This window comes from Paenibacillus sp. FSL E2-0201, assembly GCF_037963325.1.
Taxonomy (GTDB): Bacteria; Bacillota; Bacilli; order Paenibacillales; family Paenibacillaceae; genus Paenibacillus_AQ.
The window spans coordinates 6226503-6457188 of the sequence record NZ_CP150154.1; the positions used below are offsets into that span (position 1 = coordinate 6226503).

Annotated in this window: 187 protein-coding genes and 2 riboswitches (1 of these 189 running past the window's edge); of the genes, 29 read left to right on the forward strand and 158 right to left on the reverse strand. The window is 44.9% G+C overall.

The window, feature by feature from the left end; all coding sequences use genetic code 11:
* Positions 1–217: 217 nt before the first annotated feature.
* Positions 218–3091: an excinuclease ABC subunit UvrA gene (gene uvrA, locus NSU15_RS28175; protein ID WP_339288315.1), complete on the reverse strand. Its 2874-nt coding sequence runs from the start codon at positions 3089–3091 to the stop codon at positions 218–220.
* 437 nt (positions 3092–3528) lie between these two features.
* Positions 3529–5520: an excinuclease ABC subunit UvrB gene (uvrB, locus tag NSU15_RS28180; RefSeq protein WP_042131282.1), complete on the reverse strand. Its 1992-nt coding sequence runs from the start codon at positions 5518–5520 to the stop codon at positions 3529–3531.
* 277 nt (positions 5521–5797) lie between these two features.
* On the opposite strand from uvrB, the gene NSU15_RS28185 reads away from it, so the two are divergent.
* Together NSU15_RS28185 and NSU15_RS28190 are read left to right on the forward strand one after the other, a co-directional pair.
* Positions 5798–6580 (forward strand): flagellar motor protein, encoded by a 783-nt coding sequence (locus tag NSU15_RS28185; protein ID WP_076119153.1) that lies wholly within the window; start codon positions 5798–5800, stop codon positions 6578–6580.
* The gene (locus NSU15_RS28190) at positions 6577–7416 is read left to right on the forward strand and encodes a flagellar motor protein MotB (protein ID WP_339288317.1); all 840 of its coding nucleotides are present in this window, start codon (positions 6577–6579) and stop codon (positions 7414–7416) included. Before NSU15_RS28185 ends, NSU15_RS28190 begins: the two co-directional genes overlap by 4 nt.
* Before the next feature lie 467 nt (positions 7417–7883).
* On the opposite strand, the gene gcvH is transcribed toward NSU15_RS28190, so the two are convergent.
* A complete protein-coding gene (gene gcvH / locus NSU15_RS28195) occupies positions 7884–8276 on the reverse strand; it encodes a glycine cleavage system protein GcvH (RefSeq protein ID WP_042131286.1) in 393 nt (130 codons plus the stop codon).
* A 277-nt stretch (positions 8277–8553) separates the two neighbouring features.
* Positions 8554–8651, forward strand: a riboswitch (glycine riboswitch).
* Positions 8652–8837: 186 nt separating this feature from the next.
* On the opposite strand from gcvH, the gene gcvT reads away from it, so the two are divergent.
* The 3 genes from gcvT (at position 8838) to gcvPB (ending at position 12867) form a co-directional block, all read left to right on the forward strand.
* Positions 8838–9950 (forward strand): glycine cleavage system aminomethyltransferase GcvT, encoded by a 1113-nt coding sequence (gene gcvT, locus NSU15_RS28200; protein WP_076119150.1) that lies wholly within the window; start codon positions 8838–8840, stop codon positions 9948–9950.
* Between the two features lie 107 nt (positions 9951–10057).
* On the forward strand, positions 10058–11410 hold the full coding sequence (gene gcvPA, locus NSU15_RS28205; protein ID WP_339288318.1) for an aminomethyl-transferring glycine dehydrogenase subunit GcvPA: 1353 nt from the start codon (positions 10058–10060) through the stop codon (positions 11408–11410).
* On the forward strand, positions 11407–12867 hold the full coding sequence (gene gcvPB, locus NSU15_RS28210; RefSeq protein ID WP_042131289.1) for an aminomethyl-transferring glycine dehydrogenase subunit GcvPB: 1461 nt from the start codon (positions 11407–11409) through the stop codon (positions 12865–12867). The genes gcvPA and gcvPB overlap by 4 nt, the downstream gene beginning before the upstream one ends.
* Positions 12868–13202: 335 nt before the next feature.
* Here gcvPB and NSU15_RS28215 read toward each other — a convergent pair whose 3' ends face one another.
* On the reverse strand, positions 13203–16217 hold the full coding sequence (locus NSU15_RS28215; protein WP_339288319.1) for an efflux RND transporter permease subunit: 3015 nt from the start codon (positions 16215–16217) through the stop codon (positions 13203–13205).
* A 276-nt stretch (positions 16218–16493) separates the two neighbouring features.
* Between NSU15_RS28215 and NSU15_RS28220 the strand changes: the two genes are divergently transcribed.
* Positions 16494–18052, forward strand: a protein-coding gene (locus tag NSU15_RS28220) for an IS3 family transposase (RefSeq protein ID WP_139328618.1) whose coding sequence is annotated in 2 segments (ribosomal slippage) — positions 16494–17127 and positions 17127–18052 — 1560 coding nt in all. Because the reading frame shifts where the segments join, the coding sequence is not laid out codon by codon here.
* 88 nt (positions 18053–18140) lie between these two features.
* Here NSU15_RS28220 and NSU15_RS28225 read toward each other — a convergent pair.
* The 5 genes from NSU15_RS28225 to NSU15_RS28245 all read right to left on the reverse strand — a co-directional run bounded on the left by NSU15_RS28225 (position 18141) and on the right by NSU15_RS28245 (position 23248).
* Positions 18141–19295 carry a cation:proton antiporter gene (locus NSU15_RS28225; protein ID WP_339288321.1) on the reverse strand — a complete coding sequence of 385 codons (1155 nt, stop codon included), beginning with the start codon at positions 19293–19295 and terminating at the stop codon, positions 18141–18143.
* Between the two features lie 220 nt (positions 19296–19515).
* Positions 19516–19839, reverse strand: coding sequence for an L-rhamnose mutarotase (locus NSU15_RS28230; protein ID WP_076119142.1), 324 nt, complete (start codon positions 19837–19839; stop codon positions 19516–19518).
* Between the two features lie 124 nt (positions 19840–19963).
* Entirely contained in the window at positions 19964–21124 is a 1161-nt protein-coding gene (locus NSU15_RS28235; RefSeq protein WP_339288324.1) for an ABC transporter permease, read from the reverse strand.
* Positions 21117–22292, reverse strand: coding sequence for an ABC transporter permease (locus NSU15_RS28240; protein WP_339288325.1), 1176 nt, complete (start codon positions 22290–22292; stop codon positions 21117–21119). Before NSU15_RS28240 ends, NSU15_RS28235 begins: the two co-directional genes overlap by 8 nt.
* 20 nt (positions 22293–22312) lie before the next feature.
* Positions 22313–23248: an ABC transporter ATP-binding protein gene (locus tag NSU15_RS28245; protein WP_042131295.1), complete on the reverse strand. Its 936-nt coding sequence runs from the start codon at positions 23246–23248 to the stop codon at positions 22313–22315.
* A 167-nt stretch (positions 23249–23415) separates the two neighbouring features.
* Here NSU15_RS28245 and NSU15_RS28250 point away from each other — a divergent pair, with 167 nt between their 5' ends.
* The gene (locus NSU15_RS28250; RefSeq protein ID WP_042131296.1) at positions 23416–24573 is read left to right on the forward strand and encodes a sensor histidine kinase; all 1158 of its coding nucleotides are present in this window, start codon (positions 23416–23418) and stop codon (positions 24571–24573) included.
* A gap of 56 nt (positions 24574–24629) precedes the next feature.
* The gene (locus NSU15_RS28255; protein WP_339288327.1) at positions 24630–25283 is read left to right on the forward strand and encodes a response regulator transcription factor; all 654 of its coding nucleotides are present in this window, start codon (positions 24630–24632) and stop codon (positions 25281–25283) included.
* Between the two features lie 229 nt (positions 25284–25512).
* Here the strand turns inward: NSU15_RS28255 and NSU15_RS28260 are convergent, their stop codons facing one another.
* From NSU15_RS28260 to ftsE, 5 genes are all read right to left on the reverse strand, one after another.
* A complete protein-coding gene (locus tag NSU15_RS28260; RefSeq protein WP_042131298.1) occupies positions 25513–26823 on the reverse strand; it encodes a PDZ domain-containing protein in 1311 nt (436 codons plus the stop codon).
* Positions 26824–27113: 290 nt separating this feature from the next.
* Positions 27114–28580 (reverse strand): S41 family peptidase, encoded by a 1467-nt coding sequence (locus NSU15_RS28265; protein ID WP_339288328.1) that lies wholly within the window; start codon positions 28578–28580, stop codon positions 27114–27116.
* Positions 28581–28704: 124 nt separating this feature from the next.
* Entirely contained in the window at positions 28705–30006 is a 1302-nt protein-coding gene (locus NSU15_RS28270) for a M23 family metallopeptidase (RefSeq protein ID WP_042131300.1), read from the reverse strand.
* 30 nt (positions 30007–30036) lie between these two features.
* Positions 30037–30951, reverse strand: a complete 915-nt coding sequence (ftsX, locus tag NSU15_RS28275) for a permease-like cell division protein FtsX (protein WP_042131301.1) — start codon at positions 30949–30951, stop codon at positions 30037–30039.
* Positions 30941–31627: a cell division ATP-binding protein FtsE gene (ftsE, locus tag NSU15_RS28280; protein WP_042131302.1), complete on the reverse strand. Its 687-nt coding sequence runs from the start codon at positions 31625–31627 to the stop codon at positions 30941–30943. The genes ftsX and ftsE overlap by 11 nt, the downstream gene beginning before the upstream one ends.
* A gap of 230 nt (positions 31628–31857) precedes the next feature.
* On the opposite strand from ftsE, the gene NSU15_RS28285 reads away from it, so the two are divergent.
* The gene (locus tag NSU15_RS28285) at positions 31858–33285 is read left to right on the forward strand and encodes a VanW family protein (RefSeq protein WP_339288330.1); all 1428 of its coding nucleotides are present in this window, start codon (positions 31858–31860) and stop codon (positions 33283–33285) included.
* Positions 33286–33435: 150 nt separating this feature from the next.
* Positions 33436–33837, forward strand: coding sequence for a hypothetical protein (locus NSU15_RS28290; RefSeq protein ID WP_042131304.1), 402 nt, complete (start codon positions 33436–33438; stop codon positions 33835–33837).
* Between the two features lie 46 nt (positions 33838–33883).
* On the opposite strand, the gene NSU15_RS28295 is transcribed toward NSU15_RS28290, so the two are convergent.
* The 8 genes from NSU15_RS28295 to NSU15_RS28330 all read right to left on the reverse strand — a co-directional run bounded on the left by NSU15_RS28295 (position 33884) and on the right by NSU15_RS28330 (position 42356).
* A complete protein-coding gene (locus NSU15_RS28295) occupies positions 33884–34486 on the reverse strand; it encodes a DL-endopeptidase inhibitor IseA family protein (protein ID WP_052414757.1) in 603 nt (200 codons plus the stop codon).
* A 204-nt stretch (positions 34487–34690) separates the two neighbouring features.
* Entirely contained in the window at positions 34691–35296 is a 606-nt protein-coding gene (pilO, locus tag NSU15_RS28300) for a type 4a pilus biogenesis protein PilO (protein ID WP_042131305.1), read from the reverse strand.
* The gene (gene pilM / locus NSU15_RS28305; RefSeq protein ID WP_339288332.1) at positions 35280–36899 is read right to left on the reverse strand and encodes a pilus assembly protein PilM; all 1620 of its coding nucleotides are present in this window, start codon (positions 36897–36899) and stop codon (positions 35280–35282) included. Before pilM ends, pilO begins: the two co-directional genes overlap by 17 nt.
* Positions 36900–36914: 15 nt before the next feature.
* Positions 36915–37664 carry a prepilin peptidase gene (locus NSU15_RS28310; RefSeq protein ID WP_339288334.1) on the reverse strand — a complete coding sequence of 250 codons (750 nt, stop codon included), beginning with the start codon at positions 37662–37664 and terminating at the stop codon, positions 36915–36917.
* Between the two features lie 86 nt (positions 37665–37750).
* Positions 37751–38224, reverse strand: coding sequence for a type II secretion system protein (locus tag NSU15_RS28315; protein WP_339288336.1), 474 nt, complete (start codon positions 38222–38224; stop codon positions 37751–37753).
* A gap of 169 nt (positions 38225–38393) precedes the next feature.
* Positions 38394–39599, reverse strand: a complete 1206-nt coding sequence (locus tag NSU15_RS28320; protein WP_076119116.1) for a type II secretion system F family protein — start codon at positions 39597–39599, stop codon at positions 38394–38396.
* The gene (locus NSU15_RS28325; protein WP_339288337.1) at positions 39599–40648 is read right to left on the reverse strand and encodes a type IV pilus twitching motility protein PilT; all 1050 of its coding nucleotides are present in this window, start codon (positions 40646–40648) and stop codon (positions 39599–39601) included. Before NSU15_RS28325 ends, NSU15_RS28320 begins: the two co-directional genes overlap by 1 nt.
* A 43-nt stretch (positions 40649–40691) precedes the next feature.
* Positions 40692–42356 carry an ATPase, T2SS/T4P/T4SS family gene (locus NSU15_RS28330; protein ID WP_339288338.1) on the reverse strand — a complete coding sequence of 555 codons (1665 nt, stop codon included), beginning with the start codon at positions 42354–42356 and terminating at the stop codon, positions 40692–40694.
* A 375-nt stretch (positions 42357–42731) separates the two neighbouring features.
* Between NSU15_RS28330 and NSU15_RS28335 the strand changes: the two genes are divergently transcribed.
* Entirely contained in the window at positions 42732–47171 is a 4440-nt protein-coding gene (locus NSU15_RS28335) for a DUF5057 domain-containing protein (RefSeq protein WP_339288339.1), read from the forward strand.
* A 70-nt stretch (positions 47172–47241) separates the two neighbouring features.
* Here NSU15_RS28335 and NSU15_RS28340 read toward each other — a convergent pair whose 3' ends face one another.
* From NSU15_RS28340 to NSU15_RS28350, 3 genes are read right to left on the reverse strand one after another with little or no spacing between them, the layout of a single operon-like run.
* Positions 47242–49038 carry a hypothetical protein gene (locus NSU15_RS28340; RefSeq protein WP_339288341.1) on the reverse strand — a complete coding sequence of 599 codons (1797 nt, stop codon included), beginning with the start codon at positions 49036–49038 and terminating at the stop codon, positions 47242–47244.
* Between the two features lie 13 nt (positions 49039–49051).
* Entirely contained in the window at positions 49052–49597 is a 546-nt protein-coding gene (locus NSU15_RS28345; RefSeq protein ID WP_339288342.1) for a prepilin-type N-terminal cleavage/methylation domain-containing protein, read from the reverse strand.
* Positions 49581–50171, reverse strand: coding sequence for a type II secretion system protein (locus NSU15_RS28350; RefSeq protein ID WP_339288343.1), 591 nt, complete (start codon positions 50169–50171; stop codon positions 49581–49583). Before NSU15_RS28350 ends, NSU15_RS28345 begins: the two co-directional genes overlap by 17 nt.
* A 188-nt stretch (positions 50172–50359) precedes the next feature.
* Between NSU15_RS28350 and NSU15_RS28355 the strand changes: the two genes are divergently transcribed.
* Positions 50360–51148: an alpha/beta hydrolase family protein gene (locus NSU15_RS28355; RefSeq protein WP_076119190.1), complete on the forward strand. Its 789-nt coding sequence runs from the start codon at positions 50360–50362 to the stop codon at positions 51146–51148.
* Between the two features lie 136 nt (positions 51149–51284).
* On the opposite strand, the gene NSU15_RS28360 is transcribed toward NSU15_RS28355, so the two are convergent.
* The 92 genes from NSU15_RS28360 to NSU15_RS28815 all read right to left on the reverse strand — a co-directional run bounded on the left by NSU15_RS28360 (position 51285) and on the right by NSU15_RS28815 (position 155901).
* A complete protein-coding gene (locus tag NSU15_RS28360; protein WP_042131316.1) occupies positions 51285–52121 on the reverse strand; it encodes a phosphoenolpyruvate hydrolase family protein in 837 nt (278 codons plus the stop codon).
* A 41-nt stretch (positions 52122–52162) separates the two neighbouring features.
* A complete protein-coding gene (locus NSU15_RS28365) occupies positions 52163–53371 on the reverse strand; it encodes a Tm-1-like ATP-binding domain-containing protein (protein WP_042131317.1) in 1209 nt (402 codons plus the stop codon).
* Positions 53372–53470: 99 nt separating this feature from the next.
* Complete coding sequence (locus NSU15_RS28370; protein WP_339288345.1) at positions 53471–54670, reverse strand: phosphoenolpyruvate hydrolase family protein; 1200 nt, start codon at positions 54668–54670, stop codon at positions 53471–53473.
* Between the two features lie 146 nt (positions 54671–54816).
* Positions 54817–56232, reverse strand: coding sequence for an argininosuccinate lyase (gene argH, locus NSU15_RS28375; protein ID WP_339288347.1), 1416 nt, complete (start codon positions 56230–56232; stop codon positions 54817–54819).
* Between the two features lie 94 nt (positions 56233–56326).
* Complete coding sequence (locus NSU15_RS28380; protein WP_339288348.1) at positions 56327–57562, reverse strand: argininosuccinate synthase; 1236 nt, start codon at positions 57560–57562, stop codon at positions 56327–56329.
* 292 nt (positions 57563–57854) lie between these two features.
* Positions 57855–58823, reverse strand: coding sequence for an ornithine carbamoyltransferase (gene argF, locus NSU15_RS28385; protein ID WP_339288349.1), 969 nt, complete (start codon positions 58821–58823; stop codon positions 57855–57857).
* Entirely contained in the window at positions 58820–60106 is a 1287-nt protein-coding gene (locus NSU15_RS28390) for an acetylornithine transaminase (RefSeq protein ID WP_042131322.1), read from the reverse strand. Before NSU15_RS28390 ends, argF begins: the two co-directional genes overlap by 4 nt.
* A gap of 70 nt (positions 60107–60176) precedes the next feature.
* The gene (gene argB / locus NSU15_RS28395; protein WP_339288351.1) at positions 60177–61007 is read right to left on the reverse strand and encodes an acetylglutamate kinase; all 831 of its coding nucleotides are present in this window, start codon (positions 61005–61007) and stop codon (positions 60177–60179) included.
* Between the two features lie 41 nt (positions 61008–61048).
* A complete protein-coding gene (gene argJ, locus NSU15_RS28400; RefSeq protein WP_339288353.1) occupies positions 61049–62281 on the reverse strand; it encodes a bifunctional ornithine acetyltransferase/N-acetylglutamate synthase in 1233 nt (410 codons plus the stop codon).
* 20 nt (positions 62282–62301) lie between these two features.
* Positions 62302–63351, reverse strand: coding sequence for an N-acetyl-gamma-glutamyl-phosphate reductase (gene argC / locus NSU15_RS28405; protein ID WP_339291498.1), 1050 nt, complete (start codon positions 63349–63351; stop codon positions 62302–62304).
* Positions 63352–63532: 181 nt separating this feature from the next.
* Positions 63533–64417, reverse strand: a complete 885-nt coding sequence (locus NSU15_RS28410) for a YitT family protein (protein ID WP_339243739.1) — start codon at positions 64415–64417, stop codon at positions 63533–63535.
* Between the two features lie 153 nt (positions 64418–64570).
* Positions 64571–65684 (reverse strand): peptide chain release factor 2 gene (prfB, locus tag NSU15_RS28415; RefSeq protein ID WP_339288354.1). Its coding sequence is split into 2 segments (ribosomal slippage): positions 64571–65611 and positions 65613–65684, totalling 1113 coding nucleotides; the frame shifts between segments, so codons are not numbered across the junction.
* A gap of 366 nt (positions 65685–66050) precedes the next feature.
* Positions 66051–68558: a preprotein translocase subunit SecA gene (gene secA / locus NSU15_RS28420; protein ID WP_042131327.1), complete on the reverse strand. Its 2508-nt coding sequence runs from the start codon at positions 68556–68558 to the stop codon at positions 66051–66053.
* A 279-nt stretch (positions 68559–68837) separates the two neighbouring features.
* Complete coding sequence (gene raiA, locus NSU15_RS28425) at positions 68838–69386, reverse strand: ribosome-associated translation inhibitor RaiA (protein ID WP_042131328.1); 549 nt, start codon at positions 69384–69386, stop codon at positions 68838–68840.
* Between the two features lie 229 nt (positions 69387–69615).
* Entirely contained in the window at positions 69616–71061 is a 1446-nt protein-coding gene (locus NSU15_RS28430; RefSeq protein WP_339288355.1) for an S-layer homology domain-containing protein, read from the reverse strand.
* 361 nt (positions 71062–71422) lie between these two features.
* On the reverse strand, positions 71423–71620 hold the full coding sequence (locus NSU15_RS28435; protein ID WP_019915069.1) for a cold shock domain-containing protein: 198 nt from the start codon (positions 71618–71620) through the stop codon (positions 71423–71425).
* A gap of 235 nt (positions 71621–71855) precedes the next feature.
* A complete protein-coding gene (locus NSU15_RS28440) occupies positions 71856–72191 on the reverse strand; it encodes a hypothetical protein (RefSeq protein ID WP_042131329.1) in 336 nt (111 codons plus the stop codon).
* A complete protein-coding gene (gene fliS, locus NSU15_RS28445) occupies positions 72184–72582 on the reverse strand; it encodes a flagellar export chaperone FliS (protein ID WP_042131330.1) in 399 nt (132 codons plus the stop codon). Before fliS ends, NSU15_RS28440 begins: the two co-directional genes overlap by 8 nt.
* A 19-nt stretch (positions 72583–72601) precedes the next feature.
* Positions 72602–74071: a flagellar filament capping protein FliD gene (gene fliD, locus NSU15_RS28450; protein ID WP_042131331.1), complete on the reverse strand. Its 1470-nt coding sequence runs from the start codon at positions 74069–74071 to the stop codon at positions 72602–72604.
* A gap of 15 nt (positions 74072–74086) precedes the next feature.
* Positions 74087–74485, reverse strand: coding sequence for a flagellar protein FlaG (locus NSU15_RS28455; RefSeq protein WP_231573968.1), 399 nt, complete (start codon positions 74483–74485; stop codon positions 74087–74089).
* A gap of 829 nt (positions 74486–75314) precedes the next feature.
* Positions 75315–76673 (reverse strand): flagellin, encoded by a 1359-nt coding sequence (locus NSU15_RS28460; protein WP_339288358.1) that lies wholly within the window; start codon positions 76671–76673, stop codon positions 75315–75317.
* A gap of 246 nt (positions 76674–76919) precedes the next feature.
* A complete protein-coding gene (gene csrA, locus NSU15_RS28465) occupies positions 76920–77162 on the reverse strand; it encodes a carbon storage regulator CsrA (RefSeq protein ID WP_042131333.1) in 243 nt (80 codons plus the stop codon).
* A gap of 1 nt (position 77163) precedes the next feature.
* On the reverse strand, positions 77164–77610 hold the full coding sequence (locus NSU15_RS28470) for a flagellar assembly protein FliW (RefSeq protein WP_339288359.1): 447 nt from the start codon (positions 77608–77610) through the stop codon (positions 77164–77166).
* A 117-nt stretch (positions 77611–77727) separates the two neighbouring features.
* Complete coding sequence (locus NSU15_RS28475) at positions 77728–78294, reverse strand: DUF6470 family protein (protein WP_042131336.1); 567 nt, start codon at positions 78292–78294, stop codon at positions 77728–77730.
* Positions 78295–78309: 15 nt separating this feature from the next.
* The gene (flgL, locus tag NSU15_RS28480; RefSeq protein WP_042131337.1) at positions 78310–79227 is read right to left on the reverse strand and encodes a flagellar hook-associated protein FlgL; all 918 of its coding nucleotides are present in this window, start codon (positions 79225–79227) and stop codon (positions 78310–78312) included.
* Between the two features lie 15 nt (positions 79228–79242).
* The gene (gene flgK / locus NSU15_RS28485) at positions 79243–80826 is read right to left on the reverse strand and encodes a flagellar hook-associated protein FlgK (protein ID WP_339288361.1); all 1584 of its coding nucleotides are present in this window, start codon (positions 80824–80826) and stop codon (positions 79243–79245) included.
* Between the two features lie 54 nt (positions 80827–80880).
* The gene (locus tag NSU15_RS28490; RefSeq protein ID WP_076119065.1) at positions 80881–81381 is read right to left on the reverse strand and encodes a flagellar protein FlgN; all 501 of its coding nucleotides are present in this window, start codon (positions 81379–81381) and stop codon (positions 80881–80883) included.
* Between the two features lie 12 nt (positions 81382–81393).
* Positions 81394–81678: a flagellar biosynthesis anti-sigma factor FlgM gene (gene flgM, locus NSU15_RS28495; RefSeq protein WP_042131340.1), complete on the reverse strand. Its 285-nt coding sequence runs from the start codon at positions 81676–81678 to the stop codon at positions 81394–81396.
* A 102-nt stretch (positions 81679–81780) separates the two neighbouring features.
* Positions 81781–82191 carry a TIGR03826 family flagellar region protein gene (locus tag NSU15_RS28500; protein WP_339288362.1) on the reverse strand — a complete coding sequence of 137 codons (411 nt, stop codon included), beginning with the start codon at positions 82189–82191 and terminating at the stop codon, positions 81781–81783.
* Positions 82192–82360: 169 nt separating this feature from the next.
* Positions 82361–82948, reverse strand: a complete 588-nt coding sequence (locus NSU15_RS28505) for a ComF family protein (protein WP_339288363.1) — start codon at positions 82946–82948, stop codon at positions 82361–82363.
* A 257-nt stretch (positions 82949–83205) separates the two neighbouring features.
* On the reverse strand, positions 83206–84423 hold the full coding sequence (locus tag NSU15_RS28510; protein ID WP_339288364.1) for a helicase-related protein: 1218 nt from the start codon (positions 84421–84423) through the stop codon (positions 83206–83208).
* 187 nt (positions 84424–84610) lie between these two features.
* Complete coding sequence (locus tag NSU15_RS28515) at positions 84611–84757, reverse strand: hypothetical protein (RefSeq protein WP_331281344.1); 147 nt, start codon at positions 84755–84757, stop codon at positions 84611–84613.
* A 578-nt stretch (positions 84758–85335) separates the two neighbouring features.
* Positions 85336–85782 (reverse strand): glycosyltransferase family A protein, encoded by a 447-nt coding sequence (locus NSU15_RS28520; RefSeq protein WP_339288366.1) that lies wholly within the window; start codon positions 85780–85782, stop codon positions 85336–85338.
* A 237-nt stretch (positions 85783–86019) separates the two neighbouring features.
* Complete coding sequence (locus tag NSU15_RS28525) at positions 86020–86742, reverse strand: response regulator transcription factor (RefSeq protein ID WP_042131342.1); 723 nt, start codon at positions 86740–86742, stop codon at positions 86020–86022.
* A gap of 4 nt (positions 86743–86746) precedes the next feature.
* Complete coding sequence (locus NSU15_RS28530) at positions 86747–87907, reverse strand: sensor histidine kinase (RefSeq protein WP_042131343.1); 1161 nt, start codon at positions 87905–87907, stop codon at positions 86747–86749.
* A gap of 57 nt (positions 87908–87964) precedes the next feature.
* Positions 87965–90697, reverse strand: coding sequence for a stalk domain-containing protein (locus NSU15_RS28535; RefSeq protein WP_339288368.1), 2733 nt, complete (start codon positions 90695–90697; stop codon positions 87965–87967).
* Between the two features lie 229 nt (positions 90698–90926).
* A complete protein-coding gene (locus tag NSU15_RS28540; RefSeq protein ID WP_339288370.1) occupies positions 90927–94967 on the reverse strand; it encodes an Ig-like domain-containing protein in 4041 nt (1346 codons plus the stop codon).
* Between the two features lie 201 nt (positions 94968–95168).
* Positions 95169–96371, reverse strand: coding sequence for a methionine adenosyltransferase (gene metK / locus NSU15_RS28545; RefSeq protein WP_042131346.1), 1203 nt, complete (start codon positions 96369–96371; stop codon positions 95169–95171).
* Between the two features lie 338 nt (positions 96372–96709).
* Complete coding sequence (locus NSU15_RS28550; RefSeq protein ID WP_042131347.1) at positions 96710–96979, reverse strand: alpha/beta-type small acid-soluble spore protein; 270 nt, start codon at positions 96977–96979, stop codon at positions 96710–96712.
* Positions 96980–97130: 151 nt separating this feature from the next.
* A complete protein-coding gene (locus tag NSU15_RS28555; protein ID WP_339288372.1) occupies positions 97131–97667 on the reverse strand; it encodes a hypothetical protein in 537 nt (178 codons plus the stop codon).
* 88 nt (positions 97668–97755) lie between these two features.
* Positions 97756–100500, reverse strand: a complete 2745-nt coding sequence (locus NSU15_RS28560) for a hypothetical protein (protein WP_339288373.1) — start codon at positions 100498–100500, stop codon at positions 97756–97758.
* Between the two features lie 748 nt (positions 100501–101248).
* Positions 101249–101590, reverse strand: a complete 342-nt coding sequence (locus NSU15_RS28565) for a hypothetical protein (RefSeq protein ID WP_042131350.1) — start codon at positions 101588–101590, stop codon at positions 101249–101251.
* Between the two features lie 155 nt (positions 101591–101745).
* Complete coding sequence (locus NSU15_RS28570) at positions 101746–105702, reverse strand: S-layer homology domain-containing protein (protein ID WP_339288375.1); 3957 nt, start codon at positions 105700–105702, stop codon at positions 101746–101748.
* Between the two features lie 159 nt (positions 105703–105861).
* Complete coding sequence (locus NSU15_RS28575; RefSeq protein WP_042131352.1) at positions 105862–106989, reverse strand: MraY family glycosyltransferase; 1128 nt, start codon at positions 106987–106989, stop codon at positions 105862–105864.
* Positions 106990–107105: 116 nt separating this feature from the next.
* Positions 107106–107861 (reverse strand): WecB/TagA/CpsF family glycosyltransferase, encoded by a 756-nt coding sequence (locus NSU15_RS28580; protein ID WP_339288376.1) that lies wholly within the window; start codon positions 107859–107861, stop codon positions 107106–107108.
* 6 nt (positions 107862–107867) lie between these two features.
* Positions 107868–109004: a polysaccharide pyruvyl transferase CsaB gene (gene csaB / locus NSU15_RS28585; protein WP_076119048.1), complete on the reverse strand. Its 1137-nt coding sequence runs from the start codon at positions 109002–109004 to the stop codon at positions 107868–107870.
* Entirely contained in the window at positions 108980–111016 is a 2037-nt protein-coding gene (locus tag NSU15_RS28590; protein ID WP_076119046.1) for a DUF5693 family protein, read from the reverse strand. The genes csaB and NSU15_RS28590 overlap by 25 nt, the downstream gene beginning before the upstream one ends.
* Positions 111017–111150: 134 nt before the next feature.
* Positions 111151–112872 (reverse strand): phospho-sugar mutase, encoded by a 1722-nt coding sequence (locus tag NSU15_RS28595; RefSeq protein WP_042131356.1) that lies wholly within the window; start codon positions 112870–112872, stop codon positions 111151–111153.
* A 47-nt stretch (positions 112873–112919) separates the two neighbouring features.
* Complete coding sequence (fabZ, locus tag NSU15_RS28600; protein WP_042131357.1) at positions 112920–113342, reverse strand: 3-hydroxyacyl-ACP dehydratase FabZ; 423 nt, start codon at positions 113340–113342, stop codon at positions 112920–112922.
* Between the two features lie 256 nt (positions 113343–113598).
* The gene (locus NSU15_RS28605) at positions 113599–113835 is read right to left on the reverse strand and encodes a DNA-directed RNA polymerase subunit beta (protein WP_042131358.1); all 237 of its coding nucleotides are present in this window, start codon (positions 113833–113835) and stop codon (positions 113599–113601) included.
* Positions 113836–113845: 10 nt separating this feature from the next.
* Positions 113846–114667 carry a flagellar hook-basal body protein gene (locus tag NSU15_RS28610; protein WP_339288377.1) on the reverse strand — a complete coding sequence of 274 codons (822 nt, stop codon included), beginning with the start codon at positions 114665–114667 and terminating at the stop codon, positions 113846–113848.
* A gap of 52 nt (positions 114668–114719) precedes the next feature.
* Positions 114720–115598, reverse strand: a complete 879-nt coding sequence (locus NSU15_RS28615; protein WP_339288379.1) for a flagellar hook-basal body protein — start codon at positions 115596–115598, stop codon at positions 114720–114722.
* A 47-nt stretch (positions 115599–115645) separates the two neighbouring features.
* Positions 115646–116644, reverse strand: coding sequence for a rod shape-determining protein (locus tag NSU15_RS28620; RefSeq protein WP_042131361.1), 999 nt, complete (start codon positions 116642–116644; stop codon positions 115646–115648).
* 129 nt (positions 116645–116773) lie between these two features.
* The gene (gene spoIIID / locus NSU15_RS28625) at positions 116774–117061 is read right to left on the reverse strand and encodes a sporulation transcriptional regulator SpoIIID (RefSeq protein WP_019915029.1); all 288 of its coding nucleotides are present in this window, start codon (positions 117059–117061) and stop codon (positions 116774–116776) included.
* Between the two features lie 270 nt (positions 117062–117331).
* Positions 117332–118066, reverse strand: coding sequence for a M23 family metallopeptidase (locus NSU15_RS28630; protein WP_339288380.1), 735 nt, complete (start codon positions 118064–118066; stop codon positions 117332–117334).
* Between the two features lie 61 nt (positions 118067–118127).
* Positions 118128–119279: a stage II sporulation protein D gene (spoIID, locus tag NSU15_RS28635; protein WP_339288381.1), complete on the reverse strand. Its 1152-nt coding sequence runs from the start codon at positions 119277–119279 to the stop codon at positions 118128–118130.
* A gap of 234 nt (positions 119280–119513) precedes the next feature.
* Entirely contained in the window at positions 119514–120890 is a 1377-nt protein-coding gene (gene murA / locus NSU15_RS28640) for a UDP-N-acetylglucosamine 1-carboxyvinyltransferase (RefSeq protein ID WP_076119185.1), read from the reverse strand.
* 200 nt (positions 120891–121090) lie between these two features.
* Positions 121091–121348 (reverse strand): DUF1146 family protein, encoded by a 258-nt coding sequence (locus NSU15_RS28645; protein ID WP_042131364.1) that lies wholly within the window; start codon positions 121346–121348, stop codon positions 121091–121093.
* A gap of 195 nt (positions 121349–121543) precedes the next feature.
* Complete coding sequence (locus NSU15_RS28650) at positions 121544–121960, reverse strand: F0F1 ATP synthase subunit epsilon (RefSeq protein WP_042131365.1); 417 nt, start codon at positions 121958–121960, stop codon at positions 121544–121546.
* Positions 121961–122064: 104 nt separating this feature from the next.
* Positions 122065–123465, reverse strand: coding sequence for a F0F1 ATP synthase subunit beta (gene atpD, locus NSU15_RS28655; protein WP_042131367.1), 1401 nt, complete (start codon positions 123463–123465; stop codon positions 122065–122067).
* 163 nt (positions 123466–123628) lie between these two features.
* The gene (gene atpG, locus NSU15_RS28660) at positions 123629–124498 is read right to left on the reverse strand and encodes an ATP synthase F1 subunit gamma (RefSeq protein ID WP_042131368.1); all 870 of its coding nucleotides are present in this window, start codon (positions 124496–124498) and stop codon (positions 123629–123631) included.
* 153 nt (positions 124499–124651) lie between these two features.
* Complete coding sequence (gene atpA, locus NSU15_RS28665) at positions 124652–126163, reverse strand: F0F1 ATP synthase subunit alpha (RefSeq protein ID WP_042131369.1); 1512 nt, start codon at positions 126161–126163, stop codon at positions 124652–124654.
* Between the two features lie 11 nt (positions 126164–126174).
* Entirely contained in the window at positions 126175–126726 is a 552-nt protein-coding gene (locus NSU15_RS28670) for a F0F1 ATP synthase subunit delta (RefSeq protein WP_042131370.1), read from the reverse strand.
* Positions 126723–127211 carry a F0F1 ATP synthase subunit B gene (gene atpF / locus NSU15_RS28675; RefSeq protein WP_042131371.1) on the reverse strand — a complete coding sequence of 163 codons (489 nt, stop codon included), beginning with the start codon at positions 127209–127211 and terminating at the stop codon, positions 126723–126725. The genes NSU15_RS28670 and atpF overlap by 4 nt, the downstream gene beginning before the upstream one ends.
* Before the next feature lie 97 nt (positions 127212–127308).
* On the reverse strand, positions 127309–127521 hold the full coding sequence (gene atpE / locus NSU15_RS28680; RefSeq protein ID WP_039877624.1) for a F0F1 ATP synthase subunit C: 213 nt from the start codon (positions 127519–127521) through the stop codon (positions 127309–127311).
* Positions 127522–127625: 104 nt separating this feature from the next.
* Complete coding sequence (atpB, locus tag NSU15_RS28685; RefSeq protein ID WP_042131372.1) at positions 127626–128393, reverse strand: F0F1 ATP synthase subunit A; 768 nt, start codon at positions 128391–128393, stop codon at positions 127626–127628.
* A gap of 29 nt (positions 128394–128422) precedes the next feature.
* Positions 128423–128791, reverse strand: coding sequence for an ATP synthase subunit I (locus NSU15_RS28690; protein WP_339288385.1), 369 nt, complete (start codon positions 128789–128791; stop codon positions 128423–128425).
* Between the two features lies 1 nt (position 128792).
* A complete protein-coding gene (locus tag NSU15_RS28695) occupies positions 128793–129026 on the reverse strand; it encodes an AtpZ/AtpI family protein (protein ID WP_076119036.1) in 234 nt (77 codons plus the stop codon).
* Positions 129027–129204: 178 nt separating this feature from the next.
* A complete protein-coding gene (wecB, locus tag NSU15_RS28700; protein WP_076119034.1) occupies positions 129205–130365 on the reverse strand; it encodes a UDP-N-acetylglucosamine 2-epimerase (non-hydrolyzing) in 1161 nt (386 codons plus the stop codon).
* Positions 130366–130425: 60 nt separating this feature from the next.
* A complete protein-coding gene (gene upp / locus NSU15_RS28705; protein WP_042131376.1) occupies positions 130426–131055 on the reverse strand; it encodes a uracil phosphoribosyltransferase in 630 nt (209 codons plus the stop codon).
* 422 nt (positions 131056–131477) lie between these two features.
* Positions 131478–132725: a serine hydroxymethyltransferase gene (glyA, locus tag NSU15_RS28710; protein ID WP_042131377.1), complete on the reverse strand. Its 1248-nt coding sequence runs from the start codon at positions 132723–132725 to the stop codon at positions 131478–131480.
* A gap of 113 nt (positions 132726–132838) precedes the next feature.
* Complete coding sequence (locus NSU15_RS28715) at positions 132839–133423, reverse strand: TIGR01440 family protein (protein WP_339288386.1); 585 nt, start codon at positions 133421–133423, stop codon at positions 132839–132841.
* A gap of 74 nt (positions 133424–133497) precedes the next feature.
* Positions 133498–133580, reverse strand: a riboswitch (ZMP/ZTP riboswitch).
* 48 nt (positions 133581–133628) lie between these two features.
* Positions 133629–134216 (reverse strand): low molecular weight protein arginine phosphatase, encoded by a 588-nt coding sequence (locus tag NSU15_RS28720; protein ID WP_042131379.1) that lies wholly within the window; start codon positions 134214–134216, stop codon positions 133629–133631.
* 47 nt (positions 134217–134263) lie between these two features.
* Complete coding sequence (locus NSU15_RS28725; RefSeq protein WP_042131380.1) at positions 134264–134836, reverse strand: manganese efflux pump; 573 nt, start codon at positions 134834–134836, stop codon at positions 134264–134266.
* A 126-nt stretch (positions 134837–134962) separates the two neighbouring features.
* The gene (locus NSU15_RS28730) at positions 134963–136201 is read right to left on the reverse strand and encodes an L-threonylcarbamoyladenylate synthase (RefSeq protein ID WP_339291501.1); all 1239 of its coding nucleotides are present in this window, start codon (positions 136199–136201) and stop codon (positions 134963–134965) included.
* A 209-nt stretch (positions 136202–136410) separates the two neighbouring features.
* On the reverse strand, positions 136411–137166 hold the full coding sequence (spoIIR, locus tag NSU15_RS28735; protein WP_339288387.1) for a stage II sporulation protein R: 756 nt from the start codon (positions 137164–137166) through the stop codon (positions 136411–136413).
* Positions 137167–137249: 83 nt separating this feature from the next.
* Positions 137250–138434 (reverse strand): FtsW/RodA/SpoVE family cell cycle protein, encoded by a 1185-nt coding sequence (locus tag NSU15_RS28740; protein ID WP_339288388.1) that lies wholly within the window; start codon positions 138432–138434, stop codon positions 137250–137252.
* Positions 138435–138654: 220 nt separating this feature from the next.
* Positions 138655–139839, reverse strand: coding sequence for an FtsW/RodA/SpoVE family cell cycle protein (locus tag NSU15_RS28745; RefSeq protein ID WP_042131382.1), 1185 nt, complete (start codon positions 139837–139839; stop codon positions 138655–138657).
* A gap of 140 nt (positions 139840–139979) precedes the next feature.
* Entirely contained in the window at positions 139980–140978 is a 999-nt protein-coding gene (gene prmC / locus NSU15_RS28750; protein ID WP_339288389.1) for a peptide chain release factor N(5)-glutamine methyltransferase, read from the reverse strand.
* On the reverse strand, positions 140971–142044 hold the full coding sequence (gene prfA / locus NSU15_RS28755) for a peptide chain release factor 1 (protein WP_042192496.1): 1074 nt from the start codon (positions 142042–142044) through the stop codon (positions 140971–140973). The genes prmC and prfA overlap by 8 nt, the downstream gene beginning before the upstream one ends.
* Positions 142045–142277: 233 nt before the next feature.
* Positions 142278–143378: a redox-regulated ATPase YchF gene (gene ychF, locus NSU15_RS28760; protein WP_042131387.1), complete on the reverse strand. Its 1101-nt coding sequence runs from the start codon at positions 143376–143378 to the stop codon at positions 142278–142280.
* Between the two features lie 142 nt (positions 143379–143520).
* Positions 143521–144873, reverse strand: coding sequence for a S41 family peptidase (locus NSU15_RS28765; RefSeq protein WP_339288391.1), 1353 nt, complete (start codon positions 144871–144873; stop codon positions 143521–143523).
* A gap of 165 nt (positions 144874–145038) precedes the next feature.
* Positions 145039–145509, reverse strand: a complete 471-nt coding sequence (locus NSU15_RS28770) for a GNAT family N-acetyltransferase (protein WP_339288393.1) — start codon at positions 145507–145509, stop codon at positions 145039–145041.
* A 41-nt stretch (positions 145510–145550) separates the two neighbouring features.
* The gene (gene fni / locus NSU15_RS28775) at positions 145551–146582 is read right to left on the reverse strand and encodes a type 2 isopentenyl-diphosphate Delta-isomerase (protein ID WP_339291503.1); all 1032 of its coding nucleotides are present in this window, start codon (positions 146580–146582) and stop codon (positions 145551–145553) included.
* 219 nt (positions 146583–146801) lie between these two features.
* Positions 146802–148277, reverse strand: a complete 1476-nt coding sequence (gene crtI, locus NSU15_RS28780; RefSeq protein ID WP_339288394.1) for a phytoene desaturase family protein — start codon at positions 148275–148277, stop codon at positions 146802–146804.
* On the reverse strand, positions 148274–149278 hold the full coding sequence (locus NSU15_RS28785) for a glycosyltransferase family 2 protein (protein ID WP_339288395.1): 1005 nt from the start codon (positions 149276–149278) through the stop codon (positions 148274–148276). The genes crtI (NSU15_RS28780) and NSU15_RS28785 overlap by 4 nt, the downstream gene beginning before the upstream one ends.
* Positions 149279–149430: 152 nt before the next feature.
* Positions 149431–150168 carry a lysophospholipid acyltransferase family protein gene (locus NSU15_RS28790; RefSeq protein WP_042131389.1) on the reverse strand — a complete coding sequence of 246 codons (738 nt, stop codon included), beginning with the start codon at positions 150166–150168 and terminating at the stop codon, positions 149431–149433.
* Positions 150137–150913, reverse strand: a complete 777-nt coding sequence (locus NSU15_RS28795; RefSeq protein WP_339288397.1) for a carotenoid biosynthesis protein — start codon at positions 150911–150913, stop codon at positions 150137–150139. The genes NSU15_RS28790 and NSU15_RS28795 overlap by 32 nt, the downstream gene beginning before the upstream one ends.
* On the reverse strand, positions 150914–151786 hold the full coding sequence (locus NSU15_RS28800) for a phytoene/squalene synthase family protein (protein ID WP_042131391.1): 873 nt from the start codon (positions 151784–151786) through the stop codon (positions 150914–150916).
* A complete protein-coding gene (gene crtI / locus NSU15_RS28805) occupies positions 151779–153242 on the reverse strand; it encodes a phytoene desaturase family protein (RefSeq protein WP_339288398.1) in 1464 nt (487 codons plus the stop codon). The genes NSU15_RS28800 and crtI (NSU15_RS28805) overlap by 8 nt, the downstream gene beginning before the upstream one ends.
* A complete protein-coding gene (gene crtI, locus NSU15_RS28810) occupies positions 153239–154783 on the reverse strand; it encodes a phytoene desaturase family protein (RefSeq protein ID WP_339288399.1) in 1545 nt (514 codons plus the stop codon). The genes crtI (NSU15_RS28805) and crtI (NSU15_RS28810) overlap by 4 nt, the downstream gene beginning before the upstream one ends.
* 197 nt (positions 154784–154980) lie before the next feature.
* On the reverse strand, positions 154981–155901 hold the full coding sequence (locus NSU15_RS28815; protein WP_042131394.1) for a MerR family transcriptional regulator: 921 nt from the start codon (positions 155899–155901) through the stop codon (positions 154981–154983).
* 225 nt (positions 155902–156126) lie between these two features.
* Between NSU15_RS28815 and NSU15_RS28820 the strand changes: the two genes are divergently transcribed.
* Complete coding sequence (locus tag NSU15_RS28820) at positions 156127–157656, forward strand: phospholipase D family protein (RefSeq protein WP_042131395.1); 1530 nt, start codon at positions 156127–156129, stop codon at positions 157654–157656.
* Between the two features lie 68 nt (positions 157657–157724).
* Here NSU15_RS28820 and cls read toward each other — a convergent pair whose 3' ends face one another.
* Positions 157725–159233: a cardiolipin synthase gene (gene cls, locus NSU15_RS28825; RefSeq protein WP_076119018.1), complete on the reverse strand. Its 1509-nt coding sequence runs from the start codon at positions 159231–159233 to the stop codon at positions 157725–157727.
* 227 nt (positions 159234–159460) lie between these two features.
* Here cls and NSU15_RS28830 point away from each other — a divergent pair, with 227 nt between their 5' ends.
* The 3 genes from NSU15_RS28830 to NSU15_RS28840 all read left to right on the forward strand — a co-directional run bounded on the left by NSU15_RS28830 (position 159461) and on the right by NSU15_RS28840 (position 163835).
* Complete coding sequence (locus NSU15_RS28830) at positions 159461–160378, forward strand: TetR/AcrR family transcriptional regulator (RefSeq protein WP_076119016.1); 918 nt, start codon at positions 159461–159463, stop codon at positions 160376–160378.
* A gap of 114 nt (positions 160379–160492) precedes the next feature.
* A complete protein-coding gene (locus NSU15_RS28835) occupies positions 160493–163663 on the forward strand; it encodes an efflux RND transporter permease subunit (protein WP_339288400.1) in 3171 nt (1056 codons plus the stop codon).
* Positions 163656–163835, forward strand: a complete 180-nt coding sequence (locus tag NSU15_RS28840; protein WP_339288401.1) for a hypothetical protein — start codon at positions 163656–163658, stop codon at positions 163833–163835. The genes NSU15_RS28835 and NSU15_RS28840 overlap by 8 nt, the downstream gene beginning before the upstream one ends.
* A 408-nt stretch (positions 163836–164243) precedes the next feature.
* Here the strand turns inward: NSU15_RS28840 and NSU15_RS28845 are convergent, their stop codons facing one another.
* On the reverse strand, positions 164244–164936 hold the full coding sequence (locus tag NSU15_RS28845) for a molecular chaperone TorD family protein (RefSeq protein WP_339288402.1): 693 nt from the start codon (positions 164934–164936) through the stop codon (positions 164244–164246).
* A gap of 414 nt (positions 164937–165350) precedes the next feature.
* Here NSU15_RS28845 and moaA point away from each other — a divergent pair, with 414 nt between their 5' ends.
* Positions 165351–166352, forward strand: a complete 1002-nt coding sequence (gene moaA, locus NSU15_RS28850) for a GTP 3',8-cyclase MoaA (RefSeq protein WP_042131400.1) — start codon at positions 165351–165353, stop codon at positions 166350–166352.
* Between the two features lie 91 nt (positions 166353–166443).
* Here the strand turns inward: moaA and NSU15_RS28855 are convergent, their stop codons facing one another.
* The 4 genes from NSU15_RS28855 to NSU15_RS28870 form a co-directional block, all read right to left on the reverse strand.
* Positions 166444–169848, reverse strand: a complete 3405-nt coding sequence (locus NSU15_RS28855; RefSeq protein WP_339288404.1) for an S-layer homology domain-containing protein — start codon at positions 169846–169848, stop codon at positions 166444–166446.
* A 130-nt stretch (positions 169849–169978) separates the two neighbouring features.
* The gene (locus tag NSU15_RS28860; RefSeq protein ID WP_076119005.1) at positions 169979–171031 is read right to left on the reverse strand and encodes a HAMP domain-containing sensor histidine kinase; all 1053 of its coding nucleotides are present in this window, start codon (positions 171029–171031) and stop codon (positions 169979–169981) included.
* The gene (locus tag NSU15_RS28865; RefSeq protein WP_042131402.1) at positions 171028–171705 is read right to left on the reverse strand and encodes a response regulator transcription factor; all 678 of its coding nucleotides are present in this window, start codon (positions 171703–171705) and stop codon (positions 171028–171030) included. Before NSU15_RS28865 ends, NSU15_RS28860 begins: the two co-directional genes overlap by 4 nt.
* Positions 171635–173497, reverse strand: coding sequence for an ABC transporter ATP-binding protein (locus NSU15_RS28870; protein ID WP_339288406.1), 1863 nt, complete (start codon positions 173495–173497; stop codon positions 171635–171637). Before NSU15_RS28870 ends, NSU15_RS28865 begins: the two co-directional genes overlap by 71 nt.
* A 310-nt stretch (positions 173498–173807) precedes the next feature.
* Between NSU15_RS28870 and NSU15_RS28875 the strand changes: the two genes are divergently transcribed.
* Positions 173808–175040, forward strand: coding sequence for an MFS transporter (locus NSU15_RS28875; protein ID WP_339288408.1), 1233 nt, complete (start codon positions 173808–173810; stop codon positions 175038–175040).
* An 85-nt stretch (positions 175041–175125) separates the two neighbouring features.
* Here NSU15_RS28875 and NSU15_RS28880 read toward each other — a convergent pair whose 3' ends face one another.
* Complete coding sequence (locus NSU15_RS28880; protein WP_042131405.1) at positions 175126–176832, reverse strand: glutamine--tRNA ligase/YqeY domain fusion protein; 1707 nt, start codon at positions 176830–176832, stop codon at positions 175126–175128.
* Between the two features lie 230 nt (positions 176833–177062).
* On the opposite strand from NSU15_RS28880, the gene NSU15_RS28885 reads away from it, so the two are divergent.
* Positions 177063–177611 (forward strand): GNAT family protein, encoded by a 549-nt coding sequence (locus tag NSU15_RS28885; RefSeq protein WP_339288410.1) that lies wholly within the window; start codon positions 177063–177065, stop codon positions 177609–177611.
* 84 nt (positions 177612–177695) lie between these two features.
* On the opposite strand, the gene NSU15_RS28890 is transcribed toward NSU15_RS28885, so the two are convergent.
* The 14 genes from NSU15_RS28890 to NSU15_RS28955 form a co-directional block, all read right to left on the reverse strand.
* The gene (locus NSU15_RS28890) at positions 177696–178340 is read right to left on the reverse strand and encodes an MOSC domain-containing protein (RefSeq protein ID WP_076118996.1); all 645 of its coding nucleotides are present in this window, start codon (positions 178338–178340) and stop codon (positions 177696–177698) included.
* Positions 178321–178851, reverse strand: a complete 531-nt coding sequence (locus tag NSU15_RS28895) for a GNAT family N-acetyltransferase (RefSeq protein ID WP_076118994.1) — start codon at positions 178849–178851, stop codon at positions 178321–178323. The genes NSU15_RS28890 and NSU15_RS28895 overlap by 20 nt, the downstream gene beginning before the upstream one ends.
* A 71-nt stretch (positions 178852–178922) precedes the next feature.
* A complete protein-coding gene (locus NSU15_RS28900; protein WP_076118992.1) occupies positions 178923–180143 on the reverse strand; it encodes an MFS transporter in 1221 nt (406 codons plus the stop codon).
* Between the two features lie 408 nt (positions 180144–180551).
* A complete protein-coding gene (locus tag NSU15_RS28905; protein WP_042131410.1) occupies positions 180552–181379 on the reverse strand; it encodes a formate/nitrite transporter family protein in 828 nt (275 codons plus the stop codon).
* 276 nt (positions 181380–181655) lie between these two features.
* Positions 181656–183020, reverse strand: coding sequence for an FAD-dependent oxidoreductase (locus tag NSU15_RS28910; RefSeq protein ID WP_042132544.1), 1365 nt, complete (start codon positions 183018–183020; stop codon positions 181656–181658).
* 335 nt (positions 183021–183355) lie between these two features.
* Positions 183356–184990 (reverse strand): formate--tetrahydrofolate ligase, encoded by a 1635-nt coding sequence (locus NSU15_RS28915; RefSeq protein WP_042131411.1) that lies wholly within the window; start codon positions 184988–184990, stop codon positions 183356–183358.
* A gap of 248 nt (positions 184991–185238) precedes the next feature.
* The gene (locus NSU15_RS28920) at positions 185239–185715 is read right to left on the reverse strand and encodes a glutathione peroxidase (protein WP_076118990.1); all 477 of its coding nucleotides are present in this window, start codon (positions 185713–185715) and stop codon (positions 185239–185241) included.
* A 144-nt stretch (positions 185716–185859) separates the two neighbouring features.
* Entirely contained in the window at positions 185860–186723 is an 864-nt protein-coding gene (locus NSU15_RS28925; RefSeq protein WP_339288414.1) for a M15 family metallopeptidase, read from the reverse strand.
* A gap of 197 nt (positions 186724–186920) precedes the next feature.
* Complete coding sequence (locus tag NSU15_RS28930) at positions 186921–188732, reverse strand: DEAD/DEAH box helicase (RefSeq protein WP_339291505.1); 1812 nt, start codon at positions 188730–188732, stop codon at positions 186921–186923.
* Positions 188733–189125: 393 nt separating this feature from the next.
* The gene (locus NSU15_RS28935) at positions 189126–190793 is read right to left on the reverse strand and encodes an AarF/ABC1/UbiB kinase family protein (RefSeq protein WP_076118985.1); all 1668 of its coding nucleotides are present in this window, start codon (positions 190791–190793) and stop codon (positions 189126–189128) included.
* Positions 190794–191141: a phasin family protein gene (locus NSU15_RS28940; protein WP_042131416.1), complete on the reverse strand. Its 348-nt coding sequence runs from the start codon at positions 191139–191141 to the stop codon at positions 190794–190796.
* Between the two features lie 97 nt (positions 191142–191238).
* Positions 191239–191877 carry a ThuA domain-containing protein gene (locus NSU15_RS28945; RefSeq protein WP_076118984.1) on the reverse strand — a complete coding sequence of 213 codons (639 nt, stop codon included), beginning with the start codon at positions 191875–191877 and terminating at the stop codon, positions 191239–191241.
* A gap of 206 nt (positions 191878–192083) precedes the next feature.
* Positions 192084–192896 carry a uroporphyrinogen-III synthase gene (locus NSU15_RS28950; RefSeq protein ID WP_339288416.1) on the reverse strand — a complete coding sequence of 271 codons (813 nt, stop codon included), beginning with the start codon at positions 192894–192896 and terminating at the stop codon, positions 192084–192086.
* A 121-nt stretch (positions 192897–193017) separates the two neighbouring features.
* Positions 193018–195003, reverse strand: coding sequence for a methyl-accepting chemotaxis protein (locus tag NSU15_RS28955; RefSeq protein WP_339288417.1), 1986 nt, complete (start codon positions 195001–195003; stop codon positions 193018–193020).
* A 298-nt stretch (positions 195004–195301) separates the two neighbouring features.
* Here NSU15_RS28955 and NSU15_RS28960 point away from each other — a divergent pair, with 298 nt between their 5' ends.
* Positions 195302–195919: a TetR/AcrR family transcriptional regulator gene (locus NSU15_RS28960; protein WP_339288419.1), complete on the forward strand. Its 618-nt coding sequence runs from the start codon at positions 195302–195304 to the stop codon at positions 195917–195919.
* Between the two features lie 3 nt (positions 195920–195922).
* Complete coding sequence (locus NSU15_RS28965; RefSeq protein ID WP_339288421.1) at positions 195923–196444, forward strand: hypothetical protein; 522 nt, start codon at positions 195923–195925, stop codon at positions 196442–196444.
* A gap of 118 nt (positions 196445–196562) precedes the next feature.
* On the opposite strand, the gene NSU15_RS28970 is transcribed toward NSU15_RS28965, so the two are convergent.
* The 4 genes from NSU15_RS28970 to NSU15_RS28985 all read right to left on the reverse strand — a co-directional run bounded on the left by NSU15_RS28970 (position 196563) and on the right by NSU15_RS28985 (position 200602).
* Positions 196563–196958 (reverse strand): transcriptional repressor, encoded by a 396-nt coding sequence (locus tag NSU15_RS28970; protein ID WP_042131422.1) that lies wholly within the window; start codon positions 196956–196958, stop codon positions 196563–196565.
* 91 nt (positions 196959–197049) lie between these two features.
* Positions 197050–198147, reverse strand: a complete 1098-nt coding sequence (locus tag NSU15_RS28975; RefSeq protein ID WP_339288423.1) for a Ger(x)C family spore germination protein — start codon at positions 198145–198147, stop codon at positions 197050–197052.
* Positions 198144–199244 carry a GerAB/ArcD/ProY family transporter gene (locus tag NSU15_RS28980; protein ID WP_339288425.1) on the reverse strand — a complete coding sequence of 367 codons (1101 nt, stop codon included), beginning with the start codon at positions 199242–199244 and terminating at the stop codon, positions 198144–198146. The genes NSU15_RS28975 and NSU15_RS28980 overlap by 4 nt, the downstream gene beginning before the upstream one ends.
* Positions 199244–200602, reverse strand: a complete 1359-nt coding sequence (locus NSU15_RS28985) for a spore germination protein (RefSeq protein WP_339288427.1) — start codon at positions 200600–200602, stop codon at positions 199244–199246. The genes NSU15_RS28980 and NSU15_RS28985 overlap by 1 nt, the downstream gene beginning before the upstream one ends.
* A gap of 157 nt (positions 200603–200759) precedes the next feature.
* On the opposite strand from NSU15_RS28985, the gene NSU15_RS28990 reads away from it, so the two are divergent.
* The 3 genes from NSU15_RS28990 (at position 200760) to NSU15_RS29000 (ending at position 204132) form a co-directional block, all read left to right on the forward strand.
* Positions 200760–202307 (forward strand): FAD-dependent oxidoreductase, encoded by a 1548-nt coding sequence (locus tag NSU15_RS28990; protein WP_339288429.1) that lies wholly within the window; start codon positions 200760–200762, stop codon positions 202305–202307.
* 189 nt (positions 202308–202496) lie between these two features.
* Positions 202497–203216, forward strand: a complete 720-nt coding sequence (locus NSU15_RS28995) for a 3-ketoacyl-ACP reductase (RefSeq protein WP_042131427.1) — start codon at positions 202497–202499, stop codon at positions 203214–203216.
* A 598-nt stretch (positions 203217–203814) separates the two neighbouring features.
* On the forward strand, positions 203815–204132 hold the full coding sequence (locus NSU15_RS29000) for an antibiotic biosynthesis monooxygenase (protein WP_042131428.1): 318 nt from the start codon (positions 203815–203817) through the stop codon (positions 204130–204132).
* 117 nt (positions 204133–204249) lie between these two features.
* On the opposite strand, the gene NSU15_RS29005 is transcribed toward NSU15_RS29000, so the two are convergent.
* From NSU15_RS29005 to NSU15_RS29040, 8 genes are all read right to left on the reverse strand, one after another.
* Positions 204250–206478, reverse strand: coding sequence for an MMPL family transporter (locus NSU15_RS29005; protein ID WP_042131429.1), 2229 nt, complete (start codon positions 206476–206478; stop codon positions 204250–204252).
* 212 nt (positions 206479–206690) lie between these two features.
* Positions 206691–208580: an ABC transporter ATP-binding protein gene (locus NSU15_RS29010; RefSeq protein WP_339288430.1), complete on the reverse strand. Its 1890-nt coding sequence runs from the start codon at positions 208578–208580 to the stop codon at positions 206691–206693.
* Entirely contained in the window at positions 208577–210337 is a 1761-nt protein-coding gene (locus tag NSU15_RS29015; RefSeq protein WP_042131431.1) for an ABC transporter ATP-binding protein, read from the reverse strand. The genes NSU15_RS29010 and NSU15_RS29015 overlap by 4 nt, the downstream gene beginning before the upstream one ends.
* On the reverse strand, positions 210330–210776 hold the full coding sequence (locus NSU15_RS29020; RefSeq protein ID WP_042132546.1) for a MarR family transcriptional regulator: 447 nt from the start codon (positions 210774–210776) through the stop codon (positions 210330–210332). Before NSU15_RS29020 ends, NSU15_RS29015 begins: the two co-directional genes overlap by 8 nt.
* A 278-nt stretch (positions 210777–211054) precedes the next feature.
* Positions 211055–211177 carry a hypothetical protein gene (locus NSU15_RS29025; protein WP_269321974.1) on the reverse strand — a complete coding sequence of 41 codons (123 nt, stop codon included), beginning with the start codon at positions 211175–211177 and terminating at the stop codon, positions 211055–211057.
* Positions 211131–212531: a DNA-binding protein gene (locus NSU15_RS29030; RefSeq protein WP_076120238.1), complete on the reverse strand. Its 1401-nt coding sequence runs from the start codon at positions 212529–212531 to the stop codon at positions 211131–211133. The genes NSU15_RS29025 and NSU15_RS29030 overlap by 47 nt, the downstream gene beginning before the upstream one ends.
* A gap of 165 nt (positions 212532–212696) precedes the next feature.
* On the reverse strand, positions 212697–212966 hold the full coding sequence (locus tag NSU15_RS29035) for an aspartyl-phosphate phosphatase Spo0E family protein (RefSeq protein WP_042131433.1): 270 nt from the start codon (positions 212964–212966) through the stop codon (positions 212697–212699).
* 139 nt (positions 212967–213105) lie between these two features.
* A complete protein-coding gene (locus NSU15_RS29040) occupies positions 213106–214011 on the reverse strand; it encodes a LysR family transcriptional regulator (RefSeq protein ID WP_042131434.1) in 906 nt (301 codons plus the stop codon).
* Positions 214012–214123: 112 nt separating this feature from the next.
* On the opposite strand from NSU15_RS29040, the gene NSU15_RS29045 reads away from it, so the two are divergent.
* Positions 214124–214498 (forward strand): CidA/LrgA family holin-like protein, encoded by a 375-nt coding sequence (locus NSU15_RS29045; protein WP_339288433.1) that lies wholly within the window; start codon positions 214124–214126, stop codon positions 214496–214498.
* Positions 214492–215175 (forward strand): CidB/LrgB family autolysis modulator, encoded by a 684-nt coding sequence (locus tag NSU15_RS29050; protein WP_339288435.1) that lies wholly within the window; start codon positions 214492–214494, stop codon positions 215173–215175. Before NSU15_RS29045 ends, NSU15_RS29050 begins: the two co-directional genes overlap by 7 nt.
* A 76-nt stretch (positions 215176–215251) precedes the next feature.
* On the opposite strand, the gene NSU15_RS29055 is transcribed toward NSU15_RS29050, so the two are convergent.
* The gene (locus NSU15_RS29055; protein WP_339288437.1) at positions 215252–216220 is read right to left on the reverse strand and encodes a Gfo/Idh/MocA family oxidoreductase; all 969 of its coding nucleotides are present in this window, start codon (positions 216218–216220) and stop codon (positions 215252–215254) included.
* 53 nt (positions 216221–216273) lie between these two features.
* Positions 216274–218586, reverse strand: coding sequence for a helicase C-terminal domain-containing protein (locus NSU15_RS29060; protein ID WP_339288439.1), 2313 nt, complete (start codon positions 218584–218586; stop codon positions 216274–216276).
* Between the two features lie 283 nt (positions 218587–218869).
* Here NSU15_RS29060 and NSU15_RS29065 point away from each other — a divergent pair, with 283 nt between their 5' ends.
* Positions 218870–220729 carry an LTA synthase family protein gene (locus NSU15_RS29065; RefSeq protein ID WP_339288441.1) on the forward strand — a complete coding sequence of 620 codons (1860 nt, stop codon included), beginning with the start codon at positions 218870–218872 and terminating at the stop codon, positions 220727–220729.
* Between the two features lie 85 nt (positions 220730–220814).
* Here NSU15_RS29065 and NSU15_RS29070 read toward each other — a convergent pair whose 3' ends face one another.
* Positions 220815–221246: a MarR family transcriptional regulator gene (locus tag NSU15_RS29070; protein ID WP_081389929.1), complete on the reverse strand. Its 432-nt coding sequence runs from the start codon at positions 221244–221246 to the stop codon at positions 220815–220817.
* 247 nt (positions 221247–221493) lie between these two features.
* On the opposite strand from NSU15_RS29070, the gene NSU15_RS29075 reads away from it, so the two are divergent.
* Positions 221494–223188 carry a methyl-accepting chemotaxis protein gene (locus tag NSU15_RS29075; protein ID WP_339288443.1) on the forward strand — a complete coding sequence of 565 codons (1695 nt, stop codon included), beginning with the start codon at positions 221494–221496 and terminating at the stop codon, positions 223186–223188.
* 92 nt (positions 223189–223280) lie between these two features.
* Here NSU15_RS29075 and NSU15_RS29080 read toward each other — a convergent pair whose 3' ends face one another.
* The 4 genes from NSU15_RS29080 to NSU15_RS29095 form a co-directional block, all read right to left on the reverse strand.
* Positions 223281–225071, reverse strand: a complete 1791-nt coding sequence (locus tag NSU15_RS29080; protein WP_339288445.1) for an EAL domain-containing protein — start codon at positions 225069–225071, stop codon at positions 223281–223283.
* A 229-nt stretch (positions 225072–225300) separates the two neighbouring features.
* Entirely contained in the window at positions 225301–226959 is a 1659-nt protein-coding gene (locus NSU15_RS29085) for a hypothetical protein (RefSeq protein ID WP_339288446.1), read from the reverse strand.
* On the reverse strand, positions 226952–227752 hold the full coding sequence (locus NSU15_RS29090) for an ABC transporter ATP-binding protein (RefSeq protein WP_339288448.1): 801 nt from the start codon (positions 227750–227752) through the stop codon (positions 226952–226954). Before NSU15_RS29090 ends, NSU15_RS29085 begins: the two co-directional genes overlap by 8 nt.
* A gap of 200 nt (positions 227753–227952) precedes the next feature.
* On the reverse strand, positions 227953–228345 hold the full coding sequence (locus NSU15_RS29095) for a helix-turn-helix domain-containing protein (RefSeq protein WP_042131445.1): 393 nt from the start codon (positions 228343–228345) through the stop codon (positions 227953–227955).
* Positions 228346–228459: 114 nt separating this feature from the next.
* Here NSU15_RS29095 and NSU15_RS29100 point away from each other — a divergent pair, with 114 nt between their 5' ends.
* On the forward strand, positions 228460–229515 hold the full coding sequence (locus NSU15_RS29100) for an NAD(P)-dependent alcohol dehydrogenase (protein WP_339288449.1): 1056 nt from the start codon (positions 228460–228462) through the stop codon (positions 229513–229515).
* Between the two features lie 18 nt (positions 229516–229533).
* Here the strand turns inward: NSU15_RS29100 and NSU15_RS29105 are convergent, their stop codons facing one another.
* A protein-coding gene (locus NSU15_RS29105) for an S-layer homology domain-containing protein (protein ID WP_339288451.1) crosses the window boundary here: on the reverse strand, positions 229534–230686 show its 3' end. The gene runs 2576 nt beyond the window's last position; the window shows 1153 of its 3729 coding nt (coding positions 2577–3729); its start codon lies beyond the right edge, outside the window; it ends in the stop codon at positions 229534–229536.

Here is a 230686-nt window from a genome sequence, read left to right on the forward strand (position 1 = left end):
CATATGCCTATCTCGTCTATTATTTAGTTTTCTTTTTATAGGAGTCGTACAACATTTACTAGAAAACTCACTTCAGATAAGTTGTTTTTGAGCTTGAAGTAATTTTACCTGGCAATTGTTTTCCCAAAATAATGATCTTGGACACCAAACAATAAGGCCACGGCGAAATGCCGTGACCTTTATTATTTGGTAGTTATACCATACTGTTGTTTATGGCTTAAGTGGTTTCCGCCGTCTCAAGCATAAGAGCTTTGGTACGCTCTGTATCACGAATCAGAACCGGCTTCAGATACTTACCTGTGTAAGACTCCGCAACGGTAATGAGTTTCTCTGGTGTTCCTGTTGCCAGCACAGTTCCGCCGCCACTGCCGCCTTCAGGTCCCATATCTATGAGATAGTCCGCGGTCTTAATAACATCCAGATTATGCTCAATGACAAGTACCGATTCTCCAGAATCCACCAAGCGATGTAATACTTCTAGTAAACGACCAATGTCATCCACATGCAGACCTGTTGTAGGCTCATCCAAAATATAGAGTGTTTTTCCGGTACTACGACGGTATAGCTCGGAAGCCAACTTCACGCGCTGCGCTTCACCACCGGATAAAGTAGTACCTGGCTGACCAATCTTAATGTAACCAAGACCAACATCCATCAGTGTTTGCATTTTACGATGAATACGAGGAATATTCACGAAGAATTCTGTAGCATCCTCTACCGTCATCTCCAGCACGTCGGAAATGTTTTTTCCTTTATACTTCACTTCTAGTGTTTCCCGGTTATAACGCTTGCCCTTACATACTTCGCAAGGAACATAGACGTCCGGCAAGAAGTGCATCTCAATCTTGATAATTCCGTCTCCACGGCAGGCTTCACAGCGTCCACCTTTTACGTTAAAGCTAAACCGTCCTTTTTGGAACCCGCGCACTTTAGCTTCATTTGTCTTCGAGAACAGATCACGAATATCGTCAAATACACCCGTATAGGTTGCTGGGTTAGAGCGTGGTGTACGCCCAATTGGTGATTGGTCGATTTCAATGACTTTATCGAGATTTTCCAGTCCCCGAATTTCTTTGTGCTCACCAGGTCGAACCTTCACAGCTTTATTCAATTGACGCGCCAAGCTCTTATAAAGAATCTCGTTAATCAGTGAGGATTTACCCGAACCCGATACCCCTGTTACCGCAGTAAAAACACCTAATGGAATCTTCACATTCACATTCTTCAGGTTATTCTCTTTAGCACCACGGATTTCAATCCAGCGATCATCAGTTGCGCGACGCTTAGCGGTTACCGGAATAAACTTACGACCGCTTAAATACTCACCCGTTAAGGAATTCGGATCATTCATAATTTCTTCCGGCGTCCCTTGTGCCATAACTTGTCCACCATGAATACCTGCACCGGGACCGATATCAATAATATAATCCGCTGCCATCATCGTGTCTTCGTCATGCTCTACAACAATCAGCGTATTCCCTAAGTCACGCATATGCGCAAGGGTTGAGATGAGGCGATCATTATCCCGCTGATGCAGTCCAATACTTGGTTCATCCAGAATGTACAATACACCCATTAAGCTTGAACCGATCTGAGTCGCCAACCGGATACGCTGTGCTTCACCACCAGATAGTGAGCCTGCTGCGCGGCTAAGTGTCAAATAGTCTAATCCGACATTTACCAAGAACCCAAGACGATTACAGATTTCTTTAAGAATGAGATTGGCGATAGCTGTCTCTTTCTCACTTAACTTTATTTCTTCAAACCAATGCTGACAGTCACCAATTGAGAGATCGGTAATATCCGAAATATTTTGTTCGTTGATCGTAACCGCTAAAATTTCTTTCTTCAAACGTTTACCCTTACAGACATGACAAGGCTTAGCACTCATAAACCCTTCGATAAATTCACGAATACCGTCAGATGCGGTCTCCCGGTAACGACGCTCCAGATTCGGAATAATCCCTTCAAAAGCAACCATCGCATCTTTCTTTTGTCCAAAATCATTCTCATATTTGAAGCGTACCTTCTCACTACCTGTACCATGCAGTAGTTTATTCATATGATCAGGTGATAAACTGCTCACTGGAACGTTCTGTGGAATATTAAAGTGCTCACACACAGACTTTAGAAATTGCGGATAGTAATTGGAGGTACTTCCGGTCCAAGCTAAAAAAGCACCCTCTTCAATGGATTTCTCAGCATCAGGAATAAGCAGGTCTGGATCGACCACCATTTTCATACCAAGACCATCGCACTCCGTGCAGGCTCCGAATGGACTGTTGAAAGAGAACATACGCGGTGCTAATTCTTCAATACTGAATCCACACACCGGACAAGCAAAGTTAGAGCTAAAGAGAAGCTCTTCCTGCCCAATAATATCCACAAGGATTTTACCACCCGAAAGCTTCAGGGCCGTCTCCAATGAATCTGTAAGACGTGTCTCCATATCATCTTTAACGACAATCCGGTCAACAACAACTTCGATAGTGTGTTTCTTATTCTTCTCTAACTCGATATCTTCAGAAAGATCTCGCAGTTCTCCATCCACACGCACACGTACGAAGCCTTGCTTGGAGATATCTGTGAAGAGTCCCTTATGTTCCCCTTTACGTCCTGAAATGATAGGCGCCAGGATCTGCAAACGTGTCTTCTCTGGATACTGCATAATCCGGTCTACCATTTGTTCAACGGTCTGCGAAGTAATCTCAATTCCATGCTCTGGACAATGAGGGTGACCGATCCGCGCGAAAAGCAACCGTAAGTAGTCATAAATCTCAGTTACCGTACCTACTGTAGATCGCGGGTTACGACTTGTTGTCTTCTGGTCAATAGAGATCGCCGGGGACAATCCGTCTATGGAATCTACATCGGGTTTCTCCATTTGACCCAGGAACTGACGAGCATAAGCGGACAAAGATTCAACATAACGCCGTTGTCCTTCGGCATAAATGGTATCAAATGCAAGCGACGACTTACCTGATCCGCTCAGTCCCGTCAGCACGACGAAACGGTCACGTGGAATCGTCACATCGATGTTTTTGAGATTGTGCGCCCTCGCGCCTTTAATTACAATATTATCGTTCGCCAACGGAACCTCTCCTTAATGAATCTAATATCAAAGCTTTATCAAAAGCGTTTTCGATCCCTCCCAAACCCTCCCTTCCAAGGGAGGGCCCCAAGGGTTGCACCCTCTGGACACCCGCATTTTTTGGTGAAGGAGGTTGGTGGGACGGGACTTAGTGACTACGGCGTTCAGATCGCTTATCCCTACAGGACCGCTTGGACGTTAGGCGCACACTAGCTAAGAGCGGAAAGTGCGAGATTACCGCAACTGCTATAACGTTGCGGAACGCTGTCCCTACGGGATGCGCGTAAGTGCCAGAAGCGCTGTGGAACGCTGTCCCTGCGGGATGCGCTAACTACACAGGGCACTGGGATGCGCGTCCATCTATTTATTCAAAAAGAACGGCCTGGACAGCACCGTTCATTACATATTTTAAATATCGGTGATGCGTTTATCGTTTGTTACTCAGCCCGAAGCTCCAGCAATGCGTCACGCAGCTCTGCTGCGCGTTCGAATTGCAGGTTCTTCGCTGCGTCCTTCATCTCAGCTTCCAGACGCTGAATCAGACTTTGTTTCTCTTTCTTATTCATCTTGCCACCAACACCCGTAAGGTAATCCGCTTTAGACTCGGCAACTTTGGTTGCCTCAATGATGTCACGCACCTTTTTATTAATGGTGGTTGGGGTAATACCATGTTTCTCATTATGAGCGATCTGGATGGCGCGACGACGCGATGTTTCGCTCATCGCTTTCTCCATCGAATCAGTGATTCGATCACCGTACATGATTACACGACCCTCGGAGTTCCGGGCCGCACGACCAATCGTCTGAATCAGCGAGCGTTCGGAACGAAGGAAGCCCTCTTTATCAGCATCGAGAATGGCAACCAATGATACCTCTGGTAGGTCAAGACCTTCTCTTAGCAGGTTAATCCCTACTAAAACATGGAATGTACCGAGACGAAGATCACGTAAGATCGCCATCCGCTCCAGCGTTTTGATATCAGAGTGCATGTAACGAACCTTAATTCCTATTTCCTTAAAGTAATCCGTCAGATCCTCCGACATCTTCTTCGTCAACGTGGTGACGAGTACACGTTCATCCCGTTCCACCCGTTCGCGAATTTCACTGATCAAATCATCGATCTGCCCCTCTGTAGGACGAACCTCAATGATCGGATCTAAAAGACCCGTTGGCCGGATAATCTGCTGCACCATAGTATCACAGTGTTCCATTTCATAGGGTCCTGGAGTCGCAGAGACGTATATAATTTGCTTCACCTTTTCTTCGAATTCCTCGAATTGAAGTGGACGGTTATCCAGCGCAGACGGCAAACGGAAACCATGCTCTACCAGCACCGTCTTACGCGCACGGTCACCGTTATACATCGCTCGAATCTGCGGAAGCGTTACATGGGACTCATCAATAATGATCAGCATATCATCCGGAAAATAATCCATTAATGTATACGGAGTTGCCCCAGGTTCACGGAAGGTCAGCGGTCCGGAATAGTTCTCGATCCCCGAACAGAAGCCCACTTCCTTCATCATCTCAATATCATAACGTGTTCGCTGCTCCAGACGTTGAGCTTCCAGAAGTTTACCTGCGTCACGAAGGACCGTTAAGCGATCTTCCAGCTCCTTCTCAATGTTGACCAGTGCCACTCGCATCGTTTCTTCCTTGGTAACAAAGTGAGACGCCGGAAAAATAGCGACATGATCGCGTTCCCCGATCAGTTCACCCGTCAGCACATCAATCTCAGTGATTCGCTCAATTTCATCACCGAACAATTCGACCCGAATGGCATGCTCACCCTGAGATGCCGGGAAAATCTCAACCACATCACCACGTACACGGAAGGTTCCGCGTACAAAATTGATATCATTACGCTGGTACTGGATATCCACTAGTCTGCTCAAAATCTCATTTCGAGGCTTCTCCATTCCTACCCGCAATGACAAAAGCAAGCTTCCGTATTCCATCGGCGAACCGAGGCCGTAAATACAAGACACACTCGCCACAATAATAACGTCACGCCGTTCGAACAAGGAGCTCGTTGCGGAGTGGCGCAATTTATCAATCTCTTCATTAATACTGGAGTCTTTCTCGATATAAGTATCGGAGGAGGGAATATACGCCTCTGGTTGGTAATAGTCGTAGTAGCTGACGAAATAGTCTACCGAATTATGCGGAAAAAACTCCTTAAACTCACTCGCCAGTTGGGCAGCCAAAGTCTTGTTGTGCGCAATAACTAGCGTTGGGCGGTTTAATTTAGAAATGACTTGTGCAACGGTAAACGTCTTACCTGTACCCGTTGCGCCCAGCAGCGTCTGGTGCTTCTTGCCCTGCCGGATGCCTTGTAATAATTCCTCTATGGCATGAGGCTGATCGCCCTGGGGTGTATACTCGGACTCCAATTCAAAAGTCTTTGTACTGACGACAATATCACTCATTTGCCCGTCTCCCCTCTATCGTCTAAACTAGATTAATATATTATAATTGTTGTCTGAATGTTCTCTCTCCATACGATGGCAAGCTAAAACACCTTTGGCGTCTCTAAAAGACGTTAAGCGTTTGTGCGAGAATTATAAGGGTTAAAGTATAACGTGAAACTTATACTTCCTTATAATTAAAAAATATGGAAGATAAGAATATGTGTTCCCGTTCATTATACAGTGTTGATGAAATCGATGCAAACCATAATACATAGAAATGTTAGGAGCTTAAAGCATGGATATCACCTCAATAATCGGCCTATTGGCTGGACTGGCTGCGTTAATCGGCGGCTATCTCTGGGAAGGCGGAAGCCTCTCAGGTCTGCTGCAGCTTAATGCAGCTTTGATTGTCTTCGGAGGTACAATTGCCGCCGTTATGATCAGTTTCCCGGCATCTAAGCTACGCTCCATCCCAACAGCACTGCGCATGGCCTTCGGCAGCAACCCTGATCGTGATGTAGAAAAAGCAGAAGAACTCATTTCAATGGCAACCGTGGCGCGTCGCGGCGGTGTGTTAATGTTAGAAAAACAAGCAGAAATACATCCAGATCCTTTTACACGCGAAGGTCTACTTCTGATTGTCGACGGCACTGACCCAGAACAGGTTAGGCAAATTCTTGAACTGGAAATGGACGCTAAGGAACTGAAGCATGAGAGCTACGCCAAAATTTTTGAAGCCGCTGGTGGGTATGCTCCTACAATGGGAATTATCGGGACGGTGATGGGTCTCATTCGTGTGCTAGGCAACCTTACAGACCCTTCAAATCTGGGCACTTCTATCGCAGTTGCATTTACCGCAACACTGTACGGTGTCGCTATCGCTAATTTAATATTTTTACCCATCGCTTCCAAAATTAAATCCCGCAGTCAAAGTGAGTTACATAGTATGGAAATGCTGCTTGTCGGCATTCTTTCTTTGCAGAACGGAGATCACCCCTTGCTCGTTCGTAAAAAATTAAACTCATTCATCTCAGACACGGACACGAATGACCGCGCAGAAACTAGAGGTCTTCTATGAGACAAAGAGACCGGCGAAAGCGGCGTGTAGAGACTCGGGAAAGCCGCGACCGCTGGATGATTACTTATGCTGATCTAATTACACTTTTGCTTATATTTTTCGTTATATTGTATGCGATGAGCAGCCTGGACACGGACAAATATAATATTGTGACGGGCTCGTTATCCGAGACCTTCAAGTCTGGAAGCACTGTTCTTGACGGTGGGAATGGCATTTTAGATGCTGGGAAGACAACTGAGAGCAGACAGAACAGTGTGGACGGGAATGGTGGGAACGCAGCTGCAACTGCGAGACCGAATGATGGATCTGCTGAACAAACGGAGAACGAAGCACCTTCGGCACGTGAGCTGGCATTTCGAGAACAAGAGGCAAAGCTTGCTGAATTAATGGGTGTGATCACCCAATATGTCGAGGCAAATAATCTCGGAGAACAAATATTTGTTGCTGACAAACCACAAGGGATAGAAATCACCCTCAGTGACCGTTTTCTCTTTGATGCGGGTAAAGCTAATTTGAAATCTCCAGCCTTTCCTGCCCTTCAGCAGTTGTCTGGTTTATTCAAAGACATCGGCGCAAAGATTAGCATTGAGGGACATACCGATAATACGCCAGTATCTTCGGCTTCGCACTATAACGACAACTGGGAGCTATCAGGTGCTCGTGCGCTGTCAGTGCTGCGCTTTTTCTTAGATCATGAAGGGTTGAATCCCGACAATTTTCAATACGCGGGTTATGCTGATACCCAGCCCACAGCGGAAAACATATCAGCAGCAGGTAAGCAAAAGAACCGCCGTGTAGAGATCATTGTGCTGCGGCAGCTTCAAGAAGGTGAGTAAGTTTAGAACTAATCAATTATTGATAATTAAGCGTTAAAAATTGCAGCATAATAACAATTCAGAAACTGCTTAAAAATACTACCATAATAGAACCGCCACACTAATTACGGAAAACCTCCCTAATTATTTACTTATTATCTTATTCAGGCGCGTAATTAGGGAATTCCTCCCCGATTATTACTCTTTTTCGTCGGAAATAGTGGTTTTACCGAGATTTTTAAGGAGGAATTCCCTAAAAATCATATTTTCGCGCTAAAAACGTCTAAAATCAGGGAGGTTTTCCCTCATTTCATATCAGTAAATTTGATTCCAAGAAAATTTCCACAATTCCCAACAGAATCGAAGATCTAACGCAAAGTTATCCGAAGTTCCCATAAGAAACACCAAACAGCAAGTCCCCAAATCACAGAAACTTGCTGCTACAAAAATCACACGCGATTAAATTAATATACAGTAAAAAACCTTAATTACTCTCCTACTAATGCTCGGTATCCGGCTGCATCAAGCAAACCTTTTACAGCATCAGCATACTCTCCGTCTACTTCAATTTCAAAGATCCAACCTTCGCCATACGGCTTATCATTGATCAGCTCTGGACTTGCTTCTAATCCGTCATTAATCTTGGTAACCGTCCCAGAGACGGGTGAATACAATTCCGATACAGTCTTAACGGATTCGATACTACCTACGCTGTCACCGGCTGAAATGGCCGAGCCCACTTCTGGAAATTCCACAAATACGATATCGCCTAACAAATGCTGAGCATGATCCGTAATCCCAACACGTACTACGCGTCCTTCCACTTGCTGTGCCCACTCATGCTCTTCGCTGTAAAGAAGGTTATCTAAAACTTCACTCATTTCAAGCCGCCTCATTTCCAAATTGGAATTCTAAATTTAGTTATAGCCTAAGTGATCCCAGAGCATAATGTCAATATTACTAACAGTAAAATAAATTTGTCGTTTTTTTGACTTTTTCTTGTTGACAGCGCCCTCCTATACCCGTTTAATGGAGACATACAAGAAGAAACGACGTTGTCGTCTTTTTATAGACGATAACCGTTTCTCGAAGAAATATAAGGATAATGTATAATGTGAAACATATACTTTCTTATATTTGAAACAAATACAGTTGCGGATGATGGCATAGGGAGAGACTGTCTCACTTGAAGACGGCGCCGAAGGAGTAAACCCTAACAGGGTGAATCTCTCAGGCAAAAGGACCTTTGTCGGACGTATCTCTGGAGAGCATCAGACGCAGGGCGAAGGTGCGTCAGGTCACCAACGGGGAAACTTGCAGGTTAGTTACGCAGGGTAACTCTCAGGTACAAAGGACAGAGCAGAAAGCGATTAGTGCATTTATGCATGATTGCTTCTGCCTGTCCTTTTTTCGTATGTAATCAGATCAAGGGGAGTGACGACATGGATGCTTTGAAAAGAACGCCTTTTTATGATCTCTATTCCGCTTATGCGGAGTCCAGATGCATTGATTTTGGCGGCTGGGAGCTGCCAGTACAATTTACAGGTATCGTGAAGGAGCATGAAGCCGTTCGCCAGCAGGCTGGACTGTTCGATGTATCGCATATGGGTGAATTCATGGTGATCGGGAGCGGTGCAGAAGCCTTTTTGCAAAAGATGACGACTAACGATGTCAGCCGCCTAACCGATGGTGCGGCACAATATACGCTGCTCTGTTATCCAAACGGCGGAGTTGTAGACGATTTACTCGTGTATCGACTAAGTGAGGGTCGTTATATGCTCGTCGTTAATGCCTCCAACATCGATAAGGACTTTCAGTGGCTGCAGGAGCATCTGACCTCTGAATTCGGTGAAGTCACACTCACTAATGTCTCCGACGAGACGCTTTTACTTGCCTTGCAAGGTCCGCTGGCAGAGACTATACTCGCGGAAGTTACTGATGCTCCTATCTCAGCCCTCAAGCCTTTCCACTTCATCGAACGCGCTACCGTCTGCGGTGTAGAAGTATTGATCTCCCGTACAGGTTATACCGGTGAAGATGGCTTCGAAATCTACGCTTCGCTGGATGGTGCAGGAGCGTTATGGAACGGGCTTCTTGCTGCGGGTGCTCCTCATGGATTAACACCTGCTGGCCTGGGCGCACGGGATACCCTGCGTTTTGAAGCGAAATTGCCGCTGTACGGTCAGGAACTGTCAGCTGATATCACGCCGCTTGAAGCAGGATTGCAGTTCTTCGTGAAACTAGACAAAGCAGACTTCATCGGTCGTGATGCGTTAGTGCAGCAAAAAGAAGCCGGTCTTCCCCGCCGCCTTGTCGGTCTGGAAATGATTGATCGAGGTATTCCGCGCTCCCATTACCCCGTCTATGCAGACGGCGTTAAAATCGGAGAGGTCACAACCGGAACACAATCGCCAACGTTGAAGCGTAACTTGGGATTGGCTCTGCTTGATACAGCTTATAGTGAAATAGGCACAGAGGTTTACGTAGAGATCCGCGGCAAACAGCTTAAGGCTGTCGTGATTAAGGCCCCTTTTTACAAGTATAAACGCCTTTAGCGTCCATATAAGGACGGTGAGCTTTTAAGCGAGAAATAGAAGGATAAAGTATAGCCTGAAAATTGTACTTTCTTATATTTTAAAAAAAGCCAAGGAGTGAAACCTTAATGAAGCACCGTTATCTGCCCATGACTGCACAGGACCGCGAAGAGATGATGGAAGCCGTCGGGATTCAGTCCATAGATGAGCTGTTCTCCGATATTCCTGAAGCCGTCCGTTATCAAGGCACTATGCCGATGTCTGAACCACTCGATGAATACGCCCTGCTTCGTCACATGAAAGGTCTGGCTGACCGAAATGCCGACTTTGATTCTCACGCCAGCTTCCTCGGCGCCGGATTATATGACCATCACATCCCTGTGGTGATCAACCATGTCATTTCCCGTTCAGAATTCTACACTGCTTACACCCCTTATCAACCGGAGATCAGCCAAGGCGAACTGCAAGCGATCTTCGAATTCCAATCCTACATTTGCGAACTAACCGGTATGAAAGTAGCCAATGCCAGCATGTATGATGGCGCAACCGCATTATCCGAAGCAGCCGTCCTCGCAGCTGGTGCTACCAAACGCAAAAAATTAATTGTCTCCCGCACCGTTCATCCTGAAGCGCGCCAAGTGTTACGCACATCGGCTAATGCTTGGGGTCTTGAGGTAGTGGAGATTGACTATAGAGACGGTGTTACCGATCAGGCTAAGCTTGCTGAGGCCATTGATGGTGATACGGCTGCAGTACTGATGCAATCGCCTAACTTCTTTGGCAGCATCGAAGATCTTAGCTCCGTTGAGCCGCTGATCCATGCTGTTAAAGGGTTGTTCGTCGTCAGTGCAAATCCGATTGCTCTTGGCGTACTTGAAACACCGGGTAAGCTTGGAGCCGACATCGTAGTCGGTGATGCTCAGCCACTCGGTATTCCAGCCTCCCTCGGTGGTCCAACTTGTGGATTCTTCGCCGTAGCGGAACATTTGATGCGCCGTATGCCGGGCCGTATCGTCGGTCAAACCGTTGACCGTAACGGTAAACGCGGCTTCGTTCTGACACTTCAAGCTCGCGAACAGCATATTCGCCGTGAAAAAGCGACATCGAACATTTGCTCCAATCAGGCGCTGCTAGCTCTTTGCGCGTCCGTCTATTTGTCCGTTATGGGCAAAGAAGGTATGCGTGAAGTTGGCGAGTTGAACATTCGCAAAAGCCATTACGCCGCTAATAAACTTAGCGGACTAACAGGTACTGAGCTTACCTTCTCCTCCCCATTCTTTAACGAGTTTGTCGTGAAGCTTCCGGAAGGAAGCAGCGTGAGCGCAATTAATTCCAAGCTGCTGAAGGAAGGTTATCTCGGCGGTTATGATCTGGGCCGTGATTATCCTGAACTTTCTGGACAAATGCTGATAGCCGTTACGGAAAAAAGAAGCAAAAACGAAATCGATCAATTCGCTAGCGCACTGGAGGGCTGTTTATGAAACCGGAGCAAAGTCTAATTTTTGAATTAAGTCGTCCCGGCCGTTCGGCCTATTCCTTGCCACTTTGCGATGTGCCGCAGGAAGAGAGCATTGAAACGCTCATTCCGCAAAACCTGCTACGTAGTGAACCCGTCGTACTCCCAGAAGTATCGGAAGTGGATGTCATTCGCCACTACACTTCGCTTTCACGCCGTAACTTCGGTGTAGACAATGGCTTCTATCCGCTAGGTTCGTGTACGATGAAATACAACCCGAAGATTAACGAAGATGTTGCACGCATCGTAGGCCTAGCTAAAATCCACCCGTATCAACCGGAAGAAAGTATTCAGGGCGCACTGGAATTAATGTATACCCTGCAAAATGACTTGTCCGCATTAACCGGCATGGATGCTGTATCTTTACAGCCAGCCGCAGGTGCGCATGGTGAATGGACCGGTCTCATGATGATCCGCGCCTACCATGAAAGCCGCGGCGAGACCCGCACGAAGGTTATTGTGCCAGATTCCTCGCATGGCACCAACCCTGCAAGTGCTTCAGCAGCAGGACTTGAAACGATTACGATCCCTTCCACGGATAAAGGGATGGTTGATCTTGAAGCACTGAAAGCAGCGGTCGGCAGCGACACAGCCGCCCTGATGCTGACTAACCCAAGCACACTCGGCTTGTTCGAGACCCAAATCGTCGAGATTGCTGAGATCGTGCATGAAGCAGGCGGCTTACTCTATTACGATGGAGCCAACTCCAATGCTATTATGGGCATCACCCGTCCAGGTGACATGGGCTTTGACGTTGTGCATTTGAACTTGCATAAGACAATGAGTACCCCGCATGGCGGCGGTGGCCCTGGAGCCGGACCTGTAGGTGTAAAATCCATTCTGATTCCGTTCCTACCACAACCAACTGTGGTGAAAAACGAAGATAGCAGCTTCTCACTCGACTTCGGCGGACCTGAATCCATTGGACGCGTGAAAGCTTTTTACGGAAACTTTGGTATTCTCGTTCGTGCCTACGCCTATATCCGTACCTATGGTCCAGACGGACTGCGTGAGGTATCGGAAAATGCTGTGCTGAATGCGAACTATATGATGCATCGCCTTGCGCCATATTTTGAAATCCCATATCCGGGTGTATGTAAGCATGAATTCGTAATGTCCGGCAAAAATCTCAAGCAATATGGCGTTCGCACCTTGGATGTTGCCAAACGATTACTCGACTTCGGCTACCACCCGCCAACCGTGTACTTCCCATTGACGGTAGAGGAATGCATGATGATCGAACCGACGGAAACCGAAAGCAAAGAAACGCTCGATGGCTTCATCGATACGATGATCCAGATCGTGAAAGAAGCGCAGGAGACACCGGAAATCGTAATCAACGCACCGCATACCACAGAGATCAGCCGATTGGATGAGACACAGGCAGCTCGTAAACCGGTATTAAATTGTTCTTGCGGTTAAGTTCTCTATATTAACAAGTAACAATAAACAAGGCTGAAGCCAGGTGTTTAACACCTGGCTTCAGCCTTGTTTATCTTTTATCAGATAGCATTCTTGTCCTAATAGTAAGGAACAACGGCGTGGATCAGATTTACCTGAAGTGCCTTTAGGACCCAGCAGATGCTATTCGTCCATTTACTGGCTTATTGAGTTACTATCGGACTCCTGAGTCCGATGCATCATTGGAGCAACAAAAAGAGCCATGATTCACACTTCGTTCCGAGAAGAGTTCATAAACAGGAACATCCCAACAGCATTATCATAGCCGTTGGGACACCCTATTCCTCTAATCGATATTACGCACCATGCGTCGGAGTTTCAGCTTTCACCACGCCTTTGCGCTCCTTAGCAGATTTACGGAAGTAGAACAGTTCGTAAATCGCTGGAACTACAACCAGCGTAAGCAGTGTTGCCGCAGTTAAACCGCCGATGACTACAATCGCCAAGCTTTGTGAGACGATGCTGCCCATCTCGGCATGGCCGAACAGCAGCGGAGTCATGGCGCAAATGGTGGCGATAGCTGTCATCAGAATCGGACGCATCCGTGTTCCGGCCGCTTCCAAAATCGCTTCGCGAATACTCATATGCGCTTCATTCTGCTTAATACGGTCGATAAGCACAATCGCATTCGTGACGACGATACCAATCAACATTAACGCTCCGAATAAAGCGGTAAAGTCAGGCGTTACACCAGATACAATTAGTCCAACAATCGCACCAATCGCAGCTAGCGGCAAGGAGAACATGATTGCCAGCGGAGCACGAAGGGTTTTGAAGGTGAGGACCATGATCAGATACACCAACCCGATGGAGATCAGCGCTGTCATACCAAGGTCAGCGAAATCCTCTGACTGATCAACCGAGGCTCCGCCTGCAAACAGAGTCACACCCTTTGGAAGGGTAAGACTATCGGTTTCCTTTTTAATACTCGCCCCGATTTCAGACACTTTCTTCGGATCAACTTCCGCTGTAATTCTCGCATATGGCTTTCCATCTTTATGGAACAATAAGGCTGGTTCATTCCGAACCTCATAGGTTGCGAGTTGGGACAGTGGCTTTGGACCCTCAGCAGTCATAAGCGTCATTGCCTTTAAATCCTGCTCCGACTTCGGCTCAGCCATAGGATCCAACACTACTCCTGCAGGCGTACCGTCCAGCTCGATCTGCCCCATAGGGATCGGATTCAGCATAGCCGACAATTGCATGGTAATTTCTTGTGCATTCATCTGAGCCGGATCTACCTTAAATGAAAATACTGGTTTGGTATCCTCCATATTGCTGCTGACCTTCTGAATACCCTCCACAGTTTTCAACTTATTCGTAACTTCAGCTGCAACAGCAGTAATATCTGTAAGATTATCACCTACGATATCAATATACTCGCTGGTAGAGCTTGATCCCATCATACTCATCTCGTTCGCAACGAGTGTTGCTCCAGCGTAGGAATCCTTCATATCACGAACATAATTGATGAACGCCTCAGCATCCGCACCTTTTTTCATAACAACGGTATAATCCACCAAGGTCTCCGAGCTGACAGTACCCCACTGGGCCGCATCCGCACTGTTCCCTGACTGCATGATCACCGTTTCCGCTTGTGGCTGTTTCATCAAATCTTGCTCTAACTGTTTTCCTTTTTCCAAGATCTCTTTAACAGGGACATCCTTAGGATAATTTAATTGAACAGAGACATAGCTGGCATCTGAAGCATCAAGCGCACCTTTTGGCATAGTTACATAAGCTGCGATTGAGCCAATCAGAAGAAGAAGACCTAGTGATAAAGTGATCCATTTCCGGCGCAGATTCCAATCTAGGAATCGGGTGAACCATTTAGATGGCTCGTGCTCTTTCATTGAAGTTCTTCTCAGCAGCCATGAGCCTAACAGCGGAACCACCGTCAAAGCTACAACGAGTGAGGTTAGCAATGAATACGTGACCGTTAAGGCAAACGGCAGTAGAAAAGCCTGCAAACTACCACGCAGAAGACCCATCGGCAGAAATACCGCTACCGTTGCAATCGTCGATGAAGTAATCGCTCTAGCCACTTCCCCGGTTGCGCTTATAATCATTTCACGGGAGAAGGGTTCTTTTTGCAGCCTACGGTAAATGTTCTCGATCACTACGATACTATCATCCACCAAGCGACCGACCGCAACAGCTACACCTCCGAGTGTAATGATATTCAGACTTATGCCGGATATATCAAGCAGATATAGGGTAACTGCTAAAGAAAGCGGGATAGAAACCGCCGTAATCAGTGTTGCCCGCAGGTTGCGCAAGAACAACAGAATCACGATCGTAGCGAACAACGCGCCGAGTAATACTTCACGCATCATACTGTTCACTGAAGTAACCACCATATCTGATGTGCTGAATACCACCGCTGCTTCCGCGTTTGGAATGGTTTTGTTAATATGAGCTATGGTATCCTGAATATGATCTCCGACACTCACTGCATTCGCATTTGCTTCTTTGGTCACTATGGCGAAAAGAACATCTTTCCCATTCGAGCGGCTAACGCTTTCTTGATCCTGCTTCAATTCGACGGCAGCGATATCCTGTAGCTTAACGCCCGCGGAAACAGGGAGTTTTTTTAACGTATCGATACTATCTATCGTCGAAACCACGTTAACATTACCTGTCTGGCCACCAATCGTCTGCTCCCCAAGAGATGCTGATACATTACGTCCTTGAAGTAAGCCTAGGACTTGAGGTGTTGTAATTCCCTTCTCAGCCATTAATTTTGGATCAAGCTTCACTCGCACTTGCGGAGTAACTTTACCATATAAGGCGACGTTAGCTACACCTTCTGCTTTTTGCATTTCCGGTATGATCGTTTCTTCCGCAAGCTTAAGGTTTTCTTTGGTCAGACCTTCGTCAAACGAAAGAGTAACCTGTGACACTGGAATCATGGAAGTATTCAATTGAAGTACAAAAGGCGCCATTACCCCTTCAGGGAACTGCAACGAATCTACAACCTTTTGGACCTCCCCAGCAGCATCCTTCATATTTGTTTTTGAATCATAAAAAATATTCACCTGTGCGTATCCGTCTCCGGAAGTGGACAGTATTTCTTTCTTCCCCTTAACAAAAGCGGCCCCAGCCTCAATCGGCTTCGTAACCTTCGTCTCCATCGCATGGGCATCCTGACCCGGCCCAAGCACCGTAACAGTCACTTGAGGATTATCTGCCTCCGGCATAAATTCCATCGGTAGCGAAGTATAGCTCATCCCTCCCACTACAAGAGCCATGACCACTAAAAGCCCCACCGCAGCCTTGTTACCGAACGACCATTTGGTTAACCATTTCATTTTCGTTTCCCCTTCCACCCCATATATTTCTGGTACTCCTCTTATGACTGCCTCATTATGTATTATTTTCCATCCCGAGATTTAGTTTAGACATTTTTGGCCGAAGTCAAAACAGCCCTACGGCTGGTTTTATACTCCGTCTTAAGGCGGGGACCTTCTCCTTCCGAAGTACAGGACGTTAGAGTTGCAAAAAAAAGGGTGCCCCATGATGATATGCTCCCCATATAGTAGACAGGCGAAATAATAAAAACCTGCTGCTGTATGGGGAGTATTTTTATGGAACAAAAGAAGTATACGGCACTCGAAAAATTAACGGTTCTCCAAGAAATTGAACGGGGCGACATTGGTTTGAAAGCTGCGGCCCGAAAGTATGGATTATCCAAAAACTCTATAGTGAAGTGGCGGCAACGTTATCAATTGTATGGGTACGAAGGGCTGGAAGTTCGAAGCCACAACCGTACGTATTCCGCAGAACTTAAACTCCATGCCGTTAAGGATTATCTCGAGGGAGGATTGTCACAAAACCAAATCATCTGCAAGTATAAGATTGCAAGTTCAACCCAACTCGCCAACTGGATTAGGAAGTATAATGGTCATAGCAACAGCTTAACAGCTCATTCAGGAGGATCTAAAGCTATGACCAAAGGACGCGTAACCACTTGGCAGGAACGGATAGATATCGTGCTGTACTGCCTTTCGAACGGAGAAGACTACACGAAGGCGGCAAGCCATTTCCACGTGTCTTACCAACAAATATATAGCTGGGTAAAGAAGTACGAAGCAGGCGGTGAAGAGGCGTTACGTGACGGCAGAGGACGTACTAAAGCGCCCGAAGAACTTACGGAAGCAGCTCGCCACAAACTCGCGATGCAAAAGCTGGAGTACGAGAATGCACGCCTGCGTGCGGAGAATGCTTTTCTAAAAAAGTTAGAGGAACTCGAAAGGAGGAGACGTTAAGAACCATTCGCCAGGAGAACATCTACCTGGCCATTCAAGCCGTTCAACAGGAACAGTCTTGCTCCATTCGACTTATGTGTGACATCGTAGGGATTTCACGGTCAAGTTACTATAAATGGTTGAATCGCAAACCTAGTTCCCGAGAGACCGAAAACGAGAAACTGACAGAGGCTATGCTTCTCTTGTATGAGAAGGTGGAACGAACCTTTGGGTATCGTCAATTGACCCTGCATTTGCGCAGACAAATGAACAAATCTATTAACGCAAAACGAGTATACCGACTCATGAGACGCCAAGGTATCCAGTCTGTCATCCGCAGAAAGAGAAAGAAGTATGTAGGCTCCACGCCTCAGCAGGTCGCGGAGAATGTGCTAAACCGTAATTTTGAGGCGGAAGCTCCAAACCAAAAATGGGTAACGGATGTAACTGAATTCAAATACGGCAAGGGTAAGAAGGCGTATTTAAGTGCAATAAAAGATCTGTATGACAATTCCATTGTTGCTTACGTTCTGGGCCATTCCAATAATAATTCGCTAGTTTTTAACACGCTGGAATTAGCATTACAGGCAGCGCCGGAGAGCCGAACCTTACTCCATAGCGACCGCGGTTTCCAGTATACCTCTCTGCATTTTAAGAAGATGCTGGACGATTCACAACTGAAGCAAAGCATGTCCCGAGTAGGCTGTTGCATTGACAATGGGCCGATGGAATCCTTCTGGGGAACAATGAAATGTGAGAAGTACCACTTACATACCTACCAGACCTTTGAAGAACTCCAAACAGATATTGATACCTACATTCACTTTTACAATAACGAACGGTTACAGGCAAAATTAAACGGCCTCAGTCCCATTGAATTTAGGACTAAGGCCGCTTAAACTACTTTTATTTTTTGTACTGTCTACTTGACGGGGTGCAGTTCATGAGCCATGTAAATGGCTTCGGGACACCCTTTTGCTATGATTTTTATTTTTCTCCCGCGCGTACTGGATCACGGAACATATATTTTAAGAGCGGCGGTGTTACAAGTGTAGTTACAATGACAACAATAATTACGGAAGTAAAATACTGCTGCTGTAACAAGCCGCTTTGCAGACCTGTTGCCGCGATGATCAACGCAACCTCACCCCGCGAAATCATCCCTGAACCAATAATAAGCGACGAATGGTTATTAAAGCCTGTAAGACGCGCACCCAGACCGCCACCAAACAACTTGGTCAGAATGGCGACAACAGCCAGCAAGAGCACGAACCCGATTTGACCGCCAACCCCTTCAAAGGAAACATTAAGTCCGATACTTACAAAAAAGACCGGAACAAAAATCGAGTACGCTATAGGCTCAAGCTTGGTTTCCACCGTATGTTTAAAAGAGGTTTGAGATATAGCAATCCCAGCCGCAAAAGCACCGATGATGCCTGCCATCCCCATAATTTCAGCAAAATACGCGAACGCAAAGCAAATCATTAGCGCCGCTGCTATAACAGCCTCCGTCACCTTTAGCGGAGCCATCCATTTCATAACCCGAGGCACAACGAACCAACCCACAACAAGCGCTACAGCGAAGAACAACACTTTTTTCGTAATTAAAAGACCAATGGACACTGATTCTCCTGTGCCGAAAAAGCTCATTAATACAGCGAGCAAAATAACAACCAGGATATCATCGACTACAGCGGCTCCCAGAATGGTAGAACCTTCACGTGTATTCAACTTATTCATATCCTTCAGTACCTGAACCGATATACTGACCGATGTTGCACTAAGAATGACGCCCATAAACATAGCATTATGATAAGCAAAACCAAACATTTCTCCAATGGCGAATCCACCTAGAAAAGGTAAAATAATACCTCCAACGGCTACTGCGAAAGCTGATTTCCAGTTTTTGCGCAGTTGATCCAGATCCGTCTCAAGCCCAGCGATAAACATTAATAATAGAACACCGATCTCCGAAAAATAATGAATAAACTCTCCATTCTGAATCCATCCCAGTACGGCAGGGCCCAGTATAATACCGACAATTAGCTTACCCAGTACCGACGGTTGTCCCAGTCGCACAGATAAATCACCAGCTAGCTTGGTGAATAGTATAATCAGCATAAGATATAGCACAAACTCCATGTTTCATCCACTCCCTTGTTGTATATAAGAACTGCCAACCAGGGACATCCCAAGCCAAAAAAAGACAAAGAGGAGCCCTTGTTGACAGGCTCCTCCAAAAAACAAAAAATTATTCAATTTAACATTATTAAATATATTATAACCGTAATATAAAAGACTGTAAACAAGATACGCCGATAATATACAATATGCAAATTTTAGTTAATAAAGAATCAGCTCACTATTTTAGATAGAACACTTCGTTTAAGGGCTGCATCGGCACCTCATCATTGAAATCAAATGAGCCTTCAACCATCTTTGAAGTAATGGCATTCCATCGGTTGCAGGCGTCACTTTTAGCAATGTAATCGAAAGCCGCTTCAGTATCCTCACATTCAAAGCAATAAAAAAACTGATTGCCATTCTGAAAGATAGAATAGTTAGAAATACCAGCCTTACTGTGCTCCTCCAAAACTTCTGGCCAAGGATTTAAATGCATGGCTACATACTCTTCCAGACATTCTTCCTTCACCCGCCATGTCCAAGCCAATTTATTGCTGCTCATCTGTTCATCCTCCTAGAAATGCCCTCTATTGTACATAATAAGAATCAAATACATTCGATACCTATTATTGTACCTGAAGGAAACAGGTCAGGCTATGAATATCTAACTTTCCATTTCAAAATACCTAAGCGTTGATTCCTGCTTGGCTTGGACGGAGAATGGCAGAACCAATTGCCAGCAGCACAGCGGCCATAAGTCCTAAGATGGCAAAAGGTAACCATAACTCATTCCAGCCACCTCCAGTTGCAGCGATATCAACGGCTTGGATGGCCCATTTTTGCGGAACAAAATTAGCCGCCTTCTGCATATAGTCCGGCATAATGGATAAGGGCCAGAAGCAGCCTCCAAGCATACAAGTGGGTGTGATAATAAGGGAATTCAGCATACCAGCATTATTAGGATTACGAATTAACCCCGCCACTGTACTCGCGATTCCCATGGACACCAGCATAAATGCCGCAAGAACAAGGAAATATAGATAGATTGGAACTTCATAATCATAGTGCAGCACCCAGCGGCCTAAAGCCAGCACTACGACGATCTGAATCATACCGACCATGAAGCTGCCCAGAAAATTACCAATCGCAATTTCGTAAGAACGAACCGGAGCACTGAACATCCGCATCATGGTTCGTCCTTTTCGATCATCCATAATCAACGATACAGAGCTCGTGACCAGGCTCATGAGGAACATTAGTGTTAAACCTGTAACAACTCCTAGTCCCTCCCGAGGATACAAATTATAATCGGTTCGAATGCTGCCTATACTATGCTGTTCCGCTCTTTGCATAACAGTAGTGAACTGTGCGTCAACGTCATTAGATCCTTCATTTGCTGCTCCAATAGTCGCGGCGGTACTCCGCATCTCATCAGCAATCGCACTTGCTTTTAATTTGATCATAACAGAAGTTTCATTCGTCTTAAGCTCATACACACTAATTTGTGGTTCTTCCCCGGCAAGTAGTGCTGAAGTGAACCCTGCTGGAATCAGAATCCCCGCTTCTCCATTCTGATCTATAACACCTTCTCTTAAAGCAGTCTCGTCATTCTTTTCTACAAATTTATATTCACCGGAATTTTTTAGTTCAGTGAGCAAGTGCTTACCTGCAGCCCCGTTATCCATATTGGAATACAATACAACCGCTGGGTTCTCCCCCATCGTTCCAGTAACGGAAACAATACCTGCAAGTACAATACAAGGAAGCAGAATATATATAAGCACACCCTTCCTAGTACCAATGGTTCGTTTCACCATGTTCCAGCCAATCGTTAAGATTTTATCCATGATAACCCACCTTCCGGTACGAGATTGCTGCTGCACTGAACAACACTAGACAGATCAGCGATAGAACTCCCAAATTCGGCATGATTTGTGATACATCGGCATGTAACATCATTTTCAAAATCGCCTGCATTGCCCAATGGTTAATCGTAAACGCTCCTACAGAATTCATCCACGATTCAGAAAGTGGAGCCATCCCTCCACTAATGAAGGTCATACTTACTGTAAGCAGTGTAACGATATTTCTTGCGCTTGCTCCAGTCTTACTGAACATAGAAATAACGATAGATAATGTCATCGAAGCCACAATCATCAGTAGGCAAAATAGGAGTAACAAGCCCGGCCGATTTCCCCAATTTACACCGAAGAGCACATTCGTTAGAATAATAATCGCTGCGCACTGCACTATACTTACAACACCTACACCAAGCATTTTACCAATGAATAGCTCAGATCCTTTAACAGGCATTGAATTTATCCGGAAGAGGGTATGATTTTCTTTTTCATTAAAAAGAGAGGTACAAACCGTCAAGCCGCTATATAGCAGGAACATCAGCATCATGGATACTGCATAGAACTGTGAAGAAGTATATGAATACCCTCCCTCGCTCAATTCTCCAAGTTTTACGGAAGGCTGATTACTGGTGGAATTAGGTGCCATAACGTTTAATGCTGCCGGACCCAGTGTCAAAGCTACAGACTGTTTATAATTAAGAGTCTTTAAAAAGTTATCGAATACCGTTCCTGCCACTCTATTGTCTGTACTTTTTTTGCCAAGTATAAACTCCAGCTGTGCGGCTTCACCATTCTGAACCTTACTATCAAAGCCTGGAGGGACAACAACCGCATAGCCATATTTTCCTGTTCGTAGACCGCTTTCTGCTGCCTCTCGACTATTTACTATAATCGGGGTAATAATATCCTTAAGTGATGTTGATTTCAAAAAGCTGTCCATCATCGTTGAGCTCTCATAGCCTTCGCCAGAAAGATTAACAACAGCCACTCGCACAATATCGATATTAGAGGAGCCTCCTTTATCACCAACGACACCGGAGAGCGAAGCACCTAAGAGAAAGATCAACAACAGGGGCAGTAAAAACATATTTAATATCATAGAGCGTGAGCTAAATAATCTTCGCAGCTCATAGATCATAATCGTCCAAGTATTCATCAAAATAACCCCCCCCCTTTTTAGTCTCGTAAGGTACGTCCGGTCAAGCTTAGAAACAATGTCTCCAGATCAGGTTCTTCAATATTTAGCGAGCCGATAATCCCCTTATGTTTGGCAAAAATAAAAAGGATATCCTGCAGTTCCCCTTGTGAAGAGGGCAAGTACAGCTCGACTACTTCTTCCTTTGCTTCTACGCGTCTAATTCTAGGGTGAAGCGCCAGCTCTTGGATAAGCTCCGGTGTGATATTAGCAGCTTTAATGACGATTTTTTCTTCCTTGGCAACGCGTTCCCGCAGTTCCTTCTCTGTACCACAAGCAATGATATGTCCTTTATCCATGATGGCTACCCGATCACAAATGGCTGCAACCTCCTCCATATAGTGACTGGTATAAATAATAGTTGAGCCGAGCCGATTCAGCTCCTTGACCGATTCAAGGATATGATTGCGAGATTGTGGATCGATCCCCACCGTAGGTTCATCCATAATAATCAACTTTGGACGATGCATGATGGCGCAGGCAATATTCAGACGTCTTTTCATTCCGCCGGAGAATGTTGAGGGCTTCTCTTTAGCACGATCGCTAAGACCTGTGAAAGCAAGAGCCTCTTCAACCCGTTCTTTCAAAAGCTTGCCGCGCAAGCCATATAATCTTCCGAAAAAGGTAACGTTATCCGCCGCTGACATCGTGTCGTATACGGCCAACTCCTGTGGAACCAAACCAATTCTTTTCTTCACCTCAAGTGATTTCGAAGACACAGGCAGACTGTCGATGACAATGTCTCCTCCGTCAATTTTAAGTAAGCCACAGATCATACTGATCGTTGTACTTTTACCCGCTCCGTTCGGGCCAAGCAAGCCAAAGATTTCCCCTTCTTCTATCGTCATATTCACATGGTCCACTGTTAATTTACCTTCATATCGTTTCACCACATCGGTTAATACGGCGATTGCCATTCGATCATCTCTCCTGTCATTTGCGCTTCTATATTTCCAATTTTATACTACTTTTCATCCTACAGGAGGTACGAAAGGTCATCTTTTGAAGGTGACTAAAGTCATCTCCTGAAGTAGTAGGTTAATATGCTAAGATTAGAAGAAACCCTGTAAAGGATGTCTTAGGCGTGACTAGAGAGCTGAATCTATTGCGTTACTTACTCATTATAATTCCAGCTTGTATTAGCATTTACATCTATCCATATGCCGATTATGGAATCTTCACACTGCATATTCTGATGCTTCTATTCCTTGTGGTCATGGTACCAAAGCTGCCCCAATCCCTTCATCCCTTGATAAGCATCATTGAAGTACTATTCACCGCCTGGTTATGCTACCAATACGGCAGTATAATGATTTTTCCAGCGATCTCGGCCTTACTTTATTATTCTAGACTTCAGCCCCAAGCCGTGCCGCTCGTGTTTACGGTTGTGCATCTGATTACCCTGAACATAGCGCTTCGGGATTCTCCACAGCTCATCATTACGTTCATCAACATTACTTTTCTGCTCATCGCCTATCTCAACGAATTATTACAGCGGGCTGGTCGGGGCCGTGAGAATACTCTCCATCTATACGATGAGCTCCGGAAAAAGCATTTCGAGCTGGATGAAGCCCGCAACCGACTGCTGGAGTTTAACACCCAAATAGAAGATGCAGCCCAGTCCAAAGAACGGGTCCGCATCTCACGCCAGCTCCATGACGATATCGGTCACCGCCTGATTCGTATTAAAATGATGATGGAAGCCGCGCTGCACACCTTACCCACCTCGCCTGAGAGCGGAATGCAAATGATGGAGCTCATTCGAGATCAGCTGTCAGCTAGCATGGACGATATGCGCTCCGCAGTGAAGCGTATCAACTATACGCCACAACTAGAGGGTGCTTACGCGTTAGATCGTCTGCTTGAGGAGACAGGACGCGATACGGGAATCGAGACCTCATACCAAGTACTTGGGATACCTTATCCGCTATATCCTAGTATCCAGGTGATCTTGTATAAGAACGCCCGTGAGGCCATAACCAATGCTCTGCGTCATGGAAAAGCAACAGCAATCTGGATTACGGTCGACTTCAGTCATACTGGAATTACGATGGAAGTTAGCAACAATGGAACACTTTCCGAAGAGAATAAGCTAACTACATTGCCGGGAAGTGGTGGTGTCGGAATGAAAGGAATGTTAGAACGAACGCATTTGATCGGCGGAACCTTGGAACTGCGGCAGGAGTCTCAATTCACAGTTGTTACACGATTGCCCATTTATAAGCAGGGAGAGATTGTATAGGGAAGATAGTACCCATGGTTATATAGAAAACTAAATTCGATCAAGGAGACTTGCTAATGATTAAAGTGATGATTGTAGATGACGACCCTTTTATTCGCCAAAGTCTAAAGCTACTCCTAGAATTGGACTCGGAGCTTAAAGTGGTCGGAGCTGCGAGTGATGGAAACGAGGCCTTGAGCTTACTCCAGACTGGAGATGTAGCTGATGTGGTTCTGATGGATATACGGATGCCGGGCTGTGATGGTGTTGAAGGAACAGAGAAAATTAAGCAGGCTTTTCCTCAGGTTTCGATACTGATGCTAACTACTTTCGATGACGATGAGTATATCATTGAAGCTCTACGTAACGGAGCCAGTGGATACTTGCTCAAAAACATACCGCCAGACCGTATCATACAAGGCATCAAAACGGTCAATGAAGGTAATATGCTAATTCATCCCGATATCGCGCGCAAACTGGCAACCTTCCTACAGCCTGCATCCCGTCCTGAATCTCCACAGGCACAGCCGCTGGAGTCCTTCGGACTGACTAAAATGGAATTGGCTGTCGTCGCCTCTATCGCTGAGGGGCATACCAACAAAGAAATCGCAGGACAGCTGTTCCTAAGCGAGGGTACGGTCAAAAATTACATAACGGATATTCTAAGCAAATTACAGCTGCGAGATCGAACGCAAATCGCGATTTTCTATTTAAGAGGTGGGCGGGGGTGAAGTAGGCGGTTTGTTCAAGTTGATTTTAAAATCTTCTATTTTTGTTTTCTTTCAAGAAAACAAAGCTTCCTGTTTCACAGAGCTGACTAATAAAGCTTCATTTTCAGTCTTGGTCAATTCTTCTTTTGACAATTGTCCTGATATTAAAGTTAGTTGATGCATACCTCCACAATCGCCATACTACAAAAAAAGCCCGGACTCTATTTCCAGAGTCCGGGCTTAACTTTAGCTATCCTTCCGCTGATTCCTTCTTGGCTTTAGCGGCTTTGTTCCGTTTGAGTCGGCCGTTTGGAAGATTGCGACTGCGAGTACCTGTCTTCATCGCGATGATACTGAAGATGCTAGAAGGCTTCGCCTCCGCAGTAACCGCTCCATCTGTCTCCGGTACCAGAATGATCCCGAGCTGATGATGGTCCCCGTCGTAGATCGGGCTCTGAAGGTATTTGCTCTCCCCTTCACGGTTCTGCACCTCCAGCTTGCAGAACGCTGGATTCATGCGCAGCGCCTCATGTAGCTGCGCGGCATCGGTCAACAGGACCCCGTTGACCTTCAGTAAGATCTCGCCGGGCAGGATGCCCAGCTCCTGCCCGGGACTGCCCGGCAGCACGGCCAGCACCTTGCGGCCGCGCGGTGGATGCACGAAGATGGGGCTGATGCTGCGCTCTTCCAGAGCGCTGTACCAGCTTAACCCTTCGTGCAGCACCATTGCTGCGAGCGCCGCGAGCAGGGTCAGCGGGCTCCACCAAGCGGCAAGCAGGCTTAAGCCGAGCAGGACGATGCTGTAGATCAGCAGCCGTCCTGAAGTGCGGGCCGCCTTGCGCCCGGGCAGCATGCCCTGCGTCATCTCGCTAAAGCCGATGATGACGGGCAAAGAGACAATGCCAAGCCCGCCGCCCAGCAGCGGCTGCCATGGCAGATCCGTTCCTGCACCCGAAGGGATCAGCAGGAACAGCGGCAGCGGCCAAAAAGCCTGCAGCTGATAGCCGCCGACAACCATGCCGCGCTTGCCCTTCAAAAAGAGGGGCGTCGCAAGCTTCGCCCCTTGCCAGCGGGCCAGCAGCGCTTCCGCCATATGCAGCAGCGCAGCTAGCACTAGCAAGGCTGGAATATCCATCTCCCGTATGGCTGTTGTAATGTTCCCGACCGTTCCGCTATGTAAGGCATCCGGAAAGAAAGACAGTACAAATTGAATCACGCCAAGCAGACCTATAGAATAAGCAAAGCACAAATACCGCACACGCAATAGCGATAACAGCACACTGACTACCCAAATGCAGGCTACAGCTGTACCTGATAAGGAAACCCCTAACAATATGGCTGCAATAGAAACCACTAATCCCATCACCAGCCCGCTCCACACCGTTCGCCACGTTTCTTGACCCCAGCTATGTAACTTCACATGAATCAGCTTGCGTTCTAATGCCACCTGCCGACGGTAATACAATGCAATAAATATAATAGCAATATAGTAATATGGCTGGATCAGCAAGTGTAAGAACGCAGTGCCCAAGCTTCCTAACAGTTCCTGAATCACATTCAAACTGTTCGTCACACTCCTTCCTTATCTACAAAAAAACTTTCATGAACCCTTGTTCACATACCAGAATAAATGCTCAGCCCTCTTATTTATACCTATAAAGTGCAGCATTTTGTACAGATATCCTCTTCATTATACGCGAATACTGCAAATATACAGGAATAACCTCACCTATGGCTCGAAGGCTCCGCTACTGATTAGCCAACCATCAGCATTGAGCTACACCGCGTGTACGCTTATACCCTTGATCGATTCTTACAATTATAAAAAAAAGAAGGCTGAATTCAGCCTTCTTACTTTTTCGACGCTGCCGCCTTAATTTCCTTCTGAATTTCAGCAATCCCTCTATTCCGTTGGTTGTCGTTGGCAGGATCCTGAATCACTTTGATCAGTGCCACCTCCAGCGCCTCCGCCGTCTTGACATCAATCATGCCTGTGACTTGAAGTTTCGCTTCACTTTGGAATTTCTTCACTGCATTCTTAGTGCCAGCATCGAAATAGCCATCTTTGCGACCCGGCTTGTAGCCTAAGCCGTCCAGCATCGTCTGTGCACTCTTCACATCAGCATTGTTCATGTTATATTGCAGTGTCACACTCTTGTTAATCGGAGCCACTGAGAAGTAATCCGGCTGTGCTACTGCGATATCCGGTTTAATCCCCTTGCCGTGAATCCACGTGCCGTCCGGTGTAAGCCATTTAGCAATAGTAACCTTCAGCAAGCTTCCGTCTCCGAGCTGTTTATCAAAGCTCGTCTGCACCGTGCCCTTACCAAATGAATTATCACCAATAAGCTTAGCTCCTGCTGACTGCTGCAAGGCACCCGCCAATATTTCTGAAGCGCTCGCGCTACCTTTATTCATCAGCACTACCACAGGATAAGCCTTGCTCGAGCCCTTGGAGGTACTAACTTCGCGTTTTTTATCTTTGTATTCTATTTGAACTATGTTTTTGCCGGCTGGAACGAACTCTTCAGCCATTTCAATAACAATCGGGAGAACACCGCCCGGATCATTACGGACGTCAATGACCAGTCCCTTCATACCTTGCTTCTCTAGCTTTCCAAGCTCTTCCTTGAATCGTTCTGCGGTATTTAGGGAGAACTGAGTAACCTCGATTACCCCTACTCCGTCTTTTTCCATGGTCGAGTAGACCGTCTCAAGCTTCACATCATCCCGGGTAAGTGCGAACTCCAGAGGCTCTGCAGAGCCGGAACGTTGTATTTTCAAAGTAGCCTTACTACCCTTAGGTCCGCGTATCTTCGCAACAGCAGCATTTAGATCCATGCCTTCCAGCGATTCTCCGTTAACGGACAGAATAATATCTTTGGCCTGAATTCCTGCTTTTTCCGCAGGTGAACCCTTAATCGGGGAGACCACGACTACCTTGCCGTTATCTGAAGAGACTTCCGCACCGATGCCTGAGAAGGAACCTTCAATGCTTTCTTCAAACTTCTCGGCAGTTTCTTTAGCCATATAATTGGAATAAGGATCGCCTAGCGCTTCCATCATACCGTTGACAGCACCGTCTATCAGCTTCTCCCGATCTACTGTCTCGTAGTAATTACTCTCAATCAGACTGAGCGCAGTCCCAAGCTTCTGAGATTCCTTTTCTTGTAGACCTGTCACCTGCAACGCCGAGGCCAGTCCTTGTCCTGCAACTTGTCCAAAGACATGAGTATAACCCGTCACGCCCAAGGTTACTAAACTACCACATAGCAAGGCGGCGACAATCATAAACGCCGCTGTGCTTTTTTTCAACATGATTTTCCCACCGTCCCTTCTTGTCCATCTCGTAAACAACACCTATGTCCGTCCTGAAAGGTACGGTATCCATTCCAGTATATACCGTACAATCAAATAATATGAGTTATGAGTTCCTTAAAAGTTAGAGATATGGCATAGGATTTACTGTCTTACCATCAATCCGCACTTCGAAGTGAAGGTGAGGACCCGTTGAATTACCTGTGGAACCAGATTCAGCGATCACATCTCCGCGATTGACTTTATCCCCAGAACTAACCCTAATACCGCCTTTACGTATATGTCCGTAGAGGGTCCAAACTCCGCCTCCATGGTCAATAATTACACAATAGCCGTAACCACTCCACCATTCAGCTAAAATAACCGTTCCGGAATCCGCTGCATGAATACTGGTTCCTTGCGGAACCGCAAAGTCGACGCCAGTGTGCACTTTGCCTTTCTCACCTGTGATCGGATGTGTCCGTGGTCCAAAGGAGGATGAGATTCTTGCCGACCCTACAGGAAGTAGAAACGGTCCGTCTCCACCTGCATAAGCCGTTTCATTCGAGCTGGAGCTTGAACTGCTGCTTCTCTTGCTGGCAGCAGCCTTCTTGGCAGCCTCCGCAGCTCGACGAGCTGCTTCCGCCTTAGCTGCTGCTGCTTTACGAGCAGCTTCCTCAGCCTTGATCTTATCCTTTTGCGTTTCCAGTGCAGAACGTTCGCTTGCCAATTTGACCAGCTTCTCATTCTGCTCCTCACTCAAATCATCGCTTTCTTGAATTTGCTTATCATAGAATGCGATAAGCTCTTGCTTCTCCGCTTCTTTTTCCTTGAGCAGACTTCTCTGTTGCTCCAAAGAAGTGTACAACTGCTTAGCTTGAGCATATTGCCCTTCAAGCTCCTGTTTCTTTTCTATCACTGTCTGCTTGTCCAGCTTATGTTGCACCAGCAGCTCCTGATCCTGATCCACGATCATCTTAAGTGAATCTGCACGGTCTAGGAAATCAGCAAAGCTTGTCGAAGAGAGTAAAACATCCAAGTAAGAAACCGCTCCATCGGTATACATTAGCCGAACACGGGACCCCAAGACTTCCTCTCTTGAAGCGACCCGCGCCTCTGCTTTATCCAATTCCGTTGCTGTAGCATTCAAAGATTGCTCTGTATCGGAAATTTTGGTTGAGATTTCGGTCATTTTACCCTTTACTTGATCTACCTGCTGCAGTACATACTGCAGATTGAGATTCGTCTTATTCTTATAATGCTGTGCTTCCTGCGTTTGGGACGCCGCTTTCTCCTGCTGCGCCTTAGCTTCCTGCACCTCTTTTTGCAGCTGCTTTAACTGCTTATCGATTTCGGCAACACTTGTTTTTTTGGCATATCCATCAGAGGGCTGGAATATAGTGACAGCTAGTAACATTACGGCTAGTCCGGCGGCAATCTTCTTCAACTCGCACTCCCCATCCTTCACTTTTTAATATTAAACTTTCAAGAACTTTCGAATAGAAACCGTACTTCCCCAGACGCCGATCAGCACGCCTAGCCCAACTAACACACCGACGATTTGCATCCAAATATCTCCGAATGGAATCAGCTGCAATTGGAGCATTGGATCTCCCTGTACGGAGGACTCCAACCCGCTGTAACCCAAATACAAGATACCAGAGGTGACAAGTGATCCGATCAATCCGATCAGTGCCCCTTCTATAAAGAAAGGCCAGCGAATAAAATAATTTGTCGCGCCAACCAGCTTCATAATACCAATTTCCTTACGACGGGCAAGAATCGTAACCCGAATCGTATTGGAGATGAGGAACATAGACATGAGTGCAAGACCTGCAACAAAAATAAAACCAATATTACGTACAGCGCGCGTTATTTTGAACAAGGTTTCTATCGAGCCCTTGCCATATTTCACTTTGTAAATAGGCTCCTCGGTATGTGTCTTGTTGAGTGCTTCAATCTTTTCTGCCACAAAGGCTACTGTAGTAGGTTCAACAACTTCTACCTTAAGCGTATCCGGGAGAGGGTTATTGTCTTCATCGAATCCTTCCAGAAGCTCCGCTGCGTCCTCACCCATGTCTGCACGGAGATCTTTAAGTCCTTGGTCCTTGGAGATGAACGTAATCTTGCTGACCTCCGGCATATTGCCAATTTCAGTCTGCAAAGTCTCACGCATTTTCTGGTCTACATTCAGTGCTAAATGCACATTAATCTGTACCTGACTGTCTGCCTCATCCGCTACAGCATTCACATTAAGAACAAGAAGAATAAATACACCTAGGACAAAAAGAGAGACGACGATGGAAGTGATCGAAGCAATCGACATCCAGCCATTACGGAATACGCTTTTGAAGCCTTCCCGCACATGTCGCAAGAAGGTTTTAAAACTCATAGCCATATTCCCCTCTCGCTTGGTCTCTCACAATATTTCCGTTCTCAATCGCAAGCACCCGTTTGCGCATTTTGTTCACGATATCTTTATTATGGGTAGCCATTACAATCGTTGTTCCACGAAAATTAATTTCGTCCAGCAGTTGCATTATGCCCCATGAAGTCTCAGGGTCCAAGTTGCCTGTAGGCTCGTCCGCAATAATAACAGAAGGGTTGTTAACAATAGCCCTTGCAATTGCAATCCGCTGCTGCTCGCCGCCAGAGAGCTGTGAGGGCTCACGATTCGCTTTATTTTTGAGTCCAACCAGATCGAGAACTTCATTCACACGTTTCTTGATGACCTTCTTCGGCGCTTCAATAACCTCCATGGCAAAAGCGACATTCTCATAAGCCGTCATCCTTGGCAATAGCCGAAAGTCTTGAAATACAACGCCGATATTACGGCGCACATATGGGATTTTACGTTGTTTAAGCTTCCCTATGTTAAAGCCTCCCACAGAAATTTGACCCTTAGTTGGCACTTCTTCTCTATAAATCAATTTCATAAAAGTAGATTTACCCGCGCCGGATGGACCGACAACATACACGAATTCATTGCGGTCAATTTTTACTGAAACTCCTTGCAGTGCGTGAGTTCCGTTAGGGTAGGTCTTCCATACATCTTGCATTTCAATCATTTTCTCACTTCCCAATTATGACATTTTCCACTTGTTTGAATCGACAGGGTCCAGCTTAAGTTTCCATAAACTTCAATATTTCCGCAATGTATCTATTGTAACAAATCTGTAACCGATTGAGTACCCCGTAACTGCTCCACTATTCGAAAGTTTTGTAGTGTCTGTACATATAAATAGAAAAAGCACCTACGGTACCTGCTCGCAGATGCCATCCAGGAAGGGGATTAATCATGAAAAAAATTCATCTGGCCCTCATAGTAGTCACTGCACTCATTCTTATCGGCTCATTAATATATGGGGGACTTCATCTATATAGCCACAATAACACGCTTCCAAAGGGTACAACCCTTGCCGGATGGGAGGTGGGCGGGCTGAACATCACTGAGGTTCGTTCCGAACTGGAGGAGAAGCTCCATGCCCTTGAATCTGTCCCCCTCGTTCTGCAGGTAGAAGGGAATTCTGAGCTTACCCTCAAGCTTAAACAAGCCGGAATGACCTATGCGGCCGCGGCTTTTGAGCAAGGACTACAGGATCTCACAGAAGGCCGTCTATGGGATCGGGTAAAAGCCCGTTACAGCTTCCCCCAGAATTGGAGTCTTGAAGCCCATCTGAATATCGCTCAATTAAAAACCATCCTAAGTCCCGCTTGGGAGAGAGAATCCTTTGGAGATCCGGTCGATGCTACGCGGCGAATTACGGGGGATGATCGTGTAGTGTATACGCCCGAGAAGACTTCTCTTGAGGTAGACTGGACAGGAATGATCACCTCACTGTCGGCTGCCGCTCCCACTCGGTTTAATCGTCTGATTACGCTCCAGGAGAAGGGGATTACTCTGGAAGTTCCATTAACTATATTACAGCCGGATATCACCCTAAACGCATTAAAAGAGCAAGGCATTGAGCGAAAAATCATGCAATTCAGCACCTCACTCGGCGCAAGTGGACCTGGACGAATCTACAACGTTGAATCAGCGGCCAAAGCTGTGAACGGAACGGTGCTCCCACCTGGAGCGGTCTTTGATTATGGCAAAGCTATTGAAAAAGCAAAAATAGAATATGGCTTCCGCGAAGCGCCAGTCATTGTGAACGGTAAGCTACAAGCCGGTGTCGGCGGCGGAATCTGCCAAGTGTCCAGTACACTGTACAACGCCGCTCTTCGTACTGGACTAGAGATTGTGGAGCGCCGCAATCACTCCTTGCCGGTCAACTATTTACCCAAGGGCCAGGATGCGACGTTTGCTGAAGGCTATATTAACTTCCGTTTTCGCAATACGACTGGCAAATATCTTGTCATTAAAGCAGCTGTGCAAGGCCGCTCACTAACGATCAAGCTCTTCGGTACCTTTCCGCAAAATGTTACTTATAAAGTCCATTCACAAATCGTAGAGGTGCTGCCTCCAGTCGACAAGTACGTAAACGACCCTTCCCTCCCTCGCGGAGGTACACGTGTTATTCAGAACGGGAAAACTGGCTATGTTGTTGAAACCTACAGCACCCGGTTAGTTGACGGTAAATCCACTGAGGTAAAAAAGCTGTCCCGCGATGTGTATTACGCACAAAAACGCTTAATCGCCATCAATCGTGGAGGCGTGAGCAAATCCGTTATTCCAGAAGCACCTAGAAAGCAGTTGGTAGAGGACGGCGTTCGAAGTGAATAGAGTACTTACAAAAAAACGGTCAGACCTCGTGAGGTTCTGACCGTTTTTGCTTGTGAATCTATTTTACCTGTAGATGACCTTTCTCGCCTTTCAAATTTACGATTCGGGGGTACATTAGAAATAGACCTATAATCAGAAAGGATGAACAACATGTCAACAGCTCTTGTAAATGATCTTTCTAATATTGTCCGCAGTGCACCTGCTATTTTCGCCTCACGTACTTGTAGAGAAGCCCTTCGCGTAATGTTCCAGCATCCAGAATCGAAATGTATTGTCGTCTGTAATGCTATGAATGAACCACTTGGATTATTAATGAGCGAACGTTTCTTTTTAAAAGCTACAGGAAGATCAGGGGTAGATATGTTCTACAAAGAACCTGCCATGAAGCTTATGAGCAAAACACCACTAGTCTATGATATCTCCACTCCACTTGATGTCGTATTCGCTACTGCTATGAACCGCCCAGATCCTATGAAGAATGATTGTGTCATTATTACCCGCAAAGGCAAATTCGCAGGCGTTGTTTATACCTCTGATCTTAAGCGCTGTTAGTTCATAACCCCTACTATCCACTTTCCTCTAATACCTTTCCCTCTCCTCAGAAAAGAATATCCGGCGACATGTCGATTCTCCAGTATCCCTCCACTTTCTTCAGCTTCACATACACCGACTCACTGCTTCCCTGCGCTTCTGGATAAGGAACGGTCAGTTCAAATTCAGCGGTTGTCGCAGTCTTGGAGAGCATGCGGGCGGTGGCTTTTTCATACATTAATAGATTGCCCACATCTGCATTAACCTGCGACATTCTTCCGTTATGCTCTAAAAACTGTGTCTGTACATAATAAGCCGCAGCGTTGTGAGTGTACGCTTTTTTTATGTAATTCATTAGTTTCGTCTTGGTGCCAAGATCACTGGAAAGATAACGGTACTCCTGCGCTTTATATGTGAAGGTTTCTATCGGGAAGATATTGCCGCCTCGATTGCTATAGAAATAAAGAGCTCTTGCATGGACTACGAGCGGAATGATACTTTTCACCGTCAAATTATTGATGGTAGCAGGGCCCTCTTTCCCAGGCGCAGACACAGCTACCTTCTTGATTTCCGTACTTCCTGCTGACGGTGAAGCTGCCATAGCTCCCCCACTTGCTGAGATCAGGCCTATGGAAAGGGCCAACGAACCAATCATCCACTTTTTGTTCATTCGGAATTCCTCCTTTGTCATCTGAAAAATACAGGCGATAGCCACTGTTCCAGCTTATGCACCCCGCAAGCTAAAATACCCAATAAACAGGGAAATGAAAACGCATTTATATATTTTCGGTAATGAAAAAAAAACACCCTCCTGTTTTACAGGAAAAGTGGAGTAGGATAATGGTGCAATTGTTTTATTGCATTAGTGAGATTTCTAATTCGATGTTGGAGTAACGGCCTCGTAAAAAGCTGTGAAAGCTACGTTAGCAGTCAAGATACTTTCTGGAGTGTTCTCAGAACGCTCTTCATAGGACTGTTGGAAATTAAACGAGTCAACATTCACGATACGCGGCAGCTTCTGCAACTCCTCCATCCATTGTCGTATCCCCGTATACGTACCTTCTATGACTGCGGTCATTTTGATCTGTTTGACGGTAGGGAACAATACTTCTGCTGAGCCTGTCATTTGCTGAATCGGATTAGCCTCATCCAAAATAAAGCTAACGTCTCTTAGCCGCGCTTCTGAGGAAGTGCTTACTCCCCGCAAATCAACGATCAAACCTTCGCTTTCATCGCCTTTCGGGAGTGCTGCTAGAAGTTCCTGTTGTTCTGAATCCACAGAAGCAGCATTGCTTTTCAGTTCATTAATTTTAGCTTGGAGAACCTCTGCTTCTTTTTCAAGCTGGCTGATCTCAGCGTTCTGTGCGGATATTTCTTTATTGGTCGGTTGAACGCCCAGCATATAAAAGGCAAAAAGCATCAAGAACAGAATCAGTACACCTAGTACGATTGGAGAGCGATACTTATTGAACTGTTCCATCGCTATTCACCTCCTCTTGGCTTGCATCCGTTCCATTGACCTGTTGATTATTAGGTAATAAGTTTACTTTATAAATCGCTGTATACATATTTAAAGAATTTGTTCCAGCATTCTGACCGGCCGTTCCTTCAGTCAGCTTCGAAATTGAGGCGTCCACTGTAAAAGACATTTGGCGAAGTTGTCTTAAATAATTAGAAGCATCCACCATAGCAGGTACATTTACAGTCAGGTCAATAGCAGTGCGGTAGGTGTAGTTAATATCAAGGATCACAGCACCCGGTGGCAACCCTTCAACTAATTCATCCAGAATAGGAACAGCAATTACCTTACTGTTCTGAATCTTCTCGATAGCTACCTTCCGATCTAACTGCCCAGGTCCGCTGTTCTTAAGTTTACCCAGCTCTACCTGTAGCATTAAACTGCGATCCTGCAAGCCCTGTAACTCCTCTTTACCATTAGAGATTTGACCCTTATTAGCTGAAAAATAAATCCCTGTCCCAATCGTTCCCACCAGCCAGATCGCCACAAGACCCATGGTCACATAGGGGAATAATAACGTCTCTCGGTCTTCTCTCGGCAGTAAGTCAATCGTATCCACGTTGATGATGCTCTTTAGAGCCGTCCCTGCGGCTACTCGATAATCATTTAGCTCGAGATCAGATACAGCATTTTTCCCCATCTGATCTAGGCTTATCGGTGTAATGTCGAGTTCTGCCAGCGACTGCTGAAGCTCTAGGTCTAGCTGTTTACGAATGGAGGGGGTACCTGTTATGACTAGGTTTTTGATACGTGTTGAACCATCGTGTAGGCTGTACTGGTAGAAGCTAAGCATCCGCGAAATTTCCGCAGTGATCTCCACCATTTGCTCCGGTGATAATTGCTCTTCTACAGCTACTGCTGTTTCTGCCAAGACCTCACTGTCTGCCATAAAATCCATTGCCGTTGCCGCAACATTTCTTCCCTTATGCAGATCAAGCAAGTTAATCGTACGAATGAATACCGGATTCCCGTTTCTGAACATATAAATGTCCATGACCGAAGGCTCTAGATTAATGAGCATCGTTTCCGCAAAGCTTTCCCCATGTCCAGTTGCTATACTTCGCGCCAAGGCCGTTGCCGAAATTTCAACACTGCTTATTCGGAGACCTGCACGCTCCAGAATATCTACATAATCCTGTATCGATTTCCGCGGAGCAGCAAATACGAGCAAATGACTATGTTCCTCATCCACTTCGAGCGTCACGTAGTCGTAAACAGGATTTTCAAATGGCAAATGTAGCCCCGTCTCCACTTCGAGCTTTACAAGCTGCTCTACCTGTTTGTCGTTGGTACTTGGGATGCTCATTTTGCGGATGATGATCTGCGAAGGTGGAATAGACAAGGAAACCTTACTGCCCCTTAACCCTTCCTTCTTCACCCACTGCCTGACCCGATCATACAGCGCCTCACTATCCGCCACCTGATTCTCAATGATCATGCCTGGAAGGAGCGGAAGATACCGTTTTTTGCGGACTTCCCATGACTGTTTATTCTTAAAACTAATATAACGAATACCGGTAGCCTCAATTGAAATCCCGGCCACTTTAGGGCCTAATCCAAGCATATGATCGGTTTCCTCCTATCCGATGAGCGAGAGATACGCGCCAATGATGTGTGAACCATACCCGAAACTAATTAATGCACCTATTGCTAACCATGGACCAAAAGGAACCGGTTGTTTGCGTTTGATGATACCAAGCAGCATTAGCAGTCCTCCGACCACACTTCCAAGCAGACAGGCCAGCAGAAAGGCCAAAATAACATTCGGAAATCCGATGACCAAGCCCAGTAGCGCAAATAACTTCACATCCCCGGCCCCCATCCCGCCTAACAACACAAAGGGAATTAGGATACCTCCTCCAAGGATAGCTCCTAACAAGTGATGCCATAACGGCCCCTCCGGAAAGAACAATACAAGAATGAGCAGCAGCGGCAAAAAGAACAGCAACACCTTGTTCGGAATCAGCATGTACTTCAAGTCAGAAACTGTCACAATAACCGTCAGACTCACAAGCACAAATCCGACGACTCCATTACCTGTCAGCCCAAACTGCAAGTACACCCATAGAAAAAGCAAACCCGTCGCCGCTTCTCCTAGTGGATATAAAGACGACACCTTTGTGCCGCAATAACGACACTTGCCTCCTGACAGCAGGTAGCTTATCACCGGAAACAAATCCCGCACCTTTAGCCGCGTATTGCAGTTCGGGCAATGTGACGGTGGATTGAGCAAGGATTCCTTAGCTGGCACACGCAGTGCCACTACGTTATAGAAGGAGCCCAGAATCAGGCCCAGTAATGTGGTGTAACTTGCGATGAATATTGTCATGGATGTCCTCTGTTGGCTTTCTGGATTTTAAAAAAGGAATCGGGAAGTCCGATTCCTTAGGGGTGAAGCATTATATCGTTTTAATTTTACTTTTTCTGTTTCAGCACTACATCACCAGCATATGTCAGATCGGCATCTCCTGTGGGTTTAGATGTAGTATATATAGCGACCGATTGCAAAACTCCAGCATTACTAAACGTGACTAATCCTCCAGTTATAAGGTCTTTATTACTTGGTAGATATATACTGCTTTCTAGATACCCCTTTGCCGTTAAATCCTCTCCTAATTTAGTACCTGTTGCACCCTTAATTGTTACAACAGCATCTTTAAAAGCACCGTTATCCTCAGCAGTTACATACAACCTAGCAGCATCATAAATTTGACGTGCGGTTGCTAAATCGGAATCGGCTTTAGATTTAGTTATAATATTACCAATCATCGGTATCGCAATAACCGCAATAATCCCCAAAATAACGATAACCGCCAATAGCTCGATCAGCGTAAACCCCTTTTGGCTTTCCTCTTTGCTCAATCTTCTCTTAATGGCTTGTGCTAACATTTTATTTCCCCCTCTAAGTGGTGTGTGATAATAAGGCCTATATTTTTTTGTTTCAATGAATCCCGCAACACTAATGATCCTTCCTTGTCCAGCGCCAGCAAAAGATCTGTGGCCCTTCCCCGCTCCCTCGGGCGTCACCCCTCTCAATATCTTTAAGGAACCACAAGGTTCACATATTGCCATACAGACTGAACATAGGCAGCATAATAGCGGCCACGATCACACCTACAACACCGGCCAAAAAAGCAATCAGCAACGGTTCAAGCAGTGACTTCAGACGATCAACGGTATTTTCTACGTCCATCTCATAGAAATCAGCTACTTTAGACAGCATCGTGTCGAGCGCCCCTGTCTCTTCGCCAATCGCAATCATCTGTGTAACTAACGGCGGGAAGACCCATGCTTTTTTCAGAGGTTCAGATAGTGGGTTGCCTTGTCGCAGCGAATCTCCTGCACTACGGATAAAACCTCCAATGACCTTATTTCCTGCTACCTCTTCTACAATCACCAAGGATTGCAGGATCGGAACTGAACTGGCATATAGAGATGAAAAAGTACGCGTAAACTGAGCAATCGAGCCTTTTTGATTCAGCTTGCCGAACACCGGAATCTTCAGCTTGGCATAATCAAGTGCGTAGGCACCCTTTTCTGTGCGTTTTGTAATCTGAAAAGCTATCACTAGGAGGAGAACTCCGAGTATCCAGAAATACCATTGACCTTGAATGCTTTTGCTAAGGGCCAATACCATCTTTGTAATCGCCGGAAGCTCTGCATTCATCGATTCGAACATCGTTACAAACTGTGGAACTATCGCCCAGAGGAGGTATATAACCGCTCCAATCGCCATCACCCCGACCGTAATCGGATAAGTGAGCGCAGATTTAATCTTCTCTGTCGTAGAGTGCTGCTTCTCAAAAAACATCGCTAACCTGTCGAGTGTCCCTTCAATATCTCCGGATTCTTCACCGGCACGGATCATGCTGACGAATAGCTGTGGGAAGATTTTTTTATGATCCTGAACAGCTTGTGAGAACGATATCCCACGCATCAGGCTGGAGTTAACATCTACTAGCGCTTTGCGTAGAGGCTTACTCTCAGTTTGCTCCGCCAAAATACGCGTTGCATCCACAATCGAAACTCCAGCACGCATAAGCGTGGCAAACTGCCTACAATAAATAATGAAATGAAGCGGTTTGACTGGATTACCAATATAAATATCCATCGATAGAATCGTTGTTTTGCGTTCGATCAGCGAGAATACCGTAAGGCCCCGCTTGCGTAGCTCCTCCATTGCCGTAGGCTTATCTGTTGCGGTCAGCTTTCCTTTAATGGATTTGCCTGCGGTTGTCTTCACTTGATATTCAAAAAGAGGCATCAGCTATTCACCTCCGCCATAAATGCCTTTGCTGCAGCTGGGTGAATGAGTTCCTGTGATAAATACTCACGGATACTCATATCCAATGTATGCATACCTTGCGAGCGTCCGGTTTGCATCACATTTTTAATCTGATGTGTCTTTTCGGTACGAATGAGGTTGGCTACGGCAGGTGTATTCACTAAGATTTCTGTTGCACATATCCTCCCACGTCCCCCTACTCTTGGAAACAACCGCTGACTGACAACAGCCAGTAATACAGAGGCTAGCTGTGAACGAATCTGTCCCTGCTGATGACCCGGAAAAGCGTCAATAATTCGATCAATCGTCTGCGGTGCGTCTGTTGTATGTAAGGTTGCCATCACTAGATGACCTGTTTCCGCGGCAGTAACTGCTGCTGTAATGGTCTCCAAATCCCGCATTTCTCCAACGAGAATAACATCCGGATCCTGACGTAATGCGGCACGTAGTCCGCTCGCAAAGCTAGCTGTGTCACTACCCACTTCACGTTGATCCACTAGACAGGTTCCATGACTATGCAGAAATTCTATAGGATCTTCAAGTGTCACAATATGCTTGCTTTCGGTCTTGTTAATGTAATTCAGCATAGCTGCTAACGTAGAGGATTTACCGCTGCCCGTAGGGCCTGTAACTAGAATCAAACCTTGTGGTTTGAGTGACAAAGTGGACAAAATTGGAGGCATCGACAGCTGTTCTAGACTCGGAATCTCTGCAGGAATTGCCCGGGCAGCAATACTAATCTCACCCCGCTGACGATAAACATTCACCCGAAATCTTGCACCGCCATCCAGCGGATAAGAGAAATCTACCTCGCCTGCATTCCGAAACACTTCGCTTCTTTCACTGCCAAGCAGCGCTTCTGCCATTTCAGCAGCTTCATCGGCTGATACTGGTTCACCCTCAAGTGGGTGAAGCGTTCCATCCATACGTATAACTGGAGGCGAGCCTACAGAAATATGTAAGTCGGAAGCTTTGGAGGAGTAAGCTATCTGCAAAAGCTGTCTTATATCCCGCGTATACGTTGGCATCCGCTGCTCCCCCTAGATTAAAATGCAATTCACCTTATAGACCCTAATGTGAGACCGTCTCGCGCATGACCTCTTGTAACGTCGTGATTCCCTGACTAACTTTGAGTAGTCCGTCATCCATCAGTTGAACAAGTCCACGCGCTTTTCCTGCGACACGCAGTTCTTCTACCGAAGCAGTGTTCGTAATAAGCTGCCGCAAATGATCGTCAATACTGAGTACCTCATGAATCGCTATTCGGCCACGATAACCGGAACTGCTACAGCTACCGCAGCCTCGACCACGATGTAATTCGTCCGCTGACAACCCCAAGCTACGTAACATAATAGCTTCCTGCTCAGACGGTTTGTAGGTTTCTTTGCAGTCGGTGCAGATTTTACGAACGAGCCGCTGCGCTACTACACCTATTAGTGAAGAGGCAATCAAGTAAGGCTCCACCCCCATATCTCGCAATCGAGAGACGGAGCTAATCGCATCATTTGTATGTAAAGTAGACAACACTAGATGACCTGTTAATGAGGCACGAACTGCAATTTCAGCAGTTTCTGCATCCCGTATTTCACCCACCATTACAATATTCGGATCTTGTCGGAGAATCGAACGTAATCCCGCCGCAAAGGTTAACCCAATAGCCGAGTTTACATGCACCTGGTTTACGCCCTCAAGCTGATATTCCACTGGATCCTCAACCGTGATAATATTTGCACTTTCTACATTGAGTTGATTCAGTGCTGAATATAAAGTTGTTGTTTTCCCACTACCTGTAGGTCCTGTAATTAGCAAGATTCCATAAGGACGAGCGATCATTTCTTTAAAAGCTTCCGCATTTCCTTCACTGAATCCCAAAGCATCTACAGATTTAACCCCAGTACTCAAATCTAGCAACCGCAGCACAATCTTCTCTCCGTGCATCGTAGGCAATGAGGATACGCGAATATCTACCATTTTGTAATCAAACTGCATTTTGATTCGCCCATCTTGTGGCAAACGCCGTTCTGCGATATTCAGTCGCGCCATTATTTTCAGACGAGCGGTGATAAAGCCCTGCATCTGCTTAGGGATAATCCGCTCCGTCCGTAAGGTTCCGTCAATCCGGTAGCGGATCGTTAGATTATTCTCACCTGGATCCATATGTATATCAGACGCCCGCAGAGCAACAGCCTGCTGAATCATCTGATTGACCAAACGTACGATAGGAGAATCCTCATCTGTTATCTCTGTCTCTTCTATTTCTTCTTGTGTAGGGAGCTCTACTAGCATCTGATTCATAGAATCACGCATCCCATAATGACGCGCAATCGCTCGCTGTAGCTCATCCCTAGTGGAAATAGCAGGTTCGATTCGGAACCCTGTACTCATTCGCAAATCTTCTATCGCAAAGTAATCCAGCGGATCGGCCATCGCAACCATCAACTTACCTCCTTCTTTCAAGAAGGGAAGCACCTGATAACGCTTAGCCATACTTTCTGGAATAATCTGCGTTATGGCAGGATCAATCTGGTATTTAAATAAACTGACATGCGGAATGCCGAGCTGGAATTCAAGCACTTCAATCAGCTGCTGCTCCGTGATATAGCCTTGAGAGATTAGCAGATCGCCAAGCTTACGCTTGCTTTTACGCTGTTCTGCAAGTGCTTCAAGCAGCTGTTCCTGCGAAATAATATTATTTTCTACCAGCAAATCCCCAAGTCTCTTTTTCGCGATGGCCATGTCCGTTCAGCTCCATATGCCGTTATTGGTTATACCTTTATGCCTACTAGATAATGGATAATACTTGGAATAAACGGAGGATAAATTACCAGTTACATTTCTGCAAAATATGAAAATGATTTTTTCCATAATTACGGATTCATCAATTTTGTCAAACTAGCGTATTTTTCAATAGACTTGGGACTTTAGTAATAAATTTATAGGTATATTTCAATAGATTTATGTTGTCTATCAATGCTGAATGTCCTAGAATGTATATAACATAGATTGGATAATTTTACAACGAATTCAGCTGAAAAAGCTGTCGGAAACTAGCATATACAACATACAATTCGACCATATCTACCAATAGTTAACAATCAGGGAGAGATGAACATGAAATTTGCAAGTAACAAAAGGATCTATCTTTTTACAGTAACGATCTTGCTTCTCCTTCTGCTTGTTCTGCCACTCAAAAATCACTTCACGAATGTCGAAGCCAGTTCAAATGATTATCAGATTCGTATGCTTGAGGTTACGGAGAATGGAGTTAGTGAGCTTGCGTCTCTAAAAACGGGAATATCTGGACTTACAATTGACACGATGAGTATGAAGCGCTTTGTGGCGCTGCGGGATGATCTGGATGGAAGATATGATGCGATTTATATCGGGAAGGGGACTTACAGTACGAGTGGTGTTTCTGGAAAAGACCATAATACCAAATTAGTCATGAACGACATAACTAATCTAAAAGCTAAAGAAATTACCGATTATTTTATTAATAAAGGGCTTTACGTAATTTTCCACAAGCAGCCCTTCTCAACTCCAACACAAAACGGAATTTTATATAAGACCTTTAATACATACCAGGCATTAACTCCAAAATCTAATGTTCTATTCTTTAATGATTCTGAGTTAAATACCTTTATCTCTGAATTGAAAAAAAGTAATTCTACTTATTTGTCCAAAATGAAGCAAAGACCTCAACTAGAGATTACTAACAAGAGTCAAATTATCGAATACGGTTCTACTGTACCCAAGATCTATACGCCTGGCGACGAGCTCACGTTCAAGTTCAATGTTTCAAATGTTAATTTAGGAACGAACCCTATACTTGTTAAGCTCTATCTGGGCTTAGATAAGTCCACAAAAATGACTGAAGATCAAGTCGTTGCAACCACCTCCTTAAGTACTTCGACAACCGGAGAAATAAAATACAAACTTCCCAAGACTTATTCAGGCCTACTTTATTGGAAGCTAGAAGCAGTAGATTCTCTGAATCAAAAATCTCTAAGCGATTTCACTATCGGTACTATTCAATTTAAGGGCAAGAAGACAGTGGTCAATGTATTGCAGATCTTACCAGATGGAAATAATGACAGCAAACTTATTAATAATGAATTAGTTATGGATCCTAGCTATCTACAAAACGTATCTAAGGACTACGAACTAGTTATCGAAACAAAATCAATGACTCAGTTCAATGAATACATTAAAAGTAAGGAAAACTCTACTCCAAAATACGGCTTGAATGGAACATATGATATGCTCCTGTTTGGATTCCGGGATGTATACAATGAAAAAGCTCTAATTGATGAGCTCTCCTCGAATGCTGTATTAAATTTCATCAATGATACCAAGCAAAGTGTTATGTTCACTCACGATACTATTTATATTGCCAGCAACAACAAGAGTAGCCAATGGATTAATAAGTTCCAAGGAATCACAGGTCAAACCAGCCCTCAAACCAATTTGGGCTTAAATGCTCCGAGTACATCAACCTCTGTTACTCCTGTGAACGATGGATTGCTAACTCAATATCCTTTTAATTTAAGCGAGCAAGATGATAAGAATAAGGTAGCCAACACACATAATCAATACTTTACCCTTGACTTAGAAGATTCCACTGTCATTCCTTGGTACAACATTACTGGAAGCAATCGGGATATTAACGACAGCTGGAACCACTACTATACGTACTCTAAAGGGAGTGTAACTTACTCAGGAACCGGACACATCATCGGAACATCTTATAATAGAACTCAAGCAACCTCTTTCCCAAAATGGGAACAAAAGTTGTTTGTAAACACGATGTACCGTGCATTTACAGGTGCCAATCATGCTCCAGAAATTACTGTGCATACACCTATGGACAAAAGCATTAAACCTTCTTACCAGAACCAACTGGTCGTCAGCTATACAGTCGATGACTGGGATTTGAAAGACAAGAACCTATTTACCAGTATTAAGTTTAAACAAAACGATAATGTAATTACCGGCTATACAATGAACGAGAAAGCAATTTTATCTGGAGAGACCGTTACGCAAACTTTTAACAATCCTCTTCCTGCAGGGGGAAATCTTCAAATTGAGATTACTGCCAGGGACAGACAAGGTGCAATCTCTACTAAAACTATAAATGTAACCGTTCAAAAAATCGAATCAAACCTTACGATTCAACGTACACAGTCTAACTCTACTGTTGAAAAAGGGAACCCAATCACTTTTACGTACACAGTAACGCCAAACGCTGTTCCTTATCTTGCTGTTGATCCAGGTGAGCAAGGGATTGAAGATCTAGTGATCTCAAACGTTCAATTTGAAGAGAAATTTCCGCCTAATCTGGAATTTAGTGATCCTCTTCCAGAAGGCATGAGTAAAAGCGGTACTTTAAGCGAGGGATATACTCTATCTAAAAATTTAGGGAACATTAACTATAAGTTAACAGAAAGTAACAACGTCAAATCTTATACACCAATAAACAATTCTGCTAACACTTTTAGTCTTACTGCAATTCCACAAGAAAAGAAGACATACCTATTGGATAATTCTAAGATTTATTATGATGAAATCCATGCAGCGACATCTTCATTCCCTGGATCCAATGCTCCAGTCTCATCACTGGGCATAGCTAATGATTATTCAATCTTTATGCTAGAGAACATTGATTTCCCAAACAATGGATTCACAAATAATTGGCGTATAGCAGCAGGTGGGAATATAAATATTGCATCATTTAGTTTAGGAGGTTCATTAACAAATGCCGATACTACTGCAACTGTTGTGGCAGGTAGAAACTTGACCTTAAATGGTGGTTCACTGAAAGGGATGGCCTATTACGGTGGCAATATAACGGCTCCAGCCTACCTTATTAATCAAACTCAGCATAAAGACAACTATATTGATTTTGCTGAGGTTGGGAAAAAACTTAAAAATCGTTCATTGTATTATGCAGCATTACCGGAGACGTCCAAATCAACCGATCTGTATCAGACCATTACTCTAAAGGGAACCGATCCTAAACTTAACGTATTTCATTTAAATCCAACCAATGGAAGTATTAATAGCCTGAGCATTGATACTCCAAGCACTTCCACTACTGTTGTCAATATTTCCGGGGAAAATGTAACCATCAGCAATGGCACCAACACCCTTACAGGTGTAAGCAGTAAAAACGTGTTATACAATTTTTATGAAGCAACATCATTTAACCTACGCGGATACAAATTATATGGTACTGTTCTGGCTCCATTAGCAAATATATCTTTCACTGGTGATATTGTTGGCTCATTTATCGGAAAATCAATCTCAGGTTATAATGGTGGGCACAGTATCGATCTGTCTCCATTCACCGGAGATTTACCGAACCCTACACCAGTCACCCGAGAACGGGTAACAATAAGTTTCTCTCCTATTTCCTTTGAAGCTATCGTTAAAGTAGCGAACATTCAACTTCAAGATACAGTGATTCGGGTAGATAGTGAACTGAAACTGCTACCGGTCATAACACCTGAAGATGCCAACAACAAAGAAGTCAGTTGGTTGTCTAAACAGCCGGATATAGTCTCTATTAGTGACACCGGAGTAATAAGAGGTCTAAAAGCCGGAGAAGCAACATTAGTGGTTACAGCTAGAGATGTAAGAAGCGATGGTAGCCACGTCTTTACTACTGCAAAAGTAAAAGTCGTTTCAGCTGATTTAACGATTACAGGAGCTAAGGACGCTATAGTCGGTGAGAAAGTTCCCTTCGAAGCTAGTTATGAGCCCTTTGATGAAACCATAATTGGCTACGAATGGTCCATCAAACCAGGGGCGAATTCAGCCAATGCTACAATAACTAAAAATACCGATCCATCTATTGGAAGTAAAGCAACCTTGTTGGCTAATCGATCTGGATCAGTGACAATTGTGGCCACAGTCAAAACTGATCGGAAGCCTAACGGTGCTATCTATTCAAAAGAACATACCGTTACAATTACAAATCCTGTTCGTGAGATACAAATTAATGGGGATTCTTTTGTAAACATCGGAAATGAAATACCGTTAAATGTGTCTGTCGTTCAACCTGTAGAGAATTCCGATCCGGTTGAATACGTATGGAGCCTGGAAGGGGATGGAAGTAATTATGCAACATACGTCCCTACCCCTGATAACAAAACTATAAAGTTAAAGGGCAACGTGTTTACCAAATCAGTCAAGGTCAAAGTGATTGTAAAAGGATCCTCCCCTGTTATTGAAGCCTTTAAAGAAATAGCAATTGGCGTTAAATTAACTAACCTATCCTTACCCGCGCCATTCAAAATAGGAGTTGGACCGGATAATTCCAGAGATTTATTTAATAACGGTCTTGTACTTTGGCCAGAAAGCTTAATCAAAAATGACTTTAAAGATAAACTCCTCTGGACAAGCAGCAACACAGCCATCCTGACAGTTTCAGGTGATGGTAAAATAACCGGTCTAAAGAAGGGGAAAGCCACTATTACTGTTTCGTATATTGAAGACCCTAAAATCCAAGATTCTGTAGAGGTAATTGTAGAGAACGAAGATCGTTACTAAAAAGGCAAAACCCCCGAGTCGCAAAGATACTGCGACTCGGGGGTTTTATATTCCACATTTATATCAAACGCTACTCCAACTGCATGTCTTCTACGCTAATATTCACTGTCTTCACACGAGGAAGTCCGGCCTTCTGATCTTCAAAGATCTGATCGTTATAAGCTGCCTTGAACCGGATCAAATTGCTGTTGCTGTCTATTACAATATTATTATCTTTGCCTATAGCTGTTCCCCGCACAGCATTTATAGTAAGATTCCCCTTTGCAAAGAATCCTCCGCTAAGCGAGAATATAGATCCTACACCATATAAATCCGCATCCGAATCAGTATAAAAAAAAGCATCTAACTGAGTAGGAGTGTTACTGAAGGCAGCCAAACGATTAATAAGTATTGGACCACGGGAGATCAATACTAGTTCCTTACCATCCAATCCTTGAAGTGTTGCATCTTCTACCAATGTAGTATGTTCGGGAATTCCATTAATAGTCGAGGGTTCTTTAAATACAAACATAGTGGAATCAATTTGAACATTCCCCCGAATTTCTACCTTTCCAGTCACTAAAATATTCGCTCGTATCTGTACTGGTTTTTCATTACCATAGTTATCAACGATTAGATTTCCGTCTACAATGAGCCACTTACGGGATGACGTTGAGTTTTTGTCTTCTTCTGAGTATAAGACACCCGGAAAGTCATCACTGCCGTCCAGATCCAGATTTCCATTATAAATAACAGATTTGGTTGGATGCTTTATAGTGTTTAATTTTTTAGTATATTCCCTCATTTCCTCCTTATAATCCTTCTGAGCCTCAGGCGAATCATCCCTGAGAATTGGCTTGATCAAGCCAACCTGATCAATAGCGTCAAAATTATATAGATTCATACCCGCTAAATAGGATGCTAGTTTGCCTTCAGCAAGCTTATTTCGAATCGTAGTTCTGTCAGCCCCTGTCCCTATTGCTTCCGCCACTTTATCCACAAATGAACCCTCAACATTAACTTCTACGAATGTACGACGATTTCTAATTTCCACCTTATCTTGAGGGATTTTCCCAGTCATGGAGGTTTCTTTAGTAATTTCAGAAGCCTTCAACTCACTTTTGCCTTCCTCTCGATATATCAGCTTATCAAGAGATTGAACATGCGCCTCACCATCTATTTCAAAGGGACTTGATACAAGTGTATGGAATTTTTTCTTATACGTGTACTCAGCCTTGTCGCTGATAATTAGTATGTCTCCTGCGTAAATATTCCCAATAATTAAGGGTGCTCCATTAATCGTAAGATTCTTCTCTGACCCAATAGTGTATTTAAGAAAATCCGGAAAAGTGTCTATAAACACCCTTTGCTTAAGATTACGCTTGACCCCGTTAACTTCAGCCTCCGAGTTGATAGTCACTATGTATTTGACCAACGTTCCTGTTCCAATCGTCCCCTCTACCGCATATGTAATTCCACTTATTTTCCCAGTTGCGTTTGCCAAATCAGTACTTGTCTTAAGACCTGCTGAAAGTGTATCTGGAAGTGTGGTTGGAAGTGCAATCAAAAAATTCTTTATGGACTGATCCAGTTCTGCTTGGCTAATATCTATATTACTCTCTATTTTTTTATTTAAGCTCGATGTAATATACGCCACAGCCTCATCAAGCGTTTTTTCAGCTAAGTGTAGACTTTGCACATCATTTTTACGCGTCTCCGTCCGCTGTGCACCGCCCACTGTAGCACTAAGTACACTTAAACCGAGAATAGTAAGAATCAGTACAATGAACATGACCAGTACAAGTGCCGAGCCTCTCTCTTCTTTTAAGCATTGCAAACTAGTATGAGCTATTCTGACGCGGATAGACCGAGATGATTGTCCTGTCATTATGTGATTCCTCCTAAAAACCAAATTTGCTCACCATCTCCATATCATAAGTCCTTCCATCGTAATGCTGAGTTAAAAGTAGTTTTATATCAACAAGTCCGCTTCTACAAGGTACATTAATCTTGCAACCCGTACCATTAGAATTGGTAGAAACAATCGTAGAACCAGATAGATCGGAATGAATTGAGGTACGAGGATCGTTTATGACACTATTAATGGTAAGTGTGGTAATGCCACCTTCCCCGCCCTCAGAAGTAACAAATTGAATAGTTCGCGTAGATATCACACCATCTGAATCCTTTATCAGATTTAATCCATCTGTCGTATTCTCCACTCTAGTTGGTCCGAATACATATAATTCATTAATGATAGATGACATAATCAAATCAGCTTCCTCACGAAGTGAGTTCTCAATCGTTATTTTATGATAGCTGCGGAAACCGAACATCATCACCATAGAGAGCATTCCTGCAACCATAGCGAAGAGGGTAATCGCAGCGATCATCTCAATCAGTGTGAAGCCATGCTGGTATTTTAGGCGGTCAGCGAATCTTCTCATCCGTAATATATCCCTCCACCACCGTAGTATAAGCTGTTCCACCAGGCCCACCATTACCACTAACTTTCACCTCGACAGGGATAAGATAAGGTGCCATCTCGCTCTTGCGGGTATCTACCCCTCCACCACTATTCTTCCCTTCCTGCATCTCCTGATGTAATTGAAACTGGTATCGAATATTAATCTCATATTTGATGTTGTTAACGACTGGATTTAATACATCTGGTAAAGCTCCACCATTTACAAAACTATTGCTATAAACACATGTTATAGTCGTCGTGCACTCAGAAGCCTTAATCATGGGCAGTTCCTCACCTGCATCTACAATCATCTTATGCTTTAATGGATCTGTTACAAAAAAATTACTCATTTCCTCAAAATCCTGCTTCTCCACATAAAACAGCGCGTTCCTCGCCAGATTGACCATAATCGTCTTGTTCTGGTTCGATTTAGAGTAACTCATGGCGTTTGTAAAGTAAGACGTAAGCACCAGTGATACTATCGACAAAATCACAATAGCGGCCAGCACTTCGATCAAAGTAAAACCTTTTTCCTGCTTTAGGCCCGATTTCATCCTACTTTTTGCCTCCCGCCTATGAAAATAATTTCGCATTTGCACGTTTCTTCCTTATTTTTCTACTTCCATTATATTCTCTCATATCTAGGTACAGCAATCCTCAAAATCCTTATAATTCAGATATTTCTACAATATCTCTCACTTTTTCTGTGTGCTATCATTTGGAGAGAGAGGGGATGGATGAAATGGCTTTAATAGAGTGTAAATTTTATTCAGAAGTACTAGGATTGAATACCTCAATGACTGTAATTTTGCCGCAAAAAACAACCACACAAATCGGTATGAGCAACGTAACAAGGGGAGAACTACATCCTACATTGTATTTGCTGCATGGTTTGTCCGACGATGATTCGATCTGGCTTCGCCGGACTTCGATAGAACGATATGTAGCAGAGATGGGAATAGCTGTAGTTATGCCGAATGTACATCGCAGTTTCTACACGGATATGGCGGTTGGCGGTCGTTATTGGACCTTTATTAGTGAGGAGTTGCCTATGCTTGCGCGCTCATTCTTCCCATTGTCAGATAAACGCGAGGATAACTTTGTAGCCGGGTTGTCGATGGGTGGTTACGGAGCGATCAAGCTGGGACTACGGAAACCGGAAGCTTTTGCGGCTGCAGCAAGTCTGTCGGGCGCACTTGATATGGCGCATAATTTTATAAACTTTGAGGATCCTACCGTCAAAAGCAAAGAATACGAAATGATCTTCGGAACGGAAGATATCGCCGGTACGCCCGAAGACCTTCTATGGCTGCTTGAGGAAGTGAACCGCTCCACGGGACCGAAACCAGCGCTGTATCAATGCTGTGGCACAGAAGATTTCCTGTACACAGATAACTTGAAATTCCGCGATGCGTGCCGAGCAACCTCACTTTCTTTAACCTATGAAGAAGGTCCAGGCACACATGAATGGGGCTATTGGGATGCCAAAATACGCGATATATTGGCTTGGCTGCCGTTGAGTAATAATTAGCTTCTTCTAATAGACAACAAAAAAGGTGCAGCTATAAGCTACACCTTAATTCTATACTACTCAGATTGCCCTCTCCGGAGGGTTCTTTTATTTCTCGCTTAATGGCTTACCGTCCTTATAGGGATGCCGAAGGCAATTATGCTTGTTTGGTGATATTTTTAAATAGGACTGTCTGATCTTTAATCCCTTTTTCAGCAGCAAATCTTTCAATACTCGAGGCACCAAAGAATCCGTCTATACCTTCTGTCCGTTCAATTACGTACGCAGCATCTTCTGGTTCAGCAATTGGTCCACCGTGACAAATCACCATAATATCTGGATTTACTGCTTTCCCTGCTTTAATAATCGCTTCAATTCTTTCTACACAATCATCCAATGTCAGAGCGGTCTTAGCTCCAATTGTACCTTTGGTAGTCAAGCCCATATGCGCCACCAAAATATCTGCGCCTGCTTCTGCCATCGCTTTTGCTTGATCAGGATCAAATACGTAAGGAGTTGTGAGCATATCCAATTCATGCGCTGCTCTAATCATATCTACTTCTAAACCATATCCCATCCCGGTCTCTTCAAGGTTCTGTCTGAATACGCCATCGATCAAACCAACGGTTGGGAAGTTTTGCACGCCGCTAAAACCTTGATCCTTAAGCTGTTTCAAATATACCTCCATCACTCTAAAAGGATCTGTTCCACATACGCCTGCTAGTACGGGAGTATTTTTCACAACAGGTAATACTTCAGAGCCCATTTCGACTACAATTTGGTTGGCATCTCCATAAGATAGTAGCCCAGCCAATGATCCACGACCTGCCATTCTGTATCTTCCTGAATTATAAACAATCAGCATATCCGCTCCGCCAGCTTCACTGCTTTTTGCAGTAATCCCTGTACCGGCTCCCACGCCTAAAAGAATCTTTCCATTTGCTACTTCTTCTCTAAACTTCGCCATGATTTCAGTTCTTGTATTTTTGTTCATGTGTAACGCCTCCATCATTATTTAAATGTTCTGTGTTAGTGTTATTTGCTCATGAGATCTATTAGCTTCTGCGCTGCTGCTTCTGCAAACTCTACATCATTAATGGCACAATCCATTTCGATAACCTCGACAACATTTCTGTTCACACCATTTCTCAAGGTATCAAATAACATTTGATCTTCCTCTACACCGTAAAAAGCTTCCCCTGCAACATCAATGCCCGATATCCCTTTAAGCGGCAACATTAACACCGTTTTCTCTTTGGCCATATTTAATTTCTCGACAAGTTTTTTGCCGATAGCTTCATTCTCTTCTACTGTTGTTCTCATCAAAGTAACTGTAGGGTTATGCTTATAGAACTTATGTCCAGCAAATTTCTCGGGTACCGTATCATAAGGGCCAAAGTTACACATATCAAGGGCACCTACCGACACAACCTGTGGAATATGATGTTTACCAGCAGCTTCTAACCGATGAGGTCCAGCATTTAGCACGCCACCAATAATTTCGTCCGCCCATTCTGTTGTGGTCAGATCCAATACACCTTCAATAAAACCAGCCTCGATTAGCGCCTCCATGGACTGGCCACCTACACCTGTTGCATGGAATACAAGCACCTCATATCCTCTAGCTTCAAGATAGTTACGGGCTGCCGTCACACAGGGGGTTGTTACCCCAAACATTGTTGTAGCTACTAATGGTTTTTTCTCTATCACTTGTTTATTCTCAAATTTAAGCATACCGGCGATGGCGAAGGCTGCATTGGTAAAAATCTTTGTTGAAATGGAGTTCAGTCCAGCAACGTCTACTACGGAAGGCATCATGACAATATCACTAGTACCTACATATGGGGCAGTATTCCCAGAAGCTACGGTCGAAACCATCACTTTTGGTACACCAATAGGCAATGCCCGCATACCAGGGGTTACAAGTGAAGTCCCTCCAGTACCCCCAAAGGAGATAATCCCATCAAATTTGCCTTGCTTATATAATTCAGGTACTAATTTTTCCATACCTTTGGCTAATAATTCTGTCGCTAATGCTCTATCCTTCTTGGCAACGAGCTCATCTATACTTACACCCGCGGCTGCTGCTACTTCTCTGTTAGAGATATCCGGTGTAAAAGTGGGTTCAAACACACCCGTATGAATCGTAAACGTACCTAACTCCAAGCTTTCCAGCAAATTTTTAATGTAGAGATATTCTTCACCCTTGGTGTCAAAAGTTCCGGCAATGGCAATCGTCTTCATTTCTTCAACCTCCTCTTCAAATATCTACAACAAAAAAGCATGATCAACTTATGAGTTAATCATACTTCTTTGAATTATGAATGAAAACGCTTTTATGTCTTATGTTTTTGTGTTTATGTTAGATTTATATTGTTTTGGAGAGAACCCTTTGTACTTCTTAAACATTTTGCTAAACTGCGCATAATCTTGATATCCCACTAATGGCGCTAACTCAGATAACTGGATAGGGTCTCTATGTAATATTTCCGCTGCCTTATCCATCCGAAATTGTACGAGATACGTTTGAAAGCTGCAGCCAACTTTTTTGGTAAACAAACTACTTAAGTAACTTCGGGATACATGCGCCACCTTAGCTAAATCTGCAAACAAAATCTCATTCATATAATTTTGGGCCACGTATTCTTTTACAAATTCAACATAATCATAGTGCTTTGTGATGCCGTTTAACATTTTCACCATAAAATCATCTTCATCCAGCGTCCCCGACACTTTAAAAGCTTTGGTTATATTCGTGATGGACTTCTCCGATGGAATTCTTTCAAAAGCAGAGCCCCCGATGTACCCCATCAGGTTTTGATTATTACTGTACATATACTGCACATCAATCGGCGTTTTCACGGGACCACCATAAACCAATTTAATTAAATCTGGCTTTAACGCATTGCATGTATTAAAAATCTCGTCAGCCTTAGCCTTGGCAGCTTCCAGAGAGAATACTTTTTTGGCTCCTAATAATCCCCCTTCGGTTAAGCCTAAATGTGCACAAATAATATCTGCTCCCGCCTCGATCATCTGAGCAGCTTGAATTTCGTCAAATACAAAGGCTATGGTAAACAAATCTTTTTCATGGGCGATCCTTATAGCTTCTACTTCGAGTAGATAACCATTCCCCTCTTCTTCGAGTGCTTCTCCAAATTGACCATCTATTAATCCGACCGTGGGGTAATTATTAATTCCGGAAAATCCCTTATTCTTTATTTCACTGATATAGCTCTCCATATCTTTTGTCGGATCGGTTGCATTGAGCCCAAAAATAATAGGAATATCTCTTACCAGAGGGATGATTTCCCTAGACGCAAAGTCCATCACCATATCATTGCTATTGCAAAACGGCAAAATCCCAGCGAGAGAACTCCTCCCCATCTGGCGGAATTTACCCGAATTTAACATCAGAAGAAAATCAGCGCCACCCTGCTTCGCATACTTTGCCGTTATTCCAGCACCTGTGGCTACTCCGATAATATGATTGCCCAGTTTTAATTGCGATCTAAGCTCGTCTAGGATCTGCTCTCTACTCATACTTACGAACCCTCCAATCCCTAATTTAAGGATAACCGTAAAGAGCACTGTGAATCCAGTTGTGTTGTACTTAAAGCCCCTTTAGATAAAAAAAATCTCGCCTGCGACCTATAAAAGTCTGAGGCGAGATTTGGTATTGATACGGTTTACAAAATAGCGTCACCGTGTTTTACTACCCATTCATTAGCTTCCTGCAGCGCCTGCTCCGCGCGTTCGATCGCAGCCTTCACCTGAACGGTGGCTGTGCCGCCATAAACGTTGCGGGCGTTAACTACAGCTTCCGGCTGAAGAACAGCATAGATATTCTCGTCGAAGAGTGGCGAGAATTGCTTGAACTCTTCCAGCGTCAGATCCAGCAGGAATTTGCCTTCGTTAATGCAGTAGAGCACTGTTTTTCCGATTACTTCATGTGCTTGGCGGAAAGGAAGACCTTTGCCTACCAAGAAGTCGGCGATATCCGTAGCATTCGAGAAGTCCGTATTCACGGCTTCACGCATACGTCCCTTGTTCACCTTCATGGTGGAGATCATCGGCGCGAACAATTGCAGTGCACCAGTCAGCGTAGTAACGGTATCGAACATGCCTTCTTTATCTTCCTGCATATCCTTGTTGTACGCCAGTGGCAGTGATTTCAGTACGGTCAGCAAGCCAATCAGATTGCCGTAAACGCGGCCTGTTTTGCCCCGTACCAGTTCTGGTACATCCGGGTTCTTCTTCTGTGGCATAATGCTGCTGCCTGTGCAGAAAGCATCATCCAGTTCCACAAAGCTGAACTCCGTGCTGCTCCACAACACCAATTCCTCGCTGAGTCGGGATAGGTGAGTCATTACAAGCGCAGCATTTGCCAAGAACTCGACGATAAAATCGCGGTCGCTGACAGCATCCAGACTGTTCTCGTACACACTGTCAAAGCCCAACTGTTCCGCTACAAAGTGGCGATCGATCGGGAAGGTTGTACCAGCAAGTGCGCCTGCTCCGAGTGGCAGCACGTTGATCCGTTTGTAGCTGTCCGTCAAACGCTCCGCATCGCGGCGGAACATGGAGACGTAAGCCAACAAGTGGTGAGCAAACAGGATCGGCTGTGCCCGCTGCAAATGCGTGTAACCAGGGATGATCGTCTCTACATTATCTTTGGCTTGTTCAATCAGAGCTTCCTGTAATTCATGCAGCAAGCTAACTAGCTCAACTACCCGGCCCCGTAGGTAAAGGTGCATATCCGTTGCCACCTGATCGTTACGGCTACGTCCAGTGTGCAGTTTACCACCGACCGGACCGATTTCCTCGATCAGATGTTTTTCAATATTCATATGGATGTCTTCATCCGCTACGGAGAAAACAACCTCTCCAGCGTTAACCTTGTCCAATACTTTGTTCAGACCTTGCTTAATCGTCTCCACATCTTCTTGTGGAAGGATTCCGCATTTGCCCAGCATTGTGACATGCGCCAGACTGCCTTGTACATCTTCTTTGGCCAAAGCCTTATCAAATCCAATGGAAGCCGTATATTCCTCCACCAGCTTGTTTGTTCCTTTAGTAAACCGTCCGCCCCAAAGCTTGCTCACCTGTAATTTCCTCCTCTTGGACGCCAGAGGGCCGCTCCTATCCTGACGGGAGGAACGGCCTTCGGGGTTGCCCGTTTAAGTTTATGTTATCGTTCTATTTCGAAGCTCCATTTACACCTGTAGAAACCTTAAGACGCAATGCGTTCAAGTGGATAAAGCCAGTTGCATCCCCTTGATCATAAGCTTGTGTAGGATCAGCTTCCATCGTCGCAATTTCAGGGTTGTACAGGCTGACTGGGCTCTTCACTCCAGCGCCGATGATGTTGCCTTTGTACAATTTAAGACGAACAGTACCTGTTACATTTTGTTGGCTCTGTGTTACAAGAGCTTGCAGTGCAATACGCTCTGGAGCGAACCAGAAACCGTTATACACCAAAGTGCTGTAACGAGTGATCAGGCTGTCACGCAGGTTCATCACTTCACGGTCCATCGTGATGGACTCCATTTTGCGATGAGCGACGAACAGGATTGTTCCACCCGGAGTCTCATACACGCCGCGGCTCTTCATGCCGACAAAACGGTTCTCAACCATATCCACACGTCCGATACCGTGTTTACCGCCTAGCTCGTTCAGTTTCTCCATCACTTGAAGTGGGTTTAAGGACTCACCATTCAGGGCTACGCAGTCTCCCTTAACGAAATCGAGTTCCAAATATTCCGCTTCATCCGGAGCATCCTCAGGAGCGTTGCTCAGCAGGAACATTCCTTTGTTCTCTGGTGCACTTGGATCGAACCAAGGATCTTCCAATACGCCGCTCTCATAGCTGATATGCAGCAGGTTACGGTCCATCGAATATGGCTTCGCCGCAGAGGCTTGTACCGGAATAGCATTAGCTTCCGCATAAGCGATCATTTCCGCACGACCCGGGAATTGATTGCGGAACTCTTCCAAACGCCAAGGCGCAATTACTTTAATGTTTGGTGCTAGTGCAGCTACCCCAAGCTCAAAACGCACTTGATCGTTACCTTTACCAGTCGCGCCGTGCGCGATAGCCGTAGCACCTTCAGCGATGGCGATATCCACCATACGCTTAGCGATCAGTGGACGAGCAATACTAGTTCCGAGCAAGTATTGGCCTTCGTAAAGCGCGCCGGATTGGAACATAGGGTAGATGAAGTCGCTAGCGAACTCATCGCGCAGATCGTCGATGTATACTTTCGATGCACCGGTTGCTAGTGCTTTTTCTTCCAAACCGTCGAGCTCTTCTTTTTGGCCGATATCGGCTGTGAAGGCGATGATCTCCGCGTCATAGGTTTCTTTAAGCCATTTCAAAATAACGGATGTATCTAGTCCGCCGGAATAGGCGAGTACAATTTTTTCTTTAGCCATGGTGTGGCAACTTCCTTTCGTGTGGGCTATATAAATTAAAATAACCGTGCTCTCGCTAGCACTTTAACGATTAATCGCAACTACGCTGAATGTTTGGACTTCTGGTCGCTGTTATCATCAGATTTCTTTTATTTCAAACCGCATTATGCGGATGAAATCTGATGATAAAGGCGAACGCTACGCTCCTACAGTTCCAAAAATTCCGCTCCATTACTCTATCGTCCAAAACCTAACTTCGCTCAACATTAATTCAATTTATATAGTGATTTATATTTTATATTATTTAAATTCCTTAACTCATCAGCGCAGCCATTAAAGCCTTTTGCGCATGCAGACGGTTCTCAGCCTGATCAAAGATGACCGAGTTAGGGCCGTCAATCACGCCTGTGCTGACCTCTTCCTCACGGTGGGCCGGCAGGCAGTGCAGGAAGAGATAATCGCTCTTCGCACCTTTTACAAGCGCCTCATTGACCTGATAGTCCTTGAATGCCGCTTCACGCGCCTTTTGCTCCTCTTCGAAGCCCATGCTCGCCCACACATCGGTGTAGATGACGTCAGCGTCTTGTACAGCTTCTTGCGGGCTGTGAGTAACCACAATCTTCGCTCCGGTTTCTTTAGCGATCTCACGGGCTTCTGCTACAACCGCTGCATCCGGCTCATAACCTTCCGGTCCGGCAATAGATACGTCCACGCCCAGCTTAGCTCCGCCAATCATCAGAGAATGCGCCATATTGTTGCCATCGCCGATGTAAGCCAACTTCAGGCCTTTGAGCTTTCCTTTGTGCTCATAAATCGTTTGGTAATCCGCCAGCACTTGGCAAGGATGTGCCAGGTCGCTCAGGCCGTTGATTACTGGAATAGAAGCATACCGAGCCAGATCCTCTACTTTGTCATGACCGAAGGTACGGATCATAATTCCGTCGAGGTAACGTGACATTACTTGTGCTGTATCGCCAACCGTTTCACCGCGTCCAAGCTGAATGTCATTTTTGCTCAAGAAAAGGGCATGCCCTCCCAGCTGATACATTCCAACTTCAAACGACACGCGCGTACGAGTAGAGGATTTTTCAAAAATAAGACCAATCGTCTTTCCCTTCAGCGGCTGAAATTCTTCGCCATTTTTCTGCTTCTTCTTCAGCTCAATCGCTGAATCAATCAGATACGTAATTTCTTCCGGGCTGTAATCGTTCAGCTCCAGTAAATCACGGCCTTTCAGTTGCTGTGCAATGGTGTGCTTGTTACTCTGTACGCCCTGACTCATGAGCTTACCTCCCCGTTTGCTTGTTTAGCATAAGTATGAATGAGTTCGGAGACGATGTCCACCGCTTGGTCGATCTCCTCTTTACTTACATATAGATTAGGCAGCAAGCGAAGGACATTAGGACCCGCTGTCACGAACAACAGGCCTTTCTTTTGTCCAGCCAAAACAATATCGCCCACTGGTGATTGACATTCAATCCCGATTAACAGTCCTTTACCACGGATATCCTTCACAAAAGAACAGTCCGCCAGCTTCTCTTTCAAAAGACCTGTCAGGTACTTACCCATTTCTTCAGCGCGTTGTGGAAGCTCATCCTCCAGCATCGTTTCAATTGTCGCTGCCATAACCGCTGTTGCTAGCGGTGTTCCTCCGAAGGTGGACGCATGGCTGCCTGGTGAGAAAGCATCACGCAAATACCCTTTGCCAAGCATTAAGCCCGCTGGGAACCCACTTGCAATCCCTTTAGCCAAAGTGAAAATATCTGGTTCAATTCCATAATGCTGATGAGCGAACAGCTTGCCTGTACGTCCCATTCCTGTCTGTACCTCATCTACAATCAGAAGCAATCCGTGTTTCTTACACAGTGCCACTACAGCGTTCAAGAACTCTGGTTCTACCTCAAGCACGCCACCCTCTGCAAGCACCATCTCCAGCATGATAGCAGCGGTATGATCACCGATAGCAGCCTCTAACGCAGGGAGATCATGCAAAGGTACAGTTTTGAAGCCTGCTGGAAGCGGCAGGAAGCCTTCTTTTACCTTTTGCTGACCTGTAGCTGTTAGTGTGGCTAATGTACGTCCATGGAAGGATTGTTCAAATGTGATGACCTCATAACGATCGACACCTTTTACCTTCTGGTGGTAACGACGAGCCAGCTTAATAGCAGCCTCATTCGCTTCTGCCCCACTATTACAGAAAAACACTTGATCAGCGCAGCTATTCTCTGTCAAAAGATTTGCAACTTTGTCCTGCCCAGGAATATGGAACAGGTTGGAGACATGCCAGAGCGTATCAATCTGATCCTTCAGCTTCGCACCGACTTTTTCAGGAGCATGACCTAGACTGGTCACAGCTAATCCACTTGTGAAATCAAGATACTTATTGCCCTTATCATCCCATACCCAGGTGCCTTTGCCTTTAACTAAGCTGAGATCATATCTGGCGTAAGAAGGGAATACCGCGCTAAGCTTGCCTGCTGCAACATCCGGTGTACCTGATCCTACTGTATCGGTCTGCTGTGCCCCTGCTTGCGAATCCATTTCAGCTTGTGTAAGCTTGCTCATTCTAAGTCACTCTCCCATCTTGTGCTCCTGTGTACCAGGCTGCACCTCTAAATGATTTTCATCTATGATTCTACGAACGAATAATACGTGTGCCTATCGCTTCACCTTGCAGTACTCGGCTAAGCACCCGCGCTTCTTTTCCATCCACAATAATAACCTCTGAAACGCTGCCTTGAATGCAATCGATCGCTGCCCGTACTTTCGGGATCATGCCGCCGTAGATTTCTCCACTTTCAATTAAAGCTTCGATTTCCTGTACGGTAACGGATGGAAGTACAATTTTCTGACCCTCCACGGTACTCATAATGCCAGGCACATCTGTGACCACGATCATTTGGGGAGACTCTACATAAGAAGCGACTGCTCCTGCTGCTGTGTCTGCGTTAATATTGTAGCGCTGACCTGCAGCATCTACACCGATAGGTGCAATGACAGGAATATAGCCCATCCCAACAATACCAGTTACGATCTCAGCTTTTACTTCCGTTACTTCTCCTACCAAACCTACTTCAGCGCTATTAGCTACGGGTCTAGCAGTAATCATATTTCCATCGATGCCGGACAGCCCTAGAGCTAGACCGCCACTTCCTTGAATTCGCCTTACAATCGCCTTGTTGATACTCCCTGCCAGCGTCATCTCTACGACATCTAGTACTGCCTCGGTGGTTACCCGCAGACCGTTCACGAAGCTGCTTTCAATGCCCAGCTTTGCTAGATTCTCTGAAATGGCCGGCCCTCCGCCATGAACTATTACAGGCTGAATGCCTTCCTGCTGCAAATCTCGTAAATCTTCGAAAAAAGAATCAGGAAGAGCAGCCAGCGTACTGCCGCCGCATTTCATCACAAACAATCCACTACCATCTAATGCATCTATAAGTTCAAGCTCGCTATTTAGCGTCATATGTTCGGTATCCTTCCCTTGTGGGCTTAAGCCGCCACAAATTAGGTACGGTATGCAGCGTTAATACGCACATAATCGTAAGTTAAGTCACAGCCCCAAGCTGTAGCCTTTCCGGTTCCATCATGCAAATCTACAGTGATCAGCACCGTTTCACTTTTTTGCAAATAAGCCAAAGCCTTCTCTTCATCAAAAACAACCGGCTTCGAGTGCAGTAGCACCTCAATATCACCTAAAGAAATGTTTACGCGCTCCGGCGATACCGGAACACCTGCGCGTCCAACCGCTGCAATAATTCGTCCCCAGTTCGCATCCGCTCCAAAAATAGCAGATTTCACTAGACTAGAACCTACCACTGTCTTGGCAATCGCTGCGGCAGCTTCGTCATGAACTGCACCATTCACTTGAACCTCAATCAGGTGAGTCGCACCTTCTCCATCACGAGCAATCGCTTTGGCAAGCGTCTGGCAGACATACGTGAATCCTGCGGCAAAAGCGTCCCAATCCGGATGCTGTTGAGTCAGCTTCTCATTCCCTGCAAGCCCACTCGCCATCGACACTAACATATCATTCGTGCTTGTATCTCCATCAACTGTGATCATATTAAAAGTAACGTTCGTAGCAGAACGAAGCAAACTGTGTAAATCTTCCGCTGAAATATCAGCATCTGTAGTCATAAAACCGAGCATGGTAGCCATGTTAGGATGAATCATCCCGGAGCCCTTCGCGGCTCCAGCAATAATAACTTCTACACCGCCAACAAGCACCTTCACGGCAACCTCTTTTTTAACTAAATCAGTTGTAAGTATGGCCTGACAGAATTCCTCCGCTCCAGCAGCCCCACCGTCCAGCTTCTCTGGTATTGCAACAATACCGCTACGTACGCAGTCCATTTTCAGTAATTCACCAATAACTCCAGTTGAAGCGACAGCAACATCGTTAACGTTCACGCCCAAATGTTGAGCCGCAGCAGCGCGCATCTCATAAGCATCGGCCTCGCCTTGTTCACCTGTGCAGGCATTAGCATTCCCGCTGTTCACGACTACCGCCTGCAACGTTCCGTTCACAAGACTTTCCCGCGTCACCTTCAGAGGAGCCGCCTGAAAAACATTCGTCGTATACACGGCAGCAGCCGTAGCTGGAACCTCACAAAGAATCACTCCGAGATCGTTGCGGTCCGTTTTTTTCAATCCACAGTGCAGTCCTCCGGACTTAAATCCTTTAGGTGAAGTAATGCTTCCACCTTCCAAGGTAGTAAATAATTCAATCTCGCTCATGTTATTTGTACCGCTGATCCTTATGGATACACAGGTGTGTAGCCGAGGCCAAGGGTTTCCTCCCATCCCATCATCAAATTAAGGTTCTGTATTGCCTGACCTGCCGCACCTTTTACAACGTTATCAATGACGGAGACTATAGTCACCCGCCCTGTACGAGCATCTGTCGCAAATCCGATATCACAATAATTAGAGCCGTTAACTTCTTTTGTCGCTGGAATCACACCTACATCGCGCACCCGCACATAAGGTCTGCCCGCATAATATTCACGATATAAATCCACAAAATCCTGCTCCGTATAATTGCCCTTCATTCCTGCATACATCGTACTCATAATCCCTCGGCTCATCGGCACGAGATGTGTGGTAAACGTAACGGTTACCTTTTCTCCAGCAATCTCCGTGAGTGTCTGCTCGATTTCCGGTATATGTTGATGTTTATTTAATTTATAAGTTTTTAAGTTCTCGTTTATCTCTGCATAATGCACCATCAGACTCGTTCCGCGTCCCGCTCCGGTAACCCCCGATTTCGCATCAATAATAATACTGTCATGCTTAATCCAGCCTGCCTGAATCGCAGGAATTAGTCCAAGAAGTGTAGCCGTAGGATAACAACCTGGATTAGATATAAAATCAACCCCAGCCACACGCTCTCCGAACACCTCGCAAAGTCCGTATACAGCCTGTTCTAGGTATTCATCAGCAGGAGCCGTATGTTTGTACCAGTGCTCATACTCTGCGCCATCCTTCAATCGGAAATCGCCGGATAGATCTACGACCTTAAGTCCAACTTCCAGCAGCTGCGGGACCAGCTTTGCACTTACACCCGACGGCGTAGCCGTAAAAACCACATCCGCCCGCTCAGCCATCTGCACCGGATCAACGCCATCCAGCCTTCGGTCAATAATGCCCGTCAAATGAGGAAACCCTTCCTCTATCGCATCCCCTGCACTAGATGAGGAAATTACCGAAGTAATCTCTACTTTAGGATGACTTTGTAGTAGCCGAATCAGCTCTACGCCTCCATAACCCGTTGATCCAACAATCGCCGCCCTCAGCTTGCCTTCCACTGTCATCCCCACTTCCTGCTTATCATGAATATATTATTTAATATAATGCATACCGTCTTAGAAATATGTATTATTATACATCCCTATTAATATAAATACAACACAATATGTGAACTTTATTTATCCTAAATATAACCTCATTTAGAAAAAAAGAGAAGCGTCGCCTCCCCCGTAGGAGAGATTACGCTTCTCTTTTAAATCCTTCGCCTAACACTTCATGTGCTTCGGTAATAATAACAAATGCACTTGTATCTACAGATTGGACAATCGCCTTTAGCCTTGATACTTCATTCTGACCTACCACTACCATCAGAACGGTACGTGCATCGCCAGTGTACCCGCCATGTGCGTCCAGCTTTGTCAGACCACGATCCAGATCATTTAATATCGCCGCAGATATTTCATCTGTCTTGTCCGAGATAATATATGCAACCTTCGTATAGCGGAAGCCTACTTCTATCGCATTAATGGCCTTACCTGTCACAAACAATCCAATCAACGCATACAGCGCTTGCTCCATACCGAGAATAAACGCAGCCAGTACAATAACCGTCCCATCCAGCAACACAACGGAAACCGAGAAGCTGAGACCCGATATCTTTTGAATGATTTGCGCCAAAATCGTAAGACCACCTGTCGAGCCCCGACCGCGGAACACGACGCCAAGCCCCACTCCCACACAGATACCGCCATAAATGGAGGCTAAAAGTGGATTGGTTGTCGGTGTAGGCAAATCTTTTGTCAACAAGATAAATAGCGGCAACACAAAGCTCCCGAGCAACGAGCGAACGCCGTATTGTTTACCCAGGAAGATTACTCCGAGCACAAACAGCGGGATATTAAGTGCCCATTGCGTAAATGCCGGTTCAGCCCCAAACCAAGCTTCAGCCAATACAGAAAGACCCGATACACCGCCAGAAGCTATATGATTAGGCAGAAAAAAAAGATTAAAACCCAGTGCTGTGATTAGCGAACCGATCAAAATAAGCGTTGTATCCACCACATGACGGATGGGTCCATTCAGCGGAATCAGCGGGGGTTTATTACGAGAATTGATTTTTTGCATTTCATGGCGCTCCTTAAAGTGTCATCTTGCTCTACGTAAGAAGAAACGGGTACCCCATTCAGATCAAAGAATGGTATCCGTTTCCCCGAAAAATAAATATATAGATAAAGTATGGAGTAACTTTATACTCTCCTATATTCCCGAAAAAATCCCTTAGTCCGCCTCAACCTTGATCTGGCTACGCAAGTAACCATCGATGAACGCATCCAGATCTCCGTCCATTACCGCACCCACATTTCCCGTTTCTACGGAAGTACGGTGATCCTTGACCATGTTATATGGATGGAATACATAAGAACGGATCTGACTGCCCCAAGCGATATCGGATTGCTCACCGCGAATCTCATCCAATTGTTGCTGCTGTTCTTGCAGTTTGCGCTCATATAGTTTAGAACGTAGCATCTTCATTGCTTGTTCCCGGTTCTTGATCTGTGAACGTTCATTCTGGCAGGTTACCACCACACCCGAAGGTAAGTGAGTAATCCGTACCGCAGAGTCTGTGGTATTGATATGCTGACCACCGGCACCGCTCGCACGATACGTATCGATCTTAAGATCCTCGGTACGGATCTCAACTTCTACGTCATCCGTAATTTCCGGAACTACGTCACAGGATACAAAAGAGGTATGGCGTCTACCAGAAGAGTCAAACGGAGAAATCCGCACCAATCGATGTACACCCTTTTCAGCTTTCAGATATCCATATACATTGAAGCCTTTGATGAGCAGTGTGACACTCTTGATTCCCGCTTCATCACCCGGCAAATAATCCAAAACCTCAACCTTGAATCCACGTTTTTCAGCCCAACGGGTATACATCCGCAGCAGCATTTGTCCCCAGTCCTGGGATTCCGTACCGCCCGCACCCGGATGGAGCTCAAGGATTGCATTCAGCTTGTCATACGGCTGGTTAAGTAGCAATTGCAGCTCGAATTCATCCACTTTTCTGCCTAAGCTGCTGATTGTCTCCCCAATCTCTGCCGCAAGATCTTCATCGCCTTCTTCGTCCGCAAGCTCTGCCATCATCGCAGCATCGTCGTATTCTTGTTGCAGCTTCTCGTATTGATCCACGGAAGATTTCACAGCATTCATCTCGCCGATCACACTCTGTGCTTGCTCTGGATTATCCCAGAAGCCTGGAGCAGCCATTTTTTCTTCAAAGTTAGAAATCATCTCTTGCTTAAGATCTAAGTCAAAGAGACCCCCTAAGGTCAGTTAGTTTCTTGCCTATTTCACGCAGATCCTGCTTTACATTTGGTTCTATCATAGGTCACTTCACCTTTCAAAATAGGTTGTTACGGTCTTCGCTCTAATGGATAGTTAGTGCGTGAGTGAATGATTAGCCATTACGAGAAGGATTGGACTTCCGATCGCTGTTATCCTCAGATTCCTTGATTAGATAACCGCACTTGCGGTTGGAATCTGAAGATAAAGGCGAGCGCTACGCTTCTCCAGTTCCAAACCTTCTCTCCATTCCTCATTCACTCGAATACTAAATATCCAAAAAAGCGACTGGGCCGTAAACGGGGGATACCCCCGGGCCCAGCCGCTCTTTATGGTTAGTATACCCATAGACATCAGGGATACAGACTTACATCTTACTCCTGATTATGAGTGCTACTGAACGTTTATCTTATGCGTTTTGACCGTGGCAATTCTTGTACTTCTTGCCGCTTCCGCAAGGGCAAAGATCGTTACGGCCAGTTACAGCCTCAACATGAACCGGACGTTTCTCAACAGGCTCTCCGTTTGTAGAAATCTTGTCTTCATCAATAACGGATTGACGTTCCTGATTCGCTTCGATGTGAGCCTTCATAATATAAGTAGCTACTTCTTCTTGAATCGTAGCAGTCATAGTATTAAACATCTCAAAACCTTCGAATTGATACTCGCGAAGTGGATCCGTACCCCCGTAAGCACGCAAGTGAATCCCTTGACGCAATTGATCCATTGCATCGATATGATCCATCCATTTGCTATCTACGGAACGAAGTACGATTACCTTCTCGAATTCACGTACGAGTTCTGAACCCAGACGTTCTTCACGTGCAGCATATTTCTCAAGCACACGTTCGAAAATAAACTCGATGATCTCCTCTGCTTCCTTACCCCATAGAATATCACGGGTCAAAGCACCTTCTTCAAGCAGCTTGCTGTTCACGTAATCAGCAACTTCTTGCAATTCCCAGTTCTCAGGAATATCATCGCTACAGTGTGCAAGAACGATACGCTCAATTACTGGTTTGATCATTTCAAGCACGATATCTTTAATATTATCAGACTCCAGAATCTCACGGCGTTGTTTATAAATAATTTCACGCTGCTGATTCATCACGTCATCGTATTGCAATACGACTTTACGGATATCAAAGTTATTGCCTTCAACACGTTTCTGAGCAGATTCTACAGCACGTGTGATCATGCGGCTCTCAATCGGCTGATCTTCCTCAAATCCGAGACGATCCATCATAGTTAGAACGTTGTCAGCACCAAAACGCTTCATAAGCTCATCGCCAAGCGACAAGTAGAATTGTGTAGAACCAGGGTCACCTTGACGACCCGCACGACCGCGCAGCTGGTTATCAATCCGACGCGATTCATGACGTTCTGTACCAATAATATGCAGACCTCCAAGATCTGTCACACCTTCACCTAGAACGATGTCCGTACCACGTCCAGCCATGTTGGTAGCAATCGTAACTGTACCCGGTTGACCTGCATGTGTAATGATTTCCGCTTCTTCAGCGTGATGCTTCGCGTTAAGCACTTGGTGTCTAACACCTTTACGCTTCAGCATTTCAGATACGAGCTCTGAATTCTCGATTGATACTGTACCAACCAGTACAGGCTGGTTCTTTTTGTGACGCTCTACAATTTCTTCCACAACAGCTTTGAACTTACCGTTCTCACTCTTGTAGACAACATCCGGCATATCTACACGTTGATTCGGTTTGTTCGTAGGGACTTGAAGAACTTCAAGACCATAAATCTTCTTAAATTCCTCTTCCTCAGTCTTCGCTGTACCTGTCATACCGCCCAGTTTGCGATACATACGGAAGTAGTTCTGGAATGTGATCGTTGCAAGAGTCATACTTTCATTCTGTACTTCAATTTCTTCCTTCGCTTCAATCGCTTGGTGCAATCCATCGCTATAGCGACGTCCTGACATTAGACGTCCTGTAAATTCATCGACAATAACGACCTCACCCTCGTTTACAACGTAATCTACGTCACGACGCATAATTACGTTTGCTTTCAGGGCTTGGACGATATGGTGATTCAAGGTCACATGACTGTGGTCATACAAGTTCTCAATACCAAAAGCGCGCTCAGCAGTAGCTACACCTTTTTCAGTCAAAGCTACAGACTTCACTTTAATATCAACTGTGTAGTCTTCCTCAGCTTTAAGCTTTTTCACGAAACGGTCAGCTGAAAAGTACAATTCTGTAGACTTCTCAGCTTGTCCGGAAATGATAAGAGGTGTACGTGCTTCATCAATAAGAATAGAGTCCACTTCATCAATAATACAGAAATACAGAGGGCGTTGAACCATTTGCTCTTTATAGAGCACCATGTTGTCACGCAAATAATCAAAACCAAATTCGTTGTTCGTGCCGTACGTAATATCGCAGGCATAAGCAGCTTGTTTATCAGCATGGTCCATACCGCTCAGGTTAACCCCAACCGTCATGCCCAGGAAGTTATAAATTTGTGCCATTTGTGCGCTATCGCGCTGAGCCAAATAGTCATTGACCGTTACTACGTGTACACCTTTACCTAGCAAAGCATTCAAATACACTGGCAATGTACCTACTAGCGTCTTACCTTCACCAGTCTTCATCTCGGAGATTCGGCCTTCATGCAGAGCCATACCACCAATCAGCTGCACATCAAAATGCCGCATACCAAGTGTCCGCTTGGAAGCTTCACGCACGGTTGCAAATGCCTCGGGAAGAATTTCTTCCAAAGTTTCGCCTTTTTCAATACGGGCACGGAATTCTGCTGTCTTAGCTTGTAACTGTTCATCAGACAGCTTTACAAATTCCGGTTCCAATCCATTAATTACATCGACTGTCTTCATGAGACGTTTAACGTCACGATCGTTGGTGTCTCCGAATATTTTCTTTACAAGTCCTAGCATGGTTAACCCCTTTCATGCAACACAGATGGTGGAACCGAGCCCATCCTCACAAAATTGAAAGGGCCATTTATAAATTCGATTCCGCTGCTTCATAAATTGTAACAGTTTGTAAGAGATGCCGCAATACAAGGTGTATCAGCCACATTTTTCAAATCTAGCCGCTTATACGCACAAGAGCCCTATTCGCTTGCAGCGAATAGGGGCTCGGTTTAAATTTCTTAGGTTCTGACTAACTGTCGAAGCCCTTTATACTTTGAGCATAACTGGCATCATTGGATCTTAGCCCTGTTCAATCAGTCCATATTTACCATCATCACGTTTGTAAACTACGCTTACTTCCGAGGTGTCGATATTGGAAAACACAAAGAAATTATGTCCTACCATATTCATTTGAAGAATCGCTTCTTCAACATCCATCGGTTTCATCGTAAAGCGCTTGTTCCGCACAACTTCTAAATCATCATAATCTTGTTCTTCTACAGCAACAGCGGTACTTGCTCCGTCCACAAACAGCGTCTTGAGTCCCTCTTGACGGAACTTACGATTGATCTTCGTTTTGTGTTTGCGAATTTGACGTTCCAGCTTGTCCACAACGGCATCTATGGAAGCATACATGTCATCGCTGCGATCTTCCGCACGAAGCGTCACGCCAGCAAGCGGAATGGTTACTTCCACCGTATGAAGGCCGCGAACTACGCCAAGCGTCACAGACCCTTCAGAGGTAGGGGGTGCTTCGAAATACTTCTCAAGTTTGCTGAGCTTCTTATCAACATACTCTCTCAAAGCGTCGGTCACGTCAATTTGTTGACCTCGAATGGTGAATTGCATGGCCACTCCTCCTTTAGTTACACCTTCATTATACCAAATTGTTAAGGCTAAGTAAAAAGTAATTCCTTACAGCCCTTACAATTAGATAACAATTATTGTCGTAGTGTTCACAAATAAAACAAGTCCGGCAAGAGCAACTATTCGCCTCACCGGACCAAGAGTAAACCTGTCGTTATTATAGTACGAATTCCATTCTTATATTCCCAAACTGAGACAGTATAAGATTAAGTTACTTGGTATGAATTTGAATGATTTCTACAGGTGACAATTGCGTACCTGATCCTGTAATAACGTATACCTTATAGGCAGTATTGGCTGTCAATCCAGTCAATGTATGCGTATGTTTTACACCAGGAGCGAACGTAAGCGTGTCCGTCCATGGAGCAGTCAATGCTGTACCAGTACTATTCTGGCCTAAAGAAATTTGTGTTGCACTAGGTGCTTTTTCATTAGCAGGCAATACTACATATCTTACTGGGGTTGGAGCGGCACCTGTCACACCATATTTAACATATACATCTGCTGTAACAGTACCTACTTGTCCTGGTTCAAAAAGCGTAAACGAGTTTGTAGTTACCTGAGCAGTAGTTAATCGAACGGTTGTCACAGTAGACAGATTGCCAGATGCATCCGCTGCTACGATATATGTTGCGTATTCTGTCCCAGGATTCAATCCGTAAACCGAGAATGTAACATTTGTTTTGGCTACAGCTGCAACACTACCGTGAATTTCGCTTGCAGTTCCATTGCTGATCTGTCCTTTTTCCACCTGTAATGCACTCGGTGCAGTTACGTTAGCAGTATAAGGAGCTACAACATAGTACACTGAGCCTGTTACGGAAGATGTCAGGTATACATCGGCTGTTACCGAACCAACGTTACCATAGGTTGCCCCACTTACGGTTGGAGTTGTGACATCTCCACCACCGTTACCGCCGCCAGATCCACCACCGCTGCCTCCACCAGTACTACCGCCAGGAGTAGCTGTTGGGGTTGGTGTAGCTGTTGGTGTCGGAGTAGCTGTTGGCGTTGGGGTAGGTACTACTCCACCACCTGTGCCGCTACCTGGGTAATAGATGACTGAGGTATTGATGATACCTACAGCCTCTGCACGTGTTAACGATCTCTTAGGACCGAAGGTTCCGTCCGGATAACCGTTAATAATCTTCTTATCTGCTGCAGCGGCTACTGCACCTTTTGCCCATGCTGCAATTTGTGCATTGTCTTTAAATTTGCTAGTAGTGGTATTGGTGCTCAATTTAAGTAATTTTGCAGCCATTACAGCTGCCTCTTGTCTTGTGAGCGGACTATTAGGACGGAACGTATTGTCCTCGTATCCTCCGATATAACCAGCTTCCACGGCTTTAGCCACTTCACTGTAGTTCCAGTTTGTACTTTTCATATCTTTAAAGCTTACAGTTGCTTTTTCTGTAAAACCGAACAGGCGATTTACCAGAGTCACATACTCTCCACGTGTAATTGCCTTATTTGGTTTAACAGTACCGTCTGGGTATCCTCCAAGGTATCCTCTATCTAGCCATTCCTGTAGCTGACCTTGGGCCCAGTGACCTTGAATATCCTTAGGTACGGAGGCGGCAGATACGCTGCCAAGAGATCCTAATAACATACTAACTCCTAAAACTCCGGTCATAAGACCGCGCAACTTCTTTTTCATCCTGCTAATCATCCTCCTAAAAGTTTTGATAGCATAGGCTATATGAATCTTTTCTTAGATGTATTGACCTAGGCTAACATAGTGTGCGTCGAGGTAAGATAAACAGCTCAACGTACAACTATTACCCACATTTCGAAGAGTTCTAACATTTTCCATAATATGAATTTACAAAGCCGCTATTTTCTAGCTTTTAACAGCCTTAATGGAGGTTTATGAGAGCACAAAATATCCCCACAAAGTGGAGCTTTGCAGGGGCCTCAAACACACAAAAAAAGGATCTCGGGAGAATTCCCAAGATCCTTGCTAGCGCTGTCTAAATTGCTAACCATCTACTTATATGTAGGTCGGCTTAGCCGTATGATTATAATTTGATTACGTTAGCTGCTTGTGGTCCGCGTGCACCTTCAACGATATCGAACTCTACGGATTGGCCTTCATCCAAAGTTTTGAAACCATCTGTTTGAATCGCGGAAAAGTGTACGAATACGTCGCCACCGTCTGCAGTCTCGATAAAACCATAACCTTTTTCTGCGTTAAACCATTTTACTTTACCTTCCATTGATTAAACATTCCCTTCGTCATCAGATGAACGTGAGTCTTGCTCACAAATCGACTATACCACCGTAACTTCTTCATTGTCAATTGGAAAAGTAAATGTTTACATGCAATAATTTACCACGTAAAATATGACATTTATCTCTCCTTAATTAAGAAATAGATTTGGTATAACGATAAAATAAAAAGCAGACGGTATTTAATACCCGTCTACTCCTATAGTGAAACACCGAAATAAATTATTTTCTGCGATCCATTAAAAAACTATCTGGGGTATAAGCAGCCTCGTAGGCGCTGCGTTGTACCTTGGCCTGATTACGCTTCTGCAACCAGTCTTGGGCTTCCAAACGAAGAGCATTCATTCTGTCTAAGATTACATTGTCGTATCCCAAAATTCGATTAATTTCTTGTTTTTGTGCGGTTGTCGACTTACAAATTCCGGCTTGTTCTGCAATAGCGTCGACAAGCTCCTGACGATCCTCGACAAAAAACTCCAGTTCCTCATAGGTAGTCTCATCAAGTCTGTCCGTGATGCCTAAGGTCAGTTCCTTCAGGCTCTGAATTAACTCATCCATGAGCACTTTCAGCCTGTCCCTGGCCTGCAGCGATTTTGGATGCTTGTAGCCAAGTTTCCCGAAGTTCTGTAAGGTAGCCGATAGCCTCTTCCGCTTTTTCTGGGCTCTTGCGGATGTTAGCTTCCACTAACAAGAAATTCGTATATTCATAAAGTGAATAAAGATTATTAGATACCTCATAGGAGTAGTCCAATGTACTCATTAATTCACTAATAATCGTTTGAGCTTTGCCAAAATTCAGACTGGTCTTCTCATAGTCCTGTTTGCTTAGTCCATCCATTGCTGTTCTCGCAAAACGAATGGCTCCATCATACAACATGATTACCAACTGCGCAGGAGTTGATGTTTGAACAGACGACTGACGGTATTTATCATATGGAGAAGTCATCATGTAATGTCACCTCTATCGGTTAATTTGCCATATAACTAGATAATGCAGAAGACTGAGAGTTATATTTATTCATAGCAGTTTCCATTGCCGTAAACTGTTTGTAGTAGTTTGTCTCCAGAGTAGTGAGACGAGTCTGAAGTGTTTTAATCCTAGTATTATAATCTGTCAATCGCTTGCCCATTAAGCTATCTGACTTAAAGGCAATGGTTAAATCTGACGAAAACTTTGATGTCCCTACCTTAGTAACAAATTTATCCAAGGTATTACCTACGGTGGTAGTTAATTTATCGAATACGCCATCAGATCCTGAACCACCTTGAAACAAAGTCATAATCTTTTGAGGATTATCTGCTAAGGCTTGCTTTAATTTCGCCTCATCAATATATAACTTCCCATTCTCATAATATTGACCTGCAGTTATACCGATCGAACTAAGTTCGCCCATCCTATTTGATAGTTCAAATCGCATAGAAGCAATAGTAGATTTCAGAATTTCATCGTTCCTCAACAATCCACTCTTAGCCTTTTTCTCCCATAGTTCAATATCATTATCCGTCATTTCTTTCTTTTGCTCGTCCGAAAGTGGTGTGAAATCCTTATATTTCTCTTCATCAACTTTACTGTTTAACACACTTAACAGTTCATTATAATCCTTCACAAAACTCGTAATAGTTTCCAAAGCTTTCGCCGAGTCTGTTTGCGTATTAATTGTAGTAGCTACCCCATCCGTTTTAGACAAAAGTGTAAAACTCACACCATTTATTTTGAAATTATTACTATCAAAACTCATTGGTGAACCATTTACAGTAATCTGTGCCTTCTCTGGAGGAATTGTAACCTTGAAAGCAGGATCACTTGACCCAAATAAGGTCAATAAACTGTTTGTACCTGTGAGATCAACCTTACCTTCATCCCCATAGGTTTTTGAAGCCAAGGAAAACTTACCTGTAACCTCATCATATTTAGCCGTTACATTAGCTTTACTATCTGAGTTTATTTTCGCAATTACCCCTGATATACTCAATTCCTTATCAAAATTAATGCTACTACCATTGATAACAATATTATATGTTTGTGTTGTAGAGGCAGAATCCGCAATCGCAGATAGCTTAGTTGCAGACGAAGGTATTGATCCATCTTTTTTAGGAACTACTGTCTCCCAAGACCTCGGTTTTGCTAATTCAGTAATCTCCATTTTCATAGGTATACCGTTAGCATCGGCTGTTGCTTCGGCCTTCAATGCTGTCGTATTCCCAGTTACAACTGCAGTCTGGGTATTTAATGCCGTCGACTTGTCATAATTCTTTAACTTAGAATTTTGAAAATCTACAAGCTTACTATTGATCTCACGATAGTTGTCCCGTTGCCATTGAAGTATCTGCTTTTGTTGATTTAATTTATCTAATGGTACACGCTTAGCAGTTATCATCTGCTTTACGAGAGTGTCCACATCTAGACCAGAAACCATCCCACTGATCCGAGTCACCATAGTATCATCTCCTATCTATATTTTTTCGTCAATCATAATACCGGCAATTTCAATCATGTTTGCCACGAGGTCTAGTGTCTTCTCAGGAGGGATTTCTCTAATTAACTCCCCAGTTTCCTTATTGAGTACTTTTACCATAATGGCTTTGGTCTCTTTATGTACGCTAACTTCAAATGTAGTCGTAGGCCCCTGTAAGGCTTTTAGCGCCCGATCTAGCGCTTTAACAACCTGTTCCTCTCCCATAGAAACCGCTATACCTTCTCGTTCCAACTTCTTTAATTCAACATTGCTGCGTAGTTGTCCTAACTTGATAGTTTCTTCTTTTTGTTCATTTATAGGAGTAACAGATGGTGTCCCCCCCGTTTCCATCAATTTTTTAGTATAACTTACAGAATTCGAAAGACGAACATCCATACTGGAACCCCCCACGTTAACTTTTCATTTATATTATATCTATCGGTTTTTCTATACATTTGATTAATACGAGAGGTAAAATTATCCTTAGGTTTACTACAGTGAAGAACGGAACAATGTCCGAACCTTATCATTAAGTAAGCAAATACATGTCGACTAAAAGTAAGCAAATAAAATGTCGACTAAAAAACAAAAAAATTCATACCAACCTAATGTATCCTCTCGTAAAGTAATCACTTTGTTGGTAACTAGAAGTACAGTTACCATTAGGATTTAAACCTGTGAAGAGAAGTAGTAGATAAGCAACTCCTTACACTTAAAAGTATTTTCTCAATTAATCGTTATACATTAATGGGTCTGATCCTCCATAAGAGTGTCCACCATATTCTGACTAGCATCCTCTACTTTCGTTCGAAACTTGCCTTAATTGGCTAAATAACCTTACAGTGAGTTAATTATCTTATTAATTGTAGCTTCGTCAAGTGTCATGCAATTGAAGAATACAAGATGCCACTGTTCTCCGCATCTATCACATACATTCATTACATCTCAAGACCGCCTAATTAGACCCACCCTCATACTCCCACCAACAAAAATCCCTCATTAGGCTATCACCAATCCCAAGTAGACTCCTTTCTAGGTTGAACTCCGCTATTGCCTCACCATCCTTTTGTCAGAAACAAAAATAAGGCTTCCCCGAGAGAAACCCTAAATGTTGACTAACAAAATACGTCTTTTCGATAAATATGATTTATAATTTCAATTTCCTTTAGTTCTGCTAAAAAAAGAGACCCTAGATAGTCTAGGATCTCCTTGTAACTCTATAAGATTAACGAAGCAATTGAAGTACACCTTGTGGTTGTTGGTTAGCTTGAGCCAACATAGCTTGTGCAGCTTGAGCAAGGATGTTGTTCTTCGTTTGGTTCATCATTTCTTTAGCCATATCCACATCACGAACACGGGATTCAGCTGCAGTCAAGTTCTCGGAAGAAGCACCCAAGTTGTTGATCGTATGCTCCAAACGGTTTTGGAACGCACCCAGTTTAGAGCGTTCGCCAGAAACTTGTTTCATAGCTTCGTCTAAGACTTTAAGCGCATCGTTTGAACCTGATTGCGTCAACAAACTAACATCTTTTACCAACTTGTTATTAGCTTTATCACCAAGCGTGTTAGAGCTAACTTCATTAACATCAATTGTCATGCTTTGGTCTTTATTTGCACCGATTTGAAGTGTTGCTCCACCGCCAGCAACTGTAACTGTTTCTGAGTCAGTAGCCGCTCCCTTAGCAATAAATTCAGCACCGTGGAAACCTACTGATTGTCCTATTCCTGTTACTTGCTCAGAAGCTCCATTTGGACCAACAACTGTAGCAACTGCATCTACACCAGCTGCCACGGCACCACCGAAATCAACAGCATCTGCTCCACCTACTGTAATACTTGAATTAGATCCAAATTCTGTTTGATCAAGTTTAACAAAATTAGTGCTTACAGTCGCTTGTACACCTGTTTTATCTTTGTACTCATTAATTTTATTTACAACATCTTGTGTAGTTGCAGCTGTCATACCTGAGAAATCAATTTTTGTGCCATTAATAACTAGCTCTTTACCAGAAACATCTACACCACCACTAAGATCAAGAGTACCAGCGGCTGCACTTGCTTTAGTAGCTGCTGTATCGATAGTTACAGTATAATTTCCTTTGGCTAAGCCAGTAGCAGATGTAATGTCAACTTTAGTCTTATCAGTGGAAGTTCCTGTAACACCTAAGCTACCATTTAAAAGTTTTTGAGTGTTGAACTCTGTTGTTTCGGAAATACGGTTAATTTCGGATTTCAACTGTTCAACTTCTTTTTGGATTTCTTTTCTGTCATCTAGTGTGTTTGTATCATTACCAGATTGTACTGCAAGTTCACGCATACGTTGAAGAATGCTGTGAGTTTCGTTCAAAGCGCCTTCAGCAGTTTGAATCAAAGAAATACCGTCTTGCGAGTTACGGGATGCTTGATCCAAACCACGGATTTGACCACGCATTTTTTCGGAGATAGCCAAACCAGCAGCATCGTCACCTGCACGGTTGATGCGAAGACCTGAAGACAATTTTTCGATATTTTTACTAGTTGCTGCAGTATTTGCACCCAATTGACGGTGTGTGTTCAAAGCTGCGATATTGTGGTTAATAATCATTTGATATTTCCTCCCTGAAATTAAGTTAGTTCCACATCCATGTGGTAAACGCCGAACCATTAAGGTCGGCCGCCCTGCCGGCTCAGCGTCTAATACATATATCGACTGTACGCACCCAACTGTTTAGAGTAATTCGAAGTTTTTTTAAAATTTCTTGGGTAAATTCTCCAAAATAAAATAAAAAACCCGAGTCTGCGTTCAAACAGTCCCAGGTTCTGGAATAGATACGTGCTATATGTCAATCATTCATTCATTCTTATTTACATTACGAAGCCGATGGATCAATGCATTCAGATCAGTCTGCTGTGGACCAACAGACTCACGATTGGTCTCCTGAATTGAAAGGTAAACCTCTTTACGAAAAATATCAACATGCTTAGGTGCAGTGATACCAACCTTTACCGTGTCGCCATCTACGCTTAAGATCGTCAGTTCTATCTGATCTTGGATGACGATGGACTCTCCTTTTTTGCGGGAAAGCACGAGCATATCATCCACCATCCTTTCCATCGATAACTGACTGTTCCTGCAGCAAGGAATGCTTAGTATGGTAAGGTGCTTTATGAAGAACGATCTGTTTAGCTAAACGAGCTGTAGGATTCAATACAATAGGAGCTAGAAGATTAATCGTCGAATGTTCAGTTTGTTCCTTCAGAGTGATAACACAACGAACGACAATCCCATCTTTTATACTTAATTCTTCAGCTTCATCATCCGGCAACTCAAACTCATAGGACGGATAAAAAACAAATGGATCTCCTAACAGAAAGGATAGCCCCATGCTTCTAACAGATTGGAGATACCAAAAAGGTGTTTGCTCCATCGCGATCAAAGCAAAGTCGGTTTCTTCATCAAAGCCAGGTAGTCCTTTGGGAAAATGGTATACTTGCTCTTCATCTACTTCCAATGTACCCCAAGATAGTGTTTCTATAATCAAGTAATTCACTCCTCAAAAGTTTTGCAGCGCAAAACTAGCTTCTTAAGAAATCCTATTACATAATATATAGCACAAAAGCTATAGAGGCGCTTTCTGGCACATCTATAGCTTAAGAAGCTACAATTGAACATTCAATTCTGGTGGAATAAACTGAACAGAAGCGTATTGCTGCATATATATATTTAACTTTCCACGGGTATACTCAATTTCAGGATTACGCCGATCAACCTGAATATCAACCTTTGAGGCACTAAATTCGATTTGTGGGGCTCTCGTCTCAAAGTGAATCTCCACATTAGCATACGATGCTGGACCACGTGTCTCCGGAAAGGATTGTGGTTCAGTGTCTGATCCGTATACTTCTGCAATCGTATTGCCAGGTTTAAAAAACTGAGCCATCCGATTCCCTTGCTCAACCTTTCGGGCAATTCCCTGAAGGTATAACTGTTGAATGCCAGAATAAATCCGTTTGTTCATATCCAGCATCCTTCCACCGTTATAAGCCTCCCAAGCACGGGATTGATCAATAGTAAGCTCCGGTCTAGTAGATTGAACCGTTAATTCACCTGCAGTAGTCTTTATTTTAACCTCAGCTTTAGGCTGAGTGATCGAGTAAGTGCCCGGATCAGCATCAATACCAATCACAGCAGGCGTCTGACGGATTTGCAATATCGGTTGTAGCAACGAGAACCACCTCTATTATCTGATAAAGTCTACGAGAGTTGTGGAAATAATCTTTGCACCCACAGACAAGGATGCATTATAGATATTCTCTTGAATCTTAGAGTTCATAATCAAACCCTCATAGTCGGCATCTTCAGTCTTAGCCTGTAAATCCGTTAAGTTAATATTCAAATCACTAAGCCGATCCTGCATTAATTCCACACGGTTGGTTTTGGCCCCTATTTCAGAGCGCGCCGTCAGAATTTTTTCCATCCTTGTATCAATTAAACCAAGTTGTGCCGATATTCCTTTGGAATCACCGGATTTCAAGGCAACTGATAATTGATTAATGATTGCAAACAAATTGTCTGCATCCCCAGTATTACCGAATACGTCATTACCTGTCGTACTAATAGGCATACGCACGTCTTCACCTACGATAAACTGAATCTGCCCTGTATCCGTAGTAATCGGCTTAGATACATCGTATGTACCATCCGCACCTTTAGCAAAATCATAAGGCTTCGTATTGTATTGCTCACCATTAAAAATATACTTTCCGTTCAGTGTACTGTTAGAAATATCCACCAGCTGTTCTTTCAGCTGCATAACCTCTGCATTGATACTATCTAGAGCAGACTGTGGATTACTACCTGTCGCAGCCTGTACGGACAGTTCACGAATCTTCTGTACAACATCTCCGGCCTGCCCTAAAACTGTATCATTATAATCTAGCCATGAAAGAGCGCTATCTACATTCTTAGTATATTGCTCGTTAGATGAAAGCTCCGCACGGTAACGCAGGGAGTAAGTAATCCCTACAGGATCATCGGAAGGCTTGTTGATTTTGCGGCCGCTTGAAAGCTGTAATTGTGTGTCGTTCATCGTACGTGCATTACGGTTTAGGTTGAGCAGAAGCTGTGAATTCATCATGTTAGAGGTTACTCTCAACATACGCTATATCTCCTTTTATCTGCCGACTGTGCCGGTGGAATTAATCAATTTGTCGAGCAGTTCATCAAAAGTAGTCATAAAACGCGCAGCGGCACTATAAGCATGCTGGAATACGAGCATATTCGACATTTCTTCATCCAGTGATACTCCGCTGACAGATTGGCGACGGGAGTTTACCTGCTCTACCAGATAATCTGAGTTATCAGTCTGACGTGCAGCCTCTTGTGATTGAATACCTAGCTGACCCACCATGGAGCCAAGAAGCCCACCAACAGTATTGCTAATGCTACCATCCGACGTAGTGAATTTACTATCCTTGAGGTTCGTCAATAAAAGAGCCAAGGTGTTATTTCCTTTAACGACCTGCGTATTGCCAGCTGCATCTACAGTAGTACGCAGTGAGGTTGCGAATAAACTAACATCCGCAGCAATTTCCGGATTCAACTTGATCGTTCCAGCCTCACCAGAGGTTACAAAGAAGTCACGGCCGGAGCTTCCATCCATTGCATAACCTAACTTGTGAAGTCCGTTCAAGCCTTTAACAATGGTCTTGGCGTCCTCATACATTGTTGCTCCCTTAGGCATAGCCTGACCTGCAGCCAATGTAACTACGGTGCCATCTGCTTGTGTAATCTTAGCATCAGTAGTCAACACCGTACCTTCAGGAAGATTTGAACCTGCCGGTATTGTAATTTCAACATCACCAGTAGCAATCGTACTAGCCATATCGTTGAGTTGTTTCTTGTAGTCGGTAACATAAGTATTTTTGGAGAAAATCATTCCGTAAGCCTCTCCGCCCTTCAAAGTGCCGGCGGCGTAAGCATTATTAAGAAATGCGCTATCTACGTTCGCAGTAACTTCTCCGCCCTCTACCAGTGGCTGTCCACCCAGAGAAACGTTATAACCAGCTTCCGTCTCCACAACGGTAATATTAGCAATCTTGGATAGCTTGTCCGCCATCAGATCACGTTGATCGCGTAAATCATTTGCCTGATCGCCCATACCTTCGATCTTATAGATCGATTTATTCAAGTCTGCGATAGCGGTCAGGTAACCCTGAGCCTCTTTTGCTTTAACGTCAATATTAGTAGCTAGATCCCGATCGAGATTATCTAATTGCGTGCTCATATAATTCATAGCATCAGTCAAAGATTGTGCAGTTTGCACTACAATCTTACGAGCAGTAGGATCTTCAGGGTTTTTACTAAGGTCAGACCAGGATTTCCAGAAGTTGTCCAGCACCGTACGAATACCTGTATCCGATGGTTCATTAACAATCGCTTCTAGTTTAGAGAGGGTATCTGCTTGAAGTTTCCAGTTTCCAAATGCAGAATTCTCACCACGGTACTGATCATCCAGAAACATTTCCCGAATCCGATCGATAGACGAGAATTCCACCCCAGTACCCATTTGACCAGGAACAGTAGATTTATTAAATCCGTACGCTTCAATAGGTAAAGCGGCCTTCATATTAACACGTTGACGGGTATAGCCCTCGGTATTCGCATTAGCGATATTATGTCCAGTTGTATTAAGAGCTGCGGTCTGAGTAAAAAGGCTGCGTCTCGCGGTCTCTATCGAGTGAAATGTGGATGTCATGCTTCTTACTCCTCCTTATGTTCTGCTCCAGCAGAACACTTCATCAGTACAATTCTAGCCTCGTGCATCAAAAATCCCCGACCGATTTACGTTATTGCCCTTATCGGACGGACGATGATATGTGATATCCTGATTCGGTCTTCCGACCAGCAGATCCAAAGAATAATCTATAAAAGTAAGCGACTGCTCTATCAGCTTCTGATTAAGCTCATTTGCTTCTTTCAAGCGGTGTAAAGTGCCAGAAAGCTTCTGCTGAATATGCAGCAGTCGTGCCTTGTCTTCAGGGTCAAATATAAGTCTGGACAGCTCAGTTAGGTTGAGGTTCAGGTTGGAACGAATACCCACGCCTTGCAGAACGGTATATGCTGCCGCAATTCGCTGTTCCTCGAGCTGTCCAATCAGTTTCATTAACTTGGACTCACGGTTCAGGATGTCGATTAATGCATCCACCTTGTTGTCCATAATCGTCTGTTTTTTCTCAGCGGCCAGCTCCAGCATTTGGTTATGTACTTCGTCCAGCCGCTCCAATAGTTCTATTAATGTTGTCAATGCCATGGATGGTTTCACCTAATTCTCGGAGGATTGCTTAAAGTAAGGGGCGAGTTTCTCTGCTAGCTTAGCTGCATCTACTTGATAGGTACCTGCGGAGACCTGTTGCTTCAAACTGTCGATCTTAAGTGCACGTTCAGCATCATTACCAGAATTCTGTGCTTGCAAGAGCTGAATTGCTTCATCAGAGATCGAAACCTCATCCTTGCGTGAACTTTTCTTCATTTGTTCCTGCCTTTGCGCGTCGGCGCTGCGTTGATACGGATTAATCGCGTTAATTCGTCCGGTCTCGTTAATTTTCATAACTTCACCTTCCTTCTAATATAAAAAAGCCGATAATCTTTACTAAGTTTATCGGCGTAGACTGAAACATTCTTTATAGCTGCAAACGTTTTTTTGCAGAATTTATAGGCCACGCAGCTTATCTATGGCGCGATATGCGCCGTCTGTTGTCTTTTTGGTAGTATCCTCAGCAGCACTTTCCTTGACGGCACTGGAAAGATCCTTCCTTAGCCGACTACGGCAGCTGTCGCACATATGCCCATCGCGAATCAGTGTTCCACACACCTCGCAAGGATACATCATATTAGGAGCATTAGCTATAGATATCCGGCCCTCTCGAATAAAGCGGGTGATCTCCTTAATCGAAATTCCCGTAGCATCGGACAGTTCTTGGATGTTGGTTCCTTTGTTCTCCCGCAAATAATTCACGCAGATCTCATATTCATGCTCCAGATCTTTGATGCAGGGCTGGCACAAACCCATAAGATTCTTGACAAACAACCGGCCGCACCTTGGACAATTGTCTAGATTCATAACAAGCAGCCGCTCCTCTCCGTACATTCTGTACAATGCATAATATCCTCATGCTCCTAGATTACATGATTGCAGAGAATTCGTCTATGGGACGGAAGAAACGCTATTAAGCGTATGAATCTCCTTAAATAATGAATGGAGGTGTTCACAATCATGCATTTCTCTCTCCTTAGGAACGTGCCCAAGTTAAGCTATAGACCTCAACCGTATAACCATAATCTGAACCCATTTGTTGTATGATCTCAGCGCACTCACGAATGGTACTGCCCGTCGTATAAATATCATCAACAATAATAATCCGAACAGAACGATTTAGAGGTGCCTCCCTTTTCAGCCAATCTGCAAATCGTGCTGTTACTGCCGGATTCTCTGCAAAAGCGTGTTTCATATCGGTAAGTCGTTCCGCTCGTCTCTTAAAGCTTTGTTTTCCGGTATGGTGTGTGCGGATCAGCAGCGGAAGCTGGGGAATCTTCCTACGTCTAGACAAGACATCAGCCAGTCTCTCCGCTTGATTAAACCCCCGTTCCATTAGCCGAGAATCACTGACAGGCACTGGCACTAACAAATCAGCAGACCAAGAGCCGTGTTGTATATCTTTTTTATTTTTGAAGTAATGAATGATAGATGATTTCTGAGATAAAAAAACACTCTGTTTCTCTTCTTTCAAGGTTAGATACGCTCTGTCCAGCATGAGACCAAGTAAAAGGGAGTATCGTTCATTGCCTCGATATTTATACTGACCCAACCATTCCCTCATAACGCTTGTGTAGGCCACTGCACTCCGGTTACAAATAATCAGTGACGGTTCATTACTACGGGAACAGTCAGGACAACCGACATGCCGACCACATTTCAGGCAACGAGGGGAACGTATCCAAGGAATAGATTCTACGCAAGTTCTGCAAACTCCAGGAAATTGTGAGGACCCAGGGTTGCGCTTGCCGCAAGTTAAGCATGGTGTTACTGAAGGGGACAAGAGTGCCTGTGACTTAGTTAACCATGAGAACAGAGAATTCATCTCGACACATCCTTACTGATATATCCTTTGCGACGAGCGATAATGTTCATAGTTCGGATCTGGGAGATTGCTCTACGTTGGGATCGGGTCCATTGTGGAGAGGAAAATACAACACGTCCGGCAGGATCATCCTTAGATCGCCCGGCACGACCCGCCATCTGAACTAAGGAGGCTTCGTCAAAAAGATCACTGTCCGCATCCAAAATAAATACATCGCTGCGAGGCACTGTAACTCCTCGTTCCAGAATCGTAGTCGTTACTAATAAGGTGATCGCACGGCTACGGAAAGCAGTTACCTTCTCTGTCCGGAAGGGATCTTTGGAGGAAGTACCTTCGATGACTACACCGGGAAAGCTCCGACGAAGCAGAACCAGTAATCCTTCAATATGTGCAATACGCGACACAAAACAAAAGATTTGCGCCTCTCGCTCGAGCGACTTACGAAGCGTATGTATGAGAGATCTAGGTACCATCCCACGCTTTAGGCATGTTTGAACGGATGTCATGGTCAGATGCTGCGGCACAGGCAAAGGATGACCATGGAAACGGACAGGTACTCTAGCATGTGGAAGTCTGCCTGACCGAACCAACCGCTGCATTTCTTGTGGTGGTGTGGCTGATAAGTAGATAAAAGATCCGTTTTCCTTACAGGCTTGTTCGGCAGCATAAGCCAACATAGGATCATTGTGATAGGGGTATGCATCCAGCTCGTCAATGATTACGAGATCAAAGCCTCGATGGAAGCGCAGCAACTGGTGGGTAGTCGCGAGCGTTAAGCGACCACCCACCCAGCGTTCTGCGCTGCCGCCGTAAAGCACGGCGAGAGTCTCCGCCGGGAAAGCTTTGGCGAGCCGCGGAGCAAGCTCGAGTACGACGTCGCGCCGCGGCGTCGCTACGAGCGCCCGCCCACCGGCGGCGAGCACGGCCTCTAGGAGCGGGAAGATCATCTCTGTCTTCCCGGCTCCCGTCACCGCCCAGAGCAGGAACCGCTCTGGGCAGGCTTTGGCGGAGCGCTCGCGCCGCTCCGCCAGAAAACCCAGCGCAGCGCCAGCGGCTCCCGCCTGCGCTGGGCTTAACCCCCACCGGCCTGCAGCCGCGGTGGGGTCAAGGACGGCCGTGCTGCGCACGGCCGGAAGCGCTGCGCTGCGCAGCAGCAGCGCGCAAGCCCGGCTGCGCCCAAGTGCGAGGCAGGCCTCGCAATAGGCGCAGCCCATAAGGCCGCACGCGGCGCATGCCGTGCGGCCGGTCGGGGCGCTGCCGCAGCGCAGGCAGCGCGAAACCGCGCGGCGGGCGACAGCGCCGCGCCACCACACGTGCGGCAGGCTAGCCGCCGCACGCGCCAGAGCGCCAGCACCTGCAGGGAGCTGGCGGGCCCGCGCCCCATGCGCAGCCGGGGCGTGACTACCCACGGCGGCTGTCAGCTGCAGCCGCCCCTGCAAATGCGCCAGTTGTGCCGCCTGGCGCCAACGACCTGTCAGCGCCGGCAATTCCTCTGCCAGCAGCGCTTCTATTTCCGGTTGCAATAGTGAGCGCCCAGCCACCGCCCACGATAGTTGTTCTGCCTCCGATTCAAGTAAAGCATAATCGAGATCATTTCCTCTGCAATCATTGTTCTTCTTTTCCTGTTCTATACATACCTCTCTTTGCTCAGAAAGCCGCCATAACGAAATCCCATCATAAAGCAATTCTTCCTTCGCAATTCCTCCTACCTCCCTTTCCTCTTTCAACTCAGGCTCAAGGACATTACTCACATATTGCCCCCACTCCTTAGTCCCCCAGCTCCTCATCCCCCCTCTTTGTTTGAAGGAATCGCGTAGCTTCACCGCCCACCCCAGCGGTAGCGCAGGAGATAATAAGACCAGCTTGTCCACCGTTACTAAACCCCTACCTTGGCTCAACGAGTTAGCGCTGGACCACCACCATCTATCTACTGTAAGGTCTAAAGAAATCCATACACTCCAGATGCCCCTACATTCCAAGGCATATACAGCAGCTCGCATAAAACCCGCCTCCTTAACTCTCACCATTAATCACTCTTGCTTACACCACTTCCCTTACCGTAAACGCAAAAAGCACACTCCCCCATTTCTTGGAGAGTGTGCTTCACCCGTAACTTACATATTTACTTAAGATCTGTCGCGCTTTGATTCGCATCCCCTACTTCCTGCCATCCCCATAAAAGGCAACGAGCCAGACTGCCCTGACAACCGCAAGTCTACCACAATCCCTTGTTGCAGCAACTCTTCTTCACTCACCTGAAAAGTGTACATAGATGTTGCAAGATCGACAGAGCAGCCACTATCTGCCATCCTGGAAACAATTCCAAGGGTTCCATCGCTTGAGCCATCATCCATGAACGTTACTCGAAATCGTTTTCCGGTTAAAAAAGCTTGAAATGTCAGCGCTCGAATGTACCATTCCACAACAGATGCATGATTGCGGGTAATGAAAATATAATGAATCCATTTCACGGACTGCGGTGTCTGCCGCACCTTCTGCCGATTATGCAGCATATGAATAATCACTGCAGCGGATACATAAACAACCGCAATCCATATCAACTGGGCTACCATGGAGATGCACCTCCTCTGTATACCAACACTATATGCCGGCTTTAAAAGGTCGGTGACTGCCCAGAGTTCCTATCAAGCATAAACGCCTTCGGCGTCCTTGAAAGGACGGTAAGCGTTTAAGCGAGAAATATAAGACATAAAGTATGGTGTGAAACTTATACTTTCTTATATTTTATAGAAACAAGCTGTGCTCTCCTTGATTTGATTCCTATATGTAACGTAAATCTGTAGATATTTTTATAAAGTTACCCAACCATATTTGATCGAGTTAATTACAGCTTGCGTACGATCATCAACTTCCATTTTTTGCAAAATGCTACTCACATGGTTTTTGACCGTTTTTTCACTAATAAATAAATACTCACCGATCATTTTATTACTCTTACCTTCCGCCATTAGGCGCAGAACTTCCGCTTCACGACGTGTTAGAGGATTGTTGTCACCGGCTACAAATTTAACACCGGCTTCCTTCACTACTGTATCCGCAGCTACTCCAGTCTCATTAAGGTAAGTCATGCGCCGCAATTGATTGATTAGCTTTCCGGTAACCTTTGGATGGATAAAGGCGTGCCCCTCACAGACCGAACGGATCGCATTAATAAGGGATTCGGCCTCCATATCCTTCAGTAAATAACCATTGGCCCCTTTACGAAGGGTTTCAAACACATAACTCTCATCATCATGAATCGATAAAATAATAACCTTAACCTCCGGGAACATTTCCCGCAGTTTTTGAGTAGCCTCCACGCCATTCTCAATAGGCATATTAATATCCATCAATACGATGTCTGGTTTAGTTCCGTTACAGAACTCCAATACCTGGATACCGTCACCACATTCACCGATGACTTCGATATCCTCCTCCATATTCAAAATACGTTTCAGCCCTTCACGAAAAAGCTGATGATCATCCGCCAAAAGAACTTTAATGGGCGTTTTAGTAGAGTTTAAGTTCTCCATCACATTACTCCTTCCCTTTCTCCACGTTCGTCGGAATGTGGATCACGATTGTTGTCCCCTGATTCTCGGCTGATATGATTTCCATTCTGCCTTCAAGCAGCTCTACACGTTCCCGCATACCAACTAGCCCGAAGCTTTCACGATTGCCCTGCGGATTCTTTAATTTCTGCACATTAAAACCTAATCCATTATCCTTAATCACAATCTTAATTAACTGCGCTTGGTAAGTAATCTCTACCAATACGAAACTCGGGTAGGCATGTTTAGCTGCATTAGACAAAGCTTCCTGGACCAATCGGTATACCGCTGCCTCCATGGCTGAAGATAGTCGATGTTCCTGACCTCTGGTTTCCAAGGTCGTCCTCAGCTTCGTCTTCTCCTCAAAATCATGCACATATTTCCGCAAAGTCGGAATTAATCCCAAATCATCGAGAGCCATCGGTCGTAAATTAAAGATGACCTTACGCATTTCTTCCAGGCTGTATCGAACCTGTCCTTTCAAATCTATTACTTCGTCCTGCACCAACCCAAATTCCTGCTTTACCAGCATTCTTTCTACAATTTCCGTCCTAAGGACTAGATTCGCCAGCATTTGAGCAGGACCATCATGAATTTCCCGGGCAATTCTCTTCCGTTCTTCCTCTTGAGCCAGGATTATCTTGAGTCCTATCATCTGTCTGTTCTTCGCAGATTCGACAATTCTCGTCACCTGACCTAGTTCTCCCGACAAATATTCGAGCACTACGCTCATTTGCGAACCAATTGACTCTGCACGTTCTACAGAATTTTCGACACTGCGCACTCGCATTTGTAATTCATCACGTCTTGATCGAAGATAGACCTCTCTCTCACGCGTCATCATGAGTTCGAGCTGTAGCTCCGTAGCCTTCTCATAGGCTATACGAATATCCTTCTCTGAGTAGCGGACAAAGTCCCGGCTGACCTCTGTCAGCCGGATTCTGGAGCGGTGATACTGCAGCTCTAGTTTGTCTACCTTTTTCAATGTCTCATCCGTTTCGTCCATGACCCGCTGCAGTTCTTTGTTGAGTGCAGCAAGTTCATCACGCGCAACCTGCAATATTTCAAAAATCTGATACTTGCTGCTCTCCATCACGTCGATGGTATTTTTAATGACGCGATCAATCGCATCGGCTTGAAATTCCACGGATGCTTGCCCCTTTTCTATCGAATCGTTTTAAAGGTTTTCCTTTATATTAACATATCACGATTCGATAGTTACGGTCTTCGTTTTCTGTTCCCATTTTACAGTTAATCCTAGCTGTTCAGAAACTAGTCTTAACGGTACTAAAGTCCTACCTTGTAAAATGATTGGTGCTACTTCAGCACTCTGACGTTTACCATTCAGCAGATATTCTTTTTTATTTACGGTAAGATCCAGTGCCTTGGCTCCGCGTAATACCATGATCTTCTTATTCACCTGATCCCAAGTAGCACTGCCTCCGAAAGCATCTAGTACATACCGAATTGGCACATAGGTACTGCCGTCTTTTACAATTGGAGCTACATCAATAGCTTTCTTATTTCCATTTACAGTCATTGCTTTCGAGCCGATGCTCATAGAAGCCGTACCTTTTGGTAAGCCTGCATCACTGGAAAGTGAAGGCATTGTAAAGGTAATATTATCAAAGGCAACTGTACCTGTCTTCGCCCGTTCATCTTGACCTTCCTCTACGTTGACTACATAGAGTCTCTTCAGCGTAGCTGGGAACTTAATACCTGAGCCTGACAAGTCGATGTTAATGTTCTTCCAGCCGTTCCAATCGATAATCTTTGCAAGATCTACATAAGCTGTAGCTCCGCTGTTGTCTACAAACTCAGCACGCAGCCAATTCAAGCTCATATCTCCCATCACATCAACCGACATCGAGGTTGCAAGCGCTGGAACTGTTTTTCCACTTGTACCATTAAGCTGGGCATAAGCATACATTTTTCCGCTTCCAGCCGTCATATCATAACTGAGTGACAGTACCTTAGAGCCTACTCTTTCGGCTGTTCCATCAACTATTGCTGCAGTACCCTGTACCGCTGGAACATTAGTCGTAAAGTTGATTGGATAGCTTACCTTCTCAAAATCTTCCCATGTTGTAGCCGCTGCTGTCGATAATACAACCACTGCACTAAATCCATCATAACGAGCAATAGCATAACCTGTAGTTACCCCTGCATCTACAGAGTCTACAGTAAGCTTGCCATCTTTCACGGCTCCCTTAAACCCTACAAACTCCCACTTCAGGGCTGAATCTGGAACATTAATAGTTGCTCCACTCTTCGTAGCTGCCGTAACAGGCACAGACACAGTGGTTCCGGCTGTCAGCGGTGCTGTAGCTGTACCTACACTCATACTGGACAGATCATTGCCACCCAGAACTGTAACGGTTGTAGAGGCGCTTGCCGAGCCGCTTTTAGCTGTTAAGGTGACGGTACCTGGCTTCACTGCCGTAACTTCTCCTGCATTTACAGTTGCGCTTCCTCCACTGGATACCCAAGTAGGATTACCTGCCGCTACATCAATAGGGTTATAGTAAGTGTCATAACCTTTTAAAGAATACGTAGCCTTTTGGCCAACTAGCAATGCAGAACTTCCACTAATCTTGATTCCCTTCACTTCACCTTGAGGTGCGTTAGTATAGACACCAAGCGCATTAACGATGCTACGTTGCTCTGTGCCATACTCTGTATTAAACGTGAGTGTAGTCGAGGTTTCGCCGAGGGGCCGGTCTACCATCGTTGTAGAGCCGCCTCCATCGAGATTAAGACCCTTCCAGACTCCAATATTCGTCATAAATGATTGCAGTTCGGTTAAAGACATTCCTGAACTATTGCCGTTTTTTTCAGCCGCTATGATATATACATAACGTCCATCCTGTGAGTAACCTAAAGCCGTACGTGCACGATAGCCCCCAATGCTGCTAGTTGATCGCGAAAACGTTGCTGCTTTCCCGTTATTTACTAGAATTGTATGTCCGCCGATCATCGTTTGCAGATTCGCAGGATCGAGCGATTGCTGAGTAGTCTTGGATTTCAAAGAATACTCGCTGGTAACAGGTTGTCCTACTGCCAAATGCGCAGTAACATATCGTGCGGCTAAGCCATGTGCCCGTAAAATATAAGCTCCCTTAGGAACCGCCGTAGGAAGTGCAGCATTCTCTGAGATTTGAGTAACTACACCATTCTCAACAAGTACCTCAGTTGGAGTGGTAGAGCTATTTTTAGGACGATCAAGAGCAGTCCATACATCTGTGTAGATATACATAGCATTAGCATGACTATAAGTCGAGCTTCCGCCTTCAGGGCTATAAGCACCTTTATTGATACCGGAGATCTCAAACTGTGCGCCATCTGGTGCGGTTACCATCCCCTCGAAGCTGTACTCGTCAATAATAGGTTTACGATCTTTTGTCACTGCAAAGGCATACATTCCATTCAATTGTGAAGGGGTAGACACCAGTACTCCACCTGATACTTGTCCACCGATTGGAGCACCCTCACCGCCTGTATTAAAATAATCTCCATTTACAGCAGCTACGGCTCCAGTTTCCTTAGCCATTCCACCAGTACTTTGCCGTGTAGTCAGGTTTCCGCCTTTACCCGTCATCACATCTAAAGAAACATATGGGTTGTTAAGATCTACTCGAATAACATCCGCAAGCCCAGAAGCACTCGCTCCAGAACGTGTAGTAGTATATTTATATTTCATCATAATGGCGCCCGAAGTAATCACTTCTTCTCCCAGCTTACTTACTTTAAAAGGAGCTGTGGCTGCAGCTGCGATTGGTGCAGACCCCTGACCAAACAGCATCATACCTTCACTGCCGATTACCGGCATAATCCATAACACACCAGCCAATGAAGCAGCAATCCACTTTTTAGTGGAAGATAATCTTATTCCCCGTACAACATCGCTACTCTTCTTCTCCATGAAAACTTCATTCATTTCAACGTAACTCTCCCATCTCTTTTGTACTCTATCAGTCCATATCAATGTCTGGAAACTGGTTCCTATTTTTCTAGTACTCTTTTAATAGACTGAAAATAAGCCAAAAAGTTGCGAAATTGAGAGATTTCAAGCTTTATAGAGTCGAAATTGTCATAATTAGACGACAAAAAAAAGCCCGGCATAATTTCCGGACTTTACCAATTGATTCTTTGGTTACAAGAGTTGTTTACAGGTAATCTGCCTGTTTCAGCATCCGCTGCAGCATCACGGCAGCTTGAGCACGGGTGGCATTGCCCTGAGGCTGGAACTCACTTGCTGTCATGCCCAAAATTATCCCTGATTGCACTGCCTTGGCGACGAACTCAGCGCTTTGATTCTGAATCTTCGACTTATCCTTGAATTTTGCAAGCGTTGAGGCAGAAGTACCGCTTAGCGTAATAGGATGATTGGTATATTCCATCGCACGGATCATCATAATCGCCATCTGCTCGCGTGTTATATTATCATTCGGACGGAAGGTCCCGTCCGTATTCCCTGTAATAACTCCTGCTTTAGCCGCTGCACCAATGTAGTCTCCAGTTTGTGTGGAAGGCTGCAGATCCCGGAAGCGTTGCGCGGTCTCACGATCTCCCAGCAAACCTAAACCGCGACTAAGCATAACAGCAAACTCAGCACGGGTAATTTTTTTCTCTGGATTAAATGCACTACCGTAGCTGCTATCTATAATATTCTTAGCGGTAAGTTCAGCAACAATCGCATTGCTCCAATGCTTACCCATATCCGTAAAGGTTCGGGTGGACAAAAAGGTCCCTAATATCTGATTACCAGCGGTACGAGCACGGATAACCGTATAGTTGCCGACCGTACTGACTTTTGTAGGTAGATAAGCCGCATCGTAATAGGAGAGGTCTAATCTGGCCGCAGATGTTTGCGCACTATTTAATGAAGAAGTAGTACGTACGGTATATTCTCCTGGTACTGTCAGTGCCTTGGCATTCGCATAATTATCACTAATTATTGCTGTCACCCGGACATCCATAAGACTTGTAATGGTTCGCATCCCCATCGTTTGTAGCTTTTGCTCAAAAGGTGTAAATGTGCCTGCTGGAACTTTATCCAAGCGGAACACAAGTGAAATATTTTTACTATCTGAGATCAAGCTACTTGCAAGTCCGCTCATATCAATATCATTGAGTCCCACACTAAATAGGTTATCTCCATGTCGAATCATAAACTTTGTATTTTTATTACGGTTCACCGCGTCGAGCAATGGTTTTAGCGGAACGGTCACAAAAGCTGCTTGTTCCGTGGAAGGAACCTCAAATGCCAAAATATCATTATTCATCTTAGACAGATATTCATAACTGGCAGCTATTCGATCTGCATTTAAAGTATATCTTTTTAGAGACTGATTATATAAAGAGCGGTCATCCACAATTTGCGAAGAATCACTCTTTAGTAGTGCATACTCTTTACCAAACTCACTCGTTGCAAGTGTTCCTAGATAGGATGGACGATTTCCAGATCCGGTTGTCACGCCTGTCAGATTCTGAACTGACAGTGCAGAGAATGACGACAGTACATTACCACTGAAATCCTTAATCGTACCGGCACCAGACATATAGGATAAGTCCACTGTTTGGCCGGTCTTTACAACAGAGGATAACGTTATTTTTAGAATATTGCCGGAGATATAGTAGGATTGCACACCCAAGCTGCTGCCATCTGCTCTAACTCCAAACTGATTGGCGTAGAGGGAACCGGATGCTTGCATATTCTTTGCAAAAGTAACAGTTAGCTCGTCTCCTGAAACGGTCGCTGAGTTAATCTCCGGTATGGTAGTACCGCTGTTTTCTGAGATGGATACAGGCTGTAGGTTAATATATGCTGCCCGATTGCCATTCAAATCGCTTATCCCGGCAGAACCAGGCACATAAGATATGGTCACATTCTGATTAACTGTCAGCGCAGTCTGAAGCGTTAAAGTAACCTGAGTGCCGCTAACCGATACATTAGTCACATAATTAGGCGTGCTGCCCACTAACACAGAGAACTGACTATTCAGCGGGAGACTGGTTGTAGACAAGCCTTCATTATAATTCAGAACGATCTTAGTGCCGCCTCCGGTTGCACTTTGGAACACTGGCGGAATGGTATCGTTGCTGTTACGGATATTAAAATCAGTAAAGTCCGCAATATTTTGTCCATAAGAATTCTGCAAAGGATACGAACCTGCATAATAGGACACCCGGACGTTCTGTCCATTTGATGCTTCACTACTCAATGTTAAGTATACTGTACTGCCGCTGGAACTTATCGAGTTGACTCCAAGTGAGCTTCCATCTGCAATCACTGAGAACTGGTTATGTGCGTAATAGGAAGCCGGTTTTAATGTATCATTAAAATTCAACACTACGGATCTACCCGTGATTCTCCCGTCTTTAGGTGTCGGCATGGAGGACTCGATAGAGTTCGTAATCTGTTTAGCGCTAAAAGTGCTCGCTGCATTTCCGCTTGGGTCTTGAATTGTCCGCAGTCCGCCATTATAGCTGACCTTCACAATCTGCCCAACAGCTACTCCTGTACTCAATACCAGATAAGCGCTGTCTCCTTGAATATAGACACTTTCAATAGCTCGATTCTCGTCATTGACCGTAACTCCAAAGCTTGAAGTCAGCAGCGCTATGGATGAATTGAGCGTCTCATTATATTTCAGACGAATGGTTCGGTTATTCTCAAGCTGTGCAGATGTGAGCTGTGGAGCTGTTTTGTCCAGAGACAAGGTCTTGAAGCTCCATGAATTTTTACCGCTTAATCCTTCATATAGAACGTTAGCATCACTTGCATCTACAAAAGCCCCTTTGGCAATGTCAATGTAATACGTTGAATCACTATCTAACGCTACGGAAGGTGTGATGATATATTCTTTAGCTGTGCTGGTACTCCGAGTAACGTTAACCGGCACCTGAGATCCCCCACTTTTATATAGAGCCACACCACTAGCCACAGCGCTGTTGTAATTCACATCCCGATTAAACGCGATCGAAAAGGATCTGTTATTCGCTATAGATTCACTTCGATCAGATGGATTCAATGCACTTACGCCAAGTCCAGTCAAAGATACCGTTGTGAAGGTCCAAGTGTAAGCGCCCGAGGCAGGAAATACATTTCCATCTTGGTCATAAAAAGCACCTTGGGGGATGGTAACTGTATATTGCGTGCCATTTAGCAGAGGTGAGGCTGCTGATGCCGGATTCAATGTTATGGTTCTACTGCTTCCTCCAGTAACCGCTGGCGAGTTCACATTAAGCCATCTCGTTCTAGCATCGTTAGCAGCCCCTGGGGACACCGTAATCACACCTGATGCAGGCATCATAGGACGGTCAAAAGTAAGCTGTAGCGCTCCTGTGGTAGATACACCACCTGTACCGTTAGCCGGTGATGGAGTCATCGGAATCTCAGCTACACCTTTTGTAGAAAAACTCCATACATTTCCGCTAGAAATACCAGAAAATGTTCGATTATCAACATCCTTAAAAGCGTAGGAATCAATGAGAACATAATAATTCCCTCCGGCTCCCAAGGCTTTATCCAACGATAATTTAACTGTTGTAGAGCTAGCATCAGTTTGAACGTTAACTCTGGTGTCATCATCCTTAATTCTGAACTCTTGCACTGTTGTATTATCTGCTGAGGACAGGACTCGGATAGAGCCTCCACCTTTTAACAGCTGCTTATTTAGTGTCAGACTAAGTTCCTTTAAACTCCCGGCATCTACTCTTGCATTACTAGCCGGTGAGAAGTTACCTGCGGTAATAGCCGTATTACTCTCAGGGGCAGTGGTAAATGCCCATGAAGTAAGTCCTGATTCATTCCCCTCATTATCTTTGAACAATCCTTTGGGAATTGTGACCGTGTATGCCTTATTTGGAGTAAATTGTTGGTTTGGACCTAACTTAAGCTCGTAGTCTTTTGAACTACCAATTAAACCATAGCCACCAATAGGAATCGTTACAAAAGGTGCACTATCACCCTGTCCCGTGATGGTAATTTCTCCAGCCTGTGGGTTGACTTGACGGTCAAAGCTTAGTTTAAGAGATGATCCTATATTTACATAGGTTGCTCCAGGTGCTGGTGACACGCTTATGCCAAATTCCGCTGCAGCATGCACTGCCGATATTCCGATTCCAATAGAAGGATACCCTGTTCCAAGTACCAGTTCTCCCGCTAGAAAAAGCGCCGTCCATATTGAAATTTTTCTTTTCATGCCGTGATAGACTCCTCTCAAACCATACTAACGTCTTTATGTATATTCTTATATTTCGGTTAAAGGGCTTACAAAGTTTAGTAGTCTACTTCTCTATGATTAGAATCAATCCTAATTCTGTTCATTACATAAAAATAGCCCGCACAGTCGACACTAAGTGCCAACTTGCGGGCCTAACGTATTATAAGAACGTATGATTAACTACAATCCAGCCTGATCTCTAAGTAATTCTGCTTTATCTACTCGTTCCCATGGAAGATCTACATCCGTACGTCCGAAATGGCCGTATGCTGCAGTCTGTCTATAGATCGGTTTACGCAAATCAAGCATGGAGATGATCCCCGCAGGGCGAAGGTCAAAGTTGTTGCTGATCAGTTGAACCATCTTTTCTTCACTGATTTTACCTGTTCCGTATGTATCCACATTAATCGAGACAGGAGTAGCCACACCAATGGCATAAGCAAGCTGAATCTCACATTTATCAGCCAGACCTGCAGCTACTAGATTCTTCGCTACATAGCGAGCTGCATAGGCAGCAGAACGGTCCACTTTAGTTGGATCCTTACCAGAGAATGCACCACCGCCATGACGAGCATATCCGCCATACGTATCAACGATAATCTTCCGTCCAGTCAGACCGGCATCCCCTTGAGGACCACCAATAACAAAACGTCCGGTTGGGTTAATAAAGTACTTGGTTTCGGAATCGAGTAGTTCCGCAGGAACAACTGGCATAATTACATGTTCTTTAATATCAGCCTGAATTTGTTCAAGAGAGATTTCCTCCGCATGTTGTGTGGATACTACGATAGCGTCCACGCGTACAGGCTTCTCATCTTGATATTCAATCGTAACTTGTGTCTTTCCGTCAGGACGGAGATATTCCAATGTTCCGTTCTTACGAACCTCAGACAAGCGACGAGCAATACGGTGAGATAAAGCGATCGGTAGCGGCATCAGTTCTGGTGTCTCATTCGTAGCAAAACCGAACATCAACCCTTGATCACCCGCGCCAATATTTGCCGTTTCTTCAGCCACTTGTGCTGGATCACGGTGCTCTAGTGCAGAGTTTACACCCTGAGCAATATCAGCTGACTGCTCATTAAGTGAGCTCAACACTGCACAAGTATTATAATCGAAACCATATTTTGCACGTGTGTAGCCAATTTCTTTAATGGTGTTGCGTACGATGGCAGGAATATCTACATACTCAGATTTGGTACTGATTTCCCCGATCACCAAAACAAGACCAGTTGCTACTGCTACTTCGCAGGCTACACGTGCATTTGGATCATTAGCTAAAAATGCATCCAATACCGCATCGGAAATCTGGTCACAGATTTTATCCGGATGCCCCTCCGTCACGGACTCGGAAGTAAACAAATGACGCCCTTTAATAGACAAGTATAACAACCTCCCTTATGGTTAGTCTGACACTGTATAAGAAGTTCCTTTATAATCACACAGGCCAAATAAAAAAACTATAAAACAAAACAACTCAGAAGCCTGTTTCTTTTTATGAAGGATGATTGCACTATTTCATGTTTATATTCACTAAACTCTTCAAAAAATGAACCTTTCCCATATGGAAAAGGTCTAAGGCTTTCCTCAAAAGTCATATTATCTTATTTGGGAGGTGGTGTCAATTACTCCGAAACCCCTCCAACACAGTATAAATATTGATTTCGCCGTATGAAAAAGCAATATCAGATAGGATATATAAGAGTCCCTATACCCTGATATTATTGAAAAAGAGACTGTTCGGCTTGCTTAATGAGTCTCTTCGTGATTTCTCCGCCAACAGAGCCATTATCTCTTGAACTAAGATGTCCAAGATACTGGCTACGGCCAGAACCACTACCTCCGATTGCCCCTAATTCAGAAGCAAACTCAGTGTCTGCTCCGCCTCCATAATGTGCTCCATATAAACCAAACTCAGCTGCAATCTCATATTGCATTTGCTTCAACATTGCCCGACTTTCCGGTACCACTGTACGATTGTTACGTGCCATGTTACAGCACCTCCTGTGAATTTGTAAGATTACAGGAATATTGTACGTCCAATATCTACTCTTCAATCGCGCCAATGATTTGTAACTTTGGAAATCAGTTTGAAGGTATGATCAAGTACTTTTAAGGGCATTATAAATATATAATTACAAATTATTTCAGTGTATAACCACCGCGAACCATGACAACAAGGCCAAGGGTTTGTCCTGTTTGGACAGTAATACCACGACCATCGCGAGGGAAGGATAATAAATGGTTAGTTGGCGCAGCTACTCCATTTGCAAGATCTTTACCATCTGTTAAATCAGCCACACCGTTTGCATCCTGAGAGTAGATAACCGCTTTACCTGCGCGAACAATAAATTCAGCACCTGCGGAAGCAATTAGAGTTTGACCTGGTTTTACATCGACAATTACGGATTCGTTACCAGTAGTAGTTGGAGCTGTTGTTGCTATTGGTGCTGAGCTAGGACTCGGAGTAGCTGTAGCTACTGGAGCTGTACCTGTACCACCTGTAAGTGCTTTCTGAATTTGCTGATCTACATAGCTTTTGGTAACCACTGGATCATCTGCTGTGCCAGGTTGTGAACCAACACCTGCACCTTCAGCAGTAACATTCAACAGTGATCCAGCCCATACACCACCAGCCAGTAATACAGCAGCTGTTGTTACTTTCCATACCGATTTCAATGAAGTTCCTCCTCATGAGTGGGGATAAATGCCTATAAAAAAAGAATAGCCTCCGAAGAGGCTATTCTTGCTTCGTAAAGGAAGCTAATTATCTTACAGTTTGTTTGTTACCTTTTTCAACTTTGAGTCCATCTTTGTCAGCAGTTGTAGCATTTGCTTTAACTTCAACAGTAAGGGAATCAAGAGTGTTCAAATCAGTGATGTCTTTACCATCAACGTTGAGTTGCAACAATACTTTACCTTCTTCGCTACCAGAACCAACAGTCGCTTTTACAACTACAGTTGTTTTGTTTGGATCAGATCCATTCAATCCTGCAACGACATCAAAGTCTGAAGGATTAACACTTGTAATTTTATTTGAGAATGTCAATGTCAGGTATGCAACATTACTGTTAATAGCTGCTTCAGTCAATTTAGGAGCAGTTGTGTTCTTAAGCTCATGAACTACCGAAGCAGAAGCAGTATTTTCCATTCCGTTGCCAGCTGCATCAGAGATACCAACAACTTTGAATGTGTAATCTTTAGTTTCTGTAATTCCGCCTACTGGAATGAATACATGTACATTAGCAGTAGCTGGTTTAGTAGCTGTATCATTCGCTCCGATTGAACCAATAACTGCATAAGAGCCAGTAGGTAGAGCAGCACCGTTCAGGACATAGCTGCTAGAATCACGAAGTGAAGCTACATTCAAACCAACGTTGTCAGTAGCAGTTACTGTGAACTGGTGGTAACCAACTTGTGAAGAAGTTGTCTCATACACTACTTTAGTAACGGAAGGTCTCTTGTCATCGTTGGTATTGATTTTTTCAGCTGTAAGAGCAACAGTTGCTGCGCCAGAAGTATTAGGAGTTCTTGCTTTATCCTTCACCAATCCAGCAGTCAGACGAACTGTGTAGTCTCCACCCAAAGCAGTGCTAGTCTTAACAGTTACTTTCGCACCTTTTACAGTCATGTCAGCTTGAGTAATTGGTGAACCAACAACAGTACCTGTGGATTCATCAATGATGCTAACAGAACCAGTTGCAAGTACAACATCTTCACTGAAAGTCAATACAAGACCACTAGAACCGTAAGTAGCAGATACTACAGTTGGAGCAGTAGTGTCTTTAACAAAAGTAACTGCTTGAGTCACAGTGGATCCAAGTGTGTTACCCAGTGTATCACGAACAGATGCTGCGAATGACAGTGTACCAGTGAAAGTTCCGGATTGTGGGAAGTTGAAGGCACTAGGTACTTGCAATTTAATTGTGTCGCTATCGTCAGTTGTAATAACATTCATGTTACCAACTTTGTCGCCGTCAGCTTTCAGCAAGGAAACATTACCCTTGAAGGATGCAGCGTTAACTTTTTTGTTGAATTTAACTTTTACATAGTTGTCACTCTCAGGAGTAACGCTAACGATCGTTGGAGCAGCTGTATCAGCAACTACAGTTACACTTGTTTTAAGTGTGCTTGCAACGTTGCCAGCAAAGTCAGTAACTTTGTTAAGTACTACATCATTAGCTGTACCAGTTTTCAGTGCAGTATTTGTAGTCAATTTAAATGTATCAGCGGATTCCTTCGATACACCTACAGAAGCACCGTTAATAGTAGCAGTAAAGCTATATTGTTTTACTGGCTCGCTGAATTGTACGAATACTTCTTTAGTAGATTCTTTAGCTACGGCATTAATAGCCTTAACTGTAGGAGCTACTGTATCAGCAACTGTCAACAATGTAGTGTAAGTAGCAACTTTAGTTCCAGCTGATGTCAGAACGCTGTCACTTACTACTACTGTGTATTGACCCTTCAAGTAGTCAGTATCAACTTTGTCAAGAGTGATTGTCAACTCGGTGCCAGCTTCATTCAAGCTTGCAGCTGAACCAACAACAGTTACAGCAGTTCCGCTAACAGGTACTACCTTAACAGTGTCAGCAAGCAATTTGCCATCTTCAATCACAGAATCAGCACTAATTACACGGTTGAATTTAACAACCACTTGTTTAGCGTTTGGAGCTTCTACTGAAAGAACCTTAGGAGCTGCCAAAGTTACTTTAGTTGTGTAGTCATGATTGTTGTGTTTGAAGGAAATTGAAGTTTCAACGCCTTCTACAAGTGCTGTAGTCAAAGTTACAGTAGTAGTAGTTTTGTCAGAGAAAGTTACAACTACGCTAGTTGGGCTTACTGCTTCTGCAGAAGCTACAGTAGGAGCTGCTTTCAATTGATCAACTGCATATGCTGTTTCAACTACCAAAGAACGGCTAGCGTTAGCTTTGAAGTTAGTGTCTTTAGCAATCAGACCAGCATTGATTACTGCTTGAGCATAACCTTTAGCCCATGCAGATGCACTGTTGTCGCTTGTTGCTGGTGCTTCAAGTTTCAAAGCGCGGAACAATACAGCCGCTACTTCTTCAACAGTTACTTTACCGTTGTAGTCGAAGATACCTTTAACAGTATCTTTACCTTGCATCAAGTTAGCTGCAGTAACAGCTTCGATGTAAGGAACTGCCCAGTTACTAGCGTTGTAACCTTTGTCTTTGTAAGACAATTTGTTAGTTACTTCAGTAAGATCGAACAATTTAGTAACGATCTTCGCGAATTCAGCGCGAGTAAGATCTTTTTCAAGGTGAGCTTGACCATCTGGGTACCCATTGAGAATACCTTTTGCTGCCAAAGCGTCAAATTTTTGTTGCGGAGTTGCTGCTGCGTCACCAAACGCTACAGAGGCAAACATCGAGAATGCCATTGCTGTAGATAATGCTACGGATAAAATTTTCTTCATAACCTTTTTTTCTCCTCCTTGGACGTTCATAAACTGAGATTTTTCTTTAGTTGAGTAGCTCGTGTCACTCATTAGCCGATGCACCCCCTTTCCAGAGTTGAGCAAATTAAGTATAAATAATGTCTGTGACGGGTATCACAGAAACTGGTAAACAATGATCAGGACATGACAATACTAGATTCCTAATTATACCTAAGTATTATACAATGTGCCTCAAGTCACGTAAAGCTAATTTTTCCATTTTGTTAAATTGGCTTTACCACCGGTTAATTTCAACTGCCTGTGTAAATGACTCTACACCTTAAACGCAGAAGATTTGGAAAAGTTGCGGTTTCTCAAAAAAATTATTTTCTTTTTTTGTTTTCCGGTACAATCCCAATAGAAGATACATATGTATGTTCTACTAACTATTGTTAATCATGGGTTGCCACGGAAAATAGTATACCATAGTCGTTTTCTAAACGTCATTATGCAATATTTACTAAGTATCATTAACACTAGTGCCATTTATTTAAACATTCCTACAAAATTTGAGTATAAAGGGGCGAAAAGACCTGATTACTCACATTCACCATAGGCTGTTTATATGGCGGCTCCCCTTCTGAGCTTCAGCTCTTAAAGCTATAACCTAAAAACCTTAGTTTATAGGTTCGATCAAACATGTCCTTTCTTGGTCGCCTCCTGGTTCATTGCTTTGATGATTCGTAAGCTGATGGCTACTACTTACCGTCACCACTCGGAGATCCGCTCTATAGATAGCATCATGCTGAGCGCAACAAAAAAGCGCCGTTGCCGGCGCTTGCTTCTATTACAGTAGGGTCTAACGAATCTTCATAGATAACTGGATCAATTCCTGACGCTTTTCAGGACTTGAGTTTACATTGTCGTACATTGCATCAATAGCTGCGCGATTCTCGCGGTAGCTCTTTTCATGCTTAATTGTAGTATGAGACCATTCGATCAGAGCGTTCTCAGCAACGACAAGCTCATTGTAAGAATCATGGAATCCTGTAGCTTGCACAAGCTCCTCCATAACCTCCTGTGTAATCTCCTGTAGTGCCCGCTTAGCCGCAATTTCCTTTTCTAACACTTTTGCTCTATTCTCAAACATATTCTTGGCTTTCATGTAATCCAACTGTGCTTTTGCTAAAATCGGTTTCATGGTTGGCTTTCACCTTTCAGAAAATAATATTTTCTACGTTATTGTATCGTAAATCTAAGAAGAATACAAAATATATGTCTTTGGTAATTGCTCTCATTACATTAAAACACCGGTCTGCGAATATTTTTTCGCAGGCCGGTGAACATTTTTTTGCTTTAGTTAAAGTTCTTCGGGAAGATGCTTGTACTCTTTTGCAAGAGCGCAACTGTAATCTTTCCAGCCTCCGCTCTAGTCAATTTACCCTTTGGATTAAAGTTATATACGGGTTTCTTCTGTCCTGTAACCGTCACGGCGCTTCCTTCCATAATCTTAGCTTTGGACACAGCTTCAATGGCAGGGCGTGAATAGAAATCCATATTACTCGTATCAACAAACGATTTACTTAAGGTTGCCAAGAGTTTACTGTCATTCAAAGACATCTTCAGCTTCAGCGCCCTAGCGATCATTACCGCCGCTTGTTCACGTGTTAAAGCTTGGTCAGGTCCAAAGAAGCCGTCACTTAGTCCTGTAACAATACCTGCCCTAGCAGCAGTCTCAATATGTTTGAAATCCCAGGTAGCCGAAACCGCTTGTGGCACAATATCGAAGAATGTTTGCTTATTGGCATCATAGTTTAAAGGAATACTCAGAGATTTCACCAGTAGTGTAGCGAATTCTCCACGTGTTGTTAAATCATCTGCGCCGAATGCATCTGCACGAAGATTAGTCATGAACCCTTTAGAATACAATCCATTCATAATATTTCTACCCCATGGGTGATTCGTAATATCAACAAAACCACGACGTAGCTTCATAACAGTGTAGTAACCAAACTCATCAAATGGAACTGTGATGGTGTGCTTCTTCGTATCTACTTCTCCACCTATGTTTTCCCATTTCCCAGCATCGGTATAGCGGAATACTGTTATTGTCGACCCCACTTCATCCACAATGCTGGAGTTAAAAGTAAGCGTCAATTCACCGCGTTGGGAAGGTACAATTTTACGAGTTTGACTGTACTGCGTAAAATACCCCGTCTTCCCGCTGGCGTCCACAAAATGCGGAGTAACGCCATTGGTTTCAATATTAACACCGTCTTCTCCTAAACCTCCACTGAGCCAGTAGATATCAGACACTCTTGAAAAATTATTTGTAGAGACGGTTGATGTGAAGCGCAAAGCGAGATCCTGCGGGATCACAAGTTGGCCTCCTCCGCCTTCTGTTCTGTCATCGCTGCCAGTGACGTTAATTATATTCCCGTAGTCATTCTTTCGTTCAACGACACCGTCAGCGGGGTCCGCAATACCAAACAATAATTTTGTATTAGGATAATATTTCGCAGCACCAGAGCTCGTAAATCCCTTCATAATTGTCCCTTTAGGGAAATTCAATTCCAGGGCTTTATTGAAAACACTATACTTCGTAGCTACCTTCTCCGCCATATACTGCGTGTCGATCTGTACCGCACTGGCATAATAGACATCTATAGTATCGCTAATTGTAGAGTTAGCACGGACGATTTGTATCTTAATTGGCGTGGATTTGTCTGCCTTCAAACCTACATAATCATAGGTAAAACGATCTTGATTCGGAAAATCTGTGCGTTTTTTGGCTTCATCTTTACCAATAATTACTTTAGTCGCGCCTTCTGCTTCAATATCGAAACGAACAAAGTTCTTGTTAACAACGATTTGTTTACCTACAGTTGGTACAGGTGAGAGAAGACGATATGGAGCCACCTCTCGTACTATCTCGAGACGCTGTGTAGTTCTTGCCCCTGTCTTATTAATAAGCTCAAGTGTATAAACTTGACTTCCTGGAGCATCAAATTTAATGTCACGTAATCGTAAGATAAAGTTCTTAGCGCTTCCGATGTACTCATAGTACAGGCCATTTGCAGCCAACTCATCAGGATAACGTTTTGGACCAATAGGACCTTCAGGATTGTCTGTTAGGAGCTTATCTTGTCCTGTTGAAGTAAATACCAGAGTTGAACCCTGATATAGATTTAACGTCGAAGCTCCGCTTCCTTGTAGCACCAAGTCAAATTTATCTTTGCTTGTTGTATATTTCTCGTCCTTATAAATAATTTCAGATGGCAATGCAAGAATTGCATTACGCTCTACTTCATTAGTAAGAGTTGTCGATGTAAAAGGTAGACGATTATCTCCTAAGGTTGGGTGGAACTGCTTCAACCCAGATATGTTGGTATCAATGATATAGAGTTTCAGTTCTTTTTTAATAATCCGCTGATTTCCTGTACTATCTTTAGAGACCCCTGTAAACACGATTTTATTCTCACCGTACACCAAGGGACCCGACTGGCTAATTCCTAAGTTGAAATTGAAGGTCGTCTTGTCGCTAGTTGAACCATTCTTCACCACACCAAGTGCAAATTTATTTACAATAACTTTACCCTCTGAATTCTTGGTATCAGGTAATTGATTACTATCAATACCATTAATCTGTACTTGTGCACTCTCGATATTCTCAAATCCAATATATTCACCATTAACATTCAGTGTTCTATCGATACTTGAATCGAATTCGTAGGTTTGTCCGTCCTGCAGATTGCTTACGTAAATATAGTTTTTAGATACATATGAAATATCAGCATTATAATAAGACTCCGATCCTGTGTATCGGAACTGTACTTTCTGCTGACCGTTAGAGAAACCCGTAATTTTATAAACGTATTCGTTTGTACCAGTAACCGCCTCAGTAACAGGAGATATACTTAACGGTTTATTACTCAAAGGTAAATAGTTAGCAGTTAACACAGCTGATGTTGATTTATTTGTTTTTGCCAAAATATAAAAGGTATCACTCTCCAACTGTTGACCATTTAGAGGCAGTTTTGAAATGTTTGTAAGAGCTCCTGAGCCTGTATATCCAGGAAGATAGTACATTTCTGTTATAACAGTCTCATCTTTTAAGAATTTATAAGAATAGATATGAGAACTACTATGGGTGCCATAATCAACGGACAGCTTAAAGTCATTTACACCTGGGAGAATATCTAGATTAGTATCAGTCGTAAATTTAACCAATTTGTACGTTGGAGTAACGCCATCAGGACCAGGAATAGTTAATTCCTCTTCCACGCTTTTGATCGTAACAACTTTTTCAGTACTGGCAGTACCTTTATTAAGAGTTAGTACAGCACTTGTTTTGAATGGAGCTACGTTGTAAGGCACCAATATTTGTCCTGTAAAACCTGCAACACTAGGACTAAGATCAGCAGTTAATGTAGGTATTTTATCATTTAGAATATTATAATCGACAGAATTATGATTGATGTTCAAAGAAGCAAACGGTTGATCCTTATCAAAGAAATAAACCGATCTGTCTATGGTTATAGAATCCGAGGCATTTTGAATCACAATTTTTAGAGTACTTAAACCCGGATTCAAATTTAAAGCAGGTGTAAAAAATGTTCCATCTTCCAATAAGGAGGTCTGTAATGCAGTCCCGCCATTCACGGAGACACTTACTTTCGTTGCATTCGCTACTTTACCTTGAAGAGTAACTGTAGATACCGGCACAACAACCTGTGTTCCTTCGTTTAAATTAAGCGCAGAAGGTCCACCCAATACTTTTAATTCTGTTACATAAGGCACTTGATCATATAGCACATAGAAGGATTCTGAACGTTGAAGATTACCTTGCATACCAGAGAAAGTAATCTTATTAAAGCCTGTATACAAAACAAGACCAGACGCTACAAAGCGATTGTCCGGACTATTGTTATCTGTTGTAACTGTTCCTGTAGTCAAGCGAGTCGAATCCGTTACCCATTTTTTGCTTGAGCTATCCTGAGTTAGTTGCTCAACAGTAACCTTCATTGTAGATGAAGTTACCTGTGAGTAAGTCCCTGTAATCGAAAAGGTAGGATTACTTATTTTGTAGACACTAGAACGACTAATTAACCCCTCTGGGTTTTGATTATCTGTTGTTGGCACAACGTCCTGCTTCAACAAAACGGTATTACGTAATGTGAGATCATCCGGACTGAAGAAAGTCGTAGAGCTCGTGGTTGCCGCTGCCGCTAACGGCGTGTATTTACCTGGGAACATAGAAACGATCAAAGCCGCCAGCATCAGCCAAACGAACGGTCTCTTAAAGCGTTGCATGTGTTATATCTCTCCTTTGAGTATAAGTTCTCGTAAACCTTCACTTTGTTCTTTATCGGTCATAAGTAGTGATATTTTTAGGGAAAATAACAAAAAACTCATCCGAAATCGAATGAGTTTTGTTAGATATAGAAAATTTTAGAATAATTGCTTAGTCGCTTAGGACTTAGAGCCTCTTTCTGGATCAGCCTTCATACGCATTCTTAAAAAGAAATCAATCAGCGGACGTTTTGTCTTGCCGATCAAACCTGTGATTTCAGCACCAATCTGCAGGAAGAATAGCATGATGCAGATGACCACGAACGTAACCCAGTTCGCTTCATATAGAGCTGCTGATGATTGAATGACAGCTAGGATACCGAAAAATGCAGCAATACCATAAATAATAAGTACAGTCTGACGATGGCTGAAGCCAAGCTCGCGAAGACAGTGATGCAAATGCCCTTTATCTGGCGCGAAGATTGGTTTCTTCTGCAGCTTACGTCGCACGATCGCAAAGAACGTGTCCGACAAAGGTACACCGATAATAAGCAAAGGTGTAATAAATGAAACTACAGCAATCTGTTTAAATCCTAGCAAGGCTAGTAAAGCTAAGCAAAAGCCTAAGAAAAGCGAACCCGTATCTCCCATGAAAATCTTAGCGGGATGGAAGTTAAAGAACAGGAATCCAATAATGCTACCGAGAAGCAACAGACACAACATTGCAACCATGGTGTTTCCCATTACGAAGGCCATTGCCGCAATCGTAGCAATAGCAATTCCTGATACACCAGCTGCAAGCCCGTCCAGCCCGTCAATCAGATTAACGGCATTGGTAACACCGACAATCCAGAAAATCGTAAGCGGGATAGCAATCCAGCTCTCCAGTGAGGAATACGTATTGTTAAATGGAATATTCACAAAATCTACAGTAATACCAAAGCCGAAAACAACGATACATGCTGCGATAATTTGGCCCAGTAACTTCACTTTTGCTGATAATTCAAATCGGTCATCGAGTGCCCCGATAAGTACAATCAGTCCGCCGCCACACAGCAGCGCTTTGATGAAGTTGACCTCCCGCGGAGTGAACTCGTATGGAATAATCGGCAATACGGCAAGCAGGCCTAACACAAACGCTAGAAAAATAGCTAATCCGCCAAGGCGGGGCATTATTTTCGTGTGCACTTTACGAGCATTCGGCACGTCTGTTGCACCAATCTTAATGGCGAATTTCTTCACCAAAGGTGTGAGGCCAAGTGCGAGTCCCATGCATACGATAAATCCAGCGATGTATATGATTAACATTTGATCAGTCGACCCCCATTTCTCTACCGCATTGAATTATACGCTGTTACAAAAACAAATTCCAATCCTTTATTTAGGCTATTTATCTGATTTTCTAGGTGAATATCGGCATTTTACTAGACTTTTGTTACTTTATCTTTCTCACGCACCACTTTTAATGCGAATTTCGGCAGTGCAAGCATTCGTTTGTAACGAGTAGGCTCCTTTAGGAGGCGGTACAACCATTCTATTCTCAGTTTTTGGAAGGCTTTTGGTGCCCTTTTACTCTTTCCAGAAATCACGTCAAAGCTGCCGCCGACCCCCATCATGATAGGAACACCCAGTTTGGATTTATATTTAGCAATCCATGGTTCCTGACTATCCGCACCTCTGGCAACAAATAGTAGGTCAGGATTAACCTTAACAATTCCAGCAACAATTTCTTCATCTGCTTCCGGACCAAAATATCCGTCGTGATATCCTGCAATGATAACACCCGGATATTGCAATTGTAACCTTTCAGCGGTTTCCCGAATCACTTCAGGCGTAGAACCAAGGAGATATACCTTCCAACTATATCTTTCACCCTGTCGCATCAATTCATGTAACAGATCATAACCTGCTACCCGTTCTGATACCGGCTCATTACAATAATTAGCAGCCCATACAACGCCCGTCCCATCGGGGACAACCAATTCAGCCGATTTCATAATATCCATATAAGCTGGATCTTCCAGTGCAGCCATAACCATAATCGGATTTGCTGTAATCACTTGATGCGGGATACGTGTATGAACAGCCTCCGTCAAATAGGCAACTGTTGCTGCCATATCAACTTTCGAGACTCTAATCCCAAAAATAGGAACTGTAGGTACCGCGCTTTCTGCTTTCACTTTAGATCATCCTTTATGGTGAAAATATTCTACAATTTGCCGAGCTGGTGCCCCTGCTTCTTGAATCAACTTGGAAATGACATCTTTCCGTTCTGTTTTCCATTCCTGACCTGTGTTCAAAAGATGGACAATCTCGGCAGCAACATGTTCAGCATCAAGTGTGTTTGTTGCTCCAACAGGATGGCACTGGATTCTTTCCAGAAAATGATCGATCTTCGGATCATAAGAAATACCTATCAGTGGAACACGTCTTCCAGCCGCGTATATCAAGCTATGAAGTCGCATACCGATCAGAACATCGCATTCTCCCACTTCCCGTAGCATCTGTTGCGGGTGAATAGCATCCTCACAAATACTGACCTGCCCACCATGTTCGGTTATGCTTCCCTTCAGCTTATCCATCAGATAACGTGAAGCCTCATTGTCCGATGGGGTGTGAAAAGGGAGGAATCGCAAATGTAACGGAACCTCACGGTTGGCCTTAATCAAGCCTTGTGCAAGAGCCTCCAGTTCTCTGCGGTCTTGCTCCCAAAAACGTACCGATATCCCAATCACCGGAAGTGAATCAGATAATTCTAAAGATCGTGTAGCAACATCCGTGTCCTCTGGCAAAGACAAGCCCATTACCGGATCGGGAACAACTTCTACGTTCTTCTGCTCTAGTCCCATAGATAGGAGAAGTTCGCGGGATTGTTCATCCCGCACAGATATATAGTTACATTTACGAAACACGGATTTGATTAACGGGTGAAAAAGTTTGCGATTCACAGGTCCGATACCTTGAGCATAGATAAAAGTTGGTCTACCCATCCACTGCGCAAGCTTAATAATACCTAAATAGTAAGGAATACTCTTACTGCCTGTTACATCCTGCAGCAAGCTGCCCCCGCCACTGATCAGACCAGCGCTCTCATAAATAGCTTGGCGGACTTCAACAAGCTTCATCCGGTGTACGGATTTCACTCCATATGTGGCGCTTGTCCACTCAGGATCAATGGATAGCACGATAGGCTCAATGGATATACCCAAAGCTTGAGACTGTTTCTGCAGTGCAATTAGTATAGACTGCAATACCGCCTCATCTCCACTGTTACGAAAACCATAGTAACCAGAGATAACTATCTTTTTAGGAGTGGCGACCATCGTTTCCAACACCCTTCTGCAATCTGCCATACGATTACGGCAATTATACCAATGATCAGTCCGAGACCAAGACCGAGCAATCCGCGAACCAGCGAGATCAGAACAGGTGAATGAATATGTGCAAAGGTATCCACCATGGAGAGCTGACCGATTACGGCAATAATCATAATAAATGCTGCACTCCGGTATCTAAAGGCTAGGAATGCACCCAAAATTAAGAGTGGGTGAGCCAGTAAAAATTCTTTGTTACGTGGCCGGACACCGACCGTATTCTCTAGGAATGTACGGAAGGCCATTTCTAAAGGTGTTACGTTGCCACCATTTCCAGTTCGGCTCAAATAATACATCCCCACTACCCCAAGAACCGCAGCGGCAATAACCCAAGCCAGTGTAATAGGTGTCCGAAGCAGCTTGCCTGTTTTGTTGAAAACAAACTCTCCACGGTATAAAAGTACATATAGTGCCACAAGGCCGATAGGTGCCATGTGCAGTAGACTAACACCACGGAACTGGTCCAGCACTAAACTGTAGGTTATATTGTTGAGCAGTGCGATCACGAATGGCACAGCACTCAAAGAAATTAATGAGGTCTTCAGATAAAGCACCAGGCTATGTGTGAACCGACGTTGCGGGCTCATAGCCTTATAGGTAAGGTTATTGCCCCGTAAAGGAGGCCCCATTTCATTGACCTTACGAATGGCAAGTACAACCGCAAGAGTTGGTGCACTTATCGCGGCCGCTAGCGCCAGTGCCTGCTCAAACAGCTCTGGTTTCAATACCAGCAGGCCTGCACTTCCCAGTAATCCTAGCACCCATGCTGGGATCGTAAGCCAAGGAATAAAGTAAGAAATCAGCAGCGCCACTAACGAGACTGCGCCAACTACTGCAACTAGCTTGAAGTAACGCTGATAAGACGAATCTACAACCTCAAAAGCCGTAGCTTGTCCTAACTTAAACCCATTGTCTTTGATCTGCTCAACGGCACCACCAGGATCACTAAGACTCGTGACAAGGTTGTCCAGCGTATCTGTTATCTGTGCCTTAGCTGTATTCCGTGAAGGAATCGTATTTAAATAAATCATGCGGATATTACGATCCTTTGTTGCCAAAGCGAAACGATCCGAGATCACTTTTGGATCTAAGGCAGAATCACCTTCACTAAGGGAATATAACCGTGTTACGTTATAGTCCAGCAAATAAGCAAGCTTGTTAAAGCCCTTCTGCTGTTTCTTAATATTTTCAATCGCTGCAATTCCGATTCCACGTTCTTTAAGGAGGTTTGCAAAGTCAGTGATACTGCCAGTATCGGCATCATCATTAAACCCTTTAACGGACTCTCCTTCGAATAGGATTCGTTTTACACCCAATTCTTCATAACGATCCAACAGCTTCTCAACCGTTGCTTTATTATAAGTCAAAGAATCCACAAGACGCGGTACAATGGTGAACCCTTTGTCATGCAGCATCTCCAGTGTAAATGGATCTGGCTGAAGTGGCTTCAGTGTAGCATCTTCTATTGGAGTCTCAATAATAAGACCTTGTTGTCCGCGGAAACTCCATTCCTTTGAAGTAATCCCAAGATTACCGAATGCCTCTTTAATAACAGGCGCCAGAGCCTGGTAGTAATCAGGATTAGTAAAAAGAACATAAGTATAATTCTCATTCTCCGGAATGATTGTATCCGTAAGATTAGCGATATCAGCCGCACCCCACATCATTAGACGACGCGCCTTACGATAATCTTCCAGCGTGCTTTCGTAAATCGCCATGCTCTGAACACCAGCATCTTTTAGGCGATCTAATTGTTCAGAAATATAATTCTGCGGATTTGCACGATAGCTGGCGACTTCAACTAAATCACGATAATCAAATACAAATTCCACTGTCTTGGAAGACTTCTCCGTCTGCAGACGGTCATAGACAACAGGCAGGGCAGCTAAAACGCCAACCACAACTATAATCCACAGCCACTTTCGGGAAGAAATATTCCAACGTTGCCATTTTTGCTGCACCAAAAGTACCTCCTCTTTCACTTTAAAACTCTTTTTACAAAAGTAGAAACGGATCGTCATCCTTTTAGAGACGGTACCCGTTTCTATGCAAAAAATATAATTTCACAATATAGAATGCGCTCTATATTCTTATTTTATTGTTCCCCGTCAACACGGGCCATAACCTGTTTGGATAGTGTAGCTACCTTGTCTTTAGCATTCTGCAAGGATTCACCCACAACCGCAAAATAAACTTTAATCTTTGGTTCGGTACCGGAAGGACGCAAGCAGAACCATGAACCGTCAGCGAGCAAATATTTCAATACATTTTCCTTCGGCAGACCATTCAAGCCTAGTGAATAATCCAGCACCTCTGTAACGGCAGATCCGGCAATTTCTTGTGGCGCATTCGTACGCCAATCATTCATAATACCTTGAATTTGCGCAACGCCATCCTTACCCTTTAAGGTACGGGACTCCAGGCTTTCCAAGAAGTATCCGAACTGCTCATACAATTCCTGAAGAACATCATATAATGTTTTGCCTTGAGCTTTGTAATAAGCACCTGCTTCAGCGATCAACATAGCCGCAAGAACGGCGTCCTTATCACGAGCATAGTTACCTGCAAGATAACCATAGCTTTCTTCATAACCGAAAAGATATGTGTAATCTCCGGATTGTTCGAATTGAGTCATTTTTTCGCCAATATATTTGAAGCCCGTTAGCGTATTAAATACAGTTGCACCATAATGAGAAGCTACAGCAGCCCCCATCTCGCTCGTCACGATAGTCTTCACAACTGCACCATTGCTAGGCAACTTACCTTGTTCCTGTAAACGGCTCAAATAATAATGAATCATCAGAGCTCCAGATTGATTGCCCGACAAAACAACAAATTTACCTTCATTGTCGCGAACCACTGCACCCATACGGTCTGCATCGGGATCCGTACCAATTAAGAGATCCGCATTCAACTCTTCGCCCAGCTTCATAGCCAGTGTAAAGGCTTCGCGCTCCTCTGGGTTCGGCGATTTCACAGTAGAAAATTCGGAATCTGGTTGCTCTTGCTCAGGTACTACATGCACCTGTGTGAACCCAATTTTCTCAAGCACACGACGAACTGGCAGATTACCAGTACCATGTAGCGGGGTGTATACGATTTTGAAGTCTTTACCAAGCGTGGAGGCAATCTCTTCACTTGCAAGACTAACCGCAGCAACAGTATCGGTAAACGCTTCGTCGTCCTTCTCACCAAGCCAGTGCAGCAAACCTTGGCGCTCCGCTTCTTCTTGGGAAATCCGTTTCACACCATCAAAAGTGTCAACCCCTAATATGTAAGAAATGACCTTTTCGGCTTCGTCAGGAACAAGCTGTCCCCCTTCAGAATTATAAACTTTATACCCGTTATATTCTGGCGGATTATGACTTGCAGTAATAACAATACCACCCGTTGCCTTCAAATGACGCACGCTGAACGAGAGTTGCGGTGTTGAACGCAGAGAAGTGAATAAATGAGCCTCAATGCCATTAGCAGCCAATACTAGAGCAGCCTCAAGCGTGAATTCTGGCGAGAATCGACGGGAGTCATGAGCGATAACAACAGAGGGTCTTCCCTCTCCAGTATGCTTTTCCAGAATATAATTAGCGAAACCTTGTGTAGCTCTGCCTACCGTATAACGATTGATACGATTACTACCCGCACCAATTACACCGCGTAGACCACCTGTACCAAATTCTAGATCTCTATAAAATCGTTCCTCAAGCTCCTGTGGTTCGTTCTCCAGCGCACGCAGCTCCGCCTTCGTAGACTCATCGACAGAGGCGTTCTCCAGCCAGCGAGATAAGGTTTCTGCCGCTTTTGGGCTTAATTGAGTCATTTAGAATCTCTCCTTCTCCATGTATAATATATTTTTGCTAATTAATATTAGCTCAGAGCAAACATAATTTCCCCAGAGGCAACAACTTTTCCATCAACCGATGCAGTAGCTTGTCCTTTTCCAATACTGCCCTTAAGGCGGGTAATCTCCACTTCAAGAGTGAGCGTATCTCCCGGTACAACTTGACCACGGAAACGGAATCCATCCAGCCCAGCTAAAAATCCAATTCGGCCGCGATTCGCTTCTACCCCCAGAATAGCAACTGCACCAACTTGGGCAAGCGCTTCTGTAATCAATACACCCGGCATTACCGGATAACCTGGAAAATGACCTGCGAAGAAAGGTTCATTGATCGTTACATTTTTGATGCCTACAGCTCGTTTACCCATTTCAATCTCTGTGATTTTGTCCACCAGCAGAAATGGAGGCCGATGGGGGATGATTTCTTGAATTTGGTTAATATCCAGCATTATAACAAAACTCCTTTCGGATGTTACTTCATTTATTCTTCGCCGAACTGCATAAATTTAGGCAGCTTCGGTAAAAACTATAACTATCCTTCACCACCTGCAGAAGTGGAGGTTAAGATAAGGGGCTTTCTCCACCGGATGCGACAGCATGGCGGAGAGGGCCCTTTTTGCTGCCCGTGGCCCCCCACCATTATACATTTATCCGTATAAAAAAGAAAACTCCCTTATACAACAAGGGAGTCATTATCCTCTTTAATTATGGAGCAAAAACCAAATCATATACATGTCTCCATGTGCTCCATTGTAGAACATCGCTAAACTCTTTTTTGCCAAGGACGACGTAACCGACGACCAGCCCGCCTCCAAGTGCAGCTACGAGAAGCAAAGGAATAAGAATCCACTGGATGAGTGTCCATTTTGATAATCCTCGCTGCTTCGTCTCTTTCTTGTCTTCGGGTTTGTCTTCCGACTTCACCTTTTTCTTACGTTCCATTCCTTCACCTCTACCCGCGCATGTTATTGGCCAGACCTAGCATCTGATCACTGGAAGAAAGCGCCCGAGCTGCGAGTTGATACGTACGTTGAATCTGCATCATTTCTGTCATTTCTGTGGTCATGTCGACATTCGACTGCTCCAGCCACCCTGAGCGCACTCCAATTCCAGAAGCCTCACCTGCCGCTCTTTGAACAAAAGCCTGCTGTGCTGTTACTCCATCGGCAAGCATATAGAAATTTCCGTCCACTGCCTTTAAAGCATTCTGTGTCTTAGGTTCTACAATCATTATAGTACCCGCTACCTGAACAGGTCCATTCTCAGTCTGTTTCGTTAATACACGACCAGATTCATCGATAGCCGCATTCACGCCCACAGGAACCGTTAAAGGATTACCTGTTGTATTCAGTACCGGATTCCCCGTATTATCTACAAGGACCATCTTCGTTGCATCGGTGGTGTCCGGAGTAAAGTGAAAGTCACCTTGTCGTGTATAAGCTGTAGTTCCATTGACCTGAACTCCAAAAAGCCCATTACCTTGAATCGCCAAATCGGTTGGATTACCGGTTTCTTTAAGAGGTCCTTCTTCCCAATTGGTCGTAATCGAAGGCACATAAGTCCCAAAACCGATATTAAAACCCAGCGGTGTAGCGCGGCCCGGCTGATCATAGTCATCTGATTGCTGCTGTACACGAGTCAGCACATCCTCAAAGGAGCCTTGCTTGCGCTTATAGCCATTTGTATCCATATTGGCTAGATTATCCGCTATTATATCAAGCCGCTTCTGAAGGCTGGACATGGAGACTGCTGCACTAATCGTTGAGTTGTTCATAGATCAAACCTCCTATAAGCTTTACCTGTAAAGCTCAGTTCATAAGTAGTGCCTATACCCTGCCGACTTCAGTTACAGCCTTTTGCAAGCTGCTATCATAATATTGAACGATCTTTTGGTTTGCTTCATAAGCCCGGTATGCAGCATTCAAATCTACAGTAACCTGGGTAGGGTCAACATTAGAGCCCTCTAAGTATCCTTGACGCACCTGCAAGTTATCAGTTGCATTGGAGTAACGAATGTCCGCCGCCGCTATATCAACAGCGTGAAACACACCTTTACCATCACGCACAAGCTCCTGCGGCTTTGTAACTACACTCACACCAATTTTGGTCCCTGTCGGAAGTCCTGTTTCTGGATTTAGTACATTCCCCTGCCCGTCCACTTTAAGGGTGTCCTGATTTCCTGTCAAGACAAGAGGCTTGCCAGTGGAATCAAGAACCTTGAAACCTCCACTGCTCAACACTTCTCCCGTAGCTGCATTTACTGAGAAACTTCCATTTCGGGTAAATAAGTTATTGCCTTCAGCATCCTGTACTGTAAAGAAAGCCTGTGGACGGTAAATAACCTCACCATCAGGGCTTACATATTTCCCCGAACCTTCAAAAGATATATTCTGACCCGTCACAGGGTCCGTGACTTGCAAATCCGTAGATAAAGCAAAATCCATAGACTTGCCGCTCTCTCTTAAATCACCCTGTAAGTATTGGGATATCGACTGTTCTGCAAAAACCCCCGTGTTAAGGCGCCCAACCGGCGTGGTATTGCCATTACTCATAGCCGAGATCAAGACATCCGGAAAAGCATGATTAACACTATCCACCTGCTTATATCCCGTTGTATTTAAGTTAGCAATGTTCTGTGTTGCCGTATCGTGTCTACGTTGCTGCGCAACCATACCTGCAGCGGCCGTATATAATCCTCTTATCATGAAGGTAGTCTCCTTCCGAATCTAATGCTACCTTTTATATCGGCTGCTTAGAACTTTTTCTTAACGACCTTGTCCAAATTGTCCAGCATAATCCCTGTTCCCTTTACTACACAATGCATAGGGTCTTCCGCAACCCAGACAGGTACATGTAATTCTTCTGAGAGCAGCTCGTCCAATCCGTTAAGCAAAGCACCTCCACCAGTAAGAACAACACCCCGGTCAATGATGTCCGCAGACAATTCTGGTGGTGTACGCTCCAGTACCGATTTAGCTGCAGCCACAATAGAAGAAACCGGATCCCACAATGCTTCCTTTACCTCACCAGCCGTAATAGTGAGCGTCTGGGGAAGTCCGCTTACCATGTCCCGGCCGCGAATATCCATTTCGGACTTCATCAAACCAGGTCGAACCGTACCAATAGTAACCTTAATATCCTCTGCTGTCCGTTCACCGATCAACAATTTATACTTTTGTTTAATATATCTTAAAATGGCCTCGTCGAACTTGTCTCCAGCGACTTTAATCGAAGAAGCGGTAACGACGTCGCCCATAGAAAGTACGGCTACATCCGTCGTTCCGCCACCGATATCGACGACCATATTTCCACTTGGTTGATAAATGTCCATTCCCGCTCCAATCGCAGCGGCCTTTGGCTCTTCTTCCATAAACACTTCCTTAGCCCCGCTACGTTCTGCCGCTTCCCTTATGGACTTCTGTTCCACAGATGTAATATTTGTAGGGGCGCATATCAGAATGCGAGGCCGTGAGTACCAGGTACGACCGCCAACACGGTCAATAAAATACTTCAGCATCATTTCCGTGATTTCAAAATCCGCAATGACACCATCCCGTAAAGGACGGATAGTTGTTATATTTCCAGGTGTACGTCCAACCATGCGACGTGCCTGTTCTCCCACCGCAAGGACTCTCTTCGTATCACTTTCAAGTGTGACCACGGAAGGTTCATCCAGAACGACTCCCCTTCCCTTAACATGTATGAGCACATTGGCCGTGCCGAGGTCGATTCCGATATCCTTGCTAAACATAATGAAAGAGCCCCCAAAGTGTTATTTTAATTGAAAAAACAGCAGTTAGTACTAAATTTAAAAATAACATACTTTAGGGGAAGTACACAATGTTTTAAAACTGAATATTTCCTTAAATTTCCGAAAATCTCATGGCTTTGATGCTACAGCAACCTCACGTTTTTTCCCCGTCGTTTTTTTATATTTAATTTTTGTGGCTTCTCCCCCCCGAAGATGTCGGATGGATTTGTGATATTCAAGAATGTGCTTCACCTGATCAGCCAGATCAGGGTTGATCTCTGGCAGACGCTCAGTCAAGTCTTTGTGCACCGTGCTCTTTGAAACGCCAAATTCCTTGGCTATGGTCCGGACCGTATGCCTGGTTTCCACGATGCAGCGTCCGATTTTGATCGTACGTTCCTTGATGTAATCGTGCACGCTCCCGCCTCCCAACTGTGGATAGTTTGGTACATTATATGAGGGGCGGGCTTATATATTCGCGCTTTCAAGACATGACAAGCCTGGGAGGGCTCATTTTATTTAATGGACAACCTAAGAAGCCTTGTTATTCGCAAGCCGGAACGTTATTAGTCCTTTAGAACATGCAGCCGTTTCTCGCAGAAAATAAGGCTCTTTATAAGCATGCAGCTTAAGAAGAGCCTTGTTCACAAAAAAATAGGGGGCTTTCGCCCCCCGCTATAGCTATTCTTATCGCCCTGGCAATAACTCAGATGGATTAACTACGTTACCATCCTTATACACTTCAAAGTGTACATGATTACCGAGGTCCTTCTCGAGTTCACTGCGACCTGCTGTTGCAAGAGTATCCCCTTGTTTCACAACATCGCCTTTTTTAACTTTCGTGTCGCCAAGACTTTGGTACACGGTCTTCATGTTACCTTGATGAGTAATCTCAATTACCTTACCTAATACCGCAACATCTTCCACTCTAGTTACTTCACCGCTAAGCGCTGCTTTAACGTCGAATGTGTTGTTGTCTTCACGGGCAAGATCAATACCGACATTAGGAATAAATTTGTCGTTATACTGCACCATGGCGGCAACGTGATTGTCCTCTGTACCATTCTCATCATAGTACGGCTTGACCACTTCTACTTCCCCTGGATTGGCTACTGGCCAAGCCAAGCTTTCCGCTGAAGCAAGAACTTCAAGGGCATCTGGATTACTGTTAGCAGTACCAGCTTCGTTAGTCGAAGCTCCTACTTGCTGTGTTGTGGCGGCGGTGTCCAGCGGCTTTTGGCCGGCATCCTGATAGACCCACACCAAGGTTAGTATAATTGCCGCTGCCGCCGTGTAGACTGCTGGGAACACCCAACGTTTAGATAACATCTTGCTCCATGAAGAAGGTTTAGCACCTGAATCTCCCTGCGATTTTTTGAGAGATTCATCATGGTTTGTTTTGTTTTTGTCTTGTTCATTCATATGGTTATCACCTCAGTAACCAGTGTTACCGGGCTTCTATCTTTTATACGTATCTTTCAAGTTATTTTTTCAGAAGAGTTGAGATTTGCGTAAAAGAGATACCACTGTAATAGTGTTTGAGAATTTGAGTAGCCGTTCCGCCTTCCTTTGCCATTCCATTTGCTCCCCACTGACTCATTCCCACACCATGCCCATTTCCGAAGGTAGTTATAAAGATTTTGTTCCCTTTTCGCCCCCAACTGAATTGGCTGGAACGTAACCCTAGCTTCTCTCTTACTTCTCTTCCAGTAAAAATAGTACCGCCGATAGAGATTTCTTTAACCCGATGTCCAGTGGTAAGAGACAACACTTCTACCGGCAATTCAGAAGAAGTAGATATCTTCTTAGTTGGGACTGAATGGGTCATTTCTTTGGAAGCAGGGATTACGCTGTCGTTTAACCCAAGTCTAGTAAGTATTTCCGAAATGGTGAAGGTCGTTGTCACCGCATAGTTTGGCGTAATCTCTTTCTCCCAAGGACTCGTCACACTGCGCAGATAGGGAATTGCCGCATTCCAGTATTCTTCCGAGTTCTCCGTATATCCTCCACTGGAGGCGAAAAAGGAGGCCGTAATCGGCTGCCCTTTATAGGTCATAATGACACCGCGCGTCTCAAGGACCGCGCGCTGAAGCTTAGCGAGATCGGCGCTTCTTCCGCCGAGCTTCCACTCCCGTTCCAGCGTGTCCTTAGATACGTAAGCCTGATGGCTTACCGTATCGGTTACATCCGCCCCCGGAACGGGGACGCCGCTCCTGTCGCCAGCCAGCAGGCGGCGAAGGATAAAGGTGCGGGCCGCTACGGCCTGCGCTTTGAGCGCTTCAAGCTCAAAGCTGGCCGGCATCTCGGCCGCAAGCACGCCGCTGACGTATTCCTCCAGCGGCAATGTCTCTATTTGTCCGCTACGCGACAAATAGACGGAGACCTTCGGCTGCGGCGCTTCCTGCGCAGCCGCCTCCGGCCCTGCGGGTGCGGCCGGTGCGGCCGTAACCGCCGGCAGAGCCGGAGGCGTCGGTTGTCCCCGGTGCAGCGGGACAACCACCAGTGGAATCAGCAGCGCCGCCAGGATAGGCGCTGCGAACCAGGCGACGGGACCAAGTCGCCTGAGCCGGGGACCAAGGGGACGCGAGTGCCAGCGCGTTGACTTGTTACGTCGAAAGTAGTGGAAATCTTTCATCTCTATGGCTCCTTCCGTGAGTCACTGTTGATTCTTATAGATATGAATTTACAGCAACTACTAGAACAACATTTGAGAGAAAGAGAGTAGCATTCTCGTATCTATCACTATGCCCCGTGTTTGAGAAATACAAACGAAAAAAATCCCCATTAGATGAGGATTTAGAGATACATTCTTAACATTAAAAAAGACCAGGCCGCATCACTGCAGCCTGATCTCACCTAATGACTGATATTATACCCAAGTTGCTTGAACCTGAAAGCGAGGTTTAACTTCTTCGCTTTTATTCGATTCACTCTTGGCGACTTCTGGTTTAAGAGTTTCATCCTTCACTGTTTGTACAGCTGTGTCTTCCATGGAAATACGCCAAATTTCCGCACCTAGTCCAGACAGCTTCTCAGCCAAATGTACGTATCCACGGTCAATATGATGAGTTCCACTTACCTCAGTAGTACCTTCAGCAACCAGACCTGCCAAAATAAGCGCAGCTCCCGCACGTAGATCCGTAGCACATACTTTGGCTCCGACCAATTGTGCATTACCTGTAACGATTGCTGAGCGACCTTCGATCTTAATCTCAGCATTCATGTTATGGAATTCGTCCACATGCATGAATCGGTTCTCGAATACAGTTTCCGTAACGACACTAGTACCTTCAGAGCGCAGCAATAATGCCATCATTTGTGACTGCATATCCGTTGGAAAGCCTGGATACGGCAAAGTCTTCAAATCAACAGCTTTAAGAGGTTTGTCACTAATTACACGAACCCCGTTCTCATCAGGAATAATGGTTACGCCCATCTCTTCCATTTTAGCAATGACAGGTCCCAAGTGATCAGCGATTGCGCCTTCCACATATACATCGCCACCTGTAATTGCTGCAGCCGCCATATAGGTGCCGGCTTCAATACGGTCAGGAATCACATGATGCTTAACGCCATGCAGGCGTTCAACACCTTCAATACGGATAACACCAGTTCCTGCACCGCGCACGATTCCACCCATGCCGTTCAAATAGTTGGCTAGGTCTACAATTTCAGGTTCTTTGGCCGCATTCTCAATCACGGTCACACCTTCGGCTAGTGTTGCTGCCATCATTATATTTTCGGTCGCTCCCACGCTAGCCACATCCAAATACACTTTAGCTCCGCGCAGGCGACCGTTACTTTTCGCTTCAATGTAGCCCTGGCCGAGACTAATCTCCGCACCAAGCGCTTCAAATCCTTTCAAATGTTGATCTATCGGTCGTGTGCCAATGGCGCAGCCGCCAGGCAAAGAAATTCTTGTCTGACCAAGCCGAGATAACAGAGGTCCCATGACTAAAAAAGACGCCCGCATTTTTCGTACCCATTCATAAGGTGCTTCACAGGAAGTGATGTTTGTAGCATCCACCTGGATAATATCGTTTTGATATGTAACCCCTGCACCCAAAGATTCCAGCATTTTTGAGATCGTCATTACATCATCAAGCGGAGGTGCGTCCACAATGACGCTTACTCCTTCTTCTGCCAATAGAGAGGCGGCTATGATCGGTAATACGGAATTTTTTGCGCCGCTAACTTTCACGCTCCCGGTCAATCTGTTGCCACCGCGGACGATAAATTTGCTCATTTTCGGTTTCCCTCCGCGTCCATTATTTCTTAAATTATTTTTTAGATTAAAAGTAATTGCAAAAAAATTCGCATACTCCATCAATATGCCCTTTTAGCCGGGCATGTTCCTTAAAGTTCAGTGTTGACATAATAAAACCTTATTATTCGACACTTTTTGACCACTGCGACCTATGACACTTATAACCAAACTACATATTCCTAAAACATATAGCGGATCATCCCACTCCAGCTAAGGTAATCCAGAAAGAATCCTGCAACTAAACGACCAAGTACAATGGCCAGAAGCAAGTGCAGCAGCCTTCCCTGAGGACTCTTGGGATATCTTATGACCAAATCCAGCTTAAGGTTCTGCAATGCCCACCAAGATAATACAACACTGAGCAAAGAAACAATCATTGAGATCATGCTGCTGGTTCCAGCTGCACTAGACCATCCATTGGACAATATATCCCCCATGCTAACCCTCCGTGTTCGTATTACTCGGAAATCGACTCTTATATCATACTTGTGCAGGGCAAAAGAATCCAGTACTTTTACAAATTTTTAAACAATTCAATGCCAATATCCAAGAAAATGAAGAAATCTTAACCTTAAATACATAGATTACTATAATAAAAAAGCAGTCAAGCTTAGAGCTTGACCGCTAATAACCTACTGTTGTCCTTTACCAGTGGACACTTTAATCCGTGTAACAGCGCGTTGCAGCGCCAACTCCGCACGGCGGTGATCGATATCATCTTGTTTGCTACGAGTCTGGAGACGGCGTTGAGCCCGTTCTCTAGCGGCTTCGGCGCGCTCAACATCAATATCTGTTGGCAGCTCGGCACTTTCGGCCAGCACTGTTACCTTGTCCTTATGCACTTCAACGAACCCGCCATGAACGGCGATGGAAATCGTAACACCGTCCGATTTGACGGATAACGGAGCAACCTGAAGTGGAGTCACAAGCGGAATGTGTCCAGGCAAAATACCCAACTCGCCTTCGACTCCCCGTACTGTCAAGCTATTCACTTGTTTAGAATAGACGAGATGCTCCGGCGTGACAATTTCCAACAAAAAGGTATTCACTTCCATTCCTCCTTAAAGCTTTACGAAGTAAAGCTCTCATCGAAAGCATACACTTAGCTTTACAAAGTAAAGCTCGCTTCGAAAGCATTTCACTTAGCTCAGTGTTACATCGATTTCGCTTTTTCAACCGCTTCTTCGATTGTACCTACGAAAAGGAACGCTGCTTCTGGAAGATCATCATGCTTACCATCCAGAATCTCCTTAAAGCTACGTACAGTTTCTTTGATTGGCACGTATTTACCCTTGAAGCCGGTAAACTGTTCAGCTACGTGGAAAGGCTGCGACAGGAACCGCTCAACTTTACGAGCACGGGCTACGATAACCTTATCATCCTCACTCAATTCATCCATACCCAAGATGGCAATGATGTCCTGAAGTTCGGTATAACGTTGCAGCAATTGTTTAACACCTTGTGCCACATTATAGTGCTCTTCACCAACAATTTCCGGAGCTAGCAAACGCGAGCTGGAAGCCAGTGGATCAACCGCTGGGAAAATCCCCTTCTCGGAAATCTTACGCTCAAGGTTAGTTGTTGCATCCAAGTGAGCAAACGCCGTTGCCGGAGCAGGGTCAGTGTAGTCATCCGCTGGTACGTAGATGGCTTGAATGGAAGTAACGGAGCCTTTTTTGGTAGAAGTGATACGCTCTTGCAACTGACCCATTTCAGTAGCCAGGGTTGGTTGGTAACCTACCGCGGACGGCATACGTCCGAGAAGAGCGGATACTTCGGAACCCGCTTGGGTAAAGCGGAATATATTATCGATAAAGAGCAGCGTATCGCGGCCTTCTACATCACGGAAATATTCCGCCATAGTAAGACCGGTCAAAGCTACGCGCAGACGCGCGCCTGGGGGCTCATTCATTTGTCCGAACACCATTGCTGTTTTCTTAATAACGCCGGAGTCCGTCATTTCGTGATAAAGGTCATTACCTTCACGAGTACGTTCACCCACACCCGCGAATACGGAAATACCGCCGTGTTCTTGGGCAATGTTATTAATCAATTCTTGAATCGTTACCGTTTTACCTACACCGGCACCGCCGAACAGACCAACTTTACCGCCTTTAGCGTAAGGTGCGAGCAAGTCGATAACTTTAATACCCGTTTCCAAAATTTCGGCTTGTGTTGACAATTCATCAAATGTCGGAGCCAAACGGTGAATCGGGTTCTTTATTTCGGAAACAACTTCACCAGCGTTATCAATTGGATTTCCAAGTACGTTAAATACCCGGCCTAATGTCGCTTCCCCTACAGGAACCGAAATAGGACCACCTTGGTCAATCGCATCCAGTCCACGAACCAGACCATCTGTAGAAGACATCGCGATACAACGTACCAAATTGTCTCCCAAGTGATTGGAAACCTCAAGTGTTAGGTTAATCTGGCGACCATTGTCCAAGACGGTTTCAATTTTGATAGCGTTGAATATCTCGGGCAACTGGCCGCGTTCAAATTCAATATCGACAACCGGACCCATAATGCTTACAACGCGTCCTTTGTTCATCTTCATTTCCCTCCTCGAAAGCTGTTACATTAAGAAGAACTGCAGTGCCGTTCTTAAGGAGCCATACTCCAGAAGCGGGCGATACTCTGTATCGCTCCATGCGGCACTGTTTCTCGTAAAATACAAGGCAAGTCAAGCACAGTGCTTAACTGTTCTTGTATTTTTAAGACTGAGCGTTCGCTCCGGCCACGATCTCGGTAATTTCCTGCGTAATTGCCGCCTGACGGGCACGGTTGTACGTAAGGGTAAGTTCTCCGATCATTTTCGACGCGTTCTTTGTTGCACTGCCCATCGCTGTCATTTTCGCACCCAGCTCACTGGCCTTGCCATCCAGAATTGCGCTATAAATTAAAGTTTCAGCGTATTTCGGAAGTAGCACTTCGAGTACGCCTTCTGGTGAAGGTTCATATTCGTAATTTGCAGTCGCTTCATGATGCTCATGATTTCCTACGCCTTCCATAGGCAACAATCGATCAACAGTTGGAATCTGGGTAATCGCATTGACGAATTGGTTATAACAAACGTACAGCTCATCATACGTACCATCTACAAACTGTTGTACTGCCGAATTAGCGATAGACTTGATGTCAGCAAACTTCGGCGCATCCGATAGCTCAGTAACCTCCTGTACAATCGGATATTCACGGCGGCGTAAGAAGTCACGGCCTTTACGACCGATAACGAACAAGGCGTACTCATCTTTGGATTTATGGCGTTCCGCGATGAGCATCGTCACCTTACGTAAAATATTAGCGTTGTATCCACCCGCAAGCCCTCTATCAGAGGTCACGATAAGATAACCAGTTTTTTTCACAGGCCGACTGACCAGCATAGGATGCTGAACGCCTTCTGTACCGGCAGCAATGCTCGATACAACCTCTTTCAGCTTCTCAGCATAAGGACGGGCGGCAATCGCCTTCTCCTGAGCTTTTCTCAGCTTGGAGGCAGCTACCATTTCCATCGCTTTTGTGATCTGTCTTGTGTTTTGAACACTCTTAATTTGACGTTTAATATCACGCATGCTTCTTGCCATGATTTCACCACCTTAGAGCTTTGACGGAGTCAAAGCTAACTTCGTAAGCATCTTCTTAGCTTTGACGAATTCAAAGCTAACTTTATAAGTAATAGCCTGAGCTTCGGCAGTGCCAAAGCTCACTTAATAAGATTTGTTTACGCGCGATCTATATTAGCTAGTAGCAAAGCCTCTTTTAAATTTATCAATTGCAGCTTTAAGAGCGGCTTCGTTATCGGCTGTCAAATCCTTGGTATCTCTGATGGATTGAGCAACTTCAGCAGCACTGCTATCCATGTAAGCAAGGAATTCCTTTTCAAAACGTTTTACGTCCTTAACAGGAATATCATCCAAATACCCTTTTACAGCTGTGTACAAGCTAAGCACTTGATGCTCAACAGACAACGGCTGATTTACACCTTGTTTCAGAACTTCCATCATACGCGCTCCGCGATTCAGACGAGCAAGCGTGGATTTATCAAGATCTGAGCCAAACTGTGAGAATGCTTGAAGTTCACGATATTGAGCAAGATCCAAACGAAGCGAGCCTGCTACCTTTTTCATCGCTTTAATCTGAGCGGAACCCCCTACACGGGAAACGGAGATACCGACATTGATTGCCGGACGTTGTCCAGAGTAGAACAGATCAGACTCAAGGAAGATTTGACCATCTGTAATCGAGATTACGTTCGTAGGAATGTAAGCCGATACGTCAGATGCTTGTGTTTCGATGAACGGAAGCGCGGTTAATGAACCACCACCAAGCTCATCACTAAGCTTAGCCGCACGCTCCAAAAGACGGGAGTGCAAGTAGAACACGTCACCAGGGAATGCTTCACGACCCGGTGGACGACGAAGCAGCAAGGACAATTCGCGATAAGCCGAAGCTTGTTTTGAAAGGTCATCATAAATGATCAATACGTGTTCGCCCTTGTACATGAAGTATTCGCCCATTGCGCAACCTGCGTATGGAGCAATATACAACAGTGGGGATGGCTCGGAAGCCGAAGCAGTTACAACGATTGTATATTCCAACGCGCCATGACGGCGAAGAGTTTCTACAACCTGTGCTACTGTAGATTGTTTTTGTCCAATGGCAACATAAATACATTTCATGCCGTTGCCTTTTTGGTTGATAATCGCATCGATTGCGATTGCAGTCTTACCAGTTTGACGGTCACCAATGATAAGTTCGCGTTGTCCACGACCAATTGGTACCATCGCGTCAATCGCTTTAAGGCCAGTTTGCATTGGCTCATGAACCGATTTACGGTCAATAACACCAGGAGCGTTATTCTCAACCGGACGGAACTCCGTCGTTTGAATAGGGCCTTTACCGTCAAGCGGCATACCGAGTGCATTAACTACACGACCCAGAAGGGCCTCTCCCACTGGAACTTGCATGATTTGTCCAGTACGTTTTACTTGATCGCCTTCACGAATTTCCTTGTACTCACCCAGAATAACAACACCGACGTTGCTTTCTTCCAGATTGAGCGCCATGCCCACTACTCCGTTGGAGAACTCTAGCAACTCGCCTGCCATTGCGTTTTCCAGACCGTAGACACGAGCGATACCGTCTCCGACTTGAATGACGGTGCCCACTTCGGCAACTTCGATATCGGCTTTATATTGCTCAATTTGACTTTTGATCAAAGTGCTGATCTCTTCAGGTCTGATGCCCAATATCCTCACCCCTATCTTCTATGCTTATCATTAAAGGATTTCTCGAGACGTTCCAATTTACTAGACAGACTGCCGTCATACAGCGTATCGCCGATATAAACTTTCAGTCCTCCCAGCAGGCTTGGATCTACCACATTCGTAACCCGGATTTTACGGTTTACGAGCTGGCCAAATTCTGCAGCTACAGCCGCTTGTTCTTCTTCACTTAAAGAATAAACGGAGTATACCTTAGCATCACCAATGCCAAGAGCGTCTCCTTCAATCTTGATATACGTATCCAGCAGTTCGGCAAAAATATCGGTTCTGCCCCGCTCTACTAACAGTTCTACAATGTTCATCACGATAGGAGAGAGCTTATCTTGAAGTGCTGTGCGCAGCACTTTCAGCTTGTCGGACTCCGAGATACGTGGTGCAAGAATAAACCGCTGTACCTCTAGGTCTGAGTGTAATACTTCGACCACTGCCTTGAGCTGTTCTTCTACTTCAAGGGTAATCCCCTTCTCTACCGCTGCACTGTACAATGCTTTAGCGTAGCGCTTGGCAACTACCGTATCGCGGCTCATGATCGGCCTCCTACCTCATTGAGGTATTGGTTCACAAGCTGCTCCTGCTCACTGCTAGCACTAACTTCTTTCTTAAGAAGTTTAGAAGCAATACGAACAGATGCCGTTCCAATTTCGCTGCGCAACTCTTCCACTGCTTTATTCTTCTCGTTCTCGATATCGCGCACGGCCTCTTCTTTGACGCGTGCAGCTTCAACTTTAGCTTGCGCCAAAGCTTGTTCTACCTGTTGATTACTAGTAATTTGCGATTGTTGAATAATCTGTTGAGCTTCCTGGCGTGCACTGTTCAGCGCTTGCTTCTGCTCTTCCACATACGCGACCGCTTGCTCTCTAGTCTTCGCAGCTTCATCCATTTGCTGCATTACCAGCTCACGGCGCTTCTCCATCACTGCGAACAATTTGCTGAACGCATACTTACTGAGCAAGAAATATAGAATCCCAAAGGCTACAATTGAAAATACGATGTTTGTCCAAACAATTTCCACTGAGGTCACTCCCTTCCGTTACCGCGTCATGCGGACGTATACAAAAGTAAGGCGCGGATGGCACTGGCCGTCCCCGCCAAACCGTAAATACGGTTTATTAAGAAAACATGATCAGGAATGCGATAACTGTTGCTGCCAACGGAATAACTTCGACGATACCTACACCGATAAACATTGTTGTTTGTAGGGCATTACGAGCTTCTGGCTGACGAGCGATGGACTCAACTGTTCTACTAACGATCATACCGTTACCAAGACCTGCGCCAAGTGCACCCAATCCAACCGCTATTGCTGCTGCTAAAAATTCCATTTGTAAATATCCTCCTTTAATTTCGGTTCATATTGTGTTTAATGATATAAGATATCTCCCGCGAAAGAAAATCAGACGATAGCCGTTCTCTTCGCAGCAGTTCATTAATGTGCTTCTTCTTCGTGAATCGTCATCTGTGCGATATAAACCATCGTCAGAATCGTAAAGATAAACGCCTGTAGTGCCCCGACGAAAATACTGAAGCCTTGCCATACAGCCAGGAACGGAATACTGAGAATCCCCAGTTTCAAAATGACTGTAATCAGTACTTCTCCGGCAAAAATGTTAGCAAATAGACGAATAGCCAAAGCTACTGGTTTTGCCAAGTTCTCGATAATGTTCAGTGGCAAAAAGATTGGAAACGGCTCAATATAGTGTTTGAAATAATGCTTTCCATTGAGCTTAATGCCCAGGAAGTTCATCAGTATAAACACAATAATTGCCAATCCTGCAGTGATATTAATGTCAGCAGTCGGCGACTTGTACCATAAGATCTCAACATGATCACCATGCGCCAAGTTCTTGGTTGCTTCAATCACATGGCCAAACACGGTTACAGGTCCATGTGCTTCAGTTACAACTGAGAAAGGCAATCCAAGAAGGTTGGAAACAAAGATAAACAGAATCAACGTTAGCCCCAAAGATATGTAAGGTTTTCCTTTCTTCAGGTCCATGGCACTGCTAATGACACCCTCTACAAATTCAACAACCCATTCCATAAAATTCTGAAGCTTAGATGGATTCTCAACCGAAAGCTTACGAACCGACAGCATCACCAGTACAAATACTACTGTACAACTGATCAGAAGCATCAATACGGCTGATATATCTATCGGTATTCCCCCGACAAAGATTTTCGGCATCTCATGCATAGTATCATCCCCCTTTCTCTTTAATCTGGTTAAAGTTTGTTCTTCACACTCAGATATATCCCCGCAGGAATGGCGAGAAGCTGAGGAATGAATACGCCCGAAACAGTTGCTACCAGGGAGAAATGCTCAATTTTGACCGCGAACATAGTGACCAAAATTGCAAAGCTAATCCGTGTAACAAAACCGAGGCTGAAGGCATTCCCTTCGTTGCTCGCAATCGACTGCGTTACCCGTCGAACCTTGACGGCCAGATAACGAAAGTTTACCAATCCCGCCACCAGACCCAGAGTCATGCCCAGCGTAGTCTCCCTGGTCTCATGATGAAGCGCCCAGCCCATTAAGAGTCCTGCCATAAGGACGAGCGTAACTCTAGTGACGGTATTGATCATGGGAGTCATATTATCCATTCTGCTCCCCCAAAAATTTTTTAATTAACAGGACGACGTTCATAATCCCCAGAATCATTCCGGTTATTGTGCCAATGGCGAGCCAATATTTCGGACCCTCCATCAGGTCTTTCAGCCACCTTGCCGCAAAAAAACCAATAACAATGTAAGCGGCGAGTATAGTGCCTGCACTTCCAATGATAAGCGCGGTCTGTAACAAGCTGTCCCTGCTATTTTGTTCTTTCATTGGCTACAATCCCAACTAATTTTACTGAATTTCTGGAGACTTTGTCAATTCATTGAACATTGCCTAAAAACCCTTGAAAACATGAAAATAATCACAGCAAAATGTTCCAAAACCATATAAACCGTACAGTTTGACTGTATGGTGTTTTTAATCAGCTCAGATATTACTTTAAATGAAATTATTTATTTTTTGTGAACATTCTGTGAAACTCTTCAGGACGTTCCTTATTTACACCGAAATGGTGCAAAATCGCATTGACAATTCGTTGGGAGGCTTTGCCATCTCCGTACGGGTTGGCGGCCCGACTCATCGACTGATAGAGCTCATTATCAGTCAAAAGAGCATGTGTCCGTTCATACACCTTCTCCTCGTCCGTGCCCACAAGCTCCAGCGTTCCAGCATCTATCCCTTCAGGACGCTCCGTCGTATCACGAAGCACAAGGACGGGAACTCCATATGAAGGAGCTTCCTCTTGCAAACCGCCGGAATCGGTTAAAATCAAGTGGGTATGCGGATAAAAATTATGCAAATCCACGACATCCAGCGGATCAATCAGCTTAATTCTTGGATGTCCACCCAGAATTTCATGTGCAGGTTCCTTAACAGCAGGACTCGGATGCACAGGATAAACAATGGCTACATCTTCGAATTCATCAGCGATTCTTTTAACAGCTCGGAAGATATTACGATGCGGTTCACCTTGCGATTCTCTGCGGTGAGCAGTCATCAAAATAAGTCTTTTTCCTGAAGCAAAATCCAAAACAGGATGCCGATAATCCGGCTGTACGGTATATTGAAACACATCGGTTACGGTGTTGCCTGTGATATAAATACTTGATTCTTTTTTGTTCTCGTGTTTCAAATTGCTAGCTGACCAATCGGTCGGAGCAAAATGCAGATCGGCCAATACACCTGTTAGTTGACGGTTCATTTCCTCAGGATAAGGAGACAGTTTGTTCCATGTCCGAAGTCCTGCTTCTACGTGCCCAACCTGAATTTGCTGCAGGAAGGAGGCATAGCTCGCAAGGAACGTTGTTAATGTGTCCCCATGCACCAGTACGATATCAGGCTTAACCTCTTTCAGTACAGGCTCCAAGCCTTCAAGCACACGAATAGTAATCTCATTCAGCGTCTGACGGTCTTTCATCACATCCAGATCGTAATCAGGAGTGATCTTAAACACTTCCAACACTTGATCAAGGAGTTCTCTATGCTGTGCTGTTACACAAACAATTGATTCGATATGCTCAGGATGCTTCTCTAGTTCAAGAACTAGAGGAGCCATCTTGATCGCCTCGGGGCGCACTCCGAAAACAGTCATCACTTTAATTTTGGACATAACCCCTACCCTCTCATCAAAAAATTCAAATATTTCATATCCCTAATCACGAATTGCTATTTACTTAGTTCCGTACAAACGGTCTCCCGCATCGCCAAGTCCCGGAACGATATATCCATGTTCATTCAAATGATCATCAAGCGCAGCTACGTAAATATCTACATCTGGATGAGCTTCTTGAACTGCAGCAACACCTTCTGGAGCCGCAATCAAGTTCATCATTTTAATTTGTGTACAGCCACGCTTCTTCAACGAGGTAATAGCAGCAATCGCAGATCCCCCTGTAGCCAGCATTGGATCGATTACGATTAGCTCGCGTTCCTGTACGTCTGTAGGAAGCTTAATGTAATACTCAACCGGTTGAAGTGTGTCCGGATCACGGAACAAGCCAACATGTCCTACTTTAGCAGCAGGGAGAAGCTTCAGAACGCCCTCAAGCATCCCTAGGCCCGCACGAAGAATAGGAATAAGCCCAAGCATTCTTCCCGAAATCACTTTACTTTCCGTTTCAGTGACCGGTGTCTGTACCGTAATGGTCTCTAGAGGAATATCACGTGTAATCTCATAAGCCATCAATGTGGCAACTTCATCAACATGCTCTCTAAAATCCTTTGTGTTTGTTCTTACATCGCGAATAAATGTTAGTTTGTGTTGAATTAAAGGATGATCGCAAATCACCAATTTTCCCATTTTAATGTCCCTCCGGTAATTGTAAGTCTTGTCTATAACCTCAGAAAGCGCTTTTGCTTCTCAGTGGCTAAATCCTGTCTATTATAGCATTCCCTTCGCTTCATTTCACCTAGAAAGGCACTTGTATCCATATTGAACACATTCCTATTGTATATCCTTGACCTGAAAGGTAATGATTGGTTGAAACATTCAACCTTTCACTTATAAAACCTAGATTATGTTGTGCAAGTTTTACTTTTTCATACTATTCACATTTTTTTCACTATTGTTTATGAAAGTTCCATGAACTTTCATAAACAATTTCATCGGTTTCCCATCCATTCCCTATGTAATATTGTGAACAATAAACAACAAAAAACCTCCACCAAATCCTAAAATCAGGACTTGATGGAGGTGAACTCATTAATGAATACAAATAAGAACTAGTATTTCAATTCCGGATAAAGTGGGTACTGATCTGTCAAATCAGCAACTTGACGAGCTGCCTCTGCCAATTTCGCTTCGTCCTTAGGATTCTTCAGAACATTAGCAATAATACGGCCAATAACTACCATTGCTTGCTCGTCCATACCACGGGAAGTGACTGCAGGTGTACCAATACGAATACCACTAGTTACAAAAGGACTCGTAGGATCAAATGGAATTGCGTTTTTATTCACAGTGATCCCGATGGAATCTAGTACTTTTTCCGCATCTTTTCCGGTAATGTTCAGGTTACGGGTATCAAGCAACATTAAGTGGTTATCCGTACCACCGGATACAATGTTGACCCCTTCACTTATCAGCGTCTCCGCAAGAACATTTGCATTCTTCACTACATTCTCAGCATAAGTCTTAAAGGAAGGCTGCAAGGCTTCACCAAACGCTACTGCTTTTGAAGCAATTACATGCATCAGAGGTCCACCTTGGGAACCTGGGAATACAGCTTTATCGATCGCAGCAGCCCATGGCTGTCTGCACATAATCATACCTCCGCGAGGACCGCGTAAAGTCTTGTGTGTAGTAGTTGTAACAAAATGAGCATGAGGTACCGGGCTTGGATGAAGGCCAGCAGCAACAAGACCTGCGATATGGGCCATATCTACCATAAACAGAGCGCCGACATCATTGGCGATAGCACCAAGTTTTTCGAAATCAATAATCCGTGGATAAGCACTTGCACCAGCAACAATCAATTTAGGACGGTGCTTAAAGGCTGCTTTGCGTACTTCATCATAATCAATCAGGAAAGTATCTTCTTGCACACCATAGGCAACAAAGTTATACAGCAATCCGGAAGCATTGACAGGACTACCGTGCGTTAAATGTCCGCCATGTGCCAAGTTCATACCAAGAACAGTGTCACCCGGGTTTAGCGCCGCCAAATAAACAGCCATATTCGCTTGTGCTCCGGAGTGCGGTTGTACGTTAACATGCTCCGCACCGAACAATTCTTTTGCACGATCACGAGCTAAATTCTCGACGATATCTACATCTTCACAGCCACCATAATAACGTTTGCCTGGATAGCCCTCTGCATATTTATTCGTAAGCACCGAGCCCATAGCTTCCATTACGGCTTCGCTAACGATATTCTCTGAGGCAATAAGCTCAATGTTGGCACGTTGACGTTTCAGTTCCAGTTCCATCGCTTCCAGTACTGCCGGGTCACTCTTACGTAATTGTTCCATGTTCTTATTTCCTCCCTAGTGTGTGTAGATATATTGTATTTTAGTAGAAACGATTTGCCCGCCATAATAAGGCTTTAGGTCTGCGCTTCTGCAAAAAATATAAAACTAAATTATTAATCACAACCCTGTAAACCACTCTGCTCTGGAGCTCGATAAACGGCACGCTCACCGCCAATAAGCGGAGGTCTGGTCCAGGCTGCATTCACCCTAGCCGCTCCAATGTAGCGTAAGGTCGGTCGAAAAGGAACCGCTACCCGGCGTAAATGCATTCCTATAAGCGTCTCACCAATGTCTAAACCCGCGTGCGCTTCTATTGCTTCCGCCAAAACAGGATCTTTCATAGAGCGATAGGCAGCCGCCGCCATCGAACCTCCAGCCCCCGGTATGGGTACAGCTGAAACTTCTTTTAACCCAAGCGACTCAAGCAAAGAGCGTTCCATTACAAGTGCACGATTCAGATGCTCGCAGCACTGATAAACGGGATAAAATCCTTTTTCCGCTGCGACCAAACGGACCCCTTCGAGCAATTGCTGTGCGACTTCAAGCGCACCACCGGTTCCAATTCGGACACCAGCGACCTCGCTTGTGCTAACTCCAACGACAACAACTTTACCTGATCCAAGGTTACCAGCTTCCGCCAACTCCTTTAACACAGTGACGGTGGCTTCAGTTAAAGACAGATCCACAACTTCGTCCATCACTCAACCTCCTCAAACTTCAAACAAGCTTTATTTAAACAAAAAAGAGCAGTCCGCAGGTAGCTGCGGATTTGCTCTTTTGCCCAGGCGACCGGCCGTTTATTCCGATGCTCCATCGTGGTTTGATCCACATTTGTCGCCAGTTACATCGGAACCGATTAGTTGTATTTTCATCTTAAAGCAAAGCGGACTGAAAATCAACCATTTACATATGGCGTAAAGATTCCAGCTTATCTAGCAAACTAAACAGCGCAGTGCGAATTTCAGCAGCAGTAAGCTCATAATCCTCACGCGTACCCCCAAAAGGATCGGAAATATCAAAGCTCGGAATCCGTTGGCGGATTTCAATCATTCGTTGCAGATCCGTTGCGTTGGGTTCACCGCCTAAAGCAATGCTTAACTCAGCATCTGCATATAGGCTGTCCAATTCCTTAATATCCTCAGTCACAGCTTCTTCGTTATGCACATATTCCTTTAATGTATATGTTTTGGTTACGGCATCCGGAAAATACTGTAGCAAATGCTGCTTATGTCCACTGGTAAGGGTCAGTACAAGATCGGCCCAAGCAACGGATTGCCCTGTTAATTGCGACGACTCCAAATGATCATGAATACCTTCTTCCTGCAAAATAGCTGCAGCATGCCTCGATATAGAAGTGCCAGAAATGGCGGATACACCTGCAGACCGCACTTCCAGGTCGATTCCACGTTCCTTCGCGAGCTTTCGTAAAAGCCCCTCAGCCATAGGACTACGGCATGTATTACCGGTGCAGACGAATAAAATATGCAGCATGCTTTTGCACCCCCATGAAATTAAAATATTGTAATGCCGTTATTGTATCAAAAGATGAATAGCAAGCCAAACCCCAATAAAATAGCCCCGCCCAGCGCTTCACCATAATCCCCGAGTCCACGACTGACATGCCGCCCAAGAAGTAAGCCTACAATCGACATCAGACCTCCACAGACACCGAAAGCTAGTATAGTCAGAAGGACACCATTTACAAACATCCCTAAGGATACCCCAACAGAAAAAGAGTCCACACTCACACTGAGTGAAAGAAGCAGCATCCCCCATAAGGTTCGGTGATTCATAGCTCGCGTTCCTACCACTTCCGGACGAAAGGAGTTATACACCATATGTCCGCCTAACAGCACAAGAAGTCCTCCGGCGGCATAAGTCGTTACTTGACCTAGCAACTGCCCGACATAACTTCCCGTTAATAAACCCAGAAGAGGCATCAGCATATGAAAAAAAGCAATGAGCACACTCATTTGCAGAACATGCAACAGACGAATCCCCTTCATCCCGATACCTACACCGAGCGAAAAAGCATCCATTCCTAATGCAATCGCCATTATGGCAATAGTAACCGTCTGCCCCCAACCGGCATATACATCTCCTATGCCCATGCTTAACCCCCCAAGTCCGAAATATCTTGTACAACAACGATATGCGGACAAGGGGGTAATCATGACTTCATAGGAGATTTCAGCTTAGAATAAGCGGTGCTAAGCTGGGTAGACTAGGCGCCGTAACTATCCGGCGTCAATCACGGAACCACCGGCGGCTTTCATAAGCCGGTTCATAATGGCAGCGCCGAGGCCCGTATACGGACAAGCCTCGGCCAAGATGTAAGTCGCTCCCGCTTCATCAAAGCGCCGCAGCGCGGCATATAGGGAGCGTGCACCTTCCTCCGGCGAGGATAACGAGCCGAGGGAAAGAACGCAGGCGGCAGGATCGGCGGGATAGAAGGGCTTATGCTCCTCGAAGAGGAGTAAGCCCGTCACTTCGCCGCTCAGTTGCGCCGCCTGAAGTAGACTCGCGGCTTCTTCCGCAACACGTTGCGGGGAAGATCCGCGCACTACACCGAGCCAGCCGCGCGGCGCGTAGTGCGTGTACTTCATGCCCGGCGCGCGCGGCGCCGAGTTGTCGGCAGCTTCTGCACCGGAATGTTCCTGCGGTGCAGTGCCTTCTGGAACTTCCACCGCTGCGGAAGTTCCAAATTCCTTAACCGCAGCTGGCTCAGCAGCAATTGCTTCTGCCCCCACTACAGCAGCCAACTGCTCTGAAGTAATTCCGCCGGGACGCAGCACGGCAACCCTTCCATCCGGCTGCACCTGCACTACGGTTGACTCCAGTCCAACTCCCGCGGCGCCGCCATCAAGAACACCATCGATGTATCCGGACAAATCTTCCATCACATGCGAAGCTAAGGTCGGACTCGGACGACCCGAACGGTTAGCACTCGGTGCCGCAACAGGACAGCCCGCTGCACTGATCAGCGCCAAAGCTACCGGATGGTCAGGCATACGTACACCTACCGTATCCAAGCCTGCCGTCACACAAGGCGACAAAACACCTGCACGAACAGGAAGCACAACTGTCAGCGGTCCAGGCCAATATGCATCCATCAATGCCGCAGCCGTAGGATGCACTTCTGTAACCAACTCTTCCAAAGCACCTGAATCGGCAATGTGCACGATTAAGGGATTGTCAGACGGTCGCCCTTTTGCCGCAAAAACAGCCTCAACCGCTGCTGTATTCCGTGCATCTGCTCCGAGTCCGTAGACCGTTTCGGTTGGAAAAGCGACCGTTCCTCCTTCGCGAAGCATCGCTGCCGCCTCCACTATAGCTAGCTTATTCTCTTCGCTTGGCTGAAGCACATCTGAATCCGGAGCTGTATGTTCCAACAAATCCAGCTCCCAATAAACAGTCTCATCCCTATTCTCACTCCTCCGCTGAACAGCGAATAAAGGATCGTTTGGTTCATTCATTCTCATCACAGGCTTTCTACAGGATATATATTGAACACTAGCTTTTCTAGCAAACTTAGAATAAATACTCAGAATATCCATTCCTTCTAATCTTACCAAAAAGCGGCCCCAATGAAGGAGCCGCAGTCGATCTACTTATGAAATAGTAACATATCTAGGTTCAAAACTATAGACCATTTCCGCCAAAACCAAAGAGCTAGCTTCAGCAATTACGACCATAATCCCGAAATCCAGTTCCAAAGATTTTGCAGCAGCTCCCAAACGAAGAACCGCACCTCTGGCTCTGCAGAATCCGCTGCCGCTGCATCCTTTGCCGAAGAATCTGCTTGTACAGCTGTTCCTACTGCTGGTTGCACCTTAACTCCGCTATCTGTCCCAGCAGCCGAGACAGTCTTCGCCCCTTTGTTAGCAGCAGGTGCTGCCGCATCTCCGGAGCCTGCATCGATAAAGCACAGCGGTGGAAACAGTACACACCACCAGTTCTGACCCTTCCCCTCACCTAACGTAACCCGTACAGCCTCGTACTCTCCAGCCGGATAAACTGTGCCGCCGTATAATTTAGTCGGAAAAGGAACCACTCCGAGCTCCACTTTATAGGAGTATTGAATACCACGTTTCTCCAGCTCCGAGCCAACCAGTGCATTAAGCTCTGGCAGATGGGTTCTAATTAAAGCGCGTGCCTGTTCTAAACTCTGCGGATCCTCCAGTGCAGTAACCCACTGGTTCATTTGCTCCACGATGGTATCACGGATTTGCCGTTTCACAAGCTGATCTTGTGTTCCGTCCGAATTCGCCAAAATACGCAGCCGGATAGAATCCTGTGGAATGGTTACTTCGGCTACTGCCGCATCGGTTTTTTGACCTTCCCAGGCCATGATAACAATCATAAAAAAACAAATTAAAATGGCAGTATACTTAAAAGTTACACGTAAGGAATCTCTTTTATCCATATGATTATCGTTCATTTGTTGCAGCCCCTCTCCTCTTAACACTCATGCTAGTAGTATGTCCAGAGATGAGAGACTGCAAACCTATGAATCTATTAAATCTATAACTTTAAAGCAAGCGCCTTAGGCAGCTGCAAATCTTCCTCAACATCCCGCCCATAAAGATGCACACTCATTACAATCCCCATACAGGCCATATTGATTAAAAGTGACGTGCCTCCATAGCTGATAAATGGAAGTGTAATTCCCGTAAGCGGCATTAGACCGATAAAAGCTCCAATATTTTCTAAGATTTGATATAGCAGCATGGCCGTAATTCCAATAATCAAAAATGGGCCGCTGCGCTCCCTACTCTCTAGGGCAATCAATATCATCCGATGAAGAAGAATAAAGAATAGTAACAGCAGCAGCGCTGAACCCACGAACCCAAACTCCTCCGCAATCTGTACGAATATAGCATCCGAATAGGTATAAGGAACACGGTTACTCTGCACAGAGCTTCCTTGCATGTACCCCTCGCCGCTCATCCCTCCGGAGGCAATAGCTACTTTAGCATTTTTCGTGTGATAGCTTGCATCATCTGACGCCAAATCAGGTACGAGCCATGGATCAAAACGATCTACTAAATGCTTCCTGCCAAGGGTCTCCTCAAAAAAATGAACCGCTTCATCATGATAATGTATATAGCTCAGAATTCCTGCAAGACCCAATCCGCCAACAATAATTAGCCCGATGAGCGCATGTGAAATTTTGATATTCCCGATCCACAGAAGTCCGATCAATATAACGATGTAGCTTAGCGCATTCCCCAGATCATTCTGTACAATCACTATAACAAAAGGAAGCAATGTAAGAAGCGCCAGCGGGACGACTCCCTTCCAGAAGGTTAAGGTAGCCCCTTGTTTACGGACCAGAATGGACGCGAGTAAAAGAATCAATATCAACTTAAAAAGCTCCGCAGGTTGAAAGCTAAGACCGCCTATCTCCAGCCCCAGTTGCGCACCGTTCTTCACCTTACCAAAAAAACTTACTGACACCAGCAGACCTATACCCAAAATATAAATATAAAGAGCATATTTCACAAATATCCTGTAATCCACAAAAGTAAGCACAAAGAAAGCTACAAACCCTACAATATAGTATTTCAGCATTTGTAAATGGAAGCCATCTAGTTTCTGAACTAATCTACCATTAGTCACGCTATATATGGAAAAAATACTAATGACCATCAGCATAACTAGAACAATAAGGATCACACTATCGATTTTCTTGAGCTTTTCAAGCATACGTAAACCCCTTACTCTATTAAGGTTCCAACCGTCCTCACCCGAGGAAGGTCGCTCCTTTCTATTGTAGAGCATTTGAGGTTACAATTCCAAATTTATGTAATACACCCGAATTAAGAGATTCATCTTTCGGATCTGTGGAAGGACATCCTCATTTATAAAAAAACCGTCAGTTCCTATCCATAAGAGATAAGGTTCTGACGGTTTTTTGATTACGTGTTTATACCTGTTTGGCAGCTGCATAAGGAGTAGGCTTAGGCAAATCTTCCTCTACATCCTGACCATGCAGACGTACACTCATTACCAGTCCAATACTCGCCATGTTGATAAGCAGTGATGTACCCCCAAAGCTAATGAAAGGCAACGTGATACCTGTCAACGGCATCAAGCCAATAAACGCGCCGATATTCTCAAAAATCTGATACAACATCATCGCGACAATACCGACGATCAGAAACGGACCCGCTCGATCTCTGGATTCCAGCGCAATCAGAATCATTCGGTGTATCAGGATAAAATATAATAGCAGCACAAACGCAGAACCCACGAATCCAAATTCCTCGGCAATCTGCACAAAGATGGAGTCCGAATACGTATAAGGCACTCGATCCGTCTGAACAGAACTGCCGTTCATATAGCCCTCGCCACTCATCCCACCTGAGGCAATCGCCAGTTTGGCGTTTTTAGTATGATAAAGAGCTTTCGCTGTTGCTTTGTCCGGAACAAGCCAGGGGTCGAAACGTTCGATCCAGTGTGAGCGGCCAATATCCGTGAGGAACGTTTTAATTTCATCATGATAATGGATGTAACTCATAATGCCGGCAATCGCAGAACTCGCTACAATTACTAGCCCGATTAAGGCATGAGTGTACTTAATGTTACCAATCCATAACAGACCTGCAAGAATCACAATGTAAGACAAGGCATTCCCAAGGTCATTCTGTGTAAGGACAATAAGGAACGGAAATAAGGTCAATAGACCCAGCGGCACAACATCCCGCCAAAATAAGAGCTTACTCTTATTCTTTCGGACGAGCATAGCTGCCAGGAATAGAATTAATATCAGCTTAAATAGCTCGGCAGGTTGAAGACTCAGTCCACCAGGGAGGGACAACCAGCCTTGGGCATTATTTTTGGTCTCTCCCAAAAAGCTTACGAGGACCAGAATACCTATCCCAAACAAATAAATATATAACGCGTATTTCACTAAAATTCTGTAATCTAAAAAGGTCATTCCAATAAAAGCAATAAAGCCAATTGCATAATACATCATCATACGGATATGATGTCCGTCCAGCTTTTCTCTTCCATGTGTCACACTATATATGGCGAAGATGCTGACAGTCATGAGCAATAACAGAACGACTACGATAGCACCATCAATCTTCTTAATCTTCTGAAGCACGTTCTGCCTCCCTACTCTAAATCTGGGCTTTCTTTTATAGTTCTCTAAGAAGTCCGGTTAAATTCTATTGTAAAGGAAGTCGGGTTAAAAATACAATTTCACTACCCGAGCACCAGAACTCCCCTGCATAGCATGCAGAATTATCGTGCTATACCAAGCACATGACGCGGAATTCCAGCCAGATCATTAATGGTGATGATCTCTTTCCAATGGCCTGCCGCGACAAGCAGTTCGGCCACTTGCTCGGCTTGTCCGAAGCCGAGTTCAAAGCCAATCAGGCGCGGCGGTGCCGGGAGCAGCGCCAGCTGCTCCATCATCCGGCGGTACGGGTCCAGCCCGTCCGCCCCGCCATCCAGCGCAGTGCGCGGCTCATGGTCGCGCACCTCACGCTGCAGCCCGGCGATATCCTCGCCGGGAATGTACGGCGGGTTGGAGACGAGAATATCCGTCTCCATCCCCGCGAACGGCTCGAGCAGATCGCCGAGCCGAAAGTCCACGGCTGTGCCGGAGCGCATCGCATTGCGCTTCGCCACAGCTAGGGCCGCCGGCGAAATATCGCCGGCGCAGACCCGCCACGCCGGCGCTTCCGCCGCCAGCGTGACGGAGATCGCTCCGCTGCCGGCGCCGATGTCGACGGCGGTCAGCGGCCGTGCGGCGCGTCCACTTTCCGCGTCGCCCGCACGATCTTGCGCTGCCGCTAACGAAGCAGCGCCTTCTTTTTGCGCCGCTTCACCCAGCGCAACCATGCCGTCCGGCCACAGCTCCGCGCCGTACCGCAAAATCGCCTCGACCAGTAACTCCGTCTCTGGCCGCGGGATCAGAACATCAGGCGTCACTTCAAAGGGACGCCCGTAGAACTCTTGCTCGCCGATAATATACTGCACCGGCTCACCCTTACTCCGGCGGGTAACTCCCGCCTCCCACACTTCTTTAACCGCAGCTGGAAAAGGATCCGCCAGCACCATGTAATACGCTGCTCCGGACAAGCCAAGCACATGCTCAAGTAGCAATTGCGCGCTGCGCTGCGGTTCATTACAACCGCTCTGGCTCAAAAAAGAAGAAGCCTCCGCAAAGGCTTCCCGGATGCTTTTCACTTCCGACATGACAAATACGCCATCGTTCAAAGCATTATTATCCATTGTCCATACTATCCATCAAATCAGCTTGTTCAGCAATTGAAAGAGCCGAAATAATTTCAGTGATTTCTCCGTTCATAACCTGCTCCAAACGGTGCAGTGTCAAGCCAATGCGATGATCTGTAACCCGGCTCTGCGGGAAGTTATACGTCCGGATACGCTCACTTCGATCACCCGTACCTACTTTGCTCTTCCGTTCACCAGCATACTTCGCTTCTTCTTCCTGCCGTTTCATATCAGAGATACGGGCACGAAGCACTTGTAGCGCTTTTTCCTTATTGGAGTTCTGTGACTTACCATCCTGACAAGTAGCAACAATGCCCGTAGGTACATGAGTTACACGTACTGCAGACTTGGTCGTATTTACAGACTGTCCACCTGCACCACTTGAACAGAAGGTATCCACACGAATGTCTTTATCATGGATTTCAATTTCAAATGCCTCAGCTTCCGGCATCACCGATACTGTAGAAGTAGAGGTGTGAATACGTCCACCGGATTCAGTTGCTGGGATACGCTGTACGCGATGCGCACCACTTTCGTATTTCAGCTTGCTGTATGCACCACGGCCGTTAATAAGGAAGATGACCTCTTTAAATCCACCAAGGTCACTCGCATTGACATCCATTAGCTCCACGCGCCAGCCTTGTGAATCTGCAAACCGGGTGTACATTCGGTAAAGGTCGGAAGCGAACAATGCCGCTTCATCTCCACCCGCTGCACCACGAATTTCGACGATTACGTTCTTATCATCATTCGGGTCTTTGGGCAGCAGCAATACACGGATTTGCTCTTCCAGCTCTACCTGACGTTTGGAAAGGTCGTCAATTTCCATCTTGACCATTTCCTTCATCTCATCATCAAGCTTTTCGCCTTGCATTTGTTTAGCGGCTTCAAGCTCTTCCATTACACTCTTATATTCAGTATACGCCTCAAAAGCAGGCTGTAGGTCTGATTGTTCTTTGGAATAATCCCTCAGTTTCTTACTGTCGTTTGCAACATCCGGATCACAAAGCAGTTCACTGAGCTTCTCATAGCGGTCCGCCAGGGATTGCAATCGGTCCAACAAGGGAATTCACCTCTCCTAGTTCAATTTCAAATTCGCAAATAAAGCGATTAAAACATATGTCATAAAAATAGATATACGACTTTATATTATACCAAAGATATTGTGAAATGGCTACAGTTCTGTACGCGTAAATGCCATAATAAATGACTTATATTTTAAAAAAGGACCATCCCAGCAGTAGATACCCCTACCGACTGAGATGACCCTCATATCCTTAGTACGCTTCAGTCCTCTTAAACGTTGAAACGGAAATGCATAACGTCGCCGTCTTGCACCAAATATTCTTTACCTTCAAGACGCAATTGACCACGTTCTTTCGCACCATTCATAGAGCCTGCTGCCACAAGATCTGCGTAAGCCACTACCTCAGCACGGATAAATCCACGTTCAAAATCTGTGTGAATTACACCAGCAGCGCCGGGCGCTTTAGTTCCCTTACGAATGGTCCATGCACGAACTTCCTGAACGCCTGCTGTGAAATACGTATACAAGCCTAGCAGCTTGTAAGCCGCTTTGATCAAACGGTTCAAACCAGATTCTTCTAGCCCAAGTTCTTCTAGGAACATCGCTTTATCTTCGCCCTCAAGCTCGGCAATTTCAGCTTCTACTTTAGCACTGATCGGAACAACTTCAGCACCCTCAGTTGCTGCAAATTCACGCACTTGCTGCACATAAGGATTATCCTCTGCACTTGCTACTTCTTCTTCGCTTACATTCGCTGCATACAGCACTGGCTTCAATGTTAACAAATGAAGATCACGGATAATAAGCTTCTCGTCATCGGACAATTCTATACTACGTGCAGGTTTATCTTCGTAGAGCACTTCTTTGACACGTTCAAGCAGTTCAACTTCTTGAGCGTATTTCTTATCGCCGCCCTTGATGTTCTTACGGGAACGCTCAATCCGCTTCTCAATGCTCTCAATGTCAGCAAGGATCAGTTCCAAATTAATGGTCTGAATGTCGCTGATCGGATTTACTTTTCCATCCACGTGGGTAACGTTCTCATCTTCAAAACAACGAACGACATGAACGATAGCGTCTACTTCGCGGATATGAGCTAGGAACTTGTTGCCTAGTCCTTCACCTTTACTCGCACCGCGCACAAGACCAGCGATATCAACAAATTCAAAAGCAGTAGGTACAGTCTTGTTAGGTTGTACCAGCTCAGTCAGTTTATCAAGACGTTCGTCCGGAACTTCAACGACACCAACGTTAGGGTCAATCGTGCAAAAAGGGTAGTTTGCGGATTCTGCTCCCGCTTGCGTTATTGCATTAAACAATGTGGATTTTCCTACGTTAGGAAGACCGACGATTCCCGCTTTCAAAGCCATTTATATGACAACTCCTATTTTCAGCTAAATTGATCATCCGAATAAGTAATACGATCTAAACCATTATATATTAGAACATATTCTCCAGCAACACCGGATGTCTTGCAGATGTGTCAATCCAGCCTTATCCAAGCGCACCCATTCATTGGGAAGCCGCAAGTTCCAATACCTTTTTAATCGCCGGCTGATCCAATAGAGGTTTAGAGGTATCGGGATCAACCTCTACATCAGGGACCGTCTTCACTTCCTCGTTGCAGCTTCCATCAGAGTTAAGGCCCATCTGGAGGGAAAACCTAAATACATAACCACTATTCGGCAATGCAGCTACTAGCGGATCTGTCCCCAGACCGTCACCCCCTGTTCTTCCGCCTACAACCATAGCAAATCCGGTACCTTTGGCGAATGCGGCGAATCCTTCCGCGGACGAATATACAGAGCTATCTACCAGCAAATAGATTTCCCCCTTGAATCCCACAGATTGATAAGGGGTTACAATATCAACATTTTTGTTATAGTCCTTAAACATTGTTGTCGCTTCTGGCGGTATATTTGGCATCTGTTCGTCTTTAATATTAGCAATAGGTAGTAACCCTCCTGTCAGCCAGCGTGCCTGCATAAAGGCCTCGGCATATTCGCCTCCTCTATAAAGAGAATATGTATTATAAGTAATAGGTTTATTAATCAGTAGCGGAACCATATTATTGCGCCAGTAACTACTGTTTCCTCCGCCATTTCCGCGGATATCTAGAATTAGTGTCTTATAATCTTTAACTTCTATTAAAAAATCACGAATCTCAGAACTGTCCATTTCCATGAGACTGCCTTCAAAGCTACGCATGCCTAGATACGCTATTTGATCAGGCTCTATAATGACCTTTTTTACATTGCCGGAAGTCTTTCCTGTCTGACTCCCCGCCTCACCACTATTTATATCATTATTGCTTTCATTAGGACTTTGCTGCTCCGCTAAAGGTTTCTGGTTGTACCGAGCCAACACATTTGGCTGTTGAAACACGTTGATCCAAGGCTCATAGCCAAAACCTGCCTGAACATAGGTGTTTAGATACCATGGATATTCTTCCTTAGATAAAAAATTCGTATGCCCATTGTTTAACCTGCTAAGTACGAATCTCATTCGTCTAAAAAACTCATCATCTGTCTTCACTGCTGCAATTTTATTGCGGTACTCCTCTTTGTTCGCAAGCCAATCCTCGCCGTTGAGACGCTTATTTACCTCTAGGAATGGGTAGTTCTCCTCAATAATCTTCCACATATAATCAAAATCCTCTAATCTTTGTTCCACTGTCAATGGAGACACCGCTGCTCCTGGCAGTTCTTCCACTACCTTTGAAGAGGCTACCGGCGCAACCGGACTTGCCTGAACTTGCTCCGACTCCAATTGCTTTTTCCCTGGTAAATCCCCACGGTTGCAACTAACCAGTAACAGTATTGCAGCTACAGAAAAAGCCGCTGGTAATACAAACCTTGGTCTCACCTTAATCCCCCTTCCAATATTGCATATAACCGAATCCATTTTCAGGAATTTATTTAATAATCATATTTTTCTATTAATCCTAATTCAAATATATTTATCACAATTATTTACATCAAATTTTAGGGCAACAAAAAAAGACCTCCTTCGAGGTCTCCATGAATAACATTATAGATCTTTAGACATCGTAATGTCGGTTACGGTATATCCCATTTTTTTGTACAGCTCAAATGCACGATTGTTCTGACCGAAGACATGTAACCCGATTCTGGTGACATTCATCTCACGGGCTTCCTCATCAAGTGCGATCATAGCCTGCTTGCCATAACCTTTGCTCTGATACGGTTCAAAAATGTAGAAATCATAAATGAAAGCCTCTCGGCCACCGCGGCCTTCACTTACATTAAACCAGATATATCCAACCTGAGTATCACTACTTATCTCTACTATAGAATATAGATAAGCACCATCTGTGTTCAACCCTTTGGGCAGAGACTGTGAAATGGCTTCCTCAGATAGCTTCATCGCGATTTCAGGATCCCAAGCACCGGCTTTAATCTTATCTTCCGCATAGTCACGAGTAGCTTGACCTAAGAAAAATTGAAAAGCGGATTCATCCATATGGACCAGTTTAATCATTATCTTTTTCACTTCCTCACTTCTATATTTATTACATCCTTCTATTTACGTATTAAACGGGAAGTCCCACGTAAAGTTGCTAAATCGGGAGCACCGATACCGAACATCGCTATCTTAAGTTCCAGCTCCACTTGAGCTAGTGCAGCTTCGAGCGCCTCTTCAGAATCTACTGCCGGTCCTAACAGATTACGTCCAAAGCCTGCTAAATCAGCACCGAGGGCTAATGCCTTCGCAGCATCCACGCCATGCTTCAAGCCGCCGCTGCCAATCAAAGCCCCCTTTGGGGAGACAGCACGTACCTCTGCAATGCAATCTGCGGTTGGAGTACCCCAGTCCGCGAAGGCTTCAGCCGCTGCGCGCCGTATAGGATCTACACTGCGGAACTTCTCCACCTGACTCCAGGATGTTCCGCCTGCACCCGCCACATCAACAAAGGCTACCCCTGCATTATAAAGACGCCCTGCTGTATCACCGTCAATACCCCAGCCGACTTCTTTTACACCTACAGGAACCTCAAGTGTACGACATACTTTTTCTATCTGAGATAACAAGGACGCAAAACCAGTATTCCCTTCCGGTTGGAAGACCTCTTGAAGACCATTGAGATGCAATACAAGAAAATCCGCACCGGCAATATCCACAGCTCGGCGACATTCCTCCACTCCGAAGCCATAAGATAACTGTACCGCGCCAATATTAGCAATAACCGGAATATCAGGCGCTTTGTCACGTACATAAAAGGTTTCGGTTAGCTCAGAGCGCTCCACTGCTGCTCGGACAGAACCAACACCCAGCGCCCACCCTCGACGCTGCGCTGCCTCCGCCAGCCGAGCATTAATAGCTCCAGTTGCTTTACTGCCGCCTGTCATCGAGCTGATCAACAGCGGTGTTCGCAGCTCGCGTTCCAGGAACGTAGTCTGCAATGATATATCATCGAAATTCAGCTCTGGAAGAGCATTATGCCGAAATCGGTAATGTTCAAACCCCGTAGTCACACCGACGCCACCGACTTCTTCATTTAGACAAAGACGTACATGTTCTATTTTGCGTTCACCTGTCCTTGATGCAGGCATTAAAGACTTGTCTGAACCTTCTACAGTCGGTAGGTCATTGCCATGATCCGCGCCAGACTGCCTATTCGCATCATATGGTACGGCCTCTTCTGGCGTATGATTCATGCTCCGTTCCTCCTAATCCTAAACTGCATTTATTATAACATATCCCTTCAGTTGAATTTACAATATGAGGTTAGCGATTAAAATTCACATCTCTATTATTCTACAGATCAGCTTCTACGCATGATTAGCAATATGCTCACCGACTAACCTTCCCGATAACGAAACGATCGGTGTGCCACCGCCTGGGTGCGTGGTTCCCCCTACATACCAGAGACCCTTAACATCGCTTGAACGGTTGCTTGGTCTGAAGAAGGTCTGTTCTACCGAGTTCGAGGAAATCCCATAGATCGCACCCTTGTGCGCCAGTGTGTCCTCTGCGATATTTTGTGGTGTATAATGCTGGAGCACAGCTCCCTGATCCAAACCTGTAATTCCATGGCCCTCAAGCACCGAGAGTACTCTTTTACCATAGGAAGCAGTCTCTGTCCGCCAATCACAGGCCTCATTCATATAAGGTGCATTAGCCAAAATAAACAGATTACTGCCTCCCTCAGGAGCCATACCTGACTCTGAATATCCAGAATGGCACACATAAACAGCTGGCTGCTTGGCAGGGATTTTGCGTTCAAAAATATCTATGAATTCTGTCTCATACTGTTCAGGGAAAAATACGGTGTGATGTAATAAAGCTTCATATTTACGGGGAACGCCTGCAAGTGTTACATAACCCGATAAGGAGGGCTCATAAGCAGCAATTTTGCGATCACTCATGGAAGGACGGCTGTTCTCCTCGACAAGCATACGGTTAACACTGAGCACATCGCCTCCGGCAATGACCGTCTTTGCCGGATAGAAGCCATGTGTTGTATCCACACCTTTGGCTACTCCATTTACCACGGAAATATTCGTAACCTCAATCCCATTCATGATGCGAACGCCTAAGCCTTCTGCCAGTGCAGTAAGACCTTCGACCAGCTTGTAAGTTCCGCCCCGCACACCATAAACTCCTTCTACACTTTCCACATATCCAAGCATGGCGAAAATAGCTGGTGAACGAAACGGGGAAGATCCGACGTAGGTAGCATAACGACCTAACATTGCTAAGGTATGAGGATGGCTAAAGTATTTCAGCAGCAATGATTGCAGACTTAAAAAAGGCCTTACCCGAAGCAAATCCCGTAAGAGAGGAAGTGACATTTTATCTCGCCAAGACAATAGCAATTTATTTAGGAACTGCTTTTCACTGAGATGGTAGAGCACAGCAGCTTCAGCCATAAAATCATCATAACGAAGCGCATCACTTGAACTGTATTTAGCAATCTGAGCCTTCATAAACGCTTGGTCGCGCGAGAAATCCACTATAGTTCCATCAGCAAAAATATTGCGTGTACGTGGCTCCAGCTCATAAATTTCAACATAATCCTCCATGGAGGCACCAGCAAGCTCATAAAGTGAGCGGAATACATGAGGCATTGTTATCGTGCTCGGGCCTCTGTCAAAGGTATAGCCTTCAATCTGAATCCGCTGCAGCTTACCACCAGGGTTCTGTTGGCGTTCCAGCACCGTCACATCCCAGCCTTTTGAGGCTAAGGTTACAGCACAGGACAGTCCACCGAATCCCGCACCGATGATTACTGCCTTTGATTTCATAAGTAACGTCTTCCTTTCCATTCATAGCCTTGACCCGAACGACTGCCCCACCAAGAACTAATTGCAATGACTGCCAAGCAGAGGATACTTACAGAAATCAGCAAGCATAACCATACTGATTGTCTGGCAGACGCATCACTAATCCGCTTAATAGCAATGCCTAACAGACTAGCCGACAACGCCCATGATGCCTCAGCAGCCTGACCTGTCACACTGAAGAAAATAAACGCCGCTAAAGGAAATACATATAACAACGTATACAAACTTAACATTCCCAGTAGAATAACAGAGCGGCGACCCAATCCAGCATAAATATTTTTACGGTAGCCATTCCATACCTCGCTGGCATTATGATACATTCTCATTTCTGCATAGTCCGTAATATCGGCGAGTGTAACCTGATCTCCAGCCTTCTTGACTGCACGGGCTAAGGCCATATCATCTACGAGATCAGATCGAATCGCCGCATGTCCACCACAGCGTATATAACTATTCCTGTGAACTAGCATGAATCCTCCATGCGCTGCTACGAATCGTGGATCGCGGGATGTGCGGACAAGGAGTATTGGCAAATGACAAATGATCGTGAAGGTCATTAAAGGTACCACAAGCTTTTCTAGCCAAGTACCTGTTTGCTGATAAGCAAATCCCGTGATGAGACCCTCTTCTTGAGCATCAGCCATGGCAAGAGCGTTCTCCAAAGCTTCAGGCTTCAGCCGAATATCTGCATCAAGATACAGCAGCCACTCACCAGAGGCTGCCTTCATTAACTGATTGCAGGCATAAGACTTGCCTAACCAGCCAATTGGCAACTCTCTTCCGGCCATAACCTTAACACGCTCATCTCCTGTAGCTCTGGCAATCCTGCCTGTTTCGTCACTTGATCGATCATCCAGAACAATAATTTCCAAGTCCCAACCCGTAATTCTGCAGGCCAACACGGAAGCAAGGCAATCTCCTATATTGTCAGCCTCGTCACGGGCCGGTATCAGTACAGACACACATCGATTACATTCTTCCGTAGAAGAAATCTTACTCCCCTTAGTGATATGTTTCGACTTCGATATTCCAAGCTTCGGTAGCTGGGCTGTATTCCACAGTGCAAACAAATATTGAAGAAGGAGGCATCCAATAATGATCTGCAGAAAGACAATCATCCTCTACCCCGCAGTCGCACAACATCAAACCATTCATTAATAGATCTACCTTGCTTCATGAGTGGAGTAAAGGCCCCCTGAATATAACCCCCGTTATTAACCATCATCAAACGGTGATGATCCAATTGCTCTCTAAGCACGTCCTGCAGCTCCTTTGTGATACAGTTGCGATCCATAGCAGGCCACGGATGAGATATAGCATTGCCCGCCAACAACGTCGCCTCCGGTTTGGAATGCCGGAACAAGCCATGATAAAGCGTGACAGGTACAACAAGTGCTTCTGGACATAATCGAAGTACTAGCCCTACCCCTGCCTGCAACTTTAATGGACGGTGCTCCAGCGGCCGAATTTCCCCTTCTGGATATATCCATATATTCCCTCGTTTATGTAGTAACCTAGCCGTATAACGGAGCGAAGCACTGATATCACTGGTGTTATGCCGATTAATGGAATAGGCACCGAGCTTGCGAAAGAAAGCGTATTTCCGCAGCTGCTCTTCCTCCATCATGAAAAAGTGCTCTCCACTAGTCATGGTTCTGGCTGCGTGGTAAGCCAGTAATCCATCCCACCAAGAACTATGATTCATAATATATAGAATAGGTCTGTCTCCCGCAGATTTTGGCTGCAATTGTCCAGCGACCCCAACATAACGGAAATGTCTCTGAATCAAATAAAGCCGATTGTAATGATAGAACAGCTTATCAAACCCTTTGTGTTTGACGGCTTCCAACATAACGCAAGCTCCCTTCAGCAAGTAACGCCCCTAGCACAGCAATAACTCCACAGAGCAGTAAGCCTTCACGCAGACCAATGGTTCCAAATAAAACTAATATGGCTTGATATAAACGGGTCCCGTTACGAGCAGACAAACTAGTACTTTTAACATTAATTAGCGTTAGGGATAAGATCATCCCTACGATGAACCATCCGACGAAATTGCTCCAAGGCACACCATAGAATCCTCCACTGCTACCCCAATGCCAGAAGCCTCTAGCATGAGCAACGGGGTCCAATACGAGGTCCAGCAGTACAGTCCAAAACCCAATCTGAAGTGCTTTTGCCAGCCGTAATTGTAATCCCCTAAGTCCGAAATCGTAACTAATTAAAGTAGCATTGTATATCACGGCAATCCAAGCAAAGCCTAAGGTAATAGGCACCCCATATAGCAGCGGACCTAAAATATCAGAGTAATCATAAGTACCAAACAGCTTTCCAGAATGAACGCCAATCCACTCAACGGACATACCTAAGGTCCAGATAAGAATAGCCGAGACCCATATAGTAGGCTTGCACTTTCTTATGACTGACTGGTCAGACATTATTGGCTGCTTCAACCCCTTGTAAATTAAATCTGCAGCATAAGCAGCATAAAAAATAAGAAATAGACCATTCGAAAATTGTAAACTTTCAGGAATGCCAAGCCATATTAACAACAGTGCTCCAATAAAATACCATACCCAGAATAGTATTCGGATCATTTAGTACACCGCCGTTCTGCCCTTGCCTCCCAAACTTGGGGCATAACGCATAGCGGTACGATGGAACATCCGAAGCTTAGCCTCATCACTCACATAGGCACGCCTGCGAAATACATCGTAATTGCCTGCGGCTACATCATCGAGAATACCTGCATAAAAGGCGGCGGCCAATTCTACTGCCATCCCACTCTCCGGGGGATAAGTATCCACATTATTAAGCCCCTTCTCAAACCACAGCAGTGCCTCTCTTCTAAGATCCTGCAATACAGCTACAAAACACTCATTAACCACTCCGTCTTCCAGCTCTTGCTGGCTGTACCCGTTCTTTCTCATGATTTCCAAAGGTATATACCTTCTTCCACGCTCTAGATCTTCACCCACATCACGGATAATATTTACGATCTGCATACCAATACCAAGAGCGATCCCTGCTTCCTGCGCTTCATCGCCTCTGTCCTCTCTCAATACAGGGAGCAGCATCTCTCCTACGGTACCTGCTACGAGATAACAATAAGATAGAAGCTCTTCCAGCGTCTCATAATGAGTGAAGGAAAGATCGCTTACCTGACCTTCCATTTGTAGCAGAAACGGCTGTTTATCCAAATGAGGGAAATGATGTAGCAACCAACGTAGTGCAGGCCAGATGAAATGCCCCTCTGCTTGCTCTAAGTTTCGGAAATGATTTCGGAGCTCATGAATCGTATAAGGTGATTTCTCTGGCTCATCTACACTGTCGTCTATTAGGCGGCAAAAGGCATAGATTACATGTACCGCCTCTCGTCGCGGACTAGGCAAGCCATCAAATGCCCTGTAAAACGAAGAAGAACCCTTTCTGATCATTTCCTCACATTTCTGTAATACTTGTTCATTCATGTATGTTCATCTCCTTCATCAGTTCATGAACTGCCAATTTTGCGCCCTGCATAACAATAGGAACGCCGCCGCCAGGATGCACAGATGCACCAGCAGCATATAAACCTTCAATATTGTAGGGCTTAGACTGAGGTCGAAACACACCGGATTGTGACAGCACGGGTGCGATCCCAAAGCTTCCACCGCCGAACAAACCTTCCTTGGCAGCATCAGCCGGTGTACGAATTTTTCGCCAGACCGTATGAGCAGTAAGCCCAGGAAAACCGCGCTCTTCGGCGTCTGCCAGGACTTGTGAAGCCAAGGGCTCTGCAGCCGTATTCCAATCTATCTCTTCACCGGCAGGTACTGGGACGAGAAAATAAAGTACACTTTCTCCTTCAGGAGCCGCCGTATCATCGAGCATCACCGGATTGAACACATAATAGGAAGGTTTATCAGGGATGCTCTTGCGATCAAATAAATCACGCAAGCTCTTATTCAAGGAATCAGGAAGAAAAAACTGGTGTGTCAGCGACTCCTCCCATTGCTTGGAGACTCCTACATAGATGAGCAGACAACCTGATGAAGGCATGAAATCTTTACGGTACTCTCTCCCTTTAACTTCAGGTAAAATATTGGACAAGTGTGGAAAATCACCGTTATAGAGCACAGCATCGTAAGCTATCTCTTGTCCACGAACAACTACTCCGTGGCATCTGCCACCATCCACCAGCAGTGACTCTACTTCCGTACCTGTGTGCATGCACACTCCGCGTCTTTCTAGCTCTCGTGCAATGATTCGAGGCAGATCCCCATATCCTCCCTTAAGCATCCAGACTCCAAAGGCATGCTCTGCATAAGGAAGCATGGTATAAAGACCAGGGGTGCGGAAAGGTGCTCCACCAATGTATAGACTCTGAAGCGAGAAGGCATCCTTCAACTCATCACTACGAAAATAGTGCCCAACTGCGGCCCTAAGATTCTTATAGGCGCGTAAACGAACCATTAACCTCAAATTCTTTACGTTGAAGAAATCCCTGCGAGTCTTGAAGCCCCGTTCCAGAAAAGAAGCCTTCCCTAAGGGATACAGACCCGACATCTCTTTCATAAATCTAATGAATCCTTGCCCTTCACCGGGAAAACACCTCTCGATCTCAGCTGCCTGCGCCTCTATTCCATTCACTTTGGTCAAGGTACGTCCACTCTTAAAATGAACACGGTAGAGAGGATCGCACCGTAGCAACTCCAGACTCTCCGGTGGTAGGCCGCCCTCTTCCAGAATGCTCAGCAGCATCTCCGGTAGTAGTACAATTGTTGGTCCTTGATCGATCCGGTAACGGCCATTCTCTTCAAAAGCCACACGTCCACCAACCCGAGGTGCACGTTCATACATCGTAACCTCCTGCCCACGCTGGCTTAGCAGAAGTGCTGCTGTAAGACCGCCTATGCCGCTGCCCACAATAGCAACCCGACTCATAATGAAGCTCCCGTTCCGGCGAATCCTGTGGCTACGACCTTAGATCTAGCTGCACGGTCTTGCTCCTTCAGCAGAGCCACACTAATTTTCGCCGATTCAAATATCGTCGGAAGACCACTTCCGGGATGAGTTCCTCCGCCAACCAACCAAATTCCCTTCACCTCTTCAAAGGTGTTATGAGGCCGCATATACATCATCTGCCCGAGATTATGAGCCAAATTAAACGTTGCACCGTTATATACATCCAGCTTGTTCCGCCAATCCATTGGCGAGAAGAACAAACTCTCCTCTATTCTCTGAGGCAAATTCTCTAGACCTGGAATACGCTGCAGACGCTCCATCATATCTTGCTTGACCAGTTCACCCTCCTGCTCCCAATTAATATCAGCCGTCAGGTTGGGCACTGGCATCAGCACGTAAAGAGAAGATTTGCCTGCTGGGGCCAACGTGGGATCTAGCACCGAGGGATTATGAACGTATATCGAAGCGTCCGCGGAAAGCTTGCCAAGCCGTGTGAGCTCATCTACATTAAGCCGATAATCGTCAGCGAAATGAACGGAGTGATGAGCCAATTCAACAGCTCCGTCAACTCCCAAATAGAGCATGGCTGTAGAACAGGAGTACCGCTTACGCGATATTTTATCTGGTGAATAACGCTTTAGAATACCGGGCTCGAATAACTGTGTCATAGCTGAACCAAAATCAGCTCCCAGCACCACATAATCGGCCTCTACTTTCTCTCCATTCTCCAGCAATAAACCACACGCCTGCCCGTTCTGTACCAAGACTCGCTTTACTCCGCAAGAAGTATGTACGATTCCACTGTACTCCGAAATAATCTTTGCCATTGCCGTTAGCACACGGTTAATTCCACCAATGGGATGATACAGTCCATATCGGTGCTCCATAAAAGAAAGAATGGTAAAGGTACCCGGACATTCCCACGGCGACATCCCCAAATATTTAGCCTGAAATGCAAAAGCAAACCTCAGACGTTCATCATCAAAATATTTGGAAAGTCTGTTATATACAGTGTCGGTTGCATGCAGTTTGGGCAGTGCATGTAGGACATCCTTTTTGACATAGTCCCCTACAGATTGAAAAGGCCGTTGCAGCAGCGGAATTACCCGGTCCAGCTTATCTTGTTCCTCAGCCATGAATCGTTTATATCCACTACCGTTTCCGGGGAACAACTTCTCTATCTCTTCAGCGGTCCACTCTTGATCCGTAGAAGGGGTAAATACGGTCTCTCCAAAATGAAGCGAATAAAGCGGGTCAAGCTCTTTCAAATTCACATAATCTTTCAGGGATCGACCAGCGGAGGCAAATAACTCTTCCAGCAAATGCGGCATCATTAAAAATGTAGCTCCACGATCAAATCGGTAATCACCTAGACGAAGTTCACCTGAACGACCTCCAACAACCTCCTGCTTCTCATAAACTGCGACATCATAGCCGTCAGCAGCTAGGAGCATAGCAGCAGCAAGCCCTCCCGGACCTCCTCCAACCACCGCAACCCTAGCTGTGTTTCTTCTGCTCATACGTTCCCTCCTTCACAGCATTATATGTTAATTAAACATTATACAAAAATCATACAAACACTATACAAATATCATACAGTGTTTATACAGCTATGTAAATAACTCTGTAGGATCCCTCCTTTTTCAATAAAAAAAGAGCCTGCCATATCACCCGAAAGTGATAGTACAGACTCCTATTTATATATCTGTTTTCTTGATCAGAGGGATTTCTTGATCTTCATACTTGTAAACACATGATCAAACCACGCTTGCCAGTGTTCCGCAGGTTCTGTCATCACATAATCCGCTTTAGATAAAGAAGGGTCTCTTTCATAGCCCTTGCCACCCACGAGGAATTTAGCCCCTGGACATACCTTTCTTAGCCGCTCTATAAGCTCCTCACTAAAGGGTATCAAATCTTTATCCGTAATCGACAGACAAATCAAGCCTACCCGACTTTGTTGTTCCAACATCGAGATGATCCCTTCCTCAGGCGTGTTTGCTCCTAAGTAGATAACCTCCATTCCGTTTTTGCGCAAAAACAAGGCGAATAACAACAGCCCGACTTGATGATGCTCTCCTGCAGGGCAGAAAGCCAGCACTTTCGGCAAATGGGAGTAAACGGGGAATACGTGGAATATTTGATAGAACCGGTTGGAGATCATATGCGTGGTGTAATGTTCTTGCGCTACCGTTGCTATGCCAGCTTCCCAGGCATCGCCTACTTGTATCAAGATTGGCACAAGTACCTGATGGAACATTGCTTCATAACCATAAAGAGATAAACCAAAATCAATTAAGGCATTAGCTCGCTCTCCCTGAAAGTCATGTAGTGCATTGTATATTTGTTCTTTCATTTTCTCAAAAGCATCCTGAGTATTTCCGCTTGCGACTGAAAGTCTATCATCCAGTTGTTTTTCTTTACGAGCCTTCAGCATTCGAACAGCATGCGATATGCTTACCCCTTGTTGCTCGGTCTGTTCCTTCAGCCAGCGCAGATCCTCGACATTCTCATGGCTATACAGTCTGTACCCGGATTCGGTACGTTCAGGTGTAACCGCCTGGTACCGATTCTCCCAAGCTCTGAGCGTCACGGAAGGAATATCCAGCATTTCAACAACCTGTTTGATGGAATACATGATAGAACTCACTCACTTTCCCTAATGCAACTGCCCAAATTCGCAATCATAAACATTATACAAATCTTTCACACTCATTATACATAAGCCAATGTGTTATGTCATTAGACGTTATGATACGGAAACTGCTTCATTTCTCTCCACTAGGTGTTAATAGGTTGGTAACACACCGGAGCATAGCAATCCTAAGGAAGTGCTCTGCAATAATTTCAGGAGGAACTTCCGATGACATCAGATCGTGAACAACCCGTTCAGCCGCAAACGATTCAAAATATAACCCATGCTTTAGATCAAAAAAAACGCACCTCTTCACGACGCCGCAAACGAGTGATATGGACTTGCGTCATTCTAATTCTCTGGTTAATCGGCGTAATGATATATCAGACACATAAACCTCTTCCCGCAGGGATTTCCTATGAAAGTCCCATATACAAAGTGAATAATGTATCCTTCTGGCATGATCTAACTTATCCAGACGGGACGGACACAGGTAAGCAGGAGAGTGAAATTCTTCCGAGAATTCTACAGATCGTCGAGGAGTCAAGGGAGTTCTTAGTCATTGACCTGTTTCTGTTCAATGATTATACCCATAAGGATCAGTCATTTCCTCCAGTCAGTCGAATGCTGACTGATAAGTTAATCTCACAAAAGCAAACCTATCCAGAAATGGAGATTGTCTTCATCACCGATGAGGTCAATACTAACTACAACTCAGCGCCCAATCATCTTCTAGAAGAAATGAAGGCCGTAGGGATTCGAGTCATCATGACCGATGTTAATGCGCTGCGAGATTCTACACCTGCATATTCAGCCTTCTGGCGCACCTTCATCCAATGGTTCGGACAATCCGGTAAAGGCTTTATCCCTAATCTTATGGCCAGTGGTGGACCGGATATTACCGCTCGATCTTATCTGAAGTTGCTCAATGTAAAGGCGAACCATCGTAAAGTGATTGTTAGTGAGAACACCGCACTAATTTCCTCTGGAAATGTTCACGATGCCAGCGCCTACCACTCCAATTTTGCTCTGGAGGTACAGGGTCCAATTATTGCTGATATTCTCCAGACCGAGCAGGCAGCAGCCAATCTTTCAGATGCAGGGCCATTGCTACTTCATAAGCCCAATTTCACCCAAGAAAAAAACCTACCATCAGCGGAAGCTCTAGAAGTTCGCTATTTAACTGAAGGAAAGGTATACAAATATGCGCTGCAAGGCATTAGGTCCGCCCGGAAGGGGGATACCGTATGGATGGGGATGTTCTATCTTGCTGACGATGCCATTCTGGATGCGTTGGTAGAGGCTACATCACGCGGGGCTAAGGTAAACCTAATCCTGGATCCAAATCAGAACGCCTTCGGGCGTGATAAAATCGGGATCCCCAACCGTCCGGTTGCCATGGATCTGAACAAACGCACGAACGGTGAAATTTCTATTCGTTGGTACAATACAACCAAAGAGCAATATCATCCGAAGCTGCTCTTTATTGCCAAACAAACCGAGAGCTCCATCGTTCTTGGCGGTTCTACCAATTTCACCACACGCAATCTAGATGACTACAATCTGGAGAATGATCTGTGGATTTCTATGAAGCGGGATCAGCCGCTGTTCACAGAAATGGAAGCCTACTTCAATCGATTGTGGAATAACGAGGGGCATGCATTCACTTTGCCTTTTGAAGCCTATCAGAGCGATGTGACCTGGTTCAAGTACATCCTGTTCCGGCTGCAGACTAACCTGGGCTTTACTACCTTTTAAGCGAAAAAAATAAAAAAACCACCGTTGAGAAGGCAACACTCTCTGCGGTGGTTTAGCTTGTAATGAAGTTATAGCAGGGGGGACATTAATCTGGCGGCAGATTCCAGTATACGTACCACCATGCGTTTATTCATAAAGGTCTCATGCACAATCTGAGTGGTAGACAGTAAATCCCGTTCAAAATCAGCAACGATTCGTGTAACACTCTCTGTCTGAAGCAGTAATGCGTTAACCTCAAAGTTAAGATGGAAGCTCCGCATGTCCATGTTTGCCGTACCAATAGTCGCTATTTCACCATCCACGATTAAAAGCTTAGAGTGTATAAAGCCCTTCTCGTATTCATAAATCTTCACTCCAGCCTCCAGCAATGCCGGGAAATAGGAGTGCGAAGCCAGAAACGGAATCCATTTATCCGGCTTAGCAGGGAATAACAAGCGAACATCTAGACCGGATATGGCCGCTACACGGATCGCAGTTAGGATATCCTCGTCCGGAATGAAATAAGGGCTGGCAATCCATACTGATTTCTCAGCAGAAGTGATCATGGAGAAGAATATATTTTTGAGTGCACGGCGCTCATTGTCCGGTCCACTCGCAATAATCTGTACTGCTCCGTCCCCTGTCATGAAGTGTAGCTGTGGCGTGAGATAATCCTGCTCCAGTATTTTTTCACCCGTAGTATGCATCCAATCTTGCAAGAAAATGATTTGCATCGTCCGTACCGCTTCGCCTCTAATCAACATATGGGTGTCGCGCCAGAATCCATAAGTTTTGCTGCGGCTTAAGTATTCATCCCCCACATTGAGTCCACCCATGAACCCGACATCGCCATCGATGACGACAATTTTTCGGTGATTCCGGTAATTCACCCGGCTAGAGAAAAAGGAGGTGGAATTACCATATGAAGCCACCTGTACCCCAGCATCAACCATCTCTTTCAAAAAGGCTCTGGAAAGCTGAAAGCTACCTACTGCATCATACATGAATCGAACTGACACACCCGCGCGTGCCTTCGCGATCAAAATCTGTTGAATACGCGTTCCAATATGATCCGCACGGAAGATGTAATACTCCATATGTATATGGTGCTTAGCTTGTCGCAGCTCTAGCAGTAATGTCCCAAACGTCTCTTCACCATTGGTGAGTATACGCGTCTCTGAAGCAAAGGAAATCGGAGTGCGCGCTAAGGTCTTGGATAATAGCAGTAGTTTTTGGCGAGAGGGATCAAAGACCGACCAATCTTGATGCGTGCGTAAGGCGTCATTCTCGATCCGCTCATAGGCCATAAGATCTCGTTGTGCTTTTTTATCATATTTACGGCGTTTAAACACATTCTGTCCGAATAAAAAATAGAAGACTAGACCTAGCACCGGGATCAACGCAAGCAAAAGAATCCAAGACATTGTCGTAGAAGGATTACGGTTCTCCATAAAAATAGCCAAACTAATCGAAATGACGGTCAGTGTGGAGAAAATACTAATAATCGTTCCAGCAGTACTCCCAAAAATACCAAAACCAAAATAATAAAATGCTATGAAAGCCCCAATAATAATTATAGATTGAAGTCCTCTTCTCATATTGTACCTACCTTCTTATTCATACAAGCAACACCAAAATGACACATTTATATATTACATGAAGAACCTATATCTTCCTAGACAATTACTGTGTAAAAATCTATTTACAACAAAACTGTAACCCTTCTGATCTGAAATTTGTAATGACAGGATGGATCGAATATAATTATTTTGACCAATTAGTCAATTATAGAACTGAGTAGTCAGAAAGGAGGTTATCCCCCCCAATGAGCGATAAAACTGTGGACAAACAAGAGCAGATAATTAAGATCGCCATGCAGTTATTCGCTGTGAAAGGCTCCTCATCCACGTCCATGCAAGAGATCGCCGAATTATGCGGAATTTCGAAGGGAAGCTTGTATCTAGTATTCAAATCAAAAGAAGAACTGGAACGAAGTATTTTTCTCTACTGTTACCGAATGATTCGTGATCCCTTATTGCGTGAAGAACAAGAAACCCAAAGAACACCGCGTGAGAAGCTTAGGAATCAAATAGAAATTCTACTGAGCCATGTATACGAATTACGGGAGTTCTTACAGCGTCAAATTCAGGAAGTTGCCGGAAAAGGATTTGATACTGATGTGCCGGAATGGCTACGTAGAAACAATGCCTCCTTCTTGCGCTGGTTTCAGGTGAAAATGGAGACCCTTTATGGAAAAGACATCGTTCCCTATACCGGAGATTTATGTATTGTAGGTCATGGACTAATCAAGTCATATATTGCGGTTATTTTTCGTCAGGATACCCATTTGTCCCTTGCCGTTATGGCTGATCATCTAATGAATCTACTAGATATTATTGTAGCTGGTCTTCTTACAAGTAAGCAGGCGCCTCTCATCAACTCTACTATTCTAGCAAGCTGGATGGAGGAGAATGAGGAGAGTAAGCGCAAGAATCCACTTCAGATCATTAAGGACATGAAGACTGTGGTCAGTAAATTAGATAGTATAGAGCCCGAAGAGTCAGCCGATTTGCTGGAATCACTCAACATTCTAGAAGGCGAAGTTCTCTTACCGCACCCACGCAAAGCAATCATACAGGGGATGTTGTCCAACCTCCAATCCTGCTCAGAGCTCACTACACCATTGGAAGAATTGAGGAAGCTGGTTACCTCTTTTTCAAATCATTCATGCGTATTTCGTTAATTGCTCTATAAAGAGTTCGTGAGAGAGAAGAACATGGATAGCGAGTATTATAAATTTTCAAAATGGCGCCCTATTTCGTAAAGAAAAGGCCCGAGAGGAGCAGAAACGAAACTTATGAAAAGCTTAATTAATTTCTCGCTCAGGAACAAATTTGCCATTTGGCTTCTGACGATAATCATTGTATTTGCCGGTTTATATAGCGGACTGACAATGAAGCAAGAAACCTTACCTAATATTAGTATACCCTATCTTAGCGTAACAACCATTTATCCGGGTGCTGCACCAGAAGGTGTCGTAAATGATGTCAGCAAACCATTGGAGCAAAAGCTACGCAATGTGGATGGTGTAAAAACGATCACCTCTACTTCTCTGGAGAATGCCTCCAGTATCCAAATTGAGTTCGATTATGGTACGAATCTGGATAATGCGACAGCAGCAGTTCGCGAATCGCTAAATGAAGTCTCACTGCCAGACAATGCGCAGAAGCCTTCCATTTCTCGCTTTAGCCTTAGCTCAATGCCTGTCGTTTCCCTCAGTCTATCCAATGGGGATTCAGAGGATCTTGAGGAACTAACCCGTATTGCCGAGAACGACATTCGCCCTGCCCTTGAGGATGTTGAGGGTGTCGCTTCTATACAAATCTCTGGACAATATGTCAAAGAAGTTTCGCTTAAGTTCAATCAAGACAAGCTGAGCCAATACGGATTAACCGAAGATACAGTTAAAGGTATTATTCAAGGCTCTTCCCTCCGTGTTCCACTAGGACTGTTCGAGATGGACAAAGCCCAAAAGGCAGTAGTAATAGATGGCAACATCACTACTGTTGATGATCTTAAAAATGTGGCCATTCCAGTGATGCCAACTGGGGCTGCCGGTGCTGTTGGCACTGGTTCTCCTGGAGCTGAGGCTGGTGGGGCTGCCGGAGCAGGTGCCGGAAGTGCGGCTGGTGCTGGCGCTGTAGGCGGAGCTGCAAATATGGGACTGCCAACTGTGAAGCTGGGAGAGCTTGCCACGATTGAGGTTGTTGGAAATTCTGAATCTATCTCCCGTACGAATGGTAAAGAATCGATCGGTATCCAGATTGTCAAAGCCAATGATGCCAACACTGTTGATGTCGTAAATGGTGTTAAAGACAAAACTGAAGAATTAAAAGCACAATATAAAGGCATCGATCTAACAGTTCTGCTTGACCAAGGTAAGCCGATTGAGGACTCCGTAAATACAATGTTGTCCAAGGCAGTATTTGGTGCACTTTTCGCAGTAATCATCATTTTGGTCTTCCTGCGGAATATCCGTTCGACGATCATTTCTATCATCTCAATTCCATTATCACTACTGATCGCAGTGTTATGTCTGCGTCAAATGGATATCACGCTTAATATGATGACCCTTGGAGCGATGACCGTTGCCATCGGACGGGTAGTCGATGACTCGATTGTCGTCATAGAGAACATATACCGGCGGCTCTCCTTATCTGGTGAGAAGCTAAAAGGTCGGGAATTAATCAGTGCAGCGACCCGTGAAATGTTCGTACCCATCATGTCCTCAACGATTGTAACCATCGCGGTGTTCTTACCGCTTGCTCTCGTAAGTGGTATGGTTGGCGAGCTGTTCTTGCCTTTCGCTTTAACCATGGTCTTCGCCCTGCTCGCTTCATTGGTAGTTGCGATTACCCTAGTGCCTGCAATGGCTCACTCGCTGTTCCGCAATGGATTGAAAGGTAAGAAAACGCATAGTGAGAAACCAGACAGACTGTCTGCCGGTTATCAAAAAATTCTGAACTGGTGTCTTTCTCATAAGCTCGTTACGTTCGGAGTCGCAGTTCTCCTCCTTGCGGGCAGCTTGTTCCTGATCAAGCCTATCGGCGTTAGCTTTATGCCTTCTCAAGAGGATAAAACGGTAATGTTAACCTACTCACCGAAGGCTGGACAAAGAACTGAAGAAGTTCAAGAGCAAGGCCTGAAAGCTGAGAAATATATTTTAGCGCAGCAGCATGTGGATAAAATGCAATATTCCATCGGTGGCGGCGGCCCAATGGGTATGGGCGGATCCAGCAACTCAGGACTCTTTTTCATCGTTTATGATAGCGATACTCCTGATTTCGAAAACGTAAAAGAGAAGTTGATCGAAGGCTTAGCCGCAGAAGTTCCAGATGGTGTATGGGGCGATATGTCCGCCATGATGAGCGGAGGTATGGGTGGAAGCACGTTAACCGTAAATGTATTCGGAGATGAACTAGATCAAATTAAGCCGGTAGCGGATGAGATCGCCAAGATCGTACAAGCTGACACCGCTAATTTCAAAGATGGAGAAACAAGCCTCAAAGAAGCTTACGATCAATATACGATTGTAGCGGATCAAGAAAAGCTCAGCTCCCTTGGACTTACAGCGGGACAAATTGCGATGAAGCTTGCTCCTGCAGGCACACGTCCAGTACTCACAGAAGTAGAAATGGACGGCAAGAACTACAAAGTCTATATCGAAACTGATAAAGAAACGTATAAGAGTATTAAAGAAATGGAAGAGGCTACATTGACTTCACCACTAGGCATTTCCGTGCCAATCGGGCAAGTCGCTAAAATTGAAAACGGCTCTTCCCCTGACTCGATTACTCGGATGGACGGTAAAATGAAGGTGGATGTCACTGCTGAGATTATTTCTAGTGACGTCAATAGTGCTTCAAATATCGTGAAGGAAAAAGTAGATGCTATGGAATTACCTGATGGCGTAACGGTTAGCTTCGGTGGTGTAACTGAGCAGATCAATGATACGTTTGGTCAATTAGGTATTGCTATGGCAGCTGCTATTGCCATCGTATACTTCGTGCTTGTGGTTACATTTGGCGGTGGATTAGCTCCATTTGCTATCCTGTTCTCACTTCCTTTCACCATCATCGGGGTACTCGTAGCCCTTCTGATCGCTGGGGAAACCTTAAACGTCTCCTCCCTCATGGGTGCGTTGATGTTGATTGGTATCGTAGTCACGAATGCGATTGTCCTCATCGACCGCGTTATTCATAAGGAAAAAGAAGGAATGACCACACGACAAGCCTTACTTGAAGCAGGCGGCACACGTTTACGTCCAATCTTGATGACTGCACTTGCAACAATTGGTGCATTGCTGCCACTGGTTACAGGACTTGAAAACAGTGCGGGGATCATCTCCAAAGGACTAGGCGTTACCGTTATCGGCGGCTTGATCAGCTCCACACTGCTGACACTTGTAGTAGTACCAGTTGTGTATGAGTTCCTGATGAAATTCCGCAGCAAAAAGGTAATTGACTAAAACACTTGATGCGAATCAAGTAAACACGCTAGATGAAGAAGCTGTCTCAAAAGTAGTGAATGCTACTTATGGGACAGCTTCTTTTTTATGGAATGGGCAAAGTAACGGGCGCTACTTATCCATTAGATTTTTCTGGTTGAGTAATGGGCGTTATACAGTGAACGATGAATGATTTGCAATAGGCGTTTATATCGTGATGTTGGGTCTAAAATTAATTAGGGAAAAGCTCCCTAAAAAAAGCCGATAATCACTCCAAATTAATGAAATCAGGGAATTCCTCCCTGAAAATCAGCGAATTCGGCTGATTTATTGCCCAGTCAGGTCAATTATAGGGAGTTTTTCCCTAATTACACGTCTTGTGAGCATTAACACCAGAGTTTTAGGGAGAAATTCCCTAATTATCATTCTAGAGCTTCACTCGGATCGGAATTTGAGACTTCACTCAGATCATCATTTACCTACTTCACTTGGATCACCGCTTTGTTCAGCATTCGATGCTTCATTTTTCAGCGTAATTCACACTTCTTCAGCACGAAAAACCCGGCCTAATTTATAGGCCGGGCTCTGTATTATAGTGTTCTTATACCATTGCTGTTGCACTGCTCTCCAGTGAAGCTCTCCAGGAACGCAGCATTTGCAAATCAAGGGGTAGAAACTCTGCGAGCATATGGGAAAGTCCCAAATACAACGTACTATCCGTTGCTGCATTTAACTTCTCACAGAACTGTGGAGTCCATTGCAGTAAATGATCTTCCAAAAAGGCTACCTGAATATCAAGTAGATCCATAGCACTTCTAATTGAGAAGCTGTTATACAACATACGCTCATGCATTACTGCCATAAATTCCAGCTCAATAGCAATATGATCATCAGCCTCACCATTACACTTGTTAAATACAATTCCCGCGGAAGTATACACATCAGCAAGCACGTTGCAGAAATCTTCAGAACGCCCTAGAATAGCAGCTTCACGTAATTTAAAAGAGCTTACTGTTTGTTCATGCATAAGCCGTTTATACTCTTGGCTCTCTTTCTCGCATATATAAGGTAGCTTATTCGGTTCCTGACTCAAATATCGTTTCAGTTCCCGTCCACCTTCCGTCATCTCTGTTGCAACACTCATCTTGCGATTGCGGCTCCACTGAGCCACAAGAGAGAGTGATGGTTTTCTACCCAAAAAATCCACTAAAAGCTGATATATTAATCCCCGACTTTCCAACCAATGGCTAAATGCCTCCGGCACGGCGAGCGATGGAACAGTTTGCATAGTCATTTTGCAAATCCTCCTCAATGGGTTTCCCGGTCACGCATCGTCACATTACGATATGCATTTTCCGGTATCCTTTCTGTTTTCGCAAAAGTGAACGTAAAAGTAATCCGCACCTAGATTATATCGGATATTTAAAACGCTTTCCGTGAGCATTCTATGACTAATCACTTCATTTGTCGTACTTTTGTCACATTTTCGCAAGTCTATTTCGGCTTCGTTATTTTATTTAGTTTGTCCATTATTATGCAAAAAAATCATATGCCGACTTCTTCAAAAAGGGAGTGTTCGACCCATCCAACACTTTGCTCATTGACGTACCTCCGAGCGATCTTTAAAATTCTAAACAAGTATAAACGCCTTCGCCTCCTCTTAAGGAGAGAAGCACTCAAAACACCAACAAATGAAGGGAGCAACGCTATGGAGCCGCTGACGGACCCTTTTGGACGTTTACACGATTACATCCGCATTTCGGTTACCGACCGCTGCAACCTGCGTTGCATTTATTGTATGCCAGCGGAAGGGATGGAATTCCAGCCGCAGGACGAGATTCTGAGCTATGAGGAAATCACCGCAATTGTGGAATCGCTAGCCCCCCTTGGATTGCGAAAGGTACGGCTAACAGGTGGAGAACCTCTTGTACGCAAAGACCTGGAGAAGCTAGTGACTATGATATCCGCCATTCCGGGGATTGACGATATTTCACTGACTACGAACGGATTAATGCTTCCAGCGAAAGCAGCGCTGCTAAAAGAAGCCGGGCTTTCACGAGTGAATATCAGTCTGGACTCTTTACGGCAAGATCGCTTCTCTATGATTACACGTGGCGGTGAAGTCTCCAAGGTACTAAAGGGAATCGAGGCAGCACAAGCTGCTGGACTGGAGCCAATCAAGCTTAACGTTGTATTAATGAAAGGGATTAATGATGACGAGATCAAAGACTTTATCTCCCTTACGTTGAACAGTCCACTAAATGTACGCTTTATTGAATATATGCCCATCGGAAGTGCTACTGATTCTTGGCGCCAATCCTATCTGCCGCTGGAAACTGTTATAGAAGCTTGTACTGCGGCCGGCTGGGAGACCGAGGAGGCAGAGATGCCATCTGGTAATGGCCCTTCCCAGAATCGGCGGGTTATTGGAGCGCAAGGAACGTTCGGTCTAATCCATCCCGTAAGCGATCACTTTTGTGATAACTGCAATCGTCTAAGACTAACTGCTGATGGCCATATCAAAGCTTGTCTATATTGGGAAGATGAGTACAATGTCCGCCCCCTAATAAGCGATCCCGCTGCAGTGCAGGCCTTATTCCGCAAAGCTCTGGGTAACAAGCCACATAACCACGAAATGGCATTAGCCTTGGAGAAAAAAGCACAAAGCCACACGCCGACGGCTCGGCGTATGTCTCAAATTGGAGGCTAGTCCGTCTCATTAAAAACGCCGCTTTCCCCAAGTCATCTGGGAAAAGCGGCGTTTCATTTAGAGATTAAAGGATAGCCTTCGCCATCCACTATTATAGATATAGAGCCTCGAGCAGCTTGTAAAGCGTCGTTGCTGCCTCCGCTCTTGTAGCATTATTCTCAGGTCGGAACGTATGATCCTCAAATCCACCCAAAATACCAGCTTCAACACCTGCTTGCACAGATGACTGTACCCATTGTGGAATGGAGGCAAGATCCACAAAGTTCCCCTCATTATCCGTTTGCTTATGGGCATTGACCTTCAAAGCATTAGCGAGCATAACTGACATTTCAGCACGTGTAATCTTCTCAGAAGGCTCGAAGAACTTTTTACCGTTCACATCATATCCACGAAGGATTCCGGCATCTACCGCCGCTGCTACATCACCTGCAGCCCAAGCTGGAATCGCACTTTGATCCTCGAATTTCACTGTGCTGCCTGTAGTTTGCAAACCAAGCGCCCTTACAATCATAGAAGCAAACTGCGCCCGGGTAACATCCTCATTCGGGCGGAAGGTATGATCCTCGTACCCTTTCATGATGCCCATGCCAATTAGACGGTCTGTAAATTCTGTGGACCAATGATTATTCAAATCAGTAAGCGATGGGGCCTTATAATTAAACACAGCATATTTGGCAAATTGATTTACACTTGCAGTTATAGTCCCATCCGATTGGATGCTTCCACCTACATATACCCACTTATTAAGCTGTTCATTGTAATAGTAAATAGCTGCTTTATGCCCTGGTGTAATCTGACCCGCATCGTAATTCAGAGATAGTTCTACGGGTTTATTAAGCATTCCAATCTTGTCGCTAGTAAGCTCTAATGCTGCACTCACAGCCTGAAGATCACCCATCACTGGTGTCTCACCGGTGGCAACAACCGTAAAGACAATTTCACTGTCTGCAGACAATGCTCCAGCCGGAATTGTAAAGCTGCCCATGTCTTTAAGTGTGCCTGTTCCTCCCTGCTGTGCTTTTACATCCAATTCCACATACGGAGTTGTAGAAGGCTGCTCTGTAGGAGATGGCGTTGGCGTAGGGACTGAAGTTGCAACTGGACCGCTGCCCCCTCCACTGCTGTTGCCCGCATTTACAACTACGGTGCGTACAACCTCAGCAGCCGCATTACCAGCCAAATCTGTGGCATTGTACTTCAGTGTATAGGTTCCTGGAGTCTGAACATCCACTGTTCCTGTCACCAGGATAGAGCCTGCAACCCCAACCTTGTCAGTAACATCTGCGCCCGGGTCCTTGAAGTCATCGCCTTGAGTCAGACTAAGATTGCTCTCCCCTTTCAAGGTAATCACAGGTGCTGTACGATCGATATTCACAGCAATCGGCAATGTTGTCTTATTTTCTAAAGAGTCCGTAGCCTCAAATTGCAATTGATGTTGCCCTTCTTCCGAAATCTCAACTACTTTCCCGCTTTCATAGGGTAGGAAATCTCCGTTCACATCATTCGCTAATTGAATAGATACATCTGACCCAGGAATATATACGCTGGCATATACACTTACGGAAACACTCTGATTCGTCCAGTTACCGCTTAAATATGTTCGTCCGTTCTCAGTCTTTAATGTGCTGTGAAGCGCCAATGGAGTAATGCTATCATCTCCGCTAAGCGTTACTTCAAAAGCCTTCGTTTCCTTAGCCGCGCCTCGCTGGATCGTAGCTGTTAAGGTTAGCTTCGTATCCTTTTTAGGTTGGTAGATGAGTTTACCTTCATTCGTCATCAGAACCGGATTAGAGCTGTTCCAAACAATACTTGTTCCGTGTTTGCCTTCGGTAGGCAACATTAGATCAGAAGTTACTGCGCTTGTGTCTCCAAGATCTAACTCAGTCATAGTATCGTTAACGGCCTGCTGATCGCTATACGACTCCACATCAACAAAAATTGGATTGGAATAAAACCACATATCACTATAATTACGGGCATTGATTTCTTCGAAACGAGTCAGGTTATCGACAGTATTATTTTTAGGATCAATCTGCGGTTCACCGTTTACGGTTTCTCCAGCAACGTCAGTTCCAAGATTAGTTCCTCTTAAACGGAAATAACGATCCTTGTCCGCTGCCCCTACCTGATACTTAATAACATTGTAGCCTTCGGCATCTGTAGTCCAATCCTCGCTTGTGAAACGTTTCAGTACTTTTGTAGTATCGTTAGTTGCTTTGGTGTACTCAGGCGACCTAGGATCAACCTTGCCGTTGACTTCACCGGAGATCAAATCTACATGGTCCACTTTAACGGCATCGCCATTGTTATTTTGCTGTGGACTTTTGAAACGGATCGTAAACTCTAGGTCGTCGCCTTGTTTTACGTCCAGTTCGCCGCCCATTTCTTCCTCTTGCCCATCTCCTGATACATTAAACTCTAAGGCGTTGATGAGATCTCCAAAGACAGAGAAGGATTTCCCTGACCGCATGCCGTCTACGACAGCATTAATATCGGAGCCATCCACCCAGGTGTAGTTCTTGGAATACTCACCAGGCCAGTAACCGCTAGAGAATTGATCATTTTTTGTTTTGAAATGAAAATCTGAGTTAGCAAAATTCCAGAACCTGCGGCCCTCACCAAGCAGAGCATCCCACATTCCTCCAAGCTGAGCAACCTTGACATCTGTACCCCCGTAAGTCTCAGGCGTCTCTCCTCGATCACTCGACATCTGATTGCCCAGCATACCTTCAAAGCCGAAGACAAGATTTGGATCGATATCATTAAAGTCCCGGATATCCTCTATTTTAAGCTCCGAGCTTGTACCATTTTTTCTGGAGGGATGATTGATCAGTACATAGCTATCTGGATAATGACTGCTTAGCCATTTCATAGCTGTGCGTGTATCTTCTTTTGTAGAAAAAGCTCTAGTATCCGCCGCACTCCACTCAGCCACATCTGCCGGATCGAACATACTTACATCCCGATTAGTAAATAAATATTCAAATTGATTAATAGCCTTCAAAGCTTCTGCGGAACCTGGTTGATCTGTAACAATGCCAACCGCTGCATGATCATATTGAGGCATATCCCACTCAAAGCCGGAAAAAATGATTTTCCCAGCGTATTTGCCTTCTGCCTGTAATTTCTTAATTTTCTCATTTTGATAATCAACAATGCCTTGAGACATCGGAATAGAACCGCCAGGGATATTCACTCCTTCGTCATCCCGGTCAGATACCCGAAGATGGTCAGCCAGTGCCATCCAGTCAAAACCATTTTGTTCAAATGCAGCATCTAGCACACTTTTCAAAGATTCCTGAGCATCATTCGATTCATAAGTATGTGCATGGTATTCACCTGTCATCCATTTCCCTGAATGTTCTGAAGCTGTAGCTGTGAAATCAGGCGTTGATTCACCTGAAGCACTGTAAACTGTCTGTAATGAAAAGTTGGGTGCTAACAATAATACGGCAAGCGAACTGGTCAGAAAAACGCGAATTTTGCTCTTCTTCAAAATATTTAATCCTCCGATGACTTTTTGATTTTCGTAGATTCTATATTTAGAATAGTAGAAAATTGTAAAGCCATGTCGGATTTTGTTGCATGTTTATGTAAATATTCATTTTTATATTAACATTACCGATTTATTTCACTTGCATTGGCAAGCTCACTATAAACGCTGTTCCTTCACCGGGTCGGCTAGCTACGGTTACTTTACCTTTATGCAGCTCAACGATTTTCTTAACCAGTGATAGGCCTAGACCACTGCCACCCCCGCTCGCGGTTCTAGCTTTGTCTGCCTTATAGAAGCGATCAAAGATGCGAGGTAAATCTTCGTCAGAGATGCCAATCCCGCTATCTTGAATCTCCACCTCTACGCGCTCATCTACTGTTCGAAGCTTGATATGAATACATCCATTCTGGGGAGTAAATTTAATGCTGTTATGAAGAAGATTGGTCCAGACCTGAGTCATCAAATCTTTTACCGCAGTTACATTCAATTCTTCCAATTCAGCCTCTACCTCTATATTTTTCTCCAGCCACTGTGGTTCAGAAGCCAGAATCGTATCTCTAAGCTGCTTATCCAGACGGTAAACCTGATTTTCAAACGGAAAGTTGCCCGATTCAAGCGCGGACAGCTTCAATAAATTATCACTGAGCCCAGATACGCGGGTACTCTCAGCCACGATAATATTAAGGTAGTGCCTCCTACTCTCCACACTCAGAGTCTCATCCTGCAGCGCAAGAGCAAACCCCCGAATCGAGGTTAGTGGAGATTGAATTTCATGCGATACATTGGAGATAAAATCCTGGCGCATGGTCTCCATCTGGCTCAGTTCACTGGCCATGACGTTGATACTCTCTACAATCTCACCGAATTCACCATAATCCTTAGTATTATCCAGTACTACATTGAAATCACCTTTAGCAATACGCCCCAAGCCTTCGATGATCGATTTATAAAAAACACGTTCCCAGCCCCGGAATAACTTGGAGGATACCAATGCCATCATGAACAAGATTACAATACCGACCATCACGCTGATTAATTGGACTACATACTCCGAGGAGGGACGCCCAACCCTACTATATATCCAGTTCATCAGGAAATAAGCTGCACTCCAGCTAATCGCAACGCCACCGAAATAAACTAAAATCATCCCAATTCGCTTAACAATTTCTTTAAATCGATTCATGCCTCAGCCTCCAACCGATAGCCTAACCCCCGAATGGTACGAATAACGAACCCATAGTTATCTTGATTAAATCTTTCACGCAAACGATTGATATGCACATCTAGTGTTCGTTCATTCCCCTCAAAATCATAACCCCAAATCTCTTCGATCAGCCTGTCTCTAGTCAATGTCTGACCTGGATAGCTGCCTAGCTTAAACAACAACTCAAATTCCTTAAGCGGCAAAGTGATTTCTCCATACTCTGAGGAGACCTCATACGTTTTACGGTTCATTCGCAACCGACCAACGGTCACTCTTTGTGCAGCAGAAATTTGATAACGCTTGAGCAGCGCCTTTACTCGTGCAATAAGCACCACTGGCTCAAACGGCTTAACGAGATAGTCATCACTACCCAGCTCAAAACCTTTTACAATTTGTGAGGTTTCCCCTTTAGCCGTCAGCATTAAAATCGGAAAATCATAGTTCTGGCGCATCCGCCGGCATAGCTCCCAGCCGTCCAAATTGGGCATCATCACATCAATAATAGCTAAATCTATATTATTGCTTTCCAGTATCTGAAGAGCCTCCAGTCCATCGGAAGCTCCATAGATCTCATCCATTCCCTCAGCTCTCAGAAATACTTCTACCAATTCGCGGATGTGCGGATCGTCGTCCGCTACTAGTATTTTTGTCATGTGTCACTGGAGCCTCCTCTTTCTCTTCTGTGTCCTTAATCTCAATGGCATTCATTTGTAGCTGTTGAGTGGCAAATTCCCGATATAGCTCATGATTGTCCAGTAACTCTTCATGTCTTCCCATTCCGGTAATCTGACCCTTTTCCATAAAAATAATCTGATCTGCATTTACAACCGTAGCCAAACGGTGGGCAATAACAACCGTGGTACGACCCTTCATTAAATTGGACAGCGCCTTCTGCACTACCGCTTCTGATTGACTATCGAGACTGGAGGTCGCTTCATCAAGCATAAGAATCTTCGGATTCCGCAGCAATGCTCTGGCAATGGCAATCCGTTGCCGTTGTCCACCAGACAGCTTCACGCCTCTTTCGCCGACATCCGTATTATATCCTTCAGGAAGGGCATCAATAAATCCATCTGCATAAGCCATGGCTGCTGCTGTGCGCATCTCCTCACTGCTAACGTCCCGATCCAATCCGTAGGTTAAATTCTCAGCAATCGTACCGGCTAACAGTGGGCTTTCTTGTGAGACGTACCCGATCAGCTTCCGCCACGAGCGCAGTGAGAAGGTCGACACTGGCATGTCGCCAAGCTTAATCTGACCTGACTGAGGTTTATAAAAACGTTCGAGCAACGAGAACAACGTGGTCTTACCGCCCCCGCTCGGGCCAACAATAGCCGTCACCTGACCCGGAAGCATACGGAAGCTTACATCGGTCAATACATTCTCACCTTTTTTATATCCAAAGCTTAGACCCTCTACCGAGATTGGACCTTCAGCACCAGTCGCCTCTTCCTGTCCCTCATATACTTCCTCTTCTGCTGCCAAGGTTTCAATAATACGCTCTGAGGCACCCTTAGCCTTCTGAATCTGTGTGAAGAACGTAGTCAATTGAGTAAGTGGCATAATTATCTGAATAAGATAAAGAATAAAGGCGACTAGTTCACCAGCGGTAAGGACACCGGAAGATACCTGCATTCCACCGTAGCCGATAATGACGACGAGCAACATCATAAAAACAAAGGAAACTAGCGGACTGATCATGGCGCTAATCTTACCTTCACGAATACCAAAGGAAAGCAGATTCATAATTCCGGTTTTGCCTGCTTCGTACTCTTTCTTCTCTGCACCAGAGGATTTCACCAGACGGATCTCTGACAATACACCACTTAATGTAGCGGTAAACGAGGCTGTCTCGTCTTGCATCCCCTTGGAGATTTTGTACATCTGCCGTCCAAGCGGCACTAGAATCAGCGCAGAAAGCGGAAGCACTGTAAAGAGAACCAGCGTCATTTTCCAATTGAGAAATAATAACACTGAAATAGAGCCCACAATAGAGATCACTCCGGTAAATAAACTAGCTAAATGTTCAGAAATCAGTGTTTTGATGATCCCTGTGTCATTCGTCATGCGGCTGACGCTTTCTCCCGTTCGATTGTCGTTGTAGTAAGCCACAGGCAGAACTAAAAACTTACGCCACAGGCGATCCCGCAGACCAGCAACCATCTTCTGACCCACATAATTAAGCAGATAGATGGAGATCCCTCCCGCAATGGTCTGCGCGATAAACGCGGCTGCTATACCTGCAATCTGAAGCTTACTAACGGAGGCTAGTGAGAAGCCATCCACTAAATTCTTAGTGAACATCGGAATTACCAGACTGACTAATGTAGATATCATGCTTAGTGCAATGGCTATAGCCAATAAGCCGTATGAAGGCTTGGTTTCTCTTAGTAGCATCAAGAACGGCTTCAGCGCCATCTTGCGCTTGGATTCGGATTTCTTCATGACAATAACTCCCCTTTTCTTGGTACCTCTACGAGAAAAGCATAGTAATGTCTTTCTCGTCTTTCAATTATCCTATCTGCAAATTGTAAACTGAAGTTAAACCCGCTGATTAGCCATTTTGCGTCTTCTTCACCTTGTGTACCACGTTTTATGCGTTTTTTGTCGCTTATCGTCTCAAACCTAAATAAACACCAAAATAATGTAAAAAAGTAAAAAAGGGTGTTTGTATCCCTTTTCAACACGTGTTACAGTGATAGAAGGGCCTACTATTGGTCATTCTACTCCATGCAAGATATTTAGTGAGAAAGGAGTGAACCATTTGCGAAAAGGCGCTATTCCATCTTCTATCACGTCTTTAAAATGGTTCAATTTTTTTGTATATGGAACCATGGTCCTCTTCACCAGCTTCTTTCAACTATACTTGCTGGATGTAGGGATGAACAAATTAGAGATTGGTGTCTTATTCTCTATGGGAGCGCTAGTATCCATATTTGCAAATCCATTCTGGGCGTTCTTAACAGACCGTTCTCAGAATATACGGCGTATCGTTTTGCTTATGTTATTCGGAACGCTAGTGGTCTCACAGTTTATGTTTCGAGCAAATACATATGAGATGATCTACAACGCCATTATTTTATTTTATTTCTTCCAAGGACCATTATTTGCTCAAAGCAACTCGATGATTCTTAGCTATATTGAGGGAACTAATCAGCGCTTCCGTTCTTTCCGGCTTTGGGGCTCAATAGGGTGGGCACTGATTGCGATTGTCGCCGGTTTTATCCTTGATTGGGCTGGCGTATCCATCTTGACCTATCTGCTTACAGCGTTACTAGGCGCATCAATTCTATCCGTTCTTGTATTACCCAAAATTAACCATACCATTATGAGAGCTCCGATGCCGTTTAAAGGCCTAAGTAAAGTGATTTTTAATCCCTTTTTCCTGTTGTTTTTGTTATTTGGCATTCTGGTTTCCATACCAAACACGATGAACACCACATTCATCTCATTGTATATTACGGATCTGGGCGGTTCTAAAAAAATGATTGGTCTTGCCGTGTTCCTCTCCTCCATTTTGGAGATAGGCGTATTCGTTCTCTGTGACCGATTCCTAAAACGTAAAATTTCTGTTCTGCTCGGCTGGCTTGCATTGGTCAGTGGTTTGTTCGTTCTGCGTTGGTGGTTTATGGCTGATGCGACCACTGCCATTCAAGTAGTGTTTATTCAGATTTTGCACTGCATAACGTTCGGCGGATTCTTCTATGTAGGGACCCAATTGACGATGCTCCTGATTCCACGGCCTTATCGCTCTTCCGGACAAGCGCTCTACACCCTAAGCTGGAGTGGAATATCCGGTTTCATTGGAGGCATTCTCGGAGGTTGGATGTATCAATATCTGGGTGCGCAGAGCATGTATCAGACGGGTGTATTCTTGACGCTGTTTGGAACGCTCGGTTTTGGCTTTATGTGGCTCTTTGTTAGTCGTGGAGGTTATCGTCCCCCTACAGAGGAAGAAGAAGAGCTATCCGAGACTGAAATTTTATAGACACGGAAATAAAAAAGAGGCTCAGGCGTACCCGCACGGGACGCTTGAGCCTCTTTCAATATAATCAACTTGATCGAGTTAAATATTAGCCTTGTTTAGGAGGTTGAAATGAACTCTTCAGTGAAACGATAAGGTTGAATACAAGATGTCCAGGTGCCGAATATTTGCTATCCACATTAAAATAGCCATGACGGAAGAACTGGAATTTATCCTGAGCCACGCTATCCTTAAGCGCTGGTTCAACAAACCCTTGTAAGATTTCAATGGACTTAGGATTAAGCTGATCTAAGAAGCTAGGCTCCGATTTCTCTACCGAGGAATCCAAACCTTCTACTTCCACAGCCTCATCCGCTTCTTCAGCAGAAATCAGAGGCTCGTATAAACGGAATTCCGCAGGAACCGCTTGGCTAGCTTCCACCCAGTGCAACGTCCCTTTTACCTTGCGGCCTGTAAATCCACTGCCACTCTTCGTTTCTGGATCATACGTACAATGCAGCTCCACTACCTCGCCATTCTCATCCTTAATAACCTCATTACATTTGATGAAATAAGCGTGCTTCAGACGTACTTCATTGCCAGGGAACAACCGGAAATATTTGTTCGGTGGATTCTCCATAAAGTCATCACGCTCAACATAAATTTCACGTGAGAACGGAATTTGGCGTACACCCATTTCCTCATTCTCTGTATTATTCTCCGCTTCAAGCCATTCTGTTTGACCTTCCGGATAATTGGTGATAACAACCTTAAGCGGTCGCAGCACTGCCATTGTACGCGGTACAGTTAGCTTAAGATCCTCACGGATAAAGTGTTCCAGCATTTGCAGGTCCACCAGGCCCTGACTCTTAGAGATACCCGCTTCATATACGAATTTACGAATCGCTTCCGGCGTATATCCTCTGCGGCGTAGACCAGAAATCGTCGGCATCCGCGGATCATCCCAACCATCCACATGTCCTTCGTCTACAAGCAGCTTCAACTTACGCTTACTAGTCATCGTTTGAGCTAGATTCAGACGACCAAATTCATATTGATGTGGAACAGACGGCATCTCACATTCAGCTACGACCCAATCATAAAATGGACGTTGATCTTCGAATTCGAGTGAGCAAAGGGAGTGAGTAACTCCCTCAATAGCATCTTCTAACGGATGAGCGAAGGTATACATTGGATAGATACACCATTTATCGCCTGTGTTATGGTGATGTGCATGTGTAATCCGATAAATTACAGGATCACGCAGGTTAATGTTCGGTGATGCCATGTCGATCTTGGCGCGAAGGACCTTCTCGCCGTCCTTGAATTCGCCTGCACGCATACGCCGGAACAAGTCCAAATTCTCTTCGATGCTACGATCGCGATGCGGACTGTTCTTCCCTGGCTCCGTCAGCGTTCCCCGCAATTGACGAATTTCATCCGCACTAAGGTCATCGACATAAGCTTTGCCCTTTGTAATTAATAATTCGGCACGTTTGTACATTTCCTCAAAATAATCAGATGCAAAACGCAGCTCTTCCCATTCATAACCGAGCCACTTTACATCTTCCTGAATCGAGTTCACATATTCCGTATCCTCTTTGGCCGGATTCGTGTCGTCAAATCTTAGGTTCGTCTTGCCACCGAACTCGTCCGCCAGTGTAAAGTTAATCCAGATCGCCTTGGCATGTCCGATATGTAAATAACCGTTCGGCTCCGGCGGAAAGCGTGTAATAACTTCCTTTACTTTACCCGTACGGAGGTCCTCGGTAATAACATTCTTAATAAAATTGGAGGGGGTGCTACGGTTCTCCACAGCTATCAACCTTTCGTTCTGTAGTGTTACACTACTTCTTGTATAAACATGTTTCCTACTAATATACCCGTTAACTCTAGATTGTTCAATAAAAGGGGGCATAAGGCATAGATCATTTTTTAGCATCTTTAGACCTTTTGACTTCTGTCAGGGCGATAGAGTAGCATGATAATCATAAGAAATAATCCATAATCATACATAAGGCCTTGTGCCGAAAAGGAGGCAACCGCTTGTTTAATTATGTCATCGATGAAGAGCTGATGTTAAAGCCGCTCATGCCGGAGCACGCTCGGCACTTGTTCGCGTTAGTAGAGCACTCACGGGATCGACTAAGACAATGGCTCCCTTGGGTGGATGCCGTTACGGAACAGGCTCACACTCTGGATTTCATCAAAAATGCGATTAAACAAAGTACCGAGAATGGTGCTTTTACCGCTGGACTATGGGTTCGTGGTGAGCTCGCCGGTGTGATTGGGTATCACCAGATTGACTGGCATAACCGATCCGTTGGGATCGGCTACTGGCTTGGTGAAGGATTTGAAGGCAAAGGGTATATGACTAGCGCCTGTCGGGTTCTAGTGGACTATGCACTTCTGGAAATGGAGCTGCAACGTGTAGAAATCCGCTGCGCAACCGGCAATGTTTCCAGTAGAGCGATTCCGGAACGGCTTGGTTTTGTGCTTGAGGGTGTGATTAGACAGGCAGAGAAATTGCCAGATGGCTACGTGAACCACGCCGTATACGGTTTGTTGCGTAGCGAGTGGCAATTGCTCGGCTAAGTTACGCAAGTAAAATAAGCACACAAACCAAAATAAACCTGGCAGGCATATGCCTCCAGGTTTATTTTGGCTAATAGATATAGTCTAACCCTCCGACAGACCCAGCTGTTTTCGAAACTTGTTCCGAACTACAGCAGAGAGCGCTTCTAGCTCCGCAAGCTCAGCCAGTGCAGCTTCCTCTTGCAGGCCCACCTGCATTAAATGCAGAACATGCGCTACGGACACACCGCCAGCACCATCTTCTTTTTTAACAATGGCATCTCCGGTTGAAATTTCCCCCTCACGAAGCACACGCAAATAAAATCCGCTATATCTAGTATCCAGCACTTGAGCGGGGAGATCTGCCGGACCAAGCTTTTGCGAGATTTTGAAGCAAGGATAACGTGGCTGGCTGACCTGCAGCACAGTGGTGCCTATTTCGTACACATCACCTATGCACACGTCTGTCTCCAATAAGCCGGCAGTTGTTATATTTTCCCCGAAGGCAGAGTATTCCAGCTTCTTCCCTAGCTGCTTCTCCCAGTAGGAATAATGCTCAATCGGATAGGCACAGACTGCCTTATCAGGGCCTCCATGATGTTTAAGATCCGCTTGACCATCTCCGACAAAACCGTTGGTATGTAACTCAACCGCTCCATTTACAGGCATTTTATAAATCCCAGTCTCCAAAGGTTTTCCCCGATAATCCACTGTTACCGGCCGCCCCACGTTAAGCGAGATGATCTCCATATCCTTCTCCTCCTGTCAGCATGCAGCACATAAATATTTCATCCACATAACGACCGCCAAGATAAAACTCTTCCCGCAGACGTCCCTCTTCTACAAATCCACATTTACGATAAAAAGAAAGCGCTGACTCATTGCAGGATAATACGCGTAAACGAAGCTTTCGAATAGCATTTTCTGCGGCATGTTCCTTAATCGCCTCTATGAGCTGCCGGCCAATACCTAAGCGTTGATAATCTGGATGGACAGCAATATAGACTTCGCACACATGCCTGTTGCTCTCCATTCGACTAGGACAACCAAACCCAACATATCCGCAAAGCTTGTCATCCTTCAGCGCTACAAGTTGCGAACCCGGAGGAGCATTCAATAGGTAATCCTCTTGGGAACGCCACATTAAAGGCCCCGGGCTAGTGTGCTCCGTCCAGATCAAATGATCCAGATGAATCAGTTCCCGCACGTCTTTAATCTCTGAGAACCTTATGATAAACCTATCCCTGTTGCTTAGTTTCATATAAGATGTACACCCCTTGCCTTGCACCTCTATAGAATTCACAGTAGATCACCTGAATCCACTATGCACAACTATCCTATTGACCGCTCCAGTGAATTTCCTCGGCGGTTGATATACGCATGAACAATAAAGAATCCTACGGATAGCAGTGCCATCGCACATGCCAACCATGCGGTAGGCGCTAAGCCTCCACTATCGTACAATCTACCCATTAAGTAAGGTCCAATCACCCTGCCCACTGCCCCCATACCTCCACTAAGCCCTAAATAGAATGGAGCACTTCGACCTGCATGATCCGAAATAAAGGAAGGCATGGCCGGAGATATCAGCATTTCCCCAAGCGTAGCGAGCACCATCCCAAGCACTAGACCTGAATAAGTCGGCATCCATAAAAGAACAGCATAACCACCCAAATAAAATAGAGCACTTACTGTCATTTGCGCTGTTGAGGTGGACGCGAACCAACGTTTAATCACCGTTACAAGCGGCTGGGCCGCAAAAATAAGAATACCGTTGAGCGTCCAGAGAAAACCATAAGTCTTCTTAGGCCAGCCCTCAGAAATAATGAACGGAGATACCCCTGTATTCCAGATAGAGTTCCCTAACAATAGGAACATCGAGGCAATACCCATATAAAGATAAATCCGTGTATGTCCCATTAGCTTCCAGGTGGATTGTTTGTCAGGACCAGCCTTCTGGTGTTCTGCGACCTCCTGTGAAGAATCTCCTCCGACTTTCTTGAGATATACAAAAAAGAATACCGCAAATACCGCTGAAGTTACGCCGTTCATTACAAAGCTGAGCATATAAGAAATATCGGCCAAAAAACCACTTAACGCTGTACCCAGTGCTACACCAATATTATTAGCGACATAAATAACATTAAACAGCTCTCCGCGCTGCTTCGTAAAACGAAAGCCGATAAATGCCTGAATCGCAGGTAATGACAGTGAATTAAAGAGTCCTACCAGTCCCATCGCGACCATAAATAACGTCCAGTTGTTACTTGCTGCCGGCAAAGTGAACAGTGCAAGTGCATTCATGCCCAGCGCTCCGACAATCAGCCGGTTAACGCCTACCTTATGATAGAGTGAGCCCCCGAGTAGTTGACCCACAATCCCTCCAACTGATTGAATAAGAATCACTAATCCAGCATCCGACATGCTGCGTCCAAGCTCATCAAAAACATACATTGTAACCAGTGGCCACATCAGTGCACTACCCGTTGCATTAATAAGGCTAGCAATTAAAAATATCTTAACTTCTTTAGGATAATTCTGTAAAAACTTCATAAGTAGTGTACATCCCCTGTAATATATGTGTCATTATTCCATCCAGTATTATCCCAAAACAGGGTTCAGGGCAAGCAGACGCATTGACGTGCTATCGTGATAAAGTCTTAGTACACTTTACCTCTTAATTAGGACTAACTTCAACCATAGCTGAGAAAAAAGTAGCACCCGTTCCCATCTATTTATATTTTATAGTTGCTGCTGTCGTCCGTAAAGCAGACTAAACAAAACGATGTGATTCGTTCTTGCAAAGTCGGGGTAATAGAGCCTAGAAACACTCCCCCTTCTAAAATCCGCCGTGCGTCCGAATCGTTCCCCCGAGCTCGGATACATCACGGCGGATTTTATTTGTCTATAACATCAAAAAGCACCCCTCGACTATGCTAAGGAGTGCTCTATAAGATAGGTTTAGGCGTGTTTCTTTACACCGCTGCCGGACATGCTGTCCACGGATTGAATAGATGCTGGCTCTTTACGTAAGTAAGCCATCCAATAAGCTGCCGCAACAAAGATCGCACCGCCAGTCAAGTTGCCTAGCCATACCGGAACAAAGTTGTTGAAGTACTCTCCCCATGAAAAATAGCCTTCAAAAATAGCCGCCGGAATTAAGAACATGTTAGCTACAACGTGCTGGAAGCCGATAGCTACAAAAGCCATCGTCGGGAACCAGATACCGAGGATTTTACCACTGAAGTTATCTGCTCCATAGGAGAGCCATACCGCCAAAGCTACGAGCCAGTTACAACCGATACCGGAAACAAATGCCGGCAAGAAGTCTGCCTCAAGCTTATGCCCTGCCATCTCTACTAATTTTTCCAGATACACACCGTCAGAGGTTAAACCAACCACGTGACCAAAAAAGTAAGCTACAAACAAAGCTCCCGCTAAATTGCTCAGGGTAATCAATACAAGATTCTTAATAACTTCCCAGAAAGATATCTTCTTCGCCATAAAAGCAAGCGGCACAGCCATCATATTGCCTGTCAGTAGTTCTCCCCCTGCAAGCAATACTAGAATCAATCCAACAGGGAAGACTGCTGCCCCAATAAAGTTAGCGATAGATCCCCATTCATGCGGTGCGCCAGCAATGACGCGAATATCCAGTAAAAATCCGAGCGCGATAAACGCCCCTCCCAGAAAGCCCAGAATTAGTACGGTGCTTAAAGGATTGTGCGCCTTTTTTATGCCGTTCTCGACCGTGACTGCGGCAATCTGCTGCGGTTTATTATAAGCCATGATTCCTATCCCCTTCATCTATTTACTTAAAATTTGTTCCTTTACGACCATTGTAGCGTGTCACAAAACACAATAACGTGACAATTATCACTTAATGAAAAACTAAGTGAAACTTTTCACTGACATGTCAAATTTAACGAAGCGCATCCATAATTACAATTGTAAGAATAGGCTCCATATTATTTTAAAGGTAAATAGTACCAGCATCAAACATGAAAAAACCGAAGCCATGAATGGCTCCGGTCTACCCGACTATAATGTTCTTATGCAATTACGTTAAACGGTTACTGCCTCTTTACTTGGTACTGATGTCGGCAGCGCTTGAATTCCTACGGTGTTCAGGAAGTTCCAAGGCTTATTGTAATGAGGTTGGAAGAAGAAATCGATAAAGGCCAGCTGGTCGATTGTCATTTTATTTTGAATACATACAGATACGGTGTTGATCGATTGCGTCAAATCCATCTTGGACATAATTTGTGCTCCGACAATGCGGCGTGTAGCACGATCAAATACAACTTTTAATTGAACCTGCTCGAACGTTGGCATAAATTCTGGACGGTAGTTGTCAATAATCGTGGTAGTCTCTACGTCCATGCCTTCAGCCTTAGCCGCTTCTTCTGTAAGACCGGTAGCAGCGATATTATCTTCATAAATCTTAATGCCCGAAGTCCCTTGAGTGCCCATATATGGAATCGTCTCTGTCATCAAGTTACGTGCGACCAAGGTGCCCATCCGTACTGCGTTGGTTGCTAGTGGAATATAAGCGTGCTTCCCTGTAGGGTTGTAATGAATCGCACAGCTGTCACCAGCGGCATACACATCTGGGCAACTAGTCTGCATATAGTCGTTGACCAAAATCGCACCATTTGGCAGCATATCCACCTGGCCTTTTAAGAGTTCAGTATTCGGACGGAAGCCGATGCAGAGAATAACAAGATCCGTCTCATGCTCTCCTGCGCTTGTGATAACCTTGGTAACTTTACCGCCTTCTCCAGCAAAAGAACTGACCTTCTCATTCAGTGCCAATTTAATGCCGTGATCCTTAAAGGATTGTTCGATTGGTGCAGTAAACTCTGGATCCAAATATTTATTCAGAATGCGGTCTTCACCATCAATCAGCGTTACTTGCTTCCCATTCATTTGGAAGGCTTCCACCAATTCAACGCCGATATAGCCAGCGCCTACGACTGTGATTTTGTTCGCATGTTTAGCTTTTTCTATAATGGTGTTGGAATGTTCATAATTCTTGCAAAGTAAGACGCCTTCCAGCTCAAGCCCTTCGAGCTTCGGCACAACCGGCCATGATCCAGTAGTCATAATCAGCTTATCGTAGGTATCATTAAACTCCTGTCCAGTTGCCAAATTGCGAACACGCAGTGTTTTGGACTTCGTATCCACTTCGGTCACTTCATGACGCATGTTCGTCTTTACTCCGAGCTCTGCAAGCTTCTCTGGGGAAGAATAGAACAGTCCGTGCGGGTCTTTGACCACTCCACCTACATATAAAGCAATGCCACAGGATAAGAAGGAAATATTATCATTACGCTCATATACCGTAATCTCAGCTTCTGGGTACAGTTGGGCAGTATTTACAATTGCGGCAGTTCCGGCATGGGTACATCCAATGACAGCTATTTTCATCATTTTCTTCCTCCTTCAAATGGACAACCTGGTTATATATTCGACTTGCTTGACTGACCAAATTAGATATCTGATCACCGATGAGTTAATTGTGATTTATTTCACTTTATAAACTGATTATATTGTGATATTTATCACATTACAAGTCTTTTCGCCTATATTCTCAGATTGTTCACAATTTTAAGCATTTTCCGTCACCGCTGCCGATGCGACCTCGTTAGCTTTGCCATGGGCGTAAGACATTATGTTCAGACCCCTCAGGATATACTTTCTTATAGCGCACAAAAAAGGCTTCCCCCTAATCCAACAGGGAAAAGCCTGATCATAAACCTAATTTACACCAAACCGTGAATTTCGCCGTCCTCATCCATCCATAGTGCCTCAGCAGCAGGTTTAGCCGGTAGACCTGGCATCGTAACGATATTCCCCGTAATGACAACAGCAAACCCTGCACCGAGCGAAAGGGTGATATCACGGATACCTACGGTGAACCCTTCAGGCGCGCCAAGCAATCTTGGCTGGTCCGAGAAGGAATACGGTGTCTTCGCCATACATACTTGAAGATCATTTAACCCAAGGCGCTCGATCACCGCCAGGCTGCGTTTAGCCGCAGGGGAAAAGTTAACCTCAGCACCACGGTAAATTTCGCGCACAATCTTAGTGATTTTAGAAGGAATGTCGAGTTCATCCTCATACAAAGGCGCAAAGCGCCCAGTGTCGCTATGCTCCAGAAGCTTCTTTAGTTCTGAAGCCAACTCTTGTCCGCCTGCACTACCTTCTGCCCACACCTTGGATATTGCCGCAGGAACGTTCAATCGGCGACAAGCCTCTACAACATCATTAATCTCTCCCGGGCTGTCACCTTCAAAATGATTAATGGCAACAAGGACAGGTACCCCAAATTTGCCGAGATTCTCTACATGCCGCTCCAAATTAGACAATCCAGATCGCAGCGCCGTCCGGTTCTCAGTTTGAAGCTCATTCTTAGGTACACCACCGTTATATTTCAAGGATTTCACCGTCACCACAAGCACTGCCGCTGAAGGGGTTAGATCGGCTTGCCGGCATTTGATATCCATGAATTTCTCTGCACCAAGATCCGCTCCAAAGCCTGCTTCCGTGACAACAACATCTCCCAGCTTGAGTGCGTAACGAGTGCCGATAACACTGCTGCAGCCATGGGCGATATTTGCAAATGGACCGCCGTGTACAATAACAGGGGTGCCCTCCAAGGTCTGTACCAGATTAGGTTTAACTGCTTCCTTCAGCAGGGCTGCCATCGCTTCAACTGCCCCTATTTGCTCTGCCGTTACAGGTTGTCCCTCTTGGTCATATCCAATCAAAATACGGTTTAGACGCTTTTTAAGATCGCTCAGATTATCGCATAAGCATAATACAGCCATAATCTCTGAAGCTGTCGTAATCTGGAATCCACTTTCCCGTACGGCTCCATTTCCATCTCCGAGCCCTGTCACGACATTCCGCAAACTGCGATCGTTCATATCCATCACACGTTTCCAAACGATGCGCTGTGGATCAAGACCCAGTGCATTGCCTTGGAAGATATGATTGTCAATCATCGCAGACAATAGATTATGTGCAGAAGTCACCGCATGAATATCGCCTGTAAAGTGCAAATTAATCTCATCTGCCGGAACGATCTGCGACTTACCGCCACCAGTGGCACCACCCTTCATTCCTAGGCATGGTCCGAGGGATGGCTCGCGTAAAGCAGCCACGGTCTTTACACCTGCTGCGTTCAGTGCCTGTGCCAGCCCTATGGTGGTTAAGGTCTTTCCTTCGCCGGCAGGGGTGGGATTAACCGCAGTGACCAGCACCAGCTTGCCATCTGGCTTGTTCTTCTTTTCCTCCCATAAGGACGGTGAAAGCTTACTTTTATATTTTCCGTATAGTTCCAGATGCTCTTCGCCAATTCCCGCTTGTGCCGCTACCTCTGTAATTAACTTCATGCTTGTATAAAACCCTCCTGCCGTTATTATCCTGCTGCATTCCACGCTTTATGCATATTTTGCATAGACATTACATTCTCTTCAAAGGATACATGGTCTCTGTAAAGCGTCAAGTATAATTTATCACAATAAAATTCAAGGCAGCTATTTCCTTATTCCTATGTAAAAAAGAATCCCGTCGAGACTCGGCCAAAGACCGAGTTCGAAAGGATACTTCTAAAACAACAATTTATCAACCCTAAACGGGTCTAAATTAAGGACTCAATATGTTCTGTCATCGTTTCTGGCGATTCCTTCGGCTCAACCCGAGCCACTACATTACCGCTACGATCAATAAGGAACTTTGTGAAATTCCAGCTAATATCGCTGCTGTCTCCAGTACCCGGCTGCTGCTCTTTTAAATAATTGAAAAGAGGACTGGCTTCCGGTCCATTCACATCCACTTTAGCAAAAACGGGAAAGGTAACACCATAATTAATCTGGCAGAATTCTTCTGCCTCTTCACTTGTACCCGGCTCCTGACCCGCAAATTGATTGCAGGGGAATCCTAATACTACAAGTCCCTGATCCCTATACTGCTCATATAGCTTCTGGAGATCCCCATACTGCGGTGTAAGTCCGCATTTGCTGGCCGTATTGGCAATCAACAGCACCTTACCTTCATACTCCGTAAATGACACTTCTTTACCCGAAGGTGTAACGCCGGAAAAATTGTAGATCGACATCCTTATTCCCCTTCCTTCCATGTACTTAGACTACACTACGTATCTTACCCGAACTGTAATAGAATGCAACTTATCGTCACTTTCAGTAATCACTAAGAAAAAAGCAGCCCTATATATTTCTTAGGACTGCTCTCTATAACTCTGTTATTTGGATACGGGTACAACATCATAATATTCTTCCAACGTAATCCCTTTTTCCGCTATATAAGTAGCTATATCCTTACCTACATAACGGATATGCCAAGGCTCATATTTATAGCCTGTAATGTCCTGCTTACCTTCTGGAAAACGGATGATATAACCATATTCCGCTGCATGCTGCGCTAGCCACTCCGCTTCCTTCGTTCCACCGAAACAGCTCTCCGCAGCACATTTGCCGTCACTTCCTGAGACATCGATAGCAAGCCCTGTCTGATGCTCACTATAGCCAGGCACGGCACTGTAAGTACGGGCCAGTTCCTCTCCATCTTTCTCAACATAACGATTGAACAGTCTCGTTTGGGTCTCCTTAGAGCGGTAGGCCGAAACGCCAGCCAAGTAAATCCCGTCTTCCTCTGCGCCTGCGAACAGTTTTTCTAATGCTTCGGCAGCTTCCTTACGCATCATACGCTTCTCGATTTTCTCTTTAAACGTAAACCGCACATCCGGATAGACAAGATCAGAGGGTTTATAGTTATCAGGCAGTCCATACTGCTTATTCACCATCACAGCTATGCTATCAGGCTCTTTAAAAGAATCATCCGTGCTATTTCCCTTGCCGCCATTATCCGATTCGGATGGATCAGAGGGATCTGTTGAATTAGATGGATTAGCTACCACGGGTTCCGTTATGCCCCCTTCGGCGCTATTGCCTTCTTCACCAGGCTTAGCTTGAAGATTATCTTGTACATTTATATTTGACCCGCTATTGGTCGACGCAGAAGGTGAAGTTGTCGTATACTTCCCGATTCCCCAACCCACTGCAATAACGACAATTAACAAGCTCACTAATTTCAATTTTTTAGACATCTGCAAGTTCTTCCTCCTCGAAGTCGAAACACTCTATTTATCTATTAGACAAGCTTTCCATCAAAAATGTTACACTAAGATTCTTTTTTAGACAAATATCGCTCAAATCTGCCCACAAAATAAAGTTACCATAGGTAATTAGCTTGTCCGCTAACTTTCCTATGGTAACAAGTTTTAGTTATGAAATTCCACTCACATTATCTGGATGTGCCTCTGCCGCCGCTTTTAAAGCCGCCGGAGCTGCCACGTCCACCGCGTGAGGAACCTGCGTTTCCGCTGTTGCGCCCGCCTTTACCAGCGCCACCTTTGGCACCGCTGTAGCCGCCTTTGCTACCTTTATCGCCTTTACCGCCTTTACCGCCGCCTCTAGACGGGCCTGCACCGTAGCCGCTGCCTAAGCCGCCTCGTGGTGTGCCGCCAGCGTAGGCACCGCCGTCTGCGCCTCTGGCTACGTTCTCACTGTAGCCTGTGCTTGGTCCGCCCTTACGGTTCGCACCGCGCGAACCGGCGCTAGGCGCTGCTGCGTTACCGCTAGCTGGCGCATCGCCTCTGGAGGCGAAGGCGCCGTAGCCGCCGCCTACTCTCACTACGCCGGCAGCCTTGCCGCCGCCCTTAGGTGCGGCAGCGTCATAGCCGCTGCCTCCGCGCTTGCCAGCCGCCGCATCGGAACGACCGCCGCGGCGACCTTCTGCAGGCGCACCCCAGCCGCCTGCTTCCTTACCGCGGCCGCGGCCACCTTGCCGCGTTCCGCCTTCGCCGCGCGGAGCACCGCCGCGGCCAGAGCCGCCGGTCTTCGGTCCGCGGCCCGTGCGCGCTGCCTCAGCGCCGCCGCTTTGACGACCGCCGTGGCGTCCGCCGCCTTGTACTGCAACGAATTCGCCTACGCCGAATTCATCCTTGTCGTAACGGCGACGATCCAGGCGCTGCGAAATGCCGTGCTCGATCATGTCTAGTCCATCTTGCTCACGCGGAGAAGTGAACGTAATCGCAAGCCCTTTACCTCCGGCACGGCCTGTCCGGCCGATCCGGTGGATATAGCTGTCCACATCAAGTGGCATATCATAGTTAAAGATATGTGTGATACCTTCAACATCCAGCCCCCGAGCCGCTACATCTGTGGCTACAAGAAGCTGCAGCTTCGCATCACGGAATCTCTTCATTACACCTTCACGTTTACCTTGAGACAAATCGCCGTGCAGTTCATCACAATCATAACCGGCTGCTTGAAGTGCTTCGTTCAGCTTGGACACCCGACGTTTGGTCCGGCAGAAAATAATAGCCAAGTAAGGACGATCTCGTTCAATCAATGCTATGAGTGCCTCTTCTTTATTGCGATCCGAGACTTCCACGACTTGCTGTTTGATATTATCCAGCGGAATCGGAGAACCACTCTTAATAATGATATCCAGAGGCTCTTTCATGTAATTAGCTGCGAGGCGTTTAATCGGATCTGGCATCGTCGCAGAGAACAGCATCGTTTGACGACGATAAGGAACAGCCGTAATAATGGTCTCTACATCCTCCAAGAATCCCATATGCAGCATTTGATCCGCTTCGTCCAGAACGAGCATCTTAACACCACTAAGATCGAGCGTCTCGCGGCGCATATGATCTAGCAGTCTGCCTGGTGTACCGATAATAAGATGTCTTCCGCCTTCCAGCTTACGCAGCTGCTTCTCAACATCCTGACCACCGTAAACAGCCAAGATTTTGATATCCGTATGACGTGCCAGCTTACGTGCCTCTTCTGTAATCTGCAAAGCCAACTCACGTGTTGGAGCCATAATTAGCGCCTGCGGATAAGCTCGCTCCGTGTGGATCTTGTCCATAATTGGCAGCAAGAAAGCCAATGTCTTCCCCGTACCTGTCTTCGCTCTTGCAATTACATCCAGCCCCTGCACCAATGGCGGTATTGCTTCCTGTTGCACTGGCGTAGGCTTTACGATGCCTTGACCTTGAAGCAATGTACACAGTAATTCTGAAACTCCTAATTCTTTAAATCCCGGCAAATTCTCCACCTCACTATTTTCTCAGATAAATTTGATTACATCTCTTACTTAACTTCCGTCTTCCAAAGCCCTATTCAGGCAGCCCCTATCAACTGTCCTTTTGGGGGCGTATGCTTCCGATTCAGCTATATTCAAACAAAAGCGGAAGAACCCCGTCACCGGCATTCTTCCGTCCCATGTATCCCTTGACCCGTTAAAAGAGTGCGGTCAAAGTTCGGTTTCTGGGCAGCAGCGATCCACCGGACGTTTAGACGGCACTCCATTTGCGTTCCATTCCACTTTATACAATAGAAGTAAAGTTAAGCTTAGAAAGTTATCCTTTATATTGTACTTGATAGAACGGCATTTGTGTGAAACTGCAGAATAATAATTATTCTATCCTGTAGTTGCAGGTTAGAACCTTCCCGATTTAAAAATCGCAAAGATCAACCATAAAAACATCAGAAGCGCCACTACGCCGCCAATCTCCACTGTAGGGAAATTCCATAACACTGAAGGCTGACCGCGCATCGCAGTCCCAATAATGAGTCCAACCATGATGATACTGAACGCAAGCATCACAATACTAAATGCTAAGCGATTCCCGACCCGGTCCAGCTTTCGCTCCAAATGCTCGAGCTCAGGTGCCACAATCTCTACCTTTAGCTTTCCCTTAGTAATTAGAGCAGATAGCTGCTTAGCCTGCCCAGGAAGCTCCAGCAGACTTTCCGTTAAATCAGCTACGCCTCCGAGGAGCTTGCGCTGCAATCGGGGACCGCTGAAGCGCTGCTTCACAAGTTCCCGTCCAAAAGGCTCTGCCATCTCTAGAATGCTGATCGTTGGATCCAAGTTGCTAATGACACCTTCAAGCGTCAGCATCGTCTTGCCGAGCATCGTTAGATCAGGGGGAAGGATTAATCGATGCTTGCGAGCGATGCCAAACAGATCATTTAGCGCTTTACCTATGCTCATCTTACTGAATGGAACATCATAATACTCATCGCGAAGTCGATCCATATCATTATGGAGCGCCGCCCGATCAGCATCCTCAGGGATGACTCCGAGACGCAGGATTGCCCGGACCATAGCATCCGTATTCTTGCGCATCAGTGCGATGACAAGCGCAGACAGCTGTTCTTTCATTTCTTCGTTCAGTCGCCCCATCATGCCAAAATCAATCAAAGCCAGCTTCCCATCCGCCATCCGTATAACATTTCCTGGATGAGGATCCGCATGGAAAAAACCATGAATGAAGATTTGTCTTAGCATCATTTCCACGAGCTGCTGAGCGATAACCTTAAGCTTAACTCCGTTACTCAGCAGCTCATCACGACGACTCAGCGTAATCCCTACTACATATTCCATCGTAAGTACCCGCGTTGACGTATAATCCCAATAGATATCCGGGATGTACACTCCATCATAATCCATCTGTTGAGCAATTTTCTCTGCATTACGCCCTTCTTGGCTATAATCCAGCTCGCCAAGAAGCGATTTCGAGAACTCCTCTACCATACGGGATAACTGATATTGCCTTGCCCAGCCTAACTGCTTCTCAGCAAGCGCGCTTAGATCTTTGAGAATTTCCAAATCCCTGCTCATCGTTCGCAGAATGCCAGGGCGCTGAACCTTAACAGCCACGACCTGCCCACTGTGAAGAACAGCTCTATGCACTTGACCGATTGACGCAGCCGCAAGAGGCGTATCCTCAAAGGAATTAAAGATTTCATCCATCCGTTGATCCAGCTCATGCTCCACAATCGTGCGCACGCGTTCCACAGGGAACGGGGGCACATTATCCTGTAGTTTTACCAATTCTTGAATAATAGAATCAGGCAGCAGATCTGAACGGGTACTGGCAAGTTGTCCAAGCTTTATAAAGGTTGGACCCAAATCCTCCAGTACTAGCCGAATCCGCTCCCCGAGCGTAAGACTTGTATGTGCTTCTTGTGTTACAAGACGGCGTGGAAGGGATAATAAATGATAGAGCCCCAGCTCCTCCACCATATAACCAAAACCATGGTGCATAAGCGCCATGGCTATGGACCGGTATCGTCCGGCATGTCTAATACGTACTGCCATTTAGTCCGTACGCGTTTCCGCCGATGTTCCTTCTAGATGGGAAATCCCCTCTAGCTCGGCCAATCGACGCTCCAATACAGCAATTCGGCCTTCCAGCTCGTCAATATCACTTTGTACAGGAACCTTCATTTCCTTCAACACGCGTTGTACTTGCTCTTGTACAACAGACTTGAGCATGCCTCGCTCTTCCTCGCCGCGTTCAATCAGCCGATCAACGAGGGCCTTAGACTCCGAAGGAGCAAGCTCCCCACGCTTCACTAGTTCTTCAACAACCTTTTCTACTTTTTCCTTACTAACAATGGTGAGGCCCACTCCTAAAGAGATCGCTTTTTTAAACAAATCACTCATAGTACTTTCCTCCCAAAGATTCCGTTTCATTACAAACGGAGTTGATGATTAAAGTATACCTCACTGTGTGCATATTTCAAAAAGCCGGGACATCGCCTTAATTATTTACCGGAATACGGGCAGCCCAAGTAGCCGCCTGCAAGATTAATTTGCGTAATGCCGGGTGACGGAAGGATGGCTCATGGTGACCAGGCATAAGAAATACTACTCGTCCTAAGCCATAGCTGTGGCACCATGCAGCAGGCAACCATCCATCCTCTGATTCATACTGAAGTAGAATGGTCCGCTCCGTAAACGGGTCAAATTCAAAATGATATGGCTCTTCATCCAGCTGGAAGTCTTCAACGCCCTCAGTAATGTCATGCTCCAGCACCTTGAAATTCATCGGCTCGTAAGCGGAGTGGCCGTTAAAGCGGCCGCCAATCAGCTGAGCCAGCTCGTTACGCTTTGTCAAGGAAGCACCTGTATGAAGAACAATCAGTCCTCCACCACCGCTCACATAGCTGAGTAAGCCAGCGGTTTGCTGAGGCGATACAGTTTCATTCCACAATTCGTTGTAGGCTATACATAAGTCATAACTTGCCAGATGCTCAATGCGCATCAATTTTTTATTCTCCGAACACTGAACGGTTAATAAATCATTTAAAATCTCACTAATTTGTTGGTCCACTCCTTGAAGTGGATGGAAACGGGGATGGGTGTAATCACCAAGTAATAGACATTTTCTTTTGTCCATGGGGATCCTCCTCCTTATTCATTGTTATTATTCATCACATGTTGCCTATATTCTAAGGAAAACTGCTGCGAATGTCCATGCAGATGGCAGGTTTACTACTCTTAAGACATCATCTTCCGGGAAAAAAAGCATCCCCACCCAGTGAACCCGGAGGGAATGCTTCTGTGTGGTAACACCAATCTTGTAAGGCTGCCGCACAAAATGGTCTAGCGATTCGCTGCCACATATTTGCCCAGCTCTACAATCATGCTCCCCATCCGTTCATGCTCGGGCATAATGATACGCTGTACGCCCTCTTCCTTAAGGGCTTCAGAGGTAATACGCCCTACAGAAACGGCAAGTACCTTATCCTCAAAAGACTTCAGCATCTCTTCCAGCTTGCCCTTTTCCCGAGCAAATTGAGAGAGAAAACGAAACTGCGGCGCACTCGTAAAAGCCACGGCATCAATCTTGCCTTCTATAATCTCAATAAGCAGCTTGTCAAGCTCCCCCGGCTCTGGTGGAGTATGCCGATACGGCAGCACTTGGCGGGTATTTGCCCCTGCCTCCTGCAGCCATGCGAGCATACGAGGAGCTGGATCACCGTGCAGCTGCAGAACGACCTCCTTGCCCTGCAAATCCAGGGATTGAAGCCCACGAATCAGTCCGATCGTACTTCCGTCGTCGTCGCGAAACTCTGGCGTAAGCCCTCTTTTTTTCAAAGCATTCACTGTCTTATAACCCCGTGCAGCAATAATAGAACCAGAAAGTACTTCTAAAAAGCGATCGGCGATGTTCAGGCGTTCAGCCGTTTCGAAGAGAGCGTCCAGTCCCATGCCTGTAGTAAGGATCACCAAGTAAGGTGGATGGCTGATCCATGAATTCAAGCCTTCCTCCAATGCCTCATCATCAAGAAATACAGTACCTTGGGCAGGTCGATATAATGCCGTCCCCCCCATATTTTGGACCAGCTTGGCCATTTCTTCTGATTTACGCGGTCCCGCCAAGGCGACCGTGAACCCTTTCAGTTGCTCTGCCATGTACTATTATCTCTCCTCTCTCCGTTGCCTAATCCAGCATTATTGTTTATCAGTATACTTGGAAAGGACTGCAAAAGGGAAGATAAAACCATCGTTATCCTATCCGAAATATATATTTTTACTAGGAGGAGTGTATCTTAAAGGTACTCACAAGCTTTTGCAGTTCCTCCGCAAGACGACTAAGGTCGGTAGACGAAGACGCCATCTCTTCAACAGAAGCAAGCTGCTCTTGTGCTGCCGTTGCGATGGTCTCTGTATTCACAGCCGCCTCTTCAGAGATGCCGCGAATCTCTCCAATTGCCTTCTCCATATGATTTGACTCCACCAATAAGGTCTGTACCGCACCGCCCATCGACTCAATCTTCTCCGCGGCACTCTTAACTGCTCTACGGATACGGGAGAAAGAACGTCCAGAAGTATCTACGGCCTCAATTCCTTCGGTTACGCGCTGCTTTGTATCCTCCATTGTATGGGTCACCAGCTTCATTTCACTATTAATGGCAATAATCTGCTCTGCAATTAGATGCGCTGATCTCTCAGACTCCTCTGCCAGCTTACGTACCTCGGCAGCAACAACGGCAAATCCACGGCCATGCTCTCCAGCTCTGGCCGCCTCAATGGAAGCATTGAGAGCTAACAGGTTGGTCTGACGGGCAATCCCTGTGATGACGCTGACAATGCCCTCAATTTGATCCGTTCTTTCATTCAGCCTGTCGATTACACTGCCAAGCTCTCCCACCGTTCTATGAATACCATTGATCTTATCCACCACGCTAATGACCGAATCATTTCCTTCTGAAGCAGAGAGCGAAGTCTTGTCCATCATCGCAGACACCTGCTCCATATATACGGAAATATGATCCACTTCGCTTGTCGTCGCCGCTGTACTTTCCATTCCTTTTCGTACACTGATCACCTGCTGTTCCGTACCTGCTGCTACCTCCTGGATCGCTATCGTCATCGACTCAATCGTTTGGGCATTCTGCTCTGCACTAGCGGTTAGTTCTTCGGCTGAAGAGGATACATTGCTCGTCATCTCCTGTACGCCGATGATCATCTCCCGCAAGCTGAGCACCATTAATTGAAAGTTCTCGGCAAGCATGCCAATTTCATCTTTGCGGAACCCCCTAATGTCTTCGGACAAATCACCTTTCGCTATCACTGCAGTTGCTTTCCTCAGCCGGAGGAGCGGCCGCAGAATAGATTGAATATTAAAATAGATCATGATCAGCGCAAGCAAAACGGAAACTATAATAACAAGCAGCGCTGTATTGCGAATTCCGCTCGTTGCCGATGTCACTTCATCTACGCTTATCGTACCTCCGATTCTCCAGCCCGTAAGCTCATTCACCGTAAACATCATCTTTTTGTGTGTACCCTTATAGACATAATCAAAAGTACCTTGATCTTCCTCAAACATTCTCTTTATAAAATCATCGGATGACTCCTGTCCAATCGCCTCTGTTGGATGAACAAGATATTTCTTGCTGTTATCAAGGATAATAATGTATCCTTCCTTGCCAACCTTAGTCGAAGTCAAATCGCCTAAGGCAGATAGATTGAGATTCAAGGTTACCACCCCGTTACCGCTCTTAAGAACCGTTGAGATCGCAATCGCCGTTTCTTGATTTACGGTTTGAAAGGCCGGGGAAATCACAACACCATTCCCGTGCTTCAGAGAATTAATGTAGGCACTCTCCTGCCTGGGATCGTAGCCTTCGGGCAGTTTGGCTTCCGAAGCGTGGATGGATTGCCCCTTGCTTGTACTAACATAAATATCTAACACATCAGGATGTAATACAGCGTATTCCTTTAATCTGTTCTTCATAGAAGCTGCTGCCCCTCCAGTTACCTCACTGTTGGTCCCTTCATCAGTGAACTCAGCGGCAAAATAAGAAACAGCATCTATTTTGGATTGAATATTCGAGTTGATGATTTCATTTACTGCTACAACACTTTCGGTAGCATTGCTCACCAGTTGATCTTCCACTTCATGGCTAGCAGATTGATAGGTTCGCCAGCCGATAATGATACTGGGCAACAGCAGAACTAATAGGTATGTAAGAATTAACTTGGCTCGGATACTCATACCTGTTTTTTTGTTCATAAATGTCATCACGCTCTCTCTCTTCGAGTCTTAAAGTAGGACCTATTTACCAGACTAAATATATAATTATATATCCTACTTTGGAACCGATTTTCCTCCTATCTTTCTTCATTTTTCTCATTATTTTTATGAATTGTCATATAAACGCAACAAAAAAAAGATTATTTAAAGTAATCAATAAATCACCGTCAAGATGTACGAAATATGAAGCATTTTATTTTTGACAGGTGAACGATCGTTCACTATAATTAGGTTAACAACTGTTCACCAGTTTGCTTTAAGGGGAGAGGATTTCTAAATGACTACTAAAGAAAAGATTCTATATGAAGCATTAGCGTTATTTTCGAATCGTGGATACGGCTCTGTATCTGTACGTGAAATTGCTGGGGCTGTAGGGATTCGTGAAAGTGCATTATACAAGCATTACAAAAATAAACAGGATATTTTTGATACAGTAGTTCAAGTAGCTGCTGAACGGATTCAGAAGTTGCAGAAAAATTTATCGGAATCATATGTAGGTAATGATGTAAAAGTTAATTGGAGTGTGAGTGATCAGATACAGGAGGTATACAGTAGCATCTTTTCTTTTTATTTAAATGATGAGATTATGTCCCGATTCCGCAAAATGATGACGATCGAGCAATATAGAAATCCAAATATGAGCCAGCTCTTTCGGGAGATGTTCATTGATAAGACCTTACGCTATCAGTCGGAAGTGTTCCGTCAAATGCAATTGGATGGAACGCTGATCCAAAGCAATTCAGACATTATGGCATTGCACTTCTACTCACCAATCTTCCTGCTGTTGTTCCGTTATGATGGTCAGATAGAGAAGGCGGACGAAGCTTTAGAATTAGTCAAAAGTCATATTAAAGTTTTCTTCCAGATTTATAGTCGAGTAAGGGAGGAGGAGTAGACGATGAAACAACGGGCAAATTCTAATCTGAAGAAATGGACAGCAATATTTATAACGATTATCGTCTATTATGTAATTCATGAAGGTGCACATCTGATTCTTGCTCTCTGCTACGATGTATTTGAAAGAATACGTATCGTCGGATTATGGGGTGTTCAAATTGTCACAACGGACGGGGAATTATTGGGATATCGGCTTGCGATTTTCTCAGGGATCAGTAGTATTGTTACCATTTTAATCGGGTATCTTCTTTACGTACTAACTCCTCAGATCCTTAAGCTTAGAACTAAAGGTTTTATCATATCGATGTATTATATAACAGCTTGTTTTCTGTTACTCGATCCGATTTACATATCCATTTTGTCCTCTTTTATAGGCGGCGGTGGAGATATCAACGGGATTGTAACAGGTTTAGGGATTCCCGAAGTTCCAATTCGAATGGTGTTTGGTTGCATTGCTCTGCTTAATATTTTTCTTTTTACTAGAAAAATATCCCCCCAATATACCAAGCTATTTAGACGCTGATTTAAGAGAGGTAGATGATTACTTTTACTTTGGTAAAAACGAATCACCCACCGTGAGCAGAATTAACTAAAAGAGGCTGATTCTTAGGTCATAAACTTAAGAATCAGCCTCTTCTATTTTAGTTCACGTTCTTGTTCTTGCAGTTCGGGCAGACGCCTCCGAATACCACATGAGCATGACCAATTGTATATCCTGTATCCTTCGCCACTGTGTTCATCCAGTCTCGTGGAACTTGGTTCATTACCTCATCAACCGCACCGCAAACCTCGCAAATGATATGCTGATGATCATCCATGCGGGCATCATATCTGCTGGCAGCCTCACCAAGCTTAAGCTCACGAATCATTTGTTTATCTGAAAGATAACGAAGAGAGTTATATACAGTACCGTATGCTAAGCTATGACCTTGTTCTACTAGCCGGTTCATTACTTCCGCAGCAGTGGGATGGTCATGTGAATTAAGGACGATATCGTAAACGGCCTGACGTTGGGAAGTCAAATTTAGACTTTTCATTGCTATCATCCTCTAACTTGTTTTTAGATCAAGTATAAATCGTGAATGTAGGAACGTCAATCCCACTTTTATCCACGCATTACTTTCTCAGTTACTTAATCAATCCAGAGTATTTAATGTTAACGTCAGCTTTGACCTGAAAATCGAGCCCAGCATAGAGCCTCTTCCAGACTTCCAATTCTGTGTCATTATTAAAATGCCTTGCTCCATAATGCAGACCCCATCCAAAAGGATCCAAGCCGCTAGCTTGTATTTTTGTCAACAGCGCTAGGATATCCTCTTCCAGCTCTTTCCCCCCAGCAACTGCAACTTTCTCCAGCATACTATGAGTTACCAAATCCGGACTGCTACTCTCTTCGAGAATACCTTTTATCTTAATATGATAACGAATAGTAGCTTTCCCCTGCTCAGGTGTCAGGATCTTGTAATCTGATGATGATCTCTCTGTGTAGTACTGATACATAATCCCCTCGAAGTGGGCGGGTAAGTTGGTTCGCAGGTTCGAGCGTGACAGCAGATTATATATCCGGGTTTCGTTTGGCGTAAGAACCATTTTGATTTTTTCATCATTCAGTAGAGCAATTTTATCAATTAAGAACTCCTTATCCCCTTTAGTCTCGATAATCGGCAGGACCGGGTCAATCCCCTCTTCAAAAATATTTCTCATCAGCTGATAGGAATATACACTAGAAATAAATGGAGATTCAGTTCCTTGTCCACTCATAGCCAGAATAAGAGAATTCGATGGAATCCGCTCCGACTCGGGTCTCACCTTCAGCACTTGAAGTGCTTCCGGACGCCCTATTGCAAAATTGAGAATAAGCTGGATATCTCTACGCCTTACTGCCCAGTCCATAACATGTAGAATATCTTTACGGGCAACCCCCTCCCCCAGAATAATTGATTTACAATGGGAGTAATCAAGCTCCTTTTCCACTCTGGATTTCATTCTACGAAGCGCTTCAGAAATGCTTGGGGACTCCTCAGTCAAGATCTGCATCTTCTCATCAATCTTGGTAACATCCCCCTGAGGAATGGCGAGCTTTAAGCTAATTTTAAAGCTCCCTTCATCTGCACCTTGGTCAACGCCAATCGCCAGCACGAAAATCCGCAAATCAATCTCTTTAAAGTCGCAGCCAGAAAGAAGGAGAAGTAAGGTAATCGCAATTCCAGCTAATACTCTTCTCACAGATTTCTCCTCCTAACTTTGCGATAACAATAAAACAGCACAGCGATGATGAACATCTCACCAAACCAGCGAATTTGCAGAAACCAGGCACCAAACATGTTAAGTTCATATTGATCTAGCCCCATTAAGGACAGAACCATCCCGCTGAACAAGCATAGGATGCACCACTCTTTCCATTGCACTGCTTTTGGGGATTTTTTTTTTACAGATGAAATGGCACCTTTAAAAAGCTCTAGGCCTCCATGCCAATGAACGATTACACTCACCAGAGATAAACTCAAATAGGCAAAATAAAAAATAAACAACATTCGTTCAATAATAAAGTATTCCATCCGAATACTGTCGGCCGTCGAGAACCACGTATACACGTGTCTATCAATAGCAACTGTACCGAAATAACCAATGGGAACTAAGAAAGTCAAGAGCAATACAAGCAGCCCCTCTCCCCCTAAAATCCAGACATGCCTCAGCTTAACCCCATGAAATACCCGATTAAATATGGCGAGGTTTAGGTAACCACTAAACGAAAAGGTAGCCGCCGAAAGGCTCATTAGGTCCGGCTTATGCCAGATGTATGTAGTGATCTGTAGAACAGAATCCCAATTGAAGTCCGGATTGAGCAACGCTTTTACGAGGCCATAAATAATTAACGGTAGGGCTACGCAGAGAATAATTTCAAGCCCATACAAGATTGATAGAGAATCAAAGCGACAGCAGATGCAGACCAAGACTAAAAAACTGATCACAACAGTATAGGGATTCGAATCCGGACTGATAAACCGCAGCGTGATATCTACAAAAGAAAGCAGTGTAACTGCCCCAGCCACACACCATAAACCAGCAAAAAGGATTAATAAGGTTTGGGCTAATCTCTTGGGTAACAAAGAATAAAATATTTCCGGAAATCCCTTCCCGGGAAATTTAGCAATCATTGTAGTAAATACGTAGACAAACAAAGTGCCAAAGATCGTTCCGATTAGTATGGATATCAAAGCACCACCAAACCGTCTGTCTATTAGTTCCCTTGGAACAAAATTAATGATGTTGATCAAGCTGTTCATCAGAAAAAGACAGTAGAAATAACGGCTTTTGGCCATCAATGCTCCCCGCCCTTCTTCTTCCCAAGGTTATCTAGAAAAAACAATCTGAAATACGGTTGTCCAAAGCTGCGCTGTTTGCATAAATACATCGCGAACCCCACCACACAGACTACTACACCAACCATCCCTAAAATAGCGGCAGCGATAAGAAAAATATACTTCAACACACGGATCGACAAGCTCATCATATTTAGCGGGATCAGGAAGTTAGATATGGCAACAGCAGAGACCAATATAATCATAATGTTACCTACAAGCCCTGCCGCTGTAGCCGCTTGACCCAAAATTAGACCTCCTACCGTCGTGGCCGTTGGCCCAATCGCCTTGGGAAGCCGTAAACTCGCCTCGGTCAGAAATTCCATCATCATAAGCATTAAGAGCACTTCCACAAAAGATGGATAAGGCACAGTGGCGCGGCTACCAGAAATAAGCAGTGCAACCTGCACACGAACAATCTCGGGATTATACGAGGTCAGAGTTACATAGATCGCAGGCAGCCACAACGTCATGCACACACCGATAATTCGGAGCAGCTTTAAGAAACGGCCCACGATAGGAAATTGGATTTTATCATCCATGGATGTAAAGAAATCATTAAATATGGAAGGCAACACTATCGCATATCCCGTTGTATCCAGGAGTATCGCTACTTTTCCTTCAGACAAATTAAACACAACTCTATCAGGTCTTTCAGTAATAATAGACTTAGGGAGTATTCGCAATTTATCACTGCTTATAAACTTCTCAAGTTCTCCCGTAGCCTGTAAAATATCAACCTTTAGGGTATTCATCTTCTCCCTTAATTCCGCTAATACATTATGATCAACACGACTGATGTCGTATAGGATGGCCACCTTTGTTTTGGAGACTTCGCCGATGACCATGGTTTCCATTTTGAGATTAGTGGATTGATAGCGCCGGCGGATCATGTTCAGATTCACCGCAATATCCTCCGTCAGTGCATCTGAGGGACCCTGTGAAATACTTTCTGCTGAAGTTTCACTAACACCACTAATCTCCGCACTTAAAGCATCGAAGAAACAGATCACATTATTTATCCTTAGAAGAACATATCCGCCAAGCAAAAGCTCGATTCCCTTTTCTCTCGTAGTTGCCTCCTCAGTGCCCGGATATGTCGTAATGTAATTAAGGTACCCGTCAATACTCCCCATCTCATAGAACGACGAAATTACGTGGCGACTGAGCGTCTGCGCATCTGTGACGCTTTTGATATATAGCAGGTTGACTTGTCCAAAAGGTGCAACGAGCGTTCTATCAATTAAATCGGCGAAGCCGTCCAGCTGACCCTTGATCCACTCCAGAGAAACATCGTGCTTGTCCTGTTGTACTGACATGGATCATCCCTCCTATTTATCCTGTACCTTCCGGATGCCACCTTATTTTGGCACTATTTCTCTGAATTCATGCACTGTACATGTGAATACAGAGTTTCTTTTAACGGGACTGTGGTAATAAATGAAATGAGGATTGTACAGATGGAGGGATACTAAGATGGATTCACACCGCAAAATAACGCAAGGTCTCCCGCAATTTCCAGAATCATTATGGAGAGACACTACGGATTTGCCGGCTTTTCCAAAGCTGACTGATGATATTTCTACAGATGTCGCAGTGGTAGGCGGTGGGATTACAGGAATTACAACAGCCTATCTCTTAAGCAAAGCAGGATATAAAGTCACGCTCTTAGAGGCAGGGGAAATCCTCAGTGGCACTACGGGTTTTACAAGCGCCAAAATCTCCGCTCAGCACGGATTAATCTATCATCATTTGATCAAGCATTTCGGGGAAGAGAAGGCCCGCCTCTATTATCGATCTAACCATGAGGCTATGAACTGGATCTTACAAACGGCGGAAGAACTTGAACTGTCTTGCGGTCTGAAACGCGAAGCGGCTTATTTGTACGCAGATGCTGATGATCATAAAACGCTTAAAGAACTGAAGGATGAGTATAAAGCCTATGAACAATTGGGCCTGCCCGGTGAATGGCTGGATAACGTCTCTATCCCTCTGATGGCGAGCGGTGCGATTAAATTACCAGGACAAGCTCGCTTTCACCCCCTGCAATATCTGAAAGCCTTGTTAAAGGTTATCGTGGAAAAAGGTGGCGTGATCTATGAGCATACGATGATGGCGGACAAAGTGGAGAAGAACGATACACTTACGCTTTTTACGGAAAAAAACGACTATCGGATCAACTGCCGTTACGCCGTGTCGGCTTCTCATTTCCCCTTCTACGATGGAGGTTCGTTATATTTCTCGCGACTGCATGCTGAACGTTCCTACTGCCTGGCGATCCAGCCCGAAACGGATTTCGAGGGCGGAATGTATTTAAGCGCCAGCGAACCCACCCGTTCTCTGCGTGCTGTGGAGTGGGAAGGACGTAATCTGGTTATCGTTGGTGGGGAGAATCATAAGACAGGCCAAGGTATCTGCACGATAGGTCATTATGAGAATTTGGAACTGTTCGCAGGCCACTTGCTGGGCATCAAATCGATCCCTTACCGCTGGTCAGCACAGGATTTAATTACGCTGGACAAGGTCCCTTACATCGGTAAGATTTCGGACAACGAAGAGATTTATATCGCGACCGGATTCGGAAAATGGGGTATGACAAGCGGTACCTTGTCCGCTCAAATCATCTCGGATCAGATTCAGCACAAAGATAATCCATATACGGAGTTGTACGATCCATCCCGCTTCAAAGCTGGCGCCAGCATAAAGAGCTTCATCGTCCAAAATGCTAATGTGGCCAAAGAGCTAGTAGCAGGTAAAGTTGAAATTGTCCATAAAAAGACTAGCGATTTGAAGGCAGACGAAGGGGCCGTTGTCTTCCACGACGGCAAACGGGTCGGCGCCTACAAAGATCCAGAGGGGAAACTTCATCTGGTGGACAGAACCTGCACTCACATGGGCTGTGAATGCGAATGGAACGACGGTGACCGTTCTTGGGATTGCCCTTGCCACGGTTCCCGCTTCTCCTTCGATGGAGAAGTTTTAGAGGGACCTGCATCGGTTCCGCTGACGAAGCTTTACGAATAAATTCACTTCGTTCGTGAAAATGCTATGTTCACGGAAAATCTGTACAATCACGAAAAATCGCATCTCTTTACATGAAAGTTTTCAATTTGTTTTCTTGGGACGATTGTAAATGCCCTATAGCATTCAGGTATAATAGGACATGAATGAAGCATAAGCTTCAAAAATGTTTAAAGGAGCGTGACGTTAGAGATGGATTTGAGAGGAAAGAGTGTTGTGATTACTGGTGCAGGCAAAGGAATCGGTAAAGCCTTAGCCATGGCACTAGCTAAGGAAGGTGCTAACTTGGGCCTGATCTCCAGAACTTCAGGCGATCTCGAAGCGTTAAAATCAGCCCTAACGGAAGTATACGACGTTAAAGTTAGTATTGCCGTTGCGGATATCGCTGTACGCGAAGAAGCTGAACGAGCAGTTGCTTACCTGCAAAATGAGCTAGGAACATTTGACGCATTAATCAATAATGCCGGAATTGCGAAATTCGGTACTTTGGTAGAAATGGACCCTGCCGATTGGGAAAGTCATATCCAAGTCAATCTTTACGGCACCTATTATGTAACTCGCGCTGCACTGCCAGCTATGATTGAGAAAAATGGCGGGAATATCATCAACATCTCGTCTACAGCCGGAGAGCGCGGCTTCGCGACTGGCTCAGCTTACTGCGCATCCAAGTTTGCACTGATGGGCATGACCGAAGCCCTCGCGCAAGAGGTGCGTAAGCACAACATCCGCGTCGTAGCTTTGACTCCAAGTACTGTTAACACTGGACTAGCTTCCAACGCTGGACTTAAAATCGGTGACGAAGATCGCATGATGCAGCCTGAGGATGTAGCTGAATTGGCGTTAACAGCCTTGAAGCTGCCGGATCGTGTCTTCCTAAAAACAGCAGGACTCTGGACCACTAACCCGCAATAAAAAGGACTGGCTGGTTTTGCACCAGGCTCTGATTGCGGCTTTTTGCAGGAGAATGCTCATGGGAGAGGAGCAGTAGAGCGGATTGGGTGTCCTTGTGCCAGTCAATCCCTTTGGTCTGCTCTTCTCTATACTCTGATTGCACTTTGTGCGATAGAATGCCTAATGTAGACTGTTTTCAGGCTGTTCTGTTGCACATTCTGCAATCAAACTCCATTTTTGGGGCAAGAGATGGTTACTTTAGCGCCAGATTGGGCAACTGGAGTTTAGAGGTACTTATTTATTCGTTGGTTCTAATAATAATGTTGTGTGCTTGTAGTTACGCTGGGCGCTTCGGCTCTGAACACTACTTGGCGCTCGAATAACAATAGTTGCACTATATACATCTATTCAGCGTAATTAAAGGATCCGTTACACTTTAATTGCACTCTGTGCAACTAAAAGCAAATAATGCTCGACCATTTCCCAGATTCATCTTATTTAGTTGCATAGAATACACTTATCGCTTCATTTCTAACGAACCAGAACTTTTAGTGCAATTAAATATTCAATCTAATATTTATATATGTATATCACACTGCTGAACGGAGGTTTATCTAATATGCTGGTAGTAACAAATACCATTAAGGTTAAAGAAGGTCATGGTGAAGCCATTGCTCAACGTTTCGGAGGAAATAACGGTGTACAGGATATGCCAGGTTTCGTACGCATGGAGGTTTGGCAAGGAAGTGCCAAAGAAGGTGTTGAGGAACTAAAGATCTGCACCATGTGGGAGAACGAGGAAGCATTTAAAGGCTGGACCTCCAGCGACTCCTTCCGTCAATCACACCGTGGTGCTGGTGGAAATGAAGCCATTCTTGGAGCATCAATCGACAAATATAAGCTGATGATCAGCCGAACACCCGGCACCAGCAATTAAGTGATGTAGGCCGAATCGTACAATGAATATAAGTTCGACTGCCACGACAATAAAAACAGGGATGCCCTGAGCCAATATGGCTTTGAGGCATCCCTGTTTGTTTTTACAGTGTGTTGCTTATTGCTCACTACCACGAGGGAGAGCTTCCTCCACCTCTTGATGTTTCCCCGGCCAGAATGCCCATCGACCAAAAAGTGTCGTAATAGCTGGCACAAGGAACGGACGAACTACGAAGGTATCAAGCAGAATACCTAGAGCGGTAATGATACCAAATTGCACAAGCACCTGAATCGGTAAGCTAGCTAATACAGCAAAAGTACCTGCCAGAATGAGGCCCGCCGAGGTAATTACCGAGCTAGTCTCATTTACACCTTCTGCGATCGCCTGCTTAAGCGGCATGGTTTTACGCTTTTTCCAAATATTCGAGATCATAAAGATGTTGTAATCTTCTCCAAGTGCCACCAGGAATACAAAAGAATAAAGCGGGATCGCTCCCTGAATGGCATCTGCCCCCATCACATAGTGAATAATAATCCAGCCTAAGCCAAGTGCAGAGAAGAAGGAGAGAATGACCGTTCCAACCAGATAAATGGTTGCCACTATGGAACGCAGATATATCAATAACAGCAAGGTGATCAGCCCAATGACCACAGGGATAATCAGATCCGTATCACGATCTCCGATTTTTTTGGTATCATACTGAGTTGCTGTCTGACCGCTTACCCAAACATGATCCGCAGGATTCTCAACCCCTACATCAATCAGCGCTTGCTCTGCCGTTGCTAGAAGGGCTGGAATATGCCCCATCGCTTCAAGTGAATAAGGATTGTTCTTAAATTCGAGATCGAAACCCAGAATATCCTTGTTCACAGCACCCTGCTGAGCGTCGGAAACCGTGTCCACATAGGTGAGCCCTCCGAGAATGACTTTGAGATCCTCTCCACTTGCTTGCCCCTTAGTATCAATAATCAGCTTAGCAGGAGCTAGTTCTCCCGGGGAAAACTGCTTACCGATGAGATCAAACCCTTCGCGGGACTCCATATTTTTAGGAAAAGAAGAAAGGATATCATACGTGAATTTGATTCCACTAGAGAACGAAGCCAGAATCCCTAGTCCGATAACGGTCACGCCTACGATAGCCCAAGGCCTGGAAACTACAAATCCGCCAATCCCTTTTTTATGGGAGACTTTTGGTTCTGGAGCAGGTTTGCCTTTAGCCTTGGCCCGTTCAACCTCCATTTGCGGAGTACGCGGAATGAATGGGAAGAACGAGGTCCGCCCGAAGATTGCCAACAGTGCAGGTACAAGCGTTAAGCTAGCAATCCCCATAATGAAAATCGACACGCTGAACGGTATTGCAAAGCGATGATAAGCTCCATACTTAGCCAGCAATAACGCAAACAGCGCGAGCACGACAGTGAAGCCACTCATAGCGATAGCCCCTGAAGCATCGGTAATGGAACGAAGCAGGGCACGACTTTTGCTTTGCTCTATCTTCAGAAGCTGACGGAATCGCGAGATCAGGAATAAACAATAATCCGTACCCGCACCGAACAACAGAACCGTCATGATGGAGACTGCCTGCGAATCTACGGTGATCCAGCCTTCTTGCGCCATTTTTCCAAGAATCGGACTAGTTACACCATAAGCGAATCCAACTGCAATAAGTGGAATAAACGCCAAGATCGGCGAACGATAAATCACTAATAAGAACACCAGCACAAGCATAACCGTAGCAATTAACAAGGAAACGTCAGCGTTCTGAAACAGGCCTGAAGCATCTATAGAGATGCCCACTGGACCCGTAACACGTAAACTCAGGTCTTTTCCATCTACCTTAGCTGCGGAGGGGTCTCCACCCGTCTCTGTGTTTATGATCTTCTTCATTTCTGTCACAGCTTCACCGAGCTGATCACTATCTGCCGTTTTATCAAAAAGCACCGGGGTTACCAGTGTACTAAGATCCTCAGATAATGAGGCTTGCAGTGCCTGCGGCGGCAGCTTCCCTAGTGGGGGAACAAAGTTCTGATGGGGTAACGGTTGCTGCTCCAACTTGTTGTATACAGCAGTGATATGTACTAAATCGTCTTGCGAAAGCCCACCTTCTCTATGCCATACGAGCAATGCAGGTACTCCGCTTCCACTTGGAAATTCTTGTTCTGCAATGGCTGTTGCCTGTATTGATTGTGCATCATCTGGGAGATTGGGCGCATTATTAGCAACTTGAGAATTCACTGCAGGCCATAATAGGGTAAGTGCACCTACTAGCACTATCCATACGAGAAGAGTAATCCATTTCGTCTTTTTTCCTGCCACCCATTTACCGTAGCCTGACATTCCCTTCATCCTCTCTTTTATCGTGCAGCCTCAAAAATGAGCCGCGGGTCATTTTTGATTCTATCATACCTATCCTTAAATTTTTAATCAAACCTTTTTTTATTATGAACGCTGCCTTAAGAGATCCCACCACATATAAAATACCCCTCCTTCACATAAATAATCAGCAAAATGTGAAAGGAGGGGTTTATAGTTTGCTATAATTTTTTCTTCACTTCAATTTAGCCTGCGTCCAAATCACCTTCGGAGAACTGACTGTTGTAAAGATCAGCATAGAATCCGCCTTGTGCAAGCAGTTCCTCGTGGTTGCCCTTCTCGATTACACTACCTTGATTCATAACAAGGATCAGGTCGGCATCTCGAATCGTCGAAAGACGGTGAGCAATTACGAAGCTGGTTCTGTTTTGCATCAATGCCTTCATTGCTTTTTGAATTAATAATTCTGTCCGTGTGTCGACACTGCTTGTTGCTTCATCAAGGATAAGGATCGATGGATCGGCCAGAATGGCACGAGCAATTGTAATCAGCTGCTTCTGCCCTTGTGAAATGTTAGAAGCTTCCTCATTTAACACCGTATTATAGCCGAGCGGAAGTGTGCGGATAAAGTGATCGGCATGAGCAGCCTTAGCAGCACGTACCACATCAGCTTCTGAAGCACCCTCACGTCCGTAAGCAATGTTATCACGGATCGTACCATTGAACAGCCAGGTATCCTGCAGCACCATACCGAATTTGCTGCGCAGGTCACTGCGTTTCATATTGGTAATATTCACTCCATCAATAATAATTTCCCCATCATTCAGCTCGTAGAAGCGCATCAACAGGTTAATCAGAGTGGTTTTACCAGCACCAGTAGGACCGACAATCGCTATAGTCTGACCTGGACTAACCTCAATATTCATGTCCTCAATCAGAATCGCATCTTCTTTATATCCGAATTTCACATGACGGAACTCAACGGAACCTTCCGGAGTACCTTCATCAAGCTTCGCAAGTGTAGTATTAACTTCCTTAACTTCCTCTTCTTCATCCAGAAGTTCAAATACACGTTCTGCAGAAGCGATAGTGGATTGAATAATATTAGCAATATTAGCCGTTTGTGCAATCGGCTGGGTGAACTGACGGGAATACTGAATAAAAGCTTGAATATCCCCGACATCGATCATTTTTTTAGTAACAAAGATACCGCCGACTACACAAATCATTACATAACCCAAGTTACCAATAAACATCATGAGCGGCATAATCATACCGGACATGAATTGGGCACGCCAGCCTGAATCGTAAAGCTTATCATTAATTTCATCGAAATCCTTAAGGGATTGCGGCTCACGACCAAATGCTTTGATAATCCGGTGACCTGTATACATTTCTTCTACATGACCATTCAACTGACCAAGCGATTTCTGCTGTCCGACAAAATAAGTCTGCGAACGTTTGGAAATAGCCATAATCACAACGAAGCTAAGTGGCAACGTAATAATCGTAATCAACGTCAGCCATGGGCTGATGGTAAGCATCATTATAATGACACCGATAATGGTGACAATAGAAGTAATCAATTGAGTTAAGCTCTGTTGCAGTGTTGTACTGATGTTATCCACATCATTCGTAGCACGGCTTAGAATTTCCCCATGGGTACGAGAATCAAAATATTTCAAAGGCAACCGTTCCAGCTTACTGTTAATCTGCTCACGCATGTCGAAAACGACCTTCTGAGCTACACCAGCCATTACATACTGCTGAATATAGCTGAACAGAGCACTAAGCAAATACAGACCGGCAAGTATGATCAGGATATCATTAATGTATCCAAAATCAATGGAGGCTCCCTCGACACCCATTAATTTGCCGTAAACACCTTCGAACAGTTTAGTTGTTGCTTTACCCATAACTTTAGGGCTGAAAATACTGAATACAGTACTGGCAATAGCCATAACCAAAACGATGATTAATTGAACCATACGAGGTCTTAAATACTTAATCAGACGACGAAGTGTACCCTTAAAGTCTTTAGCCTTTTCTGCAGGCATCCGCATGCCAGGACCGCCACCAGGTCCTGGACCTTTGTGGGCGCGCGGAGCTACAGGTTTATTGTTTTGTTCGCTCATGCTATTTCCTCCTCTGACAGCTGCGAGGATACGATCTCGCGGTACACATCACTGCTCGCGAGCAGTTCACGGTGAGTGCCCATTCCGGCGATTTCACCCTCATCAATAACAATAATCCGGTCGGCATCCATAACGGTACTAACCCGTTGAGCTACGATTAGAACAGTGGATTCCGTGGTTTCATCTTTGAGTGCCGCGCGAAGCTTAGCATCTGTTTTGAAATCAAGTGCAGAGAAGCTGTCGTCAAACAGATAAACTTGAGGTTTTCTCACAAGAGCACGTGCAATGGACAACCGTTGTTTCTGACCACCGGAGACATTACTTCCGCCTTGAGCAATTTCAGAATCAAACCCATCTTTCATGGCTGACACGAAATCGTAGGCTTGAGCTACCTTGGCTGCATGAATAATTTCTTCATCGGTAGCATCCTCTTTACCGTAGCGAATGTTTTCGTTAATCGTACCTGAGAACAATACCGCTTTTTGAGGGATGTAACCAATTTTGCTCCGTAGCTCTTCTTGTGTCATTTCACGTACATCTACTCCGTTCACACGTACCGCGCCTTCATTAACATCATAGAACCTTGGAATCAAGCTAAGCAGCGTAGATTTACCCGAACCTGTACCGCCGATAATGGCAGTAACTTCACCCGGACGAGCACTGAAGCTAATTTTCGAAAGTGCAGGTTGTTCCGCGCCAGGATAAGAAAAGGAAACATTATCAAATTCAACAAAACCACGCATATGATCACGGCCATCTTTTTTAGTAGCTTGAGCCGTTGTTTGCAATTCACTCTCTGAAGGATCTGTGAACTCCGGCCGCATATCGAGCACTTCATTGATACGCAAGGCAGAAGCTGAAGCACGAGGAATCAACACGAACATCATCGATACCATAATCAGGGAGAACATAATTTGCATCGCATATTGAATAAATGCCATCAGTGAGCCGACTTGTAAATCGCCGTCGCCAATCCGGATTCCACCAAAGTAAAGAATTGCGATCATGGAAAAGTTCATAACAATCATCATAAGCGGCATTAAACCGGCCATAATTTTATTTACTTTGATCGCTGTGTCTGTCAGATCACGGTTAGCCTCGGAGAAACGCTTATTCTCATGATCAATTCGGTTAAATGAACGGATAACACGGATACCTGTCAAATGTTCACGCAGCACCAGATTTAATTTATCCAGCTTAACCTGTATCGCTTTAAACAACGGTAATCCCTTCATCCCAATGAAGAAAATTGCGCCTACGAGTACCGGAATTACTACTACGAAGATCAAGGATAATTTCGCATCTTCAGAAACCGCCATGATGATACCACCAATCATCATCATCGGTGCACCAATCATCATACGCAGCATCATGGTAAGTACAGTCTGCACCTGCGTAATATCATTCGTTGTACGTGTAATTAAGGATGCAGTACCGAGCTTATCGAACTCATGCAGCGTAAAATTCTCTACATGGTTAAACACACGAGCACGGGTAAGTTTACCGAACCCCGCTGCCACTTTTGCCGATAAGTAACTGGCAATGACTGAACATAACGCCCCGCCCCCTGCAACTAGAAGCATGAAGCTACCTATTTTCCAAATATAAGTACGATCCCCTTGAACAATTCCTTTGTCCACGATGTCGGACATCAGCGTAGGGAGGTATAAGTCGCCCATGGACTGCAAGAACACTAGAATTAATACAGCACCAATAGCTACTCGAAATGGCTTCAGTTGTTTAAATAATTTAATCAAGCTTCTCATCTCCGTTCATTTGTAGCCTATCCCAATTAGGTGGCGGATTATCCTCAACGAATGCATGTACTTTCAGCAACAGTTCTGTGAGCTGCTTAGTCTCTTTTTCACCTAAGTACTGTACGAGCTCATCAAGCATTGCATCTCTATATTGCTCTGCTCTTCGTGTGAGTTTTTTTCCGCTCTCCGTCAATTTCACGCGTACGACTCTCCGGTCCGAAGGATCTGCGTGTCTTTCCACCATTTGTTTCGCCTCAAGACTATTAATCAACTGCGTAATAGTTGGAGGTGTGAATCCGAGAAGTCGGCTGATCTCAGATATCTTTAGACCCTCATCATCAGAATGATTCCATTTTTCAATGCATATCATTAAAGTCATCTCACTCGGCTTATGGCCTTCAACACCCTTGTGCCATTGGCCTTTATGCAGCCTTTTCATCGCCGCAAAAAGCTTGTGTGCGACTGAATTTTCAGTATCTTCTGTATTTCCTCCGTTTATCCCAATTTCCTTCACCTCTAATTTAGTTAGGTCGACTAATTATTAAATACTATATTATTTAGGCTACCTAATTATATTTTCGGTGCAACGCTTTGTCAAATTTTGAATACGCTATCAATTATTACGAAAAAGAAAACTCCCAAGCTCAAGGGCAAGGGAGTCCAGTTTCGTATATGTATTACTCTGTATTATAAAAATACTGAATAGATCGTTTCAATCTACCAATTAGCTCCGTGCTCGTAAGTCGTAATACCGCCTTGGCTTCCAGAGCCTACAGGTCCGATAATGATGAAGCTAAACAATGCTAACACACTTGCCATCATCAATAGTGATTTTTTCATGCTGTCTCACCTCCCTTATCAAATTTCTATATCTGGTCTGCTGATCAGTAGTTGCATAATCCCTATTAGTCTCAAATAAGGTTACACAATTAATAAAATCTTTTCCGTTGTTCTGCTTAATAGCTAATTCCAAACACTGAATGATATAATCCACGCCTGTACTGTACTTTTTTCGGGTTATGAGATACATCGCAACTTGATAGTTTAACCGATATACACGATCCACATTATTAGGCTCCTGAAACTCCTCAAATCGCAACATCTCGCGCGAAAAACGTGAAAGCACACTGTCTGCAGAGAACCCATGGCGATTAGCTGCATCCATAATAGTAATAAGACCTACCAAAATTTCACCAGGATGATCAGCCAAAAAAGCTGTATATTCCGGTAAAACAGACACATTCCCCTCTAACATCTCCAGTGTAAAGCTATTAGCAGTTGCAAACAACCGGAAATGCTCTACAGCTTCACGGCCTTCCTCATTCATCATTTCAAACCAGCTCAGATCAGCATAGCCTGCAGTATACTTTTTCGCTGCTTCATATTTACCTTGTTTGGTTAGAGCAGTCGCTTTAAGCAAATATCCATGACCATAATAGACAATGAGCGGACGTTCTGTACGAAGATCTTCAACTCGTCTACCTTTACTCTTTCGCAGTTGATCACGATACACGGCATTCGCCAGGGTTCTCAGTTCATCAGCAAAGTTCTCCATATCTACCCATCTACGCAAACCGTAGCATAATTGTGATAGCATAAGCAGACCATCCAATTGCATATCCTCAGGAAGACGGCCTCTAAATGGTCCAAAGGTGATCACCGCTCGTAATTTCTCATCTGTATCCACTATCGATTGCATCGATCTAAATATACGAAAATGACTGATCGCCAATCTCTCTGAGTAACTGTCGGACTCATTCTCTGCTACAACTTTATAGAAAAATATAGATTCATTCACTTTTCCTTTATTAAACAATTTATCAGCCACTGAATAAACAATATCCAGCGATTTCGGATATTCCAATAACCTATTTAATGTTTCATCTATGCATTGCTGCTTGCCCAATTCAGCGCAGCGTATTAAAAAAGGCTCCACCCTGCGGCGTGAGACCTTCTCCTCATTGAAGCATTCATCAACGTACAGTGGATACAACCAACCATCCGGAAAACCAAAGGCTTTAATGATTGCATCTATTTGTCCCAGGGACATAGGCTTCGGTGGATTCCCATGCAGGATTGCGCTGAGACTTCCACGATTCAGGCCACAAATTTTTGCGAATGAGGCGAGATTATGGCCGGAGCGGGACAGATTTTTCTCAATTTCTGAGCGTATAGTTGTTAACTTTCCCTCCACTCGGCACCCCCAAAGTTTGACTTGAAAAGATTCTATTAATTGACATTATAGGTGAAAGTTATGGATTGTACAACCAATAGATTGTACGACAAAAAGAGGAGCGTATTTCTCTCCTCTTTATCGGTTGGATCTTTGTAATAGTGTAATTCTATGGATGTATCGAGTTTAACTTATTGTAATAGCGGCTTTTGAGCTTCTGCCGTAGGGCGTTGCGCCTGACTTGCGACTACGCAAATTCTCCATCATCTTATGTTGTGCCAGCAAAATATAGCTGTCCAATCGCTCGCTTAGCTCTAATACTGCATGGTCACTAAGACTCCGTTGCTCCGCAACTTCCAGCAATTCACATCTAAGGCTCTCTATAGTCACAAACAGTTCATCTTCTCTGTAGTCTCTTCTATAAATATTCTCGGAAGAACCTTGATATAATGTCACAACTCTCTCCTTCTCTCTATCAACTTCTCCACCTATCATAATCCATGATACCAAAAAACATATTTTCAAAAAAAAAGAAAAAAATGCATTGTATCTACAATAATAAAATTCCTATTTGTCCAGAGTGATCCATTGAATCTTAGGGAAGTTCATTAGGGTACTGTTCTCTCAGTAGTCCCTTTGCAAAGGAAATCCATTCACGTGCTGCAAAAGATAAGTAACGGTCTCTACGCCATGCCATAGCAATCTGCCATGGAATTACCGGATCTGTCAAAGGAATGACTACCAATCGCGAGCGGTCCATGTCACGGCAAATAGTTTCCGGTAATAATGCGATCCCCATTCCCGCGGCTACCATCTTGCTAATTAAATCCCATTGTGAACTCTCATATATCACCTTCGGCTGAAATCCAGCCTTCACACATTCCGTAATAATCCGATCATGCAGCGTGAAATCCTCTCGAAATAGCACGAACTCCTCTTCTGCCAACTCACTTAGCGGAACAAGCTCCGCCTCGGCCAGCCGATGTCCCATAGGCAAAATAAGATTCAGCTTCTCTTCAACAAAGGTGAAACAATGAAGCTTGGCTGTATCTACAGGCAACACGACCATTCCAATGTCCAGCAGTCCCGTTTCTACATCTTCCTCCACTTTTTTGGCCCCATCTTCATGGAGACGAATCGTAACCTGTGGATAACGTTTATGAAATTGACCAATCACCGATGGAAAAAAGCTCGCCCCTACCATTGGAGGTAAGCCTATGCGGATGTGACCCTGCTCCAGATTTCGTAAGTTATCCAGTTCGGAAGACAAGCTAGCGAAAGACTCCACGATATTTTGCGCTTTGGTGAACAGAATTTCCCCCGCGTCTGTAAGTCTTATACTTTTTCCTTCACGGTAAAACAAGTCTGCCTCTAGTTCGGTCTCCATATTCCGGATCATTTTACTGATCGTAGGCTGTGTTATATATAGTGATTCAGCAGCTCTGGTGAAACTTCTCATTCTTGCTGCTTGAACGAAATATTCTAATTGCCGGATATCCATTATTTCGCCTCCTAATCCATAGACAAAAGGAATGTCACTTATTCGATCTATTCATTTTACCTATGAAAACAATTGATGTAAACTTTCATTATCATGAAAGGAGCGAAGCCTTATGAAAAAGATTGTTATAGGCTTGCTGCAGGTAGCGGGACTTACATTATTCTCTTTACTTATCAATGCTGTGACCCCATTATTGCATATCCCTATTCCCGGAAGCATACTCGGAATGATTATATTGTTTCTCCTGCTTGAGTTCGGTGTTATTCGTCTGAATTGGGTAGAGGTTGGCGCTTCTTGGTTACTCGCCGAGCTCCTACTGTTCTTCATTCCATCGGCTATAGGTGTAATGAAATACGCTAATATTCTGGAAACGGATGGATTACGCATTCTTGCCGTTGTCGTCTTGGGCACTTTTGTTGTAATGGCCAGTTCCGGATTACTTACCAGTAGAATTTATAAAGCGAAGGAGCGGAAAAGATCATGTTAAACGCTCTGCTGTTCTTTGGTCTCACGGTCGCGGTATATTTACTCGCGAAACGTATCTATGCTTCTACTGGTAAAGTCTACACCTCTCCATTAATCATCACACCGGTGATTATGATCGTCATCCTGCTCATAACCGGTATTACTTATGACTCTTACAATGCGGGAGGAAAATGGCTGACGGATTTGCTGCAACCGGCAACCATGGCCTTTGCCATCCCTTTGCATAAGAACTTCAAGGTACTCAAAAAGCACGCCGGCGAAATTGCAGCAGGCGTGCTATCAGGGACGATAGTTGCGGTGATCTCTTCCATTCTGCTGGCCAAATGGCTGCATGTTAGCGGCGATCTGGCAGCTAGTCTGGTACCACGTTCGGTAACCACACCGATCGCTATGAGCATCTCGCAAAGTATCGGCGGTGTACCAAGTATCACGGCAGTATTCGTCATTATTACCGGGATACTTGGCACAATGATGGGCCCAACTGTACTTCGTATCTTCCGCATTGAGAATGAAATTGCGCGCGGTGTATCGCTGGGAACCGCTGCACATGGTACAGGAACATCCAAAGCCTTCGAGCTTAGTTCACTGACCGGAACCATCTCCAGTATTGCGATGATTCTGTCTGCGCTGTTATCTATCGGCGTGGCGCCAGCTTTGCTCGCGATATTCCTCCACTAGGCTAACCCAGCTTGGGCCAAGGGCATGTCTCTTTAGTACATCTAAAGTAGCATGTCCTTTTTCTATGAATTGAACCTTAGAACTTAACAGGCAATCCGCTTTGCGCTGAATCGTAGGCTGCACAGGTGACTTTGAGGGTTTTATATCCATCCTCATAGTCGCATAAAATGCGCGAGCGATCGCCCGTCCGTACAGCATGTATGAAGGCTTCACTTTCTACTAAATATGGGTTTCCTGTATTCTCAAATTCGGTACTATTGCCGCTTCGCACTTCCAAGAGACGATCCGGGTTCCAGTCCAAAAGTCCCCGATCATTATAGAAGCTAAGACCTACACTTCCCACCTCATCAGGTAAAACGCATGTATTTGAAATATTAGCAATAATTCCATTTTCAAGCTTCAAGGATACGGTGCCTACATCTGCCACGCTCACACCTTCATGCTGCTCATGCATAATCCGGTTTCCGAACATGCCGTAGACTTCCTTTACTTCTCCGGCTAGATAGCGCACCAAATCGACGATATGTGTAGTCTGCTCTGTGAATTGTCCTCCGGATTGCTTCTGATCACGCCACCAAGCTACGCCTGGCATGCCGCCCATCCATTGCCCCATAATCATACCGACCTTGTCACCACGCAAAGTTTCTTTCAGACGTTTAATGTTCTCCTGATAGCGAAAATGATAGCCTACCGAGGTTAACAAATTATGTTCTTTGATATCCTGAAGTAGGCTTGCGGGAATTTCAGTAGTCATACTAAGCGGTTTTTCTATAAAAAAGGGAATATCCCTCTTAATTAATGATCGTTCCATCGCGCCATGAGATTGTGGAGGCACACAAATATAAACAGCATCGAGCTTCTCCGCATCCAGCATCTCCGTAATATCACCATATCCAGCAGCATCGTATGGACGTGCCATATCTTCGCCTTTAGCCTTACTGCTTCCGCAGACCGCCTGCAAACGGACATCATCCATCTCTGCCAGCAAATCAGCATGTACCTTAGAGAACCAGCCCGTACCCACAATACCCACTTTTAATGTCATTCTTTTTCCTCCTGCCGATTGATTATGAATACCTTTTCATAGATTATACCCTCTTATGAGCGGATAAGATAATCTCTCCATTCTTCGGGAAGCAAGTGCATATAAGGACTCTGCAAAAAGCGATCATCTGCAAGCACAATAATGCCTGTGTCCGTCTCGCTGCGAATCAACCTGCCTCCGGCTTGCAATACCTTGCACATTCCTGGGTAGACATAGGCATAATCAAAGCCATTCTTACCTTTGCCATTAAAATACTGACGCAGGAGATTACGCTCAAGACCTAGCTGTGGCAGACCCACACCGACAACCATTACCCCGTTAAGACGGTCTCCCGGCAGATCCACACCTTCTGAAAAAATCCCACCTAGTACAGCAAATCCTAACAGCGTCTCGTCATTATCCGGACGAAATGAAGCCAAAAAACTTTCTCTAGCCTGCTCACTCATTCCTGTGTCCTGTATCAAAGTCCGTATTTCGGGGTAATTATCCGTAAAGGCTTGATATACATTTTGCAAATAAAGGTACGATGGAAAAAACACCAGATAATTGCCCTTCCTAGAAACCATTTGGTTCAACGCCCGAGTCAACGGAAGGAGGGACGCTTCCCGGTCATGATAACGTGTCGAGACGGGCAGCACAGTCACCTCCCACTGCTCCTTCTGAAAAGGAGATGAGACGGTTAAACTATAATCTTCCTCCACTGCACCAATCATATCCCGATAATACGATAATGGAGAGAGCGTAGCAGAGAACAGAATCTGACTTCGAAAGCTCTTGGACATTTGCCGGAGCAAATGCGAAGGGTCCAAATTGAATAGCTTGAGATACACATCACCGCGCCGTACCTCAGCATAGGTTATGTAGCGTTCATCGTAAGTTTTAAAGGTGCGAAGCATCCCTTGCACTGCAAAATACGTATCCAGGAGAACATTCTCACCATCTGCTTCCCCATTCAGAGGAACAATGCTGGTGCTTGGATGTATAAGCTCCTGTTCCGCTTCCAAGGAGAACGTCTCAAGCAAAGCGGGTAACTCCTCCGGGAACGCAGTCCATTGTCCCTGTCCCTCATCATTACATATTTTACGAAGGGAGATGAAAAAGGCATTCACCGATTTAGCTGCAGTACTCAAATTTCCGTTAACGCCCTTGTACTGACGCTGGAGCTCTAGAAAAGTCGCCTTCAGCAAAGAGGCGGAGAACATCTCCCTTCCTCGGTCTACCAGATTATGTGCTTCATCTACTAGAAGCACCGTTTCTCTCTTTCTTTCCTCCGTTAGCCGTTTCAGGCTGATCCGAGGATCATATATATAATTGTAATCACAGATCACCGCATCGCAGGCATAGGCTGCATCCAACGAGAACTCAAACGGGCACACTTTATGTTTGTGAGCATACATTGCTATGGTGTCTTTGCTCATCAATGTCTCATGCTCTAGCAAATCCATTACCGCATCGTTAATCCGATCATAATAGCCATCCGCATACGGACAGGAATCCTTGCCGCAAATCCCTTCCTCTCGGAAACAGGCCTTCTCTTTAGCGGTAAGTGTGATGACATGCAGCTGAAGTCCCTGCTTCAGCAGTAGCGAGATTGCTTCCTGCGCGGCAAAACGGGTAACCGTCTTAGCCGTTAAATAGAACAATCCTTTAGCTTGTCCTTCGCCCATTGCTTTTAGGACAGGGAATAAGGTCGACATAGTTTTTCCGATACCAGTGGGCGCCTGAGCGAACAGACTGACCTTTTCCACAATGGATTTGTACACCGCTCCGGCAAAATGCCGTTGACCCTTTCGATAGGAAGGAAACGGAAAACTCAACTCACGAAGGCTCTGCTCCTTTTTTGTATCATGACGAACCATCATCTCGGCATATGGAGCATATCTGGCCACAGTCTCATTAGCGAATGAGGTCAATTCTTCTAAAGACAACGTTCGGTACAAGCTTCTTTGCTCATCCGTTGCCCGGTGGACATAGGTAAGCTTTACCTGTATAGAGGAATGCTCCTGCTCCAGCGACACCATATATGCGTACATCAGTGCCTGCGCCCAATGTACCTCATGTCCTTCGTCCAGCATATCCAGCAGTCCGGAGGTTGATTTGATTTCTTCTACCGTAAGGCTCCCATCCTCCGAAATAAGCAAACCATCACAGCGCCCATCTACTATATAGAGTAAGCTACCATAAGGGATTTCTGTTCTCAGATAGACCTCCTTGCGGTCGCCTTCTTTATATTGCTTTTGAATCTTCTGATGAATTCGTGTGCCTTCAACCATAGAGGCAGTGCCATGAAATCCAGACTCAATACTACCGCTGCGGAAGACATACTCAACGAGAGTTCTAACGGATAGAGTGACTGTATGATCCATCAATCCTCACCTCCCTTGATTAGCTATATATTCTTTTTATTGCCAATGTCTATTTTGGTCCTTTAATCGTTATAAAACTCCATGTGATAGCATAAACATGATCTTTCACCCATGTCTATTCAAGTTTACGCGCTCCACAAAGCTTATACTTATATTTTCGTTTTTTGACTTTCTCCAGCTAGCCCTGCATAATAAATTTTATTACTATGGAGTCACTTTGTCTTGACGCTGTTTCGTCCTATTTGGGAAATGGCGTTTTATCATGTAGAAAGAGGGGGAAGCTGTGTCATCCTTTAATATTAAACGTTGGATCATTAAACCTTTTGTGTTTTTCACAATACTTTTTATTCTAAAAGCATTTTTGGCTTGGGGCGTCATTTTTGATGATGTACTGCCTTGGAAGTCATTATTGACAGAAATCCCTTTTGCCTGGGCGCTCTTCTGTATTATTGAGCGGTTCGCATCCAAACGAAAGCTTGGATATTACATGACAGTCAATTTATTAGTAACAGCTATCTTTTTCGCAGCTATCATGTATTTTAAATATTATGGAGTCATTGTAACTTACCATGCGGCGGAGCAGGTGAATCAAGTCACAGCCGTCAGCAACAGCGTATTCTCACTAATGGATCCTTACTACCTGCTGATTTTTACAGATATCATTGTCTTAGGAGGCTATTTCTTCTTTAATAAGAAAGGCCGGGTCTATAAGAAAGAAAATATCAACCGTCGTAACGGAAAAATAAAATATAGTGTTCTATTCGCAGTCTCACTTGGTATATGCTTGTTCAACATTTTGCCTAATAAGGCTAGTATGAACGAAATTAAGAAAGCTCAGGAGATGGGTATTCTTAATTATGAAGCCTATACGATTTTTGCGAAAGAAGAACCGGAGCTTGTGCAATCAAGTGATATTACACAGGATGCCATCAACCAAGTGAAGGGAATTGATACTGCGGCTAGTTCTCCACTTCATAGCATCGCTAAAGGCAAGAATCTAATTATCATTCAATTGGAATCCTTCCAGAACTTTTTGCTGGGCCTTAAGCTAGACGGGCAAGAGATCACACCAAACTTGAACAAGGTGATGAAGGACAGTCTCTACTTCCCTAATTTCTATCAAATGGTTGGTCAAGGGAATACGTCGGATGCGGAGTTCGTAGTGAACACTTCCGCCTACATCCCTCCACGTGGAGCGGCAACCATGTCTTATGTGGATAAGGTGCTTCCAAGTCTGCCGCGCTTGCTTAAAGACAATGGCTATCAGACCGCAACCTTCCACACCAATGTCGTAGAGTTCTGGAACCGTGGTGAGCTGTATGACTCGCTGGGCTTCGACCATTATTATGATCGTAAGTTTTTCGGTGAAGATGATGTTTTCTTCTTTGGGGCTTCTGATGATACGCTATATAGTAAAACAGCCGACAAGCTAAAAGACATGAATAGCGAGGGTCAACCTTTCTATGCTCAAATCATTTCGATGTCAGCGCATCATCCATTCACGATCCCTGAGGAAAAATACCGCATGAAGCTACCAGAGCGTTATGAAGGCACTTTTGTAGGTGATTATATCCGTTCCCAGAACTATGCAGATGATGCTTTTGGACATTTCGTAGAAAAGCTTAAAGCAAATGGCGTATGGGACAACAGCGTGATCATGATTTATGGTGATCATATGGGATTACCAATTTATTCTCTCGATCATGATGATAAACAATTAATGACTGAAATCTATGGTCATGAATATACCTATGCGGATATGTTAAACATTCCGTTGCTCATTCATGCAGGAGACAATACAGCACCACAGACCTTAGAACAAGTCGGTGGCGAAGTGGATATCATGCCAACTGCTGCCGGTCTTCTTGGAATTTCATTAGAGAACAACCTGGTTTTCGGTCAAGATCTACTCAGTCAGACTTATAATTTGCTACCAGAGCGATATTATTTACCTTCTGGTTCTTTCATCTCCAACTCGGGTCTACTTATTCCGGGTAACAGCTTTGAAGATAACACCCAATATCCTATTTACAATGGAAAAGCACCGACTGCCACTGAGGATGAATACAATCGAGCATTGAGACTTCTACAACTTTCCCATAGCTACATTACGCAGCTGCCAGACAAACCAATTAAACCCTAAGCCATCATAAGATATGTATTACAAAAGAAGGCCACCTTCTCTCCGGAGAAGGTGGCCTTCTTTCTGTATCTATAGAGCCAGAGATTTACCGTTTCTGATCCTCGATCATACGGTAGTATTCCGCAAACTTTTGCAGCTCTTCCGGCTTCAGTATAGATAAATGCTCAGCAAGCAACTGTTTTGAACGGAAATGTCCTTCTTCAAGTATTTGCTGACCTTGCTCGGTGATGGTCACCACAACCGCTCTCCGGTCCGATCCATCCGTCTCACGCTTAATAAAACCCAGCGCTTCCAGGCGATCGAGCATCACAGTAATGGCACTGGATTTGACCTCCATAGACTCCGCCAGTTGTACCACCCGCGACTTTTTCTCTTTCGCTACTATATTTAACAGACCCATCTGAGGTACGGTAAGTCCAAGTTCTTTATGCAATGACATTTGAGACATTATCTTACGCTGTACTCTCCACATGGATAATCCAAGACGCTCTATTAACGGATCTAATTGATGCGGCATCCTTAATTCAACTCCCAATCCGTTTTTAATAACTCAAGCGTACCACTAGAACTGGTTAGGATTCAATGCTTTTGTCTACTAAAGATTTCATAATCACGTTTATTTCCATAATTTTTCCACCAATTTACAATATCCGACACAAAAATACTATATTCCATGTAAGGTTCTAGGCCTAACGATACGCTATAATCGTAGCAGTGAGAGCGATTGTCACCGAAAACATAATTTGTCAAGGTTGGTGCAAAGAATGAAATTGGCAACTAAATTAACTTGGATGATGTTCATCGTGTTACTTCTTGTTGGATCATCCATCGGGTTCTTCGGATACCGTACTGCGTACAAGCAAGTAGACGAAGCTGCAGGTATTGAATTGGTAGGATGCGCCAATATTACAACCGGGCTGATTGACCCATCAGACATTACCGCATTAATTGCAGGAGATCAAAGCAAACTGGAGGCTGTCGAGGACCGGATCGGTTGGATTGTGGCACATAAGGCTATTTTTAAAGAGGCGTTCATTTTATCGCTAGATGGAAAGATCCTCGCCGCAGATTCAAGCTTCAAAGCAAGAGGTTATAAAGCAGGCGACACTTTTTATTTCTCAGATGAAGAGAAGCAAATGATTACTAAGTCTAAGCATTCCGCATACTCCAAGGTTTATACATACGAAGGTACCTCACTCAAGACGGGCTACGGCCCCATCTATCAAGATCATGACCCCTCCAAGCCTATAGTCGCTCTAATGGCTATTAACTTCGATGGTCCGTTAATTCAAGAACGGACCCGAGACATCATTGTTCAGCCTTTTATTATCGGGACTTCCATTCTAGTTATTGCTATTGTGGCAGCATATCTCTTAATCCGCCGAATGGTAAGTCCACTAACGAAGCTATCCAAAGGTGTAAATCTTGTTGCACAGGGTGATCTTACTCATGATCCTATTTCATTCAACAGCAAGGATGAGATTGGTACACTAGCTCGAAATTTCAACGGCATGACGCAGAGCTTGCGCATGCTCATTACCGAAGTTAATGAAACCTCCATGCAGGTGGCGTCTTCATCCGAAGAGCTCTCTGCCAGTGCACAGGAAACTAACCGTGCTGGTGAGTATAGTGTCAACGTTTCAATTGAACTTGCCGATGGAGCTAATACACAATTGCAAAATTTGGAGGGTGGATATAAGTCTGTACAAGACTTGTCACACTTCATTACAGAGATTGCAGGAAATGCTGATAACGCAATGAATAATGCTACCAGTAACGCCGAAAAGGCTCGTACAGGTCGAGAAGCAATGGATTCTACTACACAACAGATGGGCATCGTCAGTGACAGCATCACTGATTTAGCTGTCATTATTGAAACCTTGGGCGGCTACTCCAAGGAAATTGAGAATATTGTGGGCACGATTGCGAGCATCGCAGAAGAAACCAACCTGCTGTCGCTGAATGCAGCCATTGAAGCTGCAAGAGCCGGAGAAGAGGGAAGAGGCTTTGCAGTAGTTGCACAATCCGTACGCAAGCTTGCCGAGCGATCCGCCCAATCAGCTGCTCAAATCGGACAACTCGTAAGCATCATCGTAAATCAGATGGACCAAGCAGGAGAAACCATGAAGCGCTCTACAGAAGAGATGGATCAAGGCCGGGAATTAATCGTAACTGCAGGTCAATCCTTCTCCGAGATTGAGATGTCTGTCTCTGGGATGGCTTCACAAAGTCAGCAGATTTCCGGAACAGTCCGCGAGCTAGCCTCCATCTCCGATGGTCTCGTTACTACTCTACAGAATATTGTAGACGTCGCTAATCAGACAGCAAGCGGTGCAGAAACCTTATCCGCATCCTCACAAGAGCAGCTCGCAGCAATGGAAGAAGTGGAGTCGGCTGCTGGTTTCTTGTCTTCGTTAGCGGAGAAGCTGCAGATTCTTATCGAACGTTTCAAAGTATAATCTTTATTCATGTAAGTTCTTAACCTTAAAGGGGCTAGCGACCAAGCAGAGAAATTCTGCTTGGTCGCTAGCCCCTCTTCTATGTAATGAGATTACGACGCTGCCGTATTCGCTATAAACCACTCACCCAGCTCATGTACAGGCATCGGCCGGCCGTAATAATAACCCTGCATGACTCTACAACCCAGTGATTTCAGCAATTCGATCTGCTCTGGTGTCTCCACACCTTCTGCCACGACTTCCATATTCAGATGGGTCGCAATCGCAATAATATTGCTGATAATAGCTTTCTTGGAGTGCATCTTGCTGTTACGAATAAATACTTGGTCAATCTTGAGTGTGTTGACTGGGATCTCATCCAAATTACCAAGGGAGGAGAAGCCTGTCCCAAAGTCATCCAGCGATACTCTTACCCCAAGCATCCGAAGTCTGGACAACTGCGCAACCGTCTCTTTCATGTTATGCATCGCAATGGACTCCGTAATCTCCAGTTCGAGGAAGTGTGGTTCTAATTCTGAACATGTGAGTGCTTCCGCTACAACATCGTATAGACTTCCATCCTCAAACATCCTTGCGGACATATTAATTGATACCGGTACGTTAGCTATCTCTTCCTTATGCCAGAACTTGTTCTGGCTGCACACATCATGCAGCATCCAATAGGTAATCGGAACGATTAGTCCGGTTTCCTCTGCAATAGGAATGAATTCAGCTGGTGAAATGATCCCATGCTCTGGGTGTCTCCAGCGCAGCAATGCTTCAAGACCTACAGTAACATTTATATAGGAATCCCATTTGGGCTGATACACCACCATAAACTCAGAACGAGCTAACGCTTTACGAAGATCTTTTTCTAGCGACATCCGTCGCAGCTGATGGCGATTAGCTTCCTGATCAAACACACTGAACTTGTTCTTACCCGAATCCTTAGAAGTATAAAGAGCCGTATCCGCAGCTTTCATTAGCGTTGAGCGATCAGTCCCATGCAATGGTGTCATACTGATTCCAATGCTTGCAGTAACATAGAGCTCGTTACCCTGAATACGATAGAATCTCTTAAGTTCATGCATAATACGTTCTGCCTCTAACTGCGCATTTTCCAGCGTGCAATCTGGGAGAGCAATCAAGAATTCATCGCCGCCTAAACGGAAGACTTTCCCCTTATCTCTTACAGAATGAATTAATCTTACAGCAACCTCCTGCAGTAGCATATCCCCTATATCATGTCCAAGCGTATCGTTAATCGATTTAAAGCGATCCAGATCCACAAAAAAAACAGCACCCGATCTACTTCCGAAAAATTCATTTTTAAAATAGTGTTCCAATCCATGTCGATTCGGCAGCTCTGTTAATGAATCTTGATAGTCCATTCTCCCCGCGCATGCCTTAAACTTATAAAACATCAATAATCCAAGATAAGCGGATACTACAACAAGAGCTACGGCAGCACACTGAGTCCACACATCATAATAAACCTTTGTCCCGATCCTTAAAGAAAACAACCCGATATAATGCATAGCCGAAATTCCACTACCCAAAAGAATACCGCCTACTATTAAGCGCCATACTCCCAAACGTGTATCAGATGTTATATGGAATGCCAAATAACAGAACAACACAACAACCAATAGCGACAGTATAGATCTACCTGGATAGTAATTAACTTCAAAGGGTAAATAGCTCGCCATGATCCCAACATAATGTAGCACCCAAATACCGCTACCAAGCACAAAAGCCCCCGAAATCAGCCATAAGCGTCGAACTTTGCCGTTAGAACCGGAAACTTGCGCAATCAGATTCAGTGCGGAATAAGCAGCTGTCGCCACTAACGCCAATGATAGTAAAACAACCCAAACATTAAAGTGGATTCCCATTTTATCCATTAGTTAACCTCTTCACCGGTTTTGAATCCCGTAATCGCCCAGCGTATTTCTCAAGTAAACAATCCGTACACGAATATCAAATATGGAAGAGTGCGTAAAGATTATAGGTGATCCCAAAAAAAGAAACTTTAGATGTATTCTACTCTGTATTCAGAAGATTGTCTAAGTAAATACTGGAATTTATACCCTTTTTTATTACGCAAAAAATGTCCATATTTGACACAACCACTCAGGCCGGAAAATTTGAACTATGACTTGTTGGCGATACGGTTTTTGGAAAGGTAATTCGCCATATCCATAGATTCAAAACTACCAGAACTAACAAGTAAATATAAACTCCACCCGTAAACAAAGTGAAAACATAATGTATACCTGCCATCCCCATCAACAAGAATAACAACCCAAAGGAGTTTGCGGTGTAATCCTTCTGTTTAGCTGCCTCATAACGCTCTGAGAAAGGTAATACCGGGGGATAAGAACGAAAGCAAATGACAGCATAGATCAGCATTGCGAACAGCACTACTACTAAATCCGGCACAATCCGCGACCCAAACAACCAAAGATATACTATCGCTTCTATAGCGAATAAAGGGACTAGTAAGCGAACAATTGCTGCCTTAAGCATTCCACGATATATAGGTGCGGTGTTCGGTAGAGGAATCAGCTTATAAATCCAAGAACCTTTATAATTCGCAGAGTACCTTAGCATTAGGACAACCGTCTGAAGTAACGTCGCACCGAAGTAGATCATCAGATATGTGTTTGAATCCTTAATAGTGGATGCATTACCATCCCAAAAGACCCCAAATATAAAAATGAACGGGAAGACGATTGAATAGCCGATTGCCGGATAGACCTTTAACTTGAAGTCACGTTCATTCTTCATCATTGACCAGCTAAGACGAAAGAACATGCCCTCTACCGGGTTGTTACAAGTTATTTTTGACAACCAGTCCACCATTCGGTCGTTACTTTTACCAACGTTGCCTTGCTCTGAAAGCTTCTGTAAGCTCTTTTCGAATAAAGGCATCAGCTTAATATAAGCCGCAATCAGCAGAACCGGAATTACTAAAGCTAACGCCGAAAGCACCACGAAGTGTGTGTCTCTCGCTCCGCCAATCAGCATCTCAAATGGAGCTGCAAACCAAACCGGAGAAATCAAATACTGCCACCATGCCGGCTTAAAAGAGAGGCTCAATTCAGCAATATCGAATAGTCTAACAACGAGCTGATACCCTACTGTAATCCCTATAGTCAAAATGATCTGTACATAATTAATAATATCCTTGAGCTTCTCCCCGTCGAGAAACTTCATAATCAGTAAATAAAGCAGCGCCGTAATGACGAGAATAAAGCAGTCCATCAGAATGATCTCAACAGCATATATTAGAAAAAATAGTACTCCCTGTTTGAACAGGCACAAAATCAGCGAAGGTCCGGTCAAGGTCAGCGTCACTGAAAATAAATAAATGAGAATGTGGATGCTCTTCGCCATGTTCAAGGTACGGCGGTTCACTGGCTTGGAAGCCAGTATGTTTTTATCCCGAAGATCAAGCATTACGGAAGAGAAATCAGAGATCAGTGTGGTCGTAATCATAAACATCACTACACCAAACACTAGACTCATTTGCAGCATATAGTTGCCCGTTAACATCATAAGAGGAATTAACATGACGCCAAAAAGTAAATAAATCCATTGCACACGCAGCGGGGAGCCCTCTTTCTTCTCCTCCTTTTTCTGCATTCCACCAAGCACTGTTGGTGTTCTTCTACCGTCCATCGTTAATTTGACCTGTAGAATACTTCGCATCACGTCATAATCAACACCGATTCGGCTAAACCCACCTCGCAGCTTATCCAGAAGCTTCAGCACATAGAAATCAGTCATGAGAATATCCCTCTTGCATGACCGCAACAAATTCCCCAGCAATATCACGGTATTTATCAAATCCAGTTAATTGATTAAAAATATCCTCCAGCGACCCTTCGCGGCCCTTCTCTCTTAGCTCAGCAAAGCTCCCATCCGCCACGATATCTCCACCATCGATCAAAACAATCCGGCTACTGATCTTCTCAACTACATCCATGATGTGTGAAGAATAGAAAATGGTCTTGCCCCTTGCCGCCAAAGATGCAAAAATCTCCTTTACCACCATTACGCTATTGGCATCCAGACCGCTCAGCGGTTCATCTAGGAACAGAATATCGGGATCATGAAGCATGCTGGAGATCAGCAGTACCTTTTGTTTCATCCCTTTGGAGAAGGTTGCGATCCGCGAATCATAAGCTTTCTCAAGACCTAGCAAAGCCATTAGCTTTCCAGCTTTATAGTTCACATCACTACGCTTCAATCCATACAACTCACCTACAAAAGTTAGATACTCTCTAGCGGTGAGGCTATCATATAATTCGGCTACCTCCGGCACATAACCTATTCTTTTTTTGTAAGAAACATCTCCATCAGCAATATCCCTGCCGAAAATCTCTACTTTGCCGTTATAGCCTTCTACCAGACCGAGCATAATCTTAACAGTTGTACTCTTTCCTGCACCGTTAGGACCGATATAGCCAATGATTTGTCCTCTGTATACCTTAAGGTCAATGCCCTTTAGCACCATTCGATCAGTGTAGTTCATCCATAAACCAGAAATCGCAATGACTGGATCATCAGCAAGGCCCATATCCTAATCCCCTCTCTAGCGACTAATTGACGATGTTAAAAATTACTATTTCATAAAATTACAATAATTGTATCATTCAACTGAATCCCACTCCATAATTTAACTCACTAATCTTATATCTATGAATGCTAATGCCCTTTTCAGCACAAAAGGGAGAACCCTTGGTTCCCCCTTAAAGTGTAGAGATCATCCCCCGCGAATTATTCCGCTTGATCCACTTGATCATATGAAGCTCTAGCTTGTTGAACCAATTCGTAATTTTTACTCGTCCACTGATTTAACGCTCTCATAGGTTCAAGTAATGATTCCCCTAAAGGAGTTAGAGAATACTCTACGATGGGCGGGACCGATGGTGTGATCTCGCGTTGGACGAGCCCATCTCGTTCCAGTTGCCGCAATGTTTGAGTTAGCATTTTTTTAGAGATGCCCTCAATTCTTCTTCTGATATCACTGTAACGAATGATTCCATCTTCCATGGCATAGATGACCAAAGCTGTCCATTTATTAGAGATGATGTCAAGGACCTTACTGTACCCACAAATCGATAACGAGATATCAGGCTCTACGGCATTTGTCGAAAATGGATGGTTCATATGAAGTCCTCCTATGCACTTTTTGGTTCCCTGGACACTATAAAGTGCCTTCTTACTTAAGTGTAGTTTATGGATTATTGTATGTCTATGCACTTCAAAAAGGAGAGATTGCTCATGAAAGTATACGAAATTCAAAGTCAATTTGGCCTAGATCACCTGAAGACAGCCGAACGTCCAATTCCTAATCCTGGTCCTGGTGAAGTTCGTATAAAAATGCGGGCAGTTTCCCTTAACGCTAGGGATTTAGGTGTGATTGATGGCTTTTATAACCCGATTTTGAGCTCACCATTAATCCCGGTATCGGACGGTGTGGGTGAAGTTGTCGCCTTAGGTGAGCATACGTCCCGATTCAAGATTGGTGATCGGGTGAGCGGTATTTTTACTCAAAGCTGGATTACGGGAGAACCTTCACAAGAAAATTGGGTGAGCTCGCTAGGAAGTCCGCTTGATGGGCTGCTAGCAGAATATGTTGTACTTCCCGAGAAGGGGTTGGTTCGTGTGCCAGATCTTTTGACAGATGAAGAAGCGGCAACACTTCCTTGTGCAGGTGTTACAGCATGGCATGCTATTGTTGAAGAAGGAAAGGTGAAAGCCGGAGAGACTGTAGTGATCCAAGGAACAGGCGGAGTTTCGCTATTCGCGCTTCAATTTGCCAAGCTTCACGGTGCACAGGTGATCATCACATCTAGCAGCGATGAGAAGCTTCAGCGGGCCAAGGGATTGGGAGCAGATTTTGGTGTCAATTATTTAACAACCCCTGAATGGGATAAGGCTGTTCTTGAGCTGACAGGGGGACGCGGAGCAGACCATATTGTTGATCTCGGTGGATCTTCCACATTAAATAAATCAATCGGGGCGCTGCGGGTGGGTGGAAGGATCAGTCTGATAGGCGGTCTATCGGGGTTCCAGGTGGAAGGCTTTGAACTTATCCCTGCAATTCTGAGAAAAGCGCGCCTTCAAGCCATCAATGTTGGAAGCCGTGACATGTTTGAGACGATGAATCGTGCGATCGAACAAAATGGACTTCGCCCGATCATTGATGCTGTATTTCCATTTGAACATTCTATTGAAGCATTGCAATACTTAGCAAAGGGTTCAACCTTCGGAAAAATTTGCATTAAATTTAAGATTAGAAACCCCCTGCTTTTTTTGCAGGGGGTTCCAATGTAATATACAGCTGCTGCTTAATTATCTCGACAGCAGATTATAAATGACCTGTGCCGCTTGCGCTCTTGTAGTGACTTCTTTAGGACTCAGCTTACTATTTGCTCCTGTCACTACACCTCTTTCTACCAGCGCCTGAAGGGCTTCCTGTGCATAGCCAGCAATCTCCCCTGCATCACTAAAATCAGAAAGAGCTGCAGCCTTCTTCTCGGATGGCAGTTCACCTAGCGCTACGAGCGAGCGGTACAAGAGTGTAAATAGCTCCTGTCTAGTGATCTGAATCTCTGGCTGGAATTGATTATCCCCCGAACCTGTGGCTACCCCAAGGCGCTTAGCAGTCGCGAGATAGTTCGTGTAATACGTATTGCCCGCATCCGTGAAATTATCCGTTGCGGTAGCGTCCGGTGTGATGCCGTAAGCATTCAAGAGTAAGACAATAAATTGCCCTCTAGTTATTTCAGCATTCGGACTGTAATGCTCTGCATCTGTACCGGATGTGATACTGCGTGCTGCAAGATAACCTACTGCACTGCTATACCATGAGGTGTCCGAAACATCCGCAAAGCTCACCTTGTTATATCCGATAATATATTGGGAGAAATGTGTGGTAACAAAATCTACAGTTCCCTTGGCAGCGTTATAATTCCCGCGTACATTCTCCAAGCTTCCAGTGGTATTAATATGGTATACGATAACCGCATCTTTCTGTTCTCCTGCTTGTAGCGTATAGGGTACACTGATGTGGACACTGCCCCCACCAAAGGTAGAGATAGTGCTTTGGCCCGCCTTTACCGATAAATCATAAACCGGTCTGTCGCCGAGAACAGCCTTACCTTCTGCCGTTAACGAAACCTTAGCGATCGTTATGACAATATCCCCCGTATCCGAGGCTGCGCTGATACTTGCCAAAGATTTGGCATCGAGTGTAATCGTACCTACATTCTCATAATGAATGGTAATCTCGGCCTTCGTACCAGAGACTAACTCATTAATTATGCTTCTCGATAGGGTAAGCTCGGCTGTTTTGGTATCAGAAGTAGCTGCTACTTTAATTTCCAGTACAGCTTTCTTCCCATCCGCTTCTGCCTTTTTAGCAAGGTTCACTAGCTCGATAGCCGCTTCTTTCGTGATTGTAGATGTGGTTACTCCTGTGGTTTTATCCGTTTTGGTTTCTGCT

What these genes read in the sequence shown, in the direction of transcription:
- uvrB (WP_042131282.1), bottom strand. Translation starts at nt 5,520, where the DNA reads ATGAGTGATATTGTCGTCAGTACAAAGACTTTTGAATTGGAGTCCGAG.
- NSU15_RS28185 (WP_076119153.1), top strand. Translation starts at nt 5,798, where the DNA reads ATGGATATCACCTCAATAATCGGCCTATTGGCTGGACTGGCTGCGTTA.
- NSU15_RS28190 (WP_339288317.1), top strand. Translation starts at nt 6,577, where the DNA reads ATGAGACAAAGAGACCGGCGAAAGCGGCGTGTAGAGACTCGGGAAAGC.
- gcvH (WP_042131286.1), bottom strand. Translation starts at nt 8,276, where the DNA reads ATGAGTGAAGTTTTAGATAACCTTCTTTACAGCGAAGAGCATGAGTGG.
- gcvT (WP_076119150.1), top strand. Translation starts at nt 8,838, where the DNA reads ATGGATGCTTTGAAAAGAACGCCTTTTTATGATCTCTATTCCGCTTAT.
- gcvPA (WP_339288318.1), top strand. Translation starts at nt 10,058, where the DNA reads ATGAAGCACCGTTATCTGCCCATGACTGCACAGGACCGCGAAGAGATG.
- gcvPB (WP_042131289.1), top strand. Translation starts at nt 11,407, where the DNA reads ATGAAACCGGAGCAAAGTCTAATTTTTGAATTAAGTCGTCCCGGCCGT.
- NSU15_RS28215 (WP_339288319.1), bottom strand. Translation starts at nt 16,217, where the DNA reads ATGAAATGGTTAACCAAATGGTCGTTCGGTAACAAGGCTGCGGTGGGG.
- NSU15_RS28225 (WP_339288321.1), bottom strand. Translation starts at nt 19,295, where the DNA reads ATGGAGTTTGTGCTATATCTTATGCTGATTATACTATTCACCAAGCTA.
- NSU15_RS28230 (WP_076119142.1), bottom strand. Translation starts at nt 19,839, where the DNA reads ATGAGCAGCAATAAATTGGCTTGGACATGGCGGGTGAAGGAAGAATGT.
- NSU15_RS28235 (WP_339288324.1), bottom strand. Translation starts at nt 21,124, where the DNA reads ATGGATAAAATCTTAACGATTGGCTGGAACATGGTGAAACGAACCATT.
- NSU15_RS28240 (WP_339288325.1), bottom strand. Translation starts at nt 22,292, where the DNA reads ATGAATACTTGGACGATTATGATCTATGAGCTGCGAAGATTATTTAGC.
- NSU15_RS28245 (WP_042131295.1), bottom strand. Translation starts at nt 23,248, where the DNA reads ATGGCAATCGCCGTATTAACCGATGTGGTGAAACGATATGAAGGTAAA.
- NSU15_RS28255 (WP_339288327.1), top strand. Translation starts at nt 24,630, where the DNA reads ATGATTAAAGTGATGATTGTAGATGACGACCCTTTTATTCGCCAAAGT.
- NSU15_RS28265 (WP_339288328.1), bottom strand. Translation starts at nt 28,580, where the DNA reads ATGTTGAAAAAAAGCACAGCGGCGTTTATGATTGTCGCCGCCTTGCTA.
- ftsX (WP_042131301.1), bottom strand. Translation starts at nt 30,951, where the DNA reads ATGAGTTTTAAAACCTTCTTGCGACATGTGCGGGAAGGCTTCAAAAGC.
- ftsE (WP_042131302.1), bottom strand. Translation starts at nt 31,627, where the DNA reads ATGATTGAAATGCAAGATGTATGGAAGACCTACCCTAACGGAACTCAC.
- NSU15_RS28285 (WP_339288330.1), top strand. Translation starts at nt 31,858, where the DNA reads ATGAAAAAAATTCATCTGGCCCTCATAGTAGTCACTGCACTCATTCTT.
- NSU15_RS28290 (WP_042131304.1), top strand. Translation starts at nt 33,436, where the DNA reads ATGTCAACAGCTCTTGTAAATGATCTTTCTAATATTGTCCGCAGTGCA.
- NSU15_RS28295 (WP_052414757.1), bottom strand. Translation starts at nt 34,486, where the DNA reads ATGAACAAAAAGTGGATGATTGGTTCGTTGGCCCTTTCCATAGGCCTG.
- pilO (WP_042131305.1), bottom strand. Translation starts at nt 35,296, where the DNA reads ATGGAACAGTTCAATAAGTATCGCTCTCCAATCGTACTAGGTGTACTG.
- pilM (WP_339288332.1), bottom strand. Translation starts at nt 36,899, where the DNA reads ATGCTTGGATTAGGCCCTAAAGTGGCCGGGATTTCAATTGAGGCTACC.
- NSU15_RS28310 (WP_339288334.1), bottom strand. Translation starts at nt 37,664, where the DNA reads ATGACAATATTCATCGCAAGTTACACCACATTACTGGGCCTGATTCTG.
- NSU15_RS28315 (WP_339288336.1), bottom strand. Translation starts at nt 38,224, where the DNA reads ATGTTAGCACAAGCCATTAAGAGAAGATTGAGCAAAGAGGAAAGCCAA.
- NSU15_RS28320 (WP_076119116.1), bottom strand. Translation starts at nt 39,599, where the DNA reads ATGCCTCTTTTTGAATATCAAGTGAAGACAACCGCAGGCAAATCCATT.
- NSU15_RS28325 (WP_339288337.1), bottom strand. Translation starts at nt 40,648, where the DNA reads ATGCCAACGTATACGCGGGATATAAGACAGCTTTTGCAGATAGCTTAC.
- NSU15_RS28330 (WP_339288338.1), bottom strand. Translation starts at nt 42,356, where the DNA reads ATGGCCATCGCGAAAAAGAGACTTGGGGATTTGCTGGTAGAAAATAAT.
- NSU15_RS28335 (WP_339288339.1), top strand. Translation starts at nt 42,732, where the DNA reads ATGAAATTTGCAAGTAACAAAAGGATCTATCTTTTTACAGTAACGATC.
- NSU15_RS28340 (WP_339288341.1), bottom strand. Translation starts at nt 49,038, where the DNA reads ATGACAGGACAATCATCTCGGTCTATCCGCGTCAGAATAGCTCATACT.
- NSU15_RS28345 (WP_339288342.1), bottom strand. Translation starts at nt 49,597, where the DNA reads ATGAGAAGATTCGCTGACCGCCTAAAATACCAGCATGGCTTCACACTG.
- NSU15_RS28350 (WP_339288343.1), bottom strand. Translation starts at nt 50,171, where the DNA reads ATGAAATCGGGCCTAAAGCAGGAAAAAGGTTTTACTTTGATCGAAGTG.
- NSU15_RS28355 (WP_076119190.1), top strand. Translation starts at nt 50,360, where the DNA reads ATGGCTTTAATAGAGTGTAAATTTTATTCAGAAGTACTAGGATTGAAT.
- NSU15_RS28360 (WP_042131316.1), bottom strand. Translation starts at nt 52,121, where the DNA reads ATGAACAAAAATACAAGAACTGAAATCATGGCGAAGTTTAGAGAAGAA.
- NSU15_RS28365 (WP_042131317.1), bottom strand. Translation starts at nt 53,371, where the DNA reads ATGAAGACGATTGCCATTGCCGGAACTTTTGACACCAAGGGTGAAGAA.
- NSU15_RS28370 (WP_339288345.1), bottom strand. Translation starts at nt 54,670, where the DNA reads ATGAGTAGAGAGCAGATCCTAGACGAGCTTAGATCGCAATTAAAACTG.
- NSU15_RS28380 (WP_339288348.1), bottom strand. Translation starts at nt 57,562, where the DNA reads ATGGCTAAAGAAAAAATTGTACTCGCCTATTCCGGCGGACTAGATACA.
- argF (WP_339288349.1), bottom strand. Translation starts at nt 58,823, where the DNA reads ATGAGTCAGGGCGTACAGAGTAACAAGCACACCATTGCACAGCAACTG.
- NSU15_RS28390 (WP_042131322.1), bottom strand. Translation starts at nt 60,106, where the DNA reads ATGAGCAAGCTTACACAAGCTGAAATGGATTCGCAAGCAGGGGCACAG.
- argB (WP_339288351.1), bottom strand. Translation starts at nt 61,007, where the DNA reads ATGACGCTAAATAGCGAGCTTGAACTTATAGATGCATTAGATGGTAGT.
- argJ (WP_339288353.1), bottom strand. Translation starts at nt 62,281, where the DNA reads ATGAGCGAGATTGAATTATTTACTACCTTGGAAGGTGGAAGCATTACT.
- NSU15_RS28410 (WP_339243739.1), bottom strand. Translation starts at nt 64,417, where the DNA reads ATGCAAAAAATCAATTCTCGTAATAAACCCCCGCTGATTCCGCTGAAT.
- secA (WP_042131327.1), bottom strand. Translation starts at nt 68,558, where the DNA reads ATGCTAGGACTTGTAAAGAAAATATTCGGAGACACCAACGATCGTGAC.
- raiA (WP_042131328.1), bottom strand. Translation starts at nt 69,386, where the DNA reads ATGCAATTCACCATTCGAGGTCAACAAATTGACGTGACCGACGCTTTG.
- NSU15_RS28430 (WP_339288355.1), bottom strand. Translation starts at nt 71,061, where the DNA reads ATGAAAAAGAAGTTGCGCGGTCTTATGACCGGAGTTTTAGGAGTTAGT.
- NSU15_RS28435 (WP_019915069.1), bottom strand. Translation starts at nt 71,620, where the DNA reads ATGGAAGGTAAAGTAAAATGGTTTAACGCAGAAAAAGGTTATGGTTTT.
- NSU15_RS28440 (WP_042131329.1), bottom strand. Translation starts at nt 72,191, where the DNA reads ATGGATGAGTTAATTCAGAGCCTGAAGGAACTGACCTTAGGCATCACG.
- fliS (WP_042131330.1), bottom strand. Translation starts at nt 72,582, where the DNA reads ATGATGACTTCTCCATATGATAAATACCGTCAGTCGTCTGTTCAAACA.
- fliD (WP_042131331.1), bottom strand. Translation starts at nt 74,071, where the DNA reads ATGGTGACTCGGATCAGTGGGATGGTTTCTGGTCTAGATGTGGACACT.
- NSU15_RS28455 (WP_231573968.1), bottom strand. Translation starts at nt 74,485, where the DNA reads ATGGATGTTCGTCTTTCGAATTCTGTAAGTTATACTAAAAAATTGATG.
- NSU15_RS28460 (WP_339288358.1), bottom strand. Translation starts at nt 76,673, where the DNA reads ATGATTATTAACCACAATATCGCAGCTTTGAACACACACCGTCAATTG.
- csrA (WP_042131333.1), bottom strand. Translation starts at nt 77,162, where the DNA reads ATGCTCGTGCTTTCCCGCAAAAAAGGAGAGTCCATCGTCATCCAAGAT.
- flgL (WP_042131337.1), bottom strand. Translation starts at nt 79,227, where the DNA reads ATGTTGAGAGTAACCTCTAACATGATGAATTCACAGCTTCTGCTCAAC.
- flgK (WP_339288361.1), bottom strand. Translation starts at nt 80,826, where the DNA reads ATGACATCCACATTTCACTCGATAGAGACCGCGAGACGCAGCCTTTTT.
- NSU15_RS28490 (WP_076119065.1), bottom strand. Translation starts at nt 81,381, where the DNA reads ATGGCATTGACAACATTAATAGAACTATTGGAGCGGCTGGACGAAGTA.
- flgM (WP_042131340.1), bottom strand. Translation starts at nt 81,678, where the DNA reads ATGAAAATTAACGAGACCGGACGAATTAACGCGATTAATCCGTATCAA.
- NSU15_RS28500 (WP_339288362.1), bottom strand. Translation starts at nt 82,191, where the DNA reads ATGAATCTAGACAATTGTCCAAGGTGCGGCCGGTTGTTTGTCAAGAAT.
- NSU15_RS28505 (WP_339288363.1), bottom strand. Translation starts at nt 82,948, where the DNA reads ATGAGGGAATGGTTGGGTCAGTATAAATATCGAGGCAATGAACGATAC.
- NSU15_RS28510 (WP_339288364.1), bottom strand. Translation starts at nt 84,423, where the DNA reads ATGGGCTGCGCCTATTGCGAGGCCTGCCTCGCACTTGGGCGCAGCCGG.
- NSU15_RS28520 (WP_339288366.1), bottom strand. Translation starts at nt 85,782, where the DNA reads ATGGTAGCCCAGTTGATATGGATTGCGGTTGTTTATGTATCCGCTGCA.
- NSU15_RS28525 (WP_042131342.1), bottom strand. Translation starts at nt 86,742, where the DNA reads ATGGAGAACTTAAACTCTACTAAAACGCCCATTAAAGTTCTTTTGGCG.
- NSU15_RS28535 (WP_339288368.1), bottom strand. Translation starts at nt 90,697, where the DNA reads ATGAATGAAGTTTTCATGGAGAAGAAGAGTAGCGATGTTGTACGGGGA.
- NSU15_RS28540 (WP_339288370.1), bottom strand. Translation starts at nt 94,967, where the DNA reads ATGAAAAGAAAAATTTCAATATGGACGGCGCTTTTTCTAGCGGGAGAA.
- NSU15_RS28550 (WP_042131347.1), bottom strand. Translation starts at nt 96,979, where the DNA reads ATGGCACGTAACAATCGTACAGTGGTACCGGAAAGTCGGGCAATGTTG.
- NSU15_RS28560 (WP_339288373.1), bottom strand. Translation starts at nt 100,500, where the DNA reads ATGAGTGACACGAGCTACTCAACTAAAGAAAAATCTCAGTTTATGAAC.
- NSU15_RS28565 (WP_042131350.1), bottom strand. Translation starts at nt 101,590, where the DNA reads ATGAAACCGATTTTAGCAAAAGCACAGTTGGATTACATGAAAGCCAAG.
- NSU15_RS28570 (WP_339288375.1), bottom strand. Translation starts at nt 105,702, where the DNA reads ATGCAACGCTTTAAGAGACCGTTCGTTTGGCTGATGCTGGCGGCTTTG.
- NSU15_RS28575 (WP_042131352.1), bottom strand. Translation starts at nt 106,989, where the DNA reads ATGTTAATCATATACATCGCTGGATTTATCGTATGCATGGGACTCGCA.
- csaB (WP_076119048.1), bottom strand. Translation starts at nt 109,004, where the DNA reads ATGGTCGCCACTCCTAAAAAGATAGTTATCTCTGGTTACTATGGTTTT.
- NSU15_RS28595 (WP_042131356.1), bottom strand. Translation starts at nt 112,872, where the DNA reads ATGACTCAATTAAGCCCAAAAGCGGCAGAAACCTTATCTCGCTGGCTG.
- fabZ (WP_042131357.1), bottom strand. Translation starts at nt 113,342, where the DNA reads ATGCTGGATATTAACCAAATTCAAGAAATCATCCCCCATCGGCCTCCA.
- NSU15_RS28605 (WP_042131358.1), bottom strand. Translation starts at nt 113,835, where the DNA reads ATGGAACGTAAGAAAAAGGTGAAGTCGGAAGACAAACCCGAAGACAAG.
- NSU15_RS28610 (WP_339288377.1), bottom strand. Translation starts at nt 114,667, where the DNA reads ATGAACAACTCAACGATTAGTGCAGCAGTCTCCATGTCCAGCCTTCAG.
- NSU15_RS28615 (WP_339288379.1), bottom strand. Translation starts at nt 115,598, where the DNA reads ATGATAAGAGGATTATATACGGCCGCTGCAGGTATGGTTGCGCAGCAA.
- NSU15_RS28620 (WP_042131361.1), bottom strand. Translation starts at nt 116,644, where the DNA reads ATGTTTAGCAAGGATATCGGAATCGACCTCGGCACGGCCAATGTGCTC.
- NSU15_RS28630 (WP_339288380.1), bottom strand. Translation starts at nt 118,066, where the DNA reads ATGAATGAACAAGACAAAAACAAAACAAACCATGATGAATCTCTCAAA.
- spoIID (WP_339288381.1), bottom strand. Translation starts at nt 119,279, where the DNA reads ATGAAAGATTTCCACTACTTTCGACGTAACAAGTCAACGCGCTGGCAC.
- murA (WP_076119185.1), bottom strand. Translation starts at nt 120,890, where the DNA reads ATGAGCAAATTTATCGTCCGCGGTGGCAACAGATTGACCGGGAGCGTG.
- NSU15_RS28645 (WP_042131364.1), bottom strand. Translation starts at nt 121,348, where the DNA reads ATGGGGGATATATTGTCCAATGGATGGTCTAGTGCAGCTGGAACCAGC.
- atpD (WP_042131367.1), bottom strand. Translation starts at nt 123,465, where the DNA reads ATGAACAAAGGACGCGTTGTAAGCATTATGGGTCCGGTTGTCGATATT.
- atpG (WP_042131368.1), bottom strand. Translation starts at nt 124,498, where the DNA reads ATGGCAAGAAGCATGCGTGATATTAAACGTCAAATTAAGAGTGTTCAA.
- NSU15_RS28670 (WP_042131370.1), bottom strand. Translation starts at nt 126,726, where the DNA reads ATGAGCCGCGATACGGTAGTTGCCAAGCGCTACGCTAAAGCATTGTAC.
- atpE (WP_039877624.1), bottom strand. Translation starts at nt 127,521, where the DNA reads ATGGAATTTTTAGCAGCAGCAATAGCGGTTGGATTGGGTGCACTTGGC.
- atpB (WP_042131372.1), bottom strand. Translation starts at nt 128,393, where the DNA reads ATGCATGAGATGCCGAAAATCTTTGTCGGGGGAATACCGATAGATATA.
- NSU15_RS28690 (WP_339288385.1), bottom strand. Translation starts at nt 128,791, where the DNA reads ATGACTCCCATGATCAATACCGTCACTAGAGTTACGCTCGTCCTTATG.
- NSU15_RS28695 (WP_076119036.1), bottom strand. Translation starts at nt 129,026, where the DNA reads ATGAAAGAACAAAATAGCAGGGACAGCTTGTTACAGACCGCGCTTATC.
- wecB (WP_076119034.1), bottom strand. Translation starts at nt 130,365, where the DNA reads ATGTCCAAAATTAAAGTGATGACTGTTTTCGGAGTGCGCCCCGAGGCG.
- upp (WP_042131376.1), bottom strand. Translation starts at nt 131,055, where the DNA reads ATGGGAAAATTGGTGATTTGCGATCATCCTTTAATTCAACACAAACTA.
- glyA (WP_042131377.1), bottom strand. Translation starts at nt 132,725, where the DNA reads ATGGAACAATTACGTAAGAGTGACCCGGCAGTACTGGAAGCGATGGAA.
- NSU15_RS28715 (WP_339288386.1), bottom strand. Translation starts at nt 133,423, where the DNA reads ATGGACGAAGTTGTGGATCTGTCTTTAACTGAAGCCACCGTCACTGTG.
- NSU15_RS28720 (WP_042131379.1), bottom strand. Translation starts at nt 134,216, where the DNA reads ATGCTGCATATTTTATTCGTCTGCACCGGTAATACATGCCGTAGTCCT.
- NSU15_RS28725 (WP_042131380.1), bottom strand. Translation starts at nt 134,836, where the DNA reads ATGGGCATAGGAGATGTATATGCCGGTTGGGGGCAGACGGTTACTATT.
- NSU15_RS28730 (WP_339291501.1), bottom strand. Translation starts at nt 136,201, where the DNA reads ATGAATGAACCAAACGATCCTTTATTCGCTGTTCAGCGGAGGAGTGAG.
- spoIIR (WP_339288387.1), bottom strand. Translation starts at nt 137,166, where the DNA reads ATGAACGATAATCATATGGATAAAAGAGATTCCTTACGTGTAACTTTT.
- NSU15_RS28740 (WP_339288388.1), bottom strand. Translation starts at nt 138,434, where the DNA reads ATGCTTGAAAAGCTCAAGAAAATCGATAGTGTGATCCTTATTGTTCTA.
- prmC (WP_339288389.1), bottom strand. Translation starts at nt 140,978, where the DNA reads ATGGATAATAATGCTTTGAACGATGGCGTATTTGTCATGTCGGAAGTG.
- ychF (WP_042131387.1), bottom strand. Translation starts at nt 143,378, where the DNA reads ATGGCTTTGAAAGCGGGAATCGTCGGTCTTCCTAACGTAGGAAAATCC.
- NSU15_RS28770 (WP_339288393.1), bottom strand. Translation starts at nt 145,509, where the DNA reads ATGATTAAACTGGTCCATATGGATGAATCCGCTTTTCAATTTTTCTTA.
- fni (WP_339291503.1), bottom strand. Translation starts at nt 146,582, where the DNA reads ATGCCTGCATCAAGGACAGGTGAACGCAAAATAGAACATGTACGTCTT.
- crtI (WP_339288394.1), bottom strand. Translation starts at nt 148,277, where the DNA reads ATGAAATCAAAGGCAGTAATCATCGGTGCGGGATTCGGTGGACTGTCC.
- NSU15_RS28790 (WP_042131389.1), bottom strand. Translation starts at nt 150,168, where the DNA reads ATGTTGGAAGCCGTCAAACACAAAGGGTTTGATAAGCTGTTCTATCAT.
- NSU15_RS28795 (WP_339288397.1), bottom strand. Translation starts at nt 150,913, where the DNA reads ATGATCCGAATACTATTCTGGGTATGGTATTTTATTGGAGCACTGTTG.
- NSU15_RS28800 (WP_042131391.1), bottom strand. Translation starts at nt 151,786, where the DNA reads ATGAATGAACAAGTATTACAGAAATGTGAGGAAATGATCAGAAAGGGT.
- crtI (WP_339288398.1), bottom strand. Translation starts at nt 153,242, where the DNA reads ATGAGTCGGGTTGCTATTGTGGGCAGCGGCATAGGCGGTCTTACAGCA.
- crtI (WP_339288399.1), bottom strand. Translation starts at nt 154,783, where the DNA reads ATGAGCAGAAGAAACACAGCTAGGGTTGCGGTGGTTGGAGGAGGTCCG.
- NSU15_RS28815 (WP_042131394.1), bottom strand. Translation starts at nt 155,901, where the DNA reads ATGTATTCCATCAAACAGGTTGTTGAAATGCTGGATATTCCTTCCGTG.
- NSU15_RS28820 (WP_042131395.1), top strand. Translation starts at nt 156,127, where the DNA reads ATGACATCAGATCGTGAACAACCCGTTCAGCCGCAAACGATTCAAAAT.
- cls (WP_076119018.1), bottom strand. Translation starts at nt 159,233, where the DNA reads ATGAGAAGAGGACTTCAATCTATAATTATTATTGGGGCTTTCATAGCA.
- NSU15_RS28830 (WP_076119016.1), top strand. Translation starts at nt 159,461, where the DNA reads ATGAGCGATAAAACTGTGGACAAACAAGAGCAGATAATTAAGATCGCC.
- NSU15_RS28835 (WP_339288400.1), top strand. Translation starts at nt 160,493, where the DNA reads ATGAAAAGCTTAATTAATTTCTCGCTCAGGAACAAATTTGCCATTTGG.
- NSU15_RS28845 (WP_339288402.1), bottom strand. Translation starts at nt 164,936, where the DNA reads ATGACTATGCAAACTGTTCCATCGCTCGCCGTGCCGGAGGCATTTAGC.
- moaA (WP_042131400.1), top strand. Translation starts at nt 165,351, where the DNA reads ATGGAGCCGCTGACGGACCCTTTTGGACGTTTACACGATTACATCCGC.
- NSU15_RS28860 (WP_076119005.1), bottom strand. Translation starts at nt 171,031, where the DNA reads ATGAATCGATTTAAAGAAATTGTTAAGCGAATTGGGATGATTTTAGTT.
- NSU15_RS28865 (WP_042131402.1), bottom strand. Translation starts at nt 171,705, where the DNA reads ATGACAAAAATACTAGTAGCGGACGACGATCCGCACATCCGCGAATTG.
- NSU15_RS28870 (WP_339288406.1), bottom strand. Translation starts at nt 173,497, where the DNA reads ATGAAGAAATCCGAATCCAAGCGCAAGATGGCGCTGAAGCCGTTCTTG.
- NSU15_RS28890 (WP_076118996.1), bottom strand. Translation starts at nt 178,340, where the DNA reads ATGGAGATCATCTCGCTTAACGTGGGGCGGCCGGTAACAGTGGATTAT.
- NSU15_RS28895 (WP_076118994.1), bottom strand. Translation starts at nt 178,851, where the DNA reads ATGAAACTAAGCAACAGGGATAGGTTTATCATAAGGTTCTCAGAGATT.
- NSU15_RS28900 (WP_076118992.1), bottom strand. Translation starts at nt 180,143, where the DNA reads ATGAAGTTTTTACAGAATTATCCTAAAGAAGTTAAGATATTTTTAATT.
- NSU15_RS28905 (WP_042131410.1), bottom strand. Translation starts at nt 181,379, where the DNA reads ATGGCTTATAATAAACCGCAGCAGATTGCCGCAGTCACGGTCGAGAAC.
- NSU15_RS28910 (WP_042132544.1), bottom strand. Translation starts at nt 183,020, where the DNA reads ATGAAAATAGCTGTCATTGGATGTACCCATGCCGGAACTGCCGCAATT.
- NSU15_RS28915 (WP_042131411.1), bottom strand. Translation starts at nt 184,990, where the DNA reads ATGAAGTTAATTACAGAGGTAGCGGCACAAGCGGGAATTGGCGAAGAG.
- NSU15_RS28920 (WP_076118990.1), bottom strand. Translation starts at nt 185,715, where the DNA reads ATGTCGATCTACAATTTTTCCGGCGTTACACCTTCGGGTAAAGAAGTG.
- NSU15_RS28925 (WP_339288414.1), bottom strand. Translation starts at nt 186,723, where the DNA reads ATGTCTAAAAAATTGAAATTAGTGAGCTTGTTAATTGTCGTTATTGCA.
- NSU15_RS28935 (WP_076118985.1), bottom strand. Translation starts at nt 190,793, where the DNA reads ATGGCAGTACGTATTAGACATGCCGGACGATACCGGTCCATAGCCATG.
- NSU15_RS28940 (WP_042131416.1), bottom strand. Translation starts at nt 191,141, where the DNA reads ATGAGTGATTTGTTTAAAAAAGCGATCTCTTTAGGAGTGGGCCTCACC.
- NSU15_RS28945 (WP_076118984.1), bottom strand. Translation starts at nt 191,877, where the DNA reads ATGGACAAAAGAAAATGTCTATTACTTGGTGATTACACCCATCCCCGT.
- NSU15_RS28950 (WP_339288416.1), bottom strand. Translation starts at nt 192,896, where the DNA reads ATGGCAGAGCAACTGAAAGGGTTCACGGTCGCCTTGGCGGGACCGCGT.
- NSU15_RS28955 (WP_339288417.1), bottom strand. Translation starts at nt 195,003, where the DNA reads ATGAACAAAAAAACAGGTATGAGTATCCGAGCCAAGTTAATTCTTACA.
- NSU15_RS28960 (WP_339288419.1), top strand. Translation starts at nt 195,302, where the DNA reads ATGACTACTAAAGAAAAGATTCTATATGAAGCATTAGCGTTATTTTCG.
- NSU15_RS28965 (WP_339288421.1), top strand. Translation starts at nt 195,923, where the DNA reads ATGAAACAACGGGCAAATTCTAATCTGAAGAAATGGACAGCAATATTT.
- NSU15_RS28970 (WP_042131422.1), bottom strand. Translation starts at nt 196,958, where the DNA reads ATGAAAAGTCTAAATTTGACTTCCCAACGTCAGGCCGTTTACGATATC.
- NSU15_RS28980 (WP_339288425.1), bottom strand. Translation starts at nt 199,244, where the DNA reads ATGGCCAAAAGCCGTTATTTCTACTGTCTTTTTCTGATGAACAGCTTG.
- NSU15_RS28985 (WP_339288427.1), bottom strand. Translation starts at nt 200,602, where the DNA reads ATGTCAGTACAACAGGACAAGCACGATGTTTCTCTGGAGTGGATCAAG.
- NSU15_RS28990 (WP_339288429.1), top strand. Translation starts at nt 200,760, where the DNA reads ATGGATTCACACCGCAAAATAACGCAAGGTCTCCCGCAATTTCCAGAA.
- NSU15_RS28995 (WP_042131427.1), top strand. Translation starts at nt 202,497, where the DNA reads ATGGATTTGAGAGGAAAGAGTGTTGTGATTACTGGTGCAGGCAAAGGA.
- NSU15_RS29000 (WP_042131428.1), top strand. Translation starts at nt 203,815, where the DNA reads ATGCTGGTAGTAACAAATACCATTAAGGTTAAAGAAGGTCATGGTGAA.
- NSU15_RS29005 (WP_042131429.1), bottom strand. Translation starts at nt 206,478, where the DNA reads ATGAAGGGAATGTCAGGCTACGGTAAATGGGTGGCAGGAAAAAAGACG.
- NSU15_RS29010 (WP_339288430.1), bottom strand. Translation starts at nt 208,580, where the DNA reads ATGAGCGAACAAAACAATAAACCTGTAGCTCCGCGCGCCCACAAAGGT.
- NSU15_RS29020 (WP_042132546.1), bottom strand. Translation starts at nt 210,776, where the DNA reads ATGAAAAGGCTGCATAAAGGCCAATGGCACAAGGGTGTTGAAGGCCAT.
- NSU15_RS29025 (WP_269321974.1), bottom strand. Translation starts at nt 211,177, where the DNA reads ATGAAAAAATCACTATTGATGATGGCAAGTGTGTTAGCATTGTTTAGC.
- NSU15_RS29040 (WP_042131434.1), bottom strand. Translation starts at nt 214,011, where the DNA reads ATGGATATCCGGCAATTAGAATATTTCGTTCAAGCAGCAAGAATGAGA.
- NSU15_RS29045 (WP_339288433.1), top strand. Translation starts at nt 214,124, where the DNA reads ATGAAAAAGATTGTTATAGGCTTGCTGCAGGTAGCGGGACTTACATTA.
- NSU15_RS29050 (WP_339288435.1), top strand. Translation starts at nt 214,492, where the DNA reads ATGTTAAACGCTCTGCTGTTCTTTGGTCTCACGGTCGCGGTATATTTA.
- NSU15_RS29055 (WP_339288437.1), bottom strand. Translation starts at nt 216,220, where the DNA reads ATGACATTAAAAGTGGGTATTGTGGGTACGGGCTGGTTCTCTAAGGTA.
- NSU15_RS29060 (WP_339288439.1), bottom strand. Translation starts at nt 218,586, where the DNA reads ATGGATCATACAGTCACTCTATCCGTTAGAACTCTCGTTGAGTATGTC.
- NSU15_RS29070 (WP_081389929.1), bottom strand. Translation starts at nt 221,246, where the DNA reads ATGCCGCATCAATTAGATCCGTTAATAGAGCGTCTTGGATTATCCATG.
- NSU15_RS29075 (WP_339288443.1), top strand. Translation starts at nt 221,494, where the DNA reads ATGAAATTGGCAACTAAATTAACTTGGATGATGTTCATCGTGTTACTT.
- NSU15_RS29080 (WP_339288445.1), bottom strand. Translation starts at nt 225,071, where the DNA reads ATGGATAAAATGGGAATCCACTTTAATGTTTGGGTTGTTTTACTATCA.
- NSU15_RS29085 (WP_339288446.1), bottom strand. Translation starts at nt 226,959, where the DNA reads ATGACTGATTTCTATGTGCTGAAGCTTCTGGATAAGCTGCGAGGTGGG.
- NSU15_RS29090 (WP_339288448.1), bottom strand. Translation starts at nt 227,752, where the DNA reads ATGGGCCTTGCTGATGATCCAGTCATTGCGATTTCTGGTTTATGGATG.
- NSU15_RS29095 (WP_042131445.1), bottom strand. Translation starts at nt 228,345, where the DNA reads ATGAACCATCCATTTTCGACAAATGCCGTAGAGCCTGATATCTCGTTA.
- NSU15_RS29100 (WP_339288449.1), top strand. Translation starts at nt 228,460, where the DNA reads ATGAAAGTATACGAAATTCAAAGTCAATTTGGCCTAGATCACCTGAAG.